Here is a 225,405-nt window from a genome sequence, read left to right on the forward strand (position 1 = left end):
CGGTGCGGAAGAAGTCGTCCTCCATCGCCTCCGCCGACGCCTTCGGCATGCCGTGGTAGCCGTCGAAGACCACGGGGCCGCGGATGAGGATCTCGCCGTCCTCGGCGATCTTCACCGTCACCCCGGCCACGGGCAGGCCCACGGTGCCGACGCGGTGCGCGCCGGGGATGTTCACGGTGGCCGGCGCGGTGGTCTCCGTGAGGCCGTAGCCCTCCACGATCGGGATGCCGGCGCCGCGGAAGAAGTGCACCAGCTCCGGGGAGAGGGCGGACGCGCCGGACACGCACGAGATCACCTCGCCGCCGAGGGCCTCCCGGATCTTGCGATAGACCAGCCGGTCGAACAGCGCACGCCGGGCGCGCAGCAGGGCCGAGGGGCCGGGGCCGTCCCCGAACTCGGCCTCGTCCACGGCCGTGGACCACTCGATGGCGGTGCGCTTGGCGGCCGCGTAGATCCGCCCGGTGCCGCCCTTCCGGGCCTTGGCCTCGATGCCGGCCTCGACCTTCTCGAACACGCGCGGCACGGCCAGCAGCCACGTGGGGTGGAAGGAGGCGAGGTCGCCGAGCAGCGTGGCCGGGGAGCCCGAGTGGGCCACCTGGATGCGGGCGTACAGGCAGATGACCTGGACGGCGTGGGCCAACACGTGGGCCAGCGGGAGGAAGAGCAGGGTGCGCGACGTCGTCGTCTCCGGGGACCACTGGACCACCTCGCGCGCGAAGTGCAGCACGTTGATGGCCGCGCCCACGAAGTTGCCGTGCGTGATCACGGCGCCCTTCGGGCGGCCGGTGGTGCCGGAGGTGTAGACGATCGAGGCGGGACTGGCGAGGGTCGCCAGGGAGCGGGCGTGCTCGACGGCGTCGTCCGACACGAACGCGCCGGCCTCCGCCAGCTCCGCCAGCCCCGCGTCCGTCAGCGGGAACGTCGCCACGTCCACGCCCGCGTGCTCGGCGGCCTCGGCGACACGCTCGCCGAGCTCCTCGCTGCCGACGGCGACCACCCGCAGGCCCGAGTCCGTGACGATGTGCTCCACCTGGTGGGCCGAGGAGGTCTCGTAGATCGGCACGGAGACGGCGCCGGCGAACCACACGGCCTGGTCGAGGACGGCCCATGCGTAGGAGGTGGGGGAGAACAGGCCCACCCGGTCCCCGGGCTGGACGCCGCGGGCGATCAGGCCGGCCGCCACGGCGCGCACCTGGGTGAGGAACGCGGTGAAGTGGACGTCCACCCAGCCGCCCGCGCCGTTGCGCACGGCGTACACGGGGGCGTCCGGCCGGTCGGCACAGGAGGCGACGATCAGGTCCGTGATGGTGGAGTCCGCCGGCGGCATGCCGACGAGCTCGGTGGCGGACTCATGGACGGGGCTCTGGTTCTGCACGGTCCGAGCGTATCCATTTCCGGGCGTGCGGCGCGCGGTCGGGCACGCCCGCGCCCGCGACGCGGCCGTCAGATCCAGCTGCTGAACCACATCCGCCAGCGCCACTGGTCGTACGGGATGACGTCGCCGATCCACACGGGCAGGAAGAACAGGGACACGGCGACGGCGATCGTCACGTACGCCAGCACCAGGGCCGAGCCCCAGCGGGGCCCGGGCCGGCGGCCCGGCCGCAGCAGCAGCGAGAGCGCCAGGGCGATCATCATCACGAGGAAGGGCTCGTAGGCGATCGTGTAGAAGAAGAACATGGTCCGCTCGGGCCACAGGAACCACACCAGCTGCCCGGCCGCGTAGGCGCCGAGCAGGGCGCCGGCCCGCCAGTCCCGGTGGCGCACCAGCAGCCACACGCACACGAGGACGGCGGCCAGGCCCGTCCACCACACGAACGGGTTGGCGATGTCCGTGATGGCTGCCGAGCACGCGCCCGCGGCGTCCGCCGGGCAGATCCCCTCGCCGGGCTCTGCGCCCTCGTAGTAGTAGCTCACGGGCCGGCCCATGAACGGCCAGGTCCACGGGTTGGCGGCGTAGTCGTGGGGGCTGGTGAGGCCCTGGTGGAAGGTCGTGGACTCCACGTGGTAGTGCCACAGGGAGCGCAGCGGGCCGGGGACCAGCCCGGCGAGCAGGCCCTCCGGCGGGTTGTCCCGGTGCCAGTCCCGGTAGTAGCCGCCCTCCGTGACGAACCAGCCGGTCCACGAGGCCAGGTAGGCGACCAGGCCGCCGCCCACCACGGCCACGAACGCGTACAGGCCGTCCTTCTCGACGCCGGCCCACGCCCAGCGCCGCACCCCGGCGGTCCGGCGCGCGGACATGTCCCACAGGACCGTGAGCAGGCCGAAGGCCGCCATGAACGCCAGCCCGGAGAGCTTCACGGCGCAGCCGGCGCCCAGCAGCACGCCCGCCAGCAGACGCCACGGGCGCCAGCCGAGCCACGGCCCGCTGGCCAGGGCGTCGCGTCCCCGCCGGGCGACGTCGTGGGCGAGCCGCTCCGCGAGCAGCCGCCGCCCGTGGGCGCGGTCCGCCAGGAGCGCGGCGAAGGCCGCGAGCACGAAGAACGAGAGGAAGATGTCCAGCAGCCCGATGCGGGACATCACCAGGTGGTGGCCCTCCACGGCCAGCAGCAGACCGGCGACCGCGCCCAGGGACACCGAGCGCAGCAGGTGCTGCGTGGCGAGGGCGACCAGCAGGACGGAGAGCGTGCCGGCCACCGCGGCGCTGAACCGCCAGCCCACCCCGTTGTCCGGGCCGAACGCGAGCATGCCCAGGCCGATCAGCCACTTGCCCAGCGGCGGGTGCACCACGTAGGCGGCCCCCTCGAGCGGCTCCGCCTCGCCGCGCGCGAACGCGTCGTTGACGTCCTCGTCCCATCGCCGCTCGTAGCCGGACTCCAGGAGGGAGTAGGCGTCCTTGGGGTAGTAGGTCTCGTCGAAGATCAGCTGGTCCGGGTGGGCCAGGTTCGTGAACCGCAGGACGCCGGCGATCACCGTGACCAGCAGCGGCAGGATCCAGTGCCACCGCGTCAGGGGTGCCGCACTCACCCCGAGGCGGGCGCGCAGGGCGGCGACGCCGAAGGGGCCGTCGTCGACCGCGACGGCGGCGGGGCGGGGGGCGAGGGCGGTGGCGGGCACGGGCTCCATGCTAGGCGGCGGGGTGGAGCAGGCCCCCTCGACGTGCGGTCTGCTCTCAGACGTGGCCGAGCGGCCACCGGCGGCGCACGGCGGGCGGGAGGAACCCTGCGACGTGCCGGATCCGGTCCTTGTGGGGGCGGAGCCGGAACTTGACCGCTGCCAGCGTGTCCATCGAGCGTTCCCGCCAGGCACGGCGGGCGCCCCTCAGGGGGCTGCGCACTCTGACGTGATACTTGTCCAGGAGCGGCTCAGGGACGATCTCCTGTCCGATGTCGAAGCGGTCGGCGAAGCGGGCGATGCCGAGCTCCTTGTCCGGATAACCCGTGAAGTGCATGACGAACGCGTCCGTCAGGGAGTCCTCGTAGTAGTGCCCGCGCGAGTTCAGCTCTCGGTGGCCGACGATCCGGACGCGCTCGGCGTGCCCGCCCGTCTGGATGGCCCACCACATCTGATCCTGGTCGCCGTGGGTGAAGAGACCGTCGCGATCGTCGTCCCACCAGGCCCGGACCGTGGCCAGGTCCGCTGTCGAGGTGGACTCCACGATCGCGCGCGCCGTCTCGTCGTTCCGGAGCAGCATGACCCCGGTGTTGATGCGTGACCAGAACCCGTTCGGCTCTGTGGGCCCTTCGGCGATGACCAGGCTGATGTCGTCACGTTCGGCCTCGGAGATCAGGCGTCGGAGGGTGTCCGCGTCGAAGTCGGTGAAGAAGGCATCGTCGTCCATCCACACGAGCCAGTCATAACGCGGGAGCAGTCGGCGGAGGATGGCGACCTTGTAGTCGAACTTGGTGACGATATGCGGGTCGATGCCCGTCTCAAGCCGGTAGTCCAGCCCGTGCTCTCGAGCGTAGATCGCGTGGTTGACGTAGGAGCGCAGACGAATCTCGTCGCCACCGGACGTGATGCAGATGCGGGGCTCGACGGGCATGGTCCTGACCTTCCGGAGAGGCGTGGGCCCGGGCGGGCTCGGGGCGGTGCCTCTACGATCTTGACATATGACCCCGAGACCGACTGATCTGCCGTCCCCGTCCGGTCGCATCGTCCTGGCCGCCACCCCCATCGGCAACCTCGGGGACGCGTCCGCGCGCCTGCGTGAGCTGCTGGCGGAGGCGGACGTGATCGCTGCCGAGGACACCAGGACCGCGCGGCGCCTGTGCGCCGGCCTGGGCCTCACCCCGACGGGCAGGGTGGTGGCCCATCACGAGCACAACGAGGCGGCCTCCGCCCAGGGGCTGCTGGACCAGGTGCGGGGCGGTGCCACGGTGGCGGTGGTCTCGGACGCGGGCATGCCCACGGTCTCGGACCCGGGGTACCGGCTCGTGGCGGCCGCGGTGTCCGCTGGGCTGCCCGTGACCTGCGCGCCCGGCCCCTCCGCCGTGACCACCGCGCTCGCCCTGTCCGGCCTGCCGACGGATCGGTTCGCCTTCGACGGCTTCGTCCCCCGCAAGGACGGGGAACGACGGCGATGGCTCACCTCCCTGCTCACCGAGGCGCGCACCGTGGTCGCCTTCGAGTCGCCGCAGCGTCTGACGGACGCGCTGGCCGTCGTCGTGGAGGTCCTCGGTGCGGAGCGGCCGGTGTGCGTGGCCCGCGAGCTCACCAAGCTGCACGAGGAGGTGGTGCGCGGCACCGCGGCCGAGGTGCATGCCTGGGCTGCGGAGCGGCACGCGGGGGAGGGGATCCGCGGGGAGATCGTGCTGGTGATCGGGCCGCCCGCACCCGGCGCCGAGGGCGAGACGTCCGAGGCGGACGCCGTCGCCGAGGTGGCGGTGCTGGTGGAGTCCGGCACCCGGCTCAAGGAGGCCGTGGCCGCGGTGGCCGGAGCCCACGGGATGCGGAGCCGGGAGCTCTACCAGGCGGTGCTCGCGGCCCGGGGCTGACACGTCCCCGGCTGCACAGCCAGCAGCCGCCTACCGCGTGAACGGTCGATTCACAACGGGTCTCTCAAGCGTGAATAATTACAGCTTCCACGACTCGTCGGTTGTGGCAGGACCGCTACTATGACAGGGTGCCTCATGCCTGTGGAGGTGCCCCAGGTCATCAGAAGCGCCACGAAAGGCATTGGCATGGTCAACGAAACTCGAGTGATCTCGCGTCGGCAAGTAACCAAGGGTGTCACCTGGTCCGTCCCTGCGATCGCTGCCACCGCCGCAGCCCCGGCCTTTGCTGTATCGAACGTTGGCGTGGTTGCCGGCGCAACTCTGTACGCGAACCCGCTCATGACGAACTACGTCCAGCCGCAAAACGGTACGACCGCGCTCTATCTGAACGCCACACCGGGTGTGGGTATCCCCGATGCCACGGCCTGCCAATCCGTCCAGAACAAGAAGATCTCGATCGTCTACACGGCTCCTGCGGGCATCGTCGACTTCCGCAAGGTCCTGAACGCTCAGAAGGCCGGCACCCCCTACAACACCTACACGAACGGCAGCGTGGGCGACAGCAAGACCTTCTACACGTTGAAGGTCGGAGACCGCTTCGTGACCGGCACCAACCCCGCATACTGGGAAGTCACCAAGCTGGCCTCGGACGGGTCCTCCATCACCCTGACGTATTCAGCACCCATTACCGGCTGCTATTACTACGCACAGCCGTCATTCAATCCCTACTTCTGGGCCAAGGACGTGGCGTCCATGCTCAACCAGGTCCACCTCACCGCGTATATCGGCACGCAGCGCGTCGCGTTCGAGAAGGGGGCGGGGACGAACGTCACCTGGTCTGACGATCGCCTCGAGATCATCGGCCCCAAGACGACGAACTGACTCGAGTCTCTCTCAACCCACGTGTCAGCGAGGGGTGGCTGCAGCCTTCTGCAGCCACCCCTCGCTGCATTCCTGGGCGTTGCTCCCACCTGCTGGAGCCGCCACGAGCCGAGGGCTCGATGGAGTCGTCGGGTGTTCCACCCGGTGACCCAGTCCAGGATCGCGACCTCGATGGCGATCGCGGAGGGCCCTGGTGGCCCGTACCGGTTGCACCAGACCCTCAGTGTCTGCACGCCGACGCCGAGGTGTGGCGCGACAGCGCGGATCGACTCCCCTCTCGGAGCATCTTCGAGTCCCTGTCGGTCATGGGCAGTGCGACCGGCACGCTCACGTACCCCGGGACTGAGCGTCGCGGGCGCACGCCGCTTCTCCTCGCCGCGACTCAGAACGAAACCCCGATCGCTTCACCCCCACGGAGGTTCTCTCCGTCGTCACCGCGCAACGGTCGCCAACGTGCTGGTCGGGTGCAGCTAGGATCGACCGTGGAGCCCCTGCCAACCGCCGCCGGACGGCGTCGGAATACCCGTGCCCGTCCACCCGTTCCCCTGAGGGACGCGGGGCGTGCCGCCTCCGACCACCGACCCCGAAAGAGGTGCATCATGACCGTGACCGCTGAGCGCGAGAAGGCGCTGCTGGAGTCCGTCCCCACCGGCCTGCTGATCGACGGCGAGTGGCGCGATGCCTCCTCCGGCAAGACCTTCGACGTGAAGGACCCGGCCACCGGCAAGGTCATCGCGAGCCTGCAGGACGCGAACTCCGACGACGCCATGGCCGCCTTCAACGCCGCCTGCGCCGCGCAGGCCGACTGGGCCCGCACCCCGGCCAAGGAGCGCGCCGACATCCTGCGCCGCGCCTACGATCTGATCAACGAGCGCGCCGAGGACTTCGCGCTGCTGATGACCCTCGAGATGGGCAAGCCGCTCGCCGAGGCCCGCGGCGAGGTCACGTACGGCAACGGCTTCCTGCGCTGGTTCTCGGAGGAGGCCGGCCGCCACTACGGCCGCACCCTGACCGTGCCCGAGGGCACGCTGCGCATGCAGGTGCACCACCGCCCGGTGGGCCCGTGCCTGCTGATCACCCCGTGGAACTTCCCGCTGGCCATGGCCACCCGCAAGGTGGGCCCCGCCGTCGCCGCCGGCTGCACCATGGTCCTCAAGGCCGCCAAGCTGACCCCGCTGACCACCCAGCTGTTCGCGCAGGTGATGCAGGAGGCCGGCCTGCCCAAGGGCGTGCTCAACGTCGTGGCGGGCTCCTCCGCCTCGTCGATCTCCACCCCGATCCTGCAGGACCGGCGGCTGCGCAAGGTGTCCTTCACCGGTTCCACGCCGGTCGGTGTGCGCCTCATGAAGGACGCGGCGGACAACGTGCTGCGCACGTCGATGGAGCTCGGCGGCAACGCCCCGCTCATCGTCTTCGAGGACGCGGACCTGGACGCCGCCGTCGAGGGTGCCTTCGCCGCGAAGATGCGCAACATGGGCGAGGCCTGCACCGCCGCCAACCGCTTCCTCGTGCACGAGGACGTGGCCGAGGAGTTCACGCAGAAGTTCGTGGCCAAGCTCGAGGCGCTCAAGCCCCTGCGCGGCACCGACCCGGAGTCCACCCTCGGCCCGATCGTGGACGAGGGCGCGCGCGACGACATCGACCAGCTCGTCCAGGACGCCGTGGCGGCCGGCGGCGAGGTGCTCACCGGCGGCCACAAGATCGAGGGCGACGGCTACTTCTATGCGCCGACCGCGATCAAGGTGGAGAAGGGCAACCCGATCCTCCAGCAGGAGATCTTCGGCCCCGTGGCCCCGATCGTGACCTTCTCCTCCGAGGAGGAGGCCATCGAGATGGCCAACGACACCGAGTACGGCCTCGCCTCCTACGTGTTCACCAAGGATCAGGCGCGGATGTACCGCGTGGCCGAGAGCATCGAGTTCGGCCTCATGGGCTACAACGTGGGCGTCATCTCCAACCCGGCCGCGCCGTTCGGCGGCGTGAAGCAGTCGGGCCTGGGCCGCGAGGGCGGCGCCGAGGGCATCGAGGAGTACACCTCGGTGCAGTACATCGGCATCGCCGACCCGTGGGCGGCCGCAAAGGCCTGACCCTCGCGCCGAGCCGTTCCCTCCGGGGGCGGTATCGGGTGGTATCCGACGTGGATACCACCCGATACCGCCCCCGAGGCGTGTCGGGGGGGGCGGGCTCGGCTCCCTAGAGTGGGGTGCATGGCCCACGCATCCGAGACCCCGCTCGCCTACCGCGCCCCCGCCCAGCAGCCGGACGACGACGGCGGCCCGCGCCGGGACGCGCGGGAGGAGAAGTCGGGACGTCGGCGGCGCCTCGAGTACCCGCCCGCACCGGAGCCGCTGCCGGTGCCCGTCGTGGACAACCACACGCACCTGGACTTCCGCGACGGCCTGGTCCGCGTGGACGTCCACCAGGCGATGGACGCGGCGGAGGCCGTGGGCGTGGTCGGCGCGGTCCAGGTGGGCTGCGACGTCGCCTCGGCCCGGTTCACGATCGCGGCGATCGAGGCCGAGCCCCGCCTGCTCGGGGCCGTGGCGCTGCACCCCAACGACGCGGCCCGGCTGGCCGAGCGCGGCGAGTTCGAGGAGGCGTTCGCGCAGATCGCGGAGCTCGCCCGCCACCCCCGCGTGCGCGCGGTGGGTGAGACGGGCCTCGACTACTTCCGGACGCAGGACGAGGCCGGCCACGCCGCGCAGCAGGAGTCCTTCCGCCGGCACATCCGACTCGCCCGCGAACTCGGCACGGCCCTGCAGATCCACGACCGGGACGCGCACGACGACGTCGTCCGGATCCTGCTCGAGGAGGCGGCCGACGGCGGGCTGCCCCCGCACGTGGTGTTCCACTGCTTCTCCGGCGGGCCCGAACTGGCCCGCACGTGCGCCGAGCACGGCTGGCACATGTCCTTCGCCGGGCCTGTCACCTTCAAGGCCAACGACGAGCTGCGCGAGGCGCTGCGGATCGCCCCGGCCGAGCTGCTGCTCGTGGAGACGGACGCGCCCTTCCTCACGCCGCATCCGCATCGGGGTCGCCCCAACGCGCCCTACCTGATCCCGCTGACCCTGCGGGGCATGGCGGAGACGCGCGGCGACGACGTGGACGCCCTCGCCCGCGCGGTGAGCGAGAACACCGCCCGGGTGTACGGCTCGTTCTGAGCCGATCCAGACCCGGCCCCTAGGATGGACGACGTGCTGACCCGACTCCTCAAAGCCCGGCTGCCCGAGGGAACGCAGTACCTGGTGGACCGCCCCATGCGGATCCGCCTCGTGTTCGTGGTCCTCGGGTCCGTCCTCGTGGCCGGCCTCGAGATGGTGGCGCTCGCCTCGATCCTCCCGCTGGTCAGCCTGCTGACCTCGGGTGAGCTGGACTCCCCGGCGCTCGAAGGGCTGCTGGCCCGGTTCGGGGCCGTGACGGTGCCGGAGCAGACGGTGGCCTTCGCCGTCGTGATCGTGCTGGCCTTCCTGCTCAAGGCGATCCTGGTGCTCGCGTTCCGCTGGTGGACCATGGGGTTCACCAACCAGAACCTCATCCGCACGTCCGCCACGCTGCTGCGCTACTACCTGCGGGCCGACTACGGCCTGCACCTGACGCGCACGGTCGGCACCCTGGTCAACAACGTCACCGGCACCTCCAGCATGGCCTACACGGGCGTGGTGAACGCGTCTGTCACGTTCCTCACGGAGGCCGTGACGCTCGTCGCGGTGGCGGTCGTGGTGGGCGTCGCCATGCCGCTGACGGGGCTCGGGATGGCCCTGTACTTCCTCGCCGTCGCCTGGGTGATCAAGACCGTGATCCGCCGCCCGGCCTCCCGCTTGGGCTGGACCCTGGTGACCGCGGGGGAGCGGGCCAACACGGCGGCGCTGCAGGGCCTGGAGAACTACAAGGACGTGAAGATCCGCGGCAACGACTCGGCCTTCATGGAGGAGTACCGCGCGGCCCGCATGGAGAGCGCCGAAGCCACGCGGCTCAAGATGATCCTCACGATGATGCCGCGCTACGTGCTCGAGGTCGCCTTCGTGGCCGCCATCGCGGCGCTCGTGGCCGTGGCCTTCATCCAGGGCCGCGGCGGGGAGGCGTTCGGCTCGCTCGCCCTGCTCGCGATGGCCGGCTTCCGCGTGCTGCCGTCCATGGCGGCGCTCATGGCCACCACCAACGAGATCCGCACGTCCTGGCCGGCCTTCGAGCGCACGACGGCGGAGCTCGCCGCCGCGCAGCCGGTCCTGCACGCGGCGGACCGGCCCTACGAGCGCGTCACGTTCGAGGAGGCCATCGAGGTGCGGGACGCGTCCTTCACCTACCCCGGCAAGGCCGAACCGGTCCTGCGCGACATCGACCTGCGCATCCCCTTCGGGTCCTCGTACGCCTTCGTGGGCGGCAGCGGTGCCGGCAAGACCACCCTGGTGGACCTGGTCATCGGCTTCCACCACGCCCAGCGCGGTGGGGTCTACGTGGACGGGGTGGAGCTCGAGGCCAACCCGCGGGGGTGGTGGGACAACGTGGCGTTCGTCCCGCAGTCCGTCACCGTGGTCAACGGAACGGTGCTGCACAACGTGCTCCTGGACGTCGAGGCCGCCCAGACGGCGGACCGGGCCGAGGTGGAGCGCGTGCTGCGCGAAGCCCAGCTGGGCCAGTGGCTGGACGAGCTCCCCGACGGCCTGGACACCGTGATCGGCGAAGGGGCCGTGGGCGTCTCCGGCGGCCAGCGCCAGCGCCTGGGCATCGCGCGCGCGCTCTTCCGGCGCCCCCGCCTCCTCGTGCTCGACGAGGCGACGTCGGCCCTCGACAACCTCACGGAACGCCGGGTGACCGAGGTGATCGAGTCGCTGCGCGGCCGGATCACGGTCATCGTGGTCGCCCACCGTCTCTCCACGGTCAAGCGCTGCGATCAGATCGTGCTGATGGACCAGGGGCGGATCATCGGCCAGGGCACGTTCGCCGGGCTGCAGGAGACGAGCCCCGAGTTCCGCGAGCTCGTCCGGCTCGGTGACCTCTCCACCTGAGCGGACCCCGCGCCGCTGCGTCCCGGCTACCCCGTCCGGCGCCCCGATAGACTCGCGGGCATGGTCCAGCCCTCCCCGCACCCCGCCCCCGCCCCGCTGCTGAGCGCCGCGGACGTGCGGCGCATCGCCGCCGAGCTGGACCTGCGTCCCACTAAGCAGTGGGGCCAGAACTTCGTGATCGACCCGAACACGATCCGGCGCATCGTGCAGGCCGCGGACGTGACCGCGGACGAGCACGTGCTGGAGATCGGCCCCGGACTGGGCTCGCTCACCCTCGGCCTGCTGGACGCGGCCGCCGCCGTCACCGCCGTCGAGATCGACCCGGTCACCGCCGCCCGCCTGCCGCGCACCGCCGCCGAGTTCCGCCCCGGGGCCGAGGACGCCCTCGCCGTGCTGCACGCGGACGCCATGACGCTGAGCGAGCAGGCCCTGGCCGAGGTCCGGCCCGCTGCCGCCGCCGGCGGCCCCACCGCGCTCGTGGCGAACCTGCCCTACAACGTGGCCGTGCCCGTGCTGCTGCACGCGCTCGCGGTCCTGCCGGGGCTGCGGCACGGCCTGGTGATGGTGCAGGAGGAGGTCGCGGACCGTCTCGCGGCCGGGCCCGGATCCAAGGTCTATGGCGTCCCGTCCGCCAAGGCGGCGTGGTACGCGGACGTGCGCAAGGCGGGCACCATCGGCACCCAGGTGTTCTGGCCGGCTCCGCGCATCCACTCCGGGCTGGTCGCCTTCACCCGGCGCGAGCCGCCGGCGGGCGGCGCGTCCCGCCGGGAGGTCTTCGCCGTGGTGGACGCGGCCTTCGCCCAGCGCCGCAAGACCCTGCGCGCCGCGCTCGCCTCCTGGGCGGGGTCGCCGCAGGCGGCGGAGGACGCACTGGTGGCCGCCGGCGTGGACCCGCGTGCCCGCGGCGAGGCCCTGGACATCGCGGCCTTCGCGCGGATCGCCGAGCACGGCCCGCGGCGTGCGGCGGAGGAGGTGGTTGCATGACGACGGAGGACCTCGGCCTCGACCCCACGGCCCGGCACGTCACGGTCAGCGCCCCCGGCAAGGTGAACCTGTCCCTGCGGGTGGGACCCCCCGGCGCGGACGGCTACCACCCCGTGGCCACCGTGTACCTGGCCGTCAGCCTGCGGGAGACCGTCACGGCGATCGCGCGCACGGACGGGAGGATCACCGTCGGCCCGTCGGGCCGCCACATCAGTCTGGTGGACACCCAGGACGTGCCCTGGGACGAGCGCAACCTCGCGCACCGCGCCGCCGCGCACCTGCGGCGCACCCTCGGGCTCGATCCTGACACCCACGGCGTCCACCTCGAGGTCGCCAAGCAGGTCCCGGTCGCGGGCGGCATGGGCGGCGGCTCCGCCGACGCGGCCGCCGCGCTGCTCGCGTGCAGCGCCCTGTGGGAGACCGGGCACACCCGCGCCGAGCTCGCCGAGCTGGCCGCCCCGCTGGGCGCGGACGTGCCCTTCAGCGTGCTGGGCGGCGCCGCCGTCGGGCTCGGGACCGGGGCGGAGCTGACCCCCGTCGCGGCCCGCACCCCGGTGCACCTCGTCCTCGTCCCGGCGGACGCCGGGCTGTCCACCCCCGTGGTGTTCCAGACCCTGGACGAGCTGCGCCGGGAGGGCCACCTGCCCGACGGGCCGACGCGCCCGGAGGTGAACGAGGCCGTCCTGCGGGCCCTCACCGCGGCGGACCCGCTCGAACTCGCCACCGCCATGGACAACGACCTGCAGACCCCGGCCGTCGTCCTGTTCCCCGAGCTCTCGGACGTCCTCGACCTCGGTATGGACGAGGGCGCGCTGCGCGGCATGGTCTCCGGCTCCGGCCCCACCCTGCTCTTCGTGGCGCAGGATGAGGCCTCCGCGCTGCGGCTGGCCTCGGCCATCGAGGAGCGCACGGGCGTGCGCGCCCTCCCCGTCCACGGCCCCGTGCCCGGCGCCCACGTGCTCTGACACCCGGCGGCGCACCCCGCCGCACCCGACCACCCCTCCTCCGTCCGGAAAGGACCACCTCCTCCATGGCCCACCTGCTCGGCGCCGAGAACATCGGCATCGCCTTCGGAACCCGCACCGTCCTCGAGGGCCTCTCCCTCGGCGTGGATGAGGGGGACCGGATCGGACTCGTGGGCCGCAACGGCGACGGCAAGTCCACCCTCATGCGCATCCTCGCCGGCCTCCAGGAACCCGACACGGGCCGCGTCACCCGCCGCGGCGGCGTCCGCGTGGGCGTGCTGGACCAGCAGGACCGGCTCGACCCGGAGCACACCGTGCGTCAGGCCGTGGTCGGGGACGTGGACGACCACGTGTGGGCCTCGGACCCCAAGGCCCGGGACGTCCTGGGCGGTCTCCTCGACGGCTTCGACCTCGACCAGCCCGTGCGGGGCCTCTCCGGCGGCCAGCGCCGGCGCGTCGCCCTGGCCCGTCTGCTCGCCGGGGACGACGACGTCCTCTTCCTCGACGAGCCCACCAACCACCTGGACGTCGAGGGCGTCGCGTGGCTCGCCCGCCACCTGAAGCAGCGCTGGCGCCCCACCGACGGCGGCCTCGTGGTGGTCACCCACGACCGGTGGTTCCTCGACGAGGTCTGCACGCGCACGTGGGAGGTGCACGACGCCACGGTGGACCCGTTCGACGGCGGCTACGCGGCGTGGGTGCTCGCGCGCGCGGAGCGCTCCCGGCAGGCGGCGGTGACGGAGCAGAAGCGTCAGCAGCTCGTGAAGAAGGAGCTCGCCTGGCTGCGCCGTGGCGCCCCGGCGCGCACGTCCAAGCCGAAGTTCCGCATCGAGGCGGCCAACGCCATCATCCAGGACGTCCCCGCCCCGCGCGACTCGGTGTCCCTGGCGAAGATGGCCACGGCCCGGCTCGGCAAGGACGTCCTCGACCTCGAGCACGTGAGCCTGACGCTGGGGGAGAAGCCGATCCTCGACGACGTCACCCTGCGCCTGGCGCCCGGCGAGCGGCTCGGCGTGGTCGGCGTCAACGGTGCGGGCAAGTCGACCCTGCTGCGCCTGCTCGACGGCCGCATCGCTCCGGACTCGGGGCGGGTGAAGCGCGGCAAGACGGTGGTCTCGGCCACCCTCACCCAGGACGTGAAGGAGCTCGACGACGTCGCCCACCTGCGCGTCGCCGAAGTCATGGCCCGCGAAGGCTCGTCCTTCCAGGTCGGTGACCGCGAGATGTCCTCCGGCCAGCTGCTCGAGATGCTCGGCTTCGGCACCTCCCGGCAGTGGACTCAGGTCTCCGAGCTCTCGGGTGGCGAGCGCCGGCGCCTGCAGCTGCTGCGCCTGCTCGTGGGTGAGCCCAACGTCCTCATGCTCGACGAGCCGACCAACGACCTGGACACGGACACCCTGGCCGCCGTCGAGGACGTGCTGGACGGGTGGCCGGGGACCCTGGTGGTGGTCTCCCATGACCGTTACCTGCTCGAGCGCGTCACCGACCACCAGGTCGCCCTGCTCGGGGACGGCAAGGTCCGCGGCCTGCCCGGCGGGGTGGACCAGTACCTCGAGCTGCGCGCCGCGATGGACGACGCCGGCGGCCCGGCCCGGGGAGCCGGCGCAGCTCGGGGCCGCAACGACGTCGTCGGGACGTGCGCGGGCATGGGCGGGCCGGAGGAGGACACCGGGCCCACCGAGGCGGAGCGTCGGCTGGCCCGCAAGGAGATGGCCCGGCTCGAGAAGCAGATGACCCGGCTCCGGGACCGGAGGTCCGGCCTCGAGGCGCGGATGGCCGAGCTGGGGCAGGCGCAGGACTTCGACGCCCTCACCGCGGCCTCCGCCGACCTGAAGGACCTCGACGCGCAGCTGGACGTCCTGGAGGAGGAGTGGCTGCAGGCTGCTGAACTCGCCGAAGGGGACTGACGGGCGGGCGCGCACAGGAGAGTGCGGCAGGTCGCACAGCCGGCGACTGTTTCCGTCCTATAATCGGGGGCCGGGGCACGGCACCATGCCCGGCCCACATGACGTGGACCATCCCCCCGCGTCAGGACGGAGGAGCAGAGCGTGTTCGCGAGCCCCGGTGACGAGTCGACCACGCTTCGCATGGGCTCGACCGCCCGCGGTCGTGTCCTGGGCCGGCCCTGGGAGCGAGGCCTTCCACGACTCGTCCTGGTCGTGGACGTGGTCGCGGTCCTGCTCGCCACCTTCGTGTCGGCCCAGCTCCGCTTCGGCGGACCGCGGCGCACCACCCTCCCGGGCGCCGCACTCGTCGACTACAGCGTCATCAGCCTCGCGCTGAGCGCGGCCTGGGTGCTCGCGCTGACCATCCAAGGCTCCCGGGACATCCGGATCCTGGGGGTGGGCACCGAGGAGTACAAGCGGGTCCTGCAGGCCACCCTGTACCTCTTCGGCACCGTCGCGATCCTCGCCTATGCGGCAGGTCTCGAAGTGGCGCGCGGCTACGTGGGCCTGGCTCTGCCGCTGGGCGTGCTCCTGCTCCTGCTGGGCCGGTTCCTCGTGCGCGGGTGGGTGGCGCGGCAGCGACACCGCGGCAGGTTCCGGCGGCGGCTCCTGCTCGTCGGCGGCCCGAAGGCCGTCCGGCACATCTTCGAGGCCCTCGACTCCGAGGCCGGCGCCGGCTACGCCCCCGTGGCGGCGGCCCTCCCCGGATACAAGACCCGGCAGGAGGACTACCTCCCGATACCGGTCTCCACGGACCTGGACACCGTGGAGGACGTGGTCGCCCACGTGGAGGAGCGCGACGTCGAAGCCGTGGTGATCACCTCGGGCCACCCGTTCGTCCCCTCGGACGTCCGCCGACTGGGCTGGGAGCTGCAGGAGCGCGGCGTCTCCCTGATCATGGCACCCGCCCTCGTGGACGTCGCCGGACCCCGCCTCCACACGCAGCCCCTCGCGGGTCTGCCGCTCATCCACCTCTCCACCCCGCGCCTCTCCGAGGGCAAGGCGTTCGCCAAGCGGGCGTTCGACGTCGTCGCGTCGGGTCTGGGCCTGATCGCCATCTCGCCGCTGCTGGTCGCCGTTGCGATCGCGGTCAAGGCCACGGACGGCGGGCCGGTGCTGTTCCGGCAGGAGCGCATCGGTCTCGGCGGCAGGCCGTTCACCATGCTCAAGTTCCGTTCCATGGTGGTGGATGCCGAGGAGATCCGGCAGCGGCTCGTCTCGGACGGCGGGGATGCGGACGTGCTGTTCAAGATGAAGGACGACCCGCGCATCACCCGGGTCGGCAAGCTCATCCGCCGCACCAGCATCGACGAGCTGCCCCAGCTCGTGAACGTGCTGCGGGGGGACATGTCCCTCGTGGGCCCGCGGCCCCACCTGCCGCACGAGGTCGAGGCCTACGAGCAGTACGTGCACCGCCGCTTCCTGGTGCAGCCCGGCATCACGGGGCTGTGGCAGGTCTCCGGCCGGTCCGACCTCCCGTGGGAGGAGGCGGTCCGCCTGGACCTCTACTACGTGGAGAACTGGTCCATCCTGGGCGACCTCGTGATCCTGGGGCGGACCGTCAAGGCCGTGATCGCCGCCGACGGCGCCTATTGACCCCGGATCCGCGCGACCCGTGTGGAAGAATGGGCCGTCGTCGCCGCCCCCTGGGGTCCGGCGCTCCGCCCTGGTGTAATGGCAGCACGCCGGCCTTTGGAGCCGTGCGGTCTAGGTTCGAATCCTAGGGGCGGAACCCCCGTCCGCTGACCCCCACCGGTGCAGGAGCCCCCATGTCCCAGCCGTCCGCCCGTCCCTCCGCCGTGATCGTCCTGGCCGCGGGCCAGGGCACCCGCATGAAGTCGACGACGCCGAAGATCATGCATGCGATCGGGGGGCGCTCCCTCGTGGGCCACGCGCTCGCGGCGGCCTGGTCGCTCGCGCCGGAGCACCTCGTGGCCGTGGTCCGGCACGAGCGGGCCCGCGTGGCCGAGCACCTCGAGACGGTGGCGGCCCAGCTGGGCATCGACGCGCTGGCGATCGCCGACCAGGACGACGTGCCGGGCACCGGCCGCGCCGTCGAGCTGGGCCTGGCCGCCCTGCCCGCGGACCTCGAGGGCACCGTCGTGGTGACCTACGGCGACGTCCCGCTGCTGACCCCGGAGACGCTCGCCCGCCTCGTCGCGGACCATGAGGCGGACGGCAACGCCGTCACCGTGCTCACCGCCACCCTCGAGGACGCCACGGGCTACGGCCGCATCGTCCGCGACGCCGAGGGCCTCGTGGAGCGGATCATGGAGCACAAGGACGCCCTCGCCCACGCCGAGTCCACGGGGGACGACTCCTTCGTGGCGATCCGCGAGGTCAACTCCGGCATCTACGCCTTCGACGCCGCCTTGCTGCGCCGCACCCTGCCGGAGGTCTCCACGGACAACGTGCAGGGTGAGAAGTACCTCACGGACGTGCTCGGCATGGCCCGCGCCGAGGGCGGCCGCGTCGCCTCGGTGGGCACGGACGACGTGTGGGAGGTCGAGGGCGCCAACGACCGCCGCCAGCTCTCCGACCTGGGCCGCCAGCTCAACGACCGCGTGCTGCGCGGCTGGATGAAGGAGGGTGTCACGGTCGTCGACCCGTCCTCCACGTGGGTGGACGTCACCGTCTCCCTCGCCTCGGACGTCACGCTCAAGCCCGGCACCCAGCTGCATGGGGCGACGTCGGTGGCCACGGGCGCCGTCGTCGGCCCGGACTCCACCCTCACGGACACGCAGGTGGGGGAGGGCGCCGTGGTGAAGCGCACCGACGCCACGGAGGCCGTGATCGGCGCGGGCGCGACCGTCGGCCCGTTCACCTACCTGCGCCCGGGCACGGTGCTGGGGGAGGACGGCAAGATCGGCGCGTTCTACGAGACCAAGAACGTGACCGTGGGCCGCGGCGCCAAGCTCTCCCACCTGGGCTACGCCGGGGACGCCGAGATCGGCGAGTACACCAACATCGGCTGCGGCAACATCACCGCCAACTACGACGGCGTCAACAAGCACCGCACGGTGATCGGCGCGCACGTGCGCACCGGCTCCAACACCGTGTTCACGGCCCCGGTCTCGGTGGGCGACGGCGCCTACACCGGCGCGGGCGCCGTGGTCCGCGAGGACGTGCCCGCCGGGGCCCTGGCGCTGAACGCCGTGAGCCAGCGCACCCTCGAGGGCTGGGTGCCGGCCAAGCGCCCGGGCACCTCCTCGGCCGAGGCCGCGCGGGCCGCCGGCGCGGAGGGCTCCGGCGCTCAGGGCTGACCCCGCGCGCCCGACAAGAGGTCGGCGTGTCACAACCGTACCGATTCCGGTACGGTTGTGACACCAGAGATGAGGTGGTGATCCCGTGACGTATCGTGACGATCTGTGGGACGTGGCTGCGGGGAACCACGGGGTCATCACCACTACGGAAGCGGAGGAGGCGGGCGTGCCCGCCGTCGAGGTCCGCAAGCTCGCCCAGCGCGGCGTTCTGCGGAGGCTGGCCCACGGGGTGTACCTCCATCGCCAGGTTCCCCGCGACCGGTTCACGGACGCGGCGGAGGCCGTGGCCACGGGCGGTGAAGATGCATTCCTGGACTGGGACGCAGTGCTGTCACTGTACGACCTCGCCCTGGTCGATCCCTCCGTCGTACGGGTGGGCGTGACGAGGCGGTACCGCGGCTCGCCGCGCGCGCATGTACGAGTGACACGACGCCGTCCCCCGCCGGGCGACGAGGACCTCACCTTTCACGGCGGCGTGCGAGGCCTCACGATCAACCAAGCCCTTCGTGAGGCACTCGACCGCATCCCTCTCGAGCGCGTCGCCGCTGCGATCGAGGAGGCCCGCGCGCGCGGGCTGCTCACGGTGGGCGAGGCGAGGAGCTTGAAGAAGGACCTGGAGGCGCGGCAGAACGGTGGACATCGTGGCGGTCGATGACGTGGTCGTGGGCCTGGGCGATCTGGGAGCTCGAGGTGCGCCCAGGAGCGAAGGCCAACTCAACCGTCGACTGGAGGCGATCGCTGACGCGATGGGCGTTCCGGTGGACCGGGCGCGCCGGTTGCTGGGAGCAGTGATCGTGGCGCAGATGTTGCCGGAAGGCGTCGTAGTCAAGGGTGGAAATGGCGTTCGACTCCGACATGGAGCCACCGGGACGCGGGCGACCCGGGATCTCGATCTACTGGCTCGCGATCCCCAGCAGGCGCTGAAGGACTTGACCGGGTTCGTCGACCGGGGATGGGGGGCCGCGCCCGGGAGCAAGAGAGAACTCAAGGCCGACCCGGCTGCGACCCGGGTGGCCTTCTTCGGCACGGTGCATGAGGACGATCCTGCGGAGCCTCTCGGAGTGCCCGATCCCTACGTCCTGTCACGAGCGAAGGTGACCCTGCATTTTCTCTCCGCGAGGACAAGTTGGGTGTCGGTCCCGATCGAGATCGGGCGCGACGAATTCGAGGGCAGCACGCTGGCGCAGCCAGTCGAGGTCGTGGCACCCCAGGTCGCGGAGGCGGTCACCGCGTTGGGATGTGGAACACCGCGGTCTGTGGCCGTGATGGCTGTCGAGCAGCAGCTCGCACAGAAGATCCATGCCGTCACGGATCCACATCAGACGCGAGGCCACGATCTCGTGGACATCCAGTTGCTCTGGCATGGGGCGGAGGCCGAGGGTGGTGTCGACATCCCGTTGCTCGCAGATCTCGTCAGCCGTACTTTCATGTTTCGGTCACCCGGCCGGACTGCGGCAGGACACACACCGCATGAGTGGCCGCCTCCGGTCGCTCACGTCCGGACTCTCGAGCAGGGGTACCTGGATGCGCTGGAGGAGACACGAGTGGGTGCGGAGGGACAGGCCAGGCTCCTGCAGCCGCGCGTGTCCGACGCGGCGGATTGGCTGGAGTCGTTGATCACAAGGATCGCGCGGGCCGCCGGCGCCGAGGGCTCCGGCGCTCAGGGCTGACCCCGCGCGCCCTAGGATGGGTGCGAGGACCGGGCCGCCCCGGGCGGCCGACACCGACGCCGGACGCCGTCGGTCCTGAAACGCGAGACCACGAAGGATGTTGAGGACGTCATGACGGAGCTGAGCCGCAGCGAGGACAAGCGACTGGTGCTGGCCACGGGCCGTGCCCACCCCGAGCTCGCGCAGGAGATCGCCGAGGAGCTGGGCACCGAGCTGCTCCCCATGAGCGCCTACGACTTCGCCAACGGCGAGATCTACGTGCGCTCGGGCGAGTCGGTGCGCGGCAAGGACGTGTTCATCATCCAGTCGCACCCGGCGCCGCTGAACAACCACCTCATGGAGCAGCTGATCATGGTGGACTCCATGAAGCGCGCCTCCGCCCGCCGCATCACGGTGGTCTCGCCGTTCTACCCGTACGCCCGCCAGGACAAGAAGGGCCGCGGCCGCGAGCCGATCTCGGCCCGCCTCGTGGCGGACCTGTACAAGACCGCCGGCGCCTCCCGCGTGATGAGCGTGGACCTGCACACCGCCCAGATCCAGGGCTTCTTCGACGGCCCGGTGGACCACCTGTTCGCCATCCCGCTGCTGGCGGACCACATCCGCTCCAGCGTGGAGGGCGAGGAGGTCACGGTGGTCTCCCCGGACACCGGTCGCGTGCGCGTGGCGGAGCAGTGGGCGGACCGCCTGGGCGGCGTGCCGCTGGGCTTCGTGCACAAGAGCCGGGACCTCACCGTTCCGAACAAGGCCGAGTCCAAGACCGTGGTCGGGGACGTCGAGGGCCGCGTCTGCGTGCTGATCGACGACATGATCGACACCGGCGGCACCATCGCCGGCGCCGTGCAGATCCTCAAGGATGCCGGCGCGAAGGACGTCATCATCGCCGCCACGCACGCGGTGTTCTCGGACCCGGCCGCCCAGCGTCTCGGCGAGTGCGGCGCCCGTGAGGTCGTGGTGACCAACACCCTGCCCATCCCGGAGGAGAAGCGCTTCGAGACCCTCACGGTGCTCTCGATCGCCCCGCTGATCGCCCGCGCGATCCGCGAGGTCTTCGAGGACGGCTCGGTCACCAGCCTCTTCGACGGCGTCGCCTGACCATGGCCGAGCGCGTCGAGCCGGCCCACGGGGACGACGTCGACGGCGAGGCGGGCGCCGCGCCGGAGCCTCGCCGTCCGCGCCTGCCGTTCTGGGCCTCCCTACTGCTGAACGTGGTGGTCGCCATCGCGGTCGTCGCCGTGGTGCAGGCTCTGTGGGTGAAGGTGTACTCGGTGCCGTCCGGCTCGATGGAGAACACCCTCGAGGTGGGGGACCGCATGCTGGTCAACCGCACCGCCTACCCGGACGGGATGGCCGACTCCCAGGACGTGGTGGTCTTCACGGCGAACGAGGACTGGGCGCCCCCCGCGTCGTCGGAGGGGGCCGTGGAGAACGCCGTCCGCACGTTCGGCGACGTCACCGGCATCGGCCGCTCGCACGAGCAGGCGTTGGTCAAGCGCGTGATCGGCACCGCGGGGCAGACCGTGGAGTGCTGCACCGCCGAGGGCGCGGTGACGGTGGACGGGGAGCCCGTGGACGAGCCATACATCCACAACGATCTGCCGTTCATCCGGGACGAGCTGGACTGCGAGTCCGAGGTGATGTCCGCGCGCTGCTTCGGGCCGGTCACCGTGCCGGAGGACTCGATGCTCGTGCTCGGCGACCACCGCTCGAACTCGGCCGACTCCGTGATCGCGTGCCGCGGCATCCCCGCCGACCAGGCCGGGGACTGCGCGCGCTTCGTCACCCGCGAGGACATCGTGGGCGAGGTCTTCGTGACGGTGTGGCCGCCCACGCACTGGGGCGGGCACTGATCTCCTGAGGGGGCGGGGCGCCCTGGGCGCCGGCCGCCTCCGGGCCGTGCCGACTCAGCCGGCCGCGGCCAGCTGCACGGCGATCAGGGCGTCCATCGCCTCCCGCACCCGGGCCTCGGCGTCCTCGGGCACGGGCCCTTCGGCGCGGAGATGGGCCACCACGTCGGCGGCCGTCCGCGGCTCGTCCAGCAGGAGCCAGACGGTCGGGCCCACACCGTCGAGCACGACCAGCCGTTCGGAGACGAGCAGGACCAGGCGGCCGCTGTCGGTCAGGATGCCGTCGTCGACGGCGCAGCGGGCCACCGCGCCCGGGCCCGCCGCCCCGACCGAGGCCTGCAGCTCTTCCTCGGTGAGCGCCTCCCAGGCGGGGGTGACGGGCGTGGGCGGGGCCGCCAGCAGGCCGTCGACGACGCCCCGCAGGTCCTCCGCTTCGGCGTAGACCAGGCGTTGGGCGCCGCCGACCGCGTCGAGGACGCGGCAGAGCGTCACGAGGCCCCGGGGGAGTCGGGCGAGGGAGGACGTCTGGGGCACGAGCGCCCCGAGCGCGGCCACGAGCTCCATGGGCTCCGCCCGCGGCGGCACCGAGCCCTCCGGATCCCGCACGCGGTCCAGCACGGCGATCCTGGCCAGCCGGGCGTCGGAACGGGTCGGGCCGAGACCGAGGTCGTCCGGGCCGCGCTGGGCCTTCGGCCGCGCGCCCTGCGACCCCAGCACGGACAGCGGCTTGGGGTACGGGGTGACGGCCAGACCGTCCGGGGCGATGATGGCCGTCTCGTCGGTGAGGTAGGCGAAATGGGGTCCCAGCCGGCGCGTGGCCGTCGTCTTGCCCGTCCCGGACGCCGCCACCAGGACGATCGCCGCCCCGGTGTCCGGTGCGGCGAGGCACGCCGCATGGAACATCAGGTGGGTGCCGCGGGCGGACTCGATCGCCCGTGAAGTCGCCAGGAACACCAGGTCCTCGTGCCACTGGAGCCACGGACGCGCGGTGCCGGCGCCGCGGTGCGCATCTGCGTCGGCGGGCGACTCCACGGCCTCCACACCGCATCGGGCCCAGGACTCGATCACCTCCGCCCGCTCGTCTCCCGTGAGGCCGCTCACCGTCACGGCATCGAGACCGGTGCCGATGCGCAACGCGGTGGTCTCGCTCATGGCTTCGTCCTCCCCCTGGGCGCCGGGCATGGCTCACCCTTTCCATCCCGTGGCCGTCCGGTCAGTGTACTGAGCACCGTGCCGACGGCCGCGGGGCTGCCCGCCGGCCTGCACGGGTCTTCGCCAGAGCCTCCCTATACTCGACACAGGTTCTCGGGCGCTGGGCGCGCTCTTCATCCGAGCTGAGGGAGGAGCCCGCATGGCAGCGCAGTCGACCACGGCGGCCGTGACCGTGGTGATCCCGCACTACGGCGATCCGGCCCCCACCCTCGCCCTCGTCGACCGCCTGCTGACCGATCCCGGGGACGCGCTGGCCGCCGTCGTGGTCTCGGACGACGCCTCGCCCACCCCGTACCCCGAGGCGCACGATCCGCGTCTGACCGTGGTGCGCCGCGAGCGCAACGGCGGCTTCGGGGCGAACGTGAACACCGGCCTGGCCGCGGTCACCACCGAGCTGGCCCTGGTCCTCAACTCGGACGCCGAGATCACGGGGGCGCAGATCGACGCGCTGGTGGTGGCAGCCGCCCCGTATCAGCCGGCCGTGGTCAGCCCGCAGGTCGTCAACGAGGACGGCACGCCGCAGTGGTCCGGCCGGCACTTCCCCACGGTCCTGCACCAGACCGTCGAGTGGCTGACTCCGCTGGCCCGCTTCCGTCACCTGGACGTGCTCCACGAGGCCGTGGGGCACGACGTCGCGGCGGCCCGGTCCGCCTCGCCCGTGGCGGTCGACTGGGTGATGGGCGCCGTGCTGCTCCTGCCGATGGCGCAGGTCCGCGCCGTCGGCGGGTTCGACGAGGAGTACTTCATGAATTCCGAGGAGGTCGACCTGCAGCGCCGCCTGCGCGAGCGCGGCGTGCCGTCGATCGTGGTCCCGGCCGTCCGTGTGCCGCACGGGCTGCACGGCTCCTCGGACCCGCTGCGCCGGCGCGGCTGGCTGGTGGACTCCCGGTACCGCTACGCCCGGAAGTTCGGTCACCCCCGGGCCCTCAAGGCCGCGCTCACCGCGGCCACCGGGGCGAACTTCGCCGTGAACGCGCTCCGGCAGGCCCGGGGTGTGGACGTGGACGCCCGCGCCGTGCTCCGGGACGAGCACGCGCTGGTCTGGAAGGGGCAGCGCCGATGAGCGCCACCGGCTACACCGTGCCCGCGCCGCCCGACGCGCGGGGCGGCCGCTCACCGGAACGGCTGTTCCTCGTCTCGCCGGCGTTCCACGGCTACCACCGCTCCATCGCGGCGGCGTGGGCGGCCCAGGGCTTCGACGTCACGGTGCACTGCTACGACGCCTACGCCACGCTCGGCATGAAGCTGCGGAACAAGGGGCTGCTCGAGCTGCCGCAGAAGGCGGGTGTGGACCGCACGACCGCGCGGGTCGCCTGGGACACGGGGCGGGCTGTGGCCGCGCTGCGCCAGGCCCGGCCGGACCGCGTGCTCGTGATCAAGGGCGATTCGCTCGGTGAGGCCTTCTGGTCCGAGATCCTCGATGCGGGCCTGCCCCGCATGCTCTGGCTGTACGACGACCTCGCGCGGCACGACTACACGATGGATTTCCTGCGCTCCGTCGGGCCGGTGCTCAGCTACGCCCGCTCCGAGGCCGAGCTGCTGGCCGGCGAGGGCGTGGACGCCCACTACATGCCCAACGGCTTCGATCCGGCGATGGCGCTGCCCCAGGTGCCGCGGCGCGACGAACTGGTCTTCGTGGGCTCGCGCTACCCGAACCGCGTGGAGCTGCTCACTCGCCTGGCCGCGGCCGGGGTGCCGGTGCGCGCCTACGGGCGGCAGTGGAGCCACCATCCGGTGGACCGCCTGCGCACGTGGGAGCTGGCCCGGCCGGACCTGCCGGCCGAACGGGACATCCCCCTCGAGGAGGCGTACGCCGTGCAGGCGGCCGCCGCGGGCGCCATCAACATCCACGGCCTGCAGGCCGGCCACGCGATGCGGACCTTCGAGGTGCCCGGCATGGGCGGTCTCCAGCTGGTCGATCGGGCCGACGTGGCCGAGTTCTACGTCCCGGACGAGGAGGTGCTCGTCTTCGAGGACGCGGACCACCTCATCGAGCTGGGCCGCCGGGTCGTCGCGGATCCCGCCTGGGGAGCGCGCATCCGGGAGGCCGGCCGCCGCCGGTCGCACGAGGAGCACACGTTCGCGCACCGGGCGGCCATGGCCCAGGGGTGGTGGGCATGACCGACGCGCCCCTCTTCTGGCGCTCCGAGGACCTGCCGCGCTGGCACGCGTGGCAGCGCGCCCAGTGGCCGCTGACCCGGCGGGCCGCGGACACCGCGCGCTCGACCGTGCGCGGCGTGGCCGGCGCCCTGACACGCCGCCGGTCCACCGGCGACGACGCCCCCCGCCTGCTCCTGCCGGCGGGGGACGTGCACACGCTCGTCGCCCTGGAGTCCTTCGGCCCCACGCAGCTGGCCGCGCTGGCCTCGCCCGTGGCCGCCCTGGCCACCGCGCGGCCGGAGGCCGCCGCCGGGGTCGGCTGGGTGCTGCCCGCCGGAGACGCACCCGCCCTGCCCGGGGCCGTGGGCCACCGGGAGCACGCCGCCACCGCCGACGTCGTGACGGATCGCCTGTCCGGGCTCCGCCGCGTCCTGGTGGCGGGGGAGTACCTGCCCTCGGGCCGCGCCGCCGTGCGCTGGGCCCGGCAGCGGGGGGCGCGGATCGGCGTCGTCCAGCACGGGCTGCTGGCCGTGTCCACGCCGCCCGTCCCGCAGGACGCCACCCTGTACGCCTTCACGAGCGCGGACGCGGACTGGTGGACCCAGGGCCGCGCCGATGTGGAGGCCGTCCCGGTGGGATCGGCGCTGCTCGAGCAGGCCCGCCGGACCGCGCCCGCGCTCTCGGGCGCCGGAGACGACGGCCCCGGGGTGTTCCTCGGCCAGCTGCACGGCGCCGAGCTGCCCCGCCGGGACTTCGCCGCGGCCGCCGAACAGTACGTGCGGGCCACCGGCGCCGCCTACCGCCCCCACCCGGCCGAGCGGGACCGTCTCTCCCGCGGCCAGCACGCGGCCTGGCGCAGGGCCGGCGTGCGGATCGACGACGCCGGGGCGCCCCTCGTCGCCACCCGCGGGCCCGTGGCCGCCGTCTTCTCCACCGGGATCCTCGAGGCCGCGCAGGCCGGCAGGCCCGCGTGGGCCGTCCACCCGGAGCCGCCCGCCTGGCTCGAGGGGTTCTGGCAGCGCTATGGCATGACCCGGTGGCGGCCCGGCCGCACCCCGGAGCCCACCCCGCCCCTGGCCTCGCCGACCGCGGACCCCGCGGCCGCGATCGCCGAACACGTCTGGAAGGAGACCGCGTGAGCATCCTGTGCGTCATCCCCGTGCGCGGCGGGTCCCGGGGGCTGCCCGGCAAGAACATCCGCCTCCTGGGCGGCCACCCGCTCGTCGCCTGGACCATCCAGGCCGCCCTCGAGGCGGAGGAGGACCTGCACGTGGTGGTCTCCACGGACTCGGCCGAGATCGCCGAGGTCGCCCTCCGCTACGGCGCGGACGTGCCGGGCCTGCGTCCGGCCCACCTGGCCCAGGACTCGACCCCCACCGAGCCCGTGATCGAGCACGTGCTCGCGGCCGAGCGCGCGGCCGGTGTCGAGCCCGAGGGCGTGATGCTGCTCCAGGCCACCAGCCCGCTGCGCCTGCCCGGCACCCTGGACCGCGCCGTGCGGCAGTTCCGGGACACGGGGGTGGACTCGCTGGTCGGCGTCGTCCCGGTGTCCCCGTTCCTGTGGCGCCACGCCGAGGACCCCGACGGGGAGCCGATCCCGGACTTCGATGTCACGGCGCGCAAGCGCCGGCAGGACATGTCGCGCGCCGACCTGCGGTTCCGCGAGAACGGGTCCCTCTACGTGACGCGCCCCTGGGTCTATGACCGGCTGCACAACCGGCTCGGCGGCCGGATCGGCCTGCTGGAGCTCGACGACCTCGAGGGCGTGGACATCGACACCGAGCTGGACTTCGCCCTGGCCGAGCAGCAGATGGACCAGTACCTGGCGGTCCACAAGGTGCTCCGGCACCGCTCCGACCTCGGTGCCCCGCGCACCGCCGAGACCCCCACCACCGGCCCGAACCGCACCCCCGGAGGCGCGCAGTGATCATCGAACGCAGGCTCACCCCCTACCTCGTCTTCCCCGAGGACTCGCTCCTGGCCGCCCTGCAGAAGATGACCGACAACCGCGAGCGCACCGTGTTCGTGGTGGACTCCCACGGCTTCCTCGTCGGCTCCCTGACGGACGGGTACGTGCGCCGCTGGCTCGTGGCGCATCCGGAGGCGTCGCTGGACGTGGCCGCGGCCGACGTCGCCCATCGCAACCCGGCGACGGCGCCCGTGGGCGCCTCCCCGGCCGAGATGCGCGAGGCCCTGCCCGCCGGGGCGCTGCACCTGCCGCTGCTGGACGAGCGCGGCCGCCTGACGGCCCTGGCGATCAACCGGGAGGCGGAGCTGCGGATCGGCGGGCACCGGATCGGGGAGGGCCACCCGGCGTTCCTGATCGCGGAGATCGGCAACAACCACCAGGGCGATGTGGACCTGGCCCGCCGTCTCGTGGACCTGGCCGTCGAGGCGGGCGCGGACGCCGTGAAGTTCCAGCTGCGGGACATGGACGCCCTGTACCGGCAGTCCGGTGCGGCCACCGCCGGCGAGGACCTGGGGGCGCAGCGCACCCTGGACGAGCTGGCCAAGTTCTCGCTCTCCGCCGAGGACATGGTGCGGGTGTTCGACCACGTCCGGGACGCCGGCGTCGCCCTGATGTGCACCCCGTGGGACGCCCCGTCCATGCGGGTGCTGCGCGAGTACCCGGTGGACGGCGTGAAGATCGCCTCGGCGGACCTGACGAACCACGGTCTGCTGCGGGACGCGGCCGCCTCCGGCCTGCCGATGGTGCTCTCCACCGGCATGTCCCGGGAGGAGGAGATCCGCGAGGCGGCGGCCCTGGTGCGCTCCTCCGGCGTCCCCTTCGCGATGCTGCACGCCCAGTCCACGTACCCCGCCCCCTACAAGGACGTGAACCTGGCCTACCTGGACCGGCTCGCGGAGATCGCGCAGACGCCGGTGGGCTACTCGGGCCACGAGCGCGGCTTCCACGTGGCGCTGGCCGCGGTGGCCCGGGGCGCCGCGATCATCGAGAAGCACTTCACCGTGGACCGGGGGCTCGAGGGCAACGACCACAAGGTCTCCCTGCTGCCGGAGGAGTTCGCGCAGCTGGTCCGGCAGACCCGGGACATCGAGGAGTCGATCGGCGTCGGGACCGAGCGCGTGGTCTCCACGGGCGAGGCGATGAACCGCATCAACCTGGCCAAGTCCCTGGTGGCGGCCCGTCCGCTGCAGGCCGGCGTCACGATCACCGCCGACGACGTGACCGTGAAGTCCCCGGGCCGCGGCCTGCAGCCCAACGAGCTGCCGCGTCTGGTCGGCCGCACGCTGCACCGCGAGATGGCCGAGGGCGACTTCTTCTTCGCCGGCGACCTCACCGACACGGTGCCCACCGGGCGCCAGTTCCAGTTCCGGCGCCCCTGGGGCCTGCCGGTGCGCTACCACGACGTCGAGGCGCTGACGAAGGACTGCACCCCGGACTTCCTGGAGTTCCACTTCTCCTACAAGGACCTCGAGATCGACATCGACTCGGTGTTCAGCGAGCCCATGCCGATGGGCTTCACCACGCACCTGCCGGACATCTTCTCCGGTGACTTCCTCGTGGATCTGGCCAGCGACGACGACGCCGTGTGGGAGCGCTCGATCGCCGAGGTGCAGCGCACGATCGACATCACCCGGGACCTGAAGCGCTGGTTCCCGAACGAGGAGGAGCCCATCATGGTCATCACCATGGGCGGGTTCACCCTGGACCGGCACATCCGCCCGGAGGAGCGGCTGCCGAAGTACGAGCGCATCGCCGAGGCGGTGAAGCGCCTGGACACCTCCGGCATCCGGATCGCCGCGCAGACGCTGCCGCCGTTCCCGTGGCTGATGGGCGGACAGCAGTACCACAACCTCTTCATGGACCCGGACGACACCGTGGCGTTCGTGGAGGCCACGGGGGTGCCGCTGTGCCTGGACATCTCCCACTCCAAGCTCTCGGCCACGTTCCTGGGGATCCCCTTCTCGGAGATGGTGGAGAAGCTGGCCCCGCACACCATCCACCTGCACCTCGTGGACGCCACCGGTGTGGACGGGGAGGGGCCGCAGATCGGCGAGGGCGACGTCGACTGGCCCGTGCTGTGCGAGCAGCTGGACCGCCTGGCCCCCGGGGTGAGCTTCATCCCGGAGATCTGGCAGGGCCACATCAACAACGGCGAGGGCTTCTGGACGGCCCTGGACCGCCTGGAGCAGTGGCTGTGATCCCCGAGGCGGTGACGACCGCCCCGGCCCCGCTGACGCTCTGGGTGGTGCCCGTCGCCGACCTCGGCGGCGTGGCCCGGCACGTCCTCGACGTCGCGCGCGTGGGACTGCCCGGTCTGCGCCTGGCGGTGCTCTGCCCCGAGGGACCGCTCGCCGAGCGACTGCGCGAGCAGGGTGCGGCGGTGTTCACCGGGGACGTCGGTCCCGACGCCGGCCTGACCGCCTCGGTGCGCACGCTCCGGACGGCGGTGCGCACCCTGCGCCCGGCCGCGGTCCACACGCACCTGGCCTACGCCGACCTCGCGGCCTTCACGGCGCTGGGCACGGAGCGGGCCCTGCGGCGGCCCGGTGCACCGGCGCTGCTCAGCACCGAGCACGGAATCGCCCCGGACGACGGGCTGTACAACCGTGCGGCCGCGGCCCGGGTGAAGAACGCCGCGCACCGCGCCCGGCTGCGCGGCACGGACCTCGTGATCGCCGTGGCGCAGTCCACCGCGGACGTGCTCCAGCGCAAGTGGGGCGCGGGGGCGCCCCTCAGCGTGGTGCGCAATGGCGTGGACCTGCCCGCAGTCCGGGCCGCGGCCGCGGGGCAGCGGCGCGCACCGGGCGAGGGGCTGCGGATCCTCTCCCTGTCCCGGCTGGCCCCCGAGAAGAACCTGGATCGGTTGATCGCCGCGCTGCCCGCCCTGCTGGAGCGCGACCCCGGGACGCGGGTGACGCTGGCCGGCACCGGGCCGCTCGCGGCTGCGCTGCGCGCTCAGGCCGAGGACCTCGGCGTCGCGGATGCGGTCCACCTTCCCGGCTTCATGGAGCCGTGGGGCACTATGGCCGAGCACGACGTGCTGGTGCAGCTCTCCGCGTGGGAGAACCTCAGCTACACCCTGCTCGACGCCGCGGCCGCCGGCCTGCCCGCCGTCGCCACGGACGTGGGCGGCAACGGAGAGATCCTGCCGCCCGAGCGCCTGGCCCACGAGACCACGCCGGCGGCCATCGCTGACGCCGTCATGCGTGCCGCGGCCGACGGCCCGGGCGAGGTGCGCGTGGACGATGTAGAGACCATGGCCCGGGCGACCGCCGAGGCGACCCTCGAGGTGCTCGGGCGCCGGGTGGGGGAGACCTCGGGATGACCGGCCGCATCTGGATCCTGGCGAACCAGGGCGAGGTGGGCGGCGGCGAGGTGATGTTGCACCATCTCGCCACGGCCCTGCGCGAGCTGGGGCGGGATGTGGGCGTCGTGGCCCCGGCGCACCCGGCCGAGACCGCCGATCGCCTGGCCGCGGACGGCTTCGACGTGGTCCGCGTGGGTGGGCCCGGACGACTGGGGTACATGCGTACTCTCCGGGCCTGGGACCGCGGCCGAGGCAAGGACGACGTCGTGTGGTGCAACGGGCTGCTGCCGGCGACGGCGCTGGCCGGCCGGCCGCGCCGGATCGTGCACCTGCACCAGGTGCCCGAGAAGCCGCTTCTGCGCGTGTTCTCCGCCCTGGCGCGTCCCGGCGCGCTCGCGGTCCTCGCGCCCTCCCGATTCGCGGCGGACCGCATCCGCGGGGCCCGCGTGCTCCACAACTGGGTTCCGGCCCCGACGACGCCGCAGGCAGGGCGGGCCCGCGATGCCGATGAGCCGCTGACCGTGGGCTTCCTCGGCCGGCTGTCCGAGGACAAGGGCATCGTCACCCTGCTGGAGGCCGCCGCGCTGCTGCGGAAGACCGACCCGGGTGCTTTCGTGTTCCGCGTCGCGGGGGAGAGCCGGTTCGTGGCGGAGGACGAAGCCGAGCGGCTCGCCGGCGCCTTGAAAGCCGCCGGCGAGGACGTCCAGGTGCTCGGTTGGCAGGACACCGGCGAGTTCTTGGCCTCCGTGGACGTGCTGGCCGTGCCGTCGCAGTGGGCCGAGGTCTTCGGCCTGGTGACGGCCGAGGCGATGGCGGCGGGCGTTCCGGTGGTGGCTTCCGATGCGGGGGCCGTTCCCGAGGTGGTCGGCAGCGATCACCCCTTCGTTGTTCCGCAGCGCGACGCCGCCGCACTCGCGAATTGCTTGCGGGCGGTACGAGCGATCGATCTGGGGGCGGTGGCCCACTCCCAGCGGCGCCGCTGGGAGTCGCTGTTCTCTCCCGAGGCCGGCCGCGCCGCCGTCGCCGAGCTCCTGAATGACCTGTCCCTATGATCCCCGCGGAGGACTCATGACCGAGACGCCCCTGACCCCCGAGGCCAGCGTGATCGTCCCCAGCCGGGGCGGTGCTCAGCGGCTGCCGCGCCTGATCGGCGCTCTCGCCGCGCAGGAGGACGCCCCGCCGTTCGAGGTCCACGTGGTCGTGGACGGGGATGTGGACGGGTCGGAAGCGGTGCTCGGGCAGTTGGCCGCGGAACGCCCGGGCCTGGACCTAAGCTGGACCGTCTTCCCGGAGAACCGCGGACGGGTCGGCGCGCTCAACGCCGGTGCCGACGCGACGTCCGGCCGTATTCTCATCCGTGCCGATGACGATCTCGAGCCCGGACCTCACTACATCCGGAACCACGTGGCCGCGCACGCGGGCGGGCCTGGCGGAGCGATCGGACTCTACGTGAACGTCCTGGAGCCCACCCCGTATCAGCGCGCCTACGGTGACGCTCAGGACGTCCTGCACCGCGAGCACGCGTATGCGCTGCCGGCGGATCGGCAGTGGCGGCACTGGGCCGGCAACGTGTCCGTCCCCCGTGCCCTGCACGAGCAGATCGGCGGCTACGACCTGGACTACCGACAGTACGGGTGGGAGGACATCGACTACGGCTACCGGCTGCACGCGGCAGGCTATCCCGTGGTGATCCGCCCCGAGCTGGAGACGCGGCACCACGCTGCCGCCGTGACGACGCACTCGAAGGCGGTGCGGGCCTTGCACGGCACGGCCGCGCGGAACCTGTTCGTGAGCAAGCACGGGGCGGCACCGCTCGGCACCATCGGCGCTCCGCGAGGCGTATGGGGTGCTGCCGTGCGCCTGGTGGCGTTGGGGACCACCGAAGCCACGCTCACGCGCTCCAGTGCTCTGATCGACGCCGTCACGGACCACCTGCCCCGGGGGCTCGCCCGTCGACTCATCGCCCTCCAGGTGGAGGGCGCCGCCGAGGCCGGACGAGCCCGTCCCCACCGCGCCCAACGGGCCATCTGAGGAGACACGATGTCGGAACAGACCCCCGCAACAATCGCCATCGCCCACGACTACCTCACCCAAAAGGGCGGGGCGGAACGGGTGGTGCTCGCCCTGCACCGGATGTGGCCGGACGCGCCCATCTACACGACGTTCTACGACCCCGAGGGAACCTTCCCGGAGTTCAAGGACGCACGCATCATCACCTCACCCCTCAACCGGGTGGGAGTGCTGCGGAAGGACCCACGGAGGGCACTGCCGCTGTTGCCGTTCGCGTCGTCGCTGATGCACGTGAAGGAGCCGGTCGCCGTCGTCTCGACCTCCGGCTGGGCGCACGGATTCCGCTACGACGGCGCCACGCTCGTCTACTGCCACACCCCGGCGCGCTGGGTGTATCTGCTGGACGACTACTTGGGCGAGGGCGGACGGAACAGCATCAAGGGGCGGATCGCCCGCGTGCTGCGCCCGGGTCTGCACAGGTGGGACCGCGCGGCCGTCCGGCGTCGATCGCGCTATGTGGCCAACTCCACGGTGGTGAAGGAGCGGATCGAAGACGTCTACGGGCTCGACGGCGTGGACCTCGTGTTCCCGCCGCACTCCGTGAGCACGGATGGCCCGCAGGAGCCGATCCCCGGTGCCGAGCAGCTGGCGGAGGACGGCTTCCTGCTGTCGGTCGCGCGACTCATGCCGTACAAGCACGTGGACGTGGCGATCAAGGCCGCGGCCCGCGCGGGGCGGCCGCTCGTGGTGATCGGCAAGGGCCCGGAGGAGGCCCGGCTGAGGGCGATGGCGGGGGAGGACGTGGTGTTCGGCCAGGACCTCACCGATGCGCAGCTGCGCTGGGCATACGCGCACGCGACGGCACTGATCGCCGCGAGCCACGAGGACTTCGGGATCACGCCGCTCGAGGCGAGCGCGTGGGGCGTGCCCACCGTGGCGCTGCGCGCCGGCGGCTACCTGGACACCATCGTGGACGGCGTCAACGGGGTGTTCGTGCAGGAGCCGACGGTGGATGCGGTGGCCGAGGGGGTGGGCCGTCTGCTGGCCCATGACTGGGACCGGGGGGCGATGCAGGCGCACGCCGAGCGGTACTCCGAGGTGGAGTTCGGGCGGCGGATCCGTGGCCTGTTGGGCGAGGTGGCACACCCGTAAGCGGGGGACGGCCTGGACCCGGGGCGGGCCGTACGAACGCGAAGTACGGGCCCAGGGTCTACCTGGTGTTGGCCTCTGCGGTCCTCAACGGATTGCTGGTCGTGGCCCTCCTGTGGGTCGTGGGGCAAGTGGGCATTCGCACCTTGGCCGAGGAAGCAGGCATCGTCGAGCCTCGCCGTCCGGCGTATGACACGTACGCGGCAGGGCAGTTCGAGGGGCTCCCAGACGCTGCTGGGGACGAATGGTGCGATCCGACCGAGGCCCTTTCCTCACCGGGCAAGCTCCGTCGTGACGGAGTCCACCTCACCGGAGGCGGCTATGGAACGACGCGGGAGCGAATCGCCACTCTCACGGACGTGTCCCGTTCGCTGGCGTTCGACCACTGACGCAGACGGTCGTACTTGACGGGGCGCATGCCGGGTGCGTTGGAGTGGGTGCCGCCCGTGCGCGGATTCGCACGTGGTAGTTGATACAGCTACCGCTCACGATGCCGCGGCCACCGCGCGGGGGCGGGCGTGGGGGATGGCGGTGATGTCCCGCGCGGAGAAGAGGTCGAGCCACACGTCTGCGACGATCGAAGGCTCGAACTCCGCGCCGACGCGCCCGCAGGCCTCGACCAGCCCGGCGAGCCGGTCCGGGCTGTCCAGGAGGGCCTGGAGGGCGTCCGCGATCTCGGCGGGCTCGGCGCCCGGCAGGGCGAGCCCGCACCGCTCCAGGAGGTCGGCGAGCCCGGCCGAGACGGGACGCCCCGCTGTCGGGACTCCGCAGCGCAGCGCCTCGACCGCCGACATCGACAGGCCCTCGAAGTCGGAGACGACGAGGTGCAGCGTCGCGCCCGTGAAGACGGCCGCCGGGTCGTCGGACCAGCCGCAGAAGCGGATGCGGTCCCGGTGAACCGATTCGTCGGCCACGCGGATCAAGGACTCCTCCTGGTCCCCGGTGCCCCAAATCTCGAGCACGACGTCGGGCACGTCGGCCGCAAGGGCGTCGAACGCCCGGATCGCCAGGTCGACGCGCTTCTCGGCGGAGAGGCGGCTGAACGAGACGATCCGCCTCCTCCCGTCCGTGTCCGTCCGCGGTACGGCCGCGGGCACGGTGCCGCTCGGGTTCGCGATGGCGCCCACGGGCACGCCCTGCGTGTCGGCGATCGGCCGCATGTAGGACGGGTGGAGGGCCACCACGGCATCGACCACGTCGAGGGCCGGGAAGGGGACGTCCCAACCCAGCCGTTCCAGGCCCTCCGGACTGGTGTGAACGTGGGCCACGAGGAACGGGGCGTCCGCCTCGGGCCGGACGTGGCCGGCCTCGCTGAGGCAGGTCAGCGTGTCGGGGTTCGCGAAGATGATCGCCGTGTCCCCGCCGAATCGCGCGAGGTGTCGGCGCAACCGCAGGGCCCGCCACCGCCGCCAGAGCGGGGTGAGGGCCGTCTTGACCGCCAGCTTCGCACCGAGCGGTCCCGGGTAGTCCGCCGCCAAGGGATGGTCCCCGGTCCAGTGCCGGAGCCGGTCGACCTCGAACACCAACCCAGGGACGCGCGGCTCTTTGGCGGGCGGGTGGATCGACAGGTAGGAGACCGTCAGGCCCCGCCGCACGAACTCGGCCGCCAGCTCGTCGACGACCGTCGTGATGCCCCCGGCCTGGGACGTGCAGCGGCAGGCGAAGACGACGTGCCGGACGCCCGCGCCGCCGGACGGCTCGGGAGCGGTCTCCGGCCGGTCCCGCCCGGCCCGGTCCTGCGCGCTCACCGCCCGGACTCCAGCAGCTCCAGGAGGTACCGTCCGTACCCCGACTTCACGAGCGGCTCGGCGCGCTCGCGCAGTTCGTCGTCGGTGAGAAGGCCCTCACGCCAGGCGACCTCCTCGGGGGAGCCGACCTTGAGGCCCTGACGGGACTCGATGGTGCGGATGAAGTTGGACGCGTCGTTCAGGTCGTGGAACGTGCCGGTGTCCAGCCATGCGGTGCCCCGGGGGAGGACCTCCACGTTGAGGGTGCCGCGTTCCAGATAGGTGCGGTTCACGTCGGTGATCTCCAGCTCGCCGCGCGCCGACGGCTTGAGGCTCTTCGCGATCTCGACGACGTCGTTGTCGTAGAAATACAGGCCCGGCACCGCATAGTTGCTCTTCGGCTCCGCGGGCTTCTCCTCCAGGGAGATGGCCTTGCCGGCGTCGTCGAACTCCACCACGCCGTAGGCGCTGGGGTCCACCACCCAGTAGCCGAACACGGTGGCACCGTCGACCTGGGTGTGACGGCGCAGCTGCTGGCCCATGCCGGGGCCGTAGAAGATGTTGTCCCCCAGCACGAGGGCCACGTGGTCGTCGCCGATGTGGTCCTCTCCCAGGATGAACGCCTGTGCCAGGCCGTCGGGGGAGGGCTGCTGGACGTAGCTGAGCGAGATCCCGAACTGGGAGCCGTCGCCCAGGAGCCGCTGGAACTGCTCCGCGTCGTGCGGGGTGGTGATCACCAGAATGTCGCTGATTCCGGCCAGGATGAGCGTGGACAGCGGGTAGTAGATCATCGGCTTGTCGTAGACGGGCACGAGCTGCTTCGAGATGGCATGGGTGATGGGATGCAGGCGGGAGCCCGTGCCGCCGGCGAGGATGATGCCTTTCATGGGCTCGATTCTACGGGGCCTCTGCCCCTCCGTTCAGGCCCCGGCGATGGCTAGACTCGCCCACAAAGGACGTCCGCGCTGTGCGACGTCTGCGGGTTCGGGCTGAATTCCCCCTGACGCGGACAGGAGTCTCATGATCGAAGGGTCGTCGTCATCCCAGGCGTTGCGGATGGGCTCGGTGCTCCCTTATCCCATCGCGAGACACGGCGGGGACTTCGCCTTAGAGACGCGCGCTTTCGAAGCGCTCGACGCCATGGGCAGGCTCTGGAACGGAGAGTTCCTCGTCTTCTCCCCGGGCCTGACCGAGCTGGCGGAACGTCCCCGCACCGGTTACCTGAGGCCGCCGTCGGAGCTGCCGTTCAGGGTCGTGGAGGTCCGGCCGGACCTGGCCGACCTGCGGGACCACCCCGTCGACCTCGTGACAGGCCTGCTCGTCCCCACGTCGGCACCCATCCTCGACATCGGCGCTCCCGCGATCCTGACGACGGAGCTCACCTACCGGACTCGGCTGGACATCCAACGAGCGGAGGCGCCCGCGCGGGTCCTTCCTCGCATGGCGCTCGGACTGGCGCGCACCGAACTCCGATTCCGCTCCATGGTGCGGCGGGCCGCCGGGGTGGAGTGTAACGGGCCGGCAGCGACGCGGACCTACGCGCGGCTCGCCCGCCGGTCGATGTCCTATCGTGACCACCGGTTGCACCGCGCTGATGTGGCGGCGGCGGCTCGTGTCCCGGCCTGGGACGGAAAACGGCCCCTGCACGTGGGGTTCTCCGGGCGGCATGAAGCCGTCAAAGGTCCCCAGTTCGTGGTGGAGGTGGCTCGCCGGGCCTACCACACGGGCCTGCCGGTCACGTTCTCCATCTTCGGGCGAGGGCCCCTGGAGCAGGAGCTCCGCGCCGCGGCCCCGCCCACGGTCCGTTTCCGAGGGTTCCGCGACTTCCGCACCGAGTGGGTCGCGGACGTTCAGAACGAGATCGACGTGATGATGCTGCCCCACCTGTAGGGCGACCCCTCGTGCACCTACAGCGAGTCTCTGGGCTCTGGGGCACCGGTGCTCGGCTTCCACAACGAGACCCTCACCCCCCTCGTCAAGGAGCACGGGGTCGGCTGGGCTGTTCGCCGGGGGGATACGGACGCGCTCTACGACCGGCTGACCCACCTGCTCAAGCACCCCGATGAAGTGGACGCCGCCCGGAAGGCGGGGCTTGCCCTCGTGGGATCCGAACCCTTCGAAGACCTCATGGAGCGCCGTGCCGCGTTCTTCCGGTCCGTCGCCCTCGAGGAGGAGTCGGCGTGAGTGCGGCCGGTCAGCGGAGGCCCGTCGTCTCCGTCATCATCCCCGCCTTCAACGCGGAACGGGTGCTCGGTCTCCAGCTCGACTCCCTAGCTGATCAGGACGGTGCCCCGGCCTACGAGGTGCTGGTGGTGGACAACAACTCCACGGACGGCACCGCAGCTCTGGTGCGGGACCGCACACCCGCGTTCCCCGTTCCGCTGCGCCTGATCCGTGCCGCCGAACACCAGGGACCCGGGTACGCACGGAACGTCGGCGTCGCCCGCGCGCGAGCGGACCTGCTTCTGTTCGCCGACGCGGACGACGTGGTCTCCCGTTGGTGGGTGCGCAACGGGGCGCAGGCCTTCGAATCGTCCGATCTCTGGTCCGGCGGGGCCGTGCTGATGACCGATGAGCAGATGGCCCAGGACCTCGCCGGGATCCGAGCGGCCCTGGGCGATGTGGACGAGTGGACGGGGGTCGAGCCGGGTGACCTGACGAACGCCTTCCCCGTAGTCATGGGCTGTGACTTCGGCATGACGCGGGCGGCATACGAGCGCGTCGGGGGCTTCGACGTATCGCTGGGCACGGTCTACGAGGACAACGACCTGGGAGTCCGGGCCCAGCTGGCCGGCCTGACCGTGGACAGTGCACCGACGGTGCGCATCGCCTACCGCGGCAAATGGGACGTGAGGCTCCGAGCCCGTCTCGCCCGCCGCTCCGCCCGATCCCACGCCCTTGTAGCCGCGCGCTACGGCCTGCGCTCCCGGTCGCACCTTCCCAGTCCGTGGCGAGAGCTGCCTCGCGCCTTGGGCAGCGCTACCCTCATGGTGCTTGGCCGGAAGACCCCGGACTGGGCCGGTGCGTGGATCCGGGCGAACACTGCGGTCGGCCATGCGGTCGGCCGTCTGCAGACCCGGCTCCCCGGCGCGGTGGAGCCGGCCTCGGTCGGCGTTGGCCTGGACGCTGGCCCGGAGATGGAGGAGACGCGCGCATGAAGCTTCCCGGGAGCGCCATCGTGCGGCGGGCCGCGCTGCTGTTCTCTCGTTCCGAGCTGGTGCCCAACCGGCTTCGGCCCGCTCTGCTGGACCGGTTCGGGCTGCGGGCCCCGCAGGAAGTCTGGATCTCCGCGAATGTCCGCATCCTGGACCCGACGCTCCTGACCCTGGGGGAGGGCGTCTACCTCAACCGGGAGGTGTACATCGACAACGGGCCGGTCACCCTGGGACGCAACGTGTATGTGGGCCCGCGCGCCATGATCATCACGGCCAAGCACTCCCTCGGCGGGCCCGAGCTCCGGGCCGGTGACGGCGGGCCTGAACCCGTGGTCATCGGGGACGGCACATGGATTGGCGCGGGGGCGATCATCCTGCCCGGGCTCACCGTGGGTGCCGGGTGTATCGTCGCCGCTGGCGCCGTTGTGACGAAAGACTGCACCCCGAACGGCCTCTACGCCGGCGTGTCGGCCCGCCGCATCCGGGACCTGGACGAGGCAGGCGCGGCATGACCGCGGTGGCCGAACATCCCGCCGAGCCGCTCGTCAGCGTCCTCATTCCTGCCAAGGACGCCGCTCAGTGGATCCCCGAACAGCTCGCCGCCCTGGACGACCAGGTGGACGCCCCGCCCTTCGAGGTCGTCATCGCCGACAACGGCAGCACTGACGGCACACCGCAGGCAGCGCTGGCCGGCGCGCACGCCTTCACCGTGCGGGTTGTCGACGCCTCGGGGCCGTCGAGCGCTTCCCACGGGCGCAACATGGCGGCTCGGGCAGCGCGGGGGAGGATCCTGCTCTTCTGCGACGCTGATGACCTTGTGGGCCCCGCGTGGGTGCGATCCCTCACAGACGCCGTCGCGGACGATCCCTCTCGAATCGCCACCGGTGTCCTCCACCACGGGCGCTTCAACTCGCCCGAGGTCCTCGCCGCCTATCAGATCGGACCGGACCCCGAGGTCGACGAGCTCGCCCGCCCGACGGCGGTGAAAGAGAACCCCGGCGGGTTCGCTGGCCATCTTCCGACAGTGGCCGGGGGCAACTTCGCGATCCACCGATCGGCGTACCTCGCCCTCGGGGGGATGGACGCCGCGTATCCGGGTGGCGCGGAGGAGACGGACTTCGCCTGGCGGGCCCAGCAGTCCGGGATGCGTGTGGTGAGTGTGCCCCAGGCGGTCGTCCACTATCGGCTCAAGTCTGAACTGCGAAGTCTGTTCCGGCAGCAGCGCATCCAGCAGCGCGGTCGCATCTACCCGTGGACCCGCTATCGTGACAGCCCGATGCAAGGGCCCAGTCTGAAAGGGTCCGCTTTGGAGGTGGTGCGAGGCGCGGCCGCCTTCCCGGCATCGCGGCGTGACGAGGGGGCACAGCTCGCCTGGTCCGCCCGTGTGGGTGCTCATGTCGGCGCCCTCGAGGGGATGGTGCGATACCGCCGGGGACTGCCGGACCGGAGGACACGGCTGCTCCGTCGGGGGCGCGGCCGGGGCACCGCATGACCTGGGTGGTGACCGGAGGGGCCGGGTACATCGGCGCCCACGTGGTGCGCGCCCTGCAGGGGGCGGGCATGGACGTGGCCGTCGTCGATGACCTCTCGACCGGGTTCGTGGACTTCGTGCCCGCCGACGTGCCCCTGCTCCGGGCCGACGTCGGCGACGTCGGGCAGGTGGCGGCATTCCTGACGCGCGTGGGCGCCGCCGGCGTTGTGCACGTGGCCGGCTACAAGTTCGCGGGCGAGTCCGTCCGCGAGCCGCTGCACGCCTATCGCGTGAACGTGCGCGGCACCCTGGGCGTGCTCGAGGCGATGGAGCGGGCCGGGGTACCCGCGGTCGTCTTCTCCTCCTCGGCGGCCGTGTACGGCACCCCGGACGTGGAGCGCGTCACGGAGGCGACGGCGACCGCCCCGGAGTCCCCCTACGGGGAGAGCAAGCTGATCGGGGAGTGGCTGCTCGCGGACCAGGGCCGGGCCACCGGACTCCGGCACACGAGCCTGCGCTACTTCAACGTGGTCGGCTCCGCGGATCCGGCGCTGTCCGACACGAGCCCCCACAACCTCTTCCCGCTCGTGTTCCGCGCCCTGGACCGCGGCGAGCGCCCGCGCCTGTTCGGTGCCGACCACCCCACGCCGGACGGCACGTGCGTGCGGGACTACGTCCATGTGGCCGACGTCGCCCGGGCCCACGTGGCCGCCGCCCGGGCGCTGGCGGAGGGTCGCGCCTTGGCCCCGGTCTACAACCTCGGCTCCGGGGCGGGCACCTCGGTCCGGCAGATCATGGAGGCCGTCGGCCGGGTCACCGGGCGCGACGTCGACCCGGACGTGGAGCCGCGCCGCCCCGGGGACCTCGCGCGCATCGTGGCGGACGGCTCCCTCGCCGCGCGCGATCTCGGGTGGGAGAACCGCCACACGGTGGAGGACATGGTCCGCTCCGCGTGGGAGGCCCGGCGGCCGCCCGAGACGCGCTGAGGCTCAGACTTCGTCCCAGCGGGTCGGGGCGTCCGCGCGCAGTGGGCGCAGCGTCCCGCGCGGGTACCAGGCCGCGTCCGTGAGCGGCTGACCGGCCAGGAGGGCCTCCCACGCGGCGCGCAGGGCGTCGTCGTCGAGGGCCCCGAGCCGGCACCAGTGGTACCCCTTGTCCTCGGAGGTGTCGGCGAGCGCGATCGCCTGCGCGCCGGTGCGGCTCTTGCGGGCGAACTGCTCGAAGGAGCGCCACGGCAGGTGCAGGATCCGCAGGCCCTCCGCGCGGACGCCCGGACGCAGGACCTCGTGGTTGCCCATCTCGAGGACGGCCCCGGAGCGCGGGCGGAACGCGACCTTGACGTCGAAGTGCGCGGTCGTGTCCAGCATCGGGCCGGAACCGTCCGCCGCCGGGAACGCGTTGTGCATGACGGCGCGCAGCACGGGTGCGTCGGTGCGGGCCAGGGCCTCGGCGAGCGTGCCCTCGGCGCCGAACCAGAGCTCGTCCGCATCGAACGGGACCACCCACGTGGCGCCGGCGGCGGAGGCCAGGTCGGCCAACCGGGTCATTTTGGCGGACTGCACGTAGGCCGGCTCCCGGTCCGCGCCGACGACGAGCCCCGGGATCTCCCCGGCCAGTCGGCGCAGGATGTCCGGCGTCGCGTCCTTCGACCCGTTGTCCACGACGACGATGTGCGGGATCCCCTGGTCCGCGAGGTGGCGCACGGAGCGCTCGATCACGTCCGCCTCGTCGCGGACCATCGCGACGGCGCACGGGCCGGACATCGCCGGCAGCTCCGGCAGATCGAACCCGGCCGAGGCGAGGGCGTACTCGCGGGCGAACCGCTCCGATCCGCGGACGGCGGCCGCCTGGCGGACCACCTCCCGGGCCCGGCGAAGGAGGAACAGGCGGTGCTTGGCCTGGCGGGCGAGGCCGAGGGGGGAGGGCATCGGGTCTCCTGTCGGGTGCGGCGGGGAGGGCGGTGTCGGGGCGGCCCGGAGGGTCAGACGGGTGCGGTCCGGGGCGGACGACGTTCAGCCCAGGGCGGCCAGCTCCGCGTCGAGGGTCGGGGGGAGGGGCCAACCCATCGCGGTGCAGAGCCGCTGCAGGCGCAGCCGCCAGTCCAGCTCCCGGCGGGCCCGGCGCCGCTGCTCGGCGGCCCGCTCCGGCGTCCAGGCGGCGGCGGCCTCCGCGAGCATGGGCCAGGCCTCGGCGCGGGAGTCGGGCGAGACCTCGAGCGTGGCCTCCGGCCACAGGAGCGTGGCCGCGGACCGCGGGGCGACGCCGGCCACACGGCATCCCGCCGCGAGGGCGTCCGTCCACCGGCCCGTGAGGTAGTCGCGAGTCGGGTGCGTGTACGGCGCAGGGCTGACGAGGTTGGAGAACGCGAGGACGAGGCGCGCCTGCGCCAGCGCGGTGCGGACGGCCTCCTGGTTCTGCAGCGGATCGGGCGCCGACGGCGGCCGGCCCCGGAACACGAGGCCGTGGTCCTGCGCCTCGCGGGCGGTGCGGGCGTCGTCGTCCCAGGCTTCCGGCTGGCGGCCCAGACGCAGCAGGTCGACCGAGCGGGGGCCGTCGTCGGCGGCGACGGCGAGGGTGTCCGAACCCCACGGCAGCGCGTCCACGGGGCGGCCGGTCAGCGCGCTCCACTCATCGACGAGGTCCGGGTCCGTCACGAACAGTCGGTCGAAGTGGGGCCGGTGCCGGGCGATCCCGGCGATCCGGTCGGTCCAGAATGAGTCGACGATCCAGGCCGCCGTGGACTCGTGCCCGGGCCACCACAGGTCCCGGCGCGCGGCCAGGGCGAGGGCGGCGGGGTTGCCGGCGAGCACCAGGAGGCGGCGCCCGCGGGCCCGCCGGCCGCGCGGCAGGAGCACGGACGCGCGCTGGGCCCACGAGGCGGCGCCGCGGTCCTCGACCTCGACCAGTCGGCCGTCGAGCAGGCGGGCGGCCAGGCGCGCGAGGACGTCGACGGGACCCCAGCCGCTGCCGCCGGGACGGACGTAGAGGACGTCGATGGTCATACGGCCAGCCTAGGCGTCGCGCGATCCAGTCGGGGGCGAGGTCCTCGCCAGTACGCTGAGGTCGAGTACGTCTGTTGTGGCGGCGGAATTGAGGAGGCCACCCATGCGAAGCCTGATGAGGATGAGGACGCCCCGAGACATTGCTGCCGGCGTGCTGGCCACGGTGCGCCGCGCCGACCCTCCAGTGATCTGGGGGGCAGAGCCGATGAACGGTGGCAATTTCCTCTACCTGTGGGCCACGGCCTGGGCGCGCCGCCGGGAAACGGGACGTCCGTGGCTGGTGCGCTACAAGCCCACGATGGAGCCGTGGTTGACAGAGTTCCCCGCCCTCAGGGATCTCACGGTGCGGGAAGACGATGTGTCCTTCCGGCAAGAGCGCACGGTCGAGTGGGGCCAGCAGACTTACCAGGACTGGTTCTTTCGTGACCTCCTGGACTTCACGCGCGAGAGGTTGTTGACGAGCAACGGATTTCAGGCGCGTCTGAAGCAGGTAGACCGCGAGGCCGTCGTCGTGAACGTGCGCCGGGGTGACTACTACTCCGATCCGGTGCACCGGGCCAACTACGGGTTCGACGTCCCCGGCTACGTCCGCGCCGCCGTCTCCCGCGTTCCCGAGGCAGACCTCGAGCGGATCGTCCTGGTCTCGGACGACGTCGAATGGTGTCGCCGGAACCTCGGCTTCCTGGCCGACCACGCCTCCGTGCACACCATCCCCGGGGCGCACGACATGTTCGACGACCTGGCGCAGATCGCCGGGGGTCGTCACCTGATCCTGGCGAACTCCACGTTCTCCTACTGGGGCGGCTACATCTCGAGCGCGCTGCCGCCGCAGGTGCGCGCCCGGTCGGTCCAGGCTCCGCTGCACTTCACCCGACTCTACGCCCGCGGTGAATCGCCCCTGCTGCTGCCTCAGTGGCGGGCGATACCGGACGACGAGTTCGACCCCGCCGATGACTGACCCCCAGTAAGCGGACTGGGCGCTGCTGGCAGTCTCAATGCCGACCGAGAAGACCGCGAGCCTCGTTGATGACGAGATGCGCCATAGCGTGCACAGGGGTTCGCGCTCCACGTGCGGATGACCACAGTTCACTCCGCACCTCTGAGACCGGCATGCCGACACGCCGGGCCCGCTTCGACAATTCCCACCGGGCCCGCCGTGAATGCTGGCGGGCCGTCAATGATGGGCCCTCTTCCGCGTTCTTGAGGGCGCGGATCATTGAGCGGATAAAGCGTGGGCTGTTATGCGCGAATCCGACGGCCCCCAGTGACGTGTCCAGTCGTCTCACCGAGACGAGCGAGTCCTCGGTGTAGACGAACCGATGCCGGGCAGCCAGGCGAGTCAGAAGTTCGAAGTCCTCGTAGAACAGGTCCTCGGCATAGCCGCCCTCCCGCTGCAGGACGTCGGAGCGGAGGAAGAGCGAGGCCGCGGGGATCCAATTCCCTTTGACGAGACACGCGAGCGTGTCTGCGGAGCGAGCCGGCTCCTCTGGCCAGGGGAACTCGGTCCGGGAGGAACAGTGGAGCAGTTCCGAGGAAGGACCGATCACGCGAGCGTCGCTGTAGGCGAGGACCACGTCCTCTGAAGAAGAGCTGAGCAGGGCTGCTTGGGCCTCGATCCGGTGGGGTTCCATAGTATCGTCACCGGCGATGTAGGTCACGAATTCCGTGTCCACCTGGGCAAGGAGCCTATTGAGGGTCCTGTTGAGTCCGACGTTCTCGCGGTTCGGTTGGAATTCGAACGTAGGCGGGGCGGACGCAACCCACTTCTCGATGACGGCTCTCGTGTCATCCCCGGGCGAGGCGTCATCGGCGATGAGTACGCGTGTGGGCGGCACTGTCTGCGCAGCGATACTCTCCAAGGTTTCGATGACGTAGGGGGCGTGGTTGTAGGCGACCACGAGAACGGTCGTCCCCGGGCGGCGGCGGGACCACGCCGCACTGTCGTCGTTCAGGCCGTGCCCCATCTTGGAGTGCAGGGGTCGACGCAGCACCAGACGCTCGGCCCAGCCCACGGTGAGCCCCCAGGCCGTCGCTACGCGATCGACCCCCCCCGCCCAGTCCCGGGACTTAGCCCCTACGGCCATACGCGCAAGTGCCCCGCTGGCCCGGGCCAACTCCGTAAAGGGTGGGCGTCTAAGTTCGGGTGCGGCGTCCCACGCGTCGCGGGCGGCAGCGACGTCGGCCAGGGATCTGCCGGCATTCCGCCGCACGCGCATTCGGTCCCGCGTGGCAGAGGGGCGCGCGTAGATGATGGACATCGCCCCCGCGTCCACGATGGGGATCCCCGCCTGCTCCAATCGGTAGGCGAGGTCGTTGTCCTCCCCGCCCCGGACTAGTGAAGAGTCGAACCCTCCGACTGACACCAGGACCTCACGGCGTGCCGCGAAGTTGCCCCCCATCAGGGCGGGGCCGATGGAGCCGCGTCTGGCGGGCCGCGGCGGCACCGGCATGGTCCGCTCCTCCAGGATGGCTCGTCGCTCGGCGGGGCCGAGGGCTTCCAGATCGCCGTGGTCCATGACGACGATGCCGCCGCTCACGACGGGGTGTTCCGCGAGGAGGTCCACCGCCTGCCGGCACCAGTCGGGATGGACGAGATCGTCGTCGTCGCAGAAGGCGAGCAAGTCAGCTCTCGCCGCGGCAATTCCTCGGTTCCGGGCATAGGCCGCCCCGCGGTGCTTGGTCGCCTCAATGATGCGGATCTGAACGTCATCGGAGAGCGGACTGACTGCCTGCACGACCTCGGCCAGGCCGGGATTGCCGCCGTTGTCACACAACAGGATCTCCCGCGGCGGGGCTGACCGCTGATGGACCAGGGCATCCAGCTGCCATGTGAGCGGCTCACCGCTGCGGAAGCAAGGAATCACGATCGAGAGGAAGGGCTGGGATGTGCGGGGCATCGGACGGCTCCTGGACCGGGCGGGGGACGGCTCAAGTGTAGGTGCTGTGGAAGACTGGCCCCATGCACCTCCTCGTCACCGGCGGCGCCGGGTTCATCGGATCGAACTTCGTCCACCACGCCGTCCGCGAGACGGAGTACGACGTCGTCGTGCTCGACAAGCTGACCTACGCCGGCAACCGGGAGAACCTCGCCGGCCTGCCCGAGGACCGCGTCACTCTCGAGGTCGGGGACATCTGCGACGCGGCCCTGGTGGACCGCCTGGTCGCCGAGTCGGACGCCGTCGTGCACTACGCGGCGGAGTCCCACAACGACAATTCGCTGAACGATCCCTCGCCGTTCATCCAGACGAACATCGTCGGAACCTTCGTCCTCCTGGAGGCGGTCCGCAAGCACGGCAAGCGGTTCCACCACGTGTCCACGGACGAGGTCTACGGCGACCTCGAACTGGACGATCCGGCGAAGTTCACCGAGACCACCCCGTACAACCCCTCCAGCCCCTACTCGGCCTCGAAGGCCGGCTCGGACCACCTGGTGCGCGCGTGGGTCCGCTCCTTCGGCGTGCAGGCCACGCTGAGCAACTGCTCCAACAACTACGGCCCGTACCAGCACATCGAGAAGTTCATCCCGCGCCAGATCACCAACCTGATCGACGGCGTCCGCCCCCGCCTCTACGGCCAGGGCGTCAACGTCCGGGACTGGATCCACACGGAGGACCACTCCTCGGCCGTGCTGCGCATCCTCGAACGCGGCGAGATCGGCCGCACGTACCTGATCGGCTCGGACGGGGAGAGGAACAACAGGGAGATCGTGGAGATCCTCCTCGAGCTCTTCGACCGCCCCGCGGACGACTACGACCTCGTCGCCGACCGCCCGGGCCACGACCTGCGCTACGCGATCGACAACACCGCCCTGCGCACCGAGCTCGGCTGGGAGCCGCAGTTCACGGACATCCGCGCCGGTCTGGCGGACACGGTCCGCTGGTACCGCGAGAACGAGGCCTGGTGGCGCCCGGCCAAGGCCGCCGTCGAGGCCACCTACCGCGCCCAGGGCCAGTGAGGGGGCACCGCTGATGCGCATCACCGAGACCGCCATCCCCGGCCTGCTCGTCCTCGACCTCGACGTCCACGGGGACAACCGCGGCTGGTTCAAGGAGAACTGGCAGCGCGAGAAGATCCGCGCCCTCGCCGCCGAGCACCCCCGCCTCGCCTCGCTCGCCCCGGTGCAGAACAACATCTCCTTCAACGACGCCGTCGGCACCACCCGCGGCATCCACGCCGAACCGTGGGACAAGTACGTGGCCGTCGCCCACGGCCGGATCTTCGGCGCCTGGGTGGACCTGCGCGAGGGACCGTCCTTCGGCGCCGTCGCCACCGTGGAGCTCGGCCCGGAGAAGGCCGTCTTCGTGCCGCGCGGGGTGGGCAACTCGTATCAGACGCTCGAGCCGGACACCGCCTACACCTACCTGGTGAACGACCACTGGTCCGCCGACGCGCAGGGCCAGTACACGTTCCTCAACCTCGCGGACCCGACGGCGGCCATCACCTGGCCCATCCCGCTCGAGGACGCCGAGCTCTCGGACAAGGACCGCGCCCACCCCATGCTCGCGGACGTCACCCCCATGCCGCCCGCCCCGATCCTCGTGCTCGGCGCCGGCGGCCAGCTCGGCCGCGCCCTCGTGGCCCGCGCCGAGGCCGCGGGGATCCCGGTCGAGGCCCATGGCCGGGACACCTGGGACATGACCGATCCGGTGTCTTGGCCGCGGGAGCACTTCCGCGGCCTGCGCGCCGTGGTCAACGCGTCCGCCATGACCGCGGTGGACGCCGCTGAGACGCCCGAGGGCCGGGCCCAGGCCTGGGCCGTCAATGCGACCTCCGTCGTCGAGCTCGCCCGCCGCTGCGCCGAGGCCGGCGTCCCCCTGGCCCACGTCTCGACCGACTACGTGTTCGACGGTGCCCTCCCCGTGGGGCAGGAGCACCCGGCGGACCACCCGCTCGCGCCGCTGGGCGTCTACGGCCAGTCGAAGGCCGCCGGCGAGGCCGCGGTGCGCACCGTACCGCGGCACTGGATCGTCCGCACCTCCTGGGTGATCGGGGAGGGGAAGAACTTCGTGGCCACCATGGCCTCCCTCGCCGAGCGCGGGATCGACCCGGCCGTCGTCGCCGACCAGCACGGCCGCCTCACCTTCGCCGACGACCTCGCCGACGCCCTGCTGCACCTGGTCACCACGGATGCGCCCACGGGCACGTTCCACATGACCAACAGCGGCGACGTGGTCACCTGGCACGACGTCGCCCGGTGGGTCTTCGAGGACACCGGCCACGACGCCGGGCGCGTCTCCGCTACGACCGCCGCCGCGTACCTGGCCGGCAAGGAGGGCGTGGCCCCGCGGCCGACCAACAGCGCCCTTGACCTCGGGCCCCTGGCCGCCGTCGGCTACACCGCCCCGGATCAGCGCGAACGGCTGCGGACGTACCTGTCAGAAACGGCGGGTGGCACACGCTGATACTCTTGCGGACATCGCGTCTGCTCAGAGAAAATACATCTGGCATACATCTCGCCCCGAAAGGCCCCTCATGACTGCTCGCTCCGCTTCCACCCCCGCGTCAGGCCCGAGCCGGCGCGCCGTCGCCACCGGTCTGGCCTGGTCTGTCCCCGCCGTGGCCATGGTCTCGGCGGCGCCGTCCTTTGCCGCTTCGCTGCGCAAGGATCCCGGCATCAACGGCTGGGTGCTGAACACGACACGTGATCTTGGTGGCTGCCGCTATTCTCTCGAGGTGAACTCGGCGCCCTCCCGTGGGGGCGCCACTCCCGATGGCGCGCCCTGGGGGCTCTACCTCTACGACGTCTCCAAGGACGCCAGCTACAGCGGCGCCAAGCTCGTCTACTGGGTGCGCGGCACTCATACTGCGACCCGGAACCCGATCACCTGGCAGGCGGCCACCGGGCATTCGACGAAGTGGTCAGGCCCCGTGCGGGGTGCCGCGCAGACCAAGGCTGACGGTTTCGTGTACACCCCCTACACCTGGACGTACACCGGCACCATTGACCCGGCGGACGTCCGTAGTGACGGGCGGCTCTACCTCGAGACCTTCCATGTGCAGGCCGCCGACTTCTCCATGTGGGAGAATAGCCGTTGCCTGCCCCTGGACTACTGGACATACCGGGAGATCGTCGTGGACCCGGACGGGCCCACCGGGCCGCAGCAGCCGATGACACTCAGCTTCGAACGCCGCAACGGGCCGAGCGGACCCTACGTTCCCGGCGCTCAGGGGCGCATGGCGGTCACGCCGGACGCCGAAGCCACAGCAAATCTGCAGCAGCTGAGCAGCTGAACCGGGCCACCCGCCCCCGTCGTGCGGGTGGTGTCCTGTCGGGGTTGCCCAGGCGAGGGAGCGCGCGCTCCGTGATCGACGGGGCCGCAGCCAGCACTGGCCGGCTCGCACAGACGTAGTGGGGCCCCGCACCGGAAGGTGCGGGGCCCCAGCGTGTGGAGGGGACTGGCGTCAGCCCTTCTTCGCCCGTGCGGCCCGACGGGACTTCTTTCCGCCCTTGCCGGTTCCCTGCAGGTACTTGTCATGGGACTTGTGGTACGTGCTCTCGTACCCGTAGCCGTAGGAGTAGCCGCCGCCGCGCTGGGAGCGCGCGACGCCGTTCATGACGACGCCCAGCAGATGCGCGTCCACTGCGGCGAGATTCTCCACAGCCGCCTCCAGGTGGTCCTTGCGGGTCCGTCCCTGACGCACCACGAGCACAGTCCCGTCCACGGCCGTGGCCAGGAGGGAGCCGTCCGTGACGGGCAGCAGCGGCGGGGAGTCGACGATGACGAAGAAGTCCTCCGATGCCAGCTTCAGCAGGGCCCGCATGCGCTTCGAGCCCAGCAGCTCCGACGGGTTCGGGGGCGTCCGGCCGGCGGGGAGCAGCGTGAGGTTCGGGATTCCGGTGGCCGCGAGGGCGTCGTCCGGCTGCACCTCACCGGCCAGCACCTCGGACAGGCCCACGTCGCCCGCCACCTGGAAGAGGTCGTGCTGCCGGGGCCGCCGCAGGTCGGCGTCCACCACGAGCACCCGTTCGCCGGCCAGGGCCAGGGCGCGGGCCAGGTTCGATGCGACGGTCGACTTGCCCTCGGAGGGGTCCGCGCTCGTGAACGAGACGACGCGGGGCGGCTCGTCGACGGAGACGAACTTGAGATTGGTGCGCAGCGCCCGGATGGCCTCGCCGGCCCGGGGGTCGAGGTCCACGGCCTCCTCGCCCGTGCGGGTCAGGGACGCGTTCTCCGGGACGGCCCCGATGACGCCGGCGCCGGTGATCTCCTTCACGTCGGCGCGGCTGCGCACCTTCACGTCCAGGAGACGACGGAGCACGGCGATGGCGAGTCCCGCACCCAGTCCGGCCACGACGCCCAAGAGGACGTTGCGCCGGGTGTCAGGGCTCACGGGGGCAGAGGGCACGCGGGCGTCGGACAGCGGCACGACCTCCAACGGGCTGTTCTTGTCCACGTCCGCCGCCACGTCCGCCGTCGCCTGCAGAGCACTGTTCGCGAGCTGCGCGGCGGTCTCGGGATCCGTCGAGGTGGCGGTCACCTTGATCATGCTGGACTCGGGGACGAGCACCGCGGAGAGCGAACCGTCGCCGTCCTGCCCCGTGTCCTGGGCCACGCGTTCACGCACGGCCTCGCTGTTGATCAGGGCGACGTAGGCCTGAGCCCGGCTCTCGGCGGGCAGGTTGCTGGTGATGAGGCTCTGATCTGCAGCCCGCGCGGCGAGGAACCCCTGAGATTCGGACGCGTAGATCCGGGGCTGCAGCGCGGAGTAGCCCCAGCCCAGCAGACCCCCCACGAGGGCGGCCGCCAGCAGCAGGAGGAGGTTGGCGCGCAGCAGGCGGAAGAAGTCGACGATCGTCACGGAGCACCTCGGGGGTCATGGACGGGAATGCGCGGGCCGTCGTGGGCGAGGCACGCGCGGTCCACGGTACCAAGACCCCTCGTGCGGTCTGCCGGGCCCGAGGACGAGGCACGCCACCGCGCTACGCTGAGCCGAGTATCGCCCGGCGTCCATGAAAGGTTCCGCACCATGCGCCCGAGCACGCCCCGTGACCGGACGGCTGCCCGCGCCATGGGGGCCGTCGCGCCACCCGAGGCCCGGCCTGCCAGGCGTCACGCCTCACTCGGCCTCGTCCCGGACGGTCAGGCCGCGTGGACCCGCTCCCCGTGGAACCCCTTGGTCACGCCGGCCTCACCGCGGCTGTTCGAGGCCGTGCTGGCCATCGGCCTGGTGATGGATGCGTTCACCGCTCCCGGCCTGCCGATCCCGTTCGCGGAGTTCTCCGCCATCCTTCTGCTGCTCCTCGCCTCATTCCGGCAGCCCCGCCGGGACCTCTCCCAGTACGGCGTGCTGGCCCTCGTCGCACTGGCCCTGGTGGCGTATCTCGTCGCGGTGACCGTGCACAACGACCTCGACCCCACGCGTCGCGCCACGAGGATCACGCTCCTGATCCTGCTGATCTACGCCATCGCCAGCGAGAGGATCGACATCAAGGGCGTCCTCTACGGGATGACGGCCGGAGCACTGATCAACGTGCCCCTCTTCTACGCGGGCCTGGCCCCGGACACCTACGGCGGCTACCTCACCGGGTTCCTGGGGGACAAGAACGTCTCCGGCCTCTTCTATGCGCTCCTGCCCGTGCTGCTCGTGGCCACCATGCAGCGCATGGGCCCCAAGCTCCTCGTGCTGGGCGCCGGCTCCGCCCTGACGTTCCTCACCGGCTCGCGGACCTCGATGGCCGGTCTGCTCTGCGCCGTCGTGTGGATCCTCGTGAGCCCCTACCTGGGGCGGGTCCTCCGTATGGCACTCGCCGTCGTCATGGGCTGGTTCGTCAGCTGGGCCGAGGAGAACCTGGCCGACCTCGGCATCTTTGGAGACCGCACCGGCACGGACTGGTTCCGGGCCGAGATCCAGCAGGCGTCCGCGGAGAAGGTGGCCGACACCTCGTTCTTCGGCCAGGGCCTCTCCACAGCATTCGTGGAGCTGGACAACGTGTCCATGTTCTTCCACAACTCCTATCTGGGGCTGCTGGTGGAGGGCGGCTGGCCGTTCCTGATCGTGGTGGTGGGCGCCTACCTGTGGCTGTGCCTGCGGCCCTTCGCCCGGACGCACCGATCGCCGTCGCGGGTGGCCGTCGAGGCCGCCGCGGTCATCATCCTGGTCACCTCCCTTCAGCTCGGTGAGGTGTTCATCACGATCTTCGGTGCCATCGTGCTCGGCTGCGGCCTGCTGCTGAGCGCCCAGGAGGACGACGAATCCCACGGCGTGTCTGCGGGTGAGCGGGCTCACCGCCGCAAGCTGGACCGCATCGTGGAGCGGTCCCGGCGCGCGGGCGTCTGAGCCGGCCCGCCGGCGTCGGTGCTATCCTGTCCAGGTTGCCCAGGCGAGGGAGCGCGCGCTCCGTGATCGACGAGGCCGCCGCCGCGTGTCAGCATGCTGGCCCGCTGCGGCACTGAAGCCCCCTCCTGGCCGCATCCCGCGCCGCCCCCGGCCGCGCGGCCGAGACCCCCACAGGAGGACGCATCATGTCTGACCAGCTCAAGATCAAGGTCACCCGCCGCACCGACTTCGGCAAGGGTGCCGCCCGCCAGGCCCGCCGTGCCGGCCTGATCCCCGCCGTCGTCTACGGCCACGGCCAGGATCCCGTGCACCTGCTGCTGCCGGCCCAGGAGACCACCCTGGCCGTCCGCAACCCCAACGCCCTGCTCACCGTCGTGAACGAGGCCGGCGAGGAGCACCTGGTCCTGCCCAAGGACATCCAGCGCCACGCCATCAAGGACACCGTGGAGCACCTGGACCTCATCGAGGTCCGCCGCGGCGAGAAGGTCATCGTCGAGGTCACCGTGCATGTCGAGGGCGAGGTCGCCCCCGGCAACGACTACGTGCTGGACTACGTCACCGTGCCGGTCGAGGCCGACGCCACCGACCTGCCCGAGGCCGTCACCATCTCCGTCGAGGGCCGCGAGGCCGGCGACCACGTGTACGCCCCGGACGTGCAGGTCCCCGCCGGCACCACCCTGCAGCTCGAGGACGACATCGTCATCGCCACCGTCTCGGAGGTCGTCGAGCAGGACCTCGGCGACGAGTCCGTGCAGGAGGAGCAGGCCGCCGAGTCCGCCGAGGGCGAGTCCGAGGGCTCCGAGGACTGATCACGCCATGACGACGGGGACCACGCTCATCGTCGGGCTCGGCAATCCCGGGCCCGAGTACGAGCGCACCCGTCACAACGTCGGCCAGATGGTGGCGGATGAGCTCGCCTCCCGCATGGGGGTCGGGTTCACCCGCCACCGGGCCGGCGCCGTGGTGGCCACGGGTCGCCTCGGCATCGGGGGACCGCGCGTCGTGCTCGCGAAGCCCACCGGCTACATGAACGTCTCCGGACGCCCCGTCTCCGCGCTGGCGTCCTTCTACGGGATCGGCCCCGAGGACCTCGTGGTGGTCCATGACGAGCTGGACATCCCGTTCGACACCCTGCGCCTCAAGCGCGGCGGGGGAGAGGGTGGCCACAACGGCCTGAAGTCCATCACCGCCTCCCTCGGCACCAAGGACTACGCCCGCGTGCGCGTCGGCATCGGCCGACCCCCGGGCCGCATGGACGTGGCCGACTTCGTGCTGCGCCCCTTCACCAAGCCCGAGCAGGACGTCCTGCCCCTGCACGTGGACCGCGCGGCGGACGCCGTCGAGAAGCTCGTCACGGACGGGCTCGCGCCCGCCCAGCAGGCGTTCCACTGAGCCTCCCGCCCCGGGCGGACGTCCTCGACGGGGGCTCAGCCCCACGCTCAGGGGGTCGGGGTCACGGCACGGGCCAGGGCATCCGCGATGGTCTCCAGTGCGGGATCCATGATCTGGATCATCTCCGCGTACCCCTCCACCGGCCCGCGGAACGGGTCCACGACGTCGAGGGGCTGGGCGGTCGACCGCGCGAGGGCCCGGTGGCGGGCCGCCTCTGCCGCGAACGCACGCACCCCGCGACCGGCGGGGATCCAGTCCCGCCCGTCCCGGTGGTCCATCGCGCGGACCAGCGCCGCGAGCTCCAGCACGGTGAACACCCGCGCGACGGCCTGCGGCACTTCTTGGAGTGCGAAGCGCATGTGCTCCTGAGCCGCGGCCAACACGAGATCTGCCTCCGCCACCATGAACGGTTGCAACGCGGCGGGACGGTGGCCTTCCAGCCCGGTGACGCCGGCCTCGGCGCCGAGCCGCACGAGCGGCGGCGGCACCGTCAGTGCCTGGTTCGGCTGGGAGCCGGCGCTGCCGACCTCCACCCGGCCGGGGGCCAGGACCGCCAGCCGGCCCTGCAGGGCCCGGCTCGCATAGGCCGAGCGGCACACGTTGCCGGTGCACACGATGAGCACGGCGTCCGGCGAGGGAAGGGCCCGGCGCCCCCGCCGGGCAGGCGGAGCCGAGCTCGACAGCGCCGGGCGACGGGCGAACGAGATCAACCGCGCGCGGCTCCGCCGTCACGCTCGAGCCACGAGGACAGCGCCCGGGCCTGACGATCGACGACCTTGCCGACCATCGGCTCGGCCTTCGCCGCGAGCTTCGAGCCCACCAGCGGGATCCGGCAGACGAGGGTGCCGTCCACGGAGAACTGGGAGCCCTCACCGGCGGCAGTCAGGCGGAGGGAGCCGTCCGCCGTCGCCTTGGCGGAGGGCACGGTGATGGTGGTGGTGCCGGTGCGGGAGCCGTCCGCGGCGGGCGCGTCCCACCGCTCCACCTGCTCCACCTGGAGGGCGGAGCCGATGAGCTTGCGGGCCATGTCCGGGACCCGGTCCGGGATGCGGTCTGCAGGCAGGGAGCGCACGGCGGTGACGGTCATCGCGCCCTCCGGGGAGCCCTCCACGGAGAACGAGACCAGGGAGCCGCCGAAGGACTCGACCACGGAACGGTGGAAGTCCTCGGACGCCAAGGCGGCTGCCACGGCCGCCGGCGGGTGCGGGATGGACTGCTGAGCGGAAAAGGCCACGGTGTCTCCTCGGGGTCAAGTCGGGCCGCGCCCGGCGGGCCGTGAGAGGGCCGGCACCGGTTCGCCGACGGCGATGGGCGCCCATCCCTCACCTTATATGCTGGCCTCCGCGACCCGGGTCCCGTGCACGGCGCCGGGACCGGCCGCGCGACCCCTCGTGAACCCCCTGGAAGGTGTGTCCGCCATGTCGGCACTCTGGGCCGTGGCCCTCATCATGCTCCTGAGCGGGACGGCGAAGCTCCGTTCCGGCGAGGACGTGCAGGCCACGTTCACCCGACTCAGGGTGCCCCGTCCGTTCGCGGCCCCCGCCCTGGCGCGCGCGTTCCCCTGGCTCGAGCTGCTGCTCGCCGCCGCCCTCCTGCAGCCCTTCACCCTGCTGCGTCCGGTCGTCGGCCTGGTGGCCGTGGCCCTCTTCGCCGCCTTCCTCGCGCTCGTGGTCCGGGCCCAGGACGACGGCGTCTCGTGCGGCTGCTTCGGCGAGGCCTCGGCCGCCCCGATCTCCCGCACCACCGTGGTCCGCAACGTCGTCTTCCTGGCCCTCGCCGTCCTGGCCCTGGCCGAGGGGATCGTCTCGCTGGCGGTGCACGGCGCGGGCCTGGCCTGGCAGCCGCTCACCGCCTTCGGCGCCGGCGCGTGGGCCTGGGCCCTGCTCGTGTCCGTGCTGCTCGCGACCGCCGCGTTCCTGGCCGGGCGCGAGTCCGTCCCGGCCGCACCTGACGCCGCCCCGGCGACGCCCACGCCCGAGGCCCCGGCCGCCGTCGACCCGGCCGACGGCGCCGAGCCCGAACGCCACCCGTTCCCGGACGCCGTCGTGGTCGCGGACGGCGAGTACATCGGTCTGCACCGGCTGGTCGCGGACGGGGCCGTGGTGGCCCTGCGCCTGTCCACGGGGTGCGGCTCCTGCGCGCGGGTGATCGAGCGGCTGGACGAGTTCAAGGACGCGCTCGGGCCGGTCCGGCTGCGGGTCCTCATGCCCCAGCGCGCCCCCGGCGCCGAGGGGGCGATCCACAGCGGCGCCGTCGACGCGTCGCTCGTGCTGGCCGACCCGGCCGGCGCCGCCTCGCAGGCCCTCGGCCTGCACTCGTTCCCCACCGCGGTGCTGCTCGGCACGGACCGGCTGACCGCCGGCGGCCCGGTGGGCGGCGCCGACGACGTCCTCGCCTTCCTCGAAGAGATCCGGGAGATCATGACCACCGAACTGCCCGCCGCCACGGACGGCTCCACCGCCACCCCGGAGGTCCGCGCATGAGCGCCCCCGAGACCACCCCCGTCCTCGCCCCGCTGCTGCCGCGCCTGCGCGCCGAACGCGCGCTCGAGGCGGCCGCCGCCTCCGCCGCCCGGCCGCTCGAGTCCCGGGGCGTCGAACTGGAGATCGGCCTGCCCGACGGCGCCCGCGCGCCCCTGCTGACCGTCCTGGCCGAGGCGCTGGCCGAGGGCCACGGCGAACGCGCCGCCGTCCTCGTCGTGACCGCGACCACCCGCGAGGCCGAGGACCTCGTGACCGACCTGGCCGCCTGGGCCCCGGCCGGCACGGCCGCGCTGTTCCCCTCCTGGGAGACGCTGCCGCACGAGCGCCTGTCCCCGCGCTCGGACACCGTGGGCGCGCGCCTGGCCGTGCTGCGCCGCCTCGCCCACCCGGAGGAGCACGCGGAGGGCCCGCTGCGCGTCGTCGTCGCCCCCGTGCGCGCCGTGCTGCAGCCCCTCGTGGCCGGACTCGGCGAGCTGAGCCCCGTGACCCTGCGGACGGGGGAGGAACGGGACTTCGACGGCGTGGTGGCCGCGCTCGCGGACGCCGCCTACTCGCGCGTGGACATGGTCAGCCGTCGCGGCGAGTTCGCCGTGCGCGGCGGGCTGATCGACGTGTTCCCGCCCACCGAGGACTACCCCGTGCGCATCGAGTTCTTCGGGGACGAGGTGGAGCAGATGCGCTGGTTCTCCGTGGCGGACCAGCGCTCCCTCGAGGACACCACGGAGGACGGCTCGGGCCACCCCTCCGAGCTGTACGCGCCCCCGTGCCGCGAGCTGCTGATCACGGACCACGTGCGCCGACGCGCGAAGGAGCTGATCCCGGCCATGCCCGCCGCCGCGGACATGCTGGACCGCATCGCCGAGGGCGTGGCCGTGGAGGGCATGGAGTCCCTCTCCCCGCTGCTGGCCGAGGCCATGACGTCGCTGCCCCGCATGCTGCCCACCGGCTCGCTGACCGTCCTCGTGGAGCCCGAGCGCCTGCGCGGCCGCGCCGACGACCTGCTGGCCACCAACGAGGAGTTCCTCCAGGCCGCGTGGGCCGGTGCCGCGCAGGGCGCGGTCGCCCCGGTGGACGTGGTCGGGGCGGACCAGTCCGCCGCGGGCGGCTTCCTCACGGTGGCCGAACTCCGCGCGGCCGCGCTCGAGCAGGACCAGGGGTTCTGGTCCGTCACCGCGCTGGTCTCGGACGATGAGCTGCTGCCCGACGCCGCCACCCTGCGCGCCACCCTCGGCGTCCCGCAGACCTTCTCGGGCGACATCGAGGCCATGGTCGCGCACACCCGTGTCCGGCTCGCGGAGGGGTGGCATGCCGTGGTCCTCACCGACGGCCCCGGCTCCGCCCGCCGTCTCGCCGAGCTCACCACGGAGGCCGGCCTCACGGCCGCCGTGGTGGACGGGCCCCTGCCCGCGGACCTCGCCCCGGGGCGGGTCTCCATCCCGACGGCGCCCGTCGGCTCCGGCTTCACGATCCCGGACGCGCAGATCGCCCTGATCACGGAGCACGACCTCTTCGGCCGGCACCGCACCGCGGGCACGCGCGCCCCCGGGGCGCGGCTGGCCCGGAAGCGGCGCAACGCCGTCGACCCGCTGACCCTGCAGCCCGGCGACCACGTGGTGCACTCCCAGCACGGCATCGCCCGCTTCGTGGAGCTGCAGCGCCGCAAGGTCACCGGCGGCCCGCGCACCGCCCCCGGCGCCGAGGAGTCCTACCGCGAGTACCTCGTGCTCGAGTACGCGCCCTCGAAGCGCGGCGCCCCGGGCGACCGGCTGTTCGTGCCCACCGACCAGCTCGACCTGATCTCCACCTACGTGGGCGGGGAGACGCCGTCGCTGTCCAAGATGGGCGGCTCGGACTGGGCGCAGACCAAGTCCAAGGCCAAGCGCGCCACCCGCGAGATCGCCGGCGAGCTCATCCGCCTGTACTCGGCCCGCATGGCCTCCCGCGGCCACGCGTTCGCCCCGGACACCCCGTGGCAGGGCGAGCTGGAGGAGGCGTTCCCGTTCATCGAGACGCCGGACCAGCTGACCACCATCGAGGACGTCAAGAAGGACATGGAGGCGGCCGTCCCCATGGACCGGCTCGTCTCCGGCGACGTCGGCTTCGGCAAGACCGAGGTGGCCGTGCGCGCCGCGTTCAAGGCGGTGCAGGACGGCAAGCAGGTGGCCGTGCTCGTCCCGACGACGCTGCTCGCCCGCCAGCACCACCAGACGTTCTCCGACCGGTTCGCCGGCTTCCCCGTGAAGGTGGCCGCGCTCTCCCGGTTCCAGACCGCCAAGGAGTCCAAGGAGGTCGCCGAGGGGCTCGCCCACGGCGAGGTGGACGTGGTGATCGGCACCCACCGGCTGCTCTCCGACCAGGTGCAGTTCAAGGACCTGGGCCTGGTGATCGTGGACGAGGAGCAGCGCTTCGGCGTCGAGCACAAGGAGGCGCTGAAGAAGATGCGCACCAACGTGGACGTGCTCGCCATGTCCGCCACGCCCATCCCGCGCACCCTCGAGATGTCCCTCACCGGCATCCGTGAGACCTCCACGCTGGCCACCGCCCCGGAGGAGCGCCACCCCGTGCTCACCTCGGTGGGCCCGTACTCGGACCAGCAGGTCACCGCGGCCATCCGCCGCGAGCTGATGCGCGAGGGCCAGGTGTTCTACGTGCACAACCGCGTCACCACCATCGACAAGGTGGCCAAGCGCATCGCCGAGCTGGTGCCGGAGGCGCGGATCGCCGTCGCCCACGGCAAGATGAGCGAGGCCCGGCTCGAGCAGATCATGGTGGACTTCTGGGAGCGGAAGCTCGACGTGCTCGTGTCCACCACGATCATCGAGACCGGCCTGGACATCGCCAACGCCAACACCCTGATCGTGGAGGACGCCCACCGCTACGGCCTCTCGCAGCTGCACCAGCTGCGCGGCCGCGTGGGCCGTGGCCGCGAGCGGGCGTACGCGTACTTCCTGTACGACCCGCAGAAGCCCCTCGGCGAGGTGGCCCTCGAACGCCTCAAGGCCGTGGCCACCCACAACGAGCTCGGCGCGGGCATGCAGCTGGCCATGAAGGACCTCGAGATCCGCGGCGCCGGCAACCTGCTGGGCGGGGAGCAGTCCGGCCACATCGCCGGCGTGGGCTTCGACCTCTACCTGCGGATGGTGGGCGAGGCCGTGGCCGACTTCAAGGGCGAGGAGGACACCGCGCCCGCCGAGGTGAAGGTGGAGCTGCCGGTCAACGCCCATCTGCCGCACGACTACGTGCCGGGGGAGCGGCTGCGCCTGGAGATGTACCGCAACCTCGCCCAGGCCGCGGACGACGCCGCCGTGGACGCCGTGGTGGAGGAGCTCAAGGACCGCTACGGCCCGCTGCCGGAGCCGGTGGAGGCGCTCGTCGCCGTCGCCCGGTTCCGCAACCGGGCGCGGGCCGCGGGCGTCACCGAGGTGATGCTGCTGGGCCAGAACGTGAAGTTCGGCCCCGCCGCGGACCTGCCGGAGTCCCGTCAGATGCGCCTGACCCGCATGTACAAGGGCGCCCAGGTCAAGCCGGCCCTGAACGGCGTCCTCATCCCGCGGCCCAAGACCAAGCCGGTCATGGGTCAGGACCTCGTGGACGTCCCGCTGCTCGAGTGGGCGCAGCAGGTGGTCGACGCGATCTTCGCGCCGGAGGGCTGAGCCGGGTCAGGCCGTCCGCACGCGGACGAGGACGCCGTGCGCCTCGAGCATCTCGAGGAAGGCGTGGACGTCGGCCGCGACGTCGGCGGGGTCGAGGCCGAACGCCTCCGCCACCTGGACCGTGATTGTCGTCGTCGACAGCGGCGTCGGCGGATCCGCGACCAGGTCGTCATCCGGGGTGCGGCCGCCCACGAGGACGTCCCAGATCACGTCGCCCGAGGCGCTCAACAGCAGCGGCTGACCGGCCTCGAGCGTCATGACGACGGCCTGGCCGCCGGCGGTGCGGGCCCACGCGATGTCGGGGGCCAGGGCCCAGCCCTCGGTGGTCTCAACGGTCACGGCGCACCGCCTTCCTCCAGGCCCAGCCGGCGAGTGCGCCGAGCCGGGCGCGCTGCTCGCGCCACAGGTCCGCGCGGGTGACAGGCCGGCCCAGGCGCATCTGCAGATGGGGGCGGTTCACCGGGATCGTGCGGGCCACGAGGACGGCCCGCTCCCGCGCCGTGGCGGCCGACTGCCACCGGGTGCGGAACAGCTCCAGACCGCTCTGGCTCTCGTGCAGCGCCGCGAAGAGGGTCAGCTGCCTGGAGTCGACGCCGTCGGCGGCCTCGCCCGTGGCGACGTGCCAGGCCGCGCCCGCGTCCAGCCGGTGGGCTTCCTCGCGCAGGGCTGCCCAGCTTTCGGCGGGCAGGGATTCCCGGATGTGCCGGACGTCGTGCGCGCCGCGATACGGATCGCGGGCCGCGTGGACGATGACGACGAGCCGCTGGTGGCACGGGCTCGGCACCGGAACGGGCCGGCCGGCGATCACGAGGTGGGTGTGCTCGCTCCACAGGGTGTCGAAGGCCGCCTCGGGGGACGGGCCGAGTCCGGGGAAGAGCCGATGCACGTCCACATACCCCAGCTGGTCATGCCAGAGCGTGGCCGCGTGCTGGAAGATCGATCCCTCCGAGAAGGTGGCGACCGGTTCCCAGCCGTGGGAGTCCAGGAGTGCGATGACGGCGGCGGCATCGGTGGGATGGACCAGCAGGTCCACGTCCGAACTGCGGCGGTGATCGGGGTAGACGCCGGGCTCGGTGGCGTAGCCCTTGAGGTGCAGGGCGCGGATGTCGGCCCGGCCCAGCAGGTGCGCGATGCGGGCGTGGGCGAGGCGGACGCGGATCTCGAGGTCCAGGGACGGCGGGGCGGCCGGTCGCTGTCCCGTCGCACGTTCCCCCATGGCCGCGAGCTTAGCCGACCGAAAGGAGGGCCCCTCATCCACACGGACGCACAGGGATGCTGGCGACGAGCTGGGCGACCCGTCTACACTGTCTTTGAGACCTCCACAGCCGATTCTCATGAATCGTGTCGCGGGGCTCTGTCCACTCGCGTGACCCGTGACCCCGTTCGGGCGCGAAAGCCACACCTCGACTCGAAACGAGTGAAGCCATGCAGAAGAACACCTCCACCCTCTCCCGTCGCAAGGTGACCGCCGGCATCGCCTGGACGGTTCCGGCCGTCGCCGCCGTCGCCGCCGCCCCGTTCGCCGCGGCCTCCCCGACCGGCTGTGCCGACGTGACCACGGGCACCGCCGTGAAGCACCAGGGCGGCGGCCAGTCCGATGGCATCAAGCAGGCCTACGGCTTCACCATCACCATCACCAACACGTCGCCCACCCCCGTGTACGTCAACCCGGGCACGGTGACCGTGGTGTTCGGCGGTCATACCACCCGAAACGGTGAGGCGCGTCTCTACACCGACAGCCCGTGCGAGGGAGGCAGGCGACTGGCCGCCATGGACCCCGAGCTGCTCCTGCAGCCGGGCGAGTCCAAGACCTACTACTACCTGGTGAACAAGACCGGCAACTCGGCCAACGAGTCCGGCTGCGTCAAGGGCAAGCTGCAGCTGGCCCTGCCGACGAGCGCTCCTGAGGGCGCGGATCTCTGCAACGACGGTGTCGTCGAGTTCAGCAACTGCTTCGAGACCACCCCGCCCTCGGTGAAGTGCTGATCTTCTGAGCACCGCCACGAAGGGCCCCGCCTCCTCAGAGGCGGGGCCCTTCTGCATCCCCGGGCCCGTGCCGTCGATGCGACGACCTGGCCCTGCGGCCGGGCGCCGTCAGCGTGGCGACGCGTCACCCGCGGTCCCGGCCGCGGCCTCGGCGGCGTCCCGGGGCGCCTGGTAGTAGACGTCGTAGCTGCCGCCGTCCGCGCCGTAGCCCCCGCCGTAGTAGTCCGAGCCCACACCGGAGGCCGGGGTGCCGTTGAGCACGACGCCGAGCACCCGGGCGTTGACGCCCGCGAGCATGTCCCGGGCCACCTCGAGGTGCTCCTTGCGGGTCTTGCCGTGGCGGATCACCAGGACGGTGCCGTCCACCGCCGCGGCGAGCAGGGTCGAGTCCGTGACGGGCAGCACGGGCGGGGCGTCCACGAGCACCATGTGCGTCTCGGCGAGGGCGGTGAGCAGGTCCTTCATCCGCTCGGAGCCGAGCTGTTCGGACGGGTTCGGGGGAGTGCGGCCGGCAGGCAGGAGGAGCAGCCCGTCCTCGCCCACGGGGATCAGCACGTCCTGGAGGGCGACGTCCCCGTTGAGGACCTCGGACAGGCCCACGCGGCCGTCGACGCCGAACTGCAGGGCCTGGCGGGGGCGACGCAGATCGGCGTCGATGAGGATCACCGGCTGGCCGGCGGCCGCCACGGTCAGGGCCAGGTTGCCGATCACCGTCGACTTGCCCTCGCCGGGGTTGGAGCTGGTGAACGCGATGGTGCGGGGCGGATCGTCCACCGCAGCGAACCGCAGGTTGGTCCGCAGCTGACGCACCGCCTCCGACGCGCGGGGGGAGAGGGGCGCCATCGGCGCCGTGCGTTCCGCCTTCATGCTGGGGTCCAGGGGGATGGCGCCGAGCAGGCCCGCCCCGCCCGCCACCTGGGCGTCCGTCGTCGTCCGCACGTTGACGTCCAGCAGCCGCCGCAGGAGCGCGACGATCAGGCCGAGGACGAGGCCTGCGCCCAGGCCGTACAGCAGGTGGCGGACGCGGTCCGGGCTCGAGGGCGTGGCCGGCACGAGGGCGTCCTCCATGGCCGTGACCTTGACGTTGGACGTCGGATCGAGCTCGTTCGCCACGTCGGCGGTCGCCACGAGCGCCCCGTTGGCCAGCGCGGCGGCCTGCTGCGCATCGGGGGCCACGGCGGACACCGTGATGAGGTTCGAGTTCGGCACCAGGGCGGCGCTCATGGTCGCGCCGGCGGTGTCCAAGCCCTCGGCCGCGATCCGCTCGCGGACCGTGCGGCTGTTGATCAGCGGGATGTAGGACTGGGCGCGGGTCTGGGCGGTCTCGGTGCCGGAGATGCTCGCCTCCCCCTCCACCGTGACGAACGCGGTCGAGGTGGCGGTGTACAGCGTGGGCTGCAGCAGCGAGTACACGAGGCCCGCCGCCAGGCCCAGGGCGGCGCACCCCAGGATCACCAGGCGGTTCGCACGCAGCACACGAAGGAAATCAATGATGTTCATGGGATCCCAGGATCGAAGGGCAGCGACTCAGCTCACTCTAACAAGCGGGACAGCCCGTTCTGCCGCACTCGTCTACGCTGGGCGTGGGGCGGAGACGCGCCCCGGCAGGGCGACGGAGGAGCGGTCATGACGGTGGGGCACGACGCGCACGGACCGCGGCACTCCGACCCCCGCTACGTGGCCCTGCAGACGGAACGGGAGAAGCACGCCCGCGCCGCCGCCCGCGGCACGTCCGTGTGGTCGGCCGACCAGGACGCCGCCGTCCCGCGCGAGCCCCTGCGCATCCCCGAACTGCTGCTCGGGGCCCTGCTGGCCATGGAGGCGTTCAGCGTCCCCCTCGGCCCCGTGGCGCTCCCGCTGAACGAGGCGGGCATGCTCCTGCTGCTGGCCCTGGCGCTGTGCCGACGGTCCCGCCGCGATGTCTCCGCCCTCGGGCTGACCGCCGTGCTCGCCGCCGCCGTGCTGCTGTTCCTCGCGATCGTCTCCGTGTCCCAGGGCATTCCGGACCTGGAATGGCTGCGCCGGTGGGTGCGGATGGCGGCCCTCGTCGGGCTCGTCGGCTGCATCGCCGGCGGCCGGCTCAGCCTGCGCTCGCTCGCCGTCGGGCTCGGCGCCGCCATGGCCCTGAACGTGCCCCTCTTCTACGCCGGCCTCGTCCCCGCGCCCTACGGCAGTTTCCTGACCGGCATCCTCGCGGACAAGAACGTGGCGGGCCTCTACTACGCGGCCATGCCGGTCCTGGCGCTCGCCCTCGTGCGGGCGCGGCGGTGGAAGCTGATCCTGCTCGTCGCCGCCGCGGTGTGCGTCGTCCTCACGGGCTCCCGCACCTCCATGGCGGGCTTCGCCTGCGCCGTCCTGTGGCTCTGGCTGACGCCGCGGATGGGGGCGGGTCTGCGCCTGGTCCTGCTGGCGGTCCTCGCCTGGGCGGTCGCGTTCGCCGAGGAGAACCTGGCCCGCATCGCCTTCTTCGCGGACCGCACCGGCACGGACTGGCTGCGCTCGAACATCCAGGCCGAGACGGCTGTGCGCGTCGCGGAGACGCCGTGGTACGGCCGGGGCCTCACCACGGCGTACGTGGACTTCGGCGGCGCCACGTGGCACTACCACAACTCCTACGCGGGCCTCTACACCGAGGGCGGCGTCGTGCTCCTCCTCGCCGTCCTCGGCGCGTACGCGTTCTTCGGGCTGCGCCTGTTCAGCGCCCGGCTGCGCACCCCCTCGCGCGTGGCGGTGGAGGCGGCGGCCGTCGTCGTGTTCGTCTCCGCGACGCAGCTGGGCGAGGTGTTCATCACGATCCCCAGCATGCTCGTCGTCGCCGCCGGCGTGACCCTCTGGCTCGACGAGCGGGACGCCCCGCTCGAGAGCGAGGTGCTCGAGCGGCGCCGTCGTCGGGTGCTGGCCGCGGCGCGCCAGGGGCAGCACGCCCCGTCCTCCGGCGGGCACGCCGTCCCCGATCTCTGACGCCGGCCGGTCAGGCGCCCGTCGACTCCTCCTCCACGAGGTCCCCGTCGAGGGCCCGGGCGATCTCCCACGCCAGCAGCTCGACGATCGGCTGCGCGGTCTGCGCCATCGCGGCGTAGCCCTCGGCGGGGCCGCGGAACGGGTCCGGCAGATCCGCGTCCGGTCGCTCCCCGTGGGCGATCAGGCGGGAGCGCAGCTCCGCCAGGGCCGTCACGAGCGCGGTGACGCCGGCGCCCGGAGGGACCGCCGCGGCGAGCTCCTCGCCGTGGTCGCGCAGGAGGGTGCCCATGCCGAGGATCGTGAAGGTCCGGCGCACCGCCGCGGGGTCCTCGCGCAGCACCTCGTCCAGGTGGTCGTCCGTCGCGGTCAGGACGAGGTCCTGGTCGGCCAGCGAACGCCCGGTCAGCTGCTGCGGTCGATGCTGCGTCAACGCGGCGCGGACTCGGCGGCTCGGTGCGAGGTCGAGCAGCGGACCCGGGACGGTCAGCGCCTGGTTCGGTTCCGTGCCCGCGCTCGTGACCTCCGCGCGGCCCCGGTCACCGAGCAGGGCGTTGAGCTGCGCCTGCAGCGCGTACTCCACATAGGCGGAGCGGCAGATGTTGCCCGTGCACACGACGAGGACGCGGGCGCTCGGCAGGGGGCCGGGGACACGGCCGGCCGGTGAGGCAGGCGAGGCTGGCTCAGCGGCCCTGACGGGCGCGGGAGCCACCGTGCGCTCGGTCGGCGTCGCACGCTGCCGCGGCGTGGCGGGGTCGGCCGGGTGGGGGCGGAATGCCGGGCCGAGCCGGAACTCGGCGAGGCGATCCTCCCGCGCCGTGGAGGCCGCCGGGGCGTCGGCGTCGCCGCCGTCACCCGCCGGGTGGCCGCCGTCGCGGGCCGGCACCTCGGGCTCCTCCGGCGTCGGCGGCAGGAACGGATTGCGGATCGGGGGGCGATGATCCCTGCTCATGGGTGTGTCCTCTCCGAGGCGGTCGTGACGCGCGGCAGCGCGGACGTGACGGGGTGCGGGGGCTCCACGTGTCGCAGGCGGTGCACCGGGTGCCAGCGGCGGCGCGCCCCCGTGAACGGCTTGGACAGGGGGGTGGCGAGCAGGGCGAGGCCTGCCAGCCAGCTGAGGGCGAGCGCGAGGGCGAACTTGGCGGCGTTGTCCTCCACGCCGTGGCGCGTGACCCACATCAGCACCCAGCCGTGCAGCAGCACCACCACCGTGCCCGTCCGGACCAGGGCGGTGATGGCGCGGCGCAGGGCCTGACCCGTCCCGGTGCGTCGGGCGAAGGAGCGCAGCAGCCTCTCCACCGTGGAACCGAACACGAGCACCATCCCCGCGGACATCAGGACGCCCACGGCGGGGGTGAGCACCGGCGTGCCGAAGCCGCCGAACTTGATGTTGGGCGGCTCCAGGCCCAGCCGGACCGCGACCATCCCGAGCAGCACCAGGCCGACGCCGATGAGCGTCCGGTGGCGCCGCACGTGCGGCTGGACGCGGCGGCGGAACATCTCCCCGCTGAGGACGAACAACAGGCACGGCAGGGCCAGCCCGACGCCCAGCGGCGTGCGGGCGATCGCGGAGTCCGGCACGAGGTGGGCCCACGCCAGCCCGGCCAGGCCCACGGCCCAGGCGACGGCGGACGGGAAGCGCTCGAGGAATCGGCGCAGCACCGTGGTGAAGAACAGGACGGAGATGAACCAGAACGCCCACCACGGGGGCTCCTGGTCCGCGCCCCCGTACCAGCCGGTGATCATCAGGCGCCGCAGGAGGTCGGGGTCGTCGGCGAACCACGCGAATGCGGCCACGGACATGAGCGCCGCCCACACCAGGTACGGCACCATCAGGCTCCGGAAGCGGCCCCACACGTCCGTGGCCCAGGGGCGGCCGCGCGTCCAGAAGTAGCCGGTGAGGAAGAAGAACAGCGGCATCCGCCAGATCTCCAGGTACCGGCTGAAGGTGAGGTCCGTCAGGTATGCGTGACCCAGCACCACCGCCGCGATGGAGACAAGCCGAAGGGCGTCCACCCCCGTGTTGCGGGTGGACGCCCTTCGGCGCGCGGCGGCCGGACGACCGGTGTCAGCGATCCTCGGCTCCGGGACGGCTCAGCGGTGCGCGGCGCCGGTCTCGACGGCGTGGGCGCCGGAGGCGGCGTGCTCGACGACGGGACGGGTGTGGATGGCGGTGGTGTCCACGGTGTCGCTGCGGCCCAGGAACGCCTTGGGGATCATGAAGGCCACAGTGGCCAGGGCCAGCGCGATCAGGCCGGGGATCCAGACCGACTCGAGCGACCAGAAGCCCATGGCGTAGAGGCAGCCGAGGAACGCGCCGAAGGCGACGATGAAGGCGATCAGGGAACCCCAGACGCCGCCCACGTTGGAGTGGTCGATGGCCTTGCCGTTGCGGATCACGTGATGCTCCTTCGGTGCGGTCCCGGCCGGGGCGGACGCCCGGCCGAAGTGATGCGAGTCAGTCGGATCCCAGGATAGCAAGCGCGGAACTGGCCCCGATCCGGGTGGCGCCGGCCTCGATCATCGCCAGGGCGTCCTCGCGGGTGCGCACCCCGCCGGAGGCCTTCACTCCGATGTCCTCGCCCACGGTGCGGCGCATCAGCGCGACGTGCTCGACGGTGGCGCCCGCGGTGAAGAAGCCCGTGGAGGTCTTCACGAAGTCCGCCCCGGCCTCGACCGCGGCCTCGCAGGCCAGGACGATCGCGTCGTCGTCCAGGAGGGCGGTCTCCACGATCACCTTGAGCAACGCCCCGCCATCGCCCGCGGGGCCGTCCGCGTGGGCGGCCTCGGCCACGGCGCGGACGTCCGCGACGAGCCGGGCGCGGTCCCCGGCGCGGGCCGCGGCGATGTCGAGGACCATGTCCACCTCGTCCGCGCCGGCGTCGATCGCCTGCCGGGCCTCGAAGGCCTTGACCTCCGAGGTGTTGGCGCCGAGGGGGAAGCCGATCACGGTGCAGGTCAGCACGTCCGAGTCCGCGAGCTCGGCGGCCACCAGCGGCACCCACACGGGGTTGATGCAGACGCTCTTGACCCCGGCCTCGCGGGACTCGGCCACGAGGCGGCGCACGTCCGCCTCCGAGGTGTCGGCCTTCAGGGCGGTCGCGTCGATGTACTTCGCCAGCTCGGCGGTGGTGAGGGAGACGGTCATGCCCACCAGCCTACCGAGGCTCAGCCGCCCACGAGGGCCGTCACCTCGGCCCGCAGCGCCTCGAGCCGCTCGGCGGCCGCGGCCGGGTCGGCGTCCCGGGTGCCGAGGTAGCACTTGAGCTTGGGCTCGGTGCCGGAGGGGCGCACGAGGACGCGGGTGCCGGAGTCGGTGGCGAACAGCAGCGCGTCCGTGGGCGGCAGCCCGTCCCCGCCGGCGGCCAGGTCCCGGCGCACGGTGACCGGCTCGCCCGCGAGCGTGGCCGGCGCCTGCTGACGCAGGGCCGTCATGGTGCGGGCGATCAGGGACAGGTCCGCCACGCGGACCGAGACCTGGGCGCTGGGCATGGCGCCGGTGACCGCGTCGACGTCGGCCAGGGCGTCCATCAGGCCGCGTCCCTGCGCCGTGAGGGCGGCGGCCAGCTCCGCGGCCATGAGGGCGGCCGTGATGCCGTCCTTGTCCCGCACCATGTCCGGGTCCACGCAGTAGCCGAGGGCCTCCTCGTAGCCGAAGCCGAGGTCCGGGGCGCGGGAGATCCACTTGAAGCCGGTCAGCGTGACGTGGTGCCTCACCCCGTTCGCCTCCGCCAGGGCGGCCAGCTGCGGGGAGGAGACCACGGAGTTCGCGGCGCTGCGGCCGGCCGCGTGCAGGGCCGGCATCGCGTGCGCGCCCAGCAGCGTCCCGACGGCGTCGCCCGAGAGCATCCGCCACGTGCGGACGCCGTGCGCGTCGGTGACGGGCGCGGCCAGGGCCAGGCGGTCGGCGTCGGGGTCGTTGGCGATCACCAGGTCCGCGTCCACCTCGGCGGCCAGGGCGAGGGCGAGGTCCATCGCCCCCGGCTCCTCCGGGTTGGGGAACGCGACCGTGGGGAAGGCCGGGTCCGGGGCGGCCTGCTCGGCCACCACGTGGACGGGGCCGAAGCCGGCGTCCTCGAGCAGGCCCGGGACCACGGCGCCGCCCACCCCGTGCAGGGGCGTGTAGACCACGCGCAGGTCGCGGTGGCCGTGCCGGTCGTCGTCGAGCACGCCGAGGGCCGCCGCGCGGTAGGCCTCCAGCAGGTCCGGCCCGGCCACGGTCCAGCCGTCGTCGGCGAGCGGGATGTCCGCGGTCCACGCCGCGTGGTCGATGCGGGCGGCGATCTCCGCGTCCGCGGGGGAGACGATCTGCGCCCCGCGACCCGCCTCGTCCGTGAGCCGCCCGCCGAGGTAGACCTTGTAGCCGTTGTCCGCGGGCGGGTTGTGGCTGGCGGTGACCATCACGCCCGCGTCCGCGCTGAGATGGCGCACCGCGAAGGCGAGGACCGGCGTCGGCAGCGCCTCTGGCAGCAGGACGGTCTGCACGCCCGCGGCCGTCAGGACGGCGGCCGTGTCCGCGGCGAAGGCGGCCGAACCGCGCCGCGCGTCGTACCCGACGACGGCCAGCGGCGGGGCTGCGTCCCGTCCGACGCCGTCCCACAGGTGGGCGGCCAGACCCGCCGCGGTGCGGCGCACCACGAGCCGGTTCATGCGGGACTCGCCCGGGCCCTCCTCGGCGCGCAGGCCGGCGGTGCCGAAGGCGAGCGGCCCGGCGAAGCGGGCGGCGAGCGCCGCCCGGGCGGCCGCGGCCTCCGGGCCGACGCCGGCGGCCGCGTCGAGCTCGGCGCGCAGGGTGTCCCGGTGCGCGGGGTCGGGGTCCTCCGCCGCCCACCGCTCAGCCCGGGCGAGGACGTCCTCCGGGAGCGCGGCGACGTCGTCGTGCGGGGGATGCGCGGGCATCAGAGCCGCCCCACGATGTCCGCGAGCAGGCGCGCGATGCGCGGGCCGGCGGCCTGGCCGGCCTCGACGACCTCGGCGTGGGACAGCGGCGTCTCCGAGATGCCGGCGCCGAGGTTGGTCACCAGCGAGATGCCGAACACCTCCAGCCCGGCGTGACGGGCCGCGATCGCGTCCAGTGCCGTGGACATGCCGACGAGGTCGCCGCCGAGGGTGCGCGCCATCCGCACCTCGGCGGGGGTCTCGTACTGCGGGCCGGCGAACTGGACGTACACGCCCTCGCGCAGGGACGGGTCCACCTCACGGGCGATCGCGCGCAGCCGCGGCGAGTAGAGGTCGGTGAGGTCCACGAACGTGGCGCCGGCGAGCGGGGTGGCGCCGGTGAGGTTGATGTGGTCCGCGATCAGGACGGGGGTGCCCGGGGCGATCTCCGGGTCCAGCCCGCCACAGCCGTTGGTCAGCACCACGGTGCGCGCCCCGGCGGCGGCGGCGGTGCGGACGGTGTGCGCCACGGCCTGGGCGTCGCGGGACTCGTAGAAGTGCGTGCGCGAGCCGAAGACGAGGGCGTGCGTGCCGTCCGGCAGCCGGACCGAGCGGATCACCGCGTTGTGGCCGGGCACCTTCGGGGCGTGGAAGCCGGGCACCTCGGCCAGCGGCACGGCGGCGACCTCCTCGCCGATCAGGCCGGCGGCCTCGCCCCAGCCGGAGCCGAGGACGACGGCGACGCGGTGCTCCGCCACGCCCGTCGCCCGGGCGATGGTGTCGGCGGCCGCGCGGGCCTCGGCGAAGCCCGGATGGTCGCCGGTCACGGGGGAGTCGGGGGAGGGGATGCTGGTCTGGTCGGTCACGTCGTGGAGTCTAGGCGGTGTCCCGTGAGCGCGGGCTAGGACTTTCCCGTCCGCGGCGGACACAATAAAGCCCGTGAGCGAGGAAAACAGCACCTTCATCCCGTCCCTGACCATCATCGGCGGCGGCCCCGGCGGCTACGAGGCCGCCATGGTGGCCGCGAAGCTGGGCGCCCGCGTGACCCTGGTCGAGCGCCAGGGGGTGGGCGGCGCGGCCGTCCTCACGGACGTGGTCCCCTCCAAGACGCTGATCGCCGCCGCCGACTCGATGCGCCGCGTGGGCGCCTCCGTGGACCTGGGCGTCGACCTCGGCGGGGGCGACGTCCACGCGGACATGGGCCGGGTCGGCCACCGCATCCTGAACCTGGCCCACGAGCAGTCCTCGGACATCCGCGCGGGCCTCGAGCGGGTCGGCGTCCGGGTGATCGACGGCGTGGGCCGCGTCGTCGGCCCCCACGAGGTGTCCGTCCGCGCCCTCGACGACGCCGACGCCGGCGCCGAGCCCGAGATCATCACCTCGGACGCGATCCTCGTGGCCGTCGGCGCGAGCCCCCGCGAGCTGCCCACCGCCGTCCCGGACGGCGAGCGGATCTTCAACTGGAAGCAGGTCTACAACCTCAAGGAGCTTCCCGAGCACCTGATCGTCGTGGGCTCCGGCGTCACCGGCGCCGAGTTCGCCTCGGCCTACAACCGCCTCGGCGCCAAGGTCACCCTCGTCTCCTCGCGCGACCGCGTGCTCCCCGGCGAGGACGCCGACGCCGCCGAGCTGCTCGAGAAGGTCTTCGAGGGCAATGGCCTCAGGGTGGTCTCCCGCTCCCGGGCCGAGTCCGTCGAGCGGACCGAGACCGGCGTGCGCGTGCACCTCTCCGGCGAGGGCGCCGAGGACACCCCGTCGATCGAGGGCTCCCACGCGCTGGTGGCCGTCGGCGGCGTGCCGAACACGGCGGGCCTCGGCCTCGACGACGTGGGCGTGAAGCTGACCGGCTCCGGCCACGTGCTCGTGGACGGCGTCTCCCGCACGTCCGTGCCGAGCATCTACGCGGCGGGCGACTGCACGGGCAAGCTCGCCCTCGCCTCGGTGGCGGCCATGCAGGGGCGCATCGCCGTCGCCCACCTGCTCGGCGACGCCCTCAAGCCGCTGCGCCCGCACCTGCTGGCCTCGAACATCTTCACCTCGCCGGAGATCGCCACCGTGGGTGTCTCGCAGGCGCAGGTGGACTCCGGCCAGTACCAGGCGGACGTGCTGCGCCTGGACTTCCACACCAACCCCCGCGCCAAGATGTCCGGCGCGGAGGAGGGGTTCGTGAAGATCTTCGCGCGACAGGGCTCCGGCACCGTGATCGGCGGCGTGGTGGTCTCGCCGCGCGCCTCCGAGCTGATCTACGCGCTCGCGCTCGCGGTCACGCACAAGCTGCACGTGGACGACCTCGCGGACACCTTCACCGTGTACCCGTCCATGTCCGGGTCGATCGCGGAGGCGGCCCGCCGCCTGCACGTGCGCATCTGACCCAGAGACGACTTTCGGTCGTGAGATAGGGCCTATCTCACGACCGAAAGCGTCCATTCCCCCGATGTCACGTTCGACAGTGCGGGCGGGGGCCCGGGCCCGCGGGGGCCGGGGTCAGCGTGCGGCGCGGCGCTCGCGGGCCGAGGTGACGGTGTCGAGGTCCGTGTGCCGGGTCTCGGGGGAGAGCGCCAGCGCGATGACGGTGATCGCCGAGGCGGCGGCCAGGTAGTAGCCGACGTAGGAGACGTCGAACCTCTGCACGAGCCAGGCGGCGATGAACGGGGTCAGCGCGGCGCCGAGGATCGAGGACACGTTGTAGGCGATGCCGGAGCCGGTGTAGCGCGTGTTCGTGGGGAACAGCTCGGGCAGCACCGCGGACATCGGCCCGAAGGTCAGGCCCATGAGCGTCATGCCCGTGGCCAGGAACGCCAGCATCAGCGGCACGTTCAGCTCCGCGCCCACGCCCATGTTCTCCGGCGAGAGCCACAGGCCGAACGAGAGGCCGAACAGCACCATGAGCACCGAGATCACGATCAGGGTCGGGCGGCGGCCGAAGCGGTCCGCCAGCAGGCCGGAGACCGGCACGAACGCGGCGAAGAACAGGATGCCGATCAGCTGCAGCACGAGGAACTCGGCGTAGGGGACGCCCAGGAAGCCGTTGGCCGGCTTGCCGATCGCGTAGGAGAGGATCCACGTGGTCATCAGGTAGAAGAGCACGTAGGTGGCGTACATGACGAAGGTGCCCAGGATCAGCTCCCACCAGTTGCGCCGGAACACCTCGCCCAGCGGCGCCTTCACGCGCTGGTCGCGGTCGAGGGCGCGCTGGAAGACCGGGGTCTCCTCGAGCTTGACGCGGACGTAGAGGCCCACGGCCACCATCACGATCGAGAGCAGGAACGGCACGCGCCACACCCACGTGAGGAACGGACCGTCGAGCACCGGACTCGTGGAGTCGTGACCGAAGCCGAGCACCAGCGCGAGGAACAGGCCGTTGGCCAGCAGGAAGCCGATCGGCGCGCCGAGCTGCGGCCACATGGCCGCCTGCGCGCGCTTGCCGTCCTTGGCGTACTCCGTGGCCAGCAGGGCGGCGCCGGACCACTCGCCGCCGAGCCCCAGGCCCTGGAAGAAGCGCAGCAGCGTCAGCATGGCCGGCGCCCACAGGCCGATCTGGAAGTACGTGGGCAGCAGGCCGATGAGGAACGTCGCGATGCCCATGGTCAGCAGCGAACCGATGAGCGTGGTCTTGCGGCCCACACGATCGCCCAGGTGGCCGAAGACGACGGCGCCCAGCGGCCGGGCGACGAACGCCGCGCCGAAGGTGGCCATGGAGGCCAGCAGGGCCGTGTTGTCGTCGCCGCCCGCGAAGAAGATCAGCGGGAACACCGAGACGGCGGCCGTGGCGTAGATGTAGAAGTCGTAGAACTCGATCGAGGTGCCCACGAGCGAGGCGATGATGACCCGCGAGCGGGGCACCTCCTCCGCGGTGGCGACCGCGTCCGACGTGAGATCGGTGGGGGCGCCCGGGTTCACGGGCGGGGTGGAGTGGGACATGGTGTCTCCCTGGTATGACGGGCACAGGGGGTCGCGAACGACCACGATGTGAGACGAAGATGCGTGTCAGGTTAAGCCTCGTCGCGCCGATCTGCGAGAGTCATGTCCCCGTCGTCCACCATGTGGAACCAGCCCACGACGCCGGCGCTCCCCGCCGTCGTCGCCGGCGGCTCACTCCGCGTCGGCGATGGTGGCGATCACCGTGCCGGCCGTGACCGTCTGGCCCGGCTCGACCTCGAGACCGCTGACCACGCCCGCGCGGTGGGCCGCGAGCGGCTGCTCCATCTTCATGGCCTCCACGACCACGATCAGGTCGCCCTCGGCCACGGTCTGGCCGTTCTCGGCGGCGACCTTCACCACGGTGCCCTGCATCGGGGCGGTCAGCGCGTCCGTGCTGACGGCCGCGGCCACCGGTGCGCCGCGCTTGCCGCGGGGCCGGCGTCGTCCCGCACCGGCCCGCTGGGCGGCGCCGGAGATCGTGTGCAGGGCCTCGCCCCACGTGGGCAGGGTGACGTCCACGCGCTTGCCGTTGACCTCCACGGTCACGGTGTGGCGTGCCTCGCGGGGGGCCGGCTCGGCCGGGGTGAGGGCGCTCGGCTCGATGTGGTTCGCAAACTCCGTCTCGATCCACCGGGTGTGCACCGAGAACGGCTCCTCCGAGCCGGCGATCTCGGGGGCGAAGGCGGGGTCGCGCACCACGGCGCGGTGGAAGGGCAGCACCGAGGGCATGCCGACGATCTCGGCCTCGCGCAGGGCGCGGGCGGCGCGCTGCAGGGCCTGGCGGCGGTCCGCGCCGGTGACGATCAGCTTGGCGACCATGGAGTCGAAGGCCCCGGAGACGGCCTCGCCCTCCACCACGCCGGAGTCCACGCGCACGCCCGGGCCGCTGGGCATGCGGAACGTGGTGAGCCGGCCGGGGGCGGGCAGGAAGTTGCGGCCCGGGTCCTCGCCGTTGAGGCGGAACTCGATCGAGTGGCCGCGGGGCCGCGGGTCCGTGTAGCCGAGGGCCTCGCCGCGGGCCAGGCGGAACTGCTCGCGCACGAGGTCGATGCCGGTGATCTCCTCGGAGACCGGGTGCTCCACCTGCAGACGCGTGTTCACCTCGAGGAAGGAGATGGTGCCGTCCTGGCCCACGAGGAACTCGCACGTGCCCGCGCCGACGTAGCCGGCCTCCTGCAGGATCGCCTTGGAGGACTCCACGAGGCGGGCGTTCTGCTCGTCCGTGAGGAACGGCGCCGGGGCCTCCTCCACGAGCTTCTGGTTGCGGCGCTGCAGCGAGCAGTCGCGGGTGGAGATCACGACGACGTCGCCGTGCACGTCCGCCAGGCACTGCGTCTCCACGTGGCGCGGCTTGTCCAGGAACCGCTCCACGAAGCACTCGCCCCGGCCGAACGCGGCCACGGCCTCACGGACCGCGGACTCGTAGAACTCGGGGATCTCCTCGCGCGTGCGGGCCACCTTGATGCCGCGGCCGCCGCCGCCGTAGGCCGCCTTGATGGCCACCGGCAGGCCGAACTCATCCGCGAACGCGACGACCTCCTCCGTGCCGGTCACGGGGGAGGTGGTGCCCGGCGCCAGCGGGGCACCGACCTTGGTGGCCAGCTGGCGGGCCGAGACCTTGTCGCCCAGCCGGTCGATCGCCTCGGCGGGCGGGCCGATCCACACGAGGCCGGCGTCAGCCACGGCGCGCGCGAAGTCCGCGTTCTCGGAGAGGAAGCCGTAGCCGGGGTGCACGGCGTCCGCGCCCGCGCGCTCGGCGGCGTCGAGGATCTTGCCGATCACCAGATAGGAGTCGGCGGCGGTCTCCCCGCCGAGGGCCACGGCCTCGTCCGCGAGCGTCACGTGCAGGGCGTCCCGGTCCGGCTCGGCGTAGACGGCCACGGAGGTCAGCCCCTCGTCCTGGCAGGCCCGGATGATGCGCACGGCGATCTCTCCGCGGTTGGCGATCAGCACCCGGGAGAACCGGCGCTCCGCCGCGGGGTCGACGGGCGGGACGACCGAGGCCTGCGGTGCGTCGGCGATGCTCATGGGCGATGGACTCCTCGGACGATCACGGCTGTGGGTGCGGGCGCCCCGTCCGGGGTCGTGCCCCTCACCCGGTGGGGCGAAGGGCGCGGGACGGCGCCGACTCTGACCAGCACCCTACTCGTTGTGGCGGAACCCTCCGAGGCACGCGGCCCTGTCGCGCCGGATCAGCGCTGCGCGTTGGAGGGTTCCCACAACCGGGTGAAGTCCCGGCCCAGGGCCGCCGTGGCCCGCCGCAGCCACGCCACGGACAGCCCGATCACCGCGTTGGGGTCCCCGTCCACGCCGTCCACGAGGGCCGCGCCCGCGCCGTCGACTGTGAACGCGCCCGCGCAGTGCAGCGGCTCGCCCGTGGCCACGTAGGCCTGGATCTCGGCCTCGGTGACGGCGCCGAAGCGCACGACGGCGGACACCACGCCCGCCTCCGCGGCCATCCCGGACCCGACCCCGGGCTCCGGCAGCACCAGGCCCAGCCAGTGGCCCGAATGCAGCACACCCTCCCGGCCGGCCTGGGCGCGCCAGCGCTCGACGGCGACCTCGGGCTCATAGGGCTTGCCGTGGGAGCGGCCCTCGAACTCGAACACGGAGTCGCAGCCGAGCACGAGCGTGGGCGCCTCGACGCCCGCGGCCGCCACCCGGGCGGCCACGTCGCGGCCCTTGGCCTCCGCCAGCAGGCCCGCCAGCTCCGCCGGCGACGGGTCGCCCGCCGCCGCGCCCACGGCCGCCTCGTCCACCCCCGAGACGACGACGCGGAACGGCACCCGCGCCCGGGTCAGGACCTCCGCTCGGCCGGGGGAGGCCGAGCCGAGCACCAGCCGCAGGCCCGTGCCGGGGCCGGCCGAGCCGTCGTCGTGCGGGATCACGCGAGCGCCTCCCGCAGGGTGTCCAGGCCCATGCCGCCCAGGCGCAGGGCCCGGGTGTGGAAGGCCTTGAGGTCGAAGTCGGCGCCCTCGGCCTGCTCGTGCTCGGCGCGGATCTGCTCCCAGATGCGCTGGCCCACCTTGTACGCCGGCGCCTGCCCCGGCCAGCCGAGGTAGCGCGTGAACTCGAAGCGGCGCTGGCCCTCGGAGATCATCAGGTGCTTGGCCAGGAACGCGTAGCCCTTCTCCGGGGTCCACGCGCCGCCGCCCTCGGACTCGGGGACGTCGAAGCCGCAGTGGTAGCCGATGTCGAACACGACGCGGGCCGCGCGCATGCGCTGCATGTCCAGCATGCCGAGGTGGTCGCCCGGGTCGTCGAGGAAGCCGAGCTCCTCCATGAGCTTCTCCGCGTACAGCGCCCAGCCCTCGCCGTGGCCGGACGTCCAGCAGAAGCTGCGGCGCCACAGGTTGAGGTTCTCCCGGTTCATCATGGCGGTGGCGATCTGCAGGTGATGGCCCGGCACGCCCTCGTGGTAGACCGTGGTGGTCTCCGCCCACGTGGTGAACTCGTCCTCGCCCGGGGGCACGGACCACCACATGCGGCCGGGCCGGGAGAAGTCGTCCGAGGGGCCGGTGTAGTAGATGCCGCCCTCCTGGGTGGGGGCGATCATGCACTCGAGCCGGTCCATCGGGGCCGGGATCTCGAAGTGCTCCTTCATGGCCTCGACCGCGTCGTCGGAGAGCCGCTGCATCCACGTGCGCAGGGCCTCGGTGCCCTTCAGGGTGCGCTCCGGGTCCGCGTCCAGGATCGCGCGCGCCTCCTCGATCGTGGCGCCCGGCCGGATGCGCTCGGCGTCCGCCTGCTGCGCGGCGATGATGCGGGCCAGCTCCTCCTGGCCCCAGCGGTAGGTCTCCTCGAGGTCGATCTCGGCGCCGAGGAAGACGCGGGAGGCCAGCCGGTAGTACTCGATCCCGACGCCGTCCGCCTCCGGGGCGTGCGGGCGCAGCTCGGCCTCGAGCGTGTCCGCGAAGTCGCGGTAGGCCTGCGCTGCGGTGTCCGCGCCGGAGCGGATGCGGGCGGCCAGGGCGTCGTCCACGACGTCGGCTGCCTCGGCCCGCTCGACCAGGCCCGGGAAGAACCCGCCCGCGGCGCCGTGGGCGCGGGCCTGTTCCACCACGATGTCCACCTGGCGCACCGCGGCCACGTGGCCGGCGTCGCGGGAGGCGAGCAGGGACTCGGTGTAGCCGCGCAGGGCGGCCGGCAGGTTCTCGAGGCGGCCGACGATGTGGCCCCACTGCTCCGCGGTGTCCGTGGGCATGAGGTCGAAGACCGCGCGGATGCCCTGGGCGGGGGAGGCGATGTTGTTCAGCTCGGTGCGGCCGGTCGCGTGGATCTCGCGCTCGAGGCCGATGCGCTCCTGCATGGCCGCCTTCGTGACGCGGTCCGTCTCATCCTGCGGCTCGAGCGCGGCCAGGTCCTCGAGCAGGCGGGCGTTGAGCTCGTCGTCGGCGCAGGCGCCGGCGGGGGAGAAGTCCGTGTACTCGGTCTCACGACCCGGGAAGCCGAGCTCGGTGGCGGTGTCCGGATGCAGGGCGAGGAGGTCGGTCACGTAGCGCTCGGCGAGCGCGTCGATGGCGGACGGGGTGCGGGCGCCGTCGGCGGCGGCCTCGGAGGTGTGCTGGGTCATACCGGCACTCTAGGCGCTGGCGCCCGCCCCCCGGCTCACTGCGGGCCCGCGCCCTGACGCCACTGGCCGCGGCCGGGCCGGGCCCACAGGCCCAGGTCGCCGCGACGGCGGAGCGTGCGGTCCAGGGGACGGGGGTCGGCGGCCGCGGCGGCGAGCCGGGCGGCTTCGGCCCGGGCCGCGGCGGCCGCCTCGAGGACGGCGGCCAGCGCGGCCATCTCCTCCGGCTCCAACTCTGGGCCGCTGAGCTGCAGCGGGTCGGCCGGCGCCGGCGTGGCCTGCGTCGACTCGTCGTTCTCGTCCGGGGCGCCCGGACCCAGCGGGGCGCTCACAGCGGCATGTTCCCGTGCTTCTTGGCGGGGCGGGCCTCGCGCTTGTGCAGGGTGGCGCGCAGGGCGCGGATGAGCTGGCCGCGGGTGGCGTGCGGGGGCACCACGGCGTCCACGTAGCCCAGCTCGGCGGCCTGGTACGGGTTGAGCAGCTCGGCCTCGTAGTCGGCCACGATCTCGGCCCGGCGCGCGTCGACGTCGCCGCCCGCCTCCGCCGTCGCCTTCAGGTCGCGCCGGTACAGGATGTTCACGGCGCCCTGGGCGCCCATCACGCCGATCTGCGCGCTCGGCCAGGCCAGGTTCAGGTCCGCGCCGAGCTTCTTGGAGCCCATCACGATGTACGCGCCGCCGAAGGCCTTGCGCGTGATCACGGTCAGCTTCGGCACGGTGGCCTCGGCGTAGGCGTAGATCAGCTTGGCGCCGCGGCGGATGATGCCGTTGAACTCCTGGTCCGTGCCGGGCAGGAACCCGGGCACGTCCACGAGGGTGATGATCGGGATGTTGAACGCGTCGCAGAAGCGCACGAACCGCGCGGCCTTCTCCGAGGCGGCGATGTCCAGGGTGCCGGCGAACTGCATCGGCTGGTTCGCGACGACGCCCACGCTCATGCCGTCCAGGCGGGCCAGGCCGGTGATCACGTTGGGCGCGTACAGCTCCTGCAGCTGCAGCAGGTGGCCCTCGTCCACGATCGAGGCGATGACCTCCAGCATGTCGTAGGGCTGGTTGGCGGAGTCCGGGACGATCTCGTCCAGGGCGAGGTCCTCGTCCGTGGGCTCCGGGTCCGCGGCCTCGAAGGTCGGGGCCTCCGCGAGGTTGTTGGAGGGCAGCAGCTCGAGCAGCTCCTGCACGTAGGCGATCGCGTCCTCCTCCGAGGAGGCCATGTAGTGGGCGGTGCCGGAGGTGGCGTTGTGCGAGCGGGCGCCGCCGAGGGTCTCCATGTCCACGTCCTCGCCCGTGACGGTCTTGATCACGTCCGGGCCGGTGATGAACATGTGCGAGGTCTGGTCCACCATCACCACGACGTCCGTCAGCGCCGGCGAATAGGCCGCGCCGCCGGCGGAGGGGCCCATGATCAGCGAGATCTGCGGGATCATGCCCGAGGCCAGGACGTTGTTCCGGAAGATGTCCGCGAACTGGGCGAGGGAGGCCACGCCCTCCTGGATGCGCGCGCCGCCGCCGTCGAGGATGCCGATCACGGGGCAGCCGTTGCGCGCGGCGAACTCCTGGACCTTCACGATCTTCTGCCCGTTGCGCTCGGACAGCGAGCCGCCGAACACGGTGAAGTCCTGCGAGTAGACGGCCACCTGGCGCCCGTCCACGGTGCCGAAGCCGGACACCAGGCCGTCGCCGGCCGGATGCTTGGCGTCCATGCCGAACGCGGTGGTGCGGTGCACGGCCAGCGCGTCCAGCTCCACGAAGGAGCCCTCGTCCAGGAGGAGGTCGATCCGCTCGCGCGCGGTGTGCTTGCCGCGAGCGTGCTGGCGCTCGACGGCGTCCGGGCCGCCGGGCGCGGCCGTCGCCTCGAGCCGCCGATGCAGGTCGGCCAGCCGGCCGGCCGTGGTGGTCAGGTCGGGATCGGTCACACGTCCTCCTTGTGGTGGTCCGCCAGATGCGGAGGCTCAGTCGGCCAGTGTACGGGCCGCCGCGGACGCCCACGGTTGGAGGAAGCCCACAAACGGCGAGGACGTCGGCCCGGACTGCCCGTCCGCGCGCCCCGGCGGCGGATCGGCCCGCCCAGCCCGCCCCCGGGGACGCCGTGTATATCTAGGGGCATGCAGCCCGACGACGCCCCCACACCGGATCTGACCTGGCTGGACTCCGCCGGCTCCACGCAGGATGAGCTCCTCGCACGGTTGGACCGCGAGGGGCACCGGCACGGTGCGGCCGTGGCCACCGCGGACCAGCGGGCCGGCCGGGGTCGGCACTCCCGCGTGTGGAGCGCCGCGCCGGGGGCGGCGCTCGCCCTGTCCGTGTACCTGCGTCCCGAGTCCGGCGGGGTGCCGGTCTCTCCGGCCCACCTGAGCTGGCTCTCGCTCGTCGCCTCCGCCACGGTCGCCGAGCGCCTCGCGGCCCGGGGCGTCCCGACGCACGTGAAGTGGCCGAACGACGTGCTCGCCACGGACGGGCGCAAGCTGTGCGGCGTGCTGGCCACGGTGGCGCTGTCCTCGGATGGCAAGGGGCCCGGCGTCGCCGTCGGGATGGGCGTGAACCTGGACCACCACGGGGCCGCCCCGGTGGACACCGCCACGGACCTGGCGGAGTGGATCGGCGCGGACGCCGTGCCCGCGCCCCGGGACCTCGCGGTCGAGCTGCGTGACGCCGTCGTGGCGGCCGTGGACCGCTTCGCCGCGGGCGTGGCGGGGCAGACGGCGCCCGTGGACGGGCGTCACCCCGCCGTGGCGGCCGTGGCGGACCGGCTCTCCACGCTGGGCCGCGCGGTGCGCGCCGAGCTGCCCGGCGGCGGCGTGCTGGAGGGCACGGCCGTGGGCCTCGGCCCCGGCGGCACCCTGCGGGTGAGGCACGTCACACCGGATCGTGGCACAATCGAGACCGAGGTCAGTGCGGGGGACGTGGCCCACCTGCGTGGAGACGTCCATCGCGGCGCATGACACATCCGTCCCGGTCAGGAGGTGACCGCCGTGCGACTCGAGCCCGGTGAGCAGGTGATGGTGCGCACCCGCACCCACCCGCGTGCGCTGCTGCGCCCCGCCGCGGTCCTCGTGGCCGTCGCGTTCCTGCTCGGCCTGGCCGTCGGCGTGCTCGCACGCCCCGACCTGCCCGGGATCGTCGCCGCGAACCGCGCCGTGCTCGAGGCGGTCGCGTGGGTGGTCGCGGCGCTCGTCCTGCTCCCCGGCACCATCCGCCCGCTGTGGCGCTGGGTCTTCCGGCGCACCGTGCTCACCGACCGCCGCATCCTCCAGGGCGCCGGCGTCGGCGGCTCCGGTGCCGCCATGCCGCTCGTGTCCATCGCCGACGTGCAGCGGCGCCGCCGCGGCTCGGGTGCCGGAGACCTGCACATCCTCTTCCAGGAGCCCGCCCGCCAGGTCCACTGGCGGCTGCGCGACGTCCCCGAGGCCGCGCGCTTCGAGGAGGCCCTGGCCCACCTCACCCGCCAGGCCCGCACCGCAACCTGGCCCGCCCCCGTCCCGACAGGAGACCTCCGATGAGCCGTCCGGAGACACCGGACACCGCACCGCTGCCGATCGTCCCGTCGGCCGAGGACGAGACCGCCCGCGACGTCGAGGAGCGCTCCGCCCAGCCCGCCGGCTGGACGAGCGCGATGCGCACGCTCGACGCCGGCCTGGTGGTGGGCCCGCGCGCCTACACCTCGCGGGAGGTGGCGCAGCGCCTCGGCGTCTCGATGGCCTCCGCCCGGAAGATCTGGCGTGCGCTGGGCTATCCGACGTCGCCGGAGGGGCACAAGGCCTTCACCGAGGCGGACATCGAGGCGTTCGAGTCCGTGCTCACGCTCGTACGCTCGGGGACGCTGAACGAGGACACCGCCATCTCGCTGGCCCGCTCGATCGGGCAGATGACGGACCGCATGGTGGTGTGGCAGATCGAGGCGCTCGTGGAGGACAAGATCGCCTCCGAGGGCCTGACGGACCCGGAGGCACGGCGGGCCGTCGTCGACATGCTCCCGGACATGGTCGGACCGCTCGAGAAGGCCATGCGGATCGTCTATCGGCGCCAGCTCAACCGCGCCGTCCAGCGCCTGACCGTGCGCGTGGAGGCCGGGCTGGCGGCCAGCGCCCAGGGCCGCGACGGCTCCGAGTCGGATGCGCCGCTGCCGCTGGCCCGCGCCGTCGGCTTCGCGGACATGGTCTCCTACACGACGCTCTCCCGGACCATGGACGACCGGACGCTGGCCCGCATGGTGCTGCGCTTCGAGTCCCTCGCCGCGGAGACCATCTCGGCCGGCGGCGGCTGGCTCGTGAAGACCATCGGCGACGAGGTCATGTTCAACGCCGAGACCCCCGAGGCCGGCGCCGCGATCGCGCTCTCCCTGGCCGAGACCATCGCCGCGGACGAGGAGCTGCCCTCGGCGCGCGTCGCCCTGACATGGGGACGGGTGCTCTCCCGCATGGGGGACATCTACGGGCCCACCGTGAACCTCGCCGCGCGGCTGACGTCCCTGGCCGATCCGGGTACCGTGCTCGTGGACGCCATGACCGCTGCGGCCCTGTCCCGGGACGAGCGCTTCGTGCTCGTCCCGCAGCCGCCCAGGATCGTCCGCGGGTTCGGAGAGGTCCGCCCCTCCCTGCTCTTGGACGGGTCGGCCCAGACCCTGCTCGCCGACTGATCGAGGACCCCGTGGACCCCCGCCCCGAGACCCCGTCCGCGCCGCGGCCCCAGGCCGCGGGCGCCACCCACGTGGGCGCCGTCCGCGACCTGAACGAGGACGCGTGGACCCTCGTCGGGGAGCCGCTGGTGCTCGCCGCCGTGGCCGACGGCATGGGCGGGCACGAGGCCGGCGAGGTGGCCTCGGCCGCCGCGATCGAGACCCTGCGCCGCCGCGCCCCCGAGGTGCTCGCCCCGGGCACGGCCCACACGCCCCAGGAGCTCGGCCACCTGATCCACGAGGCGGACGCCGCCGTCGTCGAGGCCGGGCTGGGGCGCTCCGGCACCACCCTGACCGTCCTGGCCTGCCTGGACACGGAGCGCGGCCGCTGGGCTGTGGCCAACGTCGGCGACTCCCGGGTGTACCTGCGGCCCGTCGGCTCGCCGGTGCTCCAGCAGCTCACGGTGGACCACTCGGCGGTCCAGATGCTCGTCGACGCGGGGGAGCTCACCCCCGCCGAAGCCCGCGTCCACCCGCGCCGCAACGTCATCACCCGCGCGCTCGGCTCGCGCGAGGCGCTCACGGTGGACGTGGCCGAGGTCCCCCTCGCCTCCGGGGACCTCGTCCTGCTGTGCAGCGACGGCCTGACCGGCGAGCTGCTGGACGAGGAGATCCGCGCGCTGATCGACGACGCCGACACCCTCGAGGACGCCCTCGAGAAGCTCATCGGCGCCGCCCTGTGGCGCGGCGGCCGGGACAACATCACGGCGGTGCTCGTGCGCATCCCCTGACCCGGGTGCGCCGTCCGGGACGCCGACTACGCTGGGCCGGGTGAGCACCCCCAAGGAATCCGCCGCCCAGCCCGATCCGCAGGACATCCCCGCCGCGGACCTGCGGGAGGAGTACGAGGACCTCGTGGAGCGGGTCCGCGCCGCCCGGACCGCCTACTACCAGCGGGACGCCCCGGAGATCTCGGACGCCGAGTACGACGCGCTGTACCGCCGCCTCGAGGACCTCGAGGCCCTGCACCCCGAGCTCGTGGCCAACGACTCGCCCACCCAGGAGGTCGGCGGCGAGGTCTCGGAGGCGTTCGCCCCCGTCCGGCACGGGGCCCGCATGTACTCGCTCGAGGACCTGTTCTCCATCGAGGAGCTCGAGGTCTGGTTCCGCCGCGCGGCGCAGGCCCTGACGCAGGTGCGACCGGGCGTGGCGCCCCGCTGGCTCGTGGAGGTGAAGATCGACGGGCTCGCCGTCGCCCTGCGCTACCGGGACGGGCGGCTCGTGCAGGCCGCCACCCGCGGCGACGGCGTCACGGGCGAGGACGTCACCGCCAACGTGCGCACCATCGGGGACATCCCGCACGAGCTCTCCGGCGAGGGCTGGCCCGCCGAGTTCGAGGTGCGCGGCGAGGTGTTCATGTCCTCCGCCGCCTTCGCCGAGCTCAACGCGCGCCGTGCGGAGGAGGGCCAGACGCCGTTCGCGAATCCGCGCAACGCCGCCGCCGGCGCCCTGCGTCAGAAGGACCCGGCCGTCACCGCGCAGCGCCCGCTGGCCATGTTCGTGCACGGCATCGGCTCGGTCGAGGCGTTCGGGCTGGAGTCCCAGCACGAGGTGTACGACGCGCTCGCGGGCTGGGGCCTGCCCGTCAGCCCCTACACCCGGCTGGTGGAGGGCGCGGACGAGGAGGCACTGGCCGCCGTCGTCGCGGTGATCGAGGAGTACGGCCGGCGCCGGCACGAGCTGATCCACGAGATCGACGGCATCGTGCTGAAGGCGGACGCGTTCGCGGACCAGCGCTACCTCGGCCACACCTCCCGCGTGCCCCGCTGGGCCGCGGCGTACAAGTACCCGCCGGAGGAGGTGCACACGCTGCTGCGGGACATCGCGGTCTCGGTGGGCCGCACCGGACGGGTGACCCCGTTCGCGGTGATGGAGCCGGTCACCGTGGCCGGGTCCACCGTCTCCCTGGCCACCCTGCACAACCAGGACGTGGTCAAGGCCAAGGGCGTGCTGATCGGGGACACCGTGGTGGTGCGCAAGGCCGGGGACGTGATCCCCGAGGTCGTGGGCCCCGTGCTGCCGCTGCGCGAGAAGGCGATCGAGGCGGGCCGGGAGCTGCGCGAGTTCGTCATGCCCACGCACTGCCCCTCGTGCGGCACGCCGCTGGCCCCGGCCAAGGAGGGGGACGTGGACCTGCGCTGCCCCAACGCCCGCTCCTGCCCGGCCCAGCTGGCCGGTCGCGTCGAGCACCTGGCCAGCCGCGGCGCGTTCGACGTGGAGGCGCTCGGCGAGGAGGCCGCCCGCTGGCTCGTCCAGGGCCCCGGCGAGGACCCGGCCGAGCACGAGGGGCAGGTGCGCCCCGAGGGTCCCGGCCCCATCACGGCGGAGGCGCAGATCTTCGACCTCGCCTCCGGCACGCCGGAGGAGATCACGGGCCCCCGCGGCGAGGACGGGCTGACGGACCTGCAGCGCTCCCTCGGCGAGGTCCGCGTGTGGCGCGAGGGCCGTACGAAGGTGGACTGCCGCATGGTGCCCTCGGGCGTGTTCACGCTCAAGCCGTACTTCTTCACCGCCGCCACCGCGAAGAAGCCGTCCGCGCCCACGGCCAACACGCTCCGCCTGTTCGACGAGCTCGAGAAGGCCAAGTCCCAGCCGCTGTGGCGCACCCTCGTGGCGCTGTCCATCCGGCACGTGGGCCCGACGGCGGCCCGCTCGCTGGCCACGGCGTTCGGCTCGATGGCGGCGCTGCGCGCGGCGGCCGAGGCCGGCGACCGGGACCGGTTGGCCGAGATCGACGGCGTCGGTCCGATCATCGCGGACGCGCTCATCGAGTGGTTCGCCGAGGACTGGCACCGGGAGATCGTGGACCGCTGGGCCGCGGCGGGCGTGGTCATGGAGGACGAGCAGGACGAGTCGACCCCGCGCACGCTCGAGGGCCTGACCGTGGTGGTCACCGGCTCGCTCGAGGGCTTCTCCCGCGACTCCGCGAAGGAGGCGATCCTCGTGCGCGGCGGCAAGGCCTCCGGGTCCGTGTCCAAGAAGACCGACTTCCTGGTGGCCGGCGAGGCCGCCGGCTCCAAGCTGGACAAGGCGCAGTCCCTCGGCGTGCCCGTGCTGGACGAGGCCGGGTTCACGGCGCTGCTGGCCGGTGGCCCGGACGCGGTGCGCCCGGCGGACACGGACGACGCCCCCGACGGCGCCGCAGAGGGGGAGGCCTCGGCATGAGCGCGCGCACCACGGTCCCGGGCCTGCTCGTGGTCGCCAAGGCCGCCGCGCGCGCCGGCGCGGACGTCCTGGCCCGGCGCTGGACCGGTCACCACCCGGCCGTCCCGCTGGGCATCGAGGAGATCGGCGCGCAGACGAAGTCCTCCGGCTCCGACTGGGTCACCGACTACGACCGCCGCGCCGAGCAGGCCGTCCGGGAGGTCGTCGCCGGCTACCGCCCCTCGGACGAGATCACCGGCGAGGAGTACGGCGCCACCCGTCCGGCCGAGCCGTCCGGGTACCGCTGGTCCATCGACCCGCTGGATGGCACCACGAACTTCGTGCGCGGGCTTCCGCAGTTCTGCACCTCGGTGGCCGTCACCGGCCCGGTGGACGCCGAGACCGCCGACCTGCTGGGGGTGGCCGAGGGCACCGAACGCTGGCTGGCCGGCGTCGTGGCGGCGCCCGCGCTGGGGCGCACCTGGTACGCGAGCGCGGGCCGGGGCGCCTTCAGCACCGCGGACGCGACGACGGCGGGCGTGGACCTGCCCGACCGCGATGCCGCCCCCGTGCGGCTCACCGGTCCCCTGCCCGGACGCTCGGGGCGACTGCTCGCCACCGGCTTCGGCTACGACCCCGCCCGCCGGGCCCTGCAGGTGCGGGCGCTCGCGGCCCTGCTGCCCGCGTTCGGGGACGTGCGACGGATCGGCTCGGCGGCGCTGGATCTGTGCATGGTCGCCGACGGCACCCTGGACGCGTACGCCGAGTTCGGCACGCAGGAGTACGACTGGGCCGCCGGCGCGTTGGTGGCGGAGGAGGCCGGCGTCGCGGTGACGCGGCCCGCCTCGGCGGACGGCACGGCACATCCTGACTGGATGGTGGCCGGCGACGTGGACGGGTCCGCCCTGGCCGCCGTGACGGGGGAGAGGGCATGAGACGGATCGTCGGAGACCCGTGGTTCTACCCGGTCCTGTTCGTGGCCGGCGGACTGACGTTCATGATCGCGGGGACGCGCCTGCAGCAGGTCGGGATGATCGTGGCCGGGCTCGTCCTGGCCGGCTACGCGGTCACGTACCGGTGGGCGGTCCGGGTCCGCTCGCGGCCGTTCGCCGGCGCGCAGGCGCACGTCGAGCGCGGCGGCGTCGTCGTGTTCTGGCGGCCGGGCTGTTCGTTCACGAGGCGGCTGGTCAAGGAACTGACGGCGCAGGAGCGGGAGCGCGCCTACTGGGTGAACATCTGGCAGGAGCCGGCGGCCGCGACGTTCCTCGCGGGGCTGCACGAGGCGCGCGACGGCCACCCCCACCAGGCCGTGCCCACCGCCTGGCTGCGCCGGCGCGACTACGTCGTGGCCACGGACGCGACCCGCGCCCGCCTGAAGGACACGCTGCGCCAGCACGCCGGAGGCGACGCATGAGCGCCCTCGTCCGCCCGCTGCGCCCCGAGGACCACGAGGCGGTCGCCGAGCTCACCCTGGCGTCCTATGTCGACGGCGGCCACATCGCCCCCGACGACGCCTACGTGAAGACCCTCATGGACGTGGCCGACCGGGCCGGCCGCGCGGAGGTGCTCGTGGCCGAGGTCGACGGCGAGGTGGCCGGGTCCGTGGTGCTCACCCCGCCCGGCTCGCCCCTGGCCGAGACCTCCGGCGACGGGGAGTACGAGTTCCGCATGCTCGCCGTGCACCCGCGGTTCCACCGCCGCGGGGTGGGCGGCGCCCTGCTGGCCGAGATCGTGGCGCGGGCCCGCGCCGAGAAGGGCGTGGACGCCGTCGTGCTGACCACCATGCCCTCCATGACCGACGCCCACCGGATGTACGAGCGCGCCGGCTTCGTGCGCGTCCCGGAGCGGGACTGGCTCCTCGCGGACGTGGTGCCGGACCTCGACCCGGCCGACGAGACCGGCCCGTTCCTCGTCTACCGGCTCGCGCTGGACTGACCCCGGGCGGGACATCGGCACCGGGACCCCATTCGGGGCGGGAAATCCCTGTCATGCGGGCCCGGAGCGCCGCGGTGGGGTGGATCTCCCGCCTCGAAGCGGTGGCGGCGGCCGGGCAGGCCCCGGCACTAGACTCGATTCCGATGTGGCCGCCGCCGCGCCGGCGTCGTCCACCCCGCCCCGACCCGTCACACGAGGAGATCCATGCCTGAGATCACCCGGGATCAGGTGGAGCATCTGGCTCGCCTGGCCCACATCCGGATGACCGACGAGGAGCTGGACACGATGTCCGGCGACCTGGAGAAGATCCTGAAGCACGTCTCCGCGGTCCAGGCCGCCGCGGGCGACGACGTGACGCCGACGTCCCACCCCATCGCGTTGGAGAACGTGTTCCGCGAGGACGTGCCGGCCGGCATGCTCACGCAGGAGGAGGCCCTCGACCAGGCGCCGGACTCCGAGGACGGCCAGTTCAAGGTCCCCGCCATCCTGGACGGAGAGTGATCACCCCCATGACCGAGACGTTCGACGTGAACGCGACCCTCGGCGCCCACGAGCTCGTCCGGCTCACCGCGCTGCAGATGGCCGAGCGCCTGCGCGCCGGCACCACCACGTCCGTGGAGCTCGTCCAGGCCCACCTGGACCGCATCGCGGCCCACGACGGCGACGTGCGCGCCGACGCCGACGGCGACCGCGGCGTGCGCGCCTACCTCCACGTGAACACGGACGAGGCCCTCGCCGTCGCCGCCGAGGTGGACGCGATCCGCGCCGCCGGCGGCCCCGAGGCCGACGCCCTGCACCCGCTGGCCGGCGTGCCCGTGGCCGTGAAGGACAACATCGTCACCCGCGGGCAGCCGACCACGGCCGCCTCCCGCATGCTCGAGGGCTGGCTCAGCCCGTACGACGCCACGGTGGTGGCCCGCCTCCGCGAGGCCCGCCTGCCGATCCTCGGCAAGACCAACCTCGACGAGTTCGCGATGGGCGGCTCCACCGAGCACTCCGCGTTCGGCATCACCCGCAACCCGTGGGACGGGGACCGCGTGCCCGGCGGCTCGGGCGGCGGGTCGGCGGCCGCCGTCGCCGCCTTCCTGGCCCCCTTCGCCCTCGGCTCGGACACCGGCGGCTCCGTCCGTGAGCCCGCCGCGTTCACCGGCACGGTCGGCGTGAAGCCCACCTACGGCGCCGTCTCCCGCTACGGCCTGATCGCGATGGCCTCCTCACTGGACCAGATCGGCCCCGCCGCCCGCACCGTGGCCGACGCCGCGGCGCTGCAGCAGGTCATCGGCGGCCCCGACCCGCAGGACTCCACGTCCCTGGCCGACGCGCCGGCGGACCTGACCGCCGCTGCCCGCGGCCGCGACCTGGCGGGGCTGCGCGTCGGCGTCGTGACGGACCTGCCGGCGGAGGCGTTCCACCCGGGCATCCGAGCCGGCTTCGACGAGCACGTCGCGGCCCTGCGGGAGGCCGGCGCGGAGATCGTGGAGGTCTCCTGCCCGAGCTTCGACGCCGCCCTCGGCGCGTACTACCTGATCATGCCCTCGGAGGCCTCCTCCAACCTGGCCCGCTTCGACGGCGTCCGCTACGGCCACCGCGTGGTGCCCGACGGCGGCGGCACGATCGAGCAGGTCATGGGCGCCACCCGCGCCGCCGGCTTCGGCGCCGAGGTCAAGCGCCGCATCATCCTGGGCACCTACGCGCTCTCCGCCGGCTACTACGACGCCTACTACGGCTCCGCGCAGAAGGTCCGCACGCTCGTGCAGCAGGACTTCGCCCGCGCCTTCGAGCGGGTGGACGTCCTCCTCACGCCCACCGCGCCGACCCCGGCGTTCGAGCTGGGCGCCAAGACGGACGACCCGATGACCATGTACGTCAACGACCTGGCCACCATCCCGGCCAACCTCGCCGGCGTCCCGGGCATGTCCGTGCCGGGCGGCGTCGTCGACGGGCTGCCCTACGGCCTGCAGCTGATGGCGCCCGCGCGCGAGGACGCCCGCCTGTACGAGGCCGGCGCCGCGCTCGAACGCCTCGTGGCCGAGCGCCGGGGCGGGCCGGTGTGGGCCGAGGCCCCCGAGCTGGAGAAGGGCGCGCAGCGCGCCACCACCGCGACCACGGCAGGAGGCCGGGCATGAGCCACGCAGAACAGACCATGGACTTCGCGGAGGCGATGGAGCGCTTCGACCCGGTGCTGGGCTTCGAGGTGCACGTGGAGCTGAACACCGCCACGAAGATCTTCTCCTCGGCGCCCAACGCGTTCGGCGACGAGCCGAACACCAACGTGACCCCGCTCGACCTCGGCCTGCCGGGCACCCTGCCGGTGCTCAACCGCGAGGTCGTGGAGTACGCGATCCGCCTGGGCGTGGCCCTGGACGCGCAGGTGGCCGAGACCTGCCGGTTCGCGCGGAAGAACTACTTCTACCCGGACACGCCGAAGAACTTCCAGACCTCCCAGTACGACGAGCCGATCGTCTTCGACGGCCACCTGGACGTCGAGCTGGAGGACGGCGAGGTCTTCCGCGTGGAGATCGAGCGCGCGCACCTCGAGGACGACGCCGGCAAGCTCACCCACGTGGGCGGCTCCGGACGGATCCAGGGTGCCTCCGCGTCCCTCGTCGACTACAACCGTGCGGGCGTGCCGCTCATCGAGATCGTCACCAAGCCGATCGTCGGCGCCGGCGCGCGGGCCCCCGAGCTGGCCCGCGCCTACGTCACCGCGATCCGGGACATCGTGCAGGCCATCGACATCTCCGACGCGCGGATGGAGCGCGGCAACGTCCGCTGCGACGCGAACGTCTCGCTGATGCCCAAGGGCGCCACCGAGTTCGGCACCCGCACCGAGACGAAGAACGTGAACTCCACGCGCGCCGTGCAGCACGCGGTCACCCACGAGATCCAGCGCCAGGCCGCGGTGCTCGCCGCGGGCGGCACCGTGACGCAGGAGACCCGCCACTGGCACGAGGACACCCGCAGCACCACCTCGGGCCGCCCGAAGTCGGACGCGGACGACTACCGGTACTTCCCCGAGCCGGACCTCGTGCCCGTGCACGTGGACGCCGCGTGGGTCGAGCGCGTGCGCGCGGCCCTGCCCGAGCTGCCGGCCGTGCGGAACAAGCGGCTCAAGGCCGAGTGGGGCTTCTCGGACGAGGAGTTCCGCGACGTCGTCAACGCCGGCGTCCTGGACGAGATCGTCGCGACCGTGGAGGCCGGCGCCTCCGCGGCGGCCGCGCGCAAGTGGTGGATGGGCGAGATCGCCCGCCTGGCGAACGTCCGCGAGGTCGCCGTCGCCGAGCTGGGGATCACCCCGGCGCACGTGGTGGAGATCGAGGAGCTGATCGCCGCGAAGACGATCAACGACAAGATCGCCAAGCAGGTGCTCGGCCTGGTGGCCGACGGCGAGGGCGCCCCGAAGGAGGTCGTCACGGCGAAGGGCCTGGCCGTGGTGTCCGACGACGGCGCGCTCACGGAGGCCGTCGACGCCGCGATCGCCGCCAACCCGGACGTGGCCGAGAAGATCAAGGGCGGCAAGATGGCGGCCGTCGGCGCCCTGATCGGCCCGGTCATGAAGGCCACCCGCGGGCAGGCCGACGCCGGCCGCGTCCGCGAGATCGTCCTGGAGCGCCTGGGCGTGTCCTGACGACCGCGCGGGCCCTCAGTCGTCCAGGGCGGCGAGGGTCCGCGCCACGCGGGGCAGGGTCTTGCGCAGCAGGCGCCGCCAGGACCCCGCGGCCAGCCCGCCGACGATCGCGTCCCGGGCCGCCGCGTCGTCGAGCGTCTCCAGGGCCATCGCCCCGAGCCACACGCGGGCCCGGCGCGCCTCGGCCGCGTCCCGGGCCAGGTCGGGGACCTTCTCCTCGCCGTGCCACAGCGCCAGGTAGGCGACGTTGAGGGCGGGGTCCCATGCGCACGCGAAGTCCCAGTCCAGCACCCCGGCCAGCGCCCAGCGCAGCGGGGCGCGCGGGTCCTCGTCCTCGGGCACGGCACGCCAGCGCATGTTGTGCCCGGCCAGGTCGCCGTGCACGAGCGACGGCGGCACGGGCGGCGCGGCGGTCCACGTCGTCACCGTGTCCGCGAGGGCGGCCACCGCGTCCGGCCACGCCTCGGCGCCCAGCCGCGCGTCGACGTCGTGCCCCTCCCATGCGCCCAGGCGCGCGGCGACCGTCCCCGGCAGCGCCGCGACGTGCCGGGCGCGCTCCGGCGTCCACGGGCCGCGGAAGGCGAACGGGCGGCCGAGGTGCGGGGCGATCCGCGGGTCGGTGACGTCCACGGCGGCGAGGTCGTCGAGGACGCCGCGCAGCACGGCCGGATCGCCCTCGTGCGGCGGGTGCGGTCCGCCCGGGAGGAAGCGCTGCAGCACCGCGGCGCCCGGGCCCGCGGGGACGGGGTCCGAGAGGGCGACCGGCACGGTCCACGGCACGCGGCGCTCGGCCAGGGCCGCGGCGAGCCCGTCGAGGAGGGCCAGGCGCCGGGGCAGGTGCGCTGCGGGGTCCCGCTCGGGCGCCCACCGCGCGGCGGGGGCGGCGCCGACCTCGTGGGCCCGCGTCATCCGGAGGACGCCGACGTCCTCGAGCACGAGCACGCGGTGGAACTGCCCGCCCTCCTCCACGGACGCCGCGGCCCAGTCGGCTGTGCGGAGCCGGCGGGCGAGAGCGGGGTCGAGGCCGGGGCGGAGGTGCTGCAGGGCGCGGTGGACCAGCTCGAGCTCGCTGGGGGCAGGCGGGGAGACCACACGACCACGCTAACCCTCCCTCCTCCCTCCCGGACTTTCGAACGTGACATCGGGGGGATGGGGACTTTCGAACGGGAGACAGGCCCTCCCTCACGTTCGAAAGCGCCCGGGGGAGAGGGGGGCGGGCGGATACTGGGGGGCATGCCCGCCACCCCGCGCACGTCCCGCACCCCGGCCGGCCCGGCCGTCCGACCCGCCCCCGCGCTGCCCGCCCCGTCCGCGCGCACGGTGCGGTGGGAGATCGCGATCGTCCTCGGCCTCTCCCTGGGGAAGTCGGCGGTCTATGCGATCGTCCAGCTCATCGACAAGGCCACCCAGGCCCCGCTCGGCGAGCAGACCACCGTCCTCAACCCGGCCCTGGCCGACCGCTGGGCCTTCGACCTGACCTATCAGCTGCTCGGCATCGGGTTCGCGCTCGTGCCGGTGGCCCTCGTGCTGCACCTGATGCACCTGCGCGGCCGGAACCCGTTCCGGGTGCTCGGCCTCGACCTGCGCCGCCCCGGCCGCGACTTGGCCTGGGGCCTGGGCCTGTTCGCGGCCATCGGGCTGGGCACGCTCGGCGTCTACGCCGCCGGCCGGGCCCTGGGGATCACGACGGCGATCGTCGGCTCGGCGCTCGGGGAGAGCTGGTACCAGGTGCCGGTCCTGCTGCTCTCCGCGCTGCGGCACGGACTGCTGGAGGAGGTCATCGTGGGCGCCTGGCTCGTCGACCGCCTCGGGTATCTGCAGCGGCTGCGCGCCGCGGGCCTGGCACGCGATCCGGCGCCGGCCGTGCCGTCGTCGTGGGCGAGCGCCGAGGGGCTGTTCCTGCCGACCCGCGTGGCCGTCGTCGTGCTCGCCCTCGCGCTGCTGCGCGGGGCGTACCACCTGTACCAGGGGATCGGGCCGGGCGTGGGCAACGCCCTGATGGGCGTGGTGTTCGCGCTCGTGTTCCTGCGGGTGCGCCGGGTGATGCCGCTGGTCATCGCGCACACGCTGCTGGACGCCGTCGGGTTCGTCGGCTACCCACTGCTGGCGCGGGCGGGGCTGCTCGGCTGAGCGGCCCCGCCCCCGCGCTCAGAGCGTGATCTCACCCTTCGGGGTGCGGAAGGTGACCGAGACGATGCCCGGGGTGCCGGAGGGCGCGACGTACTCGATGTTCACGTCATGGACCTGGCCGTCCTCGTCCTCGCCGCCCAGCCACTCGGCGAGGCGCTCGGGGGAGCCGGCGATGTTCAGGTGCTCGATGGTGGCCTGCGGCTCGGCCGCCTGCGAGGGGTGCATGTCCTCCTGACCGTCGGCCCAGCGCAGGATGTACGGCAGCTGCGGGTCCGCGAGGGTGCCCTTGATGCCGATCTGCCGCCAGGACAGCTCGCGGCCGTCCGGGAAGCGACGGTTGCCGGGGACGGCCTCGCGGCCGAGGCGGCGCTCGAACCGGCCGATGTCCGGGGTGGCCACGGCCCAGCTCATCCAGCCCCCGCCCTGCTCGGTGCGGGCGCGCACGAGCTGGCCGAACGGCGCGCTGAGGGAGGCCGGGTGGTCCAGGGCCTCGACGACCTCCAGATACTGCCCCTCCGTCATGGGAAACAGTGCGTTCTGGGTGCCGAAACGTGGGTGGACACCGCCCTTGATCCGCTCGATGCCCAGCGTCTCGGCGATGCGGGCGACCGTGGCGTCCAGGCCCTCGGGGCCGGCGGCGTAGGACACGTGGTCCATGCGACAGGTGTGCACTGCGCTGTTCCTCTCCGTTCCCGGGCTGCCCCGGGGGTTGACCTGGTGCGAGTCGGGGGGCGTCGAGCCCTTGACGGGTCGGGCGCCCCGTGCGGAGAGCGTATCCGCGTGTGACACGCGTGACGAAATCGTGGCGGGGCGGCGGGCTACACTCGGAGGCACGGTCACGAGAGTCAGCAACAGGCCCCGGCATGCTGACCGGCAACCCTCCTTCCGCGGTGGGGTGCCCCGGGTGACGACCAGGCCGGCCCCACAACGGATGCCGGCAAGCGCGGGCCGATCCCACGGCCCCTCTCGACGGCGCCGGGTCATCTCCGGCACCTCGACGACGCCGGTCCCCGGATCGGCACGTCGGCCGGCGGGCGGGGCGGCCGGGTCCGGCCCCTGAACCCTTCAGGAGGGTCCGCCATGACCGACCAGACCACCCCGACCCCCGACGCCTGGGGCTTCTCCACCGCGCAGGTCCACGCGGGCGTCGCCGTCGGCCAGCACGCCTTCGGTGCGACCGCCCTGCCGATCTTCCAGACCACCTCGTACGACTTCCCGTCCGCCCAGGTGGCCGCGGACCGGTTCGCACTCAAGGACCTCGACCCGCTCTACACCCGCATCGGCAACCCGACGCAGGGCCCGGTGGAGGAGAAGATCGCCGCGCTCGAGGGCGGCGTGGGCGCGCTGCTGCTGGCCTCCGGTCAGGCGGCGACCACGTTCGCGATCCTCAACGTCGCCGGCGCCGGCGACCACGTGGTCGCCTCGGCCAGCCTCTACGGCGGCACGCAGAACCTGTTCAAGCACACCCTCGCCAAGGTCGGCGTCGAGACGACGTTCGTGACCGACCCGGACGACCTCGAGTCCTGGCGCGCCGCCGTCCGGCCGAACACCAAGGCGTTCTTCGGCGAGACCCTCGGCAACCCGCGCGGCGACGTCCTGGACGTGCGCGCCGTCGCCGACGCCGCCCACGAGGCCGGCGTGCCGCTGATCGTGGACAACACGCTGGCCACCCCGTACCTGCTGCGGCCGATCGAACACGGCGCCGACGTCGTCACCCACTCCGCCACGAAGTACCTCGGCGGGCACGCCGCGGCCATCGCGGGCGTGATCGTCGACGCCGGCACGTTCGACTACGCGCAGCACGCCGAGCGGTACCCCGGCTTCAACGAGCCGGACGAGTCCTACCACGGCCTCGTCTACGCGCGGGACCTCGGGGTGGGCTCGCCGCTCGGCGCCAACCTGGCCTTCATCCTCAAGGCGCGCGTGCAGCTGCTGCGCGACTACGGCTCGGCCATCTCCCCGTTCAACGCGTTCCTGGTGAACCTCGGCCTGGAGACCCTGTCCCTGCGCATGGAGCGGCAGGTGGCCAACGCGGCCGCGGTGGCGCGCTGGCTGGAGGGCCGCGACGACGTCGAGCACGTGGTCTACGCCGGCCTGGAGTCCAGCCCGTGGCACGAGCGGGCCCAGCGCTACCTGCCGAAGGGCGCGGGCGCGTTCGTCTCCTTCGAGATCGCGGGCGGCCGCGAGGCCGGGGCCGCGTTCGTGGACGGGCTCACCCTGCACCACCACGTGGCCAACATCGGCGACGTCCGCTCGCTCGTGGTGCACCCGGCCTCGACCACCCACTCCCAGCTCACCGACGACGAGCAGCGCGCCGCCGGCGTCACCCCCGGCCTGGTGCGGCTCTCGCTCGGCGTGGAGGACATCGAGGACATCCTCGCCGACCTCGAGCGCGGCTTCGCGGCCGCCGCTCGCCGCGGCGACGACGACGCGGGGGAGCGGGCATGACCGCCGTTGCCACGCGTCCGTCGCGCACCGCGCTGCCCCGCGGCGGCCGCCACGGCCTGCGGGTCGGCGAGCTGCACACCGAGACCGGCGGGCTGCTGCCCGACGTCGAGCTGGCCTACGAGACCTGGGGCACCCTCGCCGCCGACGGCTCCAACGCCGTGCTCGTGCTGCACGCCCTCACCGGTGACGCGCACGTGGCCGCGCACGAGGAGGACCCGACGCCGGGCTGGTGGGACGCCCTCGTCGGCCCGGGCCGCGCCGTGGACACGGACCGGTGGTTCGTGGTCGCCCCCGCCATGATCGGCGGCTGCCACGGCTCCACCGGGCCCTCGACGCCGGCCCCCGACGGGCGGCCCTGGGGCTCCCGGTTCCCGTTCCTCACGCTGCGGGACGCGGTCGAGGCCGAGCGGCGCCTGGCCGACCACCTCGGGATCGGCGCCTGGCGCGCCGTGATCGGCGGATCGATGGGCGGGGCCCGCGCCCTCGAGTGGGCCGCGACCCACCCCGCGCGCGTCGCCGGAGTGGGTGTGCTGGCCGCCACCGCGGCCTCCTCCGCCGACCAGATCGCGTGGGGCCAGGCGCAGACCGCGGCCATCCGCCTCGACCCGGACTTCCAGGGCGGCGACTACTACCCCGGCCCCGGCCCCGTGGCCGGCCTGGGCATCGCCCGGCGCATCGCCCACACCACCTACCGCACGGCGGGCGAGCTCGGCCAGCGGTTCGGCCGGGAACCGCAGGGCGTCGAGGACCCGTTCGGCGCCGTCGTCGGGGTGCCGGGCGGGCGCGGGCGCTACGCCGTGGAGTCCTACCTGGACCACCAGGCGGCCAAGCTCACCGACCGGTTCGACGCGAACTCCTACCTCGTGGTCACCGAGGCCCTCATGGGCCACGACGTCGGGCGCGGGCGCGGCGGCGTGGCGGCGGCGCTCGCGGACTACCGGGGCCGGGCGTTCGTGGCCGCCGTCGACTCGGACCGGCTCTACCTGCCGGCCGAGTCCGAGGCGCTCGCGGCGGCGCTGCCCGCGCGGCCGCCGGTGCACACGATCGCCTCGCCCATCGGCCACGACGGCTTCCTCACCGAATACGGCCAGGTGGCCGACACGCTCAAGCGCACCCTCGCCCTCTGAACTTTCGTTCGGGAAACGGCGGCGTGTCGCGGCACTGTCGTTCGGGAAACGGCCACCGGTCCCCGCCGGCCGGGCTCAGGGCTCGACGATGTCCAGCGGCTCGGTGTGGTCCGAGCCCTGCGGCATCGGCGCGCCGAAGAGCGGCTCGGGGACGGGGCGCTTGGCCGTGACGCCGTCGCCGGAGGAGACGCCGCGGAGGCGGCGGACCACCCACGGCGCCAGATGCGTGCGCACCCATGCGGCGTCCGACGCGCGGGCCGCGCGCCACGTGCGCGGCGCCGGCGGGGAGAGGCGCAGGTGCTCGAGGCCGTGCTCCACGCCGAGGGTGTCCAGCACCATCGCGGCGATCGTGTGGTGGCCGAGCGCAGAGAAGTGCAGGCGGTCCTCGGCCCACATCTCCCGCCGGGCGAGGTCCTTGAGCGACCACATGTCCGGCACCAGCGCGTCGTGCCGCAGCGCGATGGTGCGCACGTTCTCGTTGTAGATCGCCACGGTGCCGCGGATGCGGCCGATGACGGGCGTGCCCTTCACGTCGGTCGCGTTGAACAGCAGCACGGTGGCGCCGTCGGAGGCCAGACGCTCGACGACGGCGTCCAACCGGACCGCGATCTCGTCCGGGTCCGCGCCGCGCAGGATGTCGTTGCCGCCCGCGCAGACGCTGATGAGGTCCGGCCGCAGGGCGAGCGCCGGCTCCACCTGGTCCTCGGCGATCTGGTCCAGCAGCTTCCCGCGGACCGCCAGGTTGGCGTAGGCCAGGTCCTCACCGGGCGGCGTCAGGCGGGCGAGCTCCCCCGCCAGGCGGTCGGCCCAGCCGCGGTGGTAGCCGGGGCGGTCCGGGTCCGGGTCGCCGATGCCCTCGGAGAACGAGTCCCCGATGGCCACGTACCGGCGCCAGGGATGGGCGGCGGGGTCGTCGACCGGGGTCGCGTCGGAGGCGTGCGGAGGCTGAGAGGAGGATGGGTTACCCACGAGTAGGATTCTGCCCGCGTCGCGCGGGAGGGGTCAACCTCCGGGAGGGGTCGACCTCGCCGCTCGCTAGGCTGGCGGGCGTGAACGCGAACCCCACCCCCGCCGTCGAGCCCGTCGTCCGCTGGTCCCGCCCCGAGGGCGAGCGCACCGAGGACCTGCTGATCGTCCTGCACGGCTACGGCGCGAACGAGGACGACCTGTTCGGCCTCGTCCCGCACCTGCCCGAGCACGTCACGGTGGCCGCCGTGCGCGCGCCCCTGCCCCTGCAGCCGGGCTCCCACGCCTGGTTCCCGCTCTCCCAGGACCCGGTCACGGGGGAGCTGGGCTCCACCGCCGAGCCGGTCCGCGAGGCCGTCGAGACCCTGCACGCCTGGGTGCAGGCCGTGCGCGGGGACTTCCGCACCGTCTCCCTGCTCGGCTTCTCGCAGGGCATGGCGATGGCCACGTCGCTGCTGCGCCTGGACCCGGAGGCCTACGCGTGCACCGTGGCGCTGTCCGGCTTCGTGGTGGACCCGGAGCTCGCCGAGCCGCGGCTGCGCGAGCTGTTCACCCGCGACGACGACGTCGCCCGCGTCCGACCGAAGGTCTTCTGGGGCCGCGGCCAGGAGGACCCGATCATCTCCGAGCCCCGGGTCGAGGAGACCCATGCCTGGCTGAACGCCCACGTGGACCTCATGAAGATCGTCTACGCCGGGCTCGGCCACGCGATCAACGAGCAGGAGCTGGGCCACGTGAAGGAGTACCTCGCCCACATGGTGCCGCCCCGCGGCTGACGCACCGGGCCTGCTCGACGACGGCGCCGCGGCCGCCCGCCGCGGCGTCGGCTCAGGCCTGTCCGGCCTGGACGACGAACGCCTCGCCGGCGAACTCGACGACGTCCCCGTCGTGCAGCTGGGCGCCGCGGCGCGTCTCCACCGCGCCGTTGACGGTGACGAGCCCGTCGGTGACGACGTCGCGGGCCATGGCCCCGTCCTCCACGAGGGAGGCGAGCTTGAGCGCCTGGCCGAGGCGGATGGACTCGTCACGGATGGGCAGGGGCTGGGCGTCGGGTGCGTTCGTCTCGGTCATGGTGTCCATCATGGCCGGTAGGCTGGACGGGATCGACCGGCGCGCCGCGCCGGAACGGGCCCGCCGCGTCGAAGGCGGCCGGGTGCCGTCGTCGTCGTGATCCCCTCCCGCCCCGCCGATGAGTACGGAAGTGATGCCCCCATGGCTGCCAAGTCCCCGCTGGACAACGTCATCAACCTCGCCAAGCGCCGAGGCTTCGTGTTCCAGGCCGGTGAGATCTACGGCGGTTCGCGCTCCGCGTGGGACTACGGGCCCCTGGGTGTGGAGCTGAAGGAGAACATCAAGGCCGAGTGGTGGAAGACCTTCGTGCGCTCCCGTGAGGACATGGTGGGCCTGGACTCCTCCATCATCCTGCCGCGCGCGGTGTGGGAGGCCTCCGGCCACGTCGAGACCTTCACCGACCCGCTCGTCGAGTGCACCCAGTGCCACAGGCGGCACCGCCAGGACCACCTGCTCGAGGGGTTCGAGGCCAAGAAGGGCCGGCCGGCCGAGGGCATGGCCGAGATCGTGTGCCCGGACTGCGGAACCAAGGGCGCCTGGACCGAGCCGCAGCTGTTCTCGGGCCTGGTCAAGACCTACCTCGGCCCCGTGGACAACGAGGAGGGCCTGCACTACATGCGCCCGGAGACGGCGCAGGGCATCTTCGTGAACTTCCTCAACGTGCTGGGCGCGGCCCGGAAGAAGCCGCCGTTCGGCATCGGCCAGATCGGCAAGGCGTTCCGCAACGAGATCACCCCGGGCAACTTCATCTTCCGCACCCGCGAGTTCGAGCAGATGGAGATCGAGTACTTCGTGCCGCCGGCCGAGGCGGGCCAGCACTTCGACCGCTGGGTCGAGGACTGCTGGGACTGGTTCATCGACCTCGGCATCGATCCGGCGCACCTGCGGAAGTTCGACGTCCCCGCGGACGAGCGGGCCCACTACTCGGACGCCACGATCGACCTCGAATACGACTTCGGGTTCACCGGCGGCGACGGCTGGGGCGAGCTGATGGGCATCGCGAACCGCACCGACTACGACCTCGGCCGGCACACCGAGCACTCGGGCACCAAGATGCAGTACTTCGACCAGGCCAACAACGAGCACTACACCCCGTACGTGATCGAGCCGTCCTTCGGCCTGACCCGCGCCATGATGGCGTTCCTCGTGGACGCCTACGCCGAGGACGAGGCCCCGAACGCCAAGGGCGGCGTGGACGTGCGCACCGTGCTCAAGCTGGACCCGCGCCTGGCCCCGGTCAAGGCCGCCGTGCTCCCGCTGTCGAAGAAGCCCGAGCTGCAGCCGGCCACCCAGTCCCTCGCGGCGGAGCTGCGCACCCTCTGGAACATCGAGACGGACGACTCCGGCGCGATCGGCCGTCGCTACCGCCGCCAGGACGAGATCGGCACCCCGTTCTGCATCACCGTGGACTTCGACACCCTCGAGGACCAGGCCGTGACCATCCGCGAGCGGGACACCATGGCCCAGGAGCGCGTGGCGCTGTCCCAGGTGAAGTCCTACCTGCTGGAGCGCCTGGTCAAGTGAGCGGGGACGTGACGGGAGCGGCCGGGGCCGCGGGGCACGACGACGGCGGCGCGCTGTTCGACTCCGCCGCGGTCGTCGGCGGGGAGATCGTGCTGCGTCCCTGGCGGCCCGGGGACGACCTGGCCCTGCTCGAGGTGTGGGGTGACCCGGCCAACGCGCAGCAGCACCAGGACCGGGCGATGCTCGCCGAGGACGCGGAACGGCCCTGGCGCCGCGCGCTCGTGGCCGAGGCCGCCGGCGTGCCGGTGGCCGCCGGCGTCGTCTACGCCTCGTCCGTGCACCCGCGGCGGCTGTGGCTGTACGTCGAGACCGCAGCCGCCGAGCGGCGCCGGGGCATCGGCCGGGCGCTCGTGGCGGCCCTGCGGGGGCTCGCCGCGGAGGCGCATGCCGCCGGCACCATCCCGACGACGGCCCTGAAGGCCCGGTTCGCCAAGGACGCCCTGGTGCCCGGCGTGAGCGGTGCCGACCCGCAGACCGACGCCGAGGGCCCGGCCGGCCAGCCGCCCGTGGACACGGAGGCCGTGCGGTCCCAGACCGCCGCACTGGCCGCCGGCACCGAGGCGTTCCTCGTGGCCGAGGGCTTCACCCCCGTGCAGCGCTCCCGCCGCGTCGCGATCGCCCCGGGGGCCATCGGCCTGCCGGACGTGCGCGGCGAGGAGCACCCGGACGGCGTGGTCCTCGAGGAGGCCTCGACCGGCTCCGTCGAGCTGACCCAGGCGGTCACCGCGTTCTATGACGCCGTGCACGCCTGGGACCCGTCCACCCTGAGCGTCGGGGCCGCCCAGCAGCTGCTGCTGGGCCCGGCCACCGGGGCCGCGGGCGCCGTCGTGCTCCGCGACGCGCCGAAGGCCGAGGGCGGGCGCATCCGCGCGTTCGCGGTCTCCTACACCCCGGAGCGCCAGGACGCGCCGGCCGACGTGCTCGTGGGCTGGGACCCGGAGCTGGGGCAGGAGGACGCGCTGCAGGCCGTGGCCGACCTGCTCGCCCTGCTCGTGGCCCAGTACCCCGTGCAGCTCGAGGTGGACGAGGCGATGGCCCCGCTGGAACGGATCGTGGACGGGCTCATCGGCGGCAACGCCGCGCGGACCCTGGTGGACACGTACGTGTTCGTGGACGACACGACGGGCGCGTGAACCAGGCAGCCGAAGCGGACCGCCGGCGCACCCGCGCCCTGCGGGGCACCGTCCTGGCGGTGGCCCTGCTCAACGGCGCCTACCTGGTGGTCGAGATCATTCTGGCGGTGGGGATCGGCTCGGTGGCCCTCGTGGCGGACTCCGTCGACTTCTTCGAGGACTTCGCCGTCAACCTGCTGATCTTCGTGGCGCTCGGGTGGACGGCGGCCCGGCAGGCGGTCATCGGCAAGGTCATGGCCGGGATCATCGTGCTCCCGGCCGTGGCGGCGCTCGTCATGGCGGCCACGAAGATCGGCGACCCCGAGCCGCCGGCCGCGGGCGTGCTGCTGGGGGTGGCCGTCGGCTCGATCCTCGTGAACCTCGTGTGCGTGGCCCTGCTGGCCCGCGTCCGCACCGACGGCGGCTCCCTCACCCGGGCGGCGTGGCTCGCGGCGCGCAACGACCTCGTGGCCGGTGCCGTGCTGATCGCCCTGTCCGGGATCACGGTCCTGACGGCGTCGGGCTGGGCAGACATCATCGTGGGCGTGCTGCTGGTGCTGCTCAACGGCTCCGCCGCCAAGGAGATCTGGGAGGCTGCGACCGAAGAGCACCTGGCGGCCCAGGCCCTCGCCGGCGAGGTCGACGACGACTGAGCGGTTCCTACGGTTCCTACGGGGCGGCGGGCAGCCGGGCGGCCAACACCGCCCCGACGGCGGCCAGGCCCAGGAACACCGTCAGCGCCGGTGCCAGACCGACGGCGCCGGCCAGTGCCCCGACCGCCGGCCAGTGCCCCGACCGCCGGGCTGAGCCCGACCCCGGCCAGCCGCATGCACCAGCTCGTCACCGCCAGCCCGGTCTGCGGCCGGAGCCCGGGCGCCTCGTCGCCGAGCGCATAGGCCACGGGCACCACCGCGGCGCAGCCCAGCCCCGCCAGCGCCAGCCCCGCGAACGCGGCGGGCACGGCCACCGGCCCCGGCAGCGGCGCCAGAGCCAGCCCCAGCCCCACGACGACGGCGCCCAGCCCCGCCGTCAGCGCCCCGCGGCGGCCCAGGGCGGCGAGGGTGCGGTCGCCCGCGAGGCGTCCGACGAACTGCGCGCCCAGCAGCGTCGACGCGCCGAGCACCGCCGCGGCCGGGTCCAGGCCGCGCTCGGTGATCAGGAACAGGGTGGCCCACGCGTTGCCGAACTCCTCCACGCCGAAGCCGGCCATCCCGATCACCACGGCGGGGAGGAGCGCGGCCACGGCGGCGCGGCGGGGCAGGGCCGGGGCGGGCGGTGCGGACGTCTCCGACGGCGCGGGTGACTGATCCGCGGCGCCGCGGGCGGACGCCGAGTCCACGGGAGCCTCCGCCAGGAACAGGCGCCGGACCCCCAGCAGCACCGCGACGCACACGGCGCCGTTGAGCCCCAGGTGCAGGGCCGCGGGGCCGCCCACGGTGATGACCGCTGCACCGAACCCGGCACCGGCGGCCGCTCCGAGGCTCCAGCCGGCGTGCATGGTCGTGAGCACGGGCCGGGCCAGCCGGGTCTGCACCTGCAGGCCCTGCGCGTTCTGGGCGGTGTCCACGACGGCGTCGAGCACGCCCGATGCCAGGACGAGGCCCGCGAAGACCCACAGCGGCCAGGCCGCGGCCGTGCCCGCACCGTGCCCGGCCCCCGCGCCCGCCCCGGCGATGTCGAGGACGAGACCGGCCGCCGTCGTGAGCAGGGCGATGGCCACGCTGCCGGCGAGCATGACGCGGCGGGCGCCGAACCGGCGCAGGATCGGCGCGGGCAGGGGCCCGGCGAGCGTGCCGCCCACGGCGAGTGCGATGACGAGCAGGCCGAAGACGGCCGGGTCCAGGCCGAACGCGGGCTTGGCCTCCGGGTAGTGCGGGATGAGCGCGCCGAGCAGGGCGCCGTTCGTCGCGAAGGCGGCGGTGACGGCCCAGCGCGCGCGACGGGCCTGGGCGACGCCGTCGTCGGCGGCCGGGAGGTGCGGCGGGGCCTCGCTCATGCATCCCAGCCGAGCAGGCGCCAGACCTCCGCCCAGCCGGCGAAGATCTTCGCGTTGTACTCGACCCCGAGCTGGTTGGGGTTGGCGAACAGGACCCAGTCGGCGGCGGCGACGGCGTCGTCGGCGGCGAGCTTCTCCGCGACCTCCTCGGCGGACCCGGCGTAGGTCGGGCCGGAGCGGGCGGCGCCGCCCTCGAGCATGCCGGAGGAGTCGCGCGAGGCCCGCTCCCGGCCGAAGTACAGCTCGTCCTCCCGGTCCTGGATGACGAACGCGGAGCGCGTGACCGCCGTGCGGCCCGGACCGGCGTGGCCGGCCGCGGCGAAGGCCTCCCGGTAGCGGGCGATCTGGTCGGCCTGCTGGACGTGGAAGGGGCGGCCGTCGTCCTGCAGGAGCAGGGTGGAGGAGAGCATGTTGTAGCCGTCCGCGGCGGCGCCGGCCACCGAGCCCACGGAGCCCGACCCCCACCAGATCCGGTCCGCGAGCCCGGGGGAGTGCGGCTCGATCCGCAGCGGCTCCGAGCTGTGCGCCCAGCCGGAGGTGAGGTCCGGCGTCGCGATGCCCTCACCGCGCACGGCCGAGAGGAACCGGCGTCCGCGCTCGCGGGTCACGTCGGCCCAGGTCTGCCCCTCGGCGAGGGCGTAGCCGAACTGCGCCTGGCCGTCGAGGGCGGCCTCGGGTGAGCCGCGGGAGACGCCGAGCTCGAGCCGGCCGCCGGAGAGGAGGTCCGTGGTGGCGGCGGCCTCGGCCATGTACAGGGGGTTCTCATAGCGCATGTCGGGGTTGCAACACTCGTCCACGTAAGCTTGGTTGCATGGTCGAACTGGTAGCGCTGAGGAAGACGAACGAGGTGGCGGCCTACGTCCGCGCCTCCATGGACCGCAAAGGCGACCGCTGGACGGTCGATACACAACTGAGGAAGATCAGGGCATTGGCCGAGGCCAAGGACTGGAACGTGGTCGAGGTCTACGAGGACAACGCGGTGTCGGCGACGAAGAAGCGTCGAGCTGGCACCCGCTGGGCCGAGATGTTGGACGACGCCCGAGCAGGTCGATTCTCGATGGTCGTCGCCGTGGACATGGACCGACTGCTGCGGAGCACGAAGGACCTCAACACGCTGATCGACCTCGGCCTGCGCGTCGTCACAGTGGACGGCGAGATCGACCTCTCGACGGCCGACGGAGAGTTCCGAGCGACGATGCTCGCCGCTCTCGCCCGGTTCGAGGCTCGACGCAAGGCGGAGCGGCAGATCAGGTCGAACGAGCGCCGCCGCGCCGAAGGCATCCCGGCGTCCACCTGGAAGGCGTTCGGTTGGACGAGGGAGGGCGAGCTGATCGAGGAGGAGGCCGCCGCAGTTCGGCGGGCCTTCGATGCGTTCCTCGGTGAGCCGTCGCTGTCGATCCGTCGCATCCGGGAGGACTTGAACAGCGCTGGCCACCTCACCGCCCGCGGGTCGGAGTTCTCCGTCGATGCTGTGCGGTATCTGCTGGCGAACTCGCTCTACGCTGGCTTCATCCGCCACTACAAGACCGGCGAGCTGTACCCGGTGCAGGGCGAGGCGTTCCCGCCCATCGTCGGCGAGCAGACGTGGCGGGCCGCGGTGGCGAAGCTGGAGGACAACGTGCGGAGGTCGGCGAGGCAGGGCAATCAGCCGAAGTACCTCCTGTCCACGATCGGCCTCTGTGGGAAGTGCGGCGCGACGCTCGTCTCGGGGACGAACAGCCGCAAGCAGCCGACGTACCGTTGTGGCGAGCAGTTCCATCTCACCCGCCAGCGCGAGCCCGTCGATGCGATGGTCACCGAGGCGGTGCTCACGCGCCTGTCGTCCGTGGACGTGCACGACCTCGTGATGCCGCAGGAAGCCGCCGGGCCGGATCGCGAGGAACTGCTGACCGAACGGAACGCCCTGGTCGAGCGGGTGAAGGAGCTGAGCCCGCTGCTGCGCGACATCCATCAGCCGGTCCTGGAGATCACGGCGGCGATCAACGACGTGAAGGCTCGCATCGACGAGATCGACGCGGAGCTGCTCGACCGCTCGGTGTCGGTGGCGGCGAAGCTGCTGGCGGAGGTCGATGAGCCGGTCGGCACCGCGGAGCGCCGCGAGGTTGTCGAGTCGAAGTGGAAGGCGTTGGACATGGACCGTCGCCGGATGCTCGTGGACGAGCTGGTGACGGTGACCATCGAGCCCATCATGCCGGGTCACGTGAAGTTCGACCCCGATCTCGTGCGGATCGAGCCGAGACGCGACTGACTCATGACTCGACTCGTCATTGCACTGGTGAGTCGAGTCATGGAAGAATGGTTGCAGACAAGAAGATCCCACCGGGGCCGCGACTTAGAAGCGCGGGGTTCTGCTCCCGGATGAGTAGCCGGTCAAACAGCCCAATTACCGTGGCGGGGAACCGGAAGATACTCATGTTCGAGGACTTCCGATGTCTGTCGTTATCGACGTTCCCCGCGCATCCGCGCTCGTCCGCCCTGGCCTCGATCAGGGCTCCGCTCCTTCTCCGTAGGCAGACGGCCACGATCCCGTCATCGCCGCCGCCCGCGCCGCTGGCCGCCGAGCCGGTGAGCGCCTGGCACTCACTCCGCTGACCCCGCGCCAGCGCGCCGCCGTTGCCTCTGTGATGGGCGGTGGTCGCTGATGAGCGCGAACTCCGCCGCCTTCGATCACTTGACCGGCTTCCGCTGGCGTCAGGGCGACCCGTCCCTCGCCGACGCCGAGGCCCAGCTCTACGACCTCGGCGTGCTCCGCTCTGTGCTGGAGGAGGCCGTCGAGATCGCCGTCGCCGACGCCCGAGCCGATGGGGTGACCTGGGCCAGGATCGGCGACGCCCTCGGCGTCACGCATCAGGCTGTCATCAAGCGCTACGGCCGGGGCGGTGGTCGCTGATGTACGCCGACGCACGCAACCTCAGCACCGCTCCCACCAACCTGACCCCGCCCGGAGGGCCTGGCCTGGCACCCGCCGAAGGCGGGCTGCCCGTCGTCGTGATGGCTGCCCGTAGCCGTGCTTCGCACTCTAAGAGTTACGAGACCCCCATTCGTTCCTACGGGCGCGGCAAGGGCTTGTCGATTGCCGCGCCTTGCAACAACATGCCTGGTCAGCGGCCTGTTCCGCCCTCGCTCCGTCGCGTGGTCCCGCGGGATCATATGGGGTCTCATTTGGGGGTCAATAGGGGGTCATTTAGGCGCCGCACTCCCTCTGAGGCCCTCCGCGCCGCCCGCGGCGGGGGTGGTCGCCGTGGCTAAGCAGGAGAACAACCCGACGAGCATCGGGCTCACGCAGTACCTCGATCCGTCGTACTGGGCCTGGGCTGCCGAGGACCCGAACGGGGCCGCGCTGCTCCAGCAGGGTGCCGAGGCGATCCTCGCCTACGTGGTGCAGCGGCTCGAGGCCACCGGCTGCCAGGTCGTCGAGGCCTACGGCATCGTGCACGACAGGGACGAGCGCGAGGTCTGGAGTGACACGGAGAAGGCCCTGGTGGTCGAACCGAAGCCCGAGCACCTGCACGCCGTGATCAAGTTCGCCAGCCGTGCGAAGAGTGCGCCGCTGGATCGGCTCGCGTTCGGCATCGGCGTCGAGCCCCAGTACGTCGAGAAGCCTGGCCGCGGGCGGTACGCCTTCGACAACATGCTGTCGTATCTGACGCACGTGAAGTACGCGGACAAGCACCAGTACGCGCCTTCGGAGGTCGCCACGGTGCGTGGGCCTGACTACCTCGGGATCGACGCCCAGCGCCGGGAGACGTGGCTGAAGGGCCGCGCCCACGTGAAGAAGAAGATCGTCGCCGAGAACTTCGAGGACATGCGGGAGCGCGTTCTCCAAGGTGAGATCACGCGGGATCAGATCATGCTCACGGACGAGCTGTTCGATATCTACTCGCGGCATCAGCGGGAGATCGACGACGCGCTGTCGGCCTACGGCCAGCGTCGCGCATACCGGGCGGCGGCGAAGCTGCGCGCCGGTGAGTTCTCGACGCACGTGGTGTTCGTCCATGGGGATGCCGGGATCGGCAAGACCCGGTTCGCCACGGACTTCATTACCGAGGCGATCAACGCGGCGAACGCGCACGGCGAGCGGTGGCAGGTCTACCGGGCCGCGACGGGGAACCCGCTTGATGACTGGCGGGGCGAGGAAGTGCTGCTGCTGGACGATCTGCGGGCCTCGGCGATGGATGCGAACGACTGGCTGCTGCTGCTCGATCCGTACAACGCCTCGCCTGCGAAGGCCCGCTACAAGAACAAGGGCGAGGTCGCCCCGCGCCTCATCGTCATCACGGCGACGATCGAGCCCGTCGAGTTCTTCTACTACGCCCGCCAGAAGGGCAACGTGGACGAGGCGCTGGACCAGTTCATCCGCCGGCTGGCCTCGGTCGTGAAGGTCTATCGTGCCGACGACATCAATCGTTACCTCGTGCAGCACATCGGGAAGATCGAGCCCTACGAGTGGCACCAGTGCAGCGTTCCGACCGCCGCGCACACGCCCGGTATGTACGGCAACGCGTACCACCAGAACGTCGGGTCGCGGGAACTGACCTACGGCCCGGAGACCTCGGCCGAACATGATGCGGAGGGCGCGGTTGCTGAGCTGCTGGGTGGGCTCGCGGTGCGGAGCCCTGACGTGCCGCTGGCGCTGATCGGAGGTGCCGCATGAGCACCGAACGCGATGCGCTCTTCCAGGGGGTCGAGGGGGCCGGAGGCCCCTCGCAAGCAGCCGGGGAGGACATGAGCGCCAGCGAAACGTCCGACACGGCTACTGCTTGCCACTCTGGCGTACAGGTGGAGCAGCAGACCGACTCCCAGGTGAACACCGGTCGGGCTGATGCGGAGGCTGTGCGCCAGAGTCACGGCGGCGCGAAGCGTCGTCGTGGGGGCGGCGGGAGGCTCGACACCCGCTTCGATGACGCCACGCTCGCGGCGCTTCGCACTCGTGCGAAGCGGCTCGGGCTGGCTCCGAGCACGTGGGTGCGGACCGTCGTGCGCGATGCCCTGCACGCCTCTCGGAGCGAGGAGCTGGATGCCGCCGTGGCCGCGCAGCTGCTCGGGGTCGAGGAGCGCGTGCAGGCGTCTGCTGATGCTCGGGAGCTGGCCGCCCAGGTGCGCCCGCTCGCGATCAACGTCAACGACCTGGACCGCCGTGCTCGCGCGGGTGAGCCGGTGGCGCTGTCGGCGGAGGTGCCCGAGCTGATCGAGCTGCTGCACGAGGTCCGCGCGCTGCTCGGGGATCGGGCGGCCTCATGAGCACGACGCATTACAGTCCGAGCGCCAACGCCGCCGACACCGAGCGCTACATCCGGGGCAAGGAGGACGAGCGCGGCGTCGCGATCACGGGCGACGTGCCGGGAGGCCCCGGCGCGTTCTCGGCGCGCGCCCGCGCGCTCACCCAGAACACGAAGCGTGACGTCGAGGCGCTGCACTACAGGCAGTCGTTCAGCGACGACGAGTTCGACCCAAAGAATCCTGAGGACGTGCAGCGGGTGAACGATCTGGGTTACCAGCTCGCGAAGAAGATGCACCCCAACGCGGACTGCCTCGTGGTGAGCCATGTGGACGGACGCGGGAAGAAGCCGCACAACCACATCTTGGTCATCAACCACAGCAATCGGACGGGGAAGGCGCTCTCGGACTATCGCACGTTCCACGACCGCAAGGCCGGGAACCAGCGGGGCGTTCAGTCAGCGAACGACGAGCTCATGCGCGAGCACGGTCTCTCGGTCGTGAAGCGTCTGGAGCACGCGCCGAAGGACTGGGAGCTGCGCCGCGAAGACTTCGCCGAGGGCGGGTTCGACCGCGAGATGGGCGACCGGATGAGCGCCGCCCTGGCTGATCCCCGTGCGGTGGACAAGGCCGGTCTCGAAGCGGTGATCGAGGAGCAGAACCAGCAGCTCGGCGATGACGGGGAGCGGGTGCCGCGGATGCGGTTGCACAGCCCCGTCAGCAAGAAGGGCAAGCGCGCCGGGCAGGAGACCTGGACGCTCTACATCGAGGACCGCCGCGGCGAGTCCGGACGCGCCGAGCGCCGCAAGCGCGCGAGCGCACTCTCGGCGGACTTCACCCCGGAGGGCGCGCAGGCGTTCTTCGACTATCACCAGCAGCAGGAGGAGCAGGAACATGAGCGCAGCGCTCGACAGGCTGAAGCAGCAGAACGCGCAGAGCGGATCGCAGCAGCAGCTCGACTATCCGGAGACGATGGAGGCGTTGACCTCGATCCTCGCCGCCGTCGAGGCGCAGAACGCGAGGCTCGACCGGCTGGCCGAGCAGCAGAAGAAGCTCGCAGGGTTCGTGAAGGTCATGGACGAGGAGACGACGAGGCGGCTGGAGCGGATCACGGCCTCGGCGTCGACCTCCTCGCCCTCCAGCGACGCGTCCGCGAGGATCGCGAGTATCGAGAGCAGGCTGAACGAGATCGCGAGCACGCTCGGCGAGTTCGCGCAGAGTCTCAACGGCGAGAGCTTGAACGCCGCGTCGCAGAGCTTGGTCGCGGAGGCGCAGAGGAATCACGCGGCTACGGCATCGGCGATTGAGGGGCTCAAGGCGCAGGCCGCGGCGAACCAGAAGCTCGTCAGCCAGGTCGGCGGCGCGGTGCAGCGGATCGAAAAGCGCACCGAGGAGCGAGTCGTGAAGGCCGTCGAACAGGTCGCCGGGGAGGCGTCTGCCACGATCGCGGCAAACCTCGACGCATCGAACGAGCGCGCCGAGCGGATCATCGCTGCCACGGCGAAGCTGGAGGCCCGTCAGCTCTGGTCGGCCGCCGCCGCGATGTGCCTCGCACTCCTGCCGGTGGTGGTGGTCGTCGCCGGGCTCTGGATGGGCATCGCTGGGCTCATCACAGGCGCTCAGTGGGCGCTGGACGTGGACGGTAGCGTGTGGCTCGGGATCGGGCGCTGGCTCGTGATCGCCGCGGGCCTCGCGGCGGCCGGCTACGGGGTCTTCGCGTCCGTCCGCTGGGTTGCTGGCCTCGTGGAGACCTGGAAGGGTCGCGGGATGCCGACGTGGCCGAACTGGCGACGATGACTGGAGCCACTCGAACTACTGACCCCGGTCAGTAGTCGAACGATTGCCGCAGCAGCCGGTCGAGCGACGTCGGTGCCGCCGCAGTCGCCGGAGGACGATCGCCGCTGTGACGGCCACCCCGACTGCGATCCCGGCACCGATGAGCCAAGGATTGCCGAGGAAACCTCCGATACCTGCGAGGGCTCCGCCCGCGGCGAGGAGAGGCAGGCCGCAGCAGATCAGCAGCGGAAGCGCGCAGCATGCCAACAGGAGCAAGCCCGTCCCAGCACCGACAAGCACGCCCGCGCGATGCGAGTCGTGGTCCTTATCGCCGCTCATCGTCTGTTCCTCTCCCAGCTGAGCGTTCCCCCCGATTGTCTGCGTGCGCGTTCACGCGCAGCACGACAGGAGCGACGGATCGGTGGTGAAGGCCTTGGCGGCGATCCGGATGCCCTCGGCCATGGTCAGGTAGGGGGCCCAGGCGTCGGCGACCTCGGCGACCGTCTTGCCGAGCACGTGGACCCCGGCGGCGGCGAGCTCGCCGGCGTCCTTGGCGACGGCGGTGATGCCGAGAATCTTCCCGGTGTCGGCGTCCACGACGATCTTGACGAAGCCGCGGGTGTCGCGGTTGACCAGTGCGCGGGGCACGTGGTGCAGCGGCAGGACGCGGCAGTCGCAGCGGATCCCGGCGGCGACGACGTCCTTCTCGGTCATCCCGACCGCGCCGATCGCCGGGCCGGTGAACGTCACCCTCGGCAGTCGGGCGTAGTCCACGGCCCGGTCGGCGTCGGCGAACGCGTTCTCGGCGACGAGGGTGCCGTGGTGGGCGGCGACGTAGACGAACTCGGGGTGGCCGGTCACGTCGCCCGCGGCCCAGATCCGCGGGTGGGAGGACTGCATCCGGTCGGAGACGACCACCTCGCCGAGGTCCCCGGTCTCGACCCCGACCCTGTCGAGGCCGAGCCCGTCGGTGACCGGTCGTCGTCCGAGGGCGACGAGCACCTGGTCGGCGCGGAACTCCTCCCGCCCCCCGGCGACGTCCGCGGTGACGACGGCCTGCCCGGTCGCGGCGTCGCGGGACACCCGCGTCGGCAGCGCGCGGCGGACCACCCGGATGCCCTCGTCGGCGAACACCTCCTCCAGCGTCCTGGACACCTCCGGCTCCTCCTTCGACGCGAGCCGGGACCGGACCAGCACGGTGACCTGGGAGCCGAGCCGGGCGAACAGCTGCGCCTGCTCCAGGGCGACGTAGCCGCCGCCGAGCACGAGCAGGGACTCAGGGAGTTCGGTCAGCTCCATCGCCGTGGTCGAGGTCAGGTACCCGGTCTCGTCCAGGCCGTCGATCGGCGGGGCCCACGGCCGAGAGCCGGTCGCCACCAGGAAGTGCCCGGCCTCGATCGTCTCGGTGCTGCCGTCGTCCCCGGCGACCTGGAGGACCGGAGCGTCGGGGGTGCCGGCGAACGCGGCGTCGCCGCGGCGGACGGCCCACCCGTAGGAGTCGGCGACGTCGGCGTACTTCTCGCCCCGCAGCGACTCGACCAGCGCCTGCTTCCCGGCGATCAGGGCGGGCATGTCCACCGGCCCCGCCGTCGTCGCGATCCCCGGGAACCGGTCGGCGGCGTCGGCCGCGGAGTGCCGTGCGTCGGCCGCGGCGATCAGGGCCTTCGACGGCACGCAGCCGGTGTTCACGCAGGTGCCGCCCAGCGTCCCGCGCTCGATCATCACCACCGACTTGCCGAGCGTGGTCGCGCGGATCGCGGCGGCGAACGCACCACCGCCCGATCCGATGATGGCGAGGTCGTACTTCGTGGGCATCGCAGCTCCTGTCAACACTTGGTCTTCCGGTCTGTCTCAGCCATACTGGACCTTCCAGTGCAGGGGAAGGTCAAGAGGACTTCTGCCGAAAGAAGAGGGGGCCTGCGATGCGCATCGGGGAACTCGCCGAGCGGGCGGGAACGACGGCGAAGACGCTGCGGTTCTACGAGGAGCAGGGCCTGCTGCCGCCGGCCGAGCGCACGCCGTCCGGATACCGCGACTACGCGCCCGAGACGGCCGCCCGGATCGACTTCGTCCACCGCGGCCAGGCCGCGGGCCTCACCCTCGCCCAGATCCGCCAGATCCTCGACATCCGCGACGACGGCGCTGCTCCCTGCGAGCACGTGCGCGACCTCCTCGACGCACGCCTCGCCGAGATCGAGCAGCAGATCGCCCAGCTCGCCGCGCTGCGCGACACCATCACCGAGCTCAGACGCGACGCCGCGCAGCCCGACCCCGACTCGTGCAGCGCGGACCAGGTCTGCCGGTACCTGTAAACGGCAGAGCCGGTCGCACCAACGCCACAAGCCCGACATGCGCTACCGCAGGTCGATCACGCCGGTGCCGAGGCTGATCCGCTCGGTGCGGGCGGCCATCGCGGCGAGGATCGGGAACGGTGAGGAGAACATCCGCTGGAAGTGGTGGGCGCGGAGCCAGGCGCCGTCGAGTCCGGCGTCCTCGGCGGCCACGGCCATCGCGACGACGTCGTCGAGGGCCTGCCGCGCGTCCGGGGCGGTGCCGGGCCGGTGGATCCAGTGGCCGAAGTTGAGGAAGCCGAGGTGCTTGCGGGTCATGCCGGGTGCAACCGCGGGGCGGGCGGGGCTGTTCCCGGTGCTCGTCTGACCGCCGGCCGGCGACATCACCTGCGGGCAGACCCGCGGAGATGTCGCTGCGGAGCGGTCGATCGCCGCGGCGTCCGCCATACTGGCGGGCATGAGCGAGCAGTGGAGCGAGAAGGACATCGAGCTGGCGAACCGGCTCTTCGACATGGCGCGGGACGGGGACACGGCCCAGCTGAAGGCATACCTGGACGCCGGGGTGAGCACGCGCCTGCGCAACCACGCGGGCGACTCCTTCCTCACCCTCGCCGCCTACCACGAGCACCCGGACACCGTGGCGATGCTGATCGAGGCCGGCGCCGAGATCGAGCACGCCAACGATCGCGGCCAGCGCGCCCTGACCTGCGCCACGTTCAAGCGGGATGTCGTCTCGATGCGCCACCTCCTGGCCGCCGGTGCGGACCCGGACGCGGGCACGCCGTCGGCCCGGCAGACCGCTCAGATGTTCGCCGGTGCTGACCTGCTGGCCGTGCTCGACGGCGGGGACGCGGCGCCGTCGTCGGAGGCCTGACCCGCCGGGAGGACGGTCTGCCCGTCCCGGCGGGGCGCCTCGGCGATCGCCTCCCAGCGGGCCTCGTCGTGGGGCACGGTGACGTGGGTGCCGGGCGGAATGGAAGAATGGGGTCCGACATGACTTCTTCCCACACCCTCCCCGCCGCGGCGGTGACCGACGCCGACGACGTCGCCGACCTCCACGCCGCGCACTACGCCAAGTCCGCCGGCGCGGGTCGACGCATCACCGACGACGATCAGCTCCACGAGGCCCGCCACCCCGCCCCGACGACGGACCGCCTGACCCTGCCCCCGCTGCGGCTGGGGCCGCTGACCATCGACGTCCCCGTGGTGCTCGCCCCGATGGCCGGCATCACGAACACCGCGTTCCGCCGCCTGTGCCGCGAGTACGGCGGCGGCCTCTACGTCAACGAGATGGTCACAGCCCGCGCGCTCGTCGAGCGCAAGCCCGAGTCGATGCGGATCATCCAGCACGACCCGGACGAGGTGCCCCGCTCCGTGCAGCTCTACTCCGTGGACCCGGTCACCACCGGCGCGGCGGTGCGGATGCTGGTCGAGGAGGGCCGCTGCGACCACATCGACATGAACTTCGGCTGCCCCGTGCCGAAGGTGACCCGGCGCGGCGGCGGCTCGGCCCTGCCATGGAAGTCGGAGCTGTTCGCCTCGATCGTCAAGGCCGCCGTCACCGAGGCCTCGAAGAAGGACATCCCGGTGACCGTGAAGATGCGCCGCGGCATCGACGAGGACCACCTGACCTTCCTCGACGCCGGCCGCACGGCCCGCGACCTCGGCGTCGCCGCCGTCGCCCTCCACGGCCGCACCACGCGCCAGTTCTACTCGGGCACCGCCGTGTGGGACGACATCGCCCGGCTGCGCGAGGCCCTGCCGGACATCCCCGTGCTCGGCAACGGCGACATCTGGTCCGCGGAGGACGCCATCGCGATGGTCGAGCGCACGGGCGTGGACGGCGTCGTGATCGGCCGCGGCTGCCAGGGAAGGCCCTGGCTGTTCGGGGACCTGCAGGCCGCCTTCGAGGGCCGCCAGGACCGGTTCCGCCCGACCCTGGGCATGGTCGCGGACACGCTGTACCGCCACGCCGAGCTGCTCGTGGACACCTTCGGCGGCGACGAGCTCAAGGCGCTGCGGGACATCCGCAAGCACGTGGCCTGGTACTTCAAGGGCTACCCCGTGGGCTCGGAGATCCGCACCGCGCTGTCCACCGTCCCGGACCTCGCCACGATGCGCGAGATCCTCGCCCGCGTGGACCGGGACCAGCCCTATCCGGGCGAGGCCGCCGAGGGCCCGCGCGGCCGGGCCGGCGCCCCCAAGCGCCCGCACCTGCCGGACGGCTGGCTCGACTCCCGCGAGCTCAATGCCGAGCAGCAGGCCATGATCCAGGCCGCCGAGCTGGACGTCTCCGGTGGCTGAGCCCACGACGCCGGAGCCCGCCGCCGGAGCGCCCGCCGCGCCGTCGTCGCCCTGGACCGGCGCCGCCCACCAGCCGGTGCTGTTCGGCCCCGAGGGCCGGCCCCCGTATGCCGGCCGCGCTGTGCAGACCCCCGGCTACACGCCGTGGGACCGGGAGCGGTGGCTGCCCGAGCCGCCCAAGTCCTCCTACCGTTCGGACTTCGAGCGGGACCGTGCCCGCGTGCTGCACTCCGCGGGCCTGCGCCGGCTGGGGGCCAAGACCCAGGTGGTCGCCCCGGACGCGGACGACTTCGCCCGCACCCGCCTGACCCACTCGCTCGAGGTGGCGCAGGTGGGGCGTGAGCTCGGCCGGTCGCTGGGCTGCGACCCCGACCTCGTGGACACCGCCTGCCTGTCCCACGACCTCGGCCACCCGCCCTTCGGGCACAACGGGGAGAAGGCGCTCGACGCGCTCAGCGAGGACGTCGGCGGCTTCGAGGGCAACGCCCAGACCCTGCGCCTGCTGGCCCGCCTCGAACAGAAGAAGCTCTTCGCGGACGGCTCCTCCGCGGGCCTGAACCTCACGCGCGCCGCCCTCGACGCCGCATGCAAGTACCCATGGACCCGTGAGGACGCCCCGCTGCGCCCCGACGGCACGCGTTCGCGCAAGTTCGGCGTCTACGAGGACGACCTGCCCGTGTTCCGCTGGTTCCGCGCCGGGGTGCCCGGCACGCGCACGTCCATGGAGGCCCAGGTCATGGACCTCGCGGACGACATCTCCTACTCCGTGCACGACGTCGAGGACGGCGTGGTCAACGCCGTGTTCCAGCTCAAGTGGCTGGCCATCCCGGAGCACCGGGAGCGCGTCGTGGAGACCACCCGCCAGTGGTACCTGCCGCACACGGACCCGGCCGAGGTCGACGCGGCCCTGGCCCGCCTCGAGGCCACCGACGTGTGGGTCTCCGAGATGGACGGCTCCCGGCGGGCGCTCGCGGCGATGAAGGACATGACGAGCCAGCTGATCGGCCGGTTCTGCAGCGCCGCCTTCGACGCCACGCGCCAGGTGTTCGGCAACGAGCCGCTCACCCGCCACGGGGCCGACGTCGTGGTGCCCGAGGAGACGGAGACCGAGATCGCCGTGATGAAGGGCATCGCGGCGGCCTACGTGATGACCGCGGAGCAGCGCCAGCCGCTCTACGCGCGGCAGCGCGAGGTGCTCGCGGAGCTCGTGACGCTGCTCGACGCGACGGGGGACCGGTACCTCGAGCCGATGTTCGCGTTCGACTGGGCGCAGGCCCCCGACGACGCAGCCCGGCGGCGCGTGGTGATCGACCAGATCGCCTCGCTCACCGATTCGACCGCCGTCGAGTGGCATCACACTCTGGTGCAGGGCGCGGAGTTCCGGCGCGTCTGGCTCTGACCGGCGGGTCCAGCAGCGCGGGCAGCACCGCGCCGGCGGGACCCCGCAGGATGTGCGTGACCGCGCCGCTCAGCTCGGTCTCCACCGGATTCAGCTCGACGACGGCGGCTCCGGCCCCCAGCGCCACGAACGGCAGGGACGCCGCCGGCTGGACGATGCCCGAGGTGCCGACGACGACGCACAGGTCGCAGTCCTCGAGCGCGGCGAACGCGCGGTCCCAGGGATCGGCCGGCAGCATCTCCCCGAACCACACGATCCCCGGGCGGATCAGCCCGTCCCCGCACACGGTGCAGGACGGCGGTGCCTCGCGGAGCATCGCCTCGAGGTCGGCCTCGGAGCCGGCCGTCGCCTCGTCCGCAGGCGCGCCCGGGTCGACGTCGGCGGGGGCCCAGCATTCGGCGCAGCGGTGCTCGAACAGGGAGCCGTGCAGGTGTGCGAGGACCCGGGCGCCGGCGCGCTCGTGCAGGTCGTCCACGTTCTGGGTGACCACCTCCAGACCGGGTGTGCGGCGCTGCCAGGCGGCGACGGCGTCGTGCCCCGGGTTGGGTCGGCGGGCTCGCACCATCCGGGCACGCCACCGGTACCAGGACCACACGAGCGCGGGATCGGCGAGGAACGCCTCCTCTGTGGCGAGCTCCTCCGCGGAGAACCGTTCCCACAGGCCGGTCTGGGCGTCGCGGAACGTGGGGATGCCGGACTCGGCGCTCATCCCCGCCCCGGAAAGCACCACGGGTCGCTCGGCGGCGGCCACGAGCGCGCGGACGGCGTTCAGCGCGTCAGGGTCGAGGTCGGGCGCGGAGGCGGCGAAGACGGGGTGCGGATCGGCCATGTCCCCAGCCTAGGCAGGCGGCACGGGTGGGCGCCCCCCTCGTTTGGGGGCGGTGTGCGGCGTTATTCCGTCGGAATACCGCCGAATATCGCCCCCGAACCACAGGGTGGGGTCAGGCGACGTCGGGCGCCGTCGTCGGCAGTCCCGTGCCGGCGGCGCGGGCGAGGGCTCGGCGCAGGCCGCGGGCCTTGAGGAGGACCTCGTCGTGTTCGGCGGCCGGGTCCGAGTCCGCGACGATCGCCCCGCCGGCCCCCACGGACCAGCGGCCCCCGGCGAGCACGGCCGTGCGGATCACGACGGACAACGACGTCGTCCCGTCCGCACTCAGCATCCCCAGCGCCCCGGAGTAGACCCCCCGTGGGGAGGCCTCCCACGCGGCCAGCAGCTCGACGCTGCGTCGCTTCGGCGCGCCCGTCATCGACCCGCCGGGGAACAGGGACCGCACCACGTCCACGGGTTCGACGCCGGCCCGCGCGGTCCCCGTGACCGTGGAGACGAGCTGGTGGACGCTCGCGTAGCTCTCCACCGCCATGAGGGAGGGCACCTGCACGGAGCCGGGCTCGCACACCCGGGAGAGGTCGTTGCGCAGCAGGTCCACGATCATGAGGTTCTCGGCGCGCGTCTTGGGGTCGGCGGCGAGCGCGCGGGCGGCCTCGGCGTCCGCGACCGGGTCGGCCAGGCGGGCGGCGGTGCCCTTGATCGGCTTGGTGCTGTACCGGCCCGCGCGCCCGGCGAGGAACCGCTCCGGTGAGGCCGAGACCACGGCCCACCGGCGGGCGCCCGTGCCGTGCTCCAGCAGCGCCGCATACGGGGCCGGCTGGTGCGCGGCGAGCTCGTGAAAGAGGACCAGCGGGTCCACGCGCAGCCCGGGATCGGCGTCGAAGCGGGTGGTCAGGCACAGCTCGTAGGAGTCGCCGGCGTGCAGCGCGGCGCGGCAGCGGGCGATCTGTTCGGCGTACGCCGCCCGGTCCTCGCGCCACGTGCCCGGCGCCTCCTCGTCGGCCTGTGGTCCCGGGCCGGCGTCCCGCGGCGGGGGCACGACGACGTCGCCCGACGCCGTCTCGAGAGCGCGGCGGGCCGCGGCGAGGGCGCGGCGCACGTCCCCTGCCCAGCGGTCGGCCCCGGTCTCCGCGGCGGTCGGATCGAGGGAGGCCACGCAGCAGTGCAGCACCCCGGCCGCGTGGTCCGCCACGACGTAGCGGGACGGGCGCACCCAGAACTGCGCGGGCAGGGACGCGGGGTCCTCGGCTCGACGTGAGGGCGGTGTCACCCCCAGATCCGCCAGGCCGAGCTCGTAGCCGAGCCAGCCGACCAGGCCGCCGCGCAGGGGCAGCCCCTCGCCGCCGACCACCGGCCGGGGTGCGGCCGCGGCCGCGAGGTCCGCCCACGCGCGGTCCGGATCGGCGGGGTCGTCGTGCCGGACCAGCCGCGGGCCGGGGGAGGGCGCACGGCCATGCTCCTCGCCGAGCACATCCAGCCCGTCGCCTGCCACGGACCAGCGTGCCTCGGCCGGGTCCGGCAGGGCGGAGTCCAGCCAGAACGACGCGGCCCCGCGCACGACGGCGTGCGCATAGACCGCGGCCACGGCGGTCGCCGCCGTGTGCCCGGCCGCGGCGAGCGCCGCGGCGTCGAGCGTGCGGACGGCGACGTGCAGGGGAGTGGAGGCGTCCTGGGGCGGGGCGGGCGCGGTGGGCATGGCCCCCAGCGTAGGGGTCAGCCCCCGTCCGGATCGCTCCGTACGCTGGCGACGTTCCTGGCGGTGCCGTTCCCCGCGCTGGGCGCGGGCCTGCGGGACGGCAGGTTCCTGGCGTCCCTGCTGGTCCTGAACTTCGTGGTGGTGCCGGCGGTGGTGTTCGGGCTGAGTCGGTTCGTGGCCCACGACGACGCGCTGCTCGTGGGCGTGCTCCTCGTGCTGCTGGCCCCGTGCGTGGACTACGTCATCGCGTTCACCGCGCTCGCGGGCGGGGTGGCCGAGAGGCTGCTGGCGGCCGCTCCGCTGCTTATGCTCGTCCAGCTGGTCGTGCTGCCCGTGCTGCTGCGGGCGTTCGCCGGTCCGGAGGCGGTCGCCGCCGTCGACGCCGGGCCCTTCGTCCGTGCGCTGGTCCTGCTGATCCTGGCGCCGCTCGCGCTCGCGGCGCTGCTCCAGTGGGGCACGGCGCGCGGCCGCGGCGGGGTGCGCCGCACGGCAGCCGGGGTGGTGCGCGGGTGCACGGCGGCGATGGTCCCGCTCATGGTCGTCACGCTGTTCACGGTGGTCGCCTCACAGATCCGCGGGGTGGGGGAGCAGCTGCCCGCGCTGGCCGCCGTCGTGCCCCTGTTCGCGGCGTTCGCCGCCGTGACGGTGGCCCTCGGCGTGGTGGCTGCGCGGTGGGCGCGCCTCGACGTGCCCGCCGGGCGGGCGCTCGTGTTCTCGGGCGCGACGCGGAACTCCCTGGTCGTGCTGCCGCTGACCTTGGCCCTGCCGGCGAGCCTGGACCCGGCCCCGCTCGTGGTGGTGACGCAGACGCTCGTGGAGCTCGGGGTGATGGTGAGCCTCGTCCGGCTGGTGCCCCGGCTGCTGCCGCTGCACGGGCAGTCCGCGGGGGCGGGCGCGCGTCGAACCGTGACCTGACCGCCCAGAATGTTGCCTTCCCGTGACCGGAATCACGGTCGCGGGTCGCTATGGTGGGCGACATGAGCCTCTCGTTCGTGTCCTCGGCGCGCCGCCGTCACGGCGGCCTGGCTTCGGCCGCGCTGTTCCATCCGCTGGTCGAGGCGGCCACCGGCGCGCTGCCCGTGATCGACCCCGCCACCGGGCGTCCCGCGTCCGAGGGAGCGGGCGCGGCGCGGACCGAAGCGCCCCGCGCGGCGGGGACCGGTCCTGCACAGGCCGCAGCGGAGGCCGAGCCGTCCACGGAGGCCGGTTCCGCTCGGGGCTGACCGCTCCGCCCCGTCCCTAGAATGGTCCGCATGGCTGGACTGATCGTGCGCAAGGACATCGACCTCGTCCGCGAGCGCACGGATCTGAAGGCCGTCGTGGAGGAGTTCGTCACCCTCCGCTCGGCGGGCGTGGGCTCATTCAAGGGGCTGTGCCCGTTCCACGACGAGCGGACGCCGTCGTTCCACGTGCGCCCCGGCGTGGGCACCTACCACTGCTTCGGCTGCGGCGCGCACGGGGACGTCATCAGCTTCCTGATGGAACTCGAGCACACCACGTTCACGGAGACCGTGGAGCGGCTGGCGTCCCGCGTGGGGGTGGAGCTGCACTACGAGGACGGCGGCACCGGCCCGGACAAGGCGGAGACGGGGCGCCGTCGTCGCCTGTTCGAGGCGAACAAGGTGGCGGACGAGTTCTTCCGTCGGGCCCTCGGCTCGCCTGAGGCCCAGGCCGCCCGCGACTTCCTCACCCAGCGGGGATTCACACAGGAGCACGCGGCGCAGTTCGGCCTCGGATACGCCCCGCAGGGGTGGTCGCATCTGCTGGACCACCTGCGGCAGAAGGGGTTCCGGGACGAGGAGCTGCGCGCCTCCGGGCTGGTGTCCGAGGGGCAGCGCGGCCTGTACGACCGGTTCCGCGGCCGCCTGCTCTGGCCCATCCGGGACATGACCGGCGCGACCATCGGCTTCGGCGCGCGCAAGCTGTACGACGACGACCCCGGGCCCAAGTACCTCAACACCCCCGAGACGCCGCTCTACAAGAAGTCGCAGGTGCTCTACGGGATCGACCTGGCCAAGCGGACGATCGCCAAGGAGCGCCAGCTGGTGCTCGTCGAGGGCTACACGGACGTGATGGCGGCCCACCTGGCCGGTGTCGGGACGGCGGTGGCCACGTGCGGCACCGCGTTCGGCGCGGACCACATCAAGGTGGCCCGCCGCCTGATCTCCGACGACGGCACGGGCGGCGAGGTGATCTTCACCTTCGACGGCGACGAGGCCGGGCAGAAGGCCGCGCTCAAGGCGTTCGACGAGGACCACCGCTTCCTCGCCAAGACGTTCGTGGCCGTGGAGCCCAGCGGCATGGACCCGTGCGATCTGCGCATGCAGAAGGGCGACGAGGCGGTGCGCGCGCTCATCGCCTCGCGGCGCCCGCTCTTCGAGTTCGCGATCCGGGCCGGGCTCAAGGACTACGACCTCGACACCGTGGAGGGCCGCGCCGGTGCCCTGCGCCACGCGGCGCCGATCGTGGCGGGCATCAAGGACGCCGTCCTGCGTCCCGGCTACGAGCGGGAGCTGGCCGGCTGGCTCGGTCTGGACCCGAACGCCGTGCACCGCGCCGTGGTCGCGGCCGGGCGCGCGCCGCGGCGGGGGCCCGAGCCCGAGGCGCGGCCAGCCCTGGCGGACGACGGGCAGGCGATCGGGCCCACGGGCCGCCACGGGGAGGCCGCCGCCCCGGCGCCGCGGATCGTGGTGCCGGTGGATCCGCGCGACCCCGTCGCCCGTCGGGAGCGTGAGTCCCTCGAGGTGGTGCTGCAGCATCCGACCCTGCTCTCCGCGGAGCAGTGGACCGCGCTGTACGCCGCCCGCTTCACGGTCCCGCAGTACGCCGCCGTCCACCAGGGCGTGAAGATGGCCGGGTCGGCGGGGGCGACGCCGCAGCGCTGGGTCGACGCCGTGCGGGACGCCGTGCCCCAGGAGGTGGCCGGCGTCGTCTCCGAGCTGGCGGTCCGCGACCTGCCCGCCCGCACTCCCGAGGATGTGGACCGGTACTGCCGGGACATCATGAACCGCCTGTTCGCCCTGCAGATCGTGCACCGCAAGGAGGAGCTGCTCGGGCGCCTGCAGCGGCTCGGCCCCGAGGGCGACCCCGCCGAGTTCACCCGCCTCAACAGCGAGCTCATGGACCTGGAGGCGCGCCGCCGGGCCCTCCGCGCCGACGACTGACCCCCACCCGTTTTCGTTCGGGAAACGGCGGCCCCAGACGCGCTTTCGTTCGGGAGACGGCGGCCGGCTGGCCGCGCGGCGTCAGTGCTCGTCGACCGTGAGCACCTCACCGGACCTGGCGTCGATCTCGACCTCGGGGCCGTCCGAGCCGTCCTCGCGGTCGAACTCGACCTCCCACTGGAGGGTGCCGTTGTCGTCGTCCAGGTCCATCTTGTCCAGGGTCACCCCGTCACGTCCCTCCCGGGCGGTGTCGAGTGCCTGCTGGGCGGTGACCTCGGCGTCCTTCGCCTTCTGGACGTCCTCGAGATCCGACTCGCGGTCGGTCTCGGTGATGTCGCCGTCGGCGGTGACGTCCAGCTCCTTCACCTCCTCGCCCACCACGACGTCGACCTCCCAGGTCGTGTCGTCATCGTTGGCGTCCACCTCGACGATGATGCCGTCGCCGTGCTTCTCCAGGACCGCGTCGATCACCGCGTAGGCGGGGTCGTCGGCCTGGCCGGTGCCCGAGCCGCTGCTGGCCGCGGCGGCCGTCGACGACGCCGACGACGACGCCGAGGCCGACGTGGTCGAGGCGTCGTCCGTGGCGGGGGTGCTCGCCACTGCCGAGGAGGCGTCGACCTCCGGCGAGACGGAGCCGTCGTCGCCGTTGTCGGCCGTGGTGCCGCAAGCCGCGAGGGCGAGCGCGGCCAGCACGCCCGTGCCGGTCAGGGCGGTCTTACGCGTGAGGGTCGTGATGGTCATGGACACGTCTCTCCTTCGGGTCCGTTCCTGATGATTCTGGGGATGTCCTCGCACGGTAGGCCTGCCGGAGCCGTGCCTGGCAAGGGCCGCCGGTCCCCGGGGGCGGGCAGGGCGACGACGGCGCCCCGCGGCCGGGTGGCACGCGGGCGGGGGCTCTGGTAGAGTTCCATCCGTTGTCCGAACGGCTCCGGCGGTTCGCGGCACATTCCCCCGTAGCTCAACGGCAGAGCATTCGACTGTTAATCGAAGGGTTGTTGGTTCGAATCCAACCGGGGGAGCCGAGCAGAGGCCCCTGCACCGACCATGTCGGTGTGGGGGCTTCTTCGTGCCTGGAGGATGACCGGGCCGAGCAGCTCCGCGAGCGTGATGTCGAAGACCTCCGCGATGGTGGCCAGCTCCTCCAACGTAAAGGCCACCCGCGCGCGAAGCCGGTGTGAGATGCCGCTCTGTGAGACGCCGAGCGCTGCTGCTAGGGCGTGTCTGACAATGCCTTCGACCACGCGAGCACAGCATTCAGGACCACAGCGGCCCTGTAGACGATCGCGTACTTGTCATACCGGGTCGCCAGACCCCGCCACTGCTTCAGGTGCGCGTACTGGCGCTCGATGACATTGCGGCCCTTGTAGGCGGCCGCGTCGAGGCCAATGGGGCGCCCGCCGCGGGCACCGCGCCGTCTGCGGTGGCCCTGCTGGTCGGCTGGTTCGGGGATGACCGCTTTGATCCCACGGGCGCGTAGGTGGGTGCGGATCGCCCGGGAGGAGTACGCCTTGTCGCCCAGCACGGCCTCGGGGCGGGTCCGGGGCTGCCCTACTGGCCGGGTCACGCGCAGCTGCTCCAAAAGAGGAAGCAGCATCGGGGAGTCCCCTGCCTGGCCGGGGGTGATCAGGCTGACCAGCGGCAGCCCGGTCCCATCGACGAGCTGATGGATCTTCGTGCTCAGCCCGCCACGGGAGCGCCCGATGCCGTGATCGGCCGGCTCCTCACGCGGATTCTTGTAGTTCGATCCATCCCCCTGTGTGGCGGGTGATGTTCGTCGCGTGCTGGTGGGCGCGGGCGATCGTGGAGTCCACCGAGACCGACCAATCGATCAGGCCTTCGGCGTCAGCGGCGGCGGTCAGCGTGGCCAGCACCGTGTCCCAGGTGCCTTTTTCGGCCAAGCGCCGATGCCAGGTCCACACGGTCTGCCAGGGCCCGTAGACCTCGGGCAGATCCCTCCAAGCGATTCCGCACCGGTACCGGTAGATGATCGCCTCCACCATGGTGCGGGCGTCGGCGAACGGCCTGCCGGCGCGGCCGGTCCGGGTCGGGAGCATCGGGGCGATCAACTCCCATTGGGTGTCAGAGAGCATCTGGAACCGGGACATGTCCCCAGGGTCTCAGCTGACTCGTGCATCTATTCTCAGACACGCCCTAGTTGCGCGGACCTCCTGGGATCGGGCCATGGTGCCGGCCGCTTGCCGGGCGGCACCCCGACAAGGGTACACGTTATGCTGTACCGTTCTAGGCATGAGCACCACGACCCTCACTCATGTCTCGGCGTTGTCCCGACTGGGCCATGCCCTCTCTGATGACACCCGGACCCGGATCCTGCTGGCCCTGCGTGATGGGCCGGCCCGCCCGTCGGCGCTGGCCGGGGAGCTGGGGGTGTCCAAGCAGGTGATGTCCAACCAGTTGGCCTGCCTGCGCGGCTGCGGGCTGGTGACCACTACCGCCGAGGGCCGCAACGTCTGGTACGCCCTGGCCGACCCCCGGCTGGGCCAGACCCTTGGGGAGCTGCTGGAGTTGACGCTGACCATCGACCCGGATTGCTGCTCCGCTGCGGGATGCACCTGCGCATGAGCACCCTCACGCTGAGCTCCAAGCCCCTCACGGACGACCGCCGTGCGGTCCTGCACCGCCGGATCCGCTGGATCGTGGCCGGAACCATCACCTACAACGTGATCGAGGCGGCCATCGCCCTGGCCGCCGGCACCGTGGCCTCGTCCTCCGCGTTGATCGGCTTCGGCTTGGACTCCATCGTGGAGGTCCTCTCCGCCGCCGCGGTGGCCTGGCAGTTCGCCACCCCGGACCCGCACCGCCGGGAGAAGGTGGCGCTGCGCCTGATCGCCTTCTCCTTCTTCGGCTTGGCCGCCTTCATCACCGTCGACGCCGTGCGCACCCTGTTCGGGGCCGGGCAACCGGAGCATTCCACGGTGGGGATCGTGCTGGCCGCCGTGAGCTTGGCCATCATGCCGTTCCTGTCCTGGTTCGAGCGGCGCACTGGCCGCGAACTCGGGTCCGCCTCCGCGGTGGCCGACTCCAAACAGACCCTGATCTGCACCTACCTCTCGGCGGTCCTGCTGGTGGGCCTGGTCCTCAACAGCACCCTGGGCTGGACCTGGGCCGACCCAGTCGCGGCCCTGGTGATCGCCGCCGTCGCCCTCAAGGAAGGGGTGGAGGCCTGGCGCGGGGATGCCTGCTGCACCCCCGCCTCCGCGCTGATCGCCGGGGACCAGAACGAGAAGGACGGCGATGGCTGCGGGGCGGATTGCGCCTGCTGTGCGCATTGAGCGTGCCTTCAGTATCGCCGGACAGGATGGTGACGTTAAGCTGATGATTCATCGAGTGGAAGAGACCCCGGTATGAGCGGACACGATCATTCCCATGCTCTTCCGGCGGCGGGCCGGCGGGGCCGGCTGGCCGTGGTCTTCTCCATCACCGCGACGATCATGGTCGCCGAGGTCATCGGCGCGCTGGCTTCGGGCAGTCTGGCCCTGCTGGCCGGGCGTGTCAGATGGTCTGTGTAAGCCGTACCGAGAGGAACGGTAAGAATCATGACCATGATCGACGAGAAGAACCCAGGCGAGCCCTCGGGCCAGGACCTGGTCGAGCAGCTGAAAGCCTCAGGGCAGCTTGATGCCCTGTTCGCGCAGATCGACGCGGGCGGCGTCGAGCTCACCGGTGACGGCGGGTTCGTGCCCGCGCTGGTCAAGGCCGCGCTCGAGCGGGGCCTGCAGGCCGAGCTGACCAGCCATCTGGGCTACGAGAAGGGCTCGAGCGAGGCGCCGAAGCACGCCAACTCCCGCAACGGGACCACCCCGAAGACCGTGGAGTCCGAGGTCGGGCCGATCGAGCTGGACGTCCCGCGAGACCGGGGCGGGTCGTTCACCCCGCGCCTGGTGCCCAAGGGCCAGCGGCGCCTCGGGGGCCTGGATGACATGATCATCAGCCTCTATGCCGGCGGAATGACGATCCGGGACATCCAGCACCACCTGGCCTCCACGATCGGCACGGACCTGTCGCACGAGACGATCTCCAACATCACCGACGCCGTGAGCGAAGAGGTCCTGGCGTGGCAGTCGCGGCCGCTGGAGGAGTTCTATCCGGTGATCTATCTCGACGCAATCCGGATCAAGATCCGAGAGAACAGCCAGGTCCTCAACCGTGCCGCCTACATCGCCGTCGGCGTGGACCTCGAGGGCATCAAGCACGTGCTGGGGATCTGGGTCCAGGACACCGAGGGCTCGGCGTTCTGGGCCCACGTCTGCGCCGATCTCGCCAACCGGGGCGTGCAGGACGTGCTGATCGTGTGCTGCGACGGGCTCAAGGGCCTGCCGGAGGCGATCGAGGCGACGTGGCCGGACTCGATGGTCCAGACCTGCGTGGTTCACCTGATCCGGGCCGCGATGCGGTTCGTGGCCTACCAGGACCGCAAGAAGGTCGCCGCCGCGCTGAAGCCGATCTACACCGCCCCCAACGAAGAGACCGCGAGGAAGGCGCTGGCCGAGTTCGAGGCCTCCGAGCTCGGCACGAAGTACCCGTCTGCAGCCGCGACCTGGGCGAACTCCTGGGAGCGGTTCATCCCGTTCCTGCAGTTCCCACCCATGCTCCGCAAGGTCATCTACACGACCAACAGCATCGAGTCGCTGAACTTCCAGCTACGGAAGGTGACCAAGAACCGCGGCCACTTCCCCTCGACCGAGGCGGCGGTGAAGCTGCTCTGGCTGGCGATCTGCAACATCGAAGACAAACGCGCCGCCGAACGCGCTCGGGACCGGGGCAAACCCGCCGGCCAGCGCAAAGCCCAGGGCCGGCTCGTCGAAGGCCAGGCCGTCACGAACTGGAAGCAGGCCCTCGCCCAGCTCGCCGCGGCCTACCCCGACCGGATCAACCCCTACCTGTGACCACCCCGCTTACACAGACAAGTTGACACGCCCTGCTGGCCGACGCCGGGCACATGTTTACTGACTCAGCCGGGTTGCTGATCGCCCTGACCGCCGCGACCCTGGCGCTGCGCCCGGCCACGGACAAGCGCACCTGGGGGTACAAGCGCGCCGAGATCATCGCCGCGGCCGCGCAGGCCGCGGTGCTGCTGGCCGTGGGCGGCTTCGTAGCCGTGGAGGGCGTACGCCGGCTCATCGAACCCCCCGAGGTCGAATCCACCGCGATGCTCTGGTTCGGGGTGATCGGTTTGGCTGGCAACCTCATCGGTCTGGCGATCCTGGCCTCTTCCCGAGGTGAGAACCTGAACATGAAGGCCGCGTTCCTGGAGGTACTCAACGACGCCCTGGGATCGGTCGCAGTGATCGTTTCGGCGATCGTGATCGCCACCACCGGCTGGAATCGCGCCGATGCGGTGGTGTCCCTGTTGATCGCCGCACTGATCGTGCCCAGAGCCCTGATCCTGCTTCGCGACACCATCGACGTACTCATGGAGACCACCCCCAAGGGCTTGGACCTGGAGGCGGTCCGCATCCGGCTATCGGAGCTGCCGCACGTGCTGGAGGTCCATGACCTGCACGCTTCACGCATCGACTCCGACACCCCCGTGCTCTCCGCGCACGTCACCGTGCACAACGGCTGCCTGACCGCCGCGCACCTGGGCACTGTGCTGACCGACCTGCAACGGTGCGTGGCCCAGGATTTCCAAGTACCCATCGAACACTCCACCTTCCAAATCGAACCGGCCACCCACCCCCACACTGAGACCCTCCACCCCTGACCCACCCCTGCATCCCAGCCCCAGCTCATTCCCACCCCGACGGCAGGGTGCCGTCGCCACCGACCGAAACGGATCCCTTCGTGAGCACACCGACCCGCAATCCGACCCCCTCTGATCCGTCAACACCGGGCACCACATCCCGCAAGGCCAAGACCATCGTCTGGGTCGTACTGGCCGCTGTGGTGCTGGCCGGGCTGATCGTCGGAGTGGTGGCCGCCAGCGGCCCCCGCGACGCCGCCCCCCAGGGCTCCGGGCAAACTGCCTCCTCCGGGACCGGGCAGAGCGCCCCCTCGGAGGCCACGCCGGTGATGCGCCCAGACAGCCGGGTACTGTCCAAGGCCCCGAACGAGCAGGCCGTGCTGGTGGAGTTCCTGGACTTCGAGTGCGAGGGCTGCAAGGCCGCCTACCCGGTCGTGGAAGAACTGCGCGCCGAGTACGCCGACACGGTGACCTTTGTGCACCGCTACTTCCCGCTGCCCGGACATCCCAACTCGATGACCGCCGCCGTAGCCGTGGAAGCCGCCGGCCAGCAGGGACAGTACGAGGCGATGTATCAGCAGATGTTCGACACCCAGGAGCAGTGGAGCCATACCACTGAGGACCGGAGCCCGGTGTTCCGCGGTTACGCCGAGGATCTCGGCCTGGACATGGCCGCCTACGATGCCGCGGTGGCTGACCCGGCCACCCGCGACCGCATCGAGGCCGACGTGGCCGACGGGACCGCGCTGGGCGTGCAGGGCACCCCGACCTTCTTCCTGGACGGACAGATGCTCACTCTGAACACCCTCGAGCAGTTCCGCGCCGAGGTCGACGCCGCCGCCACGACGGACTGACCGGGCCCATGAGTGTCCCCGACACCGACACCAATTCACCCGTGACGATCCCCACGACCACCACCGACCGCCCTGCCGGTACCGGGCAGGCCTCCGACGTAGCGGGGATACCGACTGTCGCCCGGCACCGTCCGTTCGGCCTGGTGCTGTTGATCACCGGGGTGGTCGGCTGGGTGGCCTCGGCGATCCTGGTGCTCGAACGCCTGGAGCTGTACGAGGATGCCGGGTACATCACCAGCTGTGACATCAACCCCTGGGTGTCTTGCGGGAAGGTGATGGGGACCTGGCAGTCCGAGCTGTTCGGCTTCCCCAACCCGTTGATCGGCATCGTGGCGTTCGCCGTGGTCATCACCACCGCCATGGTGACCCTCTCCGGGGCGAGCCCCGGGCGCTGGTACTGGGCCGGCCTGCAGGCCGGGGTCACCGCCGGCACGGTGTTCACCATCTGGCTGTGGTCCCAGGCGTTGTTCGAGATCCACATCCTGTGCCTGTACTGCATGATCGTGTGGGCGGCGATGATCCCGCTGTTCATCCTGCTCACCGTGCGCAACCTCGCCCACGGCGTGATCCCCGCGCACGCCGCGGTGGTGCGGTTCTCCGCCGGCTGGGCCGGAACCCTGGTGGCCATCGCCTATGTGGCCGTGGCCGCCTCGGTGTTCTGGACCTTCTTCCCGGCCCTCACCGGTTACTGACACACCAGCCGCACTACGGCCCGCCCACGCGCCCGCAACGAGGAGAAACCACACCATGGCCAAGACCGACGTGCTAGTGATCGGCGCCCGCCAAGCAGGGCTGGCGCTCGGGCACTACCTGAGGCGTGAGGAGCCGAGCTGTCGGCAAAGCCGGACACAGGTTGGGAAACCGAGAAGGGCAGGCAGTAGGTTCCTTGTCCAACAGGCCCTCTACCGCCACGTCGCGACAACCGGGCAGCTCCGTGAGGATGGAGGCAAGGTCCTCGCCCGGAAAGGAAGTACATGATCGGCTGGCTGGAGCGGTGGCAGATTCCCTTGTACCTGGTTGCCCTGGGAGCCGGTGCCGCTTGCGGAAGCGGCATAACCGAACCGACACCGTGTCCACGATCAAGGGCCAAGGCCCCACTCCTACTCCGGCCTCACCTGACCCCGCTCCGGCACCACCACCGCGGCCGAAGTCGCCGACGTTTGATCGCCTCGATGAAGGGAAATTCGCTGTGCCGCCGATCGACCAGTGGGTCACGTTCGAACCCCTCACCGGCTCACCCGTCGGCATCGCCGCTCTGCTGTTCGCGGCACTGTATCTGCGAGGAGCGATCTGGATGTGGCGAAACAGGCGCCGTTGGGCGATCGCCCGCACAGCATCGTTCCTGATCGGGTGCGCCCTGATCTTCGCTATCACGATGTTCGGTGTGAACCGTCTCGCGACGGAATCCATCACAGCGCTGGTGTTCCAGCAGATCACCCTGCTGACCGTCGTTCCGCCGCTCCTCATCGCAGGGTCACCCGGGCTGCTGCTCCTGCGCAGCACACCGCACACCGGCCTCGGGCGTCTCGTGCTCCGTGCCGCGCACGGGGGACTGCGCTCACGATTCTGGAGCGCCGCACTGCACCCTGTGGTCGCCATCGTCATTGCGATACTGCTGTACCCGGTCCTCTACCTGACCGACGCGATCAGCGTCATCATGCGCATCCCCTTCGGCCAGGACGCCTTGCTCTTCGTCATCCTCGTCCTCGGCATCGTCTCGGCAACACCGCTATGGTCCTCCGATCCGCTACCGCGCCAACCCTCCTTCGCCGCACGATTCGTCGATATCGCCGTCGAGATCCAGATCCACGCCATTTTCGGCCTGATCCTGCTCCGTACCGCCACACCGCTGTTCAGCGCATACGCCACCCCCACAGGCAGCCATGACCCCGTCATCGACCAGGCGATCGCCGGCACGCTGGTATGGACCTACGCGGAGCTGCCGATGTTCGTAGTGCTCATCGTCTGCCTGTCCCGCTGGCGAGCCCGCGACGTGCGCACCTCGAGACAGCGACAGAAAGCCGAGGACGCCGAACTCGACTCTTACAACGAGTACCTCGCCAGCCTCTCCCGAAGACGGAACGAGAGCTAGGGCATGTCTGACAATCGTTTGGACCACGCGAGCACAGCGTTCAACACCACGGCGGCCCGGTAGACGATCGCGTACTTGTCGTACCGGGTCGCCAGGCCCCGCCATTGCTTCAGGTGCGCGTACTGGCGCTCGATCACGTTCCGGCCCTTGTAAGCCTGCGAGTCCAGGCCCACGGGACGGCCACCGGCCGAGCCGCGGCGCCTGCGGTGGCCCTGCTGATCCGCCGGCTCGGGGATCACGGCTTTGATCCGGCGGGCACGCAGGTGGGTGCGGATCGCCCGGGAGGAGTACGCCTTGTCGCCCAGCACCGCCTCGGGGCGGGTCCGGGGCCGCCCTACCGGCCGTGCCACGCGCAGCCGCCCCAGCAGCGGCAGCAGCATCGGGGAGTCCCCGGCTTGGCCGGGGGTGATCAGGCTGACCAGCGGCAGCCCGGTCCCATCGACGAGCTGATGGATCTTCGTGCTCAGCCCTCCCCGGGATGTCAAGGGCCATTGAGTTCTGCCCATAGGCGGCCAGTGTTTCTTCCCGCTGGTGGCCATCAGAACTGCCCACTGGTGGCCAGCTGGTTTGCCCGTTTGGGTGGTGGTGCTGGCCACCGTGATGGGATCAGTTCAGTGGCATGACTCCCTTCCCGGCCATTGCCTGGGTCATCCGTACGGAGTCTCCGGTGGTCTGGCACACGTGGGCGTGGTGCAGGAGCCGGTCCACGGTGGCGGTGGCCAGGGTCTTGGGCATCAGCTCGTCGAAGCCGGCCGGGTGCAGGTTCGAGCTGATCGCTACGGAGCGTTTCTCGTAGGCGGCGTCCACGATGCGGTAGAGGCCCTCGGCGGCATCGTCGGCGACCGGCAGCAGGCCGATGTCGTCGATGACGATCAGGTCGGCGCGCAGGATTCGGGCGACGGCTTTGGTGATGGTGTCATCGGGCCGGTGGGCCCGGATCATCGCCCCGAGGTCCTCCAGGGTGAACCAGGCCACCCGCTTGCCCTCCTCCACGGCCTGCTGGCCCAGGGCCTCGAGGAAGAAGGTCTTGCCGGTGCCGGAGGGCCCGCAGACCACGAGGTTCTCTCTGCGCGAGAGCCATTCCAGGGTGCGCAGGGACTGCTGGGTCGGGGCCGGGATCGAGGAGGCGCCCGGATCCCAGGTCGTGAAGGTCTTGCCGGTGGGGAACCCGGCGGCCTTGCGCCGGGCGGCGAGCATGGATCGGGCCCGACCGGTGGTCTCCTCGACCAGCAGGGCCTTGAGGACCTCGGCCGGCTCCCAGCGTTGGGCCCGGGCGGTGGCCAGTACCTCGGCGGCGATACCGCGGGCGTGGGGCATCTTCAGCTGCCGCAACAGCGCCTCCAAATCGGCCGGCAGCGCCGGTGCGGCGGTGTTCGGGGTGTGGATGCTCACCGGGCTGCCCCCTCGGTGTTGGAGGTACCGAGGCCGGCCCAGCCGGCGGTGCCCTGGGTCAGGGACCGTTCCTCGGTGGCGGTGTGCATCCCGGTGCGGTGGCCGGCGGCGGTGAGCAGGGAGGCCAGGTCGCCGTGGGCGAAGCGCTGGTGCACCGCGGCCACCCCGAGGGCGCGGTCGACCTGGTCGGTGCCGGCGAGCTTGGCCAGGGTGACGGCCTCGGCCATCTTCTGACCGATCCGGCTGGTGCCGGCCGCGGCGGCCTCCACCAGCCAGGTCCTCGCTCCGGCCCCGATGGCCAGGAACTCGGCCTCCGCCGCCGAACGGGGCACCGGGGTGTAGTCCCCGGGCACCTTGTCCGTCTCGTGGCCGGGGAAGTGCGCGTCGTCGATGGCCGGGGACCCGGGCCGGGCCACCCGGTGCCGGGCGACCTCCACCGGCCCCTGCGCACCGGCGTGCATGATCACCACCATCGAGTCCGGTCCGGTGCCGTGATGGCGCACGAACACCTCGGCCCCGAGCAGGTGCGCGGGCACCGAGTACTGGGCGTTTTCGAAGGAGACCATCGGCGTGTTCTCCGGCACCTTCCGTCCCACCCCGTAGGCCACGGTGTGCGCCGTGGCGGGGATCCGATGCAACGCGCTGGTCTCCTCGGCGAGCATGTGGTCCGGGCGGCGCCGGGTCACCCGGTGCTCCCGGGAGTTCACCATGGCCATGAACCCCGCGCAGGCGGCCTCGAGCTCAGCGAACGAGGCGTACTGGTCCCGCAGGTTGGTGTCCTTCGGGACCAGGTCGGCCTTGGCCAGCTTCACCGCGTTCTCCACCCCGCCCTTGGCGGCCGGATCCGCTGGCTGGCAGGTCAGCACCTCCACGCCGTAATGCCGAGCGAACGCCACGGTGGCCTGGTTACGCACCGGCACCCCGGCCACATGAGAGACCGTCACTGTCTTCTCGTTATCCGTCAGCACATAGGTCGGCGCGCCCCCGATCAGCCGGAAGCACCGGTCCAGGGCGGCGAACACACTCGGAGCCGTCCTATCACGCAGGGCGATGACGATCCGGTAGCGGGACCAGGCCAGCCAGGCCACGAACAGCACCGTCTTGGCCCCGTCGATCGCCGGCCCATCGCCGAAGTCGTACTGCAGCCATGCGCCCGGCTCGGTGATCCAGGGCCGGTGCACCCGGCGCTTCCCGGCCCGCCAGGCGGCCTTCACCTCGGCCACCGCCCGCCGGGTGGAGCGCTCAGAGCCGGTGTAGCCCATTGCGGTGAGCTTGGCGTGCACGACATCGGCGCGGATCCTGCCCGTGGAGGCCTCGACCCATTCCTCGATCTTGGGCAGCCAGACATCGGTGACCTTCGGGCGGCTGGCTCCGGATCCAGGGGTCTGGCCGGCGTCGCGGGCCCGCACCAGCCGGGCCACGGTGTGATGGGAGCAACCGGCCAGCTCGGCGGCGCCCCGCAATGACTTGGTCAGGTCATAGGCACTGAGTATTTTCATGGTTTCTGCGGCATCCTTCATTCAGGGCCTCTTCCTCGCTGGATTCGATTCGACACCGATATCCAACCCGGGGAGGAGGCCCCCGCCGGCTCACGACGCGGCGGGCAACGAGCAACGCGGGCAAACCAGATGGCCAGCACCGGGCAGTTCCCGTGGCCATCACTGGGCAGTCCTCATGGCCGTCAGCGGGTCATTCCCTGGCCACCTATGGGCAGCTTTTCATGGCCGCTTACACAGGGCCAGGGGGTCCGTCAGATCGCACGCACGCTGGGACGTGATCCCGGCACGATCAGCCGTGAGCTGCGCCGTAACTGCGCCACTCGTTCCGGGAAGCAGGAGTACCGGGCCACGGTGGCGCAGTGGAAGGCCCAGGAAGCTGCCAGGCGGCCCAAGCCGGCGAAGCTGGCCACGAACCAGCGACTGCACGACTACGTCCAGGCACGCCTGAACGGGGTGGTCCTGGGCCCCGATGGCGTGGCCGTGCCGGGACCGGTCGGGCCCGGTTTCAAGGGGCGGAAGATGAAACCGCGCCGGGCGGACCGGCGGTGATCCACGGCGTGGAGCCCTGAGCAGATCAGCCACCGGCTGCGCCTGGAGTTCCCGGATGATGTGTCCATGCGGATCTCTCACGAGGCGATCTATCAGTCCCTGTTCGTCGAGGGACGGGGCGCACTCAAACGCGAACTCGTCGGGTGCCTACGCACCGGACGGGCTCTGCGCGAGCCGCGGGCACGTACCCGGAACAAGCCCCAGGGCCACGTCACCGAGGACGTGGTGTTCAGCAAGCGCCCACCTGAGGCCGCTGATCGTGCTGTGCCCGGGCACTGGGAAGGGGACCTGATTATCGGGACCGAGCGTTCAGCGATCGGGACTCTGGCCGAGCGGAAGAGCCGGGCCACGCTTCTGGTCCACCTTCCCCGCCTGCAGGGATGGGGTGAGCAGCCGCCGGTGAAGAACGGGCCGTCGCTGGGCGGGTACGGGGCCGAGGCGATGACCGCGGCCCTGACTAAGGCGATGACGACGGTGCCGGAGCAGCTGCGTCAGAGCTTGACGTGGGATCGGGGCAAGGAGCTGGCCGGGCATGTCCAGTTCACGATGGCCACGGGCACGAGAGTGTTCTTCGCTGACCCCCACTCGCCGTGGCAGCGGCCGACGAACGAGAACACGAACGGGGTGCTGCGGCAGTACTTCCCCAAGGGCACGGACCTGTCGAGATGGTCGGCCGAGGACCTCGCAGCAGTCGCGTACACGCTGAACAACAGGCCCAGGAAGGTCCTGGACTGGAAGACTCCCGCGGAGGTCTTCGCCGAGCAGCTACGCTCGCTCTCAACGCACGGTGTTGCAACGACCGGTTGAACCCGCCCAATTTCGAGCCAGGCGGTTCGTGGAGACGCTCCGGGTCAACGGCCTGGTCGGGTCGATGGGCAGGGTCGGTGCTGCTGGGGACAACGCGGCAATGGAATCCTTCTTCGCGTTGTTGCAGAAGAACGTGCTGAACCGGCGTCGCTGGCAGTCCTTCGACCAGCTCCGGCTCGCGATCGTGAGCTGGATCGAGCGGACCTATCACCGCCGTCGTAGGCAGGCCCGTCTCGGGAAGCTCACCCCTGTCGAGTTCGAGATGGTTCAATCAGTCCAGGCGGCTGCCGCCGCCTGATAACTCGTGTCAAGCAAACTCATGGCAGACCCTTCTCACGCGCCTGAATCTCGCCGTCATGGATCGACAGCACCTCGGTCTGTGCGCCAGCCCGCTCCAGAAGCGCCGCGCAGGCTCTGACTGACCGACATCAGGAAGCACTTCACGGCTGAGGAGAAGCTCTGTCTCTGCGCGAACAAGGCCGTCGCAGGCCGCGGCGGTGCAGCCGTGGTGGCTGGGTGCCTGGTGCACGAGGACCGGGGCTCGCAGTTCCGATCTGGCCTATTTCAGGACGCGCGCACCCGTCATGGGCCGATCGGCTTCGTACTCGACGTCCTGACGCGCGGTTCTGCCGGCCGGTCGGCCTGATCCCGCGCTCCGGGTGATCACGGCGTCGGATCGAGCCTGACAGGTCAGCGTCGGCGCCGTGGTGGATGGCATGCACCACCCCCACGAGCGCCGTGTCGCGTTCAGCACTCTGGTGGGCCTACCTGCCCCCTCACTCCGCCAGGAATTCCAGCAGGATCCGGTTGAACTCCTCGGAGTGGCTGATGCTGAAGCCGTGCGGGGCATCCTTGACGAGTTCGACGCGGCTGCCGTCGATCGCCTTGTGCGTCCGCTTGCCGGAGCCCTTGAACGGCACGATCTGGTCGGCGTCGCCGTGCAGGACCAGGGCCGGCACGGTCACTGCCGGCAGGTCGCGGCGGAAGTCGGTGGCCCCGAACGCGTCCATGCAGGCCAGCGCCGCCGTCTGGTCGGACTGCAGCGCCATCCGGATGGCCTCCTGGCGCTGCTCCTCGGTGACCTTGAGGCTGCTGGTCAGGCCGGCCAGCTTGGGGGTGGAGAAGAACGTCGTCGTGAAGTCGTCGAAGAACGACTCGCGGTCCTTCTCGAGACCCGCGCGCATCTCGGCGGCCTGCTTCTCGGTCAGCGGGCCGTCGGGGTTGTCGTCGGTCTTCAGCAGGTACGGGGGCACCGCGCCGGCGAACACCACCGAGTGGATCCGGTCCGCGCCGAACCGGGACATGTAGCGCGCCACCTCGCCACCGCCCATCGAGAAGCCCACGAGCGTCACGTCACGCAGGTCGAGCTCGGTGAGCAGACCGTGCAGGTCGGCGGTCATCGTGTCGTAGTCGTACCCGCCGGCGGGCTTCTCCGAGGCACCGAAGCCCCGCCGGTCATAGGTGATCACGCGGTAGTGCGGGGACAGGGCTGCGACCTGGTCCTTCCACGAGTCGAGGGTCAGCGGCCAGCCGTGGATGAGGACCACGGGACGCCCGTGGCCGGCCTCCTCCACGTTCAGTCCGATCGTGCCGTGGTCCGTGGGGATCTGCATGAGGGTCATGTGCGTCTGCCTTCCTGTGCTCTCGGGGGACGACGGCGGCGCTCGGCCGCCGCTTCCTCCTCACGCTAGGCACGCGCTCGGCACGTGTCAGGCTTCGGTCTCCGCCATCCTGCGCAGCGTCAGCGCGTTGAACGCGGCGTGGCCGTGGTTGTCGTTGTTGAAGTAGACGTAGGCGGGGCGCGCGCCCGCCGCGTCCGCGCCGGTCAGCTCCCGCAGCCGCTTCACCCAGGGGGAGAGCTCGGCGTCGGAGAACGATCCGCCGTAGCGCCAGTCCGGGTCCGCGTTGTGGAAGCGCACGTAGGCGAGGCGGCCGGTCGCGCGCAGCACCGGCTCCCGCCCGGCGATCACCGAGACCACGAACCCCGCCCCGTGCCGGTCGAGGAGGTCGAACACGTCCTCGTCCAGCCAGGACTCGTGCTGGACCTCCACCGCCACGCGCACCCGCTCGGGCAGCAGGCCGAGGAACCCGGCGAGTCGGTCGTCGTCGCGGTGCAGGTTGACCGGCAGCTGCAGCAGCAGCGGCCCGGCGTGGTCACCGAGCAGGTCCAGGGTGTGCACGATGCGCTCCACCCAGTCCTGCGGCTCGTTGAGCTTGCGGTAGTGGGTGAGGTAGCGGGAGGCCTTGACGGCCATCTCGAAGCCGGCGGGCAGGCGCTCGCGCCATGCCTCGACGGTGCTGTCCGCCGGCCAGCGGTAGTGGGAGCCGTTGAGCTCGACCGTCCGGAAGCGCTCCGTGTAGTGGTCGAGCTGGTCGGCGATCCGCAGCCCCTGCGGGTAGAAGGTCCCGCGCCAGTGCCTGTAGGTCCAGCCGGAGGTCCCGATCCGCACGTCCATCCCCCGACGATAGCCCCGGCCCGGGTTCCCGGGTCTTGCCTTCACCCTCCGTCGCCCGCGTAGCGTCCCGCTGATCATCGCGGTGGCTCAGAGGTACGACCGGAAGATGGGCATCGGCTCCCTGATCGCCACGATGCTCCCGTCCTCGATCGCCTTCCTGCCCGCGTGCACCGGCATGGTCATCGGCTGGAGGTGGCTGGGCCTGCCGCTGGGCCCGAACGCCCGGTCCAGTACACACCGTGACCGGCCCGGTGCCCGCCCGCGACCCGGGCGCCCGTCCACTACTGTGACAGGAATGGACACGACGCGATTCGACGACGACCTGCGCGCGATGCTCGGCGAGGTGGAGTCGGACCGCCGCGGCGAGCCCTCCGACTACCTCGAGGACGTCGCCGGCCAGCATGTGGACGGCCTCGCCGTGGCGGTGTGCACGGTGGACGGCCACCAGGCCGCCGCCGGGGAGACCGAGCACGCCTTCGCGCTGCAGTCGGTCTCCAAGGCCCTCACCTACGCGGTGGTGCTGCAGGAGATCGGCCTGGACCACGTGCTGGAGGACGTGGGCGTCGAGCCCTCCGGTGAGTCGTTCAACCACCTGTCCCTGCACGACGACGGCCGGCCGTGCAACCCGCTGATCAACGCCGGCGCCATCCTGGTCCACTCCCTCCTGCCCGCCGGGGACGAGGACGAGCGGACGGCCCTGCTGCTGCGCCGCTACAGCGCGCTGGCCGGCGTCGAGCTGGAGGTCTGCGAGGACGTCCTCGACGCCGAACGCACCCGCGCCGACCGCAACCTGGGCCTGGCCCACCTGCTCGCCGACGCCGGCCGGCTGCCCATCTCGGCCCGCGAGGCCGTGGCCGGGTACCTCGCGCAGTGCTCGGTCCTGGTCACCGCACCCCAGCTGGCCGTCATGGGCGCCACCCTCGCCGCTGGCGGCAAGAACCCCGTGACGGGGGAGCGGGTGCTGGACGAGTGGGTGGCGCAGCAGACGATGTCCGTGATGCTCACCTGCGGCATGTACGACGCCAGCGGCCAGTGGGTGGCTGAGGTCGGCGTGCCCGCGAAGTCCGGCGTCTCGGGCGCGCTGCTCGGTGCCGTGCCCGGGGCCCTGGGCCTCGCCGCGTGGTCGCCGCGCCTGGACGAGCAAGGTAACTCCCGGCGTGGCATCGGGTTGTTCGAGGGGCTCAGCTCGCGCTGGGACCTGCACGTGCTCCAGCACCGTGGCGCCCTGCGCGGCCTCAGCGGGCCCCGCTGACCCCGCGCTGATGCCTAGCCGCCGCGCCGTCGTCGCGTGGGCCACCCCGCCGACGACGCCGCGCTCCGTCCCTTGTCACCCTCTGGCGCGCGCCGCGTAGCATCGGGCCCATGACCACTCCAGAGAAGAAGGACGACGCCCCCGCGATCCCCGTGCAGGACTCCCAACTGGCCCACGACGACCCGCGCACCCGCCACCCGAAGCTCCGCGTCGACAAGCAGCGCCAGCCCGAGCCGGGCCTGGACGTGAAGACGGATCCCGTCCCGGACATCGGTCTGGACTCGTACCGGGGGATGGGTCGGCTGACCGGCCGCAAGGCCCTGATCACCGGCGGCGACTCCGGCATCGGTGCCGCGGTCGCCATCGCCTACGCCCGTGAGGGCGCGGACGTCGCCATCGCCTACCTGCCTCAGGAGCAGCCCGACGCCGACCGCGTCCTGGCGGCGATCGAGGCGGCCGGGCGCACCGCCGTCGCGTTGCCGGGCGACCTGATGGACGCCGACTACCGTGCCTCCCTCGTGGACGAGGCCGCGCAGCGCCTCGGCGGCCTGGACATCCTCGTGAACAACGCGGGCAAGCAGTTCATCTCCGATGACCTGACCGATCTCACCGACGAGCAGGTCCACGAGACGTTCCAGATCAACATCATGTCCATGTTCACGCTCAGCCGCGCCGCGCTGAAGCACATGGGCCCGGGCAGCACGATCGTGAACACCACCTCGGTGCAGGCCTACAACCCCAACCCGAGGCTCCTCGACTACGCGGCCACCAAGGGCGCCATCAACAACTTCACCAAGGGCCTGGCCGAGCAGCTCGGCCCGAAGGGCATCCGTGTCAACGCGGTGGCGCCCGGGCCCATCTGGACGGTGCAGCACGTGTCCTACGGTGAGCCCGAGGAGAAGCTGCCCGAGTTCGGCCACAGCACCCCCATCGGCCGCGCCGGCCAGCCCGTGGAGATGGCGCCCGCCTACGTGTTCCTTGCCTCGGGCGAGTCCAGCTACGTCAACGGCGAGACCCTCAACGCCAACGGCGGCACGCCCACCCCGTGACCGCCCGCCTCCTCGCCGACGTCGACACCGGCATCGACGATGCCTGCGCCCTGCTCCACCTCGTGGGCGCCCACCGCCTCGGTGTCGGCCCCGAGCTCGCGGCCGTCACCACTACGGGCGGCAACGCGACCGCCCGGGACTGCGCCCTCAACACCGCCGCGGTGCTGGACCTGGCCGGTCGGGCCGACGTCGAGGTGGCCGTCGGTGCCGAGACCCCGCTGCGCCGCCCTGCGGTCACCACCCCGGAGACCCACGGCGACGGCGGTCTCGGCCATGCCCGGATCGTTCGGCGCCCCGAGCGGCTCTCGTCCCGGCCCGCCGTGGACGTGTGGCTGGACGAGCTGCGGGCCCACCCCGGGGAGACGACGATCCTCTGCACCGCGCCGCTGACGAACCTGGCCCTCGCCCTGCGCACCGAGCCGCGCCTGCCGTTCCTCGCCCGCGGCATCGTGATCATGGGCGGCTCCTTCTATCATCCGGGCAACACCACGCCCACCGCCGAGTGGAACACCTGGGTGGACCCGGACGCCGCGAAGGAGGTGTTCGCGGCCGTCGAGGGCCTGCCCGAGGACCGCCTGCCGATCGTCTGCGCGCTCGAGACCACGGAGCGGATCGAGTACACGCCGGCCCTGCTGGACGGCCTCTTGGCCGACGCCGGGGCCCGCCCCGTCGGCTGGTCCGCGGACCGGCCGCGGGTCGCCGGGCCGGACGCCGCCACCGGCAGCCCCGTCCTGGACGTGCTCGCCGACGCACTGCGCTTCTACTTCGAGTTCCACCACGACTACGACCAGGGCTACATCGCCCACCTGCACGACCTCTTCGCCGCCCAGGTGGCCGCGGGCCAGGCCCGCATCGCCACGCGGGCCACCGTCGTCGATGTCGAGGCGGACTCGGAGCTGCTGCGCGGCACCACCGTCCACGACACGCGGGACATCTGGGGCATGCGCCCCAACGCCCAGCTCGTCACGGCCAACGACCCCGCGGAGGTGTTCGCGGCCTTCGCCCGCGCGGTGGGCGCCGTCGTCGCGGGGGAGCGCACGCTCGACGGCGGTTCCCCGGCCCGGTGACCGCCGTCGGGAATGCCCCCCGTCCGCGTGCGGTTGCACCCGAGGCATCCGCCAGACCCCGACCCTCCAGGAGCTCCCTCATGACCGACGTTCCCACCGTCCCCTTCCACGACGGCCAGCAGATCCCGCAGCTCGGGCTCGGCGTGTGGCAGGTCGAGGACGACGTCGCGGCCGACGTCGTCGAGCAGGCGATCCGCGCCGGCTACCGCCACATCGACACCGCCGCGATCTACGGGAACGAGGAGGGCGTGGGCCGCGGCATCGCCGCGTCCGGCGTCGCCCGCGAGGAGCTGTTCCTCACCACCAAGGTGTGGAACTCGGACCAGGGCTACGAGGAGGCGCTCGCCGCCCTCGACGTCTCGCTCGACAAGCTCGGCACCGACTACGTCGACCTCTACCTCATCCACTGGGCCAAGCCGGCGCAGGGGAAGTACCTGGACACCTGGAAGGCCCTGATCGAGGCGCAGAAGCGGGGCAAGGTGCGCTCGATCGGCGTCTCCAACTTCCCGGCCGCCCAGCTCGAGGAGATCATCGAGGCCACCGGCGTGGTGCCCGTGATCCACCAGGTCGAGACCCACCCGTACTGGCAGCAGCGCGAGCTACGCGAGGTCGAGGGCCGCCACGGCATCGTCCACGAGTCCTGGTCCCCGCTCGGTCAGGGCGGCGACCTCCTCGCCGACCCCGTGGTCACGGAGATCGCCGAGGTCCGCGGCGCGACGCCGGCCCAGGTGGTCATCGCGTGGCACCTCGCCCAGGGCTTCGTGGTCATCCCCAAGTCCGTGACGCCCGAGCGCATCGTCTCGAACCTCGAGGCCGCGGGGGTGGAGCTGACCGACGACGACGTCGCCCGGATCGACGCGCTGGACCGCGAGGACGGCCGTCTCGGCCCCGACCCGGCGGTCATCGACTTCTGATCCAGCCGCCATCGCGCGCACCCGGCCCGTCCCCCTGGGGGCGGGCCGGTGATAGCTTTGCTCGAGAATGCCCGGCGACCGCCGCGCCGCCCGGGCGCATCTGTCCAGGCACTCCACGGAAGGCATGCACCATGTCCCACCAGGCTCCCCCCGCCGATGCGTCGAAGGTCCGCGCGCCGCGGACCGCCGTCCCGGTGACCCCGCAGACCCGCGCGAGCTCGCTGACCGACCTGCTCGGCGCCGTCGTGCGCCTGTTGCCCCTGCAGATGAAGGACGAGCTCGAGCTCGCCAAGAGGCACGTGGCCGCGAAGGGCAAGAAGGCCGGCATCGGCGCCGGCATCGCGGTGGTGGGCCTGTTCTTCCTCGCACTCATGGTGGTCGCCCTCGTGGTGACCCTGATCGGCGCCTTCGCCGACCCGACCTTCTGGTTCCCGGCGCTGATGGTGGCGCTGGCGTTCCTCGTGCTCGGCCTGATCTTCGCCGGCGTCGGCCTCATGATGGTCAAGGGCGCCATGCCGCTCGTGCCGCAGGAGATCGTGCGCAACCTCGAGTACGACCTCGGCTACCTCAAGGAGGGCAACGCCTTCGATCCGGCCGAGTACGACCGCCTCAAGGCGGAGCGCGCCGAGGCCAAGCGTGTCGAGGCCGCCCGCGAGGCCGAGCGGAAGAAGGTGGAGAAGAAGGAGAACAAGAAGGCCCGCAAGAACGGCGAGGCCGCTCCCCATCCGGACCGCGCCGACGCCAGCGAGGCGGAGATCCGTCGCCGTGCCGACCTGCGCCGCCGCCACCTGGGCGACATCCGCTCCGGCCTGGACGAGAAGACCAGCGTGAAGGGCCAGCTCGCGGCCTTCGCCGCGCAGCGCAAGGGTCGCGGCGTCACCCCCGAGACCGCACACGCCACCGAGCAGACCGCGCCGTTCACCGGTGCCGCCCGCGCGGGGGAGCGGACCGCCGAGGCCGAGGACTACGTGAAGGACAACTGGCAGCCGCTCGCGCTGCTCGGCGCCTCCTCCGCCGCGTTCGTGGCGCTCGCCGGCCGCCTGCGCCGCCGCTGACCCGGGGGGGTGCCCGCCCTCCCCGGCCCCTGAGGCCCCGATCCCCACGGATCGGGGCCTCGTCGTCTGCGGGGAGGGGCGACGGCGTCGGTAGGCTGGGCGTGTGGGGCGCCCGGCGGGGGCGTCCGCCCGCGGACCCTGGAGGAGCGACCCATGCGTGTGATCGACGTCGGCCTGCGCGAGGGCCACGAGTACCGCGTCCGCGACACCTGGCTGACCGTGCCGAACCTCATCACCCTGGCCCGCTTCGCCCTGGTCCCGGTGTTCGTGTGGCTCACCGTCGACGGCCGGCACCTGGACGCGTTCGTGATCCTGGCGGTGCTCTCCGGCACGGACTGGGTGGACGGCTACGTGGCGCGCCGGTTCGACATGATCTCCACGGTCGGGCGGTGGCTCGACCCGGTGGCGGACCGCCTCTCCCTGCTGGTGGTGGCCGTGACGTTCGTGGCCACCGGCATCGCCCCGCTCTGGCTCGCCCTGGCCATCGCGATCCCGGACCTCGTGCTCGCCGCCGTGTGCCTGTGGCTGTTCGGCGGCAGCCCGGATCTGCCGGTCACGGTCCTGGGCAAGGTGCGCACCGCGCTGCTGCTGGTGGGCACGCCCCTGCTGCTGCTCGCCCGTGTGCCGGGGGTCGACGGCGGCCCGTGGAGCGGCGTGGCCCTGGCTCTGGTCGGCGCCGGCTGCCTGCTGCACATCCTCGCCGCAGGGGACTACCTCATGCGCGCGGTGGGCAAGGCCCGCGGCCTGCGGGCGGACGGTCAGGACCCGCGTGAGGACCCGTCCCGCCGGGGCTGACCCCCTCGCGCATCCTCGTGCCGGCGCCGACGGTTGCTACCGTGGGACGCGCGCCGTGCCCGCGGCCGATCCTCACGGCACGGGCCGGGCGCCGTCGTGCCATCGCCACCACAGAGAGGGACCGCCGTGTCCGACCGTCCCGGGATCGCCGCCGACCGCCCCCTGAAGGTGCTGATCGCCGCAGACACCTATCCGCCGCACGTCAACGGGGCCGCCACCTTCGGCCACCGCCTCGCCACGGCGCTGCACGCGCGCGGCCACGAGGTCCACGTCGTGATGCCGCGCAGTGACGCCGGCCCGGACACCGTGGAGCACCGGCCGGAGGCCACCGTGCACCTGCTGCGCTCCCTGCCGGCGCCGACGCACGAGTACTACCGTGTGGTGCTCCCGCGGCACGCCAAGACCTCCTTCCGCCGCATCTACCGCGAGGTCCAGCCGGACGTCGTGCACGCCCAGTGCCACTACATGATCGGCGAGGCCGCCATCAACGAGGCCGAGCGGCGCCGCATCCGGATCGTCTCCACGAACCACTTCATGCCGGAGAACCTCGAGCCGTTCCTGCCGTTCCCGCAGTGGTTCCTGGACATCGTCTCCCGGGTGTCGTGGAAGGACATGGGTCGGCTCATGGGCAAGGGCGCGGTGGTCACCACCCCCACGGCCCTCGCCGCGCAGGCCATGGCCGAGCACGCCGGCCTGGACAACGTCCTCCCGGTCTCCAACGGCATCGATGCGAGCGCCTACGAGCTGCAGCCGGGGGAGAGGGTGGACCATCCCGGCCATCCGGTCGTGCTCTTCGTGGGGCGGCTGGCCGTGGAGAAGAACGTGGAGGTGCTGATCCGTGCGATCGCGCACCTGGCCCGCACCCGTCCCGACCTGGACGTGCACGCCGAGATCGTCGGCGACGGCGAGCAGCGCGACCGCATCCGTGCCACGGTGGACGAGGAGGGGGCGGCCGACCGCGTCCTGCTGCGCGGCCACGTCTCCGAGGAGGAGCTGCGGGCGGCCTACCTGCGCGCCGACGTGTTCTGCCAGCCGGGCACGGCGGAGCTGCAGTCCCTCGTGACCCTCGAGGCGCTCAGCGCGTCCACCCCGGTGGTCCTCGCGGACGCCCTCGCGTTGCCCCACCTCGTGGACGAGGGCGTCAACGGCCACCTCTTCCCGCCCGGGGACCACGTGGCCCTGGCCGAGCGGATCGCCCGGATCCTCGACCTCTCGGACGCGGAGCGCGCCGCCATGGGTGAGGCGTCCCACGCGAAGGCCCTGCACCATTCCGCCCAGAAGACGGTGGACATCTTCGAGCGCCTCTACCGCGGCGCGACGGCCGCCGAGGTCCGCGCGCTGCTCTGAGACCCGTCGGTAGGATGGGCGGGTCCCGCGCGATGCCGCGGGGGAGGGGCGTTAGCTCAGTCGGTCAGAGCAGGGGACTCATAATCCCTGGGTCGCGGGTTCAAGTCCCGCACGCCCTACAGAAAACGGCCCCCGGCCGCGCGGTATGGCGCGGGCCGGGGGCCGTCGTCGTGCCGGTGCTCAGTAGCGGGCGGCCACCGCGAGCATGTCGGACTTCATGATCGTCGTGGAGGTGAACACTAGGCCCGCGTCCTCGTTGAGGGCGTGGGCGAGCTGGCCGCCGCCCATGTACATGGCCGTGTGGTAGATGCGGCCGGTGGACTGGTTCGCATAGAACACGAGGTCGCCGGGCTGGGCCTGGGAGATCGGCACGTAGGACTTCGCGGCGAGGTACTGGTCGCCGGCGCGGCGCGGGATGGAGATGCCGGCCCGGGCCATGGCCTGCTGGGTGAGGCCGGAGCAGTCGAAGCCGGAGGGGCCGTTGCCGCCCCACACGTAATAGGAGGACGGGTTCCGGACGGCGGAGCGCACGTAGTCGACGGCAGCCTGCTTGGACGCGGGCGCCGGCGCAGGGGCGACGGCGGGGGCGCTGGAGGTGGAGACCGAGGTGGTCTTCAGGACCATCCCCGGGTGGAGCATGGTCGAGGAGCTCATGCCGTTGATGGACTGCAGGATCGAGGCGGACACCCCCGTGCGGTAGGAGATGATCCACCAGCCGTCGCCGGCCAGCACGGTGTAGGTCGAGCCCGAGGTGGACGGCGCCGGGGCCGGGGTCGGGGTGGCAGTGCCGGAGGTCTTGAGGACCATGCCGGGATGCAGCACGGTCGCGGCGGTCATGCCGTTGAGCGACTGCAACCTGGACATGGAGACGCCGGTGCGCTGGGCGATGATCCACCAGCCGTCGCCGGAGCGGACGGTGTAGGCGGTCTCGGCGGCCTGGGCGGTCTCGGCGACGGACACGGTGCCGACGCCGGTCAGGGCGGCGGCGCCCAGGGCGAGGGCCACGGAGGCGGCGGCGGTGCGGGGGGCGCGACGCACAGCGGCGTGCGAGGAGGTCACGGACATCGGATCTTCTTCCCGGACAGGACCTGCGGCCCATGAGGGCGGTGCCTCCGGGCGATGCCCGGAACGAGGCCGGACCGCGGGTGCGAGTTGACGAGCAGTGCGGATGACCGGGTACGCGAGGACGCGGAGGAAGCCCCGGTGTGGCGGATCGGCTGTAACCGATCCGTGATCAAGATACACGATCGTTATCGAAACGCAATCAGAAATCCGGATGACGTCCAGGTGGCCGATCGGCGCTCGACGCGCCCCGGTCGGCACCTACCGTGCGCGGCTGTCCCCGCCCCTCTCCGGCGCGGCGCTAGCGTGGTGCGGGTGAGCCCCTCCCGCCCCCTGCGCCTGCTGATGGACGCCCGCTACACCCGCACCGACTTCCACGACGGCATCTCCCGCTACGGCGCGAGCCTCATCGAGGCGGTCGCCCGCCGGACCGACGCGCCGGGCCCGGAGGGGGCCGACGTCGAGGTCGAAGTCGCGATGCTGATCTCGGACGAACGACAGCTGGCCCTGCTCCCGGACGGCGTGCCGTGGCACCTCGTCTCCGGCCCCACCTCCCCACGCGAGCCGTTCGTGGCCCGTCAGGTCGCGCGCCTGCGACCGGACGTCGTCTTCTCGCCCATGCAGACCATGGGGTCGTGGGGGCGGGACTACGCGCTGATCCTCACGCTCCACGACCTCATCTACTACGAGCACCGCACCCCGCCGCGGAACCTGCCCGAGCCGATCCGCTGGCTGTGGCGGGCCTACCACCTGACCAAGACCCCGCAGCGGCTCCTGCTCGACCGCGCGGACGCGGTCGCCACGGTCTCCCGGACGACGGCGGAGCTCATCGACCGGCACCGCCTCACCCGGCGTCCGGTCCACGTCATCGCCAATGCGGCGCAGACGGTACCGGAGCCGCGTGACCCGGACGAGACCCCGGACCGCACGCTGCTCTACATGGGCTCGTTCATGGACTACAAGGACGTCGAGTCCCTCGTGGCGGCCGCGCCCCTGCTGCCGGGCTACGCGCTGCACCTGCTCTCCCGCATCAGCCCGGAGCGCCGCGGGCAGCTCGAGGCCCGGCTGGCCGCGCGCCGCGCCGCCGCGGGGGCCGCCGGCGCGGACGTGGTCTTCCACGACGGCACCGACGAGGCCGAGTACGTGCGCCTGCTCCGCCGGGCCACCGCGGCCGTCACCCTCTCCCGCGCCGAGGGCTTCGGCCTGCCCGTGGCCGAGGCGATGGCCCATGGCACGCCGGTGGTGTGCTCGGACCTGCCGATCTTCCGCGAGATCGCCGGCGCGGGCACCCCGTCCTTCCGGGGTGTCCCGCTCGAGGGGGACCGGGCGGCCGCGCTCGCCGCCCGCGTGCGGGAGCTCGAGGATCCCGCCGAGTTCGCCGTGGCCTCCCGGGCGAGCGTCGCCCAGGCGGCCCGGTTCAGCTGGGACGAGTCCGCCCGCCGGCTCCTGGACCTCACGGCCGCGCTGGGTGTGGCGCGGCGTGCGGCCAGAGCACGGACGGGCCGCTCCACCCGATGAGCACCAGCGGGTCGAGGTAGCGGTCGAAGGCCGCCTCCCCCACACGCCAGCCGTCGGGCTCCCGCACGCCCCAGTGCACGCACGCGCGCGTGCAGTGCGGTGGCGCCCCGGCCAGTCGCCCCACCGGGTCGCCCGCGGCGACGACGGCCCCCACGGCGACATCCGCCTCCACCGGCTCGAGCGAGCTGCGGGTCCCGTCCTCGTGCTCCAGGGTCAGCACGGGGCGGTCGACCACGACCCCGGCGAACACGACCCGGCCCGCCGCCGGCGCCTGGATCGGAGCCCCGGTCTGCACGGCGAGGTCCACGCCCCGGTGCCCCCGACTCCACGGTCGCTCGGGTGCGACGAACGCGCGGAGCACGTCATCCGGGGCGGCGCCGGCGACGGGCGGGTGCCACGCGACCGGCGCGGCCGTCGCGCCCGGACCTGCCGGGGACGCCGCGACGAGGAGCAGCGCGTCACGCGTGGACGGTGCGGGCGTGGCCCGGGACACGGGGCCGAGGTCGCCCATCCCCAGGGCGAGGACGAGCCAGGCGAGCAGGGCTGCCGCGACGCACCCCGCGATGCGCGGACGCGGGAGCGGACGGGGGAGGAGCGTGCGAGGGGTCATGGCGTCAGCCTGGCGTTCCGGGCGGCCGCGTGGCAGGCCCGCAGTCCCATCGTGGAGAGCGCCCGCCGCACCGGCCCCTGTGCAGGAGTCGGCGATGGGAGCGGGCGCCCACCTGGGGTAGGATTCACCTCAGCGGTGTCCTGTGGCCGGCCCTGTGCTGTGCCCCGGACGCCGACTCCGCGCATCGCGGTGGGTCGCTTCAGCGGCCCAGCCCCCACGCTCGGTCCCGTCCCCGCCGTCCTCCTGGAGAGGACGTCGGCGCGGGTGCTCGTGGGGCCCGGCAGCCCGCCGTCGTGGTGCCAGGGGCCGCCCGACCGGGCCGGCCGCCAACCGTCAAGAAATCGACCGGCAGACCGCCCGCGCGTGAAGCGCGGGGTGCCACGGCTGCCACAGAAGGGAACGTCATGCCCGTCGTGACCATGCGCCAGCTCCTCGACTCCGGTGTCCACTTCGGCCACCAGACCCGCCGCTGGAACCCCAAGATGAAGCGCTTCATCTTCACCGAGCGCAACGGCATCTACATCATCGACCTCCAGCAGTCGCTGTCCTACATCGACCGCGCCTACGAGTTCGTCAAGGAGACCGTCGCCCACGGCGGCACCATCCTGTTCGTCGGCACCAAGAAGCAGGCCCAGGAGGCCATCGCGGAGCAGGCCGGTCGCGTGGGCATGCCCTACGTGAACCACCGCTGGCTCGGCGGCATGCTGACCAACTTCTCCACCGTCTCCAAGCGCGTGCAGCGCATGAAGGAGCTCGAGGAGATCGACTTCGAGGACGTGGCCGGCTCGCAGTTCACCAAGAAGGAGCTGCTGCTGCTCAACCGTGAGCTCGAGAAGCTGCAGGCCAACCTCGGCGGCATCCGCAACATGGCCAAGACCCCCTCCGCCGTGTGGGTCGTGGACACCAAGAAGGAGCACCTGGCCGTCGACGAGGCCCAGAAGCTCGGCATCCCGGTCGTCGCCATCCTGGACACCAACTGCGATCCGGACGAGGTCGCCTACCCGATCCCGGGCAACGACGACGCCATCCGCTCCGTGAACCTGCTGACCCGCGTGGTCGCGGACGCCGTCGCCGAGGGCCTGATCGCCCGTCAGGGCGGCAAGTCCGGCCAGGCGGCCGCCGAGCCGATGGCCGAGTGGGAGCGCGAGCTGCTCGAGCAGCACAACGCCCAGCAGGCCGAGCAGGCTGAGCAGGCCGAGGCCCCCGCCGCCGAGGCGCCGGCCGAGCAGGCCGAGGCCCCCGCCGCCGAGGCGCCGGCCGAGCAGGCCGAGGCCCCCGCCGCCGAGGCCGCCCCGCAGGGCGAGTGATCCCGGCCGGCCCGTCGGCCCGGCCCCACCCGGCCGGGCCGACGGACCGGATCAGACCCCGAACATCCCGCACAACCCACACCACGGGAAGGACCGAACGAGCATGGCGAACTACACCGCTGCTGACATCAAGGCCCTGCGCGAGCGCACCGGCGCCGGCATGATGGACGTGAAGAAGGCTCTGGACGAGGCCGACGGCGACGCCGAGAAGGCCATCGAGATCATCCGCGTGAAGGGCCTCAAGGGCGCCACCAAGCGCGAGGGCCGCTCCGCCGCCGAGGGCCTCGTGGCCGCGACCGTCGAGAACGGCGTCGGCGTCATGATCGAGCTCAACTGCGAGACCGACTTCGTGGCCAAGGCCGACAAGTTCATCGCCCTGGGCGACGTGGTGCTGCGCGCCGCCGTCGCCTCCGGCGCCACCGACGTCGACGGCCTGCTGGCCTCCGACTACGAGGGCCGCACCCTGGGCGACTACGTGACCGAGGAGGGCGCCCTGCTGGGCGAGAAGGTGGCCGTGCGCCGCCTGGCCCGCGTGGAGGGCGCCTTCGTGGACGCCTACCTGCACAAGACCTCCAAGGACCTGCCGGCCCAGGTGGGCGTGCTCCTCGCCGTGGACGCCGACTCCGCCGACGCCAAGACCGCCGCGCACGACATCGCCGTGCACACCGCGGCCTATTCGCCCACGTACCTCACCCGTGAGGACGTGCCGGCCGAGACCGTCGAGAACGAGCGTCGCATCGCCGATGAGACCGCCCGTGCCGAGGGCAAGCCGGAGCAGGCCCTGCCGAAGATCGTGGAGGGCCGCCTGACCGGCTTCTTCAAGGAGATCGTGCTCGTGGACCAGCCGTTCGCGAAGGACCCGAAGCAGACCGTCGGCAAGGTCGCCTCCGACGCCGGCACCAACGTCACCGGGTTCGCCCGCTTCCGCGTCGGCAACTGACCGCCGCACCCGGACCGGCCGCTCCCGGTCCACGCCCCGCGGGGGCGTAGGATCGGGAGCGACCCGAGGTCCACTCCGGCGCCGGATGGCGCCGACGACCATCGCATGACGGGGTGGCCGCCCCGACCGGGCGGCCACCCCGTCCGCGTGTCCGCCCCCGGGACGGCCGTCCCCGGCCCGACCCCCCACCGACCAGGAGATGCTTCCCATGGAGACGAACCGCGCCCCCGAGGACCCGACCACCGCCCACGCCCCGCAGACCTCGGACGACACCGGCCGCCGTCGCGTGCTCCTCAAGCTCTCGGGCGAGGTGTTCGGCGGCGGCAAGATCGGCGTGGACCCGGAGACCGTCCGCGGCATCGCCGAGCAGATCGCCGCCGCGGCGGACCAGGTGGAGATCGCGATCGTCGTCGGCGGCGGCAACTTCTTCCGTGGCGCCGAGCTGTCCGAGAACGGGATGGACCGCCGTCGGGCCGACTACATGGGCATGCTCGGCACCGTGATGAACTGCCTGGCCCTGCAGGACTTCCTCATCCAGGCCGGGGTCACCACGCGCGTGCAGTCCGCCATCCACATGGAGCAGGTGGCGGAGTCCTACATCCCGCTGCGCGCCATCCGCCACATGCAGAAGGGCCGCGTCGTGATCTTCGGCGCAGGCACCGGCCTGCCCTACTTCTCCACGGACACCGTGGCGGCCCAGCGTGCCCTCGAGGTCGGGGCGGACGAGGTCCTGATGGCCAAGTCCGGCGTGGACGGCGTCTACACCGCGGACCCCAAGAAGGACCCCACCGCCGAGCGTCTCACGCACCTGACCTACGACGAGGCGCTGCTGCGGAACATCCGCGTGATGGACCTGACCGCCATGACCATGTGCAAGGACAACGACCTGGACATGCGCGTGTTCGGCATGGAGGGCCCGGGCAACGTGACCCGCGCCCTGCTCGGCGAGCCGATCGGCACCACCGTCACCGTCTGAGGCGCGCCGCGTAGGATGGCGGCAGACCTGTTCCACCACACCGAGGAGACACCGTGATCCAGGAGACCCTGCAGTCCGCCGAAGAGCAGATGGACCGCACCATCGAGGCCACGCGTGAGGACTTCGCCTCCGTGCGCACCGGCCGCGCCAACCCGGGCCTCTACTCCAAGGTGATGGTCGACTACTACGGCTCGTTCACCCCGCTGCAGCAGCTGGCGTCCTTCACCACCACGGACGCCCGCACGCTGCTCATCACCCCGTTCGACCAGTCGGCCCTGCGCAACATCGAGAAGGCGCTGTCCGAGTCCGAGGTCGGCGCGAACCCGTCCAACGACGGCAAGGTCATCCGCATCGTGATGCCGGAGCTGACCGAGGAGCGCCGCAAGGAGTACGTGAAGCTGGTCAAGTCCAAGGCGGAGGAGCACAAGATCTCCGTGCGCAATGCCCGCCGCAAGGCCAAGGAGGCCATGGACAAGGCCGTCAAGGACGGCGAGGTCGGCGAGGACGAGGGCGCCCGCGGCGAGAAGGAGCTGGACGCGCTCACCAAACGCCACGTCGAGCTCATCGACGAGATGGCCAAGAACAAGGAGCAGGAGCTGCTGGAGGTCTGAGCCTCCCGCCGTCCGCGCTCGCCCCATGACCTCCCCATGACCTCCGCCGTGTCCACCTCGCCCGCACCTCCGCGCGGCGGCCGCGACCTCAAGTCCGCCGTCCTCGTGGGGGTGGGGCTGCTGGCGACGGCCCTGGTCGGCCTCTTCTGGCTCGACTGGCTGCTGGTCCTCCTCGTGGTCGCCCTGCTGGTCGGCGCGGTGTCCGAGATCGCGACGGTGGTGCGCGGCATCGGCCTGGACGTGCCGCGGCCCCCGCTCTGGGTGGCCGCGGCGGTCCTGCCGCTCACCGCGTGGCGGTGGGGGGTGCCCGCGCTGTTCATCGCCCTGGTGGCATGCCTGGCGCTGGTGGCCGTGTGGACGGCGCTGACGCGGCGGCGTCCGGCGGGCCAGTTCATGCTCGCGGGCGTGTTCATCGTGCTGTGGGCGCCGTTCCTGCTCTCCTTCGCCGCGGCGCTCCTGGACGAGCCGCTGGGGCACCGCATGGTGGCGGTCCTGCTGCTGATGGTGGTCTCCAACGACACGTTCGGCTACATCGTGGGCTACCGCTTCGGCCGCACCCCGATCGCCCCGCGCATCAGCCCCAAGAAGTCCTGGGAGGGCCTGGCCGGCTCCCTGGCGGGCTCGGTGCTGGTGGGCGTCGTCGCCGTCCCCCTGCTGGTCGGCCAGCCGTGGTGGGTCGGCGCCGTCCTCGGCGTGACCACCGTCGCCGCCGCCACCTCGGGGGACTTCTCTGAGTCCATGGTCAAGCGTGAGCTCGGCATCAAGGACATGTCCTCCGCCCTGCCCGGCCACGGCGGCGTGATGGACCGCCTGGACTCCCTCGTGTTCGCCGCGCCGGTGGCCTACACCGTGCTGGCGCTGCCCCTGACCTGATCCACCCCTCGACCCGGCACGGCCGGGACCCGCACCGCAGGAGACGCCCATGACCCCCCGCACCACCCCGGACACCGAGCCGGTCTTCGAGCTCGTCGAGCAGGACGAGATCGGCTACGAGACCACCCACGTGGACGCCTTCATGGCGCGTGCCCGTGAGGCGCGCGACGGCGGTGCCCCGCTGACGGCGGAGGAGGTGCGCCAGGCCCGCTTCGCGACCGTCAACGGCGGCTACGCCACCGACGAGGTGGACGACGAGCTGGACCGTCTGGAGGAGGAGCTGGCCGCCGCCGAGCGTCAGGCCTTCGTCGCCGAGCGCGGGGACGAGGACTGGGCCGCGGACCTCGAGGAGCGCGTGGCCGAACTCGTGGCCCGCGCCGATCGGGCCCCGGCGGAGCGCTTCCGCCGCCCCTCCCGCGCGGACGCTGTGAGCTACGACGTGGACCAGGTGGACGCGCTCGTGGACCGCCTGCGCGTCACCCTGGCCGGCGCGGAGGGCTCGACGGATCCCGACGCCGAGGGCGGGCTGACCGCGGACGACGTGCGCCGCGCGTCGTTCGGCGAGGCGGAGGGTGCCGCCGGCTACGAGGAGGGCCAGGTCGACGCCTACCTCGACGCCGCCGTCGACGTGCTGCTGCGCCGCGCCTGACACCCTGCCCTCGCGCGGCGGCCCGGGAGAGTGGCGCAGATCACACTGGAGTGATTACAATCACACCACCGAGACGCCGCGCGCTCCACCCCTGCTCGCGCATGCGTACAACTCCCTCGCCCCGCACCGTGGGCGTCGATCGGAAGGCAGTGCAGTGACCCTCGTGGACCACACCCGTCCCACCGGCGGACAGTCCGCCGGCTCTCCGCCCCCGGCGGGCCCGGCCGAGGCCGTGATGCTCCAGGTGCTCGACGCGGAGGGCCGCCGCCGTCCGCAGCCGGAGCTCGACCCGTGGATCGAGGACGTCGACGCCGACGCCCTCGCCGCGCTGTACCGCCAGATGGCCGTGGTCCGTCGCCTCGACGTCGAGGCCACGCACCTGCAGCGTCAGGGCGAGCTGGCCCTGTGGCCGCCGCTGCTGGGCCAGGAGGCCGCCCAGGTGGGCTCCGCCGTCGCGCTGCGCCCGGACGACTTCGTCTTCCCGTCCTACCGCGAGAACGGCGTGGCCCTGCTGCGCGGCGTCCCCGCGCTGGACCTGCTGCGGGTGTGGCGCGGCTCCACGTTCTCGAGCTGGGACCCGAACGAGACGCGGGTGGCCACCCAGCAGATCATCATCGGCGCGCAGGCCCTGCACGCCGTCGGCTATGCGATGGGCGTCCAGCGGGACCAGGCGGACGTCGCCACGATCGTCTACTTCGGCGACGGCGCCACGAGCCAGGGAGACGTCAACGAGGCCATGGTCTTCAGCGCCTCGTACCAGTCGCCCGTGGTGTTCTTCTGCCAGAACAACCACTGGGCCATCTCCGAGCCCGTGCGCCTGCAGACCCGCCGCAGCATCGCGGACCGCCCGTGGGGCTTCGGCATCCCGTCGATGCGCGTGGACGGCAACGACGTCCTGGCCGTGCTCGCCGCGACCCGCGCCGCCGTCGAGCGCGCGGCCGACGGGGGCGGTCCCACCTTCATCGAGGCCGTCACCTACCGCATGGGCCCGCACACCACCGCGGACGACCCCACCCGCTACCGGGACGACGCCGAGCTCGAGGCCTGGAAGGCCCGTGACCCGTTGACCCGCGTGGAGGCGCACCTGCGCACCCTCGATGTGGACGTGGACGCCGTGCTCGCACAGGCCCAGGCCGAGGCCGACGAGCTGGCGGCCGAGGTCCGCCGCGCCCTCGAGGCGCTCGAGGAGGACGGCGCGGACAGGCTCTTCGACGAGATCTACGCTGAGCCCCACCAGGAGCTCGAGCGGCAGCGCCGCGAGCACGCCCTCTACCTGCAGCAGTTCGACGACGAGGAGGCGGGCGCGTGAGCGAGCGCATGACCTTCGGCCGTGCGATCAACCGCGGCCTGCACCGTGCCCTGGCCGACGACCCCAAGGTCCTGCTCATGGGCGAGGACATCGGCGCCCTCGGCGGCGTGTTCCGCATCACCGACGGCCTGCAGGCCGAGTTCGGCGAGGACCGGGTGCTCGACACCCCGCTGGCCGAGTCCGGCATCGTGGGCACGGCCATCGGCCTGGCGATGCGCGGCTACCGGCCCGTCGTCGAGATCCAGTTCGACGGCTTCGTGTACCCGGCGTTCGACCAGATCGTGGCGAACCTGGCCAAGCTGCGTGCCCGCACCCGCGGCGCCGTGCCGATGCCGGTCACCATCCGCATCCCCTTCGGCGGCGGCATCGGCTCCCCGGAGCACCACTCCGAGTCGCCCGAGGCCTACTTCCTGCACACCGCGGGCCTGCGCGTGGTCTCCCCGTCCTCCCCACAGGAGGGGTACGACCTCATCCGCGCCGCGATCGCCTCGGAGGACCCGGTGGTCTACCTCGAGCCCAAGCGTCGCTACCACGACAAGGGCGACGTGGACCTGGACGTCGCGATCCCGCCGATGAGCCCGGCCCGCATCCTGCGCGAGGGCCGTGACGCCACGCTCGTGGCCTACGGCCCGCTCGTGAAGACCGCCCTGCAGGCCGCCGAGGTGGCGGCCGAGGAGGGCGTCGAGGTCGAGGTGGTCGACCTGCGCAGCCTGTCCCCGCTGGACACCGGCCTCGTCGAGTCCTCGGTGCGGCGCACCGGCCGGCTCGTCGTGGCGCACGAGGCCTCCCGCACCGGCGGCCTCGGCGCCGAGCTCGTGGCCACGGTGGCCGAGCGAGCGTTCCACTGGCTCGAGGCCCCGCCGGTGCGCGTCACCGGCATGGACGTGCCCTACCCGCCGTCCAAGCTCGAGCACCTGCACCTGCCGGACCTCGACCGCATCCTCGACGGCCTGGACCGTGCTCTGGGCCGGCCGAATTCGCTGGACTCCGTGGACGCGTTCGCCGCCCCCGAGACCGCCGAGCAGTTCCTCGCGGCCCAGAACGCCGGGGAGGAGACCCGATGAGCCAGAAGACCTTCCGCCTGCCCGACCTCGGCGAGGGCCTGACCGAGTCCGAGATCGTGACGTGGCGCGTGGCCGAGGGCGACGCGGTGAGCGTGAACCAGGTGCTCGCCGACGTCGAGACGGCCAAGGCCGTGGTCGAGGTCTCGAGCCCGTTCGCGGGCGTCGTCGCGGCCCTGCACGGCGCCGAGGGTGAGACCCTCGAGGTCGGTGCGCCCCTGGTGACCTTCACCCTCGAGGGCGCCGAGCCCGACGTCGGCGGGCCCGCCGAGGGTGACGGCCGCGTGCCCACCCTCGTCGGCTACGGCGCCGCGCCGGACACCGGCAAGCCCGGCCGCCGTGCGCGGCGCGGCTCAGCGGCACCGGCGACGTCGGCCGCCCCGGTGGGTGAGCCCGCCCGCGGACAGGCGCCGTCCACGTCGGAGGCGGCCCCCGCCGGCGCCGGGCGCCCGCAGCCCGAGGCCGCCGAGCCGGACCGCGCGGACGCGGCCCACGAGCCGGCCCCGGGCGAGCGACCCCGGTGCACTCCGCCCGTGCGCCTGTACGCGCGCCGCGCGGGCGTGGATCTGGAGCAGGTCACCGGCACGGGTGTGGGCGGGGTCATCACCCGCGCGGACGTCGAGGCGTTCCTGGCCGGGGGCGGGCAGCCCGCGGCCGCGGCGGCGCCGCCGCAGTCCGGCGCCGAGTCGGGCTCGACCGGGGGCGTCCGCACCCTGGGTGGCCGCCCGCGCACCGAGGCCGTGCCGGTCAAGGGCGTGCGCAAGGCGACCGCGGCGGCCATGGTGCAGTCCGCGTTCACCGCCCCGCACGTGACCGAGTTCCTGCAGGTGGACGTCACCGAGACCATGGAGCTGCTCGCCGAGCTCAAGGCCTCCCGCGAGTTCCGGGACGTCAAGCTCACGCCCATGACGCTCGCCGCCAAGGCGTGCCTCGTGGCGATGGAGCGCACCCCGGACGTCAACGCCCGGTGGGACGAGGCCGCCGGGACGATCGTCCAGCAGAACTTCGTGAACCTCGGCTTCGCCGCCGCCACCCCCCGCGGGCTGATGGTGCCGAACGTCAAGGACGCCCAGGCGATGAGCCTGAGGGAGCTGGCCGACGCCATCCGCGATCTCACGGGCCTCGCCCGCGAGGGGCGGCTGTCCCCGGCGGACCTGGCCGGCGGCACCTTCACGCTCACGAACGTCGGGGTGTTCGGCGTGGACGCGGGCACCCCGATCATCAACCCGGGCGAGGGGGCGATCATCGCGATCGGCCAGGTCCGGAGGATGCCGTGGGAGCACCGCGGCGAGATCGCCCTGCGGGACGTCATGACGCTGTCCCTCTCGTTCGACCACCGCTTCGTGGACGGCGAGCAGGGCTCGCGCTTCCTCGCGGACGTCGGCGCGATCCTGCGCCGCCCGGGTCTGACCCTGACCATGGTCTGACGGCCCCGGACGCGCCGCGGCCCCGCCACCCGGGCACCGGGAGGCGGGGCCGTCGTCGTGGCAGACCGGTGCGGCCGCCGGCACGGCGGGGGCCGCGGGGCGCGCTCAGTCGGCGGCGGGCAGCTCCATCACGAGCTCGGTGATGACCTCGGCACGGGCGTTGGAGAAGACCTTCTCCTCGCCGACGGTCTCGAAGCCGCGGCGGGAGAGCACCTTCACGGAGCCCACATTGTCCTCGGGCACGTGCGCCCGCAGCGGGCGGGCGGTGTGCTCCTCCAGGAACCGGTCCACGGCCGCGGTCGTCAGCCCCAGGCCCCAGTAGTCCTGCGCGGTCCAGAAGGACAGCTCGCCCACGCCGTCCTGCTGGGTGCACACGAGCGCACCCACGGCGCGGCCCTCGTGCTCGATGGTCCGCACGACGGTGTCCTCGTCCCCGAGCAGGTGGGCCCAGTGGTAGTCGAAGACACCGCGGTCCCGGGGGTTGCGGGGGGCGAAGGCGGACATCAGGTTGGCCTGCTCGTCCTGCTGGTGGAGAAAGAACTCGTCCAGATCCTCGGGTCGGACGTCACGAAGAAGCACGGCGGTGGACCTCTCGGGGCGGGGTTCGACGGCGTCCGCCGTCGCGGGTACCGGCCACCGTACCACCGGGCACGACACCGGCCCGCCGGGCCGGTGCCGCCCGCTCAGTCCCCGCCGGGCAGCGGCCCGGGGGCCGTGGCCGCGGCCCAGGCCATGGCCACGAGGGTCGCGCGGCGGGCCGCGCGGTCGGCCGCGGTGCGCCGCACCGAGCGGGGGGTGGAGTTGAGCAGGCCCAGCACGGCCTGGGCGCGGAACACGGCGGTGGCCTGGTCCTCGCGGGGGTGGACGACCTGCAGCTGGCGCGCCCACACGTCGATGTAGGCGCGCTGGGTGCGCGTGATGGCCGTGCGCGCGCCGTCGGGCAGGGCGGACATGTCGCGGTCCTGCACGCGGATCACGTCGCGCTGGGCGAGGGCGAAGTCCGCCTGGAAGCCGATGAGGGCCCGCAGGGTCTCCGCCCCCGGCGCGTGCTGCGCCTCGGCGGCCAGCCCGCCGTCCAGCAGGTCCTGCGAGGCCGTGTCGAGGATCGCCGTGAGCACGGCGGCCTTGCCGGCGAAGTGGCGGTAGATGGCGGGGCCGCTGATCCCGACCGCGGCGCCGATGTCCTCGAGGCGGACCGCGTCGAAGCCCCGGGCCGCGAACAGTCGCGCCGCGGCCGCGAGCAGGTCCACCCGGCGTCGGGCCTTGGCGGCCTCCCGGGCGGTCGGCGGGGTCGCCGGGGCGGCGGGGGACGCGGGATCGGCGGCGGGCATGGGTTCCACTGTAGGACGAGACGAGGCGCGCCGGGCGCCCGGTCGACGTCAGTGACGATCGTCACTACACTGAGGCTCGGTTCAGTTAGTCGTCATTCACTGAAGGGGGTCTCATGACCGCCAGCACCCCGGCCCCGGCCGCGCAGTCCGCGCCCACCGTGGCCGAGCGCAACGCGGCCGGCCACGCTCGGCTCGAGCAGGAGCTCGCCGACCTCGTCGCCCGCACGTCGCTCGGCGGGCCCGAGCGCTCGCGCGAGCGCCACACCGGCCGCGGCAAGCTGCTGGTGCGGGACCGCATCGACGCGCTGCTCGACGAGGGCTCGCCCTTCCTCGAGGTCGGCGCGCTGGCCGCGCACGGCCTGTACGGCGGGGACAGCCCCGCCGCCGGCGTCGTGGCGGGCATCGGCCTGGTCCACGGCCGCCTCGTGATGGTGGTCGGCAACGACGCCACCGTGAAGGGCGGCACCTACTACCCCATGACGGTGAAGAAGCACCTGCGGGCCCAGGAGATCGCCCTGGAGAACCGCCTGCCGTGCATCTACCTCGTGGACTCCGGCGGCGCGTTCCTGCCCCGCCAGGACGAGGTCTTCCCGGACCGCGAGCACTTCGGCCGCATCTTCCGGAACCAGGCGCTGCTCTCCTCGCAGCGCATCCCGCAGCTGGCCGCGGTGTGCGGCTCCTCCACGGCGGGCGGCGCGTACGTGCCGGCCATGTCGGACGAGACCGTGATCGTGCGCGAGCAGGGCACCATCTTCCTCGGCGGCCCCCCGCTCGTGAAGGCCGCGATCGGGGAGGACGTCTCGCCCGAGGACCTCGGCGGCGGCCGGCTGCACGCCGAGCGCTCCGGCGTCGCGGACCACCTGGCGGACGACGACCTGCACGCCATGCAGATCCTCCGGGACATCGTGGCCACCCTGCCCCCGGCCGAGGCGCCGGCCTGGGAGGTCGCCCCCGCCGCGGAGCCCGCCAAGGACCCGGCCGAGCTGACCAGCGTCGTGCCCGTGGACGTGAACACCCCTTACGACGTGCGCGAGGTGATCGACCGCCTCGTGGACGGCGGCTCCGTCCACGAGTTCAAGCCCCTCTACGGCACCACCCTGGTCACCGCGTTCGCGCGGATCGACGGCCACCCCGTGGGCGTCCTCGCCAACAACGGCATCCTGTTCGGAGACTCCGCCCGCAAGGGCGCGCACTTCATCGAACTGTGCGACCAGCGCGGCATCCCGCTGCTGTTCCTGCAGAACATCTCCGGCTTCATGGTGGGTCGGGACGCGGAGGCCGGCGGCATCGCGCGCGACGGCGCCAAGATGGTCACCGCCGTCGCGACCGCCCGCGTGCCCAAGCTGACCGTGGTGATCGGCGGCTCGTTCGGCGCCGGCAACTACGCGATGTGCGGCCGCGCCTACTCACCCCGCTTCCTGTGGATGTGGCCGAACGCGCGCATCTCCGTGATGGGCGGCCCGCAGGCCTCCTCCGTGCTCACGCAGATCAAGCAGGACCAGCGGGCCGCCGCGGGGGAGGAGCCGATGTCCTCCGAGGAGGTCGAGGCCTTCCAGGCGCCGGTCCGTCGGCAGTACGAGGACCAGGGCAGCCCCCTGTACTCCACCGCCCGCCTCTGGGACGACGGGGTGATCACCCCCGGCCAGACCCGCCGGGTGCTCTCCCTGGCCCTCGACGTCATCTCCCGTTCCCCGCTGCCGGACTCCCGGTTCGGCCTGTTCCGCATGTGAGGCACCCGTGACCGAGAACCACGCCCAGGGGACGCCCCTGTTCGACACCGTGCTGGTGGCCAACCGCGGCGAGATCGCCGTGCGCGTCATCCGCACCCTGCGCCGCCTCGGCATCCGCTCGGTGGCCGTGTACTCCGACGCCGACGCCGACGCGCGGCACGTCCGGGAGGCGGACACGGCGGTCCGCCTCGGCCCGGCTCCGGCCCGCGAGTCCTACCTGGACATCGACGCCGTCGTCGACGCCGCGCGCCGCACCGGCGCCCAGGCCGTGCACCCCGGCTACGGCTTCCTGTCCGAGAACGCCGACTTCGCCCGCGCGCTGGAGGCGGCCGGCATCGTGTTCGTGGGCCCTCCCGTGGGCTCGCTCGACGCGATGGCGGACAAGATCCGGGCGAAGGAGACCGTGGCCGCGTACGACGTGCCGGTGGTCCCCGGCATCCAGGACCCCACGCTCACCGACGAGCAGATCACGACCGAGGCCGAGCACGTCGGCTTCCCGCTGCTGATCAAGCCCTCCGCGGGAGGCGGCGGCAAGGGCATGGTGGCCGTGCGCGCCGCCGAGGAGCTGCCCGGCGCCCTCGCCTCGGCCCGGCGCACGGCGCGCTCGGCGTTCGGCGACGACACCCTGCTGCTCGAGCGGCTCATCACCGCGCCCCGGCACATCGAGGTGCAGGTGTTCGCGGACGCCCACGGCGCCACCGTGCACCTGGGTGAGCGCGAGTGCTCCCTGCAGCGCCGCCACCAGAAGGTGATCGAGGAGGCCCCCGCGCCCCTGCTGACCGGGCTGGCGCACGGGGCCGAGCTCCGCGAGCGCCTGGGCCGGGCCGCCGTGGACGCGGCCGTGTCCGTGGGCTACCGCGGCGCCGGCACCGTCGAGTTCCTCGTCTCGGACGAGAACCCGGACGAGTTCTTCTTCATGGAGATGAACACCCGCCTGCAGGTGGAGCACCCGGTCTCCGAGGAGGTCGTCCGGGTGCGCGGACGACGCCTGGACTTCGTGGAGCTGCAGCTGCGCATCGCGGCGGGGGAGCCGCTCGGCTTCGCCCAGGCGGACGTGAGCCTCGACGGCGCCGCCGTCGAGGCCCGCGTCTACGCGGAGGACCCCGCGAACGGCTTCCTGCCCTCCACCGGGCCGGTGCTGCGCTGGCGCGAGCCCGCCGGCGAGGGCGTCCGCGTCGACACGCTCCTGCTGCCCTCCCGGCCGTCCGAGGAGCGCGCGTTCGGCTCCGGGCCGCAGGCGCGGCCCGCCACCGCCGCCGGCGCCGTGGACCCCGTGGACGTCGACGGCGCACAGCCCGAGATCACCGGCTTCTACGACCCGATGATCGCCAAGCTCATCACCCGCGGCGCCGACCGCGCCGAGGCCCTCGACCGGCTCGACGCCGCGCTCGCGGACACCGTGCTGTTCGGCGTCCGCTCCAACCTGGGCTGGCTGCGCGAGCTCGCGGCCCGCGCGGACGTGCGGGCCGGCCGGCTCACCACCGAGCTGATCGACGGCCTCGAGGCGTGGACCGCCCCCGCGCTGCCCGAGGACCTCGCCGCGCTCGCGGCCGAGGCCCTGGCCGACGTGTCCGAGGACGCGGCCGCCGCCGAGCAGCGCGCGGCCGGCACCGCGTGGGCCCGGGCGGACGGCTGGCGCGGCGCCGGCGCCCCGCAGCCCGGGATGCGCGTGCGGGTCGGGGACGAGGACCGCATCCTCACCGCCCCCGCCGCCGACGCCGAGGTGGACGAGGACGCCGGAGCCCTGGCGGGCGTCAACCTCCTGGCCGGTGACCCGCGGGACCCACGCTCAGCGTGGCTGCACCGCGACGGCGCCGCGTGGCAGGTCCGCCGCCTCACCCGGGCCGAGGTGGTCGAGGCCGCCCGCGCGGCCGCGGCCGCGCGTCGTGCCCCGGCCGGCGCAGCGTCCCCCGAGGCCCGCACGCCCATGCCGGGCACCGTCGTCGCCGTGTCCGTGGCCACCGGGGACACCGTGGCCGCGGGCCAGGAGCTGGCGGTGGTCGAGGCCATGAAGATGGAGCACCCCGTCACGGCCGCCGTCGCCGGCGTCGTGACCGTCCACGTCGCCGAGGGCGACGCCGTGGCCGCGCAGGCGTTGATCGCCGTCGTCGAGCCCACCGAGCACGCAGCACCCGCAGAGAACACCTGAGAACAGGAGAGGACCATGAGCACCAAGCACCGCACCCTGCCCGCCCTCGAGGAGGACTACCAGGTCCTCTCCGACACCGTCCGCGAGTTCGCCGACGAGGTCGTGGCCCCGGTCTCCGCCGAGCTGGACGCCCAGCACGAGTTCCCGTACGAGATCGTGGCCCAGATGGGCGAGATGGGCCTGTTCGGCCTCCCGTTCCCCGAGGAGTACGGCGGCATGGGCGGCGACTACTTCGCCCTGGCCCTGGCCCTCGAGCAGCTCGGCCGCGTCAACCAGTCCGTGGCCATCACCCTCGAGGCCGGCGTCTCCCTGGGCGCCATGCCGCTGCTGAAGTTCGGCACCGAGGAGCAGAAGCAGCGCTGGCTGCCGGACCTCGTGGCCGGCACGCACCTGGCCGGCTTCGGCCTCACCGAGCCGGGCGCGGGCTCCGACGCCGGCGGCACCCAGACCACCGCCGCGCTCGAGGACGGCCAGTGGCGCATCAACGGCGCCAAGGAGTTCATCACCAACTCCGGCACGGACATCACCTCGCTCGTCACCGTCACCGCCGTGACCGGCACCGTGGAGGGCAGGACCGGCCACGACGGCCGCCCCGCCAAGGAGATCTCCACGATCCTCGTGCCCGCCGGCACCGAGGGCTTCTCCGTGGCCAAGGCCTACGACAAGGTCGGCTGGAACTCCTCGGACACCCACGCCCTGCACTTCTCGGACGTGCGCGTGCCGGAGGAGAACCTGCTGGGCGCCCGCGGCCGCGGCTTCGCCCACTTCCTCGAGATCCTCGACGAGGGCCGTATCGCCATCGCGGCCCTGGCCACCGGCGCGGCCCAGGGCTGCGTGGACGAGTCGGTCGCCTACGCCAAGCAGCGGACCTCGTTCGGCCAGAAGATCGGGCAGTTCCAGGCCGTGTCCTTCAAGATCGCCCGCATGCAGGCCCGCGCGCACGCCGCCCGCCTGGCCTACTACGAGGCCGCCCAGAAGATGCTGGCCGGCAAGCCGTTCAAGACCGAGGCCGCCATGGCCAAGCTGATCGCCGGCGAGGCCGCCATGGACAACGCCCGGGACGCCACCCAGGTGTTCGGCGGCTACGGCTTCATGAACGAGACCCTCGTTGCCCGTCACTACCGCGACTCCAAGATCCTCGAGGTCGGCGAGGGCACCACCGAGGTGCAGCTCATGCTGATCGCCCGCGAGCTGGGCCTCTGACGTGACGGAGCGCGTCGAGATCGAGCAGCGGGGCCGCTACGCGGACGAGCTGGCGGTCGGTCAGGTCTACCTGCACCGGCCCGGCCGCACGCTCACCGAGGCGGACAACGTCCTGTTCACCACCCTCACCATGAACCCGCAGGCCCTGCACCTGGACCACGCGTACGCGGCGGACCAGCCGTTCGGCCGACCGCTGGTCAACTCGATGCTGACGCTGTCCACCCTGGTGGGCCTCGCCGTCGGGCAGACCACACAGGGCACGCTCGTGGCCCAGCTCGGCCTGGGGGAGATCGCGTTCCCGAAGCCGGTCTTCCACGGGGACACGCTCTACGGGCGCTCCGAGGTCACCGCGATCCGCGAGTCCTCCTCGCGGCCGGGGCAGCGGATCGTCACGTTCGCGATGACGGGGGAGAACCAGCACGGCGACGTCGTCGTCCGCGCCCAGCGCACCTGTCTGATGTGGACCGCGCAGGCGCACGCGGAGGCCAAGGCGAAGGCCGCCGACGCCGCAGGCACGGGGGAGCGGGCATGAGCGCGCTGACCCTCGGACCGGCCGTCATGTTCACCCCGGCGGACCGCCCCGAGCGGTACGCCACGGCGCTCGAGCGCGCGGACGCGGTGATCCTCGACCTCGAGGACGCCGTCACCCCGGACGCCCGGCCCACCGCGCGGGACGCCGTCGCGGCGGCCTGGGCGGGGCGGGCGACGGGCGGGGTCGACGGCGGCCCGCTGGACGAGGACCGCGTGGTGGTCCGCGTGAACCCCGCGGGCACCGCGGACCACGACGCCGACCTGGCCATGCTCGCCGGGACGGGCTGGCGCACGCTCATGCTCGCCAAGGCCGAGTCCGCCGCGCAGGTGGACGGGGTCGTCGCCGCCCTCGGACCGCAGACCCGCGTCGTCGCCCTATGCGAGACCGCGGCCGGGATCCTCGCCGCCGCCGACCTGGCCGCCCACCCGCACGTGGGTGCGCTGATGTGGGGCGCCGAGGACCTCGTGGCGTCGATGGGCGGCAGCTCCTCCCGCACCCCCGAGGGCGCCTACCGCTCCGTGGTCCAGCACGCCCGCGCGACGGTGCTGCTGGCGGCGGCCGCCCACGGCGCGGCCGCATGGGACGCCGTCCACCTGGACCTCGGCGACGAGGCCGGGCTGGCCGCCGAGGCCGAGGACGCCGTCGCCCTGGGCTGCACCGCGACCGTGTGCCTGCACCCGCGCCAGGTGCCCGTCGTGCGCTCCGCCTACACGCCCGCCCCGGAGGCCGTCGAGCGCGCCCGGCGCGTCCTCGCCGCGGCCGAGGGCCGACACGGGGCCTTCGAGCTGGACGGGGCGATGGTCGACGAGGTGGTCCTCGCCCAGGCCCGCGCGGTCCTGCGCCGCGCGGACGCGCCCCGGCCGGCGAGCGCCTGACCGGCTCCTCGGCGGCTCCGCGCCCCGGCGGCCCCGTGCCGTCGGGGCGCGTCCGCGTCCGCACGGCTGCGCCCCGGGGCTGTCACACGGGCGCACGGCCCCGGGGCGCGCTTGACGGCGCACCCCTCCGCCCGCCAGAGTGTGGTTGTCATCACAGTGATCTGTCTCACACTGATCCGTCCTACGCACCCCCGGAGGGCCCATGTCATCCAGCGAGCCCACGGCGCCGGTCCCCACGGCCGCGCAGTTCCGCGCCGCGCAGCAGTCCGAGGAGTTCATCGAGCTCCGGCGCACCCACCGATCCTTCGCCTTCCCCATGACCGTGGCGTTCTTCGTCTGGTACCTGGTGTTCGTGATCGTCGGCGCGTTCTTCCCCGAGTTCATGGCGATCCGCCTCGGCGGCAACATCACCCTCGGCCTGATCCTCGGCCTGCTCCAGTTCGTCACCACGTTCCTGATCACCTTCGCCTACGTCCGTTTCTCCAACCGGACCCTGGACCCCCGCGCCACCGCGCTGCGTGAGCGCCTCGAGCGCGAGGCCGCCGGCGCCCACGAGAACCCGGAGGCCACGCGATGAGCGCGCTCACCCCCCTGCTCCAGGCCGCCCCGCAGACGGTCGGCAACCCCGCCGTGAACATCGGCATCTTCGTCGCCTTCGTGGTGGTCACCCTCGTGATCGTGATCCGCGCGTCCAAGACGAACGCGTCCTCGGCCGACTACTACGCCGGCGGCCGCGGCTTCTCCGGCACCCAGAACGGCACGGCCATCGCGGGTGACTACCTCTCCGCGGCCTCGTTCCTGGGCATCGTGGGCGCGATCGCCCTCTACGGCTACGACGGCTTCCTCTACTCGATCGGCTTCCTCGTGGCGTGGCTCGTGGCCCTGCTGCTGGTGGCCGAGCTGCTGCGCAACACCGGCAAGTTCACCATGGCGGACGTGCTGTCCTTCCGCCTGCAGCAGCGTCCCGTGCGCATCGCCGCCGCCTTCGGCACCATGGCCGTCTGCCTCTTCTACCTCCTGGCCCAGATGGCCGGCGCCGGCGGCCTGGTGTCCCTGCTGCTGAACATCAACGACCGGGCCGGCCAGGCCCTCGTGATCGTGATCGTGGGCGTGCTGATGATCGTCTACGTGCTGATCGGCGGCATGAAGGGCACCACCTACGTGCAGATCATCAAGGCGATCCTGCTGATCGCCGGCGCGGGGATCATGACCGTGTGGTCACTGGCCCTGTTCGGCTTCGACTTCAACGCCATGCTGGGGGCCGCCGTCGAGATGCACCCGAAGGGCGAGGCGATCCTCGAGCCGGGCCTGCAGTACGGCGCCAGCGCGCTGACCCGCCTCGACTTCGTGTCCCTGGGCATCGCGCTCGTGCTCGGCACCGCCGGCCTGCCGCACGTGCTCATGCGGTTCTACACGGTGCCCACCGCCAAGGAGGCGCGCAAGTCCGTGGTGTGGGCCATCGTCCTCATCGGCGCGTTCTACCTGTTCACCCTCGTGCTGGGCTACGGCGCCGGCGCGCTGATCGGCCCCGAGCGCATCCTGGCCGCGCCCGGCGGGCAGAACTCCGCGGCCCCGCTCCTGGCGTTCGAGCTCGGCGGCTCCATCCTGCTGGGCCTGATCTCGGCGGTCGCGTTCGCCACCATCCTCGCGGTGGTCGCGGGCCTGGCCATCACGGCGGCGGCGTCCTTCGCCCACGACGTGTACGGCTCCGTGATCGCCAAGCACCCGCTCACCCCGCAGGAGGAGGTGCGGATCGGCAAGATCACCGTGGTGGTGATCGGCGTCCTGGCGATCGTCGGCGGCATCGCCGCCCAGGGCCAGAACGTGGCGTTCCTCGTGGCGCTCGCCTTCGCGGTGGCGGCCTCGGCGAACCTGCCGACCATCCTCTACTCCCTGTTCTGGCGGCGCTTCACCACCCGCGGCGCGGTGTGGTCGATGTACGGCGGACTGCTCTCCGCGATCATCCTGATCGTCCTGTCCCCGGTGATGTCCGGGACGCCGACCTCGATGATCCCGGGCGCGGACTTCGCGGTGTTCCCGCTGAAGAACCCGGGCATCGTCTCCATCCCGCTGGCCTTCTTCCTCGGCTGGCTCGGCTCGGTGACCTCGTCGCGTGCCGAGGACCCGGACAAGCAGGCCGAGATGGAGGTCCGCTCCCTCACCGGCATCGGCGCCGAAAAGCCGGTGCAGCACTGATCCGCAGCTGACCCGGTCCCACGGGGGCCGGCGGGGCGGGACGTCGCGGTGCGGCGTCCGTCCGGCCGGCCCCCCGTCCGTGTCCAGGCCCGGCTGGCATCATGGCGGGGTGACGCACGGATCCCTCACCGACTACACGCTTCCCGCCCCCGCCCCGGCGCACGACGGCGGCGTCCCGCGCGCCGTCGCCCTGATCGGCTCCACGGGCTCGATCGGCACCCAGGGCCTCGACGTGATCGCCCAGGACCCCGCCCGGCTCCGGGCCGTCGCGCTCGCGGGCGGGGCGAACACGACCCTGCTGGCCGAGCAGGCCGTGCGCTTCGAGGTCGAGGCGGTGGGCTCCGCCGCGGCGGGGGAGGGGGAGCTGCGGGCCGCCCTCGCCGACGCCGCCGCCCGCCTCGGGCGCCCGGCCCCCCGGCCCGTGCTGTTCACCGGTCCGTGCGCCGCCGAGCAGATCGCCGCGTGGCCCGGCGCCGACACCGTGCTGAACGGGATCACGGGCTCGATCGGCCTGCGGCCCACCCTCGCCGCGCTGCACGCCGGCCACCGCCTGGCCCTGGCCAACAAGGAGTCGCTCATCGTCGGCGGGGCCCTCGTGAAGGCCGCCGCGGCACCAGGGCAGCTCGTGCCGGTGGACTCCGAGCACTCCGCGCTCGCGCAGGCGCTGCGCGGCGGCACGGCGGACGAGGTCCGCCGCCTCGTGCTCACGGCCTCGGGCGGGCCGTTCCGGGGCCTGGACCGCGCCGCCCTGCACGCGGTCACCCCCGCCCAGGCCCTCGCCCACCCCACGTGGGACATGGGCCGCGTCGTCACCACCAACTCCGCCTCCCTCGTGAACAAGGCCCTCGAGGTGATCGAGGCCCACCTGCTGTTCGACGTACCCCTGGACCGGATCGACGTCGTGGTCCACCCGCAGTCCGTCGTGCACTCGATGGTCGAGTTCGTCGACGGGTCCACGCTCGCCCAGGCCTCCCCGCCGGACATGCGCCTGCCCATCGCCCTCGGGCTGTGCTGGCCGCGCCGGCTCCCGGGCGCGGCCCCGGCCTGCGACTGGACGCGGGCGGCCACCTGGACCTTCGAGCCCCTCGACGAGGAGGCCTTCCCCGCCGTGCGGGCCGCGAAGGAGGCGGCGGCCGCCTCGCCCACCCACATGGCCGTGTTCAACGCCGCCAACGAGGAGGCGGTGGACGCCTTCCACGCCGGCGCCCTGCCCTTCGACGGGATCGTGGACACGGTCCGCGCCGTCGTCGCCGACTACGCCCCCGAGGACGTGCTCGCCGCGGCCGGCCACGACCCCGCGCCGACGGCGCTCACCGTGGACGCCGTGCTCGCCGCCGAGATCTGGGCGCGCCGTGCGGCGCGGGCCCGCTGGTGACCGTCGTGGAGATCCTCTGGTACGTCGCGGGTGTCCTCGCGGTCGCGCTGGGCCTGGCGGTCTCGATCGCCCTGCACGAGGTCGGCCACCTCGTCCCGGCCAAGCTCTTCGGCGTGCGCGTCACGCAGTACATGATCGGCTTCGGCCCGACGCTCGTCTCGTGGCGCCGCGGGGAGACGGAGTACGGGTTCAAGGCCGTCCCGCTGGGCGGCTACGTCGCGATGATCGGGATGCTGCCCCCGCCGCGGCCCGGGCAGACGCCCCGCACGGCGTCCACGGGCTTCGTCCAGCAGCTGGGCCGCATCGCCGACGACGCCCGGGCCCAGGCCGCCGAGGAGGTCCGCCCCGGCGACGAGCACCGCCGCTTCCTGGCTCTGCCGGTGTGGAAGCGCGTGGTGATCATGCTCGGCGGGCCGTTCATGAACCTGCTCATCGCCCTCGGCGTCACCGCCCTGCTGGTCACCACGGTGGGCACCTCGCAGCCGAGCACCACCGTCGCCGAGGTCTTCCGGTGCGTGGTCACGACGCAGGAGCAGCAGGCCCGCGCCGCCTCCGGCGGGACAGAGGACTGCCGCCCGGGCGATCCCGCCGGGCCCGCCCACGAGGCGGGACTGCGCCCCGGGGACACCGTGCTCGCCTTCGACGGGCAGCCGGTCTCCGACTGGGATGCCCTCTCCGCCGCGATCCGGGACCGCGCCGGACAGCCCACCCGGATCGAGTGGGAGCGCGACGGCGAGCGGATGAGCGCCACCCTGACCCCGCGCCTGACGGAACGGCCCGTGACGGACGCGCTGGGCCGGCCCGAGCGGGCCCCGGACGGGACCGTCGCGACCCACGAGGTCGGGTTCATCGGCATGGGCGCGCAGCTCGAGACGGTCCGCGGCACCCCGCTCGACGCCGGCCCGCTCGTGGCCCAGCAGGTGCGGGGCGTCGTCGACGTCGTCCTCGTGCTGCCGCAGCGGCTGTGGGACACCGCCGTCGCCGTGGTGACCCCGGCCGAGCGCGACCCGGACGGCCCGATGTCTGTGGTGGGGGTCGGCCGGATCGCCGGGGAGGCGGCGGCCCTCGAGGAGGCCACGCTGACGGACAAGGCCGCCCTGCTGCTGTCCCTGCTCGCGGGCGTGAACGTGGCGCTCATGGTGTTCAACCTCATCCCGCTGCTCCCGCTCGACGGCGGCCACGTGGCCGGCGCCCTGTGGGAGGCGGTGCGCCGCGGCTGGGCCCGGATCACGGGCCGCCCCGACCCGGGGCCGTTCGACCTGGCCCGCATGCTGCCGCTGACCTACGCGGTGGGTGGGGCGATGCTGCTCATGGGCGTCCTCCTGATCGTGGCGGACATCGTGGAGCCGGTCCGGCTGTTCTGAGCCCGGCCCGTTCGCCGTGGGCGGTCGCCCCGCGCCCCGGGGCACCCGCGCGCCTAGGATGGACCGGAGAACCCGGCGGCCCCGCACCGTCGACCCCGAGAACCCATGAGGAGCGCCCCCGTGCCCGTCAGCCTTGGAATGCCGTCCGCCCCGCCGCCCGTGCTGGCCCCGCGCCGCACCACCCGGCAGATCCAGGTGGGCTCGGTGGGCGTCGGCTCGCAGCACCCCGTCTCGGTGCAGTCGATGACCACCACCAAGACGCACGACATCGGCGCGACCCTGCAGCAGATCGCCGAGCTCACGGCCGCCGGCTGCGACATCGTCCGCGTGGCCTGCCCCACGGACAAGGACGCCGAGGCCCTCAAGGTCATCGCCCAGCAGTCCACCATCCCCGTGATCGCGGACATCCACTTCCAGCCGAAGTACGTGTTCGCGGCGATCGAGGCCGGCTGCGGCGCCGTGCGCGTGAACCCGGGCAACATCAAGAAGTTCGACGACAAGGTCAAGGAGATCGCGCAGGCCGCCTCGGACCACGGCACCTCCATCCGCATCGGCGTCAACGCCGGTTCCCTGGATCCGCGTCTGCTGAAGAAGTACGGCAAGGCCACCCCGGAGGCCCTCGTCGAGTCCGCGGTCTGGGAGGCCTCCCTCTTCGAGGAGCACGGCTTCAAGGACTTCAAGATCTCCGTCAAGCACAACGACCCGGTGATCATGGCCCGCGCCTATGAGCTGCTCGCCGAGCAGGGTGACTGGCCGCTGCACCTCGGGGTCACCGAGGCCGGCCCGGCCTTCCAGGGCACCATCAAGTCCGCCACCGCCTTCGGCTACCTGCTCGGCCAGGGCATCGGCGACACCATCCGCGTCTCCCTCTCCGCGCCGCCCGTCGAGGAGGTCAAGGTGGGCCTGCAGATCCTGCAGTCCCTGAACCTGCGCGAGCGCAAGCTCGAGATCGTCTCCTGCCCCTCGTGCGGCCGCGCCCAGGTGGACGTGTACACGCTGGCCGAGCAGGTCACCGAGGGCCTCCAGGACCTCGAGGTCCCGCTGCGGGTGGCCGTCATGGGCTGCGTCGTCAACGGGCCGGGCGAGGCCCGCGAGGCCGACCTCGGCGTCGCCTCCGGCAACGGCAAGGGCCAGATCTTCGTCAAGGGCGAGGTCATCCGCACCGTGCCCGAGGATCAGATCGTGGAGACCCTCATCGAGGAGGCCAACCGGATCGCCGGTGAGATGGACCTGGGGGAGGACGGCGGTGACCAGGCTGCCGCCGGTGCCCCGGTGGTCTCCGTCCACTGACCGGGAGGTCCGGGCCGCCACGGGAGACCGCGTCCGCCTGCTGACCGACGCGGACACTGCCGCGCTCGCGGCCCTGTCCGCCCGCGCCCCCGTGTCCAACGTGTTCGTGGACTCCCTGCTGGAGGCGGGCCGCCTGGCCGGCCCGCGCGGGGGAGCGGCGGGCACCCTGTTCCTCGGGATCGACGACGCCCGGGGCGCCGGGGGGCTGCGCGCGGCCGTCTGGATCGGCTCGAACGTGGTGCCGGTCGCCGCGTCCGAGGCCCCGGACGCGGGCTGGGCGCCGGGCGACGCGGAGGCGCTCGGCGCGGCGACCGCCGCCCTGCGCCGCCGGTACGGGTCGATCTACGGCCCGGCCGGTCCCGTGCTGGCCGCCGGCGAGGCCCTCGCCGCCGCGGGCCACCGGTCCCGGTCCGTGCGCGCCGACCAGCCGCTGCTCGTGCTGGGCACGGCCGGGGGGATCGCCTCGAACCCGCACGTGGTGCAGGCGCAGCCACACGACTTCGCGCGCGTCCTGCCGGCCAGCGCGGCGATGTTCGAGGAGGAGCTCGGCTTCTCCCCGTTCGCCGGGGGCGCGGCCCAGTACCGGGACCGGGTCGAGCGGCTGATCCACACCGGGCGCGTCTTCATCGACCCGGGCCCGCGCGACGCGGGCGGCCCGCTGCGCTTCAAGGCGGACATCGGGCTGCTCTCCTCCCGGTGCGCCCAGATCCAGGGCGTGTGGATGGCCCCCGCCGCGCGGGGCCGAGGTCTGGCGGCGTCGGCGATGGCCGCCGTCGTGGACTACGTGCGCCTCCAGGCGCCCGTGGTCAGCCTCTATGTCAACGCGTACAACACCCCCGCGCTGCGCACGTACGAGCGCGTGGGGTTCGAACGGCGCGGCACGTTCGCGACCGTCCTGTACTGACCCGGCGGACCTGCGCGGGCGATAGGATCGGCGGTCAGGACGCCGGGCACCCCCGTGCCGGCGTCGTCCCGTCCCGCGCGCCGCCCCCGACCGCGCGAGCCCGTCCGAGGAGGCCCCGTCATGCCCCTGCGCATGTCCACCCTGTTCCTGCGCACCCTGCGCGACGACCCGGCGGAGGCCGAGGTGGCGAGCCACAGGCTCCTCGTCCGTGCCGGGTACATCCGTCGCGCGGCCCCGGGCATCTACTCGTGGCTGCCGCTGGGCCTGAAGGTGCTGGCCCAGGTGGAGCGGATCGTGCGCGAGGAGATGGACGCGATCGGCGCCCAGGAGGTGCACTTCCCGGCGCTGCTGCCGCGGGAGCCCTACGAGGCCACGGGGCGCTGGGACGAGTACGGCGACGGGCTGTTCCGCCTGCAGGACCGCAGGGGCAATGACTACCTCCTGGCCCCCACGCACGAGGAGATGTTCACGCTCCTGGTGAAGGACCTGTACTCCTCGTACAAGGACCTGCCCGCGTACCTGTACCAGATCCAGACCAAGTACCGTGACGAGGCCCGCCCGCGCGCCGGCCTGCTCCGCGGGCGCGAGTTCATCATGAAGGACTCCTACTCCTTCACGGTGGACGACGCCGGCCTGGACGCCGCGTACGAGGCCCACCGGGCCGCCTACCTGCGGATCTTCGACCGCCTCGGCCTCGAGGTCGTGCCGGTGCGGGCCACCTCCGGTGCGATGGGCGGCTCCCGCTCCGAGGAGTTCCTGCACCCGACCGAGGTGGGCGAGGACACCTTCGTCGAATCCGACGGCGGCTACCGGGCCAACGTCGAGGCCGTCACCACGGTGGCCCCCGCCCCGCTGGACGAGGCCGCCATGGCGGCCCTGCCCGCCGCCGAGGTCAAGGACACCCCGGTCTCCACCACCATTGCCGCGCTCGTGGACGTCGCCAACCAGCTGGCCCCGCGCGAGGGCGAGCCGTGGACCGCCGCGGACACGCTCAAGTGCGTCGTGGTCACCGCGGTGGTGGACGGCGGTGAGCGCCGCCCGTTCGTCGTGGGCGTGCCCGGCGACCGGGAGGTGGACCTCAAGCGTCTCGAGGCCTCCGTGGGCCCGGCACTCGGCGTGGTCGGCGAGCCCACGCTCGAGGCCGCGACCGCCGCGGACCTGGCCGCGCACCCGGCCCTGGTGAAGGGCTACATCGGCCCCGCGGCCGTCGACGCGGTCGAGGGCACCCCGGTGCTCGGCGCGGAGGACTCCGTCTCGGGCCTGCCCTTCTTCGTGGACCCGCGCATCGCCCCCGGCACGGCGTGGATCACCGGCGCGAACGCGGACCAGCGCCACGTGTTCGGCCTCGTGGCCGGCCGCGACTTCACGTGGGACGGCGTGCTCGAGGCCACCGCGGTGCGTGAGGGCGACGAGGCCCCCGACGGCTCCGGCCCGCTGCACACCCGCCGCGGCATGGAGATGGGCCACATCTTCCAGCTCGGCCGCAAGTACGCCGAGGCCCTCGACCTGAAGGTCCTCGACGTCCACGGCAAGCAGGTCGTGGTGACCATGGGCTCCTACGGCATCGGCATCACGCGCGCCGTCGCCGCGATCGCCGAGCGCTACCACGACGACAAGGGCCTGGCGTGGCCGCGCGCGGTGGCCCCGGCGGACGTGCACGTCGTCGTCGCCACGAAGGGCGAGGACGGCCTCGCCGCCGCCGAGACCCTCGCCGCGGGCCTCGAGGCCGAGGGCCTGACCGTGCTCGTGGACGACCGTCCGAAGGTCAGCCCGGGCGTGAAGTTCAAGGACGCCGAGCTCATCGGCGTGCCCACCACCGTGGTGATCGGCCGCGGCCTGGCGGACGGCGAGCTCGAGCTCAAGGACCGTGCCACCGGCGAGGCGCGCCCCGTGCCCGTGGACGGGGCCGTCGCGGCGGTGCTCGCGGAGGTGCGCGACGGGCGCTGAGTGGTTCGGCGCCGTCGAGCTGACCGCCGGGCTGCTCGTCCTCGTGCTCGCCGCGGGCTTCGCGGCGGGCTGGATCGACGCCGTCGTGGGCGGGGGCGGGCTCCTGCAGCTGCCGGCCCTGCTGCTGGTGCCCGGGCTGAGCCCGATCCAGGCCCTGGCCACCAACAAGCTCGGCTCGGTGTTCGGCACGGCGACGTCGGCGCTCACCTACCGGCGGCGCCTGCGGCAGGATCTGTCCACCGCACTGCCGATGGCCGCCGTCGCCTTCGCGGCGGCCCTGGGCGGGGCCGTGGTCGCCGCGCATCTGCCGGCCGGCGTGATCCGGCCCGTGATCCTGGTGGCGTTGATCGCCGTCGCCGTGTTCACGGCCGTGCGCCCTGGCCTCGGGCAGGTCGCCGGCGTGGGACCGCGGCGGAGCACCGCGCTGGCCCGCGCCGTGGCGCTCGGCGCGGCGGTGGGCTTCTACGACGGGGTCCTCGGCCCCGGCACGGGCACGTTCCTCATCCTGGGGCTGGTCCTGCTGCTCAAGTTCGACTTCCTGCACGCCTCGGCACAGGCGAAGGTGGTCAACCTCGCGACCAACCTCGGCGCGCTCGCGTACTTCGTGCCCTCGGGGCACGCGGTGCTGGGCCTGGGGCTGCTGCTCGGCGTGGCCAACCTGGTGGGCGGCTACGTGGGGGCCCGCATGGCGATCGCCCGCGGCACCGGCTTCATCCGCGTGGTGTACCTCACGGTGGTGACCGCGCTCATCGTCAAGGTCGGCGCGGACACCCTCGCCCCGCTGCTGGGCTGACCGCGGCCCGTCCGACCCGGCCGGGAGCACTCGGCCCCGCCGTGGGCCGCCGGTAGGCTCGGCCCCGGATCCCGACCCCGGCCCCCGCCCGCGTGACGCGGCGGCCCCGACCCGACGAGTGAGGCACCCCATGGACAGCACCGACCGCCGCGACGACCTCGCCGAGCTGCGCACCCGCGTCGAGGAGGCCCTGGCGGCCGACGACGTGGTGGTGGAGCAGGTGCGTGCCACGGGCACCGCCGAGCACCGCACCGTCGAGGTGGTCCTCGATCGCGCCTCGGGCACCCAGGGCCTGAGCCTGGACGACGTCGCCCGCCTCTCCGGCCGGGTCTCCGCCGCCCTCGACGCCCTGGGCGACCACGTGCCCGGCGTCGGCGCGGGGGAGTACCTGCTGGAGGTCACCACCGCGGGCGTGGACCGCCCGCTCACCGAGCCCCGCCACTTCGCCCGCAACGTCGGCCGTCTCGTCGAGGTCTCGGTCGACGGCGCCGCGCCCGTGACCGCCCGCCTGAAGGACGTGACGGACGACGACGTCGAGCTGGCCGTGGTGCGCCCGCCCGCGAAGAAGGGCATGAAGGCCAAGGAGCTGCCCGCCGAGCGGGTCGCCCTCGACCGCCTCGGTCCGGCGATCGTGCAGGTAGAGTGGAGCCCCGCTCAGCAGGCCGGCGACGCCGACGCCGCCGCGGGCGAGGACACGGCCGAGCACACGGAGGCATGAGTTGGACATCGACATGAGCGCGCTGCGCATGCTGGAGGCGGAGCGGGAGATCCCGATGGACCGCCTCATCCCCACCATCGAGCAGGCCCTGCTCATGGCGTACCACCGCACCCCGGGGGCCCTGAAGCGCGCCCGCGTGGAGATCGACCGCGCGACCGGCCACGTCACCGTGTGGGCCACGGAGCTGGACGAGGACGACACGCCCATCGGCGAGTTCGACGACACCCCGAACGGCTTCGGCCGGGTGGCCGCCTCCACGGCGCGCCAGGTGATGATCCAGCGCATGCGCGAGGAGGACGACGACAAGGTCCTCGGCGAGTTCAAGGACAAGGAGGGCGAGCTCGTCTCCGGCGTCATCCAGCAGGGCCTGAACCGCCACATGGTCCAGGTGAACCTCGGCACCCTCGAGGCCGTCCTCCCGCCGCCCGAGCAGGTGCCCGGCGAGGACTACGCCCACGGCCGCCGGATCCGCGCCTACGTGGTCTCCGCGACGCGCGGCGCCAAGGGCCCGTCCGTCACGGTGTCCCGCTCGCACCCCGGCCTCGTGCGCAAGCTCTTCGAGCTCGAGGTCCCGGAGATCGCGGACGGCTCGGTCGAGATCACGGCGCTGGCCCGCGAGGCCGGCCACCGCACCAAGATGGCCGTGCGCGCCACCCGCCCCGGGGTGAACGCCAAGGGCGCCTCCATCGGGGAGATGGGCAGCCGCGTGCGCGCCGTCATGACGGAGCTCAACGACGAGAAGATCGACATCGTCGACCACGTGGACGACCCCGCCGCGATGATCGCCAACGCCCTCTCGCCCGCCACGACCGTCTCGGTGGAGATCCTCGACGCGGACCAGCACTCGGCCCGCGCCGTGGTGCCGGAGTACCAGCTGTCCCTGGCCATCGGCAAGGAGGGCCAGAACGCCCGCCTCGCGGCCAAGCTCACGGGCTGGCGGATCGACATCGTCGGCGACGGGGTCACCACCTCCGCCCCGGGCCGCTGACCGTCCCCGGGAACAGATCCGGGCCCGGACGCGCTAGGATGGATGAGGTCCTTTCTCGATCCGACGCCCGTGAGGGGTGAACGCATGACGTCTCGGACGGTCGTGCGCACCTGCATCGGATGCCGATCGAGGGCGGACCAGCAAGAGCTGGTGCGCGTCGCCCTGGACTCCTCGACGGAACCCCCATCCGTCGTCTGGGACCCGGAACGACGCCGTCCCGGCCGGGGTGCGTGGCTGCATCCCGGCGAGGACTGCCTCCTCCTCGCCCTGCGCCGCCGCGCGTTCGGGCGGGCCTTCCGGTCCGCCGTCGACGCCGACGCGCTGGGCCGCACCGCGGAGGCACCGGCTGACAGACCGACAGATGAAGGCGGGTCAGAGATCTGATGCGTACCCGATGAGCACTGAAGCATGAGTGCCCAGCGATGAACTTCACCCCCTGCTATCAGGCAGGCCGTGGTGCGCGTGCCCTGGTGGCGCGCGCGACGGCCTGGAGCAACGTCAACGGTCCCAGGACGCGCTGAGACGGACAGCCCGAGCGGCTCCGTTCCGGCCCGTGGGGCCAGAACAGGAGAACCGTGGCCAAGGTCCGCGTCCATGAGCTCGCCAAGGAGCTCGGCATCACCTCGAAGGAGGCCTTGAGCACGCTCAAGGACCTCGGCGAGTTCGTCAGCTCGGCTTCGTCCACCATCGAGCCCCCGGTGGTCAAGAAGCTGCGCAACGCCTACCCGGGTGCCGGCAAGTCCGCCGCCAAGCCCGGTTCCACGCCCGCCGCCCCGGGCCGTTCCGCCGCGCCGAAGCCGGCGGCCGCCCCGTCGCCGCGCGCCGCGGCCCCCACGTCGAATGCCGGCGCCCCGGCGCCCGGTCCCGCCGCGGGCCGCACCGCCGCGCCCAAGCCGGGCGCCGCCCCGACCCCCGGCCCCGCCGCACCGACGCCGGCCGCCCCGGCCGAGCCGAAGGCCCCGCAGCCGCCGGCCACGCCGGGGTCGGCCGCGCCGAAGCCGGGCGCCGCCGCGCCCAAGCCGGGTGCCTCCGCGCCCAAGCCGGGCGCCCCGCGTCCCGGCAACAACCCGTTCAGCCCCAAGGGCGGCTCCGCCGGGCCTCGCCCGGGCGCCCGCCCGGGCGGCCGTGGCGGTGCTCCGCGTCCGGGCAACAACCCGTTCGCCCCCTCGCAGGGCATGCGCTCCGGTCGTGAGGACCGCGCGCCTCGTCCGGGCGGCCCCCGTCCGCCGGCCGGTGCCGGCGGTCCCCGTCCGGGCGGTCCGCGCCCGGCCGCGGGCGCCGGCGGTCCCCGCCCCGGTGGGCCGCGTCCGAACCCGGGCATGATGCCCAAGCAGATCACCCCGGCCCCGCAGCCGGCCCGCGGCCGTGGCCGTCCGGGCGGCGGCCCCGGTGGCGGTCCGGGTCGTCCCGGCGGCCCGGGCGGCCGTGGCGGTCGCGGCAACGCCCAGGGCGCCTTCGGGCGCGGCGGCGGCCCGCGCAAGGGACGCAAGTCGAAGCGCGCGAAGCGCCAGGAGTTCGAGCAGCAGCACACGCGTGAGATCGGCGGCGTCAAGGTCCCCAAGGGTGACGGCACCACCGTCCTGCGTCTGCGCCGCGGCGCGTCCCTGGCCGACTTCGCCGAGAAGATCCGCGCCGACGTCGCCGACCTGGTGAAGGTGCTCTTCACCCTCGGCGAGATGGCCTCGGCCAACCAGTCCCTCGACGAGGAGACCTTCCAGCTGCTCGGCGACGAGCTGGGCTACAAGGTCCAGATCGTGTCCCCGGAGGACGAGGACAAGGAGCTGCTGGAGGCCTTCGACATCGACCTCGAGGCCGAGGCGGCCAACGAGGACGAGGCCGACCTCGAGCCGCGCCCCGCGGTCGTCACCGTCATGGGCCACGTGGACCACGGCAAGACGCGTCTGCTGGACGCCATCCGCTCCTCGAACGTCATCGAGGGCGAGGCCGGCGGCATCACGCAGCACATCGGCGCCTACCAGGTGCCCGTGGAGCACGAGGGCGAGCAGCGTCGCCTCACCTTCATCGACACCCCGGGTCACGAGGCGTTCACCGCCATGCGTGCCCGCGGTGCGAAGGTCACCGACATCGCCGTGCTGGTGGTGGCGGCCGACGACGGCGTCATGCCGCAGACCGTCGAGGCGCTCAACCACGCCCAGTCGGCCGGCGTGCCGATCGTGGTGGCGGTCAACAAGATCGACAAGGACACCGCCGCCCCGGACAAGATCCGCGGTCAGCTCACCGAGTACGGCCTCGTGCCCGAGGAGTACGGCGGCGACACGATGTTCGTGGACGTCTCCGCGCGCAACAACATCAACATCGACCAGCTGCTCGAGGCGATCCTGCTCACCGCGGACGCCGCCCTCGAGCTCACGGCGAACCCGCACAAGGCCGCCCGCGGCGTGGCCATCGAGGCCAACCTCGACAAGGGCCGCGGCGCCGTCGTCACCGTGCTGGTGCAGACCGGCACGCTGCGCGTGGGCGACACCATGGTGGTGGGCTCCGCCCACGGCCGTGTGCGCGCCATGTTCGACGAGAACGGCAACGCCGTGGAGGCGGCCGATCCGTCGCGTCCCGTCCAGGTGCTCGGCCTGTCCACGGTGCCGCGTGCCGGCGACTCGTTCCTCGTCACCGACGACGAGCGCACCGCCCGCCAGATCGCGGAGAAGCGCGAGGCCGCGGACCGCAACGCCCAGCTGGCCAAGCGCCGCAAGCGCATCACCCTGGAGGACTTCGACCAGGCCGTGGCCGAGGGCAAGCTGGACACGCTCAACCTCATCATCAAGGGCGACGCGTCCGGTGCCGTCGAGGCGCTCGAGGACTCGCTGCTCAAGATCGAGGTCGGCGAGGACGAGGTGCAGCTGCGCGTCATCCACCGCGGCGTCGGCGCCATCACGCAGAATGACGTGAACCTGGCGACCGTGGACAACGCCATCATCATCGGCTTCAACGTGCGCCCCGCCGAGCGGGTCGCCGACCTGGCCGACCGCGAGGGCGTGGACATGCGCTTCTACAGCGTGATCTACGACGCGATCGACGACATCGAGAACGCGCTCAAGGGCATGCTGAAGCCGGAGTACGAGGAGGTCGAGCTCGGCTCGGCCGAGGTCCGCGAGGTGTTCCGCTCCTCCAAGTGGGGCAACATCGCCGGTTCGCTCGTGCGCTCGGGCCTCATCCGCCGCAACGCCCAGGCCCGCCTGGTGCGCGACGGCGTGGTGGTCTCCGATCACCTCAAGATCGAGTCGCTGCGCCGCTTCAAAGACGACGCCACGGAGGTCCGCGAGGGCTACGAGTGCGGCATCGGCCTGGGCAGCTTCAACGACATCAAGGAGGGCGACGTGATCGAGACCTTCGAGATGCAGGAGAAGCCGCGCGTCTGACGGCCGGGGCGGGGGCCCGCACGGGCCCCCGCCTTCCGCGTCCCACCCTCTGAACCATCACCACCGGAAGGAACCGCACCATGGCCGATCCGGCACGCGCCGGCCGCCTGGCCCAGCGCATCAAGGTCCTCGTGGCCGAGGCGCTGCGCCGCGGCGTCAAGGACGATCGCGTGGAGCCCGTCACCGTGACGGAGGTCCGCGTGACCAACGACCTGCAGCACGCCACCGTCTACTACACCGTCCTGGGCGACGAGGCCACGGTGGCCGCCGCCCACGAGGGCATCCAGGACAACCGCGGCATCCTGCGCCGCGAGGTGGGCCGCGGGCTCACCATCCGCCTGGTGCCCACCCTCGAGTTCGTGGCGGACACCGTCCCCGAGGCGGCCGCACACCTGGAGGACGTCCTCCGCGCGGCCAAGGAGCGGGACGCCGAGCTGGCGAAGGCGCGCGAGGGCGCGTCGTACGCCGGTGACGCGGACCCGTACCGCACCGCGGAGCCGGACGCCGACGCCGACGACGCCCCGCGCGCCTGAGGCCCGCGGCACGGTGAGCGCACGCAGCACCGGGGGACAGGCCCCCGACGCGCCGGGAACGGAGGCGTCGGGGGTCGTCCTCGTGGACAAGCCGCAGGGGTGGACCTCGCACGACGTCGTCGGGCGGGTCCGCCGGCTGGCGGGCACCCGCAAGGTGGGCCACGCCGGCACCCTGGACCCCATGGCCACGGGCCTGCTCGTGGTCGGCGTCAACAAGGCCACGCGCCTGCTGACCGCCATCACGGGCACGGACAAGACGTACACGGCCACGATCCGGCTCGGGCAGTCGACCGTCACGGACGACGCGGAGGGCGAGGTCGTGCAGACCCGGCTGGCCAACGCCGTCACGCCCGAGCGCGTGGCCGAGCAGGTCGCCGCCCTCACGGGCGAGATCCTGCAGGCGCCCTCGGCCGTCTCCGCCGTCAAGGTGGCGGGCCGGCGCGCCTACGATCGCGTCCGCGCGGGAGAGGACGTCACCCTCGACGCCCGCCCCGTCACCGTGCACGAGTTCACGGTGCACGAGCTGCGCCGGCTCGACGGCGGCCGGCTGGTCGACCTCGACGTCACCGTGCGCTGCTCGTCCGGGACCTACATCCGGGCGCTCGCCCGCGACCTGGGCGAGGCCCTCGAGACCGGCGGGCACCTCACGGCGCTGCGCCGCACCGCCGTCGGCCCGTTCGACGTGGCCGACGCGCTCTCGCTCGAGGCCCTCGCGGAGCGGTTCGCGATGACCGAGCTCTCCGAGGCCGCCGCCGGGCTCTTCCCGGTGCGCGAGCTGACGGAGCACGAGGCCCACGAGCTCGCCTTCGGGCGGGTCGTGGCGCCCACCGGCACGGGTGAGACGCTCGTCGCCGGGCGCGCGCCGGACGGCCGCGTCATCGCCCTCGTCTCCGACGTGCGCCGCCGCGGCGCCGACGTCGCCAAGCCCCAGCTCGTGTTCGCCCCGGCCGAGGGGCCGGGACAGGGAAGGACCGCATGATCCTCGACGCCTGGTTCTGGACGGGACTGGTGATCGGTGCCGTCTCGTTCGTCGTCTGCGTGGTGATGACGGCGATCCGCCGCCACCCCGCGGACGCCTCGATCCTCTCGGTGGCCGCCGTCGAGCTGTTCACGCTCGTCTATGCGGCGGCCGCCGCCGTCCGCCAGCTCGGCGGGGACACCCTGAACGGCCCCGGCTGGGAGTTCTGGGGCTACATCCTCACCGCCCTGATCGTGCCGGTGATCGCCGTGGGCTGGGCCGTCACGGACAAGACCCGGTGGTCCAACCTCGTGCTGGCCGTGGTCGGGCCCACGATCGCCGTGATGCTGCACCGCATGCAGGTCATCTGGTTCGGGCAGTGGTGAGGAGGATGGACATGGCACCCAGCGACGGCGCCCCCGCGCGCAACCAGGGTCTCGGCCGGATCATCGTCATGGTCTACGCGGTGTTCGCCCTCTCGGCGAGCGCGCGCAGCCTCTTCCAGATCCTCACGCAGTTCGACGCCGCCCCCGTGGCGTACACGCTCTCCGCGGTCGCGGCGGTCGTGTACATCGTGGCGACGTTCGCGCTCGCCCGCTCCGGCGCGCGCGCCTGGGCCGTGGCGCTGGGCGCCGTGCTCGTGGAGCTGGCCGGCGTGGTGGGCGTGGGCCTGTGGACCGTCCTGGATCCGGGGATGTTCGCCCACGACACCGTGTGGTCCCGGTTCGGCGCGGGCTACGGCTACGTGCCGCTCGTGCTGCCGGTGGTCGGCCTGATCTGGCTGCTGACGCACCGCCCCGCCCGCCCGGCCGAGGCGGGGGCGCTCTGATGCGGGTCTGGAACAGCCTGGACGAGGTCCCCACGGACCTGCCGCGCACCGTGGTCACCCTGGGCAACTTCGACGGCGTGCACCGCGGCCACCGGGAGGTGCTGCGCCGGGTCGTCGAGCTGGCGCGGGCCCGCGACGCCCTGGCCGTGGCCGTGACCTTCACCCCGCACCCGCGCGCCGTGCACCATCCCGAGGTGCCCCACGTGGACATCATCAGCCCCGAGCAGCGGGTCGTCCTCCTGGACGAGGCGGGTCTGGACGCGGTGCTCCTGCAGCGCTACACCCTCGAGTTCGCGGACCAGTCCCCGGAGGAGTTCGTCCGCGGCATGCTCGTGCACGGGCTGCACGCCGCCGTCGTGGTCGTGGGGCACGACGTGCGCTTCGGCCGGGGCAACACCGGCGACGTCGCGGAGATGGTGCGCCTGGGGGCCCGCTACGGCTTCGAGGTCGAGGCCGTCGAGGAGTTCCCCGCCGAACACGGGGCCGAGCCGGAGCGCCGCTGCTCCTCGACCTGGGTGCGGGAGGCCCTGGCCGCGGGCGACGTCGCCCAGGCCGCGGCCGTGCTCGGCCGGCACCACGTGCTCGCCGGCGAGGTGGTGCACGGGTTCGCGCGCGGCCGCGAGCTCGGCTTCCCCACGGCGAACCTCGAGACGGATGTGCAGGGCATGATCCCGGCCGACGGCGTCTACGCCGGCTGGGTGCACGACGCGCACGGCGGGGTGTGGCCGGCCGCGATCTCCATCGGCTCGAACCCCACGTTCGAGGACGTCTCCCGCGTGGTGGAGGCACACGTGATCGACCGCCACGACGAGCGGGTGGAGGACTTCGACCTGTACGGCCAGCACATCGAGGTGGAGTTCGTGGCCCGGCTGCGCGGGATGGTCGCCTACGAGGGCGTCGAGAAGCTCGTGGCGCAGATCACGCAGGACGTGGACGAGGCCCGGGCGATCCTGGCCACGACCCCCTCCGACCGGTGAGCGCCCCGGAGCCGGGCGCTCCCCCCGCTGTGCCGAACCTGCCGGGGCGCCCGGCCCGGGCCCGTCGGGCCGGGCCCAACCCCTTCGAGACCGGCGGGGAGCACTACGACGCCGTCCGCCCCTCCTACCCGGCCGCCGCGGTGGACCGCGTCCTGGCGGGCACCGCCGACGGCGCGGACGTGGTGGAGCTCGGGGCCGGGACGGGACTGTTCACCCGGCTGCTCGCGGCCCGCCCGGCGGACCGGGTGCGGACGGTGACGGCCCTCGAGCCGTCGGCGTCGATGCGCGCCGTCCTGGAACGCGAGGTCGCGGCCGGCACGGGCGGGCGGGTGCGCGCCGTGCCGGGCACGGGCGAGGCCACGGGCCTGCCGGCGGCGAGCGCCGACGTCGTGGTGGCGGCCCAGGCATGGCACTGGATGGACCCGGCCGCGGCGAGCGCGGAGGCCGCACGGGTGCTGCGCCCGGGCGGGCGCCTGGCCGCGGTGTGGAACCAGCTCGACACGGCGGTGCCGTGGGTGCACCGTCTCACCCGGATCATGCACGCCGGGGACGTGCACGCCGCCCGGCCGGAGCAGCGCCGGTTCGCCGCCCCGTTCGGGGCGGAGGAGCACGCGCGCTGGGCGTGGACGCAGCCCATGACCGCGGCGGGGCTGCACGGGCTCATGGCCTCGCGCTCGTACTGGCTACGCGCGGACGAGCGGATCCGGTCCCGGATGACGGCCAACCTCGACTGGTACCTGCACGAGCACCTGGGCCATGCGGCGGACGCGGTCCTGCAGGTGCCCTACGTGACGGTGGCCTGGTGGGCGGCGCCGGTCAGGGGCGGGCGCCCACGGTGACCGGGACCGTCCGGGCGATCCCGGCCCGCCGCGCCTGCCAGAGCAGCAGCGCCGTGGCCACCGCGACCACCGCCACCGAGAGCAGCGTGGCCGCCGGGGAGCCGGCGGTCTCCGCGCCCACGTAGCTGTCCTCGACGGTGCCCACGAGCGTGCCGACGGCGATGATCACCACGTTGTTGACCACGTGGAGGGCGACGGCGGCCTCGAGCCCGCCCGTGCGCCACGTGAGCAGGACGGCGGCGACGGCGAACGCGGCGAGGTCCAGCAGGATCCACGGGTCGAGCGAGCCGTGGGCGAGCGAGAAGGTCGCCGCCGAGAGCACCGCGGTGACCGCGGCGGCCACGACCGGCCGGCGGATCCACGTGCCGACGGCCAGCAGCAGCCACCCGCGGAACAGGTACTCCTCGCCCGCGGCCTGGAACGGGGTGAGCACGAACGCCATGACGAGCAGCCAGACCCAGTCCTGCGCGCGCGGGGCCGTGGGGGCGCCGTCGAGGGCCCACGCGCCCAGCACGTAGGCGAGGAACAGCGGCGTCAGCACGACGACGCAGCGCGCCAGCCAGCGCCAGCGCACGCGGCCCTCGACCGAGTGGACGAAGCGGGCGGCGACGGGGTGGCCCAGCGCCACGGCCAGCAGCGCGACCCCGATCAGCGCGGCGAGCAGGAGGTTGTTCAGCAGCACCATGGGCGCGGAGTACAGGTCGAGGTCGGTCACGTCCGTCGGGTCGGCCGCGCCGAGCAGCGCGGGCCCGGACGTGGCGATCAGGGCGAGAGCGCCCAGCACGCCCCCCAGCACGAGGAGGCCCACCAGGCCGGCCAGCACGAGGCCGAAGGACGCGAGCGGGTTCCACCATCGGGCCCGCGGCGTGCGCAGCAGCGCGGGGTAGCCGTGGCCGATCAGCGGCAGATCCAGGGGCGGCGCGGGCGGCCGGAGGGGGAACGACGACGGGGCCGGGGAGTGGGGGACCGGTGGGGTGCTCACCGGGCCAGGGTAGGCGATGCGGTAGACTCGACCCTCGGCCTCCCTGCAGTCCGCGGTGGGGTGGGCCCCGCGTCGTCCGCCCCGGCGGGGCGCGGCCCGTGTTCGCGGTACCGAAGTGAAGGAGGCCCACCATGGCCCTGGATCCCGCTGTCAAGCAGCAGATCATCAAGGAGTACGCCACCCACGAGGGCGACACCGGTTCCCCCGAGGTGCAGATCGCGGTCCTGTCCCGCCGCATCAAGGACCTGACCGAGCACCTCAAGGAGCACAAGCACGACCACCACACCCGTCGCGGCCTGATGGCCCTGGTGGGTCGCCGTCGTCGCATGCTCGGCTACCTGCAGAAGGTCGACATCGAGCGCTACCGTGCGCTGATCGAGCGCCTCGGCCTGCGCAAGTGACCTGAGGAGGCGGCGCCGGAGCCCGCGGGGACCCGCGAGCGCCGGCGCCGCCTTTCGTCTGCCCCCGGACGCACGTAGTGTGTCCCGGGGGGAGACCGCCGCAGCCTGCGGCACTCCGGCGCGCCATGGCGCGCATCCCCGCATCATCGACACACCCGACGGTTCCGCGCCCATCGCCCGCGGTCCTCGACAGTGGCTCCCGGACCCCGCCGCACGGCGGGACGCCGAGGGCCTCGATCGAAGACCAGGGGGACAGGGACGCCTGCGGCGCCGTCCACCTGAAAGGAGGCCCTCATGGAGGGTCCTGAGATCACCTTCGCCGAGGCCGTCATCGACAACGGCTCGTACGGCAAGCGCACCGTCCGCTTCGAGACCGGGCGCCTCGCCCAGCAGGCCGCCGGCGCCGCCATGGTCTACATCGACGAGGAGACGTCGATGCTGTCCGCCACCACCGTCGGCAAGTCGCCCCGCGAGGGCTTCGACTTCTTCCCGCTGACCGTGGACGTCGAGGAGCGCATGTACGCCGCGGGCCGCATCCCCGGCTCGTTCTTCCGCCGCGAGGGCCGCCCGTCCACGGACGCGATCCTCACCTGCCGCCTGATCGACCGCCCGCTGCGCCCGGCGTTCGTCAAGGGCATCCGCAACGAGGTCCAGGTCGTCGTGACCGTCACCTCGATCGCCCCGGACGAGATCTACGACACGGTGGCCATCAACGCCGCCTCCCTGTCCACGCAGCTGTCCGGCCTGCCGTTCTCCGGTCCCATCGGCGGCGTGCGCATGGCCCTCATGGACGACGGCTCCGGCACGCGCCAGTGGGTCGCGTTCCCGAAGCACTCCCAGCTCGAGGGCGCCGTGTTCAACATGGCCGTGGCCGGCCGTGTGGTGGGCGACGACGTCGCCATCATGATGGTCGAGGCCGAGGCGACCCCGGACTCCTGGACCCTGGTCAAGGAGCGCGGCGCGCAGGCGCCCACCGAGGAGATCGTGGCCGAGGGCCTCGAGGCCGCCAAGCCCTTCATCCGCGCCCTGTGCGAGGCCCAGGCCGACCTGGTCAAGCGCGCCGGCAAGGACCCGGTGGACGTCCCCGTGTTCCAGGACTACCAGGACGACGCCTACGCCGCCGTCGAGAAGCTCGCCACGGACCGCCTGACCGAGATCTTCTCCATCGGCGACAAGCAGGAGCGCGAGTCGGCCTCGGACGCCTACCTGCTCGAGGTGCTCGAGGAGCTCGCCGGCGAGGGCAAGGACTTCGCCGAGCGCAAGGGCGAGATCGCCAAGGCCTACGGCTCCCTCACCAAGCAGATCGTGCGCCGCCGCATCCTCACCGACCAGGTGCGCATCGACGGCCGCGGCCTGACGGACATCCGCAAGCTGACCGCGGAGGTGGAGGTCCTGCCCCGCGTGCACGGCTCCGCCATCTTCGAGCGCGGCGAGACCCAGATCATGGGCGTCACCACGCTGAACATGCTCAAGATGGAGCAGCAGATCGACTCGTTGGCGCCGGAGACGGCCAAGCGGTACATGCACCACTACAACTTCCCGCCGTACTCCACCGGCGAGACCGGCCGCGTGGGCTCCCCGAAGCGCCGCGAGATCGGCCACGGCGCCCTCGCCGAGCGCGCCCTCGTGCCCGTGCTGCCGGCCCGCGAGGAGTTCCCCTACGCGATCCGCCAGGTCTCCGAGGCCCTCGGCTCCAACGGCTCGACGTCGATGGGCTCCGTCTGCGCCTCCACCCTGTCCCTGCTGAACGCGGGCGTGCCGCTGCGTGCGCCCGTGGCCGGCATCGCCATGGGCCTGGTCTCCGCCGAGGTGGACGGCCAGACCCAGTACGCGGCCCTGACCGACATCCTCGGCGCCGAGGACGCGTTCGGCGACATGGACTTCAAGGTGGCCGGCACCGCGGAGTTCGTCACCGCGATCCAGCTGGACACCAAGCTGGACGGCATCCCGGCCTCCGTGCTGGCCGCCGCCCTGACGCAGGCCCGCGAGGCGCGCCTGCACATCCTGTCCGTGCTGAACGCCGCCATCGACGCCCCGGACGAGATGGCCCCCACCGCCCCGCGGATCATCTCCGTGCGCATCCCGGTGGACAAGATCGGCGCGGTCATCGGCCCCAAGGGCGCCATGATCAACCAGATCCAGGACGACACGGGCGCGGACATCACCATCGAGGACGACGGCACCGTGCTGATCGGCGCCACCGACGGCGCCTCGGCCGAGGCCGCGCGCTCCGCGGTGAACGCGATCGCCAACCCGCAGGTCCCCGAGGTCGGTGAGCGCTACCTCGGCACCGTGGTGAAGCTGACCACGTTCGGCGGGTTCGTCTCGCTCACCCCGGGCAAGGACGGCCTGTTGCACATCTCCGAGCTGCGAAAGCTCAACGAGGGCAAGCGCGTGGACGACGTCGAGGACGTGCTCGGCGTGGGCCAGAAGGTCCAGGTCGAGATCACCAAGATCGACGACCGCGGCAAGCTGTCCCTCTCCCCGGTGGTGGCGGAGTCCGACGCCCTGGCCGAGACCGCGGACGCGATCGAGTCCTCGCAGATCGAGGCCTGATCCGCCCCGCCCGGCCCGGTGACCACGACGGCGCCGCACCCTCCCCGCGAGTGGTGCGGCGCCGTCGTCGCGCATGGGCGAGAATGGCCGTCATGAGTGTTCACCGTGAGATCCCCCTGGACTTCGACGGCGTGCTGGCGGACGAGGGCAACGGTTCCGTGGTGCGCCGCTCCGTGCTGCCCGGCGGCGTCCGCGTGCTCACCGAGGCCATGCCGGACCAGCGCTCGGTGACCATCGGCTACTGGGTGGCCGTCGGGTCCCGTGACGAGTCGCCCGAGGGCTACGGCGCCACGCACTTCCTCGAGCACCTGCTCTTCAAGGGCACTCCCACGCGCACCGCGATGGACATCGCGGCCGCCTTCGACCGCGTGGGCGGGGAGTCCAACGCCGGCACGGCCAAGGAGTCCACCGTCTACCACGCCCGCGTGCTGGACGAGGACCTGCCGATGGCCGTGGAGGTCCTCACGGACATGCTCACCTCCTCCCTGATCGACCCGGACGAGCTCGAGACCGAGCGCGGCGTGATCCTCGAGGAGCTCGCCATGGACGCGGACGACCCCGTGGACGTGGCCCACGAGAAGCTCGCCGAGGTCATGCTGGACGGCCACCCCCTCGGCCGGCCGATCGGCGGCACGCCCGAGACGATCCGGGCCGTCACCCGCGACCATGTGGTGGGGCACTACACGCACTGGTACCGCCCGGACGAGCTCGTCGTCACCGCCGCCGGCCACCTCGACCACGACGAGGTCTGCCGCCTCGTCCTCGCCGCCCTGCGCGCCTCGGGCTGGGAGCTCACCCAGGGGGCCCTGCCCGCCCCGCGTCGTGCCGTGGACACCGCCGGGGCCGCGGCCTCGCGGGTGCGGACCGGCACGCACACCGTCACCAAGGCGGTCGAGCAGGCCAACGTCCTCGTCGGCGGCCGCTCGCTGTCCACCACGGACCCGGACCGCTTCGCCCTGGGCGTCATGCAGTCCGTCCTGGGCGGGGGCATGTCCTCGCGGCTGTTCCAGGAGATCCGCGAGCGCCGCGGCCTGGCCTACAACACCTACTCGTTCTCCGCCGGGTACTCCGACGCCGGCTACTGGGGCCTGTACGCGGGCTGCCAGCCGGACCGGGTGGACGAGGTGGCCGCGCTGATGGAGGCCGAGCTGGACCGGATGGCCGAGGCCGACGTCACCGGGGAGGAGCTCGCGCGCGCCCACGGGCAGATCTGCGGCGGCACCGTGCTGGGCATGGAGTCCACGGGCGCCCGCATGTCCCGGCTGGGACGGGCCGAGCTGGTCACGGGGGAGTACGTGGACCTGGCGGCCTCCCTCGCCCGGGTCCGCGAGGTCGACGCCGGCCAGGTCCGGGCCGTGGCCGCGCGCCTGGCCGCGGGGGACCGGGCGCGCGTCGTCGTCGCCCCGGCCTGACCTCGGCCACGGCCGCCGGGGCGGGCCGCGTAGGCTGGAGGCCATGACCGAGACCCGCACCCCCTCCGCCGTGTCCGCTCCCGACGACGTCCCGCGCGTCGCGATCCTGGGCGCCCGTGGCCGCATGGGCCGCCACGCGGTGCCCGCGGTGCGAGCGGCCGAGGGGCTGGAGCTCGTGGCCGAGCTCGGCTCGCAGGACCGCCTGGACGCGGTGCTCGACGCCGGCGCCACCCACGTCCTGGACCTCACGGTCCCGGACGCCTCGCCCGAGAACGTGGCCTTCGCCGTGGAGCACGGGCTGCACACGGTCGTCGGCACGTCGGGCTGGGTGCCCGAGCGCCGCGAGCGCCTCGAGGCGCAGCTGGCTGAGCACCCGGGGGTGGGCGTGCTGATCGCCCCGAACTTCTCGGTCGGCTCGGTGCTGGCCTCGGCGTTCGCCGCGCAGGCGGCGCGGTACTTCGAGTCCGTCGAGCTCGTCGAGCTGCACCACCCGGACAAGGTGGACGCCCCGTCGGGCACGGCCGTGCGGACCGCCGAGCTCATCGGTGCGGCCCGGGACGCGGCCGGCGTGCCCGTCTCCCCGGACGCCACCGAGCACGACCCGGACGGCGCGCGCGGTGCCGTCGTCCACGGCGTGCACGTGCACGCGGTGCGCCTGCGTGGCCTGGAGGCGCACCAGGAGGTGCTGCTGGGCGGGCCGGGCGAGCAGCTCGTGGTCCGGCACGACGCGTTCGACCGCGGCGCCTACATGCCCGGCGTCGTCCTCGGCCTGCGGACCGTGGCCTCCCGCCCGGGTCTGACCTACGGACTGGACGGATACCTGGACCTTGGCTGAGCCCTCCCGCACCCCCGACGACGGCGCCGTGGGCCCGACCGAGCACGCCGCCCGTGCCCGCCGCTCGACCGTGATGAGCAAGGTGTGGGTCGGCTTCGTCTGCCTGCTCGTGCTGCTGTTCGCCGGGTTCGCCCTCAACGCGTCCGTCGCGCTGGTGCGCGCCCCGCAGCCGCTGGCCAAGGCGATCGGCGTGGGCGTCATCCTCGTGGTGCTGGTGACTGTGGCCGTCCTGGCCCGCGAGGTGTGGTTCGGCCGCCAGACCGAACGCCTGGCCGACCAGCTCGAGGCCGAGGGCGGGCTGCCGGAGGACGACCTGCCGCGCTCGCCGGGCGGCCGGATCGACCGGGAGGCCGCCGACGCCCAGTTCGAGCTGTACCGCGTGGAGGCCGAGGCCGCACCGCGCGACTGGCGCGCCCGCTACCGCCTCGCCCTGGCCTACGACGCCTCGGGCGACCGCCGCCGCGCCCGCGAGGCGGCCCGGGAGGCCGTCCGCCTGCACCGCGCCGGCTGACGCGGCCCACGCGTCGCTCAGCGCCCTGCGACGGCCCGTTCCCCACCCGCCCGGGAGAGCCGGGCCATCACGGCCTCGAGCGGACCCCGTCGGCCGCTGAGCTCGGCGGCCAGCCCGGCCGCGAGGCTCAGCACGACGAGGGCGGCGAGCAGTGCCCCGTCGGCCGGGTCGAGTCCGGTCGCGTCCACGAGCGCGAGCACCACGAGGTGCCCCACGTAGAGCGTGAGCGGGATGCGCCCCGCACCCACGAGCGGGCGCAGCGCGGCGTGCCCGACCAGCGGCCGGGCCAGCAGGCAGGCGCCCAGCACGGCGCAGGCCCAGCCCGCCGCAAGCACGGCGGCCACCACGGACCCGGAGTGCGGGGTCGGCAGGGCGAGCCACAGCGGATCCGGGATCAGCAGCGCGAGCCGCGGCTCGCCCGTGCGCAGCGTGAGCGCCGTCTCGACCGGGTCCGTGCCGATCGCCGCGGCGACCCGCCCGACTGTGCCCGGAGCCCGCAGCACCGCCGCACCGACGACGCCGGCCGCCGCCCACGCCGCGGCCCCGCCGCCGAGGATCCCGGCGGCCACGCGGGGACGGTCCAGCGGCAGCCGCCCCAGGGCCAGCCCCAGCACGAGGAACGCGCCCCAGGACAGGACGGGGTAGTAGCCCGTGACCGTGAGATCGGCCAGCAGCAGCCCGGGACGCAGCAGGTCCGCGGGGCCGGGGGAGAGCCAGAGCCGCCCGCCCACGAAGAACTCCTGGCGCCCCACGGCGGCCTGCGCGGCCGCGACCACCGCGAACACCAGCACCGGCCCGAGCACGAGCCACGCCCCCGCGATCACCCCCAGGGTGCGGGCACGCAGGCCCAGCAGGGGCAGCGCGAGCAGGAAGAGCAGGGCGTAGTGGCACAGGATGACGGCCACGGGGACCCCGAGCGTCCCGCACGCGAGCCCGAGCACGAACAGCAGGCCCGCGCGTCGGGCGATCCGGCGGCGCAGCGTCGCGCGCCGGGCCCCCGTGGCCGGCGTCGCGCCCCCCGTGGACAGGGCCAGCCCGACGCCGGCCAGCAGGACGAACAGCACCGAGGCGCGTCCGGCGAAGGACAGGAACGCCGGGTGCGGCGCCCCGTCCGCCGTCGCCGGGTCGAGGACGTGGACGGTGATCATGCCGAGCAGGGCGATTCCGCGGGCCGCGTCGACGCCGGGCAGCCGGCGACGCGCGGGCCGGTCCGGGCGGACGGCGGCGGGGGGCGGGGCGGGACGCAGGGCGGGCTCCTCTCGAGTCGCCGCGCGTCGCGGAGGGGCCACGGACGGCGCGGGCCCCCAGTCTCGCAGGTAGGGTGGGGCCCATGAGTGCCGTCCGTTCCGCCGTCATCCCCTCCGAGCTGCTCTTCGGCACGGTCGTGCCCGCCATGGTCACCCCCATGACGGACGAGGGCGCCGTGGACCTCGAGGCGGCCGCCGTGCTGGCCGAGCACCTGGTGGACCGCGGGGCCGACGGCCTCGTGGTCACCGGCACCACCGGCGAGACCTCCACGCTCACGGACGACGAGAACGTGGCGATGTTCCGCACCGTCGTCGAGGCCGTGGGGGACCGCGCCAGGGTCGTGGCCGGCACCGGCACCAACGACACGGCGCACACCCTCGAGCTGTCCCGCCGCGCGGCCGAGACGGGCGTGGACGGGCTGCTGCTCGTCACCCCGTACTACAACAAGCCCAACCAGGCCGGCATCCGCGCGCACTTCGAGGCCGTGGCCGACGGCGTGGACCTGCCGATCATGCTCTACGACATCCCGGGCCGCTCCGTGATGCCGATCGAGCCCGAGACGATCATCGCGCTCGCGCAGCACCCCAACATCCGTGCACTCAAGGACGCCAAGGGGGACCTGCAGTCCACCACCACCGTCCTGGCGCACACGGACCTCGACCTCTACTCCGGCGACGACGGCGCGACCCTGCCGCTCATGGCGCTCGGCGCCGTCGGGGTCGTCTCGGTGGCCGCACACGCGGCCCCCGAGCTGTACCGCCAGCTCGTGGACGCCGTCCACGCCGGCGACCTGGCCGGTGCCCGTGACCACCACTTCGCGCTGGACCCCGTCCAGCGCGGCATCATGACCCACGTCCAGGGCGCGGTGGCCGCGAAGGCCGTCCTCGCCGCCCAGGGCGTCATCCCGTCCGCAGCCGTGCGGCTGCCCCTCGTCCAGGCCACGCCGGACGAGCTCTCCGTCATCCGAGCCGACCTCGCGGAGGCCGGCATCACCTTCTAGAAGGGACCCGTTCCATGACCGCAGGCACCCGCCTGTCCACCCCGCCCAAGCTCAAGCGGGGCACCTGCCGCATCGTCCAGCTGGGCGGCCTCGAGGAGGTCGGCCGCAACATGGTCACCTTCGAGATCGACGGCAAGATCCTCATCGTCGACTGCGGCGTCCTCTTCCCCGAGGAGCACCAGCCCGGCGTCGACCTGATCCTGCCGGACTTCGACTACATCCGGGACCGCGTGGACGACGTCGTCGGCATCGTCCTGACCCACGGCCACGAGGACCACATCGGTGCCGTGCCGTACCTGCTGCGCCTGCGCGACGACATCCCCGTGATCGGCTCCAAGCTGACCCTCGCCCTGATCGAGGCCAAGCTCGAGGAGCACCGGATCAAGCCGCGCACCCGCGTGGTCAAGGAAGACGACATCGTCGAGTTCGGCCCGTTCGAGTGCGAGTTCGTGGCCGTGAACCACTCGATCCCGGACGCGCTCGCCGTCGCCATCCACACGGACGCCGGCACCATCCTGCACACCGGCGACTTCAAGATGGACCAGCTGCCGCTCGACGGCCGCATCACGGACCTGCGCGCCTTCGCCCGTCTCGGCGAGGAGGGCGTGGACCTGTTCATGACCGACTCCACGAACGCCGAGGTCCCGGGGTTCACCACCACGGAGGCGGAGATCGGCCCCACCCTCGAGCGCTACTTCGCCACGGCGAAGCGCCGCATCGTGGTGGCCTCGTTCTCCTCCCACGTGCACCGCGTCCAGCAGGTCCTCGACGCCGCCCACAAGCACGGTCGCAAGGTGGCCTTCGGCGGGCGCTCCATGATCCGCAACATGACCATCGCGGCGAAGCTCGGCTACCTCAACGTGCCGAACGGGATCCTCGTGGACATCCGCAAGGTGGACAAGTACCGCGACGACGAGATCGTGCTCATGGTCACCGGCTCCCAGGGCGAGCCGATGGCGGCCCTGTCCCGCATGGCCAACGGGGACCACCAGGTGCAGCTGGAGGAGGGCGACCTCGTCGTGCTGGCCTCCTCGCTGATCCCGGGCAACGAGAACTCCGTGTTCCGCGTGATCAACGGGCTCATGAAGCTCGGCGCGACCGTGGTGCACAAGGGCATGGCCAAGGTGCACGTCTCCGGCCACGCCTCCGAGGGCGAGCTGCTGTACTGCTACAACATCGTCGAGCCCGAGTTCGTGATGCCGGTGCACGGCGAGACCCGCCACCTGATCGCCAACGGCCGGATCGCGGAGAAGACCGGCGTGCCGGCCGAGAACGTCATCCTGGCCGGCAACGGCACGGTGGTGGACATGACCGACGGCCTCGTGAAGGTCGTCGGCGAGGTGGAGTGCGGCTACGTGTACGTGGACGGCTCCTCCGTGGGCGAGATCTCCGACTCCGACCTCAAGGACCGCCGTGTCCTGGGCGAGGAGGGCTTCCTCTCGATCATCACCGTGGTCAACCGGCAGACCGGCGCGATCGTGTCCGGCCCGGACGTCCACGCCCGCGGCATCGCCGAGGACGAGAAGGTGTTCGAGGAGATCAAGCCGAAGATCGTCCGGGCGCTCGAGGAGGCCGTGCAGTCCAGCAAGGACCACACCGCCCACCAGCTCCAGCAGGTGGTCCGCCGGACCGTCGGCACGTGGGTCAACCGCAAGCTGCGCCGCCGCCCGATGATCATCCCGGTGGTCCTGGAGGCCTGACCCCTCCGGGTCGCCATGCCTGCCGTGTCCGCGGTTCGCGGTAGTTTGGTGGGCATGGCGACCCGTACTTCCCCCACGCGTTCGTCCTCCTCCTCCGCCACGTCCCGCTCCGGCTCCGCCGGACGCCGAGGCTCCGGACGGAAGGGGTCGACCGCGACCGTCCCCGAGGCCGACCGGCCCGCCGCGCCCCTGCGCGCCCTGCACACCCTGTGGATGGGGCTGGCCACGCCGGTCGGCGCCGGCTTCCGCAAGCTCGGCCCGGACGTGCGCATCGACCGCGAGGAACGCCGTGACGGCACCGGCCTGCTCCTGCTGCTGCTCGCCGCGCTGATCGCGGCCGTGGAGTGGTGGGGCCTGCGCGGCACCGCCGTCGGCCGCGTGGTGCACGGGGTGGTGGGCGGCACCGTCGGGTGGTTCGCCCTCCTGGTGCCGATCGCCCTGCTCGTCGTGGCCGTGCGCTGCTTCCGCCACGCCACGGACCATCGCGCCAACGGGCGCATCATCATCGGCCTGCTCACGGCGACCGTCGCCGGCTCCGGCATCGCCCACCTCGTGGGCGGTGTGCCCTCGGCCGCCGAGGCCTTCGAGGACATGCTCGGCGCCGGGGGCATGGTCGGCTACCTGGCGACGGCGCCGCTGGCCTCCCTGCTGACACCCGTGCCCGTCTGGGCCCTCATGATCCTGCTGGCCTTCTTCTCGGTGCTCGTGCTCACCGCGACGCCCGTCGGTGCGATCCCGCAGCGGATCGCGGGAGGCTACGACTGGCTCACGGGCCAGGACCCCGAGGGCGCCTCCGAGCAGCGGGCCGCCCGCCGCGACGAGCGGCGCCGGGCCCGTGAGGTGCGCCGCGAGGCCGAGGACCTCGCCACCCCGCTCTCCGTGGACGCGGAGACCGGGCGCACCCACCCGGGCCACGACCAGTCCTACCTGGACGGACCGGCCGCCGGCTCCCACGCCGCCGGGGCCTCCCGCCCCGGCCTGTTCGCGCGCCTGTTCGGCGGGCGCCGGGCACGCGAGGATCAGGCCGCCGACGCCGCCCCGGAGCGCACCGCCGGCACCGCCTACGACTCCCCGGTGATCCACGAGGCCGAGGCCGGCTCCCACGCCGCCCCCGAGGCCGAGACCACCCGGGTCCTGCCCCGACCCGCCCCGCGGCGGGCCGCTCGCGGGGAGCAGGGCGTGTTCGACGCCGAGCAGCCCGCCGCAGACGCGCGTGACCCGCGGGACGCGGACCAGGACGCCTCGGACGACTTCGACCCGTGGGTGGACGAGGACGACGCGCCCGAGGACGCGGACGCCGAGCCGCAGCCACCCGCCGGAGTGCGCCGGCCCACGGCCGCGGACCGTGCCCTCGAGCAGGTCCGCGAACACGCCCGCGCCCAGCGCGAGACCGCCGCCCCGGCCGCCGCAGCCCTGGAGGAGGACGCGGGGGAGGACACCCCGTTCGCCCTGGACGACGCCCCAGGCCAGGGCTCCGGGACCGCCGCGCCGTCGTCGTCCTCCGCCGTGCCCGCCAGCACCCCCGCACCGGTGCCGCCGGTGACCGCCGAGCCGGCCCGCGGCACCCAGTCCCCGCTGGGCGGGGACGTATCCTACACGCTGCCGCAGTCGGCCCTGCTCCCGGCCGGCCCCCAGCCGAAGGAGCGCTCCGAGGCCAACGACCGGGTCGTCGCCGCCCTGACCACCACGTTCACCGAGTTCAAGGTGGACGCCCAGGTCACCGGGTTCTCCCGCGGGCCGACGGTGACGCGCTACGAGGTCGAGGTCGCCCCCGGCACCAAGGTGGAGAAGGTGACGGCGCTGGAGAAGAACATCGCGTACGCGGTGGCCTCCTCGGACGTCCGGATCCTCAGCCCCATCCCGGGCAAGCGCGCGATCGGCATCGAGATCCCCAACACGGACAAGGAGGTCGTGGCCCTCGGCGACGTCCTGCGCTCGCAGGCCGCCCAGCGCACCGACCACCCGATGGTGATGGGCGTCGGCAAGGACGTGGAGGGCGGCTACGTGGTGGCCAACCTCGCGAAGATGCCCCACATGCTCGTGGCGGGCGCCACCGGCGCCGGCAAGTCCTCGTTCGTGAACTCGATGATCACCTCGATCCTCATGCGCTCCACCCCGGACGAGGTGCGCATGGTGATGGTGGACCCCAAGCGCGTCGAGCTCACCGCGTACGAGGGAGTGCCCCACCTGGTCACCCCGATCATCACGAGCCCGAAGAAGGCGGCCGAGGCGCTGCAGTGGGTCGTCAAGGAGATGGACACCCGCTACGACGACCTCGCGGCGTTCGGCTACAAGCACGTGGACGACTTCAACAAGGCCGTCCGGGCCGGCCAGGTGAAGCTGCCGCCGGACTCCAAGCGCGTGCTGCGCCCGTACCCGTACCTGCTGGTCATCGTGGATGAGCTCGCGGACCTGATGATGGTCGCCCCGCGCGACGTCGAGGACGCGATCGTGCGCATCACCCAGCTGGCCCGTGCGGCCGGCATCCACCTCGTGCTCGCCACGCAGCGGCCGTCCGTGGACGTGGTCACGGGCCTGATCAAGGCCAACGTGCCCTCCCGCATGGCGTTCGCGACGTCGTCGGTCACGGACTCCCGCGTGGTCCTGGACCAGCCCGGCGCGGAGAAGCTGCTCGGCCAGGGCGACGCCCTGTTCCTGCCGATGGGCAAGTCCAAGCCCATGCGCGTGCAGGGGGCGTGGGTCAACGAGTCCGAGATCCACGCCGTCGTGGAGCACGTGAAGTCGCAGATGCAGGTCCAGTACCGCGCGGACGTGATCCCCGAGAAGACCGAGAAGGTCATCGACGAGGACATCGGCGACGACCTGGACCTGCTCCTGCAGGCCGTCGAACTCGTGGTCACCACGCAGTTCGGCTCCACGTCCATGCTGCAGCGTAAGCTGCGGGTGGGCTTCGCGAAGGCCGGCCGCCTCATGGACCTCATGGAGTCCCGCGGCGTCGTGGGCCCCTCCGAGGGCTCCAAGGCCCGCGACGTGCTGGTCAAGCCCGACGACCTCGCGGACGTGCTCGCCACCATCTCCGGAGACACCCCGCCCTCGGCCACCTCCGGCGACGGCGACGCCTCGGCCGGAACCGGCGACGGCGACGCCTCGGCGTCGGCCGCTCCGCGCGACCTGGTGCAGGAGGACCTGGACTCGCGCCCGGCCGCCGTGGACTGGAACGACGAGGACGATGATGAGGGATCGGAGGACGCGTGGCAGCTGACGGGCAGATGAGCGCGGCTGGCGGGGCGCAGCACGTGTCCGCCTGGAACCTGCCGAACATCCTGACCTCGGTGCGCATCCTGATGGTGCCCTTCTTCGCCTGGGCGCTGTGGGCCGGCGGGCCGTGGGGCGGCGACTCGCTCGTCGCCCGCTGGGTCGCGCTGGCGCTGTTCGCGGCGGCCATGTACACCGACAAGCTCGACGGGGACATCGCCCGCGCCCGCGGGTTGATCACCGACTTCGGCAAGATCGCGGACCCCATCGCGGACAAGCTGCTCACGGGCACGGCCCTCGTGCTGTTCTCCCTGCTGGGGGAGCTGTGGTGGTGGGTGACCATCGTGATCCTGGTGCGCGAATGGGGCATCACCCTGATGCGCTTCGTGGTGATCCGCTACGGCGTGATGCCGGCCGGCCGCGGCGGCAAGCTCAAGACCGTGCTGCAGACCGTGGGCATCGGCCTGCTGCTCCTGCCCTTGGCCCCGGTCGTGGGCGGCTGGTGGCCGTGGGCCGGCTGGGTGGTCATCGGGGCCGCCACCGTGCTGACGGTGCTGACCGGCCTGGAGTACGTCAAGGACGCGTGGGTCCTGCGGCGGGACGCCCTCGCCGCCCAGCGGGGGGCCTGAGGCGATGACCATGGCAGGCGCCCAGGACGTGGTGCACGCGCTCGCGCACGCGGGCCGCACGGTGGCGACGGGGGAGTCCCTCACCGCCGGCCTGCTGGCCGCGCGCCTGGCCGACGTCCCCGGGGCGTCGGCCGTGCTGCACGGTGGCGTGGTGGCCTACCAGAACGCCGTGAAGACCGGCCTGCTGGGTGTGCCCGAGGACCTGCTCACGCGGGTCGGGGCGGTGGACGCGGACGTGGCCCGACGGATGGCCCTCGGCGCCCGCGCGGCCCTGGGCGCCGACGTCGGCGTGGCCACCACGGGCGTCGCCGGGCCCGAGCCCCACCAGGGCCGGCCGGTGGGCACCGTGTGGCTCGGCCTGGCCGTGCCCGACGCGGACGCGAACGCGTTGGACGTGCTCGGCGGCGAGCGCGACGGCGCGGCCACCGCGATCCTCCTCCGGCTCGACGGCGACCGGGCCGCGATCCGGGAGGCCACCGTCGCCGCGGCGCTGCGGGCCCTGACGCGCCTGCTCGCCGGCCGCGGCCACTGAGGCGGCACGGGGGCGCCGACTGACCCGCCTTGGCGCCCCGTCCCTGGTGGCGGCCCGCCCCGCCGCGTAGGTTCGGGCGATGGAGACCGCATCGCCTCCCACCCCGCCCGAGCGTGCACCGCAGGACGGCGCCGACGCCCCGGGTCCCCGCGTGATCGGACTCGTGGCCGACCCGGGCACCCCGTGGGCGCTCGTGCGCCGCATCGCCGGGGACGTCCAGGACCGGCTCGACGAACGCCTGCCGCAGCCCGGCGGTTGGCGGGTCGAGACGCGGCAGGAGTCGCTGCCGGTCGGTGCGACCGGGGGCATGGTCCTGGAGGAGCCGGTCCGCTCCCTCGCGGACGGGCAGGGATGGGACACGGTGGTCGCCGTCGTCGACCTGCCCCGGTTCGACGACCGGCGCGGCGTGGTGGCGGACGTCGTGCCGCAGCTGCGGGTCGGCGTCGTGTGCGTGCCGGCGCTGGGGGTCATCACCCCGGCCCGCCGGCTGCGGGAGACGGTGCTGCGGATCGTCGAGCACATCGACACCGCCCCCCACGTGGACCCGCCGGACGGGGAGCTGGACGTGCAGTCCTCCGACGAGTCAGGCGAGGTGGAGGAGGACGGCGGCCGGTCCCCGGCGGACGGGCTCCCCGAGCCCGACACGGGCGCGCTGCGGGGCATCGCCCCGCTGGTCGACGTCGACGCGGACGTGACCACGACCACCCGGATGGGCGGCGGGTCCCGGCGCACGTCCACGGTGTACGTGAAGGGCTGGACGGGCACGCTGCGTCTGCTGGCCGGGATGGTGATGGCCAACCGGCCGCTGCTCATGCCGCGGGACATGACGTTCACGATCGCGTCGGCCAGCGCGGCCGGTGCCTACGGCGTGTTCTTCGGCTCCATCTGGGTGCTCTCCAGCGTGATGTCCCCGGGGCGGCTCGCGGCGGTCAGCGTGCTGTCCGTGGTGCTGCTGGTGGCGTGGCTGGTCACCACGAACGGTCTGTGGACGCACGGTGCGGCCCACCGGCACAGCTCGCGGCTGGACAACCTCTCCACCGTGCTCACCGTGGGCCTGGCCTGCACCGTGGTCTACGTGCTGCTCTTCGTGACGCTGCTGCTGGTCGCGCTCATGATCATCCCCGTGGAGTACCTGGAGGAGGAGCTCGACCAGCCCAGCGGTGTGGTCGACTACGTCCGGCTCGTGTGGCTGGCGGCGTCCATGGGCACGATGGCCGGGGCCGTCGGCTCGAGCCTGGACGACTCCCACCGCATCCGGAACGCCACGTACTCCCTGCGGGAACGGCATCGGCGCTCGGAGCGGTACGCCGGGGCCGGGGAGGGCCCGACGGCGGGGGAGACCATGTCTCGGGAATGAACGCGACCCCGCTCGACGTTGAATGTAACGAGTCAAGAAGAGTGCCTCGCGGGATCAGGCCCGCGGCCCGGCGCCCTTCAGGAAAAGTCCAGGAGTAGGCGATAGACATGATGCGACATCCCGTCCATTCCCACGGAATCACGCGCTGGGTCGATGACCAGCCCCGTCCCCGCGCGGCCACCCCCGACATCAAGGAGCGCAGCATGCCCCTCCTCCGCCACGAGATCGGCGACGTCCTGCGCGACGTCCGGCAGCTCCAGGGCCGCACCCTGCGCGAGGTCTCGCACGATGCCCGTGTCTCGCTCGGCTACCTGTCGGAGGTGGAGCGCGGCCAGAAGGAGGCCTCCTCCGAACTGCTGGCCTCGATCTGCCAGGCGCTGGACATCCCGCTGTCCTACCTGCTGCGGGAGGTCTCGGACCGGCTGGTGGAGCAGGAGGGCATGGTCGTCCCGGACACCCTGCCGGACGACCTGACGGACCCGAGCCTGGGCTCGCTGGCCGGCCGCTGACTCCGCCACTCCCACGGCGCGGGCGCCCCGTCTCGGGGCGCCCGCGCCGTCTGCGTCCCCGTCCCTGACCCCGTGACCGACCACAGAGAGGACCGTCCGTGCGCGAGAGCGAGTTCCGCCGGCTGATGGACGAGGAGTTCGGCCCCGCCCGGGCCGGCCTCGTGGCCGACTCCCTGCACCTGCCCGGTCTGGACACCACCGCGACGGCGGCGCTCGCCGCCGGCGTGGACCCGCGGCGGGTCTGGCTGGCGGTCTGCGACCTGCATGAGATCCCGCAGGAGCGGCGTCTCGGTCGGGACGTGCCGCCGAAACGCTGACGCCGCGACGCGCTGGCGGGGCACTGCCCCTGTTCGAACACGTGTTCGAAGAATGCGGTAGAGTCCTGCACAGCAGTGCGACGGGGTGATCTCGTGCACAGGCGGGGCCGGCCACGCTTATCGTGTCCGCCGCCCCCCGTAGATTCACGGACATGACCGAGGCGGGCGCTCCAGCGTCCGCGGCAGCACCACCAGAGCTAGGGGTGAAGGATGAGCAAGGTGACGGATCGCGAGAAGGCCCTCGAGGCCGCTCTCGCCCAGATCGACAAGCAGTTCGGCAAGGGTTCCGTCATGCGGCTGGGGGACCAGACCCAGGCACCCGTCGAGGTCATCCCCACGGGCTCGGTGGCCATGGACGTGGCCCTGGGCATCGGCGGCCTGCCGCGCGGCCGCGTGGTGGAGATCTACGGCCCGGAGTCCTCGGGCAAGACCACCCTGGCCCTGCACGCGGTGGCCAACGCGCAGCGCAACGGCGGCATCGCGGCCTTCATCGACGCGGAGCACGCCCTGGACCCGGTCTACGCCCGCCAGCTCGGGGTGGACACGGACGCCCTGCTGGTCAGCCAGCCGGACACCGGCGAGCAGGCCCTGGAGATCATGGACATGCTCGTCTCCTCGGGCACCCTGGACATCGTCGTCATCGACTCCGTGGCCGCGCTGACCCCGCGCGCCGAGATCGAGGGCGAGATGGGCGACTCCCACGTCGGCCTGCAGGCCCGCCTCATGTCCCAGGCGCTGCGCAAGGTGACCGGCCGCCTGCACCAGACCAAGACCACGGCCATCTTCATCAACCAGCTGCGCGAGAAGATCGGCGTGTTCTTCGGCTCCCCGGAGACCACCACGGGCGGCAAGGCGCTCAAGTTCTATGCGTCCGTGCGCATCGACGTCCGCCGCATCGAGACCCTCAAGGAGGCCGGCAACCCCGTCGGCAACCGCACCCGCGTGAAGATCGTCAAGAACAAGATGGCCCCGCCCTTCAAGCAGGCCGAGTTCGACATCCTCTACGGGGTCGGCATCTCCCGCGAGGGCGGCCTGATCGACATGGGTGTCGAGGAGGGCATCGTCAAGAAGTCCGGCGCGTGGTTCACCTATGACGGGGACCAGCTCGGGCAGGGCAAGGAGAACGCCCGTCGCTTCCTCAAGGACAACCCGGACCTCGCCAACGAGATCGAGGAGCGCATCCTCACGAAGCTCGGCATCGGCGTGGCCCCGGAGGCCGAGGACGACGAGGCCCCGGCCCTGACCGCGGTTCCGGGGGACACCGCGGCCGGATGACCCGATCGCGCCGGAACGTCGGAGGCGGGGCCGCCCACCGGTCGGAGACGACCGGCCGGAGCGGCTCCGCTCCCGGTGCGTCCGCGTTCGACGACGCCCGGGACTCGGACGTGGGCCGGATGTGGCTCGATCTGGCCGGCGCACCGGAGCCGACGTCGTCCGACGCGGACGCCACGGAGGCCGCGCGGAACGCCGTGCCCGCGCACGATGCCGGGACCCCCGCGGGGGACGTCCCGGATCCCGCCCCCGGCGTGGCACCGGATCTCGGGGCCCTGCTGACTCGCGCGAGCGACCTGCCCAGCCCCGCGCCCGGCGCCGGGCCCCGGACGCTGCCCTGGTCCGGGCGCGAGGACACCCGGGCGGACACCGAGCGCCGGGGCCGACAGCGGGCCACCACGCCCCCGCGGCGTGGCCGTCCTCGCGACGAGGGACGCCCGGCCGTGGATCCCCGCCCCGCCGTCGAGACCGACCGCCCCCGACGTCGCCCCGGCCCGGCGCCCCTGCCCACCGCACCGCGTGAGCGCGAGGAGGCCGCACGCGAGGTCGTCCTGCGCCAGCTCGCCCTGGGCCCCCGCTCCCGCGGCCAGCTCGAACGCAAGCTCGCCGAGCGCCAGGCCGAGCCCGAGCTGATCGAGCGCGTCCTCGACCGCTTCGAGGAGGTGCGCCTCGTGGACGACGCCGCCTTCGCCGAGGTCTGGGTCCGCAGCCGTCACCGAAGCAAGGGCCTGGCGCGCCGTGCCCTCGGGCACGAGCTCCAGCAGAAGGGCGTGGACCGGGAGATCGCCGCCGAGGCGCTCGAGGCCATCGACGGCGAGGACGAACGGGCCGCCGCCCTCGACCTCGTGCGCCGACGGCTGCGGGGCCGCACCGTCCCCGGCGGTGCCTCGCCGGAGGCCCGGGCCGAGCGGGACAAGGTGACCCGCCGCCTCGTCGGCATGCTGGGACGCAAGGGCTACGGCGGCGGCCTCGCGTTCGCCGTCGTGAAGGAGGTCCTCGCCGAGCACGAGGAGTGAGCGGACCCGGGCCGCGCCCGGAGTTCCTAGAATGGTGCGGTGACTCTGACGGACCCCACCCCCCGCACCACCCCGCTCGCGCAGGACGGCGCCGCCGCGCGCCCGCACGAGGGCCTGACCTATGAGGTCCGCACCTTCGGCTGCCAGATGAACGTGCACGACTCCGAGCGCATCTCCGGCCTGCTCGAGTCCACCGGCTACGCCCCGGTCGCCGAGGACGCCCAGGCCAACCTCGTGGTCTTCAACACGTGCGCGGTCCGCGAGAACGCGGACAACCGCCTGTACGGCAACCTCGGCAACCTGCGTGCGGTGAAGGACGCGCACCCGGGCATGCAGATCGCCGTCGGCGGGTGCCTCGCCCAGAAGGACCAGGCCGCCATCCAGCGCAGGGCCCCGTGGGTGGACGTCGTCTTCGGCACCCACAACATCGGCTCCCTGCCCGTGCTGCTGGAGCGCTCGCGCCACAACGCCGAGGCCGAGATCGAGATCCTCGAGTCCCTCGAGGTGTTCCCCTCCACCCTGCCCACCAAGCGCGACTCCACCCACTCCGGCTGGGTGTCCATCTCCGTGGGCTGCAACAACACGTGCACGTTCTGCATCGTCCCGTCGCTGCGCGGCAAGGAGAGGGACCGCCGCCCCGGGGAGATCCTCGCCGAGGTGCAGGCACTCGTCGACGCCGGCGCCGTCGAGGTCACGCTGCTGGGCCAGAACGTGAACACCTACGGCGTCGAGTTCGGCGACCGCGGCGCGTTCGCCAAGCTGCTGCGCGCGTGCGGGGAGATCGAGGGCCTCGAACGCGTCCGCTTCACCAGCCCCCACCCGGCCGCGTTCACGGACGACGTCATCGACGCGATGGCCGAGACCCCCAACGTCATGCCGCAGCTGCACATGCCCCTGCAGTCGGGCTCGGACAAGGTGCTCAAGGACATGCGCCGCTCCTACCGGTCCGCGAAGTTCCTGCGGATCCTGGAGAAGGTGCGCGAGCGCATCCCGCACGCCGCCATCACCACGGACATCATCGTCGGCTTCCCCGGGGAGACCGAGGAGGACTTCGCCGAGACGATGCGGGTGGTCGAGGCCTCCCGCTTCTCCTCCGCGTTCACCTTCCAGTACTCCATCCGCCCGGGGACCCCGGCCGGGAAGATGGACCACCAGGTGCCCAAGGCCGTCGTCCAGGAGCGCTTCGAGCGCCTCGTGGCACTGCAGGACCGGATCTCGGCCGAGGAGATGGCCACGCTCGTCGGCACCCGCCAGGAGCTGCTCGTCACCGCCGACTCCGGCTCCAAGGCCGCGGAGCGCGGCCGCCTGTCCGGGCGCGCACCCGACAACCGGCTCGTGCACTTCTCCGTGCCCGCCGGCGCCGAGACCCCCCGCCCCGGCGACTTCGTCACCGTGACGGTCACCGAGGCCCACCCCTTCTTCGCCGTCGCCGACCCGACCGCCCAGGACTACGTCCTGCGCCGCTCCCGCGCCGGTGACGCGTGGGACCGCGCCCAGGCCGAGTCGTGCGGCGCGCCCGCCCCCGGCATGGCGGGCGGCTCCGGGGCCACGAGCCTCGGCATGCCGACCCTGCGCCCGCGGTCCTGATGTCCGCCGCCGCGGCCCGCCCGCCCGTCGTCGCCGTGGTCGGGGCGACGGCGACGGGCAAGTCCGCCCTCGCCGTCGCCCTGGCGCACGCGCTGGACGGCGAGGTGGTCAACGGGGACGCCCTGCAGTTCTACCGGGGGATGGACGTGGGCACGGCGAAGGTCACCCAGGCGGAACGCGAGGGCGTCCCGCACCATCTGCTGGACGTGCTCGACGTCGGCCAGGAGGCCTCGGTGGCGGCCTTCCAGTCCGCGGCCCGCGACCTGTTCGACCAGATCCGCGCGCGGGGCCGGACCCCGATCCTCGTGGGCGGCTCCGGGCTGTACGTGCGGGCGGCGCTGGACGTGCTCGAGTTCCCGCCCACGGACCCGGCGCTGCGGGCCGAGCTGGAGGCGCGCGCGAAGCGGGAGGGCCTGGCCGGGCTGAGGGCCGAGCTGGCCGCCCTGGACCCGGTCTCGGCGGAACGGCTGCAGGACGCCCGCCGCATCGTGCGCGCGCTGGAGGTGTGCCGCCTGACGGGCCGCCCGTTCTCCGCGTTCATGCCGGAGCGCACGTACGCCCCGGAGGTCGCTCCCGTCGTGCAGCTCGGCCTGCGCCTGGACCGGGCCGAGCTGCACCAGCGGATCGCGGCCCGGGTGGAGCGCATGCTGGCCGAGGGCCTGCTGGACGAGGTCCGCCACCTCGACGTCCCCGGGCCGGACGGGCTGCGGCAGGGACCGACCGCGTCCCGCGCGATCGGCTACGCCCAGATGCTCGCCGTCCTCGACGGCGAGCTCACCGAGGCGGAGGCGGCCGAGCAGACCGTCGTGGCCACGCGCCGGTTCGCCCGCCGTCAGGAGACCTGGTTCCGGGCCGACCCGCGCGTCGTCTGGCTCGACGCGCAGGGCGAGGACGTCGTGGCGGAGGCGCTCGCCGTCGTCGCCGGGGACGCCACCTAGACTGGGCCCATGACCGAGCAGCCCGCGGCGCCCGCCGCCCAGGACCCCCTCCACGCGAGCGCGCCGCGCGTGCCGTTCACGAAGGGCCATGGCACGGGCAACGACTTCGTGCTGATCGCCGACCCGGACGGCAACACGCAGCTCGACGCCCAGCGCGTCGCACGGCTGGCTGACCGGCACCGGGGGGTCGGCGCCGACGGCGTCATCCGCGCCGTGCGCTCGGCACGCCTGCCGGAGGGTGAGGCGCTGCTCGCCGAGCACCCCGAGGCCGAGTGGTTCATGGACTACCGCAACGGCGACGGCTCGATCGCCGAGATGTGCGGCAACGGGGTGCGCGTCTTCGTGCACTTCCTGGTCGAGAAGGGCTTCGTGGACCTGGCCCCCGGCCGGGCGATCACCATCGGCACGCGCGCCGGCGTGAAGGCCGTGACCCGGCTCGAGCACGGCTACGCGATCGACATGGGCCCCTGGTCCTACCTCGACCCCGAGCTGGCGGAGGAGGCGGCGTCGGACTCGATGGTCCGCGCCCACGGCCTCACCGATCCGCGTCCGGCGCTGAGCGTGTCGCTGGGCAACCCCCACACCGTGGTCCCGCTGGCCTCCTTCGCCGACCTCCAGGGCCTGGACCTGGGCCGCGCCCCCGAGGTGGACCCCGCTCCGCCGCTCGGCACGAACGTCGAGTTCGTGGCCGCGCACGAGCCGCTCGTGCGCGAGGGCGTCGGCCGCGTGCGGATGCGCGTGCACGAGCGCGGGGTGGGCGAGACCCAGTCCTGCGGGACGGGCGCGTGCGCGGTGGCCGTGGCGATGCGCGCGTGGTCGGGCGACCAGGGCACCGACTCGTGGCTCGTCGAGGTGCCCGGCGGCGTGCTGGCCGTGGATGTCGTGCCGGGCCCGGAGGGGGCCGAGCACGTGGTCCTCTCGGGCCCGGCCGAGCTGGTCTTCGACGGCGAACTCACCGCCTGACCGCTGTCGTTCGGGAAACGGCAGGCCACGGACCGCTGTCGTTCGGGAAACGGCGCCTCAGCGCGCCCGCGCCACCCGCAGGATCCGGAAGCCCTTGACGCTGTTCGCCCGCTCCGCGGTGAACCGGCCGGGCGCGCGCGCCTCGAGCATCCGGCCGATCCACGGCAGCAACGAGTCCGCGCCGAGGTTCTTCTGCACCACCAGCCAGGCCTCGCCGCCGGGGGCCAGGCGTGGCAGCCACCGCTCCAGCAGGGCGTGCAGCGCCGGCTTGCCGATCCGGATGGGCGGGTTGGACCAGATGAGGTCGAACTCCGCGCCCTCGGGGACGTCCTCCGGCCGCAGTGCCACGACATTGCCGAGGCCCAGGGCCGCGGCGTTGTCGCGGGTCAGCTGCAGCGAGCGGTCGTTGACCTCCACGGCGGTCACCTCCGCCTCGGGCGACCGCAGCGCCAGCGTGAGGGCGATCGGTCCCCAGCCCGCGCCGACGTCGAGGAACCGGCCCCTCGCCGGCGGCGCGGGCACGGCCGAGAACAGGGCCGCGGTGCCCTTGTCCAGACCGTCCGGGGAGAAGATCCCGTTGGCCGTCTGGACCTCGACGTCGCGGCCGGCCAGGCGGGTCCGCAGGGTGCGGCGCCGCTCGGGCGCGGAGGGGTCGGCGTCGAAGTAGTGGGATGCGGAGCTCACGGCGACCATGGTAGCCAGCAGGTCGTCGCGGCCCTCAGCCCGACGCCGGCCCGGCCAGGTCCGCGAGGATCGCGCGCACGGCGTCGCGCCCGGCGCGGTTGGCCCCGACCGTGGACTGGGAGGGCCCGTAGCCGAGGAGGAACAGGCGCGGCTCGTCCAGGGCGCGCCCGCCCGCCACGCGGATGCCGCCGGCGGGCGTGCGCAGCCGCAGCGGAGCGAGGTGCCGGATCGCCGGCCGGAAGCCGGTGGCCCAGAGGATCACGTCCGCCGGTTCGAACGAGCCGTCGGGCATCCGCACCCCGTCCGGCTCGACGGCCGTGAACATGGGGTGGCGCACCAGCACGCCTCGTGTCTCGGCCTCGCGCACCCAGGACGAGCGGTGCATCCCGGTCGCCCCGACCACGGAGCCCGGCGGCAGGCCCGCACGGGTCCGTTCGTCCACCCCGCGCACCGACTCGGCCAGGGCGCCGGGCGCGGCCGAGTCCTGCCACTGCGGCTCGCGGCGGGTCACCCACAGGGTGTCCGCGACCGTGGAGATCTCGGCCAGCAGCTGCGTCGCCGAGACGCCCATGCCCACGATCACCACCCGCTGCCCGGCGAACTCGTCCTTGGACACGTAGTCACGGGTGTGCAGCTGCCGGCCGCGGAACGAGCGCATCCCGGGCACCGAGGGCCACCGTGGGGACGTCCAGGTGCCGGTCGCGTTGACCACGAAGTCCGCCCGCCACGTGCCCGGCGCCCCGTCCGTGCGGACGAAGAACCCGCGCGCACGTCCCGGCTCGCCGATCCGCTCGACGCGCCTCACACGCACGGGCCGCCGGATCGGCAGGGCGAACCGTGCCTCGTAATCGGCGAAGTAGGCCGGCAGCAGGGTGTTGGCGTGCGCGGCCGGGTCGGCCGGCGGCACCGGGTCGCCGGGCAGCTCGTGGATGTGGTTGACGGTGGACATCGTGAGCGAGTCCCAGCGGTGCTGCCACGCGCCGCCCGGGGCGGTCTCCGCGTCGAGCACCACGAACGTGCCGGGGGCGTCGTCGGGGACGCCGGCGGCGCCGTCGTCGTTCGGACCCAGCCCCACGAAACCGCGGCGGCGCAGGTGGTAGGCGGCGGACAGCCCCGCCTGGCCCGCGCCGATCACGACGACGGTCGCCCGGCCCGTCCGGCCGGGCCGCGGCGGGGCGGGGGAGGGGGATGCGGTCATGCCCGCAGGATACGTGCGCGTCGTCAGCGGACCGGGCGCCGGGGCCCCTGTCGCGCACGCGCGCCGCCCGGTACACTCGATGCTCATGTGGATCTTCCTGCGCTGACGCCCCCGCGTCACTGCCCGCCCCGCCCCTTGTGCGCCCGCCTCGGATGAGGCCGTCGAGCGCGCCCCGGCACCTGATGGAGATCCCACCATGGACTATGTGGTCCGTCCCTGCACGCCCGCCGACGAGACCTCGTGGCTGCGGTGCCGCGTGCTCGCCTGCCTCACGCTGACGGAGCCGCCGCGAGATCGTCGCAGCGCGGCACCGACCTCCGCCTACCCGGCCGTGCGCGTCACCCAACACGTCCGCCCCCTGCGGACAGCCGCCTAACGCGTCCGCCGACCCCTCTACCCTGAGACCATCGGGCCGCCCGACCGCGGCGGCCCAGAGGAGACCATGACTGAGAAGAACCAGCACACCCCCGGCCCCCAGGGCGCCCACGGCTCCGAGGACGAGATCCAGGCCGTGATCGACCGCATCCTGGCCGCCGATGACGCTCGCCGCGCCTCCGAGCGCGAGGTGACCGGGCGCGGCTCCGCGGACAGCGCGGCCGCGGACCACGAGGGCGCCCCCGACGACGGGACCCCGGATCGCTCCGGCGCGCTCGCGGGCCGCGCACTCGCCCTGGACGAGGGCGAGGACGGCCACACGGATGCCGACGGCGACCAGGACGAGCTCGCCGCGCGCCACTCCCTCAAGCGCGTGCAGGGCCTGTCCACCGAGCTCGAGGACATGACCGAGGTCGAGTACCGCCAGCTGCGCCTGGAGCGCGTGGTGCTGGCGGGGGTCTGGACCGAGGGGTCCGCGGAGGACGCGGAGAACTCCCTGCGGGAGCTCGCCGCGCTCGCCGAGACCGCGGGCTCGGAGGTGCTCGACGGCGTCATCCAGCGCCGCGCCACCCCGGACCCGGCCACATTCCTCGGCAAGGGCAAGGCGCAGGAGCTCGCCGAGATCGTGGCGCTCTCCGGCGCGGACACCGTGGTGGTGGACTCCGAGCTCGCCCCGTCTCAGCGCCGCGCGCTGGAGGATGTGGTGCGGGTGAAGGTGATCGACCGGACCGCGCTGATCCTGGACATCTTCGCCCAGCACGCGAGTTCGCGTGAGGGCCGCGCCCAGGTCGAGCTCGCGCAGCTCGAGTACCTGCTGCCGCGCCTGCGCGGCTGGGGCGAGTCCATGTCCCGGCAGGCCGGCGGCCGTGCCGCCGCCGGCGAGGGCATCGGCTCCCGTGGCCCCGGCGAGACCAAGATCGAGCTGGACCGCCGCCGCATCCGCACCCGCATGGCGAAGCTGCGTCGGGACATCGCCGGGATGAAGCCGGCCCGCGAGGCCAAGCGCGCCAACCGTCGTCGCAACCGGGTGCCGTCCGTGGCGATCGCCGGGTACACCAACGCCGGGAAGTCCTCCCTGCTCAACCGCCTCACCCACGCCGGGGTGCTCGTGGAGAACGCCCTGTTCGCCACGCTGGACCCCACCGTGCGCAAGGCCATGACGCCGGACGGCATCGGCTACACCCTCTCGGACACGGTCGGCTTCGTGCGGAACCTGCCCACGCAGCTGGTCGAGGCGTTCCGCTCCACCCTCGAGGAGGTCGCGGACGCGGACGTCATCCTGCACGTCGTGGACGGCTCGCACCCGGACCCCGAGGGCCAGATCGCCGCGGTGCGCTCCGTGTTCGCGGAGGTGGACGCGCACCGGATCCCCGAGATCATCGTGCTGAACAAGGCGGACGCCGCGGACCCGGCCGTCATCGCCCGGATCCGGGCCAAGGAGCCCCACGCCGTGGTGGTCTCCGCGCGCACCGGCGAGGGCATCGACGAGCTCGAGCGCGCCATCGCGGCCACCATCCCGCGGCCTGACGTGCGGCTCGAACTGCTGATCCCGTTCACCCGGGGTGAGCTGGTCTCCCGCCTCCACTCGGCGGACGCGGAGATCCTGGCCGAGGGCTACGAGGAGGGCGGCACCCGCCTGTCCGTGCTGGTCCGTGAGGACATCGCGCCGGACTTCGCCGAGTTCGTCGTGGAGGCGGACGCGTCGTGAGCGACCGGGCGAAGGAAGCCGGGGCGGGCGGCGCGCAGCCACGCACGGAGCACGAGCGCGAGGCGCTGCGCCTCCTGGACGCCGCGGTGCAGGCCACCGGCGGCCAGCACCGCGCGGGTCAGCGGGAGATGGTGCTGCAGGTGGCGCGCGCCCTCGAGTCGCGCCGCCACCTGCTCGTGCAGGCCGGCACCGGCACCGGCAAGTCCCTGGCCTACCTGATCCCCGCGATCCAGCACGCGATGACGCAGGAGGACCCCGTCGTCGTCGCCACGGCCACGCTCGCCCTGCAGGCCCAGATCATGAAGCGGGACGCCCCCCGGCTGGTCGAGGCGCTCAAGGACGAGCTGCCTCGCGAGCCCGTCGTCGCCCTGGTCAAGGGCCGCTCCAACTACCTCTGTCGCCACAAGGTGGACGGCGGCTACCCCGGGGATGAGGGCGAGGAGGCCCTCTTCACGGTCGCCGACGACGGCGGGGTGATCGGCTCCGCCACGGACGGCGCCGCCGGGCCCTCCTCCCTGTTGGGCAAGGAGGTCATGTACCTGCGGGCGTGGGCGGACCAGACCGAGACCGGGGACCGCGACGACCTCGAGGTCCCCGTCACCGACCGCGCGTGGCGGCAGGTCTCCGTCACCGCGGTCGACTGCCTCGGCGCGTCCCGCTGCCCCCAGGCCGAGGAGTGCTTCTCCGAGCGTGCCCGCGCGGACGCGGCGGACGCGGACGTCGTGGTCACCAACCACGCGATGCTCGCCATCAGCGCCTTCGAGGGCCTCGCGGTGCTGCCGGCGTACTCGGCCGTCGTCGTGGACGAGGCCCACGAGCTGCAGGACCGGGTGACCGGTGCGGTCACCGGGCAGCTGTCCGGGTCGATCGTGCACGGCGCGGCCACCTCGCTGCGCCGCCACACCACCGTGGCCGTGGAGGACCTGATCGAGGCCGGGGCGGCCCTGGACCGCGCGTTCACGGACACTCCGTCCGGTCTGATCGCCGCGGGCCCGGACGAGGTCCAGGAGCAGGCCCTCACCGGCGTCCTCACGGCCGCGCGCCAGTGCCTGTCCGACCTCGGCCAGGACAAGGACAAGGAGGCCGACGCCGACGGCGGACGGCAGATGGCGCGCTCGCGGATCCTCGAGGTCCTCGAGGTGGTGGAGCGCATGCTCGCGGCCCGGCCCGAGGCCGACTTCCCCGAGGTGCTGTGGGCCACCCGCCCCGGCCACTTCGAGCCCGGCGTGGGCTGGCAGCCGGGGGACGAGACCGACCCGCCCCAGCTCTACGTGGCCCCGCTCTCGGTGGCCGGCAAGCTGCGGGAGGGCCTGTTCGGCAAGGCGACGACGGTGCTCACCTCCGCCACGCTCACCGTGGGCTCGGGGGAGCGCCGGTTCGACTCGGTGGCCGGCGACGTGGGCCTGGCCGGCCCGGACGCCCCGAAGTTCGAGGCCCTCGACGTCGGCAGCCCCTTCGACTACTCGCGTCAGGGGGTGCTCTACGTGGCCCGGCACCTGCCCCGGCCCGGCCGGACGGCCTCGCCCGAGTCCCTGGATGAGCTCGAGGCGCTCCTGAGGGCGTCGCGGGGCGGGGCCCTCGGCCTGTTCTCCTCGCGCCGGGCGGCCGAGGACGCCGCCGCCGAGATGCGCCGTCGGCTCGGGCCGAAGACCACGATCCTGTGCCAGGGGGACGCGACCCTCTCCGCCCTCGTGCGCCAGTTCTCCGAGGAGCCGGACACGTCCCTGTTCGGGACCATGAGCCTGTGGCAGGGCGTGGACGTGCCGGGGAACTCGCTGCGGCTCGTGGTGATCGACCGCATCCCGTTCCCGCGGCCGGACGACCCGCTCTCCCAGGCCCGCACCCGGGACGTCGCCCGGCACGGCGGCAACGGGTTCATGCGGATCTCCGCCACGCATGCGGCCGTGCGCATGGCCCAGGGCGCCGGGCGCCTCGTGCGCTCCGCGACGGACCGCGGCGTGGTGGCCGTGCTGGACCCCCGCCTGGCCACCGAGCGGTACGGCGGCTACATCACGAGCGCCCTGCCGGACTTCTGGCGCACCACGGACCGCGACGTCGTCCGCGGGGTGCTGGCACGGCTCGCCTCGGGCGATTGACCTCGCTCGGCCTCGGGCCGTCGGCCCGGCCGGAGGGAGCGGGTCAGAGCGAACGCAGGACCGTGACGACCCGCCCCATCACGGTGGCGTGATCGCCGAGGATGGGCTCGTAGGCCGTGTTCTGGGGGAGGAGCCAGGTGTGCCCGTCGCGGCGGCGGAAGGTCTTCACGGTGGCCTCGTCGTCGAGGAGGGCCGCGACGATGTCGCCATTCTCCGCCGTGTCCTGCCGGCGCACCACCACCCAGTCGCCGTCGCAGATCGCGGCGTCCACCATCGAGTCGCCCGTGACGCGCAGCATGAACAGCTCGCCCTCGCCCGTGAGGCGTCGCGGGATCGCCATGACGTCCTCGACCTGCTGCTCAGCCAGGACCGGCCCGCCCGCCGCGATGCGGCCGACCCAGGGGACCGGCACGCTGTCCGCCTCGTCTGCGCCGGTGTGCCACGCGGGGATCGCGGAGACCCGCGACGACGGCGCAGCGGTGGGGGAGGCGGCCTCGCCCAGCGGGGTGCCGTCCACGTCGAGCAGCACCTCGAGGGCACGCGGGCGTCCGGGGTCGCGCCGGATGTAGCCGTGCCGCTCGAGACGGCCCAGCTGGTGCGTGACGGAGGAGAGCGAGGCCAGGCCCGCGGCGTCGCCGATCTCGCGCATGGAGGGCGGGTAGCCGTGGTCGGCGATCGCGTCCCGGATGGTCTGCACGATCCGCCGCTGGCGGTCGGTGAGCGGCGCGCGCGCCGCCGGCTGATCGTCGGTGGTGCTCATGGCTGCCGTCCGTTCTCCCGGGGTGATGGTGGCCGGACTCGTGTTCCGGCGTCCGGCTGCCGTCCGGACGCTTACCGTGTCCGCCCCCGCTGGTTGCCTGTGTCTTGGCGGTCCCGGGGCGTTCCGGGGCGTCCGTGCATGGCCTCGAGCCTAGAGGAGAGCCGCCTCTCCTTCAAAGATATGTTCGATCTCGTCGTGGCATGTCTCGAACACCTGTGCTAGAAAGGCATTCGAACGGATTCGAACACATGTTCGATCACCTGGAGGGCATCCGCCCCGGAGGAGGACACCATGACGCTCACCACCGCCCAGTTCGCCGGCTCGCCCGCGACGGCGCGGCCGCGTCCGGCCACCATCCGTCTGACCCGCCGCGGCCGCCTCGTGCTGCGGGGGATCCCCGTGATCGCCGCGGCCGTGGCCGCCACGCTGGCGGCCGCCTTCTTCCTGGGTGTGCTGCTGTCGCCCGCCGCGGTGTCCGCGGACACCGCGGGGCCCGCCACCCAGTCCGTCACGGTCATGCCCGGGGACAGCCTGTGGACCATCGCCACCACGGTGGCTCCGGAGGCGGACGTCTACGAGGTGATCGCCACGATCGAAGAGCTCAACGGGCTCGAGGGCCGGGCCCCCGCGCCGGGCGAGGAGCTGTTCGTCCCGGCCACGCGGTGACGCACGGCGGGCCTCGCCCTCCACGCTTCCTAGACTGGCGGCCATGACCGACCTCAGCTCTCTGCCCCTGCGTGAGAACCTCCGCGGCCTGAGCCCCTACGGCGCCCCCCAGCTGGACGTGCCGTACATGCTCAACACCAACGAGAACACGCATCCGGTGCCGGAGGAGGTCGCCACCGCCATCGCCGAGCGGGTCGCGGCCGTCGCCGGGGGGCTGAACCGCTACCCGGACCGCGAGTTCACGGGGCTGCGACGTGCGCTCGCCGGCTACCTCGGCCACGGCCTCACGGCGGACCACGTGTGGGCCGGCAACGGCTCCAACGAGATCCTGCAGCAGATCCTCCAGGCCTTCGGCGGCCCCGGGCGGACACTGCTGAGCTTCCTGCCCTCGTACTCCATGTACCCGCTGCTGGCCGGCGGCACGGACACCGTGTTCGTGGACGGCGGCCGTGCCGAAGACCACACCCTCAGCGCCGAGCACGCGGCGGCCATGGTGCGGGAGCACCGTCCGCACGTCGTCTTCCTGGCCTCGCCCAACAACCCGACGGGCACCGCCCTGGACCTGGCGACCATCGAGGCCGTGTACGCCGCGCAGGCGCAGAACGAGGCCGCCGGCGGGCCCGGCGCCATGGTCGTCGTGGACGAGGCCTACGCGGAGTTCGCCCTCGCCGGCACCCGCTCCGCCCTCACCCTCCTGCCCGGCCGTGAGCGGCTGATCGTCACGCGCACCATGTCCAAGGCGTTCGCCCTGGCCGGCGCGCGCCTGGGCTACCTGGCCGCGGACCCCGCCGTCGCCGACGCCCTGCGCCTGGTGCGCCTGCCGTACCACCTCTCCGCGGTCACGCAGGCCACGGCGGAGGCCGCCCTCGATCACGTGGACGCGCTGCTGCGCACCGTGGAGGACATCAAGGCCCAGCGCGACCGCATCGTCTCCACCCTGCGCGGCCTGGGACTGAGGCCCTCGGTGTCCGACTCGAACTTCGTCTTCTTCGGTCACCTCGAGGACGCGTCCGACGTGTGGCGCCGCCTGCTCGACCGCGGCGTCCTCGTGCGGGACGTCGGCATCCCGCACCACCTGCGCGTCACCGCCGGCACCGAGGCGGAGACGACGGCGTTCCTCACCGCTCTCGCGGAGGTCCTCGGCGAGACCGGGGACCGGTCCTGAGGCGTCACCGGAGTCTCGGCGTCCGCCCGGCTCCCTAGGATAGGGACAGCGCGCGCGGCGCCCCGGCCCGCCGGCACCGGCCGCGCGCACCCGCATCCCCCCGCACCCGTCCCGGACCGGTGCGGACCCAGCCCGAGGAGGACCCGTGGCAGCCGAGTTGATCTCCGGACGCCGTGCGCGCATGACGCGCACCACGAGCGAGTCGGACGTGTACGTCGAGATGGATCTGGACGGCACCGGCCGCGCTGAGATCTCCACCACCGTGCCGTTCTACGACCACATGCTCACCGCGCTGTCCCGGCACTCCCAGATCGACCTGACGGTCCGTGCCACCGGGGACACGCACATCGACGTGCACCACACGGTCGAGGACGTCGCCATCACCCTGGGCGAGGTGCTCAAGACCGCGCTCGGGGACAAGTCCGGCATCCGCCGCTTCGGCGAGGCGTCCGTGCCGCTGGACGAGGCGCTGGCGCGCGCCGTCGTCGACGTCTCCGGCCGGCCGTACCTCGTGCACGAGGGCGAGCCCGAGGGCCAGCAGTACCACCTCATCGGCGGGCACTTCACCGGGTCCATGACCCGCCATGTGTTCGAGTCGATCACGTACCACGCGGCGATCTGCCTCCACATGGACGTCGTGCGAGGCCGGGATCCGCACCACATCGTCGAGGCGCAGTTCAAGGCCTTCGCCCGCGCCCTGCGCGCCGCCGTCGAGGACGACCCCCGCATGACCGGCGTGCCCTCCACCAAGGGCGCCCTCTGATGGCCCGCCCCACCACCGTCCCCGGCGTGCGGCCGCGCGTCGCCGTCCTGGACTACGGCTCGGGCAACGTGCACTCGGCGCTGCGTGCCGTGGAGCGGGCCGGCGCGGAGGTCGAGCTCACGCGCGATCCGCAGGCCGTGCAGGAGGCCGACGGGCTGCTCGTGCCCGGCGTCGGGGCGTACGCGTCCGTGATGCGGGCACTGACCGAGGTCGGCGGCACCCGCTGGATCGGCCGCCGCGTGGCCGGGGGCCGACCCGTCCTCGGCATCTGCGTGGGCCACCAGATCCTCTTCGACGCCGGCGTCGAGCACGGCGAGCGCACCGCAGGCATGGGGGAGTGGCCGGGTGTCGTCGCCGAGCTGCCCGCCGAGGTCCTGCCCCACATGGGCTGGAACACCGTCCGGCCGCCCGAGGGCAGCGCCCTCTTCGCGGGCATCGAGGACGAGCGGTTCTACTTCGTCCACTCCTACGGCGTGCTCGAATGGGAGTTCGACCAGACGATCTCCGCCATGCGTCCGCCCCAGGTCACCTGGGCGCACCACGGCGCGGACTTCATCGCCGCCGTGGAGAACGGCCCCCTGTCGGCCACGCAGTTCCACCCCGAGAAGTCCGGGGACGCCGGGCTGCAGCTGCTGCGCAACTGGCTGGAGACCCTCTGATGCCCTACTGGTCCGTCCTCTACCTCGCCCTCGGCGGGCTGCTGCTCGGCGCCGCCTGGTCCATGCGCACGCAGAAGGCGCCGCTGTGGGCCATCGTGATCGTCCTCGTGCTGGCCGGCATGGCCATCGCCGCCTCCTTCCTGACCGTCGGCGCCTGACCGCGCCGGCCGCCCCACCCGAGAGGAACCCCATGACCCCGAACGCCCCCGCCCTCGAGCTGCTGCCCGCCGTCGACGTCCAGGACGGCCAGGCCGTCCGCCTCGTCCAGGGCGAGGCCGGCAGCGCCACCTCGTACGGCGACCCGGTCACCGCCGCCCTGGACTGGCAGCGCGCCGGCGCGGAGTGGATCCACCTCGTGGACCTGGACGCGGCCTTCGGTCGCGGTGACAACCGCGAGGTCATGCGCCGTGTGGTGGAGGAGATCGGCGTGAAGATCGAGCTGTCCGGCGGCATCCGCGACGACGCCTCGCTCGAGAACGCCCTCGAGATGGGTGCGGCGCGCGTGAACCTGGGCACCGCCGCCCTCGAGGACCCGGACTGGACCGCGCGCGTCATCGAGCGCTTCGGCGACCGGGTGGCCGTGGGCCTCGACGTGCGCGGCACCACGCTCGCCGCCCGCGGCTGGACCAAGGAGGGCGGCGACCTCTGGGAGGTGCTCGCCCGCCTCGAGGATGCCGGCTGCGCCCGCTACGTGGTCACCGACGTCACGAAGGACGGCACGCTCAAGGGGCCGAACACGGAGCTGCTCGCCCAGGTCTGCGCGAAGACCGCGAAGCCGGTCGTCGCCTCGGGCGGCATCTCCTCCCTCGAGGACGTTGCCGCGCTCGCGGCCATGACCGGCCAGGGCGTCGAGGGCGCGATCATGGGCAAGGCGCTGTACGCCGGCCGCTTCAGCCTGGAGCAGGCGCTGGCCGTCGCCGGCGGCGCCACGGTGGAGCAGGCGCGCTCCGAGCAGCCCGGCCCGGTCGCCCCGTGACGGGCTCGCACGACGACGGCGGCCTGGCCCGCGGCGACGGGCTCGGCCCGATCGACCAGACGGTCGCGGTGCCGCACCCGGCGGCCCGGGAGCTGCCGGGGCACATCCGAGCCGCACTCGACCGCATGCGGGAGAAGACCGCGGGCGAGAACACCGCGGACACCGCGGGCATCCCGTGGCAGGGCCGCGACCTCTCCGGCCCCGGCATGGACGGCTCCGCGAACCCGTTGCACGTGTTCGACGAGGACGACGGCACCAGCCCGGCCGAGTGGACCGCCGTCATGGCGGCCCTGACGGACGGCTCCGCCGGTGAGCGGGAGGTGACGGAGGTGCTCGCGCGCATCCGCGTGTTCGCCGCCGTCGTGCCCACCCTCGCCGTGGACGAGGACGACGTCCACGACCACACCGGTCACGAGCACGACGTCGCGGCGCACGGGGACAAGGCCGCGGACGTGGCCCTCGTGACCATGCGCGCGCCGGACGGCCGGCAGGCGCTGCCGGTGTTCACGAACGTGCCCGCGCTGACGGCATGGAACCCGGTCGCCCGACCCGTGGCCGTGTGGCTGCCGCGTGCCTGCCTGTCCGCCGTGGACGAGGGCTGTGAGCTCGTCGTCATCGACGCCGGCGCCGAGCACACGTACGTGGTGCGACGCCCGGCCGTGTGGTCGCTCGCCCAGCAGAGGGAGTGGACCCCCGCCTATCGGGACCAGGAGATCGCGGACGAGATCGCCCAGGTCGCCGACCTGGTCCCGAACCTGCTCAACCTGGGCCTCGCCCCCGGGTCGGGGGTGGCCACGCACACGGGCTCCGGCGCGGTGATGAACGGAGGCGGGGCCGGGCCCGAGCTGCAGATCGTCGCGATGCCCACCCGGGACGCCGACGCGACCGGGGTGCGCCTGATGACGGCCACGCTCAAGACCCTCCTGGCGGACCTGCCGGTGCTGGCCGAGCGGGCCGACTCGGTGGAGATCACGGTCCGCCGACCCTGATCGGTCGCCCGGCCTGTCCGGTACCGTTGAGGGGGAGGGGAGGGCCCGTGGTGGCCCCACCCCATCCTGGAGGCCGTGCGCCGCGCGCCGGCCCCATGCCTCCCATCCTCCGAGGAGTACCCATGAGAACCAGAACCTTGACCGGCGTCGCCACCGCGGCGCTGGGCGCGGTGGTGGTGGCCGGTGCCGGCCCCGCCCTCGCGCAGACCACGCTCACCCAGGGCTCGGCGATCACCGCGCCGGCCGGGGCGTGCAGTCTGACCATCGTCGACGACGCCACCGCCTACACCGCGGCCCACTGTGGTGCGGGCCAATGGCAGATCGGCTCGACCGTCCGCGACGTCGACGGCACCGCGATCGGCACCGTCTCGGCACTGCCCGGCGATTCGGGCGTGGACGCGGTCCGCGTGGCCCTGGCCGACGACGTCGACGTCGTGGGCGACTGGTCCACGCGGCCGGCCTCGTCCATCGGTGTGGGCGAGACCGTCTACACCCACGGCTCGTCCGTGCCGCTGGGCGCGCCGAACACCGTGTCCCACACGCAGACCTTCGAGGCCGCCACGGTCTGCGACGACGCGTACGCGGATCAGGTTGCCCTCGACACCGCCTCGACCTACGCCGGCGACTCGGGCGGGGCCGTCTATGACGCCCAGCAGCGGGTGGTCGGGGTCATCTCGGGCATCGCCCCGGTGACCTTCGACGCCGAGGGCAACGTGGTGGGCTGCGACGCCCAGGCGATGTCCTCGATCATGGTCCCGGTCGAGTCCCTCGACGCGCTGGACGCCTCCGCGGCGCCCGCCGCCGAGACCGCCGCGGCCGCGGAGACCGCTCCGGCCGCCGAGACCGCCCCGGCGATCGCCGACGTCGCGGGCCCCGTGGCCGACGAGGACCTGCCCACCGGCGGCGAGCCCGCCGTGGACGAGTCCGAGCTGACCGAGTTCACGCCGGCTGAGGAGGAGGCCATCGCGGCCGAGCTCAAGGCCCGCGCCGAGGCCGCCGCGGAGGAGGAGGCCGCCGAGGCGGCCCCCGCTGCTGAGGCCCCGGTCGCCGAGGCCGCTGCGCCGGGCGTGACCGACGTCGTGGCCGCGCCCGCCGAGGGTGTCGCCTACGGCACCCAGGTGGTCGCGCAGACGGATCAGGGCGGCTTCGCCTCCGTCACCGTCACGGCCTACGACGCCGACGGCACGGTCCTCGGCCAGGACGGCCTGGACCTCACCGGCGAGTACCGCGCCTGGCTGCCCGTGCCGGCCGAGGTGCCCGCGGGCGGCTCCGTGGTGGTCACCGTGGTCGACGCCGCCGGCGCCGCCACGGACGCCACCGTGACCCTGGGCGGTCAGCTGGTCGGCTGATCGATTCCGCCCCGAACGACACGACGAGGCCCGGTGATCCCGCACGGATCACCGGGCCTCGTCACGTCCCGGGGCGGCCCCGGCCAGGTGGGGACGCGGTCAGCACAGCCCCTCGAGCCGCCGCCCCAGGCGGGAGAAGATCCGGGTGAGGGACTCCGCCTCGCCCGGCGCCAGGTCGCCGAGGAAGAGCTCGTCCACCTGCCGGGCGTGCTCGATCGCGGCGCGCCGGAAGGCGGACCGGCCCTCGTCGGTGAGGACGGCCTCGAAGCCCCGCCGGTCACAGGCCACCGGGCGGCGGTCGATCAGGCCGCGGGCCACGAGCGTCTTCACCTGGTAGGTGATGCGCGACGGGGAGAAGACCATCCGGGACGCCAGCTCTCCCAGCCGGAGCCGGCCCTCGGGGGACTCGTAGAGGAGCAGCAGCAGGTTGTAGTCGGCCAGCGACATGCCGCAGTCCTGCTTCAGGCGGCGCTCCACCACCTCCGTGAGCATCTGGGTGGCCTCGAAGTAGGCGCGCCAGGCGCGCTTGGGCGGGTCCACCGGGCGGTGCGCCTCCGATGCGGAGCCGAACCAGCCGCCGTCGGGCTCCGCCGGCGCCGCGTCCTGCGCGGCGGGCTCAGGGGCCGGGGTTGAGGAGCTGCTCAAAGGGGGTCACCTCCAGGTCGATGTCCGCGGGCGCGGCGGCGCGTGCCCGCGGGGGGCGGCTCAGGGTGATCTCGGCCAGGTCGCGTCCGGCGGCCCGGATGCGGGACTGCAGCGGGTCGGTCCGCATCGAGGCCTGCACGCCGGCCGCCTCGCCCCAGTCGTCCGAGGCCGCGAAGACCGCGGTCGGCACGATGCGGGCCTTGAGGTAGGCGAACAGCGGCCGCATGGCGGTGTCGATCATGAGCGAGTGGCGGGCGGTGCCGCCGGTGGCGCCGAGGAGCACGGGCACCCCGACGACGGACGTGGGCTCCGCGAGGTCCCAGAAGGACTTGAACAGGCCCGAGTAGGAGGCCTTGTACGTGGGCGAGACCGCGATGACGGCGTCGGCCTGGGCGACCTCGTCCAGGGCGGCGCGCAGGGCCGGGGAGATGGCGAAGGTCACCAGGGCCTGCGCGATGTCCACGGCGAGCTCCCGCAGCGTGATCAGGTGGATCTGCGGGACCACGCCGTGCTCGGAGAGCGCCGCCGAGGCGGACTCCGCCATGCGTTCGGCGAGCATGCGGGTCTGGGACGGGTCCCCGGACCCGCCGGAGACCACGGCGAGGTGCCGGGCCTGCGGCGTGAACGGGGCGGAGGCATCGGGGGCGCCGGGGGTGGTCACTGCGCGGCACCGCCCTTCGCGGCATCGGCGGTGGCGCGCTGCTCGGCGGCCGCCGCGCGGTCGAGCTGGGCCTGCGATCCCTCCTTGCCGCCGGGCACGGGAGCCTCGCCGCGGCGGGCGCGTGCCACGAGGAACTCGTGGGTCGGGGCCGCCGGGACGTCGTCCGGCTTCAGAGCGTCGAACTCCTTGCGCAGCACGGGCAGGACCTCCTCGCCGAAGAGGTCGATCTGCCGCAGGACGGTGTCCGTGGGCAGGCCGGCGTGGTCGATGAGGAACATCTGACGCTGGTAGTCGCCCACCCAGTCGCGGAACGTGAGCGTGCGCTCGATGACCTGCTGCGGCGAGCCGACCGTCAGGGGCGTCATCCTCGAGAAGTCCTCGAGGGACGGGCCGTGGCCGTAGACCGGCGCGTTGTCGAAGTAGGGGCGGAACTCCGCCACGGCGTCCTGCGAGTTCTTCGCCATGTAGGCCTGGCCGCCCAGGGCCACGTACGCCTGATGGGCCTTGCCGTGGCCGTAGTACTCGTAGCGCTGGCGGTACAGGCGCACCATCTGGATGACGTGCTCCTTGTTCCAGAAGATGTTGTTGTGGAAGTAGCCGTCGCCGTAGTAGGCGGCCTGCTCGGCGATCTCGGGGGAGCGGATGGAGCCGTGCCACACGAAGGGGGCGACGCCGTCCAGGGGCTGCGGGGTGAGGGTGAAGTCCTGCAGCGGGGTGCGGTGGTTGCCGCTCCAGTCCACGGTCTCCTCATGCCACAGGCGGTAGAGGAGGTTGTAGTTCTCCACGGCGAGTTGGATGCCCTGGCGGATGTCCTTGCCGAACCACGGGTACACGGGGCCGGTGTTGCCGCGGCCCATCGTCAGGTCCACGCGACCGTCGGCGAGGTGCTGCAGGTACGCGTAGTCCTCGGCCAGACGCACCGGGTCCATGGTGGTGATCAGGGTCGTCGCCGTGGAGAGCTGGAGGGTCTCGGTCTGCGCGGCCAGGTAGGCCAGCAGCGTGGGCGGGTTGCCCGGGGCCACGAAGGGCGGGTTGTGGTGCTGGCCGGTCGCGAACACCTCGAAGCCCGCCTGCTCGGCGTGGCGGGCGATCTTGACGGTGTCCTTGATCCGCTGATGCTCGGTGGGGGCGGTCCCGTTCGTCGGATCGGCGGTGATGTCGCCGATCGTGAAGACGCCGAACTGCATGGTGTGCTCCTCAGTGTGCCCGGGGGCGGGTCTCACGGTGCCGGCCGCGCCGTCGCCGTGTTCTTCAAAAATGAACTATACCGCACAACGAGCCGCCCCGTCCTGAATATTCCGCAGGGCCCGACACGGCAGACTGGTCCCATGAGCCCCGCCTTCGACGCCGGTCGCCTCGCCCACACGGACGTCCTCATCCTGCAGCAGGTGACGAGCTTCCTGTCCAACGACATCCAGGTGACGGACCCGGACGGGCGCACCGTCGTCTCGGTGGTCACTACGGGCGGGGGCCTGGGCCGAATGCTGATGGGGAACCGCAGCTTCGACGTGGTCGACGGTGACGACGGCCGCGTGCTCTTCCGCCTCGCCGACCCGGCCACGTTCGGCCGCGACCGCTTCGCGATCCTGGACGCCGACGGGCTGCCCCTGGCCCACCTCGTCCGCCAGTTCGCGTTCCTGCGGACGTCCGTGAACGTCGAGGTCGTGGACGGCACGTGCTTCGCGGTGACCGGCGACCTGTGGGACCACGACTACGCCATGACCGTGGGCCAGCAGCCGATCGCCCGCGTGACCGCGCGGTTCGGAGGCGTCATGAACGCCCTGGCCGGGCGCTCGCGGTACGAGATGCGCCTGGACCCCGGCATGCCGCCCGTGGTGCGCTGCGCCGTGCTCGGCACGGCCATCGCCCTCGACCTGATCCGGGCCAAGGAACGGCGCAGCAACGGCTGAGTCCGCCGAGCGCGCGGCCGTCTCGACGGCGCCTCCGGGGCGTGCCTTGACCCCTCCCGTAGGATTCGACGGTGGACTTCGGAGCGTACGGACGGCTGTTGCAGGACCCTCGGATCCGCCATCTGCTGGCGGTGGGGTTCATCGCCCGCTTCCCGCACACCGCGGCCGGGGTGATCCTCACCCTCCACGTGGCTCTCACGCTGGGCCTGGGCTACGGCCAGGCCGGCCTGGCCGGGGCGGCGATGACGCTGGGCATCGCGGTGGGCTCGCCGTGGCGGGGCCGCGTGGTGGACGCGAAGGGGCTGCGCCGTGCACTGTTGCCTTCCGTGATCGCGGAGGCGGTGATCTGGCCGATCGTCCCGTGGCTGCCGTTCTGGCCGATGCTCCTGGCCGTGTTCCTGGGCGGCGTGTTCTCACTGCCGATCTTCTCCGTCGTCCGGCAGGGACTCGGCGTGCTCACCCACGGCAAGGACCGGCAGACGGCGTTTGCCCTGGACTCCATCGTCACGGAGACGATCTTCATGATGGGCCCGGCGCTGGGCGCCGTCGTCGCGGCCACGTGGTCGAGTGCCCTCGGCCTGACCATCGTCGGCCTCTCCAGCGCGCTGGGCGGCATCCTGCTGATGTGGTTCAACCCGCCGACACGGTCGAGTCAGCTGGCCGTCGTCGGACCGGCGACCGAGGATCCCTACACCGAGGAGCAGGACCGTCAGGAGGCGATCGCCCAGGCGGTGACCGCCGCGCCCATGCACGTGGAGATGGCCGCCCCCAGCCTGGCCACCGGCGCGCTGCCGGCCATTACGGAGGCCATCCCCCTCGTCACCGGGTCGCTGCCCGTCATCGCCGCGGACGGCTCCGGGCCGACGACGGCGCCGCGCCCGGCCCGGGCCGAGCGGCTGCGGCAGTGGCGGCGGAGCCACTTCTCCTGGGTTGGGTCGGAGGTGCTCGGCGTGCTCGTGGTGTCGATGGCGGCCGGGATCGTCATGGTCGGCACCGAGGTCTCGATGGTGGCCGAGCTGGAGTCGCAGGGCGCCGCGGCGTCGGTGGGTCTGGTGTACGCGTTCTGGTGCGGCGCCTCCGCCGTGGGCGGGCTCTTCTATGGGGCCTGGGGTCGCCAGGTGCACCCGTACCTGCTGATGGCGCTGTTCGCCGTGGCGACGGTGCCGCTCGCGCTCGTGGACGGGGTGTGGGCGCTCGCGCTGGCCTCGATCCCCTCGGGTCTGCTGACGGCGCCGACCCTGGCCTCGGCCTCGTCGCGGCTGTCGCACCTCGTGGTGGAGGAGCGGCGCGGCGAGGCGATGGGCTTCTACGGCTCGGCCATGACCGCGGGCGCCGCGATGGGCGCCCCGCTGGCCGGCGTGTTCATCGACGGCGTCGCCCCGTCCGCGGGCTACGTGTTCGCGGCGGCCGCGGGCTTCGTGTTCGTGCTGCTGGCCGCCCTGGCGACGGTGATGCGCGGGCGGCGTCCCGCCTGAGCCGGACCCGCTCCGCGCGTCAGGCCAGGAGCTCGTGGATGCGGCGGACCAGCACGGCGGTGAGGTCCGCGTCGAAGTCCGCGGTGGAGGAGTCCATGAACAGGTGCCGGTCCGTGTC

The 225,405-nt window shown here is 73.0% G+C and carries 205 protein-coding genes, 3 tRNA genes, 6 pseudogenes and 1 riboswitch (2 of these 215 cut by a window edge); of the genes and pseudogenes, 156 read left to right on the forward strand and 58 right to left on the reverse strand.

Going from position 1 to position 225,405, the window contains the following annotated elements:
- The 3 genes from AC0VX0_RS02340 to AC0VX0_RS02350 form a co-directional block, all read right to left on the reverse strand.
- Positions 1-1,375, reverse strand: the 5' portion of a protein-coding gene (locus AC0VX0_RS02340; RefSeq protein ID WP_144862089.1) for an AMP-dependent synthetase/ligase. It extends 464 nt beyond the left edge of the window; only the first 1,375 of its 1,839 coding nucleotides appear in the window; it begins with the start codon at positions 1,373-1,375; the stop codon falls past the left edge of the window.
- Between the two features lie 68 nt (positions 1,376-1,443).
- A complete protein-coding gene (locus AC0VX0_RS02345) occupies positions 1,444-3,057 on the reverse strand; it encodes a dolichyl-phosphate-mannose--protein mannosyltransferase (RefSeq protein WP_376173849.1) in 1,614 nt (537 codons plus the stop codon).
- Between the two features lie 55 nt (positions 3,058-3,112).
- Positions 3,113-3,985 (reverse strand): hypothetical protein, encoded by an 873-nt coding sequence (locus AC0VX0_RS02350; protein WP_186319467.1) that lies wholly within the window; start codon positions 3,983-3,985, stop codon positions 3,113-3,115.
- Between the two features lie 67 nt (positions 3,986-4,052).
- On the opposite strand from AC0VX0_RS02350, the gene rsmI reads away from it, so the two are divergent.
- From rsmI to lepB, 15 genes are all read left to right on the forward strand, one after another.
- Positions 4,053-4,937 (forward strand): 16S rRNA (cytidine(1402)-2'-O)-methyltransferase, encoded by an 885-nt coding sequence (gene rsmI / locus AC0VX0_RS02355; RefSeq protein ID WP_144862084.1) that lies wholly within the window; start codon positions 4,053-4,055, stop codon positions 4,935-4,937.
- A gap of 135 nt (positions 4,938-5,072) precedes the next feature.
- Positions 5,073-5,819 (forward strand): hypothetical protein, encoded by a 747-nt coding sequence (locus tag AC0VX0_RS02360; RefSeq protein ID WP_152634148.1) that lies wholly within the window; start codon positions 5,073-5,075, stop codon positions 5,817-5,819.
- Positions 5,820-6,418: 599 nt separating this feature from the next.
- Positions 6,419-7,906, forward strand: a complete 1,488-nt coding sequence (locus tag AC0VX0_RS02365) for an NAD-dependent succinate-semialdehyde dehydrogenase (RefSeq protein WP_144862286.1) — start codon at positions 6,419-6,421, stop codon at positions 7,904-7,906.
- Between the two features lie 120 nt (positions 7,907-8,026).
- Positions 8,027-8,980, forward strand: coding sequence for a TatD family hydrolase (locus AC0VX0_RS02370; RefSeq protein ID WP_136940072.1), 954 nt, complete (start codon positions 8,027-8,029; stop codon positions 8,978-8,980).
- A gap of 24 nt (positions 8,981-9,004) precedes the next feature.
- Entirely contained in the window at positions 9,005-10,825 is a 1,821-nt protein-coding gene (locus AC0VX0_RS02375; protein ID WP_233490701.1) for an ABC transporter ATP-binding protein, read from the forward strand.
- Positions 10,826-10,885: 60 nt separating this feature from the next.
- Positions 10,886-11,809 (forward strand): 16S rRNA (adenine(1518)-N(6)/adenine(1519)-N(6))-dimethyltransferase RsmA, encoded by a 924-nt coding sequence (gene rsmA / locus AC0VX0_RS02380; protein ID WP_063189806.1) that lies wholly within the window; start codon positions 10,886-10,888, stop codon positions 11,807-11,809.
- On the forward strand, positions 11,806-12,774 hold the full coding sequence (locus AC0VX0_RS02385) for a 4-(cytidine 5'-diphospho)-2-C-methyl-D-erythritol kinase (protein ID WP_036317411.1): 969 nt from the start codon (positions 11,806-11,808) through the stop codon (positions 12,772-12,774). Before rsmA ends, AC0VX0_RS02385 begins: the two co-directional genes overlap by 4 nt.
- A 65-nt stretch (positions 12,775-12,839) precedes the next feature.
- Positions 12,840-14,681, forward strand: a complete 1,842-nt coding sequence (locus tag AC0VX0_RS02390) for an ABC-F family ATP-binding cassette domain-containing protein (protein ID WP_159227972.1) — start codon at positions 12,840-12,842, stop codon at positions 14,679-14,681.
- A gap of 141 nt (positions 14,682-14,822) precedes the next feature.
- Entirely contained in the window at positions 14,823-16,316 is a 1,494-nt protein-coding gene (locus tag AC0VX0_RS02395; protein WP_095695414.1) for a sugar transferase, read from the forward strand.
- A gap of 64 nt (positions 16,317-16,380) precedes the next feature.
- Positions 16,381-16,452: transfer RNA gene (locus AC0VX0_RS02400), tRNA-Gln, on the forward strand.
- A 37-nt stretch (positions 16,453-16,489) separates the two neighbouring features.
- Entirely contained in the window at positions 16,490-17,983 is a 1,494-nt protein-coding gene (glmU, locus tag AC0VX0_RS02405) for a bifunctional UDP-N-acetylglucosamine diphosphorylase/glucosamine-1-phosphate N-acetyltransferase GlmU (protein WP_336574943.1), read from the forward strand.
- An 85-nt stretch (positions 17,984-18,068) separates the two neighbouring features.
- Positions 18,069-18,638, forward strand: coding sequence for a type IV toxin-antitoxin system AbiEi family antitoxin domain-containing protein (locus AC0VX0_RS02410; RefSeq protein WP_020627445.1), 570 nt, complete (start codon positions 18,069-18,071; stop codon positions 18,636-18,638).
- A complete protein-coding gene (locus tag AC0VX0_RS02415; RefSeq protein ID WP_225348330.1) occupies positions 18,625-19,653 on the forward strand; it encodes a nucleotidyl transferase AbiEii/AbiGii toxin family protein in 1,029 nt (342 codons plus the stop codon). Before AC0VX0_RS02410 ends, AC0VX0_RS02415 begins: the two co-directional genes overlap by 14 nt.
- Before the next feature lie 111 nt (positions 19,654-19,764).
- Positions 19,765-20,745: a ribose-phosphate diphosphokinase gene (locus AC0VX0_RS02420; RefSeq protein WP_020627447.1), complete on the forward strand. Its 981-nt coding sequence runs from the start codon at positions 19,765-19,767 to the stop codon at positions 20,743-20,745.
- A gap of 2 nt (positions 20,746-20,747) precedes the next feature.
- Positions 20,748-21,500: a signal peptidase I gene (gene lepB / locus AC0VX0_RS02425; protein WP_475451828.1), complete on the forward strand. Its 753-nt coding sequence runs from the start codon at positions 20,748-20,750 to the stop codon at positions 21,498-21,500.
- A 54-nt stretch (positions 21,501-21,554) separates the two neighbouring features.
- On the opposite strand, the gene AC0VX0_RS02430 is transcribed toward lepB, so the two are convergent.
- The gene (locus tag AC0VX0_RS02430; RefSeq protein WP_207476432.1) at positions 21,555-22,649 is read right to left on the reverse strand and encodes a PqqD family peptide modification chaperone; all 1,095 of its coding nucleotides are present in this window, start codon (positions 22,647-22,649) and stop codon (positions 21,555-21,557) included.
- A 199-nt stretch (positions 22,650-22,848) separates the two neighbouring features.
- On the opposite strand from AC0VX0_RS02430, the gene AC0VX0_RS02435 reads away from it, so the two are divergent.
- The 9 genes from AC0VX0_RS02435 to AC0VX0_RS02475 are packed head-to-tail and all read left to right on the forward strand — an operon-like array spanning position 22,849 to position 33,247.
- A complete protein-coding gene (locus tag AC0VX0_RS02435) occupies positions 22,849-23,772 on the forward strand; it encodes a glycosyltransferase family 2 protein (protein WP_207476430.1) in 924 nt (307 codons plus the stop codon).
- Entirely contained in the window at positions 23,769-24,830 is a 1,062-nt protein-coding gene (locus AC0VX0_RS02440) for a CgeB family protein (protein ID WP_207476428.1), read from the forward strand. Before AC0VX0_RS02435 ends, AC0VX0_RS02440 begins: the two co-directional genes overlap by 4 nt.
- On the forward strand, positions 24,827-25,948 hold the full coding sequence (locus tag AC0VX0_RS02445) for an RNA-binding protein (protein WP_155933558.1): 1,122 nt from the start codon (positions 24,827-24,829) through the stop codon (positions 25,946-25,948). Before AC0VX0_RS02440 ends, AC0VX0_RS02445 begins: the two co-directional genes overlap by 4 nt.
- On the forward strand, positions 25,945-26,736 hold the full coding sequence (locus tag AC0VX0_RS02450) for an acylneuraminate cytidylyltransferase family protein (protein WP_119217496.1): 792 nt from the start codon (positions 25,945-25,947) through the stop codon (positions 26,734-26,736). Before AC0VX0_RS02445 ends, AC0VX0_RS02450 begins: the two co-directional genes overlap by 4 nt.
- Positions 26,733-28,976 carry an N-acetylneuraminate synthase family protein gene (locus tag AC0VX0_RS02455; protein ID WP_402638628.1) on the forward strand — a complete coding sequence of 748 codons (2,244 nt, stop codon included), beginning with the start codon at positions 26,733-26,735 and terminating at the stop codon, positions 28,974-28,976. The genes AC0VX0_RS02450 and AC0VX0_RS02455 overlap by 4 nt, the downstream gene beginning before the upstream one ends.
- Positions 28,967-30,103 (forward strand): glycosyltransferase, encoded by a 1,137-nt coding sequence (locus tag AC0VX0_RS02460; protein ID WP_402638631.1) that lies wholly within the window; start codon positions 28,967-28,969, stop codon positions 30,101-30,103. Before AC0VX0_RS02455 ends, AC0VX0_RS02460 begins: the two co-directional genes overlap by 10 nt.
- The gene (locus AC0VX0_RS02465) at positions 30,100-31,137 is read left to right on the forward strand and encodes a glycosyltransferase (protein ID WP_402638633.1); all 1,038 of its coding nucleotides are present in this window, start codon (positions 30,100-30,102) and stop codon (positions 31,135-31,137) included. The genes AC0VX0_RS02460 and AC0VX0_RS02465 overlap by 4 nt, the downstream gene beginning before the upstream one ends.
- Positions 31,138-31,153: 16 nt before the next feature.
- Positions 31,154-32,116: a glycosyltransferase family 2 protein gene (locus AC0VX0_RS02470; RefSeq protein ID WP_002854436.1), complete on the forward strand. Its 963-nt coding sequence runs from the start codon at positions 31,154-31,156 to the stop codon at positions 32,114-32,116.
- A 9-nt stretch (positions 32,117-32,125) separates the two neighbouring features.
- Positions 32,126-33,247, forward strand: a complete 1,122-nt coding sequence (locus AC0VX0_RS02475; protein ID WP_402638637.1) for a glycosyltransferase — start codon at positions 32,126-32,128, stop codon at positions 33,245-33,247.
- Positions 33,248-33,729: 482 nt separating this feature from the next.
- Here the strand turns inward: AC0VX0_RS02475 and AC0VX0_RS02480 are convergent, their stop codons facing one another.
- Both AC0VX0_RS02480 and rfbA read right to left on the reverse strand, forming a co-directional pair.
- The gene (locus AC0VX0_RS02480) at positions 33,730-34,992 is read right to left on the reverse strand and encodes a glycosyltransferase family 4 protein (protein ID WP_402638640.1); all 1,263 of its coding nucleotides are present in this window, start codon (positions 34,990-34,992) and stop codon (positions 33,730-33,732) included.
- Positions 34,989-35,858, reverse strand: coding sequence for a glucose-1-phosphate thymidylyltransferase RfbA (rfbA, locus tag AC0VX0_RS02485; RefSeq protein ID WP_158184651.1), 870 nt, complete (start codon positions 35,856-35,858; stop codon positions 34,989-34,991). Before rfbA ends, AC0VX0_RS02480 begins: the two co-directional genes overlap by 4 nt.
- A 253-nt stretch (positions 35,859-36,111) precedes the next feature.
- On the opposite strand from rfbA, the gene AC0VX0_RS02490 reads away from it, so the two are divergent.
- From AC0VX0_RS02490 to galE, 6 genes are read left to right on the forward strand one after another with little or no spacing between them, the layout of a single operon-like run.
- Entirely contained in the window at positions 36,112-36,861 is a 750-nt protein-coding gene (locus AC0VX0_RS02490) for a glycosyltransferase family protein (protein ID WP_402638643.1), read from the forward strand.
- A gap of 48 nt (positions 36,862-36,909) precedes the next feature.
- Positions 36,910-37,155 carry a hypothetical protein gene (locus AC0VX0_RS02495; RefSeq protein WP_158184649.1) on the forward strand — a complete coding sequence of 82 codons (246 nt, stop codon included), beginning with the start codon at positions 36,910-36,912 and terminating at the stop codon, positions 37,153-37,155.
- On the forward strand, positions 37,152-38,129 hold the full coding sequence (locus AC0VX0_RS02500; RefSeq protein ID WP_158184648.1) for a glycosyltransferase family 2 protein: 978 nt from the start codon (positions 37,152-37,154) through the stop codon (positions 38,127-38,129). The genes AC0VX0_RS02495 and AC0VX0_RS02500 overlap by 4 nt, the downstream gene beginning before the upstream one ends.
- Positions 38,126-38,638, forward strand: a complete 513-nt coding sequence (locus AC0VX0_RS02505; protein WP_158184647.1) for an acyltransferase — start codon at positions 38,126-38,128, stop codon at positions 38,636-38,638. Before AC0VX0_RS02500 ends, AC0VX0_RS02505 begins: the two co-directional genes overlap by 4 nt.
- The gene (locus AC0VX0_RS02510; RefSeq protein ID WP_158184646.1) at positions 38,635-39,618 is read left to right on the forward strand and encodes a glycosyltransferase family 2 protein; all 984 of its coding nucleotides are present in this window, start codon (positions 38,635-38,637) and stop codon (positions 39,616-39,618) included. The genes AC0VX0_RS02505 and AC0VX0_RS02510 overlap by 4 nt, the downstream gene beginning before the upstream one ends.
- Positions 39,615-40,583 carry a UDP-glucose 4-epimerase GalE gene (gene galE / locus AC0VX0_RS02515; protein ID WP_158184645.1) on the forward strand — a complete coding sequence of 323 codons (969 nt, stop codon included), beginning with the start codon at positions 39,615-39,617 and terminating at the stop codon, positions 40,581-40,583. Before AC0VX0_RS02510 ends, galE begins: the two co-directional genes overlap by 4 nt.
- 3 nt (positions 40,584-40,586) lie before the next feature.
- On the opposite strand, the gene AC0VX0_RS02520 is transcribed toward galE, so the two are convergent.
- Together AC0VX0_RS02520 and AC0VX0_RS02525 are read right to left on the reverse strand one after the other, a co-directional pair.
- Positions 40,587-41,525, reverse strand: coding sequence for a glycosyltransferase family 2 protein (locus AC0VX0_RS02520; RefSeq protein ID WP_402638649.1), 939 nt, complete (start codon positions 41,523-41,525; stop codon positions 40,587-40,589).
- 84 nt (positions 41,526-41,609) lie between these two features.
- Positions 41,610-42,599: a hypothetical protein gene (locus tag AC0VX0_RS02525; RefSeq protein ID WP_158184643.1), complete on the reverse strand. Its 990-nt coding sequence runs from the start codon at positions 42,597-42,599 to the stop codon at positions 41,610-41,612.
- A gap of 121 nt (positions 42,600-42,720) precedes the next feature.
- Between AC0VX0_RS02525 and AC0VX0_RS02530 the strand changes: the two genes are divergently transcribed.
- Positions 42,721-43,557: an alpha-1,2-fucosyltransferase gene (locus AC0VX0_RS02530; RefSeq protein ID WP_402638652.1), complete on the forward strand. Its 837-nt coding sequence runs from the start codon at positions 42,721-42,723 to the stop codon at positions 43,555-43,557.
- Positions 43,558-43,591: 34 nt separating this feature from the next.
- On the opposite strand, the gene AC0VX0_RS02535 is transcribed toward AC0VX0_RS02530, so the two are convergent.
- Positions 43,592-45,496, reverse strand: coding sequence for a glycosyltransferase (locus tag AC0VX0_RS02535; RefSeq protein WP_402638655.1), 1,905 nt, complete (start codon positions 45,494-45,496; stop codon positions 43,592-43,594).
- A gap of 62 nt (positions 45,497-45,558) precedes the next feature.
- Between AC0VX0_RS02535 and rfbB the strand changes: the two genes are divergently transcribed.
- The 3 genes from rfbB (at position 45,559) to AC0VX0_RS02550 (ending at position 48,830) form a co-directional block, all read left to right on the forward strand.
- Complete coding sequence (gene rfbB / locus AC0VX0_RS02540; protein ID WP_402638658.1) at positions 45,559-46,554, forward strand: dTDP-glucose 4,6-dehydratase; 996 nt, start codon at positions 45,559-45,561, stop codon at positions 46,552-46,554.
- 13 nt (positions 46,555-46,567) lie between these two features.
- A complete protein-coding gene (locus tag AC0VX0_RS02545; RefSeq protein ID WP_129867077.1) occupies positions 46,568-48,001 on the forward strand; it encodes a sugar nucleotide-binding protein in 1,434 nt (477 codons plus the stop codon).
- Positions 48,002-48,071: 70 nt separating this feature from the next.
- Positions 48,072-48,830 (forward strand): hypothetical protein, encoded by a 759-nt coding sequence (locus AC0VX0_RS02550; protein ID WP_129867076.1) that lies wholly within the window; start codon positions 48,072-48,074, stop codon positions 48,828-48,830.
- A 171-nt stretch (positions 48,831-49,001) separates the two neighbouring features.
- On the opposite strand, the gene AC0VX0_RS02555 is transcribed toward AC0VX0_RS02550, so the two are convergent.
- On the reverse strand, positions 49,002-50,399 hold the full coding sequence (locus AC0VX0_RS02555; RefSeq protein WP_078025722.1) for a tyrosine-protein kinase domain-containing protein: 1,398 nt from the start codon (positions 50,397-50,399) through the stop codon (positions 49,002-49,004).
- 315 nt (positions 50,400-50,714) lie between these two features.
- Here AC0VX0_RS02555 and AC0VX0_RS02560 point away from each other — a divergent pair, with 315 nt between their 5' ends.
- From AC0VX0_RS02560 to pth, 3 genes are all read left to right on the forward strand, one after another.
- The gene (locus tag AC0VX0_RS02560; protein ID WP_475451839.1) at positions 50,715-51,878 is read left to right on the forward strand and encodes an O-antigen ligase family protein; all 1,164 of its coding nucleotides are present in this window, start codon (positions 50,715-50,717) and stop codon (positions 51,876-51,878) included.
- A 185-nt stretch (positions 51,879-52,063) separates the two neighbouring features.
- A complete protein-coding gene (locus AC0VX0_RS02565) occupies positions 52,064-52,687 on the forward strand; it encodes a 50S ribosomal protein L25/general stress protein Ctc (RefSeq protein ID WP_044659564.1) in 624 nt (207 codons plus the stop codon).
- A gap of 7 nt (positions 52,688-52,694) precedes the next feature.
- The gene (gene pth, locus AC0VX0_RS02570) at positions 52,695-53,270 is read left to right on the forward strand and encodes an aminoacyl-tRNA hydrolase (RefSeq protein ID WP_069941663.1); all 576 of its coding nucleotides are present in this window, start codon (positions 52,695-52,697) and stop codon (positions 53,268-53,270) included.
- Between the two features lie 47 nt (positions 53,271-53,317).
- On the opposite strand, the gene AC0VX0_RS02575 is transcribed toward pth, so the two are convergent.
- The gene (locus tag AC0VX0_RS02575; RefSeq protein WP_166437626.1) at positions 53,318-53,893 is read right to left on the reverse strand and encodes an arsenate-mycothiol transferase ArsC; all 576 of its coding nucleotides are present in this window, start codon (positions 53,891-53,893) and stop codon (positions 53,318-53,320) included.
- An 83-nt stretch (positions 53,894-53,976) separates the two neighbouring features.
- Complete coding sequence (locus tag AC0VX0_RS02580; protein WP_475451842.1) at positions 53,977-54,504, reverse strand: DUF2505 domain-containing protein; 528 nt, start codon at positions 54,502-54,504, stop codon at positions 53,977-53,979.
- Between the two features lie 184 nt (positions 54,505-54,688).
- Here AC0VX0_RS02580 and AC0VX0_RS02585 point away from each other — a divergent pair, with 184 nt between their 5' ends.
- Together AC0VX0_RS02585 and mfd are read left to right on the forward strand one after the other, a co-directional pair.
- Positions 54,689-55,753, forward strand: coding sequence for a MauE/DoxX family redox-associated membrane protein (locus AC0VX0_RS02585; protein ID WP_475451844.1), 1,065 nt, complete (start codon positions 54,689-54,691; stop codon positions 55,751-55,753).
- On the forward strand, positions 55,750-59,406 hold the full coding sequence (gene mfd / locus AC0VX0_RS02590; protein ID WP_159305462.1) for a transcription-repair coupling factor: 3,657 nt from the start codon (positions 55,750-55,752) through the stop codon (positions 59,404-59,406). The genes AC0VX0_RS02585 and mfd overlap by 4 nt, the downstream gene beginning before the upstream one ends.
- A 6-nt stretch (positions 59,407-59,412) precedes the next feature.
- Here mfd and AC0VX0_RS02595 read toward each other — a convergent pair whose 3' ends face one another.
- On the reverse strand, positions 59,413-59,745 hold the full coding sequence (locus AC0VX0_RS02595) for a PqqD family protein (protein ID WP_119217474.1): 333 nt from the start codon (positions 59,743-59,745) through the stop codon (positions 59,413-59,415).
- Positions 59,735-60,622: a nucleotidyltransferase family protein gene (locus tag AC0VX0_RS02600; RefSeq protein ID WP_127435218.1), complete on the reverse strand. Its 888-nt coding sequence runs from the start codon at positions 60,620-60,622 to the stop codon at positions 59,735-59,737. The genes AC0VX0_RS02595 and AC0VX0_RS02600 overlap by 11 nt, the downstream gene beginning before the upstream one ends.
- A gap of 209 nt (positions 60,623-60,831) precedes the next feature.
- On the opposite strand from AC0VX0_RS02600, the gene AC0VX0_RS02605 reads away from it, so the two are divergent.
- Positions 60,832-61,392, forward strand: coding sequence for a hypothetical protein (locus AC0VX0_RS02605; RefSeq protein WP_127435219.1), 561 nt, complete (start codon positions 60,832-60,834; stop codon positions 61,390-61,392).
- Between the two features lie 108 nt (positions 61,393-61,500).
- On the opposite strand, the gene AC0VX0_RS02610 is transcribed toward AC0VX0_RS02605, so the two are convergent.
- Positions 61,501-62,892 (reverse strand): tyrosine-protein kinase domain-containing protein, encoded by a 1,392-nt coding sequence (locus tag AC0VX0_RS02610; protein ID WP_127435220.1) that lies wholly within the window; start codon positions 62,890-62,892, stop codon positions 61,501-61,503.
- A gap of 126 nt (positions 62,893-63,018) precedes the next feature.
- On the opposite strand from AC0VX0_RS02610, the gene AC0VX0_RS02615 reads away from it, so the two are divergent.
- Positions 63,019-64,353, forward strand: a complete 1,335-nt coding sequence (locus AC0VX0_RS02615) for an O-antigen ligase family protein (RefSeq protein WP_127435221.1) — start codon at positions 63,019-63,021, stop codon at positions 64,351-64,353.
- Positions 64,354-64,363: 10 nt separating this feature from the next.
- Here the strand turns inward: AC0VX0_RS02615 and AC0VX0_RS02620 are convergent, their stop codons facing one another.
- The 6 genes from AC0VX0_RS02620 to AC0VX0_RS02645 form a co-directional block, all read right to left on the reverse strand.
- Positions 64,364-65,302 (reverse strand): arsenate-mycothiol transferase ArsC, encoded by a 939-nt coding sequence (locus AC0VX0_RS02620; protein WP_221844913.1) that lies wholly within the window; start codon positions 65,300-65,302, stop codon positions 64,364-64,366.
- Positions 65,299-66,366, reverse strand: a complete 1,068-nt coding sequence (locus AC0VX0_RS02625; RefSeq protein WP_078025714.1) for an acyltransferase family protein — start codon at positions 66,364-66,366, stop codon at positions 65,299-65,301. Before AC0VX0_RS02625 ends, AC0VX0_RS02620 begins: the two co-directional genes overlap by 4 nt.
- Positions 66,367-66,444: 78 nt before the next feature.
- Entirely contained in the window at positions 66,445-66,750 is a 306-nt protein-coding gene (locus AC0VX0_RS02630) for a hypothetical protein (RefSeq protein ID WP_036317357.1), read from the reverse strand.
- Positions 66,751-66,808: 58 nt separating this feature from the next.
- Positions 66,809-67,498 carry a deoxyribose-phosphate aldolase gene (gene deoC / locus AC0VX0_RS02635; RefSeq protein WP_221844911.1) on the reverse strand — a complete coding sequence of 230 codons (690 nt, stop codon included), beginning with the start codon at positions 67,496-67,498 and terminating at the stop codon, positions 66,809-66,811.
- Between the two features lie 20 nt (positions 67,499-67,518).
- Complete coding sequence (locus tag AC0VX0_RS02640) at positions 67,519-69,249, reverse strand: phospho-sugar mutase (protein ID WP_242934169.1); 1,731 nt, start codon at positions 69,247-69,249, stop codon at positions 67,519-67,521.
- Positions 69,249-70,094 (reverse strand): purine-nucleoside phosphorylase, encoded by an 846-nt coding sequence (locus tag AC0VX0_RS02645; protein ID WP_257746824.1) that lies wholly within the window; start codon positions 70,092-70,094, stop codon positions 69,249-69,251. Before AC0VX0_RS02645 ends, AC0VX0_RS02640 begins: the two co-directional genes overlap by 1 nt.
- A gap of 73 nt (positions 70,095-70,167) precedes the next feature.
- On the opposite strand from AC0VX0_RS02645, the gene AC0VX0_RS02650 reads away from it, so the two are divergent.
- On the forward strand, positions 70,168-71,598 hold the full coding sequence (locus tag AC0VX0_RS02650; RefSeq protein ID WP_036317419.1) for an NAD(P)H-quinone dehydrogenase: 1,431 nt from the start codon (positions 70,168-70,170) through the stop codon (positions 71,596-71,598).
- Positions 71,599-71,712: 114 nt separating this feature from the next.
- Here AC0VX0_RS02650 and AC0VX0_RS02655 read toward each other — a convergent pair whose 3' ends face one another.
- The 6 genes from AC0VX0_RS02655 to AC0VX0_RS02680 form a co-directional block, all read right to left on the reverse strand.
- A complete protein-coding gene (locus AC0VX0_RS02655) occupies positions 71,713-73,149 on the reverse strand; it encodes an MFS transporter (RefSeq protein ID WP_336637544.1) in 1,437 nt (478 codons plus the stop codon).
- Positions 73,150-73,320: 171 nt separating this feature from the next.
- On the reverse strand, positions 73,321-75,177 hold the full coding sequence (locus tag AC0VX0_RS02660; protein WP_465098271.1) for an acetyl/propionyl/methylcrotonyl-CoA carboxylase subunit alpha: 1,857 nt from the start codon (positions 75,175-75,177) through the stop codon (positions 73,321-73,323).
- Between the two features lie 164 nt (positions 75,178-75,341).
- A complete protein-coding gene (locus tag AC0VX0_RS02665) occupies positions 75,342-76,037 on the reverse strand; it encodes a Maf family protein (protein ID WP_129866988.1) in 696 nt (231 codons plus the stop codon).
- Entirely contained in the window at positions 76,034-77,722 is a 1,689-nt protein-coding gene (locus AC0VX0_RS02670; RefSeq protein ID WP_221845073.1) for a DUF885 domain-containing protein, read from the reverse strand. The genes AC0VX0_RS02665 and AC0VX0_RS02670 overlap by 4 nt, the downstream gene beginning before the upstream one ends.
- Before the next feature lie 35 nt (positions 77,723-77,757).
- Positions 77,758-78,051 (reverse strand): hypothetical protein, encoded by a 294-nt coding sequence (locus tag AC0VX0_RS02675; protein ID WP_257643200.1) that lies wholly within the window; start codon positions 78,049-78,051, stop codon positions 77,758-77,760.
- Positions 78,048-79,631 carry an acyl-CoA carboxylase subunit beta gene (locus AC0VX0_RS02680; RefSeq protein ID WP_041103546.1) on the reverse strand — a complete coding sequence of 528 codons (1,584 nt, stop codon included), beginning with the start codon at positions 79,629-79,631 and terminating at the stop codon, positions 78,048-78,050. The genes AC0VX0_RS02675 and AC0VX0_RS02680 overlap by 4 nt, the downstream gene beginning before the upstream one ends.
- A 189-nt stretch (positions 79,632-79,820) precedes the next feature.
- Between AC0VX0_RS02680 and AC0VX0_RS02685 the strand changes: the two genes are divergently transcribed.
- The 11 genes from AC0VX0_RS02685 to gatB all read left to right on the forward strand — a co-directional run bounded on the left by AC0VX0_RS02685 (position 79,821) and on the right by gatB (position 91,097).
- On the forward strand, positions 79,821-80,657 hold the full coding sequence (locus AC0VX0_RS02685) for a biotin--[acetyl-CoA-carboxylase] ligase (protein WP_158184624.1): 837 nt from the start codon (positions 79,821-79,823) through the stop codon (positions 80,655-80,657).
- Between the two features lie 30 nt (positions 80,658-80,687).
- Entirely contained in the window at positions 80,688-81,215 is a 528-nt protein-coding gene (locus AC0VX0_RS02690; RefSeq protein WP_158184623.1) for a PH domain-containing protein, read from the forward strand.
- Complete coding sequence (locus AC0VX0_RS02695) at positions 81,212-82,351, forward strand: adenylate/guanylate cyclase domain-containing protein (protein WP_041103544.1); 1,140 nt, start codon at positions 81,212-81,214, stop codon at positions 82,349-82,351. The genes AC0VX0_RS02690 and AC0VX0_RS02695 overlap by 4 nt, the downstream gene beginning before the upstream one ends.
- An 11-nt stretch (positions 82,352-82,362) precedes the next feature.
- Complete coding sequence (locus tag AC0VX0_RS02700; RefSeq protein ID WP_020625514.1) at positions 82,363-83,121, forward strand: PP2C family protein-serine/threonine phosphatase; 759 nt, start codon at positions 82,363-82,365, stop codon at positions 83,119-83,121.
- A 40-nt stretch (positions 83,122-83,161) separates the two neighbouring features.
- Entirely contained in the window at positions 83,162-85,555 is a 2,394-nt protein-coding gene (gene ligA / locus AC0VX0_RS02705; RefSeq protein ID WP_020625515.1) for an NAD-dependent DNA ligase LigA, read from the forward strand.
- Positions 85,552-86,469, forward strand: a complete 918-nt coding sequence (locus AC0VX0_RS02710) for an inositol monophosphatase family protein (protein WP_020625516.1) — start codon at positions 85,552-85,554, stop codon at positions 86,467-86,469. Before ligA ends, AC0VX0_RS02710 begins: the two co-directional genes overlap by 4 nt.
- Positions 86,466-86,948: a hypothetical protein gene (locus tag AC0VX0_RS02715; RefSeq protein ID WP_095695461.1), complete on the forward strand. Its 483-nt coding sequence runs from the start codon at positions 86,466-86,468 to the stop codon at positions 86,946-86,948. The genes AC0VX0_RS02710 and AC0VX0_RS02715 overlap by 4 nt, the downstream gene beginning before the upstream one ends.
- Positions 86,945-87,469, forward strand: coding sequence for a GNAT family N-acetyltransferase (locus AC0VX0_RS02720; protein ID WP_095347191.1), 525 nt, complete (start codon positions 86,945-86,947; stop codon positions 87,467-87,469). The genes AC0VX0_RS02715 and AC0VX0_RS02720 overlap by 4 nt, the downstream gene beginning before the upstream one ends.
- A 204-nt stretch (positions 87,470-87,673) precedes the next feature.
- A complete protein-coding gene (gatC, locus tag AC0VX0_RS02725) occupies positions 87,674-87,970 on the forward strand; it encodes an Asp-tRNA(Asn)/Glu-tRNA(Gln) amidotransferase subunit GatC (RefSeq protein WP_020625519.1) in 297 nt (98 codons plus the stop codon).
- A gap of 8 nt (positions 87,971-87,978) precedes the next feature.
- Positions 87,979-89,595 (forward strand): Asp-tRNA(Asn)/Glu-tRNA(Gln) amidotransferase subunit GatA, encoded by a 1,617-nt coding sequence (gatA, locus tag AC0VX0_RS02730; RefSeq protein WP_205781732.1) that lies wholly within the window; start codon positions 87,979-87,981, stop codon positions 89,593-89,595.
- On the forward strand, positions 89,592-91,097 hold the full coding sequence (gene gatB, locus AC0VX0_RS02735) for an Asp-tRNA(Asn)/Glu-tRNA(Gln) amidotransferase subunit GatB (protein WP_069941780.1): 1,506 nt from the start codon (positions 89,592-89,594) through the stop codon (positions 91,095-91,097). Before gatA ends, gatB begins: the two co-directional genes overlap by 4 nt.
- Before the next feature lie 15 nt (positions 91,098-91,112).
- On the opposite strand, the gene AC0VX0_RS02740 is transcribed toward gatB, so the two are convergent.
- Positions 91,113-92,189, reverse strand: a complete 1,077-nt coding sequence (locus AC0VX0_RS02740; RefSeq protein WP_129866982.1) for a phosphotransferase — start codon at positions 92,187-92,189, stop codon at positions 91,113-91,115.
- Between the two features lie 141 nt (positions 92,190-92,330).
- Between AC0VX0_RS02740 and AC0VX0_RS02745 the strand changes: the two genes are divergently transcribed.
- A complete protein-coding gene (locus AC0VX0_RS02745; RefSeq protein ID WP_136940097.1) occupies positions 92,331-93,227 on the forward strand; it encodes a CPBP family intramembrane glutamic endopeptidase in 897 nt (298 codons plus the stop codon).
- 18 nt (positions 93,228-93,245) lie between these two features.
- Here the strand turns inward: AC0VX0_RS02745 and AC0VX0_RS02750 are convergent, their stop codons facing one another.
- Positions 93,246-93,884, reverse strand: coding sequence for a VOC family protein (locus AC0VX0_RS02750; RefSeq protein ID WP_221844878.1), 639 nt, complete (start codon positions 93,882-93,884; stop codon positions 93,246-93,248).
- 177 nt (positions 93,885-94,061) lie between these two features.
- A riboswitch (SAM riboswitch) is annotated at positions 94,062-94,177 on the forward strand.
- A gap of 130 nt (positions 94,178-94,307) precedes the next feature.
- Between AC0VX0_RS02750 and AC0VX0_RS02755 the strand changes: the two genes are divergently transcribed.
- Positions 94,308-95,675, forward strand: a complete 1,368-nt coding sequence (locus tag AC0VX0_RS02755) for a bifunctional o-acetylhomoserine/o-acetylserine sulfhydrylase (protein ID WP_144819575.1) — start codon at positions 94,308-94,310, stop codon at positions 95,673-95,675.
- A complete protein-coding gene (gene metX / locus AC0VX0_RS02760) occupies positions 95,672-96,802 on the forward strand; it encodes a homoserine O-acetyltransferase MetX (protein ID WP_221844880.1) in 1,131 nt (376 codons plus the stop codon). Before AC0VX0_RS02755 ends, metX begins: the two co-directional genes overlap by 4 nt.
- A 75-nt stretch (positions 96,803-96,877) precedes the next feature.
- On the opposite strand, the gene AC0VX0_RS02765 is transcribed toward metX, so the two are convergent.
- Positions 96,878-97,771, reverse strand: a complete 894-nt coding sequence (locus AC0VX0_RS02765) for an SGNH/GDSL hydrolase family protein (protein WP_336638565.1) — start codon at positions 97,769-97,771, stop codon at positions 96,878-96,880.
- Between the two features lie 80 nt (positions 97,772-97,851).
- Between AC0VX0_RS02765 and AC0VX0_RS02770 the strand changes: the two genes are divergently transcribed.
- Positions 97,852-98,544: an alpha/beta hydrolase gene (locus AC0VX0_RS02770; protein WP_336647231.1), complete on the forward strand. Its 693-nt coding sequence runs from the start codon at positions 97,852-97,854 to the stop codon at positions 98,542-98,544.
- Between the two features lie 52 nt (positions 98,545-98,596).
- Here AC0VX0_RS02770 and AC0VX0_RS02775 read toward each other — a convergent pair whose 3' ends face one another.
- Positions 98,597-98,839, reverse strand: a complete 243-nt coding sequence (locus AC0VX0_RS02775) for an RNA-binding S4 domain-containing protein (RefSeq protein ID WP_036317588.1) — start codon at positions 98,837-98,839, stop codon at positions 98,597-98,599.
- A 141-nt stretch (positions 98,840-98,980) separates the two neighbouring features.
- Here AC0VX0_RS02775 and AC0VX0_RS02780 point away from each other — a divergent pair, with 141 nt between their 5' ends.
- From AC0VX0_RS02780 to AC0VX0_RS02790, 3 genes are all read left to right on the forward strand, one after another.
- On the forward strand, positions 98,981-100,363 hold the full coding sequence (locus AC0VX0_RS02780) for a glycine--tRNA ligase (protein WP_070709180.1): 1,383 nt from the start codon (positions 98,981-98,983) through the stop codon (positions 100,361-100,363).
- Positions 100,360-101,496, forward strand: a complete 1,137-nt coding sequence (locus AC0VX0_RS02785; protein WP_102708160.1) for a GNAT family N-acetyltransferase — start codon at positions 100,360-100,362, stop codon at positions 101,494-101,496. Before AC0VX0_RS02780 ends, AC0VX0_RS02785 begins: the two co-directional genes overlap by 4 nt.
- 107 nt (positions 101,497-101,603) lie before the next feature.
- A complete protein-coding gene (locus AC0VX0_RS02790) occupies positions 101,604-102,128 on the forward strand; it encodes a cation efflux transmembrane domain-containing protein (protein WP_336647233.1) in 525 nt (174 codons plus the stop codon).
- Between the two features lie 224 nt (positions 102,129-102,352).
- Here AC0VX0_RS02790 and AC0VX0_RS02795 read toward each other — a convergent pair.
- A pseudogene (locus tag AC0VX0_RS02795) lies at positions 102,353-103,471 on the reverse strand (MFS transporter); the annotation flags it as partial.
- Positions 103,468-104,244 (reverse strand): LLM class flavin-dependent oxidoreductase, encoded by a 777-nt coding sequence (locus tag AC0VX0_RS02800; RefSeq protein WP_070708918.1) that lies wholly within the window; start codon positions 104,242-104,244, stop codon positions 103,468-103,470. The gene AC0VX0_RS02800 and the pseudogene AC0VX0_RS02795, both read right to left, overlap by 4 nt.
- Before the next feature lie 38 nt (positions 104,245-104,282).
- On the opposite strand from AC0VX0_RS02800, the gene AC0VX0_RS02805 reads away from it, so the two are divergent.
- From AC0VX0_RS02805 to AC0VX0_RS02830, 6 genes and pseudogenes are all read left to right on the forward strand, one after another.
- Positions 104,283-105,719, forward strand: a complete 1,437-nt coding sequence (locus tag AC0VX0_RS02805; protein WP_070708917.1) for a recombinase family protein — start codon at positions 104,283-104,285, stop codon at positions 105,717-105,719.
- A 393-nt stretch (positions 105,720-106,112) separates the two neighbouring features.
- On the forward strand, positions 106,113-106,361 hold the full coding sequence (locus tag AC0VX0_RS02810) for a hypothetical protein (protein WP_007321353.1): 249 nt from the start codon (positions 106,113-106,115) through the stop codon (positions 106,359-106,361).
- A 342-nt stretch (positions 106,362-106,703) separates the two neighbouring features.
- Positions 106,704-108,125 carry a Rep family protein gene (locus tag AC0VX0_RS02815; RefSeq protein ID WP_170079787.1) on the forward strand — a complete coding sequence of 474 codons (1,422 nt, stop codon included), beginning with the start codon at positions 106,704-106,706 and terminating at the stop codon, positions 108,123-108,125.
- A complete protein-coding gene (locus AC0VX0_RS02820; RefSeq protein WP_010079211.1) occupies positions 108,122-108,712 on the forward strand; it encodes a hypothetical protein in 591 nt (196 codons plus the stop codon). Before AC0VX0_RS02815 ends, AC0VX0_RS02820 begins: the two co-directional genes overlap by 4 nt.
- Positions 108,709-109,170 (forward strand): annotated as a pseudogene (locus AC0VX0_RS02825) (relaxase/mobilization nuclease domain-containing protein); the annotation flags it as partial. The gene AC0VX0_RS02820 and the pseudogene AC0VX0_RS02825, both read left to right, overlap by 4 nt.
- 412 nt (positions 109,171-109,582) lie before the next feature.
- On the forward strand, positions 109,583-110,485 hold the full coding sequence (locus tag AC0VX0_RS02830; RefSeq protein WP_376174157.1) for a hypothetical protein: 903 nt from the start codon (positions 109,583-109,585) through the stop codon (positions 110,483-110,485).
- Positions 110,486-110,854: 369 nt separating this feature from the next.
- On the opposite strand, the gene merA is transcribed toward AC0VX0_RS02830, so the two are convergent.
- On the reverse strand, positions 110,855-112,279 hold the full coding sequence (gene merA, locus AC0VX0_RS02835; RefSeq protein ID WP_010079213.1) for a mercury(II) reductase: 1,425 nt from the start codon (positions 112,277-112,279) through the stop codon (positions 110,855-110,857).
- Positions 112,280-112,386: 107 nt separating this feature from the next.
- Between merA and AC0VX0_RS02840 the strand changes: the two genes are divergently transcribed.
- A complete protein-coding gene (locus AC0VX0_RS02840) occupies positions 112,387-112,776 on the forward strand; it encodes a heavy metal-responsive transcriptional regulator (RefSeq protein WP_010079214.1) in 390 nt (129 codons plus the stop codon).
- Positions 112,777-112,818: 42 nt separating this feature from the next.
- Here the strand turns inward: AC0VX0_RS02840 and AC0VX0_RS02845 are convergent, their stop codons facing one another.
- Positions 112,819-113,073 carry an LLM class flavin-dependent oxidoreductase gene (locus AC0VX0_RS02845; protein ID WP_070708914.1) on the reverse strand — a complete coding sequence of 85 codons (255 nt, stop codon included), beginning with the start codon at positions 113,071-113,073 and terminating at the stop codon, positions 112,819-112,821.
- 139 nt (positions 113,074-113,212) lie between these two features.
- Between AC0VX0_RS02845 and AC0VX0_RS02850 the strand changes: the two genes are divergently transcribed.
- The 3 genes from AC0VX0_RS02850 to AC0VX0_RS02860 all read left to right on the forward strand — a co-directional run bounded on the left by AC0VX0_RS02850 (position 113,213) and on the right by AC0VX0_RS02860 (position 116,458).
- The gene (locus AC0VX0_RS02850; RefSeq protein WP_129866890.1) at positions 113,213-113,629 is read left to right on the forward strand and encodes an ankyrin repeat domain-containing protein; all 417 of its coding nucleotides are present in this window, start codon (positions 113,213-113,215) and stop codon (positions 113,627-113,629) included.
- Positions 113,630-113,748: 119 nt separating this feature from the next.
- Positions 113,749-115,059, forward strand: a complete 1,311-nt coding sequence (gene dusB / locus AC0VX0_RS02855; RefSeq protein ID WP_241251975.1) for a tRNA dihydrouridine synthase DusB — start codon at positions 113,749-113,751, stop codon at positions 115,057-115,059.
- A complete protein-coding gene (locus tag AC0VX0_RS02860; RefSeq protein WP_081374446.1) occupies positions 115,052-116,458 on the forward strand; it encodes a deoxyguanosinetriphosphate triphosphohydrolase in 1,407 nt (468 codons plus the stop codon). The genes dusB and AC0VX0_RS02860 overlap by 8 nt, the downstream gene beginning before the upstream one ends.
- On the opposite strand, the gene AC0VX0_RS02865 is transcribed toward AC0VX0_RS02860, so the two are convergent.
- Positions 116,385-117,287 (reverse strand): NAD-dependent deacylase, encoded by a 903-nt coding sequence (locus tag AC0VX0_RS02865; RefSeq protein WP_100058776.1) that lies wholly within the window; start codon positions 117,285-117,287, stop codon positions 116,385-116,387. The two genes, AC0VX0_RS02860 and AC0VX0_RS02865, sit on opposite strands and share 74 nt — an antisense overlap.
- Before the next feature lie 112 nt (positions 117,288-117,399).
- Positions 117,400-118,983, reverse strand: a complete 1,584-nt coding sequence (locus AC0VX0_RS02870) for an anthranilate synthase component I family protein (protein ID WP_377636126.1) — start codon at positions 118,981-118,983, stop codon at positions 117,400-117,402.
- Positions 118,984-119,028: 45 nt separating this feature from the next.
- Between AC0VX0_RS02870 and AC0VX0_RS02875 the strand changes: the two genes are divergently transcribed.
- The 3 genes from AC0VX0_RS02875 to dnaG all read left to right on the forward strand — a co-directional run bounded on the left by AC0VX0_RS02875 (position 119,029) and on the right by dnaG (position 122,147).
- Positions 119,029-119,898 (forward strand): arsenic resistance protein, encoded by an 870-nt coding sequence (locus tag AC0VX0_RS02875; protein WP_377636141.1) that lies wholly within the window; start codon positions 119,029-119,031, stop codon positions 119,896-119,898.
- A gap of 62 nt (positions 119,899-119,960) precedes the next feature.
- Positions 119,961-120,206 (forward strand): hypothetical protein, encoded by a 246-nt coding sequence (locus AC0VX0_RS02880; RefSeq protein WP_070708491.1) that lies wholly within the window; start codon positions 119,961-119,963, stop codon positions 120,204-120,206.
- 30 nt (positions 120,207-120,236) lie between these two features.
- A complete protein-coding gene (gene dnaG, locus AC0VX0_RS02885) occupies positions 120,237-122,147 on the forward strand; it encodes a DNA primase (RefSeq protein ID WP_102708158.1) in 1,911 nt (636 codons plus the stop codon).
- Positions 122,148-122,228: 81 nt separating this feature from the next.
- Here dnaG and AC0VX0_RS02890 read toward each other — a convergent pair whose 3' ends face one another.
- Positions 122,229-122,888: a PepSY domain-containing protein gene (locus tag AC0VX0_RS02890; RefSeq protein ID WP_070709229.1), complete on the reverse strand. Its 660-nt coding sequence runs from the start codon at positions 122,886-122,888 to the stop codon at positions 122,229-122,231.
- Positions 122,889-123,094: 206 nt separating this feature from the next.
- Between AC0VX0_RS02890 and AC0VX0_RS02895 the strand changes: the two genes are divergently transcribed.
- Positions 123,095-123,166 (forward strand) — tRNA-Asn (locus AC0VX0_RS02895).
- Here AC0VX0_RS02895 and AC0VX0_RS02900 read toward each other — a convergent pair.
- A complete protein-coding gene (locus AC0VX0_RS02900) occupies positions 123,128-123,388 on the reverse strand; it encodes a helix-turn-helix domain-containing protein (RefSeq protein WP_083325321.1) in 261 nt (86 codons plus the stop codon). The two genes, AC0VX0_RS02895 and AC0VX0_RS02900, sit on opposite strands and share 39 nt — an antisense overlap.
- A protein-coding gene (locus tag AC0VX0_RS02905; RefSeq protein WP_102708157.1) for an IS5 family transposase occupies positions 123,358-124,252 on the reverse strand; the annotation gives its coding sequence in 2 pieces (ribosomal slippage) (positions 123,358-123,894 and positions 123,896-124,252; 894 coding nt in all). The genes AC0VX0_RS02900 and AC0VX0_RS02905 overlap by 31 nt, the downstream gene beginning before the upstream one ends.
- Positions 124,253-124,394: 142 nt before the next feature.
- Here AC0VX0_RS02905 and AC0VX0_RS02910 point away from each other — a divergent pair.
- The 9 genes and pseudogenes from AC0VX0_RS02910 to AC0VX0_RS02950 all read left to right on the forward strand — a co-directional run bounded on the left by AC0VX0_RS02910 (position 124,395) and on the right by AC0VX0_RS02950 (position 130,794).
- Positions 124,395-124,727 carry an ArsR/SmtB family transcription factor gene (locus tag AC0VX0_RS02910; RefSeq protein WP_020628509.1) on the forward strand — a complete coding sequence of 111 codons (333 nt, stop codon included), beginning with the start codon at positions 124,395-124,397 and terminating at the stop codon, positions 124,725-124,727.
- Positions 124,724-125,437 carry a cation diffusion facilitator family transporter gene (locus AC0VX0_RS02915; RefSeq protein WP_036317504.1) on the forward strand — a complete coding sequence of 238 codons (714 nt, stop codon included), beginning with the start codon at positions 124,724-124,726 and terminating at the stop codon, positions 125,435-125,437. Before AC0VX0_RS02910 ends, AC0VX0_RS02915 begins: the two co-directional genes overlap by 4 nt.
- 72 nt (positions 125,438-125,509) lie before the next feature.
- A pseudogene (locus AC0VX0_RS02920) lies at positions 125,510-125,650 on the forward strand (cation diffusion facilitator family transporter); the annotation flags it as partial.
- A gap of 57 nt (positions 125,651-125,707) precedes the next feature.
- Positions 125,708-127,051: an IS256-like element ISMlu11 family transposase gene (locus tag AC0VX0_RS02925; protein ID WP_012750929.1), complete on the forward strand. Its 1,344-nt coding sequence runs from the start codon at positions 125,708-125,710 to the stop codon at positions 127,049-127,051.
- Between the two features lie 32 nt (positions 127,052-127,083).
- A complete protein-coding gene (locus tag AC0VX0_RS02930) occupies positions 127,084-127,869 on the forward strand; it encodes a cation diffusion facilitator family transporter (RefSeq protein ID WP_257997763.1) in 786 nt (261 codons plus the stop codon).
- A gap of 80 nt (positions 127,870-127,949) precedes the next feature.
- A complete protein-coding gene (locus AC0VX0_RS02935; protein ID WP_036317487.1) occupies positions 127,950-128,702 on the forward strand; it encodes a DsbA family protein in 753 nt (250 codons plus the stop codon).
- 41 nt (positions 128,703-128,743) lie between these two features.
- Positions 128,744-129,394 (forward strand): vitamin K epoxide reductase family protein, encoded by a 651-nt coding sequence (locus AC0VX0_RS02940; protein ID WP_020624358.1) that lies wholly within the window; start codon positions 128,744-128,746, stop codon positions 129,392-129,394.
- Between the two features lie 55 nt (positions 129,395-129,449).
- Entirely contained in the window at positions 129,450-129,680 is a 231-nt protein-coding gene (locus tag AC0VX0_RS02945) for a hypothetical protein (RefSeq protein WP_168167992.1), read from the forward strand.
- Positions 129,681-129,891: 211 nt separating this feature from the next.
- Positions 129,892-130,794, forward strand: coding sequence for a cytochrome c oxidase assembly protein (locus AC0VX0_RS02950; protein ID WP_036317477.1), 903 nt, complete (start codon positions 129,892-129,894; stop codon positions 130,792-130,794).
- Here AC0VX0_RS02950 and AC0VX0_RS02955 read toward each other — a convergent pair.
- The 3 genes and pseudogenes from AC0VX0_RS02955 to AC0VX0_RS02965 form a co-directional block, all read right to left on the reverse strand.
- Positions 130,791-131,273, reverse strand: a pseudogene (locus AC0VX0_RS02955) (IS5 family transposase); the annotation flags it as partial. The gene AC0VX0_RS02950 and the pseudogene AC0VX0_RS02955 overlap by 4 nt on opposite strands.
- 127 nt (positions 131,274-131,400) lie before the next feature.
- Positions 131,401-132,186, reverse strand: a complete 786-nt coding sequence (gene istB / locus AC0VX0_RS02960; RefSeq protein WP_010078636.1) for an IS21-like element helper ATPase IstB — start codon at positions 132,184-132,186, stop codon at positions 131,401-131,403.
- Positions 132,183-133,706, reverse strand: coding sequence for an IS21-like element ISMlu14 family transposase (locus tag AC0VX0_RS02965; RefSeq protein WP_031943827.1), 1,524 nt, complete (start codon positions 133,704-133,706; stop codon positions 132,183-132,185). Before AC0VX0_RS02965 ends, istB begins: the two co-directional genes overlap by 4 nt.
- On the opposite strand from AC0VX0_RS02965, the pseudogene AC0VX0_RS02970 reads away from it, so the two are divergent.
- Positions 133,698-135,041 (forward strand): annotated as a pseudogene (locus tag AC0VX0_RS02970) (IS30 family transposase). The gene AC0VX0_RS02965 and the pseudogene AC0VX0_RS02970 overlap by 9 nt on opposite strands.
- Before the next feature lie 4 nt (positions 135,042-135,045).
- Positions 135,046-135,339: pseudogene (locus AC0VX0_RS02975) on the forward strand (integrase core domain-containing protein); the annotation flags it as partial.
- A gap of 478 nt (positions 135,340-135,817) precedes the next feature.
- Here AC0VX0_RS02975 and AC0VX0_RS02980 read toward each other — a convergent pair.
- Positions 135,818-136,663, reverse strand: coding sequence for an alpha/beta fold hydrolase (locus AC0VX0_RS02980; RefSeq protein WP_010079170.1), 846 nt, complete (start codon positions 136,661-136,663; stop codon positions 135,818-135,820).
- Between the two features lie 87 nt (positions 136,664-136,750).
- Positions 136,751-137,497, reverse strand: a complete 747-nt coding sequence (locus AC0VX0_RS02985) for a DUF72 domain-containing protein (RefSeq protein WP_170721237.1) — start codon at positions 137,495-137,497, stop codon at positions 136,751-136,753.
- 76 nt (positions 137,498-137,573) lie between these two features.
- Between AC0VX0_RS02985 and glsA the strand changes: the two genes are divergently transcribed.
- The 8 genes from glsA (at position 137,574) to AC0VX0_RS03025 (ending at position 145,095) form a co-directional block, all read left to right on the forward strand.
- A complete protein-coding gene (glsA, locus tag AC0VX0_RS02990) occupies positions 137,574-138,749 on the forward strand; it encodes a glutaminase A (protein WP_257746616.1) in 1,176 nt (391 codons plus the stop codon).
- A gap of 110 nt (positions 138,750-138,859) precedes the next feature.
- A complete protein-coding gene (locus tag AC0VX0_RS02995) occupies positions 138,860-139,798 on the forward strand; it encodes an SDR family oxidoreductase (RefSeq protein WP_044659467.1) in 939 nt (312 codons plus the stop codon).
- Positions 139,795-140,865 (forward strand): nucleoside hydrolase, encoded by a 1,071-nt coding sequence (locus AC0VX0_RS03000; protein WP_020624485.1) that lies wholly within the window; start codon positions 139,795-139,797, stop codon positions 140,863-140,865. Before AC0VX0_RS02995 ends, AC0VX0_RS03000 begins: the two co-directional genes overlap by 4 nt.
- Before the next feature lie 80 nt (positions 140,866-140,945).
- Positions 140,946-141,779 (forward strand): aldo/keto reductase, encoded by an 834-nt coding sequence (locus AC0VX0_RS03005; protein ID WP_020624486.1) that lies wholly within the window; start codon positions 140,946-140,948, stop codon positions 141,777-141,779.
- 131 nt (positions 141,780-141,910) lie between these two features.
- Positions 141,911-142,834, forward strand: a complete 924-nt coding sequence (locus AC0VX0_RS03010; RefSeq protein WP_020624487.1) for a phage holin family protein — start codon at positions 141,911-141,913, stop codon at positions 142,832-142,834.
- Between the two features lie 153 nt (positions 142,835-142,987).
- Positions 142,988-143,629 carry a CDP-alcohol phosphatidyltransferase family protein gene (locus AC0VX0_RS03015; protein WP_221845010.1) on the forward strand — a complete coding sequence of 214 codons (642 nt, stop codon included), beginning with the start codon at positions 142,988-142,990 and terminating at the stop codon, positions 143,627-143,629.
- Positions 143,630-143,755: 126 nt separating this feature from the next.
- Positions 143,756-144,976 carry a glycosyltransferase gene (locus tag AC0VX0_RS03020; RefSeq protein ID WP_078026175.1) on the forward strand — a complete coding sequence of 407 codons (1,221 nt, stop codon included), beginning with the start codon at positions 143,756-143,758 and terminating at the stop codon, positions 144,974-144,976.
- 45 nt (positions 144,977-145,021) lie between these two features.
- Positions 145,022-145,095 (forward strand) — tRNA-Ile (locus AC0VX0_RS03025).
- 61 nt (positions 145,096-145,156) lie between these two features.
- Here the strand turns inward: AC0VX0_RS03025 and AC0VX0_RS03030 are convergent.
- Positions 145,157-146,041, reverse strand: coding sequence for a LysM peptidoglycan-binding domain-containing C40 family peptidase (locus AC0VX0_RS03030; RefSeq protein ID WP_036339471.1), 885 nt, complete (start codon positions 146,039-146,041; stop codon positions 145,157-145,159).
- 312 nt (positions 146,042-146,353) lie between these two features.
- Between AC0VX0_RS03030 and AC0VX0_RS03035 the strand changes: the two genes are divergently transcribed.
- Positions 146,354-147,556, forward strand: a complete 1,203-nt coding sequence (locus tag AC0VX0_RS03035) for a glycosyltransferase (protein WP_144861740.1) — start codon at positions 146,354-146,356, stop codon at positions 147,554-147,556.
- On the opposite strand, the gene AC0VX0_RS03040 is transcribed toward AC0VX0_RS03035, so the two are convergent.
- Complete coding sequence (locus AC0VX0_RS03040) at positions 147,492-148,166, reverse strand: M23 family metallopeptidase (protein WP_041105090.1); 675 nt, start codon at positions 148,164-148,166, stop codon at positions 147,492-147,494. The two genes, AC0VX0_RS03035 and AC0VX0_RS03040, sit on opposite strands and share 65 nt — an antisense overlap.
- Positions 148,167-148,570: 404 nt before the next feature.
- Here AC0VX0_RS03040 and rpsB point away from each other — a divergent pair, with 404 nt between their 5' ends.
- From rpsB to AC0VX0_RS03085, 9 genes are all read left to right on the forward strand, one after another.
- On the forward strand, positions 148,571-149,473 hold the full coding sequence (gene rpsB / locus AC0VX0_RS03045; RefSeq protein WP_036382563.1) for a 30S ribosomal protein S2: 903 nt from the start codon (positions 148,571-148,573) through the stop codon (positions 149,471-149,473).
- 103 nt (positions 149,474-149,576) lie between these two features.
- On the forward strand, positions 149,577-150,413 hold the full coding sequence (tsf, locus tag AC0VX0_RS03050; protein ID WP_010079157.1) for a translation elongation factor Ts: 837 nt from the start codon (positions 149,577-149,579) through the stop codon (positions 150,411-150,413).
- A 208-nt stretch (positions 150,414-150,621) separates the two neighbouring features.
- Positions 150,622-151,389 carry a UMP kinase gene (gene pyrH, locus AC0VX0_RS03055; RefSeq protein WP_002857706.1) on the forward strand — a complete coding sequence of 256 codons (768 nt, stop codon included), beginning with the start codon at positions 150,622-150,624 and terminating at the stop codon, positions 151,387-151,389.
- A 53-nt stretch (positions 151,390-151,442) separates the two neighbouring features.
- Positions 151,443-152,000, forward strand: a complete 558-nt coding sequence (frr, locus tag AC0VX0_RS03060; protein ID WP_036314042.1) for a ribosome recycling factor — start codon at positions 151,443-151,445, stop codon at positions 151,998-152,000.
- A gap of 36 nt (positions 152,001-152,036) precedes the next feature.
- Complete coding sequence (locus AC0VX0_RS03065; RefSeq protein WP_100058556.1) at positions 152,037-152,873, forward strand: phosphatidate cytidylyltransferase; 837 nt, start codon at positions 152,037-152,039, stop codon at positions 152,871-152,873.
- 49 nt (positions 152,874-152,922) lie between these two features.
- Positions 152,923-153,522, forward strand: a complete 600-nt coding sequence (locus tag AC0VX0_RS03070; RefSeq protein WP_041105097.1) for a DivIVA domain-containing protein — start codon at positions 152,923-152,925, stop codon at positions 153,520-153,522.
- Positions 153,523-153,676: 154 nt separating this feature from the next.
- A complete protein-coding gene (gene pdhA / locus AC0VX0_RS03075) occupies positions 153,677-154,831 on the forward strand; it encodes a pyruvate dehydrogenase (acetyl-transferring) E1 component subunit alpha (RefSeq protein WP_041105099.1) in 1,155 nt (384 codons plus the stop codon).
- Between the two features lie 8 nt (positions 154,832-154,839).
- Positions 154,840-155,895 carry an alpha-ketoacid dehydrogenase subunit beta gene (locus AC0VX0_RS03080; protein ID WP_044659478.1) on the forward strand — a complete coding sequence of 352 codons (1,056 nt, stop codon included), beginning with the start codon at positions 154,840-154,842 and terminating at the stop codon, positions 155,893-155,895.
- A complete protein-coding gene (locus AC0VX0_RS03085; protein WP_101965597.1) occupies positions 155,892-157,319 on the forward strand; it encodes a dihydrolipoamide acetyltransferase family protein in 1,428 nt (475 codons plus the stop codon). Before AC0VX0_RS03080 ends, AC0VX0_RS03085 begins: the two co-directional genes overlap by 4 nt.
- A gap of 105 nt (positions 157,320-157,424) precedes the next feature.
- On the opposite strand, the gene AC0VX0_RS03090 is transcribed toward AC0VX0_RS03085, so the two are convergent.
- Complete coding sequence (locus AC0VX0_RS03090) at positions 157,425-157,898, reverse strand: GNAT family N-acetyltransferase (RefSeq protein WP_051995227.1); 474 nt, start codon at positions 157,896-157,898, stop codon at positions 157,425-157,427.
- A gap of 104 nt (positions 157,899-158,002) precedes the next feature.
- On the reverse strand, positions 158,003-158,650 hold the full coding sequence (locus tag AC0VX0_RS03095) for a TetR/AcrR family transcriptional regulator (protein WP_144818283.1): 648 nt from the start codon (positions 158,648-158,650) through the stop codon (positions 158,003-158,005).
- A gap of 113 nt (positions 158,651-158,763) precedes the next feature.
- Between AC0VX0_RS03095 and AC0VX0_RS03100 the strand changes: the two genes are divergently transcribed.
- The 23 genes from AC0VX0_RS03100 to AC0VX0_RS03210 all read left to right on the forward strand — a co-directional run bounded on the left by AC0VX0_RS03100 (position 158,764) and on the right by AC0VX0_RS03210 (position 184,227).
- Positions 158,764-160,380, forward strand: coding sequence for a carboxyl transferase domain-containing protein (locus tag AC0VX0_RS03100; RefSeq protein ID WP_041104212.1), 1,617 nt, complete (start codon positions 158,764-158,766; stop codon positions 160,378-160,380).
- Between the two features lie 7 nt (positions 160,381-160,387).
- The gene (locus AC0VX0_RS03105; protein WP_144819445.1) at positions 160,388-162,529 is read left to right on the forward strand and encodes an acetyl/propionyl/methylcrotonyl-CoA carboxylase subunit alpha; all 2,142 of its coding nucleotides are present in this window, start codon (positions 160,388-160,390) and stop codon (positions 162,527-162,529) included.
- A gap of 15 nt (positions 162,530-162,544) precedes the next feature.
- Positions 162,545-163,732, forward strand: coding sequence for an acyl-CoA dehydrogenase family protein (locus AC0VX0_RS03110; protein WP_041104216.1), 1,188 nt, complete (start codon positions 162,545-162,547; stop codon positions 163,730-163,732).
- 1 nt (position 163,733) lies between these two features.
- Positions 163,734-164,264: a MaoC family dehydratase gene (locus AC0VX0_RS03115; protein WP_041104218.1), complete on the forward strand. Its 531-nt coding sequence runs from the start codon at positions 163,734-163,736 to the stop codon at positions 164,262-164,264.
- Positions 164,261-165,139, forward strand: coding sequence for an HpcH/HpaI aldolase/citrate lyase family protein (locus AC0VX0_RS03120; protein ID WP_044658614.1), 879 nt, complete (start codon positions 164,261-164,263; stop codon positions 165,137-165,139). The genes AC0VX0_RS03115 and AC0VX0_RS03120 overlap by 4 nt, the downstream gene beginning before the upstream one ends.
- Positions 165,140-165,341: 202 nt before the next feature.
- Positions 165,342-165,716, forward strand: coding sequence for a DUF485 domain-containing protein (locus AC0VX0_RS03125; RefSeq protein WP_041104222.1), 375 nt, complete (start codon positions 165,342-165,344; stop codon positions 165,714-165,716).
- Positions 165,713-167,335: a solute symporter family protein gene (locus AC0VX0_RS03130; RefSeq protein ID WP_049147680.1), complete on the forward strand. Its 1,623-nt coding sequence runs from the start codon at positions 165,713-165,715 to the stop codon at positions 167,333-167,335. The genes AC0VX0_RS03125 and AC0VX0_RS03130 overlap by 4 nt, the downstream gene beginning before the upstream one ends.
- A 190-nt stretch (positions 167,336-167,525) precedes the next feature.
- Entirely contained in the window at positions 167,526-168,710 is a 1,185-nt protein-coding gene (gene dxr / locus AC0VX0_RS03135) for a 1-deoxy-D-xylulose-5-phosphate reductoisomerase (RefSeq protein ID WP_186306106.1), read from the forward strand.
- Positions 168,707-170,074 carry a M50 family metallopeptidase gene (locus AC0VX0_RS03140; protein ID WP_036338393.1) on the forward strand — a complete coding sequence of 456 codons (1,368 nt, stop codon included), beginning with the start codon at positions 168,707-168,709 and terminating at the stop codon, positions 170,072-170,074. The genes dxr and AC0VX0_RS03140 overlap by 4 nt, the downstream gene beginning before the upstream one ends.
- 138 nt (positions 170,075-170,212) lie before the next feature.
- Positions 170,213-171,364 carry a flavodoxin-dependent (E)-4-hydroxy-3-methylbut-2-enyl-diphosphate synthase gene (gene ispG / locus AC0VX0_RS03145; RefSeq protein WP_036338390.1) on the forward strand — a complete coding sequence of 384 codons (1,152 nt, stop codon included), beginning with the start codon at positions 170,213-170,215 and terminating at the stop codon, positions 171,362-171,364.
- Positions 171,339-172,268, forward strand: coding sequence for a GNAT family N-acetyltransferase (locus AC0VX0_RS03150; RefSeq protein WP_144918992.1), 930 nt, complete (start codon positions 171,339-171,341; stop codon positions 172,266-172,268). The genes ispG and AC0VX0_RS03150 overlap by 26 nt, the downstream gene beginning before the upstream one ends.
- Positions 172,269-172,388: 120 nt before the next feature.
- Positions 172,389-174,215, forward strand: coding sequence for a proline--tRNA ligase (locus tag AC0VX0_RS03155; RefSeq protein WP_144918993.1), 1,827 nt, complete (start codon positions 172,389-172,391; stop codon positions 174,213-174,215).
- Positions 174,216-174,258: 43 nt separating this feature from the next.
- Positions 174,259-175,008 carry a sulfite exporter TauE/SafE family protein gene (locus AC0VX0_RS03160; RefSeq protein ID WP_170747680.1) on the forward strand — a complete coding sequence of 250 codons (750 nt, stop codon included), beginning with the start codon at positions 174,259-174,261 and terminating at the stop codon, positions 175,006-175,008.
- A gap of 130 nt (positions 175,009-175,138) precedes the next feature.
- Entirely contained in the window at positions 175,139-175,726 is a 588-nt protein-coding gene (locus AC0VX0_RS03165) for a ribosome maturation factor RimP (protein WP_036314068.1), read from the forward strand.
- Position 175,727: 1 nt separating this feature from the next.
- Positions 175,728-176,714 (forward strand): transcription termination factor NusA, encoded by a 987-nt coding sequence (gene nusA, locus AC0VX0_RS03170; RefSeq protein ID WP_036314069.1) that lies wholly within the window; start codon positions 175,728-175,730, stop codon positions 176,712-176,714.
- A gap of 84 nt (positions 176,715-176,798) precedes the next feature.
- Positions 176,799-177,098 (forward strand): YlxR family protein, encoded by a 300-nt coding sequence (locus AC0VX0_RS03175; RefSeq protein ID WP_223247521.1) that lies wholly within the window; start codon positions 176,799-176,801, stop codon positions 177,096-177,098.
- A 191-nt stretch (positions 177,099-177,289) separates the two neighbouring features.
- Positions 177,290-180,091: a translation initiation factor IF-2 gene (infB, locus tag AC0VX0_RS03180; RefSeq protein ID WP_119217434.1), complete on the forward strand. Its 2,802-nt coding sequence runs from the start codon at positions 177,290-177,292 to the stop codon at positions 180,089-180,091.
- 80 nt (positions 180,092-180,171) lie between these two features.
- On the forward strand, positions 180,172-180,624 hold the full coding sequence (rbfA, locus tag AC0VX0_RS03185; protein WP_036314977.1) for a 30S ribosome-binding factor RbfA: 453 nt from the start codon (positions 180,172-180,174) through the stop codon (positions 180,622-180,624).
- A 13-nt stretch (positions 180,625-180,637) separates the two neighbouring features.
- Complete coding sequence (truB, locus tag AC0VX0_RS03190; protein ID WP_078026112.1) at positions 180,638-181,603, forward strand: tRNA pseudouridine(55) synthase TruB; 966 nt, start codon at positions 180,638-180,640, stop codon at positions 181,601-181,603.
- Positions 181,600-181,968, forward strand: coding sequence for a hypothetical protein (locus tag AC0VX0_RS03195; protein WP_002855305.1), 369 nt, complete (start codon positions 181,600-181,602; stop codon positions 181,966-181,968). The genes truB and AC0VX0_RS03195 overlap by 4 nt, the downstream gene beginning before the upstream one ends.
- An 11-nt stretch (positions 181,969-181,979) precedes the next feature.
- A complete protein-coding gene (locus tag AC0VX0_RS03200; protein WP_036314984.1) occupies positions 181,980-182,411 on the forward strand; it encodes a hypothetical protein in 432 nt (143 codons plus the stop codon).
- Positions 182,411-183,388, forward strand: a complete 978-nt coding sequence (locus AC0VX0_RS03205) for a bifunctional riboflavin kinase/FAD synthetase (protein WP_041104239.1) — start codon at positions 182,411-182,413, stop codon at positions 183,386-183,388. The genes AC0VX0_RS03200 and AC0VX0_RS03205 overlap by 1 nt, the downstream gene beginning before the upstream one ends.
- Positions 183,385-184,227, forward strand: a complete 843-nt coding sequence (locus AC0VX0_RS03210) for a class I SAM-dependent methyltransferase (protein ID WP_044658602.1) — start codon at positions 183,385-183,387, stop codon at positions 184,225-184,227. The genes AC0VX0_RS03205 and AC0VX0_RS03210 overlap by 4 nt, the downstream gene beginning before the upstream one ends.
- Here the strand turns inward: AC0VX0_RS03210 and AC0VX0_RS03215 are convergent.
- Complete coding sequence (locus AC0VX0_RS03215; protein ID WP_044658601.1) at positions 184,205-185,209, reverse strand: CPBP family intramembrane glutamic endopeptidase; 1,005 nt, start codon at positions 185,207-185,209, stop codon at positions 184,205-184,207. The two genes, AC0VX0_RS03210 and AC0VX0_RS03215, sit on opposite strands and share 23 nt — an antisense overlap.
- Before the next feature lie 131 nt (positions 185,210-185,340).
- Between AC0VX0_RS03215 and rpsO the strand changes: the two genes are divergently transcribed.
- The 5 genes from rpsO (at position 185,341) to AC0VX0_RS03240 (ending at position 190,924) form a co-directional block, all read left to right on the forward strand.
- Complete coding sequence (gene rpsO, locus AC0VX0_RS03220) at positions 185,341-185,610, forward strand: 30S ribosomal protein S15 (RefSeq protein WP_017488396.1); 270 nt, start codon at positions 185,341-185,343, stop codon at positions 185,608-185,610.
- A gap of 294 nt (positions 185,611-185,904) precedes the next feature.
- Positions 185,905-188,166 carry a polyribonucleotide nucleotidyltransferase gene (locus tag AC0VX0_RS03225; RefSeq protein WP_036315001.1) on the forward strand — a complete coding sequence of 754 codons (2,262 nt, stop codon included), beginning with the start codon at positions 185,905-185,907 and terminating at the stop codon, positions 188,164-188,166.
- An 83-nt stretch (positions 188,167-188,249) separates the two neighbouring features.
- Positions 188,250-189,578 carry a M16 family metallopeptidase gene (locus tag AC0VX0_RS03230; RefSeq protein ID WP_036315003.1) on the forward strand — a complete coding sequence of 443 codons (1,329 nt, stop codon included), beginning with the start codon at positions 188,250-188,252 and terminating at the stop codon, positions 189,576-189,578.
- Between the two features lie 43 nt (positions 189,579-189,621).
- Complete coding sequence (dapB, locus tag AC0VX0_RS03235) at positions 189,622-190,413, forward strand: 4-hydroxy-tetrahydrodipicolinate reductase (RefSeq protein ID WP_002855289.1); 792 nt, start codon at positions 189,622-189,624, stop codon at positions 190,411-190,413.
- Entirely contained in the window at positions 190,406-190,924 is a 519-nt protein-coding gene (locus AC0VX0_RS03240; protein ID WP_049158275.1) for a hypothetical protein, read from the forward strand. The genes dapB and AC0VX0_RS03240 overlap by 8 nt, the downstream gene beginning before the upstream one ends.
- Positions 190,925-190,941: 17 nt before the next feature.
- Here AC0VX0_RS03240 and AC0VX0_RS03245 read toward each other — a convergent pair whose 3' ends face one another.
- Positions 190,942-192,213 carry a heparan-alpha-glucosaminide N-acetyltransferase domain-containing protein gene (locus tag AC0VX0_RS03245; RefSeq protein ID WP_221844746.1) on the reverse strand — a complete coding sequence of 424 codons (1,272 nt, stop codon included), beginning with the start codon at positions 192,211-192,213 and terminating at the stop codon, positions 190,942-190,944.
- A 41-nt stretch (positions 192,214-192,254) separates the two neighbouring features.
- On the opposite strand from AC0VX0_RS03245, the gene dapA reads away from it, so the two are divergent.
- The 13 genes from dapA to dapF all read left to right on the forward strand — a co-directional run bounded on the left by dapA (position 192,255) and on the right by dapF (position 207,208).
- On the forward strand, positions 192,255-193,172 hold the full coding sequence (dapA, locus tag AC0VX0_RS03250; RefSeq protein WP_036337647.1) for a 4-hydroxy-tetrahydrodipicolinate synthase: 918 nt from the start codon (positions 192,255-192,257) through the stop codon (positions 193,170-193,172).
- 14 nt (positions 193,173-193,186) lie between these two features.
- Positions 193,187-194,872, forward strand: coding sequence for a ribonuclease J (locus AC0VX0_RS03255; RefSeq protein WP_036337644.1), 1,686 nt, complete (start codon positions 193,187-193,189; stop codon positions 194,870-194,872).
- A gap of 54 nt (positions 194,873-194,926) precedes the next feature.
- Complete coding sequence (locus AC0VX0_RS03260; protein ID WP_036337641.1) at positions 194,927-198,106, forward strand: FtsK/SpoIIIE family DNA translocase; 3,180 nt, start codon at positions 194,927-194,929, stop codon at positions 198,104-198,106.
- Positions 198,103-198,717 (forward strand): CDP-alcohol phosphatidyltransferase family protein, encoded by a 615-nt coding sequence (locus AC0VX0_RS03265; RefSeq protein WP_036337638.1) that lies wholly within the window; start codon positions 198,103-198,105, stop codon positions 198,715-198,717. Before AC0VX0_RS03260 ends, AC0VX0_RS03265 begins: the two co-directional genes overlap by 4 nt.
- A gap of 10 nt (positions 198,718-198,727) precedes the next feature.
- Positions 198,728-199,249: a CinA family protein gene (locus tag AC0VX0_RS03270; protein ID WP_336633738.1), complete on the forward strand. Its 522-nt coding sequence runs from the start codon at positions 198,728-198,730 to the stop codon at positions 199,247-199,249.
- Between the two features lie 79 nt (positions 199,250-199,328).
- Positions 199,329-200,606, forward strand: coding sequence for a hypothetical protein (locus AC0VX0_RS03275; RefSeq protein WP_336633739.1), 1,278 nt, complete (start codon positions 199,329-199,331; stop codon positions 200,604-200,606).
- Positions 200,607-200,713: 107 nt separating this feature from the next.
- Positions 200,714-201,115, forward strand: a complete 402-nt coding sequence (locus AC0VX0_RS03280) for a helix-turn-helix domain-containing protein (RefSeq protein ID WP_036334756.1) — start codon at positions 200,714-200,716, stop codon at positions 201,113-201,115.
- Positions 201,116-201,213: 98 nt separating this feature from the next.
- Positions 201,214-201,432: a DUF3046 domain-containing protein gene (locus AC0VX0_RS03285; RefSeq protein ID WP_002856506.1), complete on the forward strand. Its 219-nt coding sequence runs from the start codon at positions 201,214-201,216 to the stop codon at positions 201,430-201,432.
- 210 nt (positions 201,433-201,642) lie between these two features.
- Positions 201,643-202,707: a recombinase RecA gene (gene recA / locus AC0VX0_RS03290; protein WP_041104259.1), complete on the forward strand. Its 1,065-nt coding sequence runs from the start codon at positions 201,643-201,645 to the stop codon at positions 202,705-202,707.
- The gene (locus AC0VX0_RS03295) at positions 202,704-203,720 is read left to right on the forward strand and encodes a regulatory protein RecX (RefSeq protein ID WP_145950913.1); all 1,017 of its coding nucleotides are present in this window, start codon (positions 202,704-202,706) and stop codon (positions 203,718-203,720) included. Before recA ends, AC0VX0_RS03295 begins: the two co-directional genes overlap by 4 nt.
- 39 nt (positions 203,721-203,759) lie before the next feature.
- Positions 203,760-205,307 (forward strand): tRNA (N6-isopentenyl adenosine(37)-C2)-methylthiotransferase MiaB, encoded by a 1,548-nt coding sequence (miaB, locus tag AC0VX0_RS03300; RefSeq protein ID WP_475451877.1) that lies wholly within the window; start codon positions 203,760-203,762, stop codon positions 205,305-205,307.
- Positions 205,307-206,245 carry a tRNA (adenosine(37)-N6)-dimethylallyltransferase MiaA gene (gene miaA / locus AC0VX0_RS03305; RefSeq protein WP_336633740.1) on the forward strand — a complete coding sequence of 313 codons (939 nt, stop codon included), beginning with the start codon at positions 205,307-205,309 and terminating at the stop codon, positions 206,243-206,245. Before miaB ends, miaA begins: the two co-directional genes overlap by 1 nt.
- Before the next feature lie 9 nt (positions 206,246-206,254).
- Positions 206,255-207,208 (forward strand): diaminopimelate epimerase, encoded by a 954-nt coding sequence (dapF, locus tag AC0VX0_RS03310; RefSeq protein ID WP_113913929.1) that lies wholly within the window; start codon positions 206,255-206,257, stop codon positions 207,206-207,208.
- Between the two features lie 57 nt (positions 207,209-207,265).
- On the opposite strand, the gene AC0VX0_RS03315 is transcribed toward dapF, so the two are convergent.
- Together AC0VX0_RS03315 and AC0VX0_RS03320 are read right to left on the reverse strand one after the other, a co-directional pair.
- A complete protein-coding gene (locus AC0VX0_RS03315) occupies positions 207,266-207,901 on the reverse strand; it encodes a class I SAM-dependent methyltransferase (RefSeq protein WP_061866721.1) in 636 nt (211 codons plus the stop codon).
- A gap of 25 nt (positions 207,902-207,926) precedes the next feature.
- Positions 207,927-209,090 (reverse strand): NAD(P)-binding domain-containing protein, encoded by a 1,164-nt coding sequence (locus tag AC0VX0_RS03320; protein ID WP_129866791.1) that lies wholly within the window; start codon positions 209,088-209,090, stop codon positions 207,927-207,929.
- Between the two features lie 442 nt (positions 209,091-209,532).
- On the opposite strand from AC0VX0_RS03320, the gene hflX reads away from it, so the two are divergent.
- Complete coding sequence (hflX, locus tag AC0VX0_RS03325; RefSeq protein ID WP_063190301.1) at positions 209,533-211,173, forward strand: GTPase HflX; 1,641 nt, start codon at positions 209,533-209,535, stop codon at positions 211,171-211,173.
- A complete protein-coding gene (locus AC0VX0_RS03330) occupies positions 211,170-213,269 on the forward strand; it encodes an ATP-dependent DNA helicase (RefSeq protein ID WP_336633741.1) in 2,100 nt (699 codons plus the stop codon). The genes hflX and AC0VX0_RS03330 overlap by 4 nt, the downstream gene beginning before the upstream one ends.
- A gap of 43 nt (positions 213,270-213,312) precedes the next feature.
- Here AC0VX0_RS03330 and lexA read toward each other — a convergent pair whose 3' ends face one another.
- Positions 213,313-214,029 carry a transcriptional repressor LexA gene (lexA, locus tag AC0VX0_RS03335; RefSeq protein ID WP_020628152.1) on the reverse strand — a complete coding sequence of 239 codons (717 nt, stop codon included), beginning with the start codon at positions 214,027-214,029 and terminating at the stop codon, positions 213,313-213,315.
- 291 nt (positions 214,030-214,320) lie between these two features.
- Between lexA and AC0VX0_RS03340 the strand changes: the two genes are divergently transcribed.
- From AC0VX0_RS03340 to AC0VX0_RS03375, 8 genes are all read left to right on the forward strand, one after another.
- Positions 214,321-214,695: a LysM peptidoglycan-binding domain-containing protein gene (locus AC0VX0_RS03340; RefSeq protein WP_242934519.1), complete on the forward strand. Its 375-nt coding sequence runs from the start codon at positions 214,321-214,323 to the stop codon at positions 214,693-214,695.
- Positions 214,696-214,738: 43 nt separating this feature from the next.
- Positions 214,739-215,860 (forward strand): histidinol-phosphate transaminase, encoded by a 1,122-nt coding sequence (locus AC0VX0_RS03345; protein WP_020628150.1) that lies wholly within the window; start codon positions 214,739-214,741, stop codon positions 215,858-215,860.
- A 181-nt stretch (positions 215,861-216,041) separates the two neighbouring features.
- Positions 216,042-216,623 carry an imidazoleglycerol-phosphate dehydratase HisB gene (hisB, locus tag AC0VX0_RS03350; RefSeq protein ID WP_152743305.1) on the forward strand — a complete coding sequence of 194 codons (582 nt, stop codon included), beginning with the start codon at positions 216,042-216,044 and terminating at the stop codon, positions 216,621-216,623.
- Positions 216,623-217,282 carry an imidazole glycerol phosphate synthase subunit HisH gene (gene hisH, locus AC0VX0_RS03355; RefSeq protein WP_004167703.1) on the forward strand — a complete coding sequence of 220 codons (660 nt, stop codon included), beginning with the start codon at positions 216,623-216,625 and terminating at the stop codon, positions 217,280-217,282. Before hisB ends, hisH begins: the two co-directional genes overlap by 1 nt.
- Complete coding sequence (locus AC0VX0_RS03360) at positions 217,282-217,440, forward strand: hypothetical protein (RefSeq protein ID WP_004167696.1); 159 nt, start codon at positions 217,282-217,284, stop codon at positions 217,438-217,440. The genes hisH and AC0VX0_RS03360 overlap by 1 nt, the downstream gene beginning before the upstream one ends.
- A 32-nt stretch (positions 217,441-217,472) precedes the next feature.
- Positions 217,473-218,258, forward strand: coding sequence for a bifunctional 1-(5-phosphoribosyl)-5-((5-phosphoribosylamino)methylideneamino)imidazole-4-carboxamide isomerase/phosphoribosylanthranilate isomerase PriA (gene priA / locus AC0VX0_RS03365; RefSeq protein WP_020628149.1), 786 nt, complete (start codon positions 217,473-217,475; stop codon positions 218,256-218,258).
- A complete protein-coding gene (locus tag AC0VX0_RS03370) occupies positions 218,255-219,247 on the forward strand; it encodes an SseB family protein (protein ID WP_242934208.1) in 993 nt (330 codons plus the stop codon). The genes priA and AC0VX0_RS03370 overlap by 4 nt, the downstream gene beginning before the upstream one ends.
- 122 nt (positions 219,248-219,369) lie before the next feature.
- On the forward strand, positions 219,370-220,596 hold the full coding sequence (locus AC0VX0_RS03375; protein WP_223247523.1) for a trypsin-like serine protease: 1,227 nt from the start codon (positions 219,370-219,372) through the stop codon (positions 220,594-220,596).
- A gap of 99 nt (positions 220,597-220,695) precedes the next feature.
- Here AC0VX0_RS03375 and AC0VX0_RS03380 read toward each other — a convergent pair whose 3' ends face one another.
- Genes AC0VX0_RS03380 through AC0VX0_RS03390 form a run of 3 tightly spaced genes read right to left on the reverse strand, consistent with a single transcriptional unit; the run spans position 220,696 to position 223,089 of the window.
- A complete protein-coding gene (locus tag AC0VX0_RS03380; protein ID WP_020628146.1) occupies positions 220,696-221,241 on the reverse strand; it encodes a MarR family winged helix-turn-helix transcriptional regulator in 546 nt (181 codons plus the stop codon).
- A complete protein-coding gene (locus tag AC0VX0_RS03385; RefSeq protein ID WP_020628145.1) occupies positions 221,213-221,902 on the reverse strand; it encodes an FMN reductase in 690 nt (229 codons plus the stop codon). The genes AC0VX0_RS03380 and AC0VX0_RS03385 overlap by 29 nt, the downstream gene beginning before the upstream one ends.
- Complete coding sequence (locus AC0VX0_RS03390; protein WP_036313995.1) at positions 221,899-223,089, reverse strand: LLM class flavin-dependent oxidoreductase; 1,191 nt, start codon at positions 223,087-223,089, stop codon at positions 221,899-221,901. The genes AC0VX0_RS03385 and AC0VX0_RS03390 overlap by 4 nt, the downstream gene beginning before the upstream one ends.
- A 141-nt stretch (positions 223,090-223,230) precedes the next feature.
- Here AC0VX0_RS03390 and AC0VX0_RS03395 point away from each other — a divergent pair, with 141 nt between their 5' ends.
- Together AC0VX0_RS03395 and AC0VX0_RS03400 are read left to right on the forward strand one after the other, a co-directional pair.
- Complete coding sequence (locus AC0VX0_RS03395; protein ID WP_336638645.1) at positions 223,231-223,812, forward strand: LURP-one-related/scramblase family protein; 582 nt, start codon at positions 223,231-223,233, stop codon at positions 223,810-223,812.
- A 71-nt stretch (positions 223,813-223,883) separates the two neighbouring features.
- Positions 223,884-225,287, forward strand: coding sequence for an MFS transporter (locus AC0VX0_RS03400; protein ID WP_336647008.1), 1,404 nt, complete (start codon positions 223,884-223,886; stop codon positions 225,285-225,287).
- A 19-nt stretch (positions 225,288-225,306) separates the two neighbouring features.
- Here AC0VX0_RS03400 and AC0VX0_RS03405 read toward each other — a convergent pair whose 3' ends face one another.
- A protein-coding gene (locus tag AC0VX0_RS03405; protein ID WP_257746702.1) for a dienelactone hydrolase family protein crosses the window boundary here: on the reverse strand, positions 225,307-225,405 show its 3' end. Its footprint extends 480 nt past the window's final position; only the last 99 of its 579 coding nucleotides appear in the window; its start codon lies beyond the right edge, outside the window; it ends in the stop codon at positions 225,307-225,309.

This window comes from Micrococcus sp. iso_26, assembly GCF_056172975.1.

What these genes read in the sequence shown, in the direction of transcription:
- AC0VX0_RS02350 (WP_186319467.1), bottom strand. Translation starts at nt 3,985, where the DNA reads ATGCCCGTCGAGCCCCGCATCTGCATCACGTCCGGTGGCGACGAGATT.
- rsmI (WP_144862084.1), top strand. Translation starts at nt 4,053, where the DNA reads ATGACCCCGAGACCGACTGATCTGCCGTCCCCGTCCGGTCGCATCGTC.
- AC0VX0_RS02360 (WP_152634148.1), top strand. Translation starts at nt 5,073, where the DNA reads ATGCCTGTGGAGGTGCCCCAGGTCATCAGAAGCGCCACGAAAGGCATT.
- AC0VX0_RS02365 (WP_144862286.1), top strand. Translation starts at nt 6,419, where the DNA reads ATGACCGTGACCGCTGAGCGCGAGAAGGCGCTGCTGGAGTCCGTCCCC.
- AC0VX0_RS02370 (WP_136940072.1), top strand. Translation starts at nt 8,027, where the DNA reads ATGGCCCACGCATCCGAGACCCCGCTCGCCTACCGCGCCCCCGCCCAG.
- AC0VX0_RS02375 (WP_233490701.1), top strand. Translation starts at nt 9,005, where the DNA reads ATGGACGACGTGCTGACCCGACTCCTCAAAGCCCGGCTGCCCGAGGGA.
- rsmA (WP_063189806.1), top strand. Translation starts at nt 10,886, where the DNA reads ATGGTCCAGCCCTCCCCGCACCCCGCCCCCGCCCCGCTGCTGAGCGCC.
- AC0VX0_RS02385 (WP_036317411.1), top strand. Translation starts at nt 11,806, where the DNA reads ATGACGACGGAGGACCTCGGCCTCGACCCCACGGCCCGGCACGTCACG.
- AC0VX0_RS02390 (WP_159227972.1), top strand. Translation starts at nt 12,840, where the DNA reads ATGGCCCACCTGCTCGGCGCCGAGAACATCGGCATCGCCTTCGGAACC.
- glmU (WP_336574943.1), top strand. Translation starts at nt 16,490, where the DNA reads ATGTCCCAGCCGTCCGCCCGTCCCTCCGCCGTGATCGTCCTGGCCGCG.
- AC0VX0_RS02420 (WP_020627447.1), top strand. Translation starts at nt 19,765, where the DNA reads ATGACGGAGCTGAGCCGCAGCGAGGACAAGCGACTGGTGCTGGCCACG.
- lepB (WP_475451828.1), top strand. Translation starts at nt 20,748, where the DNA reads ATGGCCGAGCGCGTCGAGCCGGCCCACGGGGACGACGTCGACGGCGAG.
- AC0VX0_RS02430 (WP_207476432.1), bottom strand. Translation starts at nt 22,649, where the DNA reads ATGAGCGAGACCACCGCGTTGCGCATCGGCACCGGTCTCGATGCCGTG.
- AC0VX0_RS02435 (WP_207476430.1), top strand. Translation starts at nt 22,849, where the DNA reads ATGGCAGCGCAGTCGACCACGGCGGCCGTGACCGTGGTGATCCCGCAC.
- AC0VX0_RS02440 (WP_207476428.1), top strand. Translation starts at nt 23,769, where the DNA reads ATGAGCGCCACCGGCTACACCGTGCCCGCGCCGCCCGACGCGCGGGGC.
- AC0VX0_RS02445 (WP_155933558.1), top strand. Translation starts at nt 24,827, where the DNA reads ATGACCGACGCGCCCCTCTTCTGGCGCTCCGAGGACCTGCCGCGCTGG.
- AC0VX0_RS02465 (WP_402638633.1), top strand. Translation starts at nt 30,100, where the DNA reads ATGACCGGCCGCATCTGGATCCTGGCGAACCAGGGCGAGGTGGGCGGC.
- AC0VX0_RS02470 (WP_002854436.1), top strand. Translation starts at nt 31,154, where the DNA reads ATGACCGAGACGCCCCTGACCCCCGAGGCCAGCGTGATCGTCCCCAGC.
- AC0VX0_RS02475 (WP_402638637.1), top strand. Translation starts at nt 32,126, where the DNA reads ATGTCGGAACAGACCCCCGCAACAATCGCCATCGCCCACGACTACCTC.
- rfbA (WP_158184651.1), bottom strand. Translation starts at nt 35,858, where the DNA reads ATGAAAGGCATCATCCTCGCCGGCGGCACGGGCTCCCGCCTGCATCCC.
- AC0VX0_RS02490 (WP_402638643.1), top strand. Translation starts at nt 36,112, where the DNA reads ATGGGCAGGCTCTGGAACGGAGAGTTCCTCGTCTTCTCCCCGGGCCTG.
- AC0VX0_RS02505 (WP_158184647.1), top strand. Translation starts at nt 38,126, where the DNA reads ATGAAGCTTCCCGGGAGCGCCATCGTGCGGCGGGCCGCGCTGCTGTTC.
- AC0VX0_RS02510 (WP_158184646.1), top strand. Translation starts at nt 38,635, where the DNA reads ATGACCGCGGTGGCCGAACATCCCGCCGAGCCGCTCGTCAGCGTCCTC.
- galE (WP_158184645.1), top strand. Translation starts at nt 39,615, where the DNA reads ATGACCTGGGTGGTGACCGGAGGGGCCGGGTACATCGGCGCCCACGTG.
- AC0VX0_RS02520 (WP_402638649.1), bottom strand. Translation starts at nt 41,525, where the DNA reads ATGCCCTCCCCCCTCGGCCTCGCCCGCCAGGCCAAGCACCGCCTGTTC.
- AC0VX0_RS02525 (WP_158184643.1), bottom strand. Translation starts at nt 42,599, where the DNA reads ATGACCATCGACGTCCTCTACGTCCGTCCCGGCGGCAGCGGCTGGGGT.
- AC0VX0_RS02530 (WP_402638652.1), top strand. Translation starts at nt 42,721, where the DNA reads ATGAGGACGCCCCGAGACATTGCTGCCGGCGTGCTGGCCACGGTGCGC.
- AC0VX0_RS02535 (WP_402638655.1), bottom strand. Translation starts at nt 45,496, where the DNA reads ATGCCCCGCACATCCCAGCCCTTCCTCTCGATCGTGATTCCTTGCTTC.
- rfbB (WP_402638658.1), top strand. Translation starts at nt 45,559, where the DNA reads ATGCACCTCCTCGTCACCGGCGGCGCCGGGTTCATCGGATCGAACTTC.
- AC0VX0_RS02545 (WP_129867077.1), top strand. Translation starts at nt 46,568, where the DNA reads ATGCGCATCACCGAGACCGCCATCCCCGGCCTGCTCGTCCTCGACCTC.
- AC0VX0_RS02550 (WP_129867076.1), top strand. Translation starts at nt 48,072, where the DNA reads ATGACTGCTCGCTCCGCTTCCACCCCCGCGTCAGGCCCGAGCCGGCGC.
- AC0VX0_RS02565 (WP_044659564.1), top strand. Translation starts at nt 52,064, where the DNA reads ATGTCTGACCAGCTCAAGATCAAGGTCACCCGCCGCACCGACTTCGGC.
- pth (WP_069941663.1), top strand. Translation starts at nt 52,695, where the DNA reads ATGACGACGGGGACCACGCTCATCGTCGGGCTCGGCAATCCCGGGCCC.
- AC0VX0_RS02585 (WP_475451844.1), top strand. Translation starts at nt 54,689, where the DNA reads ATGTCGGCACTCTGGGCCGTGGCCCTCATCATGCTCCTGAGCGGGACG.
- mfd (WP_159305462.1), top strand. Translation starts at nt 55,750, where the DNA reads ATGAGCGCCCCCGAGACCACCCCCGTCCTCGCCCCGCTGCTGCCGCGC.
- AC0VX0_RS02600 (WP_127435218.1), bottom strand. Translation starts at nt 60,622, where the DNA reads ATGGGGGAACGTGCGACGGGACAGCGACCGGCCGCCCCGCCGTCCCTG.
- AC0VX0_RS02605 (WP_127435219.1), top strand. Translation starts at nt 60,832, where the DNA reads ATGCAGAAGAACACCTCCACCCTCTCCCGTCGCAAGGTGACCGCCGGC.
- AC0VX0_RS02610 (WP_127435220.1), bottom strand. Translation starts at nt 62,892, where the DNA reads ATGAACATCATTGATTTCCTTCGTGTGCTGCGTGCGAACCGCCTGGTG.
- AC0VX0_RS02615 (WP_127435221.1), top strand. Translation starts at nt 63,019, where the DNA reads ATGACGGTGGGGCACGACGCGCACGGACCGCGGCACTCCGACCCCCGC.
- AC0VX0_RS02620 (WP_221844913.1), bottom strand. Translation starts at nt 65,302, where the DNA reads ATGAGCAGGGATCATCGCCCCCCGATCCGCAATCCGTTCCTGCCGCCG.
- deoC (WP_221844911.1), bottom strand. Translation starts at nt 67,498, where the DNA reads ATGACCGTCTCCCTCACCACCGCCGAGCTGGCGAAGTACATCGACGCG.
- AC0VX0_RS02640 (WP_242934169.1), bottom strand. Translation starts at nt 69,249, where the DNA reads ATGCCCGCGCATCCCCCGCACGACGACGTCGCCGCGCTCCCGGAGGAC.
- AC0VX0_RS02655 (WP_336637544.1), bottom strand. Translation starts at nt 73,149, where the DNA reads ATGTCCCACTCCACCCCGCCCGTGAACCCGGGCGCCCCCACCGATCTC.
- AC0VX0_RS02660 (WP_465098271.1), bottom strand. Translation starts at nt 75,177, where the DNA reads ATGAGCATCGCCGACGCACCGCAGGCCTCGGTCGTCCCGCCCGTCGAC.
- AC0VX0_RS02670 (WP_221845073.1), bottom strand. Translation starts at nt 77,722, where the DNA reads ATGACCCAGCACACCTCCGAGGCCGCCGCCGACGGCGCCCGCACCCCG.
- AC0VX0_RS02685 (WP_158184624.1), top strand. Translation starts at nt 79,821, where the DNA reads ATGCAGCCCGACGACGCCCCCACACCGGATCTGACCTGGCTGGACTCC.
- AC0VX0_RS02695 (WP_041103544.1), top strand. Translation starts at nt 81,212, where the DNA reads ATGAGCCGTCCGGAGACACCGGACACCGCACCGCTGCCGATCGTCCCG.
- AC0VX0_RS02710 (WP_020625516.1), top strand. Translation starts at nt 85,552, where the DNA reads ATGAGCGCGCGCACCACGGTCCCGGGCCTGCTCGTGGTCGCCAAGGCC.
- AC0VX0_RS02715 (WP_095695461.1), top strand. Translation starts at nt 86,466, where the DNA reads ATGAGACGGATCGTCGGAGACCCGTGGTTCTACCCGGTCCTGTTCGTG.
- AC0VX0_RS02720 (WP_095347191.1), top strand. Translation starts at nt 86,945, where the DNA reads ATGAGCGCCCTCGTCCGCCCGCTGCGCCCCGAGGACCACGAGGCGGTC.
- gatC (WP_020625519.1), top strand. Translation starts at nt 87,674, where the DNA reads ATGCCTGAGATCACCCGGGATCAGGTGGAGCATCTGGCTCGCCTGGCC.
- gatA (WP_205781732.1), top strand. Translation starts at nt 87,979, where the DNA reads ATGACCGAGACGTTCGACGTGAACGCGACCCTCGGCGCCCACGAGCTC.
- gatB (WP_069941780.1), top strand. Translation starts at nt 89,592, where the DNA reads ATGAGCCACGCAGAACAGACCATGGACTTCGCGGAGGCGATGGAGCGC.
- AC0VX0_RS02745 (WP_136940097.1), top strand. Translation starts at nt 92,331, where the DNA reads ATGCCCGCCACCCCGCGCACGTCCCGCACCCCGGCCGGCCCGGCCGTC.
- AC0VX0_RS02750 (WP_221844878.1), bottom strand. Translation starts at nt 93,884, where the DNA reads ATGGACCACGTGTCCTACGCCGCCGGCCCCGAGGGCCTGGACGCCACG.
- AC0VX0_RS02755 (WP_144819575.1), top strand. Translation starts at nt 94,308, where the DNA reads ATGACCGACCAGACCACCCCGACCCCCGACGCCTGGGGCTTCTCCACC.
- metX (WP_221844880.1), top strand. Translation starts at nt 95,672, where the DNA reads ATGACCGCCGTTGCCACGCGTCCGTCGCGCACCGCGCTGCCCCGCGGC.
- AC0VX0_RS02775 (WP_036317588.1), bottom strand. Translation starts at nt 98,839, where the DNA reads ATGACCGAGACGAACGCACCCGACGCCCAGCCCCTGCCCATCCGTGAC.
- AC0VX0_RS02780 (WP_070709180.1), top strand. Translation starts at nt 98,981, where the DNA reads ATGGCTGCCAAGTCCCCGCTGGACAACGTCATCAACCTCGCCAAGCGC.
- AC0VX0_RS02800 (WP_070708918.1), bottom strand. Translation starts at nt 104,244, where the DNA reads ATGCGCTATGAGAACCCCCTGTACATGGCCGAGGCCGCCGCCACCACG.
- AC0VX0_RS02805 (WP_070708917.1), top strand. Translation starts at nt 104,283, where the DNA reads ATGGTCGAACTGGTAGCGCTGAGGAAGACGAACGAGGTGGCGGCCTAC.
- AC0VX0_RS02810 (WP_007321353.1), top strand. Translation starts at nt 106,113, where the DNA reads ATGAGCGCGAACTCCGCCGCCTTCGATCACTTGACCGGCTTCCGCTGG.
- AC0VX0_RS02820 (WP_010079211.1), top strand. Translation starts at nt 108,122, where the DNA reads ATGAGCACCGAACGCGATGCGCTCTTCCAGGGGGTCGAGGGGGCCGGA.
- AC0VX0_RS02830 (WP_376174157.1), top strand. Translation starts at nt 109,583, where the DNA reads ATGAGCGCAGCGCTCGACAGGCTGAAGCAGCAGAACGCGCAGAGCGGA.
- merA (WP_010079213.1), bottom strand. Translation starts at nt 112,279, where the DNA reads ATGCCCACGAAGTACGACCTCGCCATCATCGGATCGGGCGGTGGTGCG.
- AC0VX0_RS02840 (WP_010079214.1), top strand. Translation starts at nt 112,387, where the DNA reads ATGCGCATCGGGGAACTCGCCGAGCGGGCGGGAACGACGGCGAAGACG.
- AC0VX0_RS02845 (WP_070708914.1), bottom strand. Translation starts at nt 113,073, where the DNA reads ATGACCCGCAAGCACCTCGGCTTCCTCAACTTCGGCCACTGGATCCAC.
- AC0VX0_RS02850 (WP_129866890.1), top strand. Translation starts at nt 113,213, where the DNA reads ATGAGCGAGCAGTGGAGCGAGAAGGACATCGAGCTGGCGAACCGGCTC.
- dusB (WP_241251975.1), top strand. Translation starts at nt 113,749, where the DNA reads ATGACTTCTTCCCACACCCTCCCCGCCGCGGCGGTGACCGACGCCGAC.
- AC0VX0_RS02865 (WP_100058776.1), bottom strand. Translation starts at nt 117,287, where the DNA reads ATGGCCGATCCGCACCCCGTCTTCGCCGCCTCCGCGCCCGACCTCGAC.
- AC0VX0_RS02870 (WP_377636126.1), bottom strand. Translation starts at nt 118,983, where the DNA reads ATGCCCACCGCGCCCGCCCCGCCCCAGGACGCCTCCACTCCCCTGCAC.
- AC0VX0_RS02880 (WP_070708491.1), top strand. Translation starts at nt 119,961, where the DNA reads ATGAGCCTCTCGTTCGTGTCCTCGGCGCGCCGCCGTCACGGCGGCCTG.
- dnaG (WP_102708158.1), top strand. Translation starts at nt 120,237, where the DNA reads ATGGCTGGACTGATCGTGCGCAAGGACATCGACCTCGTCCGCGAGCGC.
- AC0VX0_RS02890 (WP_070709229.1), bottom strand. Translation starts at nt 122,888, where the DNA reads ATGACCATCACGACCCTCACGCGTAAGACCGCCCTGACCGGCACGGGC.
- AC0VX0_RS02910 (WP_020628509.1), top strand. Translation starts at nt 124,395, where the DNA reads ATGAGCACCACGACCCTCACTCATGTCTCGGCGTTGTCCCGACTGGGC.
- AC0VX0_RS02915 (WP_036317504.1), top strand. Translation starts at nt 124,724, where the DNA reads ATGAGCACCCTCACGCTGAGCTCCAAGCCCCTCACGGACGACCGCCGT.
- AC0VX0_RS02925 (WP_012750929.1), top strand. Translation starts at nt 125,708, where the DNA reads ATGATCGACGAGAAGAACCCAGGCGAGCCCTCGGGCCAGGACCTGGTC.
- AC0VX0_RS02945 (WP_168167992.1), top strand. Translation starts at nt 129,450, where the DNA reads ATGGCCAAGACCGACGTGCTAGTGATCGGCGCCCGCCAAGCAGGGCTG.
- AC0VX0_RS02965 (WP_031943827.1), bottom strand. Translation starts at nt 133,706, where the DNA reads ATGAAGGATGCCGCAGAAACCATGAAAATACTCAGTGCCTATGACCTG.
- AC0VX0_RS02980 (WP_010079170.1), bottom strand. Translation starts at nt 136,663, where the DNA reads ATGACCCTCATGCAGATCCCCACGGACCACGGCACGATCGGACTGAAC.
- AC0VX0_RS02985 (WP_170721237.1), bottom strand. Translation starts at nt 137,497, where the DNA reads ATGGACGTGCGGATCGGGACCTCCGGCTGGACCTACAGGCACTGGCGC.
- AC0VX0_RS02995 (WP_044659467.1), top strand. Translation starts at nt 138,860, where the DNA reads ATGACCACTCCAGAGAAGAAGGACGACGCCCCCGCGATCCCCGTGCAG.
- AC0VX0_RS03005 (WP_020624486.1), top strand. Translation starts at nt 140,946, where the DNA reads ATGACCGACGTTCCCACCGTCCCCTTCCACGACGGCCAGCAGATCCCG.
- AC0VX0_RS03010 (WP_020624487.1), top strand. Translation starts at nt 141,911, where the DNA reads ATGTCCCACCAGGCTCCCCCCGCCGATGCGTCGAAGGTCCGCGCGCCG.
- AC0VX0_RS03015 (WP_221845010.1), top strand. Translation starts at nt 142,988, where the DNA reads ATGCGTGTGATCGACGTCGGCCTGCGCGAGGGCCACGAGTACCGCGTC.
- AC0VX0_RS03030 (WP_036339471.1), bottom strand. Translation starts at nt 146,041, where the DNA reads ATGTCCGTGACCTCCTCGCACGCCGCTGTGCGTCGCGCCCCCCGCACC.
- AC0VX0_RS03040 (WP_041105090.1), bottom strand. Translation starts at nt 148,166, where the DNA reads ATGACCCCTCGCACGCTCCTCCCCCGTCCGCTCCCGCGTCCGCGCATC.
- rpsB (WP_036382563.1), top strand. Translation starts at nt 148,571, where the DNA reads ATGCCCGTCGTGACCATGCGCCAGCTCCTCGACTCCGGTGTCCACTTC.
- tsf (WP_010079157.1), top strand. Translation starts at nt 149,577, where the DNA reads ATGGCGAACTACACCGCTGCTGACATCAAGGCCCTGCGCGAGCGCACC.
- pyrH (WP_002857706.1), top strand. Translation starts at nt 150,622, where the DNA reads ATGGAGACGAACCGCGCCCCCGAGGACCCGACCACCGCCCACGCCCCG.
- AC0VX0_RS03065 (WP_100058556.1), top strand. Translation starts at nt 152,037, where the DNA reads ATGACCTCCGCCGTGTCCACCTCGCCCGCACCTCCGCGCGGCGGCCGC.
- AC0VX0_RS03070 (WP_041105097.1), top strand. Translation starts at nt 152,923, where the DNA reads ATGACCCCCCGCACCACCCCGGACACCGAGCCGGTCTTCGAGCTCGTC.
- AC0VX0_RS03080 (WP_044659478.1), top strand. Translation starts at nt 154,840, where the DNA reads ATGACCTTCGGCCGTGCGATCAACCGCGGCCTGCACCGTGCCCTGGCC.
- AC0VX0_RS03085 (WP_101965597.1), top strand. Translation starts at nt 155,892, where the DNA reads ATGAGCCAGAAGACCTTCCGCCTGCCCGACCTCGGCGAGGGCCTGACC.
- AC0VX0_RS03095 (WP_144818283.1), bottom strand. Translation starts at nt 158,650, where the DNA reads ATGCCCGCCGCCGATCCCGCGTCCCCCGCCGCCCCGGCGACCCCGCCG.
- AC0VX0_RS03100 (WP_041104212.1), top strand. Translation starts at nt 158,764, where the DNA reads ATGACCGCCAGCACCCCGGCCCCGGCCGCGCAGTCCGCGCCCACCGTG.
- AC0VX0_RS03110 (WP_041104216.1), top strand. Translation starts at nt 162,545, where the DNA reads ATGAGCACCAAGCACCGCACCCTGCCCGCCCTCGAGGAGGACTACCAG.
- AC0VX0_RS03120 (WP_044658614.1), top strand. Translation starts at nt 164,261, where the DNA reads ATGAGCGCGCTGACCCTCGGACCGGCCGTCATGTTCACCCCGGCGGAC.
- AC0VX0_RS03125 (WP_041104222.1), top strand. Translation starts at nt 165,342, where the DNA reads ATGTCATCCAGCGAGCCCACGGCGCCGGTCCCCACGGCCGCGCAGTTC.
- AC0VX0_RS03130 (WP_049147680.1), top strand. Translation starts at nt 165,713, where the DNA reads ATGAGCGCGCTCACCCCCCTGCTCCAGGCCGCCCCGCAGACGGTCGGC.
- ispG (WP_036338390.1), top strand. Translation starts at nt 170,213, where the DNA reads ATGCCGTCCGCCCCGCCGCCCGTGCTGGCCCCGCGCCGCACCACCCGG.
- AC0VX0_RS03155 (WP_144918993.1), top strand. Translation starts at nt 172,389, where the DNA reads ATGCCCCTGCGCATGTCCACCCTGTTCCTGCGCACCCTGCGCGACGAC.
- AC0VX0_RS03165 (WP_036314068.1), top strand. Translation starts at nt 175,139, where the DNA reads ATGGACAGCACCGACCGCCGCGACGACCTCGCCGAGCTGCGCACCCGC.
- AC0VX0_RS03175 (WP_223247521.1), top strand. Translation starts at nt 176,799, where the DNA reads ATGACGTCTCGGACGGTCGTGCGCACCTGCATCGGATGCCGATCGAGG.
- rbfA (WP_036314977.1), top strand. Translation starts at nt 180,172, where the DNA reads ATGGCCGATCCGGCACGCGCCGGCCGCCTGGCCCAGCGCATCAAGGTC.
- AC0VX0_RS03195 (WP_002855305.1), top strand. Translation starts at nt 181,600, where the DNA reads ATGATCCTCGACGCCTGGTTCTGGACGGGACTGGTGATCGGTGCCGTC.
- AC0VX0_RS03200 (WP_036314984.1), top strand. Translation starts at nt 181,980, where the DNA reads ATGGCACCCAGCGACGGCGCCCCCGCGCGCAACCAGGGTCTCGGCCGG.
- AC0VX0_RS03205 (WP_041104239.1), top strand. Translation starts at nt 182,411, where the DNA reads ATGCGGGTCTGGAACAGCCTGGACGAGGTCCCCACGGACCTGCCGCGC.
- rpsO (WP_017488396.1), top strand. Translation starts at nt 185,341, where the DNA reads ATGGCCCTGGATCCCGCTGTCAAGCAGCAGATCATCAAGGAGTACGCC.
- AC0VX0_RS03225 (WP_036315001.1), top strand. Translation starts at nt 185,905, where the DNA reads ATGGAGGGTCCTGAGATCACCTTCGCCGAGGCCGTCATCGACAACGGC.
- AC0VX0_RS03230 (WP_036315003.1), top strand. Translation starts at nt 188,250, where the DNA reads ATGGCCGTCATGAGTGTTCACCGTGAGATCCCCCTGGACTTCGACGGC.
- dapB (WP_002855289.1), top strand. Translation starts at nt 189,622, where the DNA reads ATGACCGAGACCCGCACCCCCTCCGCCGTGTCCGCTCCCGACGACGTC.
- dapA (WP_036337647.1), top strand. Translation starts at nt 192,255, where the DNA reads ATGAGTGCCGTCCGTTCCGCCGTCATCCCCTCCGAGCTGCTCTTCGGC.
- AC0VX0_RS03255 (WP_036337644.1), top strand. Translation starts at nt 193,187, where the DNA reads ATGACCGCAGGCACCCGCCTGTCCACCCCGCCCAAGCTCAAGCGGGGC.
- AC0VX0_RS03260 (WP_036337641.1), top strand. Translation starts at nt 194,927, where the DNA reads ATGGCGACCCGTACTTCCCCCACGCGTTCGTCCTCCTCCTCCGCCACG.
- AC0VX0_RS03265 (WP_036337638.1), top strand. Translation starts at nt 198,103, where the DNA reads ATGAGCGCGGCTGGCGGGGCGCAGCACGTGTCCGCCTGGAACCTGCCG.
- AC0VX0_RS03270 (WP_336633738.1), top strand. Translation starts at nt 198,728, where the DNA reads ATGGCAGGCGCCCAGGACGTGGTGCACGCGCTCGCGCACGCGGGCCGC.
- AC0VX0_RS03275 (WP_336633739.1), top strand. Translation starts at nt 199,329, where the DNA reads ATGGAGACCGCATCGCCTCCCACCCCGCCCGAGCGTGCACCGCAGGAC.
- AC0VX0_RS03280 (WP_036334756.1), top strand. Translation starts at nt 200,714, where the DNA reads ATGATGCGACATCCCGTCCATTCCCACGGAATCACGCGCTGGGTCGAT.
- recA (WP_041104259.1), top strand. Translation starts at nt 201,643, where the DNA reads ATGAGCAAGGTGACGGATCGCGAGAAGGCCCTCGAGGCCGCTCTCGCC.
- AC0VX0_RS03295 (WP_145950913.1), top strand. Translation starts at nt 202,704, where the DNA reads ATGACCCGATCGCGCCGGAACGTCGGAGGCGGGGCCGCCCACCGGTCG.
- miaA (WP_336633740.1), top strand. Translation starts at nt 205,307, where the DNA reads ATGTCCGCCGCCGCGGCCCGCCCGCCCGTCGTCGCCGTGGTCGGGGCG.
- dapF (WP_113913929.1), top strand. Translation starts at nt 206,255, where the DNA reads ATGACCGAGCAGCCCGCGGCGCCCGCCGCCCAGGACCCCCTCCACGCG.
- AC0VX0_RS03315 (WP_061866721.1), bottom strand. Translation starts at nt 207,901, where the DNA reads ATGGTCGCCGTGAGCTCCGCATCCCACTACTTCGACGCCGACCCCTCC.
- AC0VX0_RS03320 (WP_129866791.1), bottom strand. Translation starts at nt 209,090, where the DNA reads ATGACCGCATCCCCCTCCCCCGCCCCGCCGCGGCCCGGCCGGACGGGC.
- hflX (WP_063190301.1), top strand. Translation starts at nt 209,533, where the DNA reads ATGACTGAGAAGAACCAGCACACCCCCGGCCCCCAGGGCGCCCACGGC.
- lexA (WP_020628152.1), bottom strand. Translation starts at nt 214,029, where the DNA reads ATGAGCACCACCGACGATCAGCCGGCGGCGCGCGCGCCGCTCACCGAC.
- AC0VX0_RS03340 (WP_242934519.1), top strand. Translation starts at nt 214,321, where the DNA reads ATGACGCTCACCACCGCCCAGTTCGCCGGCTCGCCCGCGACGGCGCGG.
- AC0VX0_RS03345 (WP_020628150.1), top strand. Translation starts at nt 214,739, where the DNA reads ATGACCGACCTCAGCTCTCTGCCCCTGCGTGAGAACCTCCGCGGCCTG.
- hisB (WP_152743305.1), top strand. Translation starts at nt 216,042, where the DNA reads ATGACGCGCACCACGAGCGAGTCGGACGTGTACGTCGAGATGGATCTG.
- hisH (WP_004167703.1), top strand. Translation starts at nt 216,623, where the DNA reads ATGGCCCGCCCCACCACCGTCCCCGGCGTGCGGCCGCGCGTCGCCGTC.
- AC0VX0_RS03360 (WP_004167696.1), top strand. Translation starts at nt 217,282, where the DNA reads ATGCCCTACTGGTCCGTCCTCTACCTCGCCCTCGGCGGGCTGCTGCTC.
- priA (WP_020628149.1), top strand. Translation starts at nt 217,473, where the DNA reads ATGACCCCGAACGCCCCCGCCCTCGAGCTGCTGCCCGCCGTCGACGTC.
- AC0VX0_RS03375 (WP_223247523.1), top strand. Translation starts at nt 219,370, where the DNA reads ATGAGAACCAGAACCTTGACCGGCGTCGCCACCGCGGCGCTGGGCGCG.
- AC0VX0_RS03390 (WP_036313995.1), bottom strand. Translation starts at nt 223,089, where the DNA reads ATGCAGTTCGGCGTCTTCACGATCGGCGACATCACCGCCGATCCGACG.
- AC0VX0_RS03395 (WP_336638645.1), top strand. Translation starts at nt 223,231, where the DNA reads ATGAGCCCCGCCTTCGACGCCGGTCGCCTCGCCCACACGGACGTCCTC.